Annotated in this window: 167 protein-coding genes and 1 pseudogene (1 of these 168 running past the window's edge); 95 read left to right on the forward strand and 73 right to left on the reverse strand. The window is 70.1% G+C overall.

The genetic code is table 11. The features are described from left to right. Together F9C41_RS18300 and F9C41_RS18305 are read right to left on the reverse strand one after the other, a co-directional pair. A protein-coding gene (locus F9C41_RS18300; RefSeq protein WP_155388043.1) for an ABC transporter ATP-binding protein crosses the window boundary here: on the reverse strand, positions 1–662 show its 5' portion. Its footprint begins 55 nt before the window's first position; 662 of the gene's 717 nt are visible here — the first part of the coding sequence; the start codon lies at positions 660–662; its stop codon lies beyond the left edge, outside the window. Continuing rightward, the gene (locus tag F9C41_RS18305) at positions 659–1,621 is read right to left on the reverse strand and encodes an efflux RND transporter periplasmic adaptor subunit (protein ID WP_155388044.1); all 963 of its coding nucleotides are present in this window, start codon (positions 1,619–1,621) and stop codon (positions 659–661) included. The genes F9C41_RS18300 and F9C41_RS18305 overlap by 4 nt, the downstream gene beginning before the upstream one ends. A 963-nt stretch (positions 1,622–2,584) precedes the next feature. On the opposite strand from F9C41_RS18305, the gene F9C41_RS18310 reads away from it, so the two are divergent. Next, positions 2,585–3,349, forward strand: a complete 765-nt coding sequence (locus tag F9C41_RS18310) for a CHAP domain-containing protein (protein ID WP_155388045.1) — start codon at positions 2,585–2,587, stop codon at positions 3,347–3,349. A 187-nt stretch (positions 3,350–3,536) separates the two neighbouring features. Here F9C41_RS18310 and F9C41_RS18315 read toward each other — a convergent pair whose 3' ends face one another. Next, positions 3,537–4,907 (reverse strand): flavin monoamine oxidase family protein, encoded by a 1,371-nt coding sequence (locus F9C41_RS18315; RefSeq protein WP_155388046.1) that lies wholly within the window; start codon positions 4,905–4,907, stop codon positions 3,537–3,539. Between the two features lie 1,185 nt (positions 4,908–6,092). On the opposite strand from F9C41_RS18315, the gene F9C41_RS18320 reads away from it, so the two are divergent. Together F9C41_RS18320 and F9C41_RS41340 are read left to right on the forward strand one after the other, a co-directional pair. Next, positions 6,093–7,229, forward strand: a complete 1,137-nt coding sequence (locus F9C41_RS18320; protein ID WP_155388277.1) for an NADAR family protein — start codon at positions 6,093–6,095, stop codon at positions 7,227–7,229. Positions 7,230–7,706: 477 nt separating this feature from the next. Then, a complete protein-coding gene (locus F9C41_RS41340) occupies positions 7,707–8,012 on the forward strand; it encodes a hypothetical protein (protein ID WP_230689724.1) in 306 nt (101 codons plus the stop codon). A gap of 253 nt (positions 8,013–8,265) precedes the next feature. Here F9C41_RS41340 and F9C41_RS18330 read toward each other — a convergent pair whose 3' ends face one another. The 4 genes from F9C41_RS18330 to F9C41_RS18345 all read right to left on the reverse strand — a co-directional run bounded on the left by F9C41_RS18330 (position 8,266) and on the right by F9C41_RS18345 (position 13,368). Then, on the reverse strand, positions 8,266–9,045 hold the full coding sequence (locus F9C41_RS18330; protein WP_230689725.1) for a GNAT family N-acetyltransferase: 780 nt from the start codon (positions 9,043–9,045) through the stop codon (positions 8,266–8,268). Positions 9,046–9,093: 48 nt separating this feature from the next. Beyond that, positions 9,094–10,377 (reverse strand): MFS transporter, encoded by a 1,284-nt coding sequence (locus tag F9C41_RS18335; protein WP_155388047.1) that lies wholly within the window; start codon positions 10,375–10,377, stop codon positions 9,094–9,096. After that, positions 10,374–10,913 (reverse strand): ArsR/SmtB family transcription factor, encoded by a 540-nt coding sequence (locus tag F9C41_RS18340; protein WP_155388048.1) that lies wholly within the window; start codon positions 10,911–10,913, stop codon positions 10,374–10,376. Before F9C41_RS18340 ends, F9C41_RS18335 begins: the two co-directional genes overlap by 4 nt. 1,213 nt (positions 10,914–12,126) lie before the next feature. Next, a complete protein-coding gene (locus tag F9C41_RS18345; RefSeq protein WP_230689726.1) occupies positions 12,127–13,368 on the reverse strand; it encodes a serine hydrolase domain-containing protein in 1,242 nt (413 codons plus the stop codon). A 600-nt stretch (positions 13,369–13,968) separates the two neighbouring features. Between F9C41_RS18345 and F9C41_RS18350 the strand changes: the two genes are divergently transcribed. The 9 genes from F9C41_RS18350 to F9C41_RS18385 all read left to right on the forward strand — a co-directional run bounded on the left by F9C41_RS18350 (position 13,969) and on the right by F9C41_RS18385 (position 24,027). After that, complete coding sequence (locus F9C41_RS18350) at positions 13,969–14,955, forward strand: cellulose binding domain-containing protein (RefSeq protein ID WP_155388049.1); 987 nt, start codon at positions 13,969–13,971, stop codon at positions 14,953–14,955. A 330-nt stretch (positions 14,956–15,285) separates the two neighbouring features. Next, positions 15,286–15,879 carry a P-loop nucleotide/nucleoside kinase family protein gene (locus F9C41_RS18355; RefSeq protein ID WP_155388050.1) on the forward strand — a complete coding sequence of 198 codons (594 nt, stop codon included), beginning with the start codon at positions 15,286–15,288 and terminating at the stop codon, positions 15,877–15,879. Positions 15,880–16,372: 493 nt separating this feature from the next. Then, the gene (galE, locus tag F9C41_RS18360; RefSeq protein ID WP_155388051.1) at positions 16,373–17,338 is read left to right on the forward strand and encodes a UDP-glucose 4-epimerase GalE; all 966 of its coding nucleotides are present in this window, start codon (positions 16,373–16,375) and stop codon (positions 17,336–17,338) included. A 128-nt stretch (positions 17,339–17,466) separates the two neighbouring features. After that, positions 17,467–19,422 (forward strand): hypothetical protein, encoded by a 1,956-nt coding sequence (locus F9C41_RS18365; protein ID WP_155388052.1) that lies wholly within the window; start codon positions 17,467–17,469, stop codon positions 19,420–19,422. Between the two features lie 10 nt (positions 19,423–19,432). After that, the gene (gene pelF, locus F9C41_RS18370; RefSeq protein WP_155388053.1) at positions 19,433–20,890 is read left to right on the forward strand and encodes a GT4 family glycosyltransferase PelF; all 1,458 of its coding nucleotides are present in this window, start codon (positions 19,433–19,435) and stop codon (positions 20,888–20,890) included. Beyond that, positions 20,887–22,218 (forward strand): hypothetical protein, encoded by a 1,332-nt coding sequence (locus F9C41_RS40725; RefSeq protein ID WP_196279829.1) that lies wholly within the window; start codon positions 20,887–20,889, stop codon positions 22,216–22,218. The genes pelF and F9C41_RS40725 overlap by 4 nt, the downstream gene beginning before the upstream one ends. Next, positions 22,215–22,844: a spherulation-specific family 4 protein gene (locus F9C41_RS18375; RefSeq protein WP_196279830.1), complete on the forward strand. Its 630-nt coding sequence runs from the start codon at positions 22,215–22,217 to the stop codon at positions 22,842–22,844. The genes F9C41_RS40725 and F9C41_RS18375 overlap by 4 nt, the downstream gene beginning before the upstream one ends. After that, the gene (locus tag F9C41_RS18380) at positions 22,841–23,797 is read left to right on the forward strand and encodes an endo alpha-1,4 polygalactosaminidase (protein ID WP_230689727.1); all 957 of its coding nucleotides are present in this window, start codon (positions 22,841–22,843) and stop codon (positions 23,795–23,797) included. The genes F9C41_RS18375 and F9C41_RS18380 overlap by 4 nt, the downstream gene beginning before the upstream one ends. A gap of 68 nt (positions 23,798–23,865) precedes the next feature. After that, complete coding sequence (locus F9C41_RS18385; RefSeq protein ID WP_155388055.1) at positions 23,866–24,027, forward strand: hypothetical protein; 162 nt, start codon at positions 23,866–23,868, stop codon at positions 24,025–24,027. 152 nt (positions 24,028–24,179) lie between these two features. Here F9C41_RS18385 and F9C41_RS18390 read toward each other — a convergent pair whose 3' ends face one another. Together F9C41_RS18390 and F9C41_RS18395 are read right to left on the reverse strand one after the other, a co-directional pair. After that, entirely contained in the window at positions 24,180–27,092 is a 2,913-nt protein-coding gene (locus F9C41_RS18390) for an RHS repeat domain-containing protein (protein WP_155388056.1), read from the reverse strand. 290 nt (positions 27,093–27,382) lie between these two features. Next, on the reverse strand, positions 27,383–28,297 hold the full coding sequence (locus tag F9C41_RS18395; protein ID WP_155388057.1) for a hypothetical protein: 915 nt from the start codon (positions 28,295–28,297) through the stop codon (positions 27,383–27,385). 315 nt (positions 28,298–28,612) lie between these two features. Here F9C41_RS18395 and F9C41_RS18400 point away from each other — a divergent pair, with 315 nt between their 5' ends. Continuing rightward, positions 28,613–29,203 (forward strand): hypothetical protein, encoded by a 591-nt coding sequence (locus F9C41_RS18400; RefSeq protein ID WP_155388058.1) that lies wholly within the window; start codon positions 28,613–28,615, stop codon positions 29,201–29,203. Positions 29,204–29,358: 155 nt separating this feature from the next. Here the strand turns inward: F9C41_RS18400 and F9C41_RS18405 are convergent, their stop codons facing one another. From F9C41_RS18405 to F9C41_RS18415, 3 genes are read right to left on the reverse strand one after another with little or no spacing between them, the layout of a single operon-like run. After that, complete coding sequence (locus F9C41_RS18405) at positions 29,359–31,443, reverse strand: hypothetical protein (protein ID WP_155388059.1); 2,085 nt, start codon at positions 31,441–31,443, stop codon at positions 29,359–29,361. Continuing rightward, complete coding sequence (locus F9C41_RS18410; protein WP_196279831.1) at positions 31,440–32,297, reverse strand: TIR domain-containing protein; 858 nt, start codon at positions 32,295–32,297, stop codon at positions 31,440–31,442. The genes F9C41_RS18405 and F9C41_RS18410 overlap by 4 nt, the downstream gene beginning before the upstream one ends. Before the next feature lie 2 nt (positions 32,298–32,299). Next, positions 32,300–33,805, reverse strand: coding sequence for a helix-turn-helix transcriptional regulator (locus F9C41_RS18415; RefSeq protein WP_155388061.1), 1,506 nt, complete (start codon positions 33,803–33,805; stop codon positions 32,300–32,302). A 114-nt stretch (positions 33,806–33,919) separates the two neighbouring features. On the opposite strand from F9C41_RS18415, the gene F9C41_RS18420 reads away from it, so the two are divergent. After that, on the forward strand, positions 33,920–34,393 hold the full coding sequence (locus F9C41_RS18420; RefSeq protein ID WP_155388062.1) for a hypothetical protein: 474 nt from the start codon (positions 33,920–33,922) through the stop codon (positions 34,391–34,393). A gap of 220 nt (positions 34,394–34,613) precedes the next feature. Further along, on the forward strand, positions 34,614–37,613 hold the full coding sequence (locus F9C41_RS18425) for an AfsR/SARP family transcriptional regulator (RefSeq protein ID WP_196279832.1): 3,000 nt from the start codon (positions 34,614–34,616) through the stop codon (positions 37,611–37,613). Positions 37,614–37,742: 129 nt separating this feature from the next. Here F9C41_RS18425 and F9C41_RS18430 read toward each other — a convergent pair whose 3' ends face one another. Further along, positions 37,743–37,937, reverse strand: a complete 195-nt coding sequence (locus tag F9C41_RS18430) for a hypothetical protein (protein WP_155388064.1) — start codon at positions 37,935–37,937, stop codon at positions 37,743–37,745. Positions 37,938–38,122: 185 nt separating this feature from the next. Between F9C41_RS18430 and F9C41_RS41345 the strand changes: the two genes are divergently transcribed. The 12 genes from F9C41_RS41345 (at position 38,123) to F9C41_RS18490 (ending at position 50,736) form a co-directional block, all read left to right on the forward strand. Then, positions 38,123–39,325, forward strand: a complete 1,203-nt coding sequence (locus F9C41_RS41345) for a phosphopantetheine-binding protein (RefSeq protein ID WP_230689728.1) — start codon at positions 38,123–38,125, stop codon at positions 39,323–39,325. An 85-nt stretch (positions 39,326–39,410) separates the two neighbouring features. Continuing rightward, positions 39,411–39,782 (forward strand): ectoine synthase, encoded by a 372-nt coding sequence (locus F9C41_RS18440; protein ID WP_155388065.1) that lies wholly within the window; start codon positions 39,411–39,413, stop codon positions 39,780–39,782. Between the two features lie 89 nt (positions 39,783–39,871). Beyond that, the gene (locus F9C41_RS18445; protein ID WP_155388066.1) at positions 39,872–40,786 is read left to right on the forward strand and encodes a pseudouridine-5'-phosphate glycosidase; all 915 of its coding nucleotides are present in this window, start codon (positions 39,872–39,874) and stop codon (positions 40,784–40,786) included. Further along, positions 40,783–41,472, forward strand: a complete 690-nt coding sequence (locus F9C41_RS18450; protein ID WP_155388067.1) for an HAD family hydrolase — start codon at positions 40,783–40,785, stop codon at positions 41,470–41,472. The genes F9C41_RS18445 and F9C41_RS18450 overlap by 4 nt, the downstream gene beginning before the upstream one ends. Before the next feature lie 7 nt (positions 41,473–41,479). Beyond that, positions 41,480–42,979, forward strand: coding sequence for an MFS transporter (locus F9C41_RS18455; RefSeq protein ID WP_155388068.1), 1,500 nt, complete (start codon positions 41,480–41,482; stop codon positions 42,977–42,979). Beyond that, a complete protein-coding gene (locus tag F9C41_RS18460; RefSeq protein ID WP_155388069.1) occupies positions 42,976–43,764 on the forward strand; it encodes a maleate cis-trans isomerase family protein in 789 nt (262 codons plus the stop codon). The genes F9C41_RS18455 and F9C41_RS18460 overlap by 4 nt, the downstream gene beginning before the upstream one ends. Positions 43,765–43,809: 45 nt before the next feature. Continuing rightward, a complete protein-coding gene (locus F9C41_RS18465; RefSeq protein WP_155388070.1) occupies positions 43,810–45,255 on the forward strand; it encodes an AMP-binding protein in 1,446 nt (481 codons plus the stop codon). Between the two features lie 5 nt (positions 45,256–45,260). Continuing rightward, positions 45,261–46,400, forward strand: coding sequence for an acyl-CoA dehydrogenase family protein (locus F9C41_RS18470; protein ID WP_155388071.1), 1,140 nt, complete (start codon positions 45,261–45,263; stop codon positions 46,398–46,400). A gap of 58 nt (positions 46,401–46,458) precedes the next feature. After that, complete coding sequence (locus tag F9C41_RS18475; protein ID WP_155388072.1) at positions 46,459–47,157, forward strand: transglutaminase-like domain-containing protein; 699 nt, start codon at positions 46,459–46,461, stop codon at positions 47,155–47,157. Next, positions 47,154–47,936 (forward strand): glycosyltransferase, encoded by a 783-nt coding sequence (locus tag F9C41_RS18480; RefSeq protein ID WP_230689729.1) that lies wholly within the window; start codon positions 47,154–47,156, stop codon positions 47,934–47,936. The genes F9C41_RS18475 and F9C41_RS18480 overlap by 4 nt, the downstream gene beginning before the upstream one ends. Continuing rightward, positions 47,933–49,438, forward strand: coding sequence for a glycosyltransferase family 4 protein (locus F9C41_RS18485; protein WP_155388073.1), 1,506 nt, complete (start codon positions 47,933–47,935; stop codon positions 49,436–49,438). Before F9C41_RS18480 ends, F9C41_RS18485 begins: the two co-directional genes overlap by 4 nt. A 2-nt stretch (positions 49,439–49,440) precedes the next feature. Next, complete coding sequence (locus F9C41_RS18490) at positions 49,441–50,736, forward strand: glycosyltransferase 87 family protein (RefSeq protein ID WP_155388074.1); 1,296 nt, start codon at positions 49,441–49,443, stop codon at positions 50,734–50,736. 105 nt (positions 50,737–50,841) lie between these two features. Here F9C41_RS18490 and F9C41_RS18495 read toward each other — a convergent pair whose 3' ends face one another. Both F9C41_RS18495 and F9C41_RS18500 read right to left on the reverse strand, forming a co-directional pair. Beyond that, on the reverse strand, positions 50,842–51,891 hold the full coding sequence (locus tag F9C41_RS18495) for a LacI family DNA-binding transcriptional regulator (protein ID WP_230689730.1): 1,050 nt from the start codon (positions 51,889–51,891) through the stop codon (positions 50,842–50,844). A gap of 127 nt (positions 51,892–52,018) precedes the next feature. Then, entirely contained in the window at positions 52,019–52,195 is a 177-nt protein-coding gene (locus F9C41_RS18500; protein WP_155388076.1) for a hypothetical protein, read from the reverse strand. A gap of 204 nt (positions 52,196–52,399) precedes the next feature. On the opposite strand from F9C41_RS18500, the gene F9C41_RS18505 reads away from it, so the two are divergent. Together F9C41_RS18505 and F9C41_RS18510 are read left to right on the forward strand one after the other, a co-directional pair. Then, entirely contained in the window at positions 52,400–53,938 is a 1,539-nt protein-coding gene (locus tag F9C41_RS18505) for a hypothetical protein (protein ID WP_155388077.1), read from the forward strand. A 168-nt stretch (positions 53,939–54,106) separates the two neighbouring features. Continuing rightward, positions 54,107–54,598: a permease-like cell division protein FtsX gene (locus F9C41_RS18510; protein ID WP_155388078.1), complete on the forward strand. Its 492-nt coding sequence runs from the start codon at positions 54,107–54,109 to the stop codon at positions 54,596–54,598. A 59-nt stretch (positions 54,599–54,657) separates the two neighbouring features. On the opposite strand, the gene F9C41_RS18515 is transcribed toward F9C41_RS18510, so the two are convergent. Next, positions 54,658–55,098 carry a permease-like cell division protein FtsX gene (locus F9C41_RS18515; protein WP_230689765.1) on the reverse strand — a complete coding sequence of 147 codons (441 nt, stop codon included), beginning with the start codon at positions 55,096–55,098 and terminating at the stop codon, positions 54,658–54,660. A 267-nt stretch (positions 55,099–55,365) separates the two neighbouring features. Beyond that, positions 55,366–56,283 (reverse strand): helix-turn-helix domain-containing protein, encoded by a 918-nt coding sequence (locus F9C41_RS18520; RefSeq protein WP_230689731.1) that lies wholly within the window; start codon positions 56,281–56,283, stop codon positions 55,366–55,368. Between the two features lie 783 nt (positions 56,284–57,066). On the opposite strand from F9C41_RS18520, the gene F9C41_RS18525 reads away from it, so the two are divergent. Next, the gene (locus F9C41_RS18525; protein ID WP_155388081.1) at positions 57,067–57,312 is read left to right on the forward strand and encodes a hypothetical protein; all 246 of its coding nucleotides are present in this window, start codon (positions 57,067–57,069) and stop codon (positions 57,310–57,312) included. 192 nt (positions 57,313–57,504) lie between these two features. Beyond that, positions 57,505–58,215 carry a response regulator gene (locus F9C41_RS18530; protein WP_230689732.1) on the forward strand — a complete coding sequence of 237 codons (711 nt, stop codon included), beginning with the start codon at positions 57,505–57,507 and terminating at the stop codon, positions 58,213–58,215. Positions 58,216–58,219: 4 nt separating this feature from the next. Here F9C41_RS18530 and F9C41_RS18535 read toward each other — a convergent pair whose 3' ends face one another. From F9C41_RS18535 to F9C41_RS18555, 5 genes are read right to left on the reverse strand one after another with little or no spacing between them, the layout of a single operon-like run. Then, positions 58,220–59,299 (reverse strand): acyl-CoA dehydrogenase family protein, encoded by a 1,080-nt coding sequence (locus F9C41_RS18535; RefSeq protein WP_155388082.1) that lies wholly within the window; start codon positions 59,297–59,299, stop codon positions 58,220–58,222. Between the two features lies 1 nt (position 59,300). After that, on the reverse strand, positions 59,301–60,455 hold the full coding sequence (locus F9C41_RS18540; protein ID WP_155388083.1) for an acyl-CoA dehydrogenase family protein: 1,155 nt from the start codon (positions 60,453–60,455) through the stop codon (positions 59,301–59,303). 10 nt (positions 60,456–60,465) lie between these two features. Next, complete coding sequence (locus F9C41_RS18545; protein WP_230689733.1) at positions 60,466–64,566, reverse strand: non-ribosomal peptide synthetase; 4,101 nt, start codon at positions 64,564–64,566, stop codon at positions 60,466–60,468. Continuing rightward, on the reverse strand, positions 64,563–65,666 hold the full coding sequence (locus F9C41_RS18550) for a M20/M25/M40 family metallo-hydrolase (RefSeq protein ID WP_155388084.1): 1,104 nt from the start codon (positions 65,664–65,666) through the stop codon (positions 64,563–64,565). The genes F9C41_RS18545 and F9C41_RS18550 overlap by 4 nt, the downstream gene beginning before the upstream one ends. Continuing rightward, complete coding sequence (locus tag F9C41_RS18555; RefSeq protein ID WP_155388085.1) at positions 65,663–66,541, reverse strand: RimK family alpha-L-glutamate ligase; 879 nt, start codon at positions 66,539–66,541, stop codon at positions 65,663–65,665. Before F9C41_RS18555 ends, F9C41_RS18550 begins: the two co-directional genes overlap by 4 nt. A 251-nt stretch (positions 66,542–66,792) precedes the next feature. On the opposite strand from F9C41_RS18555, the gene F9C41_RS18560 reads away from it, so the two are divergent. From F9C41_RS18560 to F9C41_RS18595, 8 genes are all read left to right on the forward strand, one after another. Further along, complete coding sequence (locus F9C41_RS18560; protein ID WP_196279833.1) at positions 66,793–67,524, forward strand: sulfotransferase-like domain-containing protein; 732 nt, start codon at positions 66,793–66,795, stop codon at positions 67,522–67,524. Between the two features lie 108 nt (positions 67,525–67,632). Next, positions 67,633–68,235, forward strand: coding sequence for a hypothetical protein (locus F9C41_RS18565; RefSeq protein WP_230689734.1), 603 nt, complete (start codon positions 67,633–67,635; stop codon positions 68,233–68,235). Next, the gene (locus tag F9C41_RS18570) at positions 68,232–69,284 is read left to right on the forward strand and encodes a BtrH N-terminal domain-containing protein (RefSeq protein ID WP_155388086.1); all 1,053 of its coding nucleotides are present in this window, start codon (positions 68,232–68,234) and stop codon (positions 69,282–69,284) included. Before F9C41_RS18565 ends, F9C41_RS18570 begins: the two co-directional genes overlap by 4 nt. Before the next feature lie 42 nt (positions 69,285–69,326). Then, positions 69,327–70,619, forward strand: coding sequence for a DegT/DnrJ/EryC1/StrS family aminotransferase (locus tag F9C41_RS18575; protein ID WP_155388087.1), 1,293 nt, complete (start codon positions 69,327–69,329; stop codon positions 70,617–70,619). Then, positions 70,616–71,458 (forward strand): transketolase, encoded by an 843-nt coding sequence (locus F9C41_RS18580; protein WP_155388088.1) that lies wholly within the window; start codon positions 70,616–70,618, stop codon positions 71,456–71,458. The genes F9C41_RS18575 and F9C41_RS18580 overlap by 4 nt, the downstream gene beginning before the upstream one ends. Continuing rightward, positions 71,455–72,423, forward strand: a complete 969-nt coding sequence (locus F9C41_RS18585) for a transketolase family protein (RefSeq protein ID WP_155388089.1) — start codon at positions 71,455–71,457, stop codon at positions 72,421–72,423. The genes F9C41_RS18580 and F9C41_RS18585 overlap by 4 nt, the downstream gene beginning before the upstream one ends. Next, positions 72,420–72,599: a lysine biosynthesis protein LysW gene (locus F9C41_RS18590; protein WP_120319601.1), complete on the forward strand. Its 180-nt coding sequence runs from the start codon at positions 72,420–72,422 to the stop codon at positions 72,597–72,599. The genes F9C41_RS18585 and F9C41_RS18590 overlap by 4 nt, the downstream gene beginning before the upstream one ends. A gap of 245 nt (positions 72,600–72,844) precedes the next feature. Then, entirely contained in the window at positions 72,845–74,731 is a 1,887-nt protein-coding gene (locus tag F9C41_RS18595) for a hypothetical protein (protein ID WP_230689735.1), read from the forward strand. A 119-nt stretch (positions 74,732–74,850) separates the two neighbouring features. On the opposite strand, the gene F9C41_RS18600 is transcribed toward F9C41_RS18595, so the two are convergent. Further along, positions 74,851–75,600, reverse strand: a complete 750-nt coding sequence (locus tag F9C41_RS18600; protein ID WP_155388091.1) for a GNAT family N-acetyltransferase — start codon at positions 75,598–75,600, stop codon at positions 74,851–74,853. Then, the gene (locus tag F9C41_RS18605) at positions 75,597–76,418 is read right to left on the reverse strand and encodes a phosphotransferase family protein (RefSeq protein WP_155388092.1); all 822 of its coding nucleotides are present in this window, start codon (positions 76,416–76,418) and stop codon (positions 75,597–75,599) included. The genes F9C41_RS18600 and F9C41_RS18605 overlap by 4 nt, the downstream gene beginning before the upstream one ends. A 144-nt stretch (positions 76,419–76,562) precedes the next feature. On the opposite strand from F9C41_RS18605, the gene F9C41_RS18610 reads away from it, so the two are divergent. Then, entirely contained in the window at positions 76,563–77,447 is an 885-nt protein-coding gene (locus tag F9C41_RS18610; protein WP_155388093.1) for an aminoglycoside phosphotransferase family protein, read from the forward strand. Positions 77,448–77,658: 211 nt separating this feature from the next. Here the strand turns inward: F9C41_RS18610 and F9C41_RS18615 are convergent, their stop codons facing one another. The 4 genes from F9C41_RS18615 to F9C41_RS18630 are packed head-to-tail and all read right to left on the reverse strand — an operon-like array spanning position 77,659 to position 80,726. Next, complete coding sequence (locus F9C41_RS18615; RefSeq protein WP_230689736.1) at positions 77,659–78,438, reverse strand: enoyl-CoA hydratase/isomerase family protein; 780 nt, start codon at positions 78,436–78,438, stop codon at positions 77,659–77,661. Further along, a complete protein-coding gene (locus F9C41_RS18620) occupies positions 78,435–79,625 on the reverse strand; it encodes a beta-ketoacyl synthase N-terminal-like domain-containing protein (RefSeq protein WP_155388094.1) in 1,191 nt (396 codons plus the stop codon). The genes F9C41_RS18615 and F9C41_RS18620 overlap by 4 nt, the downstream gene beginning before the upstream one ends. Next, positions 79,618–80,433 (reverse strand): hypothetical protein, encoded by an 816-nt coding sequence (locus tag F9C41_RS18625; RefSeq protein ID WP_155388095.1) that lies wholly within the window; start codon positions 80,431–80,433, stop codon positions 79,618–79,620. Before F9C41_RS18625 ends, F9C41_RS18620 begins: the two co-directional genes overlap by 8 nt. Before the next feature lie 38 nt (positions 80,434–80,471). Then, on the reverse strand, positions 80,472–80,726 hold the full coding sequence (locus F9C41_RS18630; RefSeq protein WP_196279834.1) for an acyl carrier protein: 255 nt from the start codon (positions 80,724–80,726) through the stop codon (positions 80,472–80,474). 357 nt (positions 80,727–81,083) lie between these two features. Between F9C41_RS18630 and F9C41_RS18635 the strand changes: the two genes are divergently transcribed. Next, the gene (locus F9C41_RS18635) at positions 81,084–82,064 is read left to right on the forward strand and encodes an alpha/beta hydrolase (protein WP_155388097.1); all 981 of its coding nucleotides are present in this window, start codon (positions 81,084–81,086) and stop codon (positions 82,062–82,064) included. 206 nt (positions 82,065–82,270) lie between these two features. Then, a complete protein-coding gene (locus F9C41_RS18640; RefSeq protein WP_155388098.1) occupies positions 82,271–83,572 on the forward strand; it encodes an MFS transporter in 1,302 nt (433 codons plus the stop codon). Between the two features lie 73 nt (positions 83,573–83,645). Here the strand turns inward: F9C41_RS18640 and F9C41_RS18645 are convergent, their stop codons facing one another. The 4 genes from F9C41_RS18645 to F9C41_RS18660 form a co-directional block, all read right to left on the reverse strand. Continuing rightward, positions 83,646–84,533: a hypothetical protein gene (locus F9C41_RS18645; RefSeq protein WP_155388099.1), complete on the reverse strand. Its 888-nt coding sequence runs from the start codon at positions 84,531–84,533 to the stop codon at positions 83,646–83,648. A gap of 301 nt (positions 84,534–84,834) precedes the next feature. Next, positions 84,835–85,707, reverse strand: a complete 873-nt coding sequence (locus F9C41_RS18650) for a [LysW]-aminoadipate kinase (RefSeq protein ID WP_155388100.1) — start codon at positions 85,705–85,707, stop codon at positions 84,835–84,837. Between the two features lie 20 nt (positions 85,708–85,727). Further along, entirely contained in the window at positions 85,728–86,759 is a 1,032-nt protein-coding gene (gene argC / locus F9C41_RS18655) for an N-acetyl-gamma-glutamyl-phosphate reductase (RefSeq protein ID WP_155388101.1), read from the reverse strand. Between the two features lie 111 nt (positions 86,760–86,870). Further along, positions 86,871–88,058: an ATP-grasp domain-containing protein gene (locus F9C41_RS18660; protein ID WP_155388102.1), complete on the reverse strand. Its 1,188-nt coding sequence runs from the start codon at positions 88,056–88,058 to the stop codon at positions 86,871–86,873. Positions 88,059–88,574: 516 nt separating this feature from the next. Between F9C41_RS18660 and F9C41_RS18665 the strand changes: the two genes are divergently transcribed. Both F9C41_RS18665 and F9C41_RS18670 read left to right on the forward strand, forming a co-directional pair. Then, positions 88,575–89,552 (forward strand): fatty acid desaturase family protein, encoded by a 978-nt coding sequence (locus F9C41_RS18665; RefSeq protein ID WP_230689737.1) that lies wholly within the window; start codon positions 88,575–88,577, stop codon positions 89,550–89,552. A 175-nt stretch (positions 89,553–89,727) separates the two neighbouring features. Next, complete coding sequence (locus F9C41_RS18670; protein ID WP_155388104.1) at positions 89,728–90,450, forward strand: VOC family protein; 723 nt, start codon at positions 89,728–89,730, stop codon at positions 90,448–90,450. 133 nt (positions 90,451–90,583) lie between these two features. Here the strand turns inward: F9C41_RS18670 and F9C41_RS18675 are convergent, their stop codons facing one another. From F9C41_RS18675 to F9C41_RS42270, 5 genes and pseudogenes are all read right to left on the reverse strand, one after another. After that, positions 90,584–91,342 (reverse strand): SDR family NAD(P)-dependent oxidoreductase, encoded by a 759-nt coding sequence (locus F9C41_RS18675; RefSeq protein ID WP_155388105.1) that lies wholly within the window; start codon positions 91,340–91,342, stop codon positions 90,584–90,586. Between the two features lie 25 nt (positions 91,343–91,367). Further along, positions 91,368–92,570: an ornithine--oxo-acid transaminase gene (gene rocD, locus F9C41_RS18680; RefSeq protein ID WP_155388106.1), complete on the reverse strand. Its 1,203-nt coding sequence runs from the start codon at positions 92,568–92,570 to the stop codon at positions 91,368–91,370. Between the two features lie 305 nt (positions 92,571–92,875). Then, positions 92,876–93,517 carry a DUF1062 domain-containing protein gene (locus F9C41_RS18685; RefSeq protein ID WP_155388107.1) on the reverse strand — a complete coding sequence of 214 codons (642 nt, stop codon included), beginning with the start codon at positions 93,515–93,517 and terminating at the stop codon, positions 92,876–92,878. A gap of 1,508 nt (positions 93,518–95,025) precedes the next feature. Next, a complete protein-coding gene (locus tag F9C41_RS41350) occupies positions 95,026–95,166 on the reverse strand; it encodes a hypothetical protein (protein ID WP_230689738.1) in 141 nt (46 codons plus the stop codon). A 285-nt stretch (positions 95,167–95,451) separates the two neighbouring features. Further along, positions 95,452–96,759, reverse strand: a pseudogene (locus F9C41_RS42270) (ISL3 family transposase). Positions 96,760–96,946: 187 nt separating this feature from the next. Here F9C41_RS42270 and F9C41_RS18700 point away from each other — a divergent pair. Beyond that, entirely contained in the window at positions 96,947–97,306 is a 360-nt protein-coding gene (locus tag F9C41_RS18700) for a hypothetical protein (RefSeq protein WP_155388108.1), read from the forward strand. 768 nt (positions 97,307–98,074) lie between these two features. Here F9C41_RS18700 and F9C41_RS42180 read toward each other — a convergent pair. Continuing rightward, positions 98,075–98,566: a DUF4265 domain-containing protein gene (locus F9C41_RS42180; protein ID WP_196279835.1), complete on the reverse strand. Its 492-nt coding sequence runs from the start codon at positions 98,564–98,566 to the stop codon at positions 98,075–98,077. Positions 98,567–98,888: 322 nt separating this feature from the next. Here F9C41_RS42180 and F9C41_RS41360 point away from each other — a divergent pair, with 322 nt between their 5' ends. The 3 genes from F9C41_RS41360 to F9C41_RS41845 are packed head-to-tail and all read left to right on the forward strand — an operon-like array spanning position 98,889 to position 100,036. Beyond that, complete coding sequence (locus F9C41_RS41360; protein WP_230689739.1) at positions 98,889–99,329, forward strand: transposase family protein; 441 nt, start codon at positions 98,889–98,891, stop codon at positions 99,327–99,329. Positions 99,330–99,353: 24 nt separating this feature from the next. Continuing rightward, a complete protein-coding gene (locus F9C41_RS41840) occupies positions 99,354–99,602 on the forward strand; it encodes a transposase (protein ID WP_269058941.1) in 249 nt (82 codons plus the stop codon). Positions 99,603–99,619: 17 nt separating this feature from the next. Further along, positions 99,620–100,036 (forward strand): transposase, encoded by a 417-nt coding sequence (locus F9C41_RS41845; RefSeq protein WP_269058942.1) that lies wholly within the window; start codon positions 99,620–99,622, stop codon positions 100,034–100,036. A gap of 160 nt (positions 100,037–100,196) precedes the next feature. On the opposite strand, the gene F9C41_RS18715 is transcribed toward F9C41_RS41845, so the two are convergent. Continuing rightward, entirely contained in the window at positions 100,197–102,326 is a 2,130-nt protein-coding gene (locus F9C41_RS18715) for a CHAT domain-containing protein (RefSeq protein WP_155388110.1), read from the reverse strand. A 647-nt stretch (positions 102,327–102,973) separates the two neighbouring features. Between F9C41_RS18715 and fxsT the strand changes: the two genes are divergently transcribed. Next, a complete protein-coding gene (fxsT, locus tag F9C41_RS18720) occupies positions 102,974–106,255 on the forward strand; it encodes an FxSxx-COOH system tetratricopeptide repeat protein (RefSeq protein WP_155388111.1) in 3,282 nt (1,093 codons plus the stop codon). Positions 106,256–106,261: 6 nt separating this feature from the next. Here fxsT and F9C41_RS18725 read toward each other — a convergent pair whose 3' ends face one another. From F9C41_RS18725 to fxsA, 3 genes are read right to left on the reverse strand one after another with little or no spacing between them, the layout of a single operon-like run. Further along, positions 106,262–108,025, reverse strand: coding sequence for an HEXXH motif domain-containing protein (locus F9C41_RS18725; RefSeq protein ID WP_196279837.1), 1,764 nt, complete (start codon positions 108,023–108,025; stop codon positions 106,262–106,264). Beyond that, complete coding sequence (locus F9C41_RS18730; protein ID WP_230689740.1) at positions 108,022–109,230, reverse strand: FxsB family cyclophane-forming radical SAM/SPASM peptide maturase; 1,209 nt, start codon at positions 109,228–109,230, stop codon at positions 108,022–108,024. Before F9C41_RS18730 ends, F9C41_RS18725 begins: the two co-directional genes overlap by 4 nt. Further along, complete coding sequence (gene fxsA, locus F9C41_RS40730; RefSeq protein WP_196279838.1) at positions 109,187–109,357, reverse strand: FxSxx-COOH cyclophane-containing RiPP peptide; 171 nt, start codon at positions 109,355–109,357, stop codon at positions 109,187–109,189. The genes F9C41_RS18730 and fxsA overlap by 44 nt, the downstream gene beginning before the upstream one ends. Positions 109,358–109,602: 245 nt before the next feature. Here fxsA and F9C41_RS18740 point away from each other — a divergent pair, with 245 nt between their 5' ends. The 3 genes from F9C41_RS18740 (at position 109,603) to F9C41_RS18750 (ending at position 112,292) form a co-directional block, all read left to right on the forward strand. Then, on the forward strand, positions 109,603–110,280 hold the full coding sequence (locus F9C41_RS18740; RefSeq protein ID WP_155388114.1) for a hypothetical protein: 678 nt from the start codon (positions 109,603–109,605) through the stop codon (positions 110,278–110,280). Positions 110,281–110,430: 150 nt separating this feature from the next. Next, entirely contained in the window at positions 110,431–110,958 is a 528-nt protein-coding gene (locus tag F9C41_RS18745) for a GNAT family N-acetyltransferase (protein WP_155388115.1), read from the forward strand. 173 nt (positions 110,959–111,131) lie between these two features. Next, positions 111,132–112,292: an RICIN domain-containing protein gene (locus F9C41_RS18750; RefSeq protein ID WP_155388116.1), complete on the forward strand. Its 1,161-nt coding sequence runs from the start codon at positions 111,132–111,134 to the stop codon at positions 112,290–112,292. A gap of 116 nt (positions 112,293–112,408) precedes the next feature. On the opposite strand, the gene F9C41_RS18755 is transcribed toward F9C41_RS18750, so the two are convergent. The 3 genes from F9C41_RS18755 to F9C41_RS18765 all read right to left on the reverse strand — a co-directional run bounded on the left by F9C41_RS18755 (position 112,409) and on the right by F9C41_RS18765 (position 113,961). After that, positions 112,409–112,768, reverse strand: a complete 360-nt coding sequence (locus F9C41_RS18755) for a hypothetical protein (protein ID WP_155388117.1) — start codon at positions 112,766–112,768, stop codon at positions 112,409–112,411. A 115-nt stretch (positions 112,769–112,883) separates the two neighbouring features. Further along, positions 112,884–113,510: a VOC family protein gene (locus F9C41_RS18760; protein WP_155388118.1), complete on the reverse strand. Its 627-nt coding sequence runs from the start codon at positions 113,508–113,510 to the stop codon at positions 112,884–112,886. 145 nt (positions 113,511–113,655) lie between these two features. Then, the gene (locus F9C41_RS18765; RefSeq protein ID WP_155388119.1) at positions 113,656–113,961 is read right to left on the reverse strand and encodes a thiamine-binding protein; all 306 of its coding nucleotides are present in this window, start codon (positions 113,959–113,961) and stop codon (positions 113,656–113,658) included. Positions 113,962–114,193: 232 nt separating this feature from the next. On the opposite strand from F9C41_RS18765, the gene F9C41_RS18770 reads away from it, so the two are divergent. The 14 genes from F9C41_RS18770 to F9C41_RS18835 all read left to right on the forward strand — a co-directional run bounded on the left by F9C41_RS18770 (position 114,194) and on the right by F9C41_RS18835 (position 133,923). Beyond that, the gene (locus tag F9C41_RS18770) at positions 114,194–115,321 is read left to right on the forward strand and encodes a peptidoglycan recognition protein family protein (RefSeq protein WP_155388120.1); all 1,128 of its coding nucleotides are present in this window, start codon (positions 114,194–114,196) and stop codon (positions 115,319–115,321) included. A gap of 207 nt (positions 115,322–115,528) precedes the next feature. Beyond that, positions 115,529–117,118: a 2-trimethylaminoethylphosphonate dioxygenase gene (gene tmpA, locus F9C41_RS18775; protein ID WP_155388121.1), complete on the forward strand. Its 1,590-nt coding sequence runs from the start codon at positions 115,529–115,531 to the stop codon at positions 117,116–117,118. Positions 117,119–117,254: 136 nt separating this feature from the next. Further along, positions 117,255–117,773, forward strand: coding sequence for a SigE family RNA polymerase sigma factor (locus tag F9C41_RS18780; protein ID WP_230689741.1), 519 nt, complete (start codon positions 117,255–117,257; stop codon positions 117,771–117,773). Beyond that, entirely contained in the window at positions 117,770–119,158 is a 1,389-nt protein-coding gene (locus tag F9C41_RS18785; RefSeq protein WP_155388122.1) for a WD40 repeat domain-containing protein, read from the forward strand. The genes F9C41_RS18780 and F9C41_RS18785 overlap by 4 nt, the downstream gene beginning before the upstream one ends. Before the next feature lie 354 nt (positions 119,159–119,512). Next, positions 119,513–119,821, forward strand: coding sequence for a hypothetical protein (locus F9C41_RS18790; protein WP_155388123.1), 309 nt, complete (start codon positions 119,513–119,515; stop codon positions 119,819–119,821). A gap of 333 nt (positions 119,822–120,154) precedes the next feature. Then, entirely contained in the window at positions 120,155–126,763 is a 6,609-nt protein-coding gene (locus F9C41_RS18795) for an RHS repeat domain-containing protein (RefSeq protein WP_155388124.1), read from the forward strand. 8 nt (positions 126,764–126,771) lie between these two features. Further along, on the forward strand, positions 126,772–127,047 hold the full coding sequence (locus F9C41_RS18800; RefSeq protein ID WP_155388125.1) for a hypothetical protein: 276 nt from the start codon (positions 126,772–126,774) through the stop codon (positions 127,045–127,047). A gap of 737 nt (positions 127,048–127,784) precedes the next feature. Next, positions 127,785–128,729: a 3-oxoacyl-[acyl-carrier-protein] synthase III C-terminal domain-containing protein gene (locus F9C41_RS18805; protein WP_196279839.1), complete on the forward strand. Its 945-nt coding sequence runs from the start codon at positions 127,785–127,787 to the stop codon at positions 128,727–128,729. Further along, a complete protein-coding gene (locus F9C41_RS18810) occupies positions 128,726–129,607 on the forward strand; it encodes a diiron oxygenase (protein ID WP_155388127.1) in 882 nt (293 codons plus the stop codon). The genes F9C41_RS18805 and F9C41_RS18810 overlap by 4 nt, the downstream gene beginning before the upstream one ends. Beyond that, the gene (locus F9C41_RS18815; RefSeq protein WP_155388128.1) at positions 129,597–129,842 is read left to right on the forward strand and encodes a hypothetical protein; all 246 of its coding nucleotides are present in this window, start codon (positions 129,597–129,599) and stop codon (positions 129,840–129,842) included. The genes F9C41_RS18810 and F9C41_RS18815 overlap by 11 nt, the downstream gene beginning before the upstream one ends. Next, a complete protein-coding gene (locus tag F9C41_RS18820) occupies positions 129,839–130,720 on the forward strand; it encodes a class-II aminoacyl-tRNA synthetase family protein (protein WP_155388129.1) in 882 nt (293 codons plus the stop codon). The genes F9C41_RS18815 and F9C41_RS18820 overlap by 4 nt, the downstream gene beginning before the upstream one ends. Next, positions 130,717–131,760 carry an SDR family oxidoreductase gene (locus tag F9C41_RS18825; RefSeq protein WP_155388130.1) on the forward strand — a complete coding sequence of 348 codons (1,044 nt, stop codon included), beginning with the start codon at positions 130,717–130,719 and terminating at the stop codon, positions 131,758–131,760. Before F9C41_RS18820 ends, F9C41_RS18825 begins: the two co-directional genes overlap by 4 nt. Then, complete coding sequence (locus tag F9C41_RS18830; protein WP_155388131.1) at positions 131,744–132,886, forward strand: DUF3419 family protein; 1,143 nt, start codon at positions 131,744–131,746, stop codon at positions 132,884–132,886. The genes F9C41_RS18825 and F9C41_RS18830 overlap by 17 nt, the downstream gene beginning before the upstream one ends. Beyond that, positions 132,883–133,923, forward strand: a complete 1,041-nt coding sequence (locus F9C41_RS18835) for a GNAT family N-acetyltransferase (RefSeq protein WP_196279840.1) — start codon at positions 132,883–132,885, stop codon at positions 133,921–133,923. The genes F9C41_RS18830 and F9C41_RS18835 overlap by 4 nt, the downstream gene beginning before the upstream one ends. A 103-nt stretch (positions 133,924–134,026) precedes the next feature. Here F9C41_RS18835 and F9C41_RS18840 read toward each other — a convergent pair whose 3' ends face one another. Further along, positions 134,027–134,803 carry a class I SAM-dependent methyltransferase gene (locus F9C41_RS18840; protein ID WP_155388133.1) on the reverse strand — a complete coding sequence of 259 codons (777 nt, stop codon included), beginning with the start codon at positions 134,801–134,803 and terminating at the stop codon, positions 134,027–134,029. Between the two features lie 74 nt (positions 134,804–134,877). Here F9C41_RS18840 and F9C41_RS18845 point away from each other — a divergent pair, with 74 nt between their 5' ends. Continuing rightward, a complete protein-coding gene (locus tag F9C41_RS18845; RefSeq protein ID WP_155388134.1) occupies positions 134,878–136,242 on the forward strand; it encodes an MBL fold metallo-hydrolase in 1,365 nt (454 codons plus the stop codon). A gap of 272 nt (positions 136,243–136,514) precedes the next feature. Here the strand turns inward: F9C41_RS18845 and F9C41_RS18850 are convergent, their stop codons facing one another. Then, on the reverse strand, positions 136,515–137,216 hold the full coding sequence (locus F9C41_RS18850; protein WP_155388135.1) for a class I SAM-dependent methyltransferase: 702 nt from the start codon (positions 137,214–137,216) through the stop codon (positions 136,515–136,517). A gap of 218 nt (positions 137,217–137,434) precedes the next feature. On the opposite strand from F9C41_RS18850, the gene F9C41_RS18855 reads away from it, so the two are divergent. Then, positions 137,435–140,215 carry an AfsR/SARP family transcriptional regulator gene (locus tag F9C41_RS18855; protein ID WP_155388136.1) on the forward strand — a complete coding sequence of 927 codons (2,781 nt, stop codon included), beginning with the start codon at positions 137,435–137,437 and terminating at the stop codon, positions 140,213–140,215. Here the strand turns inward: F9C41_RS18855 and F9C41_RS18860 are convergent. The 3 genes from F9C41_RS18860 to F9C41_RS18870 all read right to left on the reverse strand — a co-directional run bounded on the left by F9C41_RS18860 (position 140,162) and on the right by F9C41_RS18870 (position 142,029). After that, complete coding sequence (locus F9C41_RS18860) at positions 140,162–140,611, reverse strand: hypothetical protein (RefSeq protein WP_155388137.1); 450 nt, start codon at positions 140,609–140,611, stop codon at positions 140,162–140,164. The two genes, F9C41_RS18855 and F9C41_RS18860, sit on opposite strands and share 54 nt — an antisense overlap. A gap of 112 nt (positions 140,612–140,723) precedes the next feature. Beyond that, positions 140,724–141,161, reverse strand: coding sequence for a hypothetical protein (locus F9C41_RS18865; protein ID WP_155388138.1), 438 nt, complete (start codon positions 141,159–141,161; stop codon positions 140,724–140,726). Positions 141,162–141,396: 235 nt separating this feature from the next. Further along, positions 141,397–142,029 (reverse strand): hypothetical protein, encoded by a 633-nt coding sequence (locus F9C41_RS18870; protein ID WP_155388139.1) that lies wholly within the window; start codon positions 142,027–142,029, stop codon positions 141,397–141,399. Between the two features lie 267 nt (positions 142,030–142,296). Between F9C41_RS18870 and F9C41_RS18875 the strand changes: the two genes are divergently transcribed. From F9C41_RS18875 to F9C41_RS18915, 9 genes are all read left to right on the forward strand, one after another. After that, positions 142,297–145,281 carry a S8 family serine peptidase gene (locus F9C41_RS18875; protein ID WP_230689742.1) on the forward strand — a complete coding sequence of 995 codons (2,985 nt, stop codon included), beginning with the start codon at positions 142,297–142,299 and terminating at the stop codon, positions 145,279–145,281. A 147-nt stretch (positions 145,282–145,428) separates the two neighbouring features. Continuing rightward, the gene (locus F9C41_RS18880) at positions 145,429–146,274 is read left to right on the forward strand and encodes a potassium channel family protein (protein WP_196279841.1); all 846 of its coding nucleotides are present in this window, start codon (positions 145,429–145,431) and stop codon (positions 146,272–146,274) included. Positions 146,275–146,424: 150 nt separating this feature from the next. After that, on the forward strand, positions 146,425–147,018 hold the full coding sequence (locus tag F9C41_RS18885; protein ID WP_155388141.1) for a TetR/AcrR family transcriptional regulator: 594 nt from the start codon (positions 146,425–146,427) through the stop codon (positions 147,016–147,018). A 379-nt stretch (positions 147,019–147,397) separates the two neighbouring features. Continuing rightward, the gene (locus tag F9C41_RS18890) at positions 147,398–148,615 is read left to right on the forward strand and encodes an MFS transporter (RefSeq protein WP_155388142.1); all 1,218 of its coding nucleotides are present in this window, start codon (positions 147,398–147,400) and stop codon (positions 148,613–148,615) included. Between the two features lie 167 nt (positions 148,616–148,782). After that, positions 148,783–150,267, forward strand: coding sequence for a long-chain-fatty-acid--CoA ligase (locus F9C41_RS18895; RefSeq protein ID WP_155388143.1), 1,485 nt, complete (start codon positions 148,783–148,785; stop codon positions 150,265–150,267). A 165-nt stretch (positions 150,268–150,432) separates the two neighbouring features. Then, a complete protein-coding gene (locus F9C41_RS18900; RefSeq protein ID WP_155388144.1) occupies positions 150,433–152,148 on the forward strand; it encodes an aldehyde dehydrogenase family protein in 1,716 nt (571 codons plus the stop codon). Between the two features lie 172 nt (positions 152,149–152,320). Beyond that, on the forward strand, positions 152,321–154,024 hold the full coding sequence (locus F9C41_RS18905) for a GMC family oxidoreductase (RefSeq protein ID WP_155388145.1): 1,704 nt from the start codon (positions 152,321–152,323) through the stop codon (positions 154,022–154,024). Positions 154,025–154,113: 89 nt separating this feature from the next. Continuing rightward, positions 154,114–155,913, forward strand: a complete 1,800-nt coding sequence (locus F9C41_RS18910; protein ID WP_155388146.1) for an alkyl/aryl-sulfatase — start codon at positions 154,114–154,116, stop codon at positions 155,911–155,913. Positions 155,914–156,121: 208 nt separating this feature from the next. After that, a complete protein-coding gene (locus tag F9C41_RS18915) occupies positions 156,122–157,114 on the forward strand; it encodes a helix-turn-helix domain-containing protein (protein WP_155388147.1) in 993 nt (330 codons plus the stop codon). Between the two features lie 88 nt (positions 157,115–157,202). On the opposite strand, the gene F9C41_RS18920 is transcribed toward F9C41_RS18915, so the two are convergent. From F9C41_RS18920 to F9C41_RS18930, 3 genes are all read right to left on the reverse strand, one after another. After that, a complete protein-coding gene (locus F9C41_RS18920) occupies positions 157,203–161,366 on the reverse strand; it encodes a S8 family serine peptidase (RefSeq protein ID WP_230689743.1) in 4,164 nt (1,387 codons plus the stop codon). Between the two features lie 159 nt (positions 161,367–161,525). Next, on the reverse strand, positions 161,526–161,918 hold the full coding sequence (locus tag F9C41_RS18925; RefSeq protein ID WP_155388149.1) for a VOC family protein: 393 nt from the start codon (positions 161,916–161,918) through the stop codon (positions 161,526–161,528). A gap of 135 nt (positions 161,919–162,053) precedes the next feature. Continuing rightward, entirely contained in the window at positions 162,054–164,300 is a 2,247-nt protein-coding gene (locus F9C41_RS18930; protein ID WP_155388150.1) for a tetratricopeptide repeat protein, read from the reverse strand. 514 nt (positions 164,301–164,814) lie between these two features. Between F9C41_RS18930 and F9C41_RS18935 the strand changes: the two genes are divergently transcribed. The 8 genes from F9C41_RS18935 (at position 164,815) to F9C41_RS18970 (ending at position 176,798) form a co-directional block, all read left to right on the forward strand. After that, positions 164,815–165,282 (forward strand): peptidoglycan-binding domain-containing protein, encoded by a 468-nt coding sequence (locus F9C41_RS18935; protein WP_155388151.1) that lies wholly within the window; start codon positions 164,815–164,817, stop codon positions 165,280–165,282. Between the two features lie 282 nt (positions 165,283–165,564). Next, positions 165,565–166,455: a universal stress protein gene (locus tag F9C41_RS18940; RefSeq protein WP_155388152.1), complete on the forward strand. Its 891-nt coding sequence runs from the start codon at positions 165,565–165,567 to the stop codon at positions 166,453–166,455. Between the two features lie 105 nt (positions 166,456–166,560). Continuing rightward, positions 166,561–167,817, forward strand: coding sequence for an FAD-dependent oxidoreductase (locus tag F9C41_RS18945; protein ID WP_155388153.1), 1,257 nt, complete (start codon positions 166,561–166,563; stop codon positions 167,815–167,817). A gap of 266 nt (positions 167,818–168,083) precedes the next feature. Continuing rightward, positions 168,084–169,427, forward strand: coding sequence for a helix-turn-helix domain-containing protein (locus F9C41_RS18950; RefSeq protein ID WP_230689744.1), 1,344 nt, complete (start codon positions 168,084–168,086; stop codon positions 169,425–169,427). 152 nt (positions 169,428–169,579) lie between these two features. After that, on the forward strand, positions 169,580–170,395 hold the full coding sequence (locus F9C41_RS18955) for an alpha/beta hydrolase (protein ID WP_155388154.1): 816 nt from the start codon (positions 169,580–169,582) through the stop codon (positions 170,393–170,395). 163 nt (positions 170,396–170,558) lie between these two features. Next, positions 170,559–171,440 carry an alpha/beta fold hydrolase gene (locus F9C41_RS18960; RefSeq protein WP_155388155.1) on the forward strand — a complete coding sequence of 294 codons (882 nt, stop codon included), beginning with the start codon at positions 170,559–170,561 and terminating at the stop codon, positions 171,438–171,440. Between the two features lie 125 nt (positions 171,441–171,565). Then, on the forward strand, positions 171,566–173,383 hold the full coding sequence (locus tag F9C41_RS18965) for an AfsR/SARP family transcriptional regulator (protein WP_155388156.1): 1,818 nt from the start codon (positions 171,566–171,568) through the stop codon (positions 173,381–173,383). A gap of 79 nt (positions 173,384–173,462) precedes the next feature. Next, entirely contained in the window at positions 173,463–176,798 is a 3,336-nt protein-coding gene (locus tag F9C41_RS18970) for a S8 family peptidase (RefSeq protein ID WP_155388157.1), read from the forward strand. Positions 176,799–176,837: 39 nt separating this feature from the next. Here F9C41_RS18970 and F9C41_RS18975 read toward each other — a convergent pair whose 3' ends face one another. The 4 genes from F9C41_RS18975 to F9C41_RS18990 all read right to left on the reverse strand — a co-directional run bounded on the left by F9C41_RS18975 (position 176,838) and on the right by F9C41_RS18990 (position 182,688). After that, complete coding sequence (locus tag F9C41_RS18975) at positions 176,838–179,591, reverse strand: AfsR/SARP family transcriptional regulator (RefSeq protein WP_155388158.1); 2,754 nt, start codon at positions 179,589–179,591, stop codon at positions 176,838–176,840. 133 nt (positions 179,592–179,724) lie between these two features. After that, positions 179,725–180,249: a sigma-70 family RNA polymerase sigma factor gene (locus F9C41_RS18980; RefSeq protein WP_155388159.1), complete on the reverse strand. Its 525-nt coding sequence runs from the start codon at positions 180,247–180,249 to the stop codon at positions 179,725–179,727. Between the two features lie 183 nt (positions 180,250–180,432). Continuing rightward, a complete protein-coding gene (locus F9C41_RS18985; protein WP_155388160.1) occupies positions 180,433–182,307 on the reverse strand; it encodes an AfsR/SARP family transcriptional regulator in 1,875 nt (624 codons plus the stop codon). A gap of 36 nt (positions 182,308–182,343) precedes the next feature. Continuing rightward, positions 182,344–182,688, reverse strand: a complete 345-nt coding sequence (locus tag F9C41_RS18990; RefSeq protein ID WP_155388161.1) for a DUF1801 domain-containing protein — start codon at positions 182,686–182,688, stop codon at positions 182,344–182,346. 165 nt (positions 182,689–182,853) lie between these two features. Here F9C41_RS18990 and F9C41_RS42025 point away from each other — a divergent pair, with 165 nt between their 5' ends. After that, positions 182,854–184,437, forward strand: a complete 1,584-nt coding sequence (locus tag F9C41_RS42025; protein ID WP_330164774.1) for an acyltransferase — start codon at positions 182,854–182,856, stop codon at positions 184,435–184,437. A gap of 37 nt (positions 184,438–184,474) precedes the next feature. On the opposite strand, the gene F9C41_RS19000 is transcribed toward F9C41_RS42025, so the two are convergent. The 3 genes from F9C41_RS19000 to F9C41_RS19010 all read right to left on the reverse strand — a co-directional run bounded on the left by F9C41_RS19000 (position 184,475) and on the right by F9C41_RS19010 (position 188,171). Beyond that, a complete protein-coding gene (locus tag F9C41_RS19000) occupies positions 184,475–185,143 on the reverse strand; it encodes a TOPRIM nucleotidyl transferase/hydrolase domain-containing protein (protein WP_230689745.1) in 669 nt (222 codons plus the stop codon). A gap of 204 nt (positions 185,144–185,347) precedes the next feature. Then, entirely contained in the window at positions 185,348–186,175 is an 828-nt protein-coding gene (locus F9C41_RS19005) for a DUF1295 domain-containing protein (RefSeq protein WP_155388163.1), read from the reverse strand. Between the two features lie 139 nt (positions 186,176–186,314). Continuing rightward, entirely contained in the window at positions 186,315–188,171 is a 1,857-nt protein-coding gene (locus F9C41_RS19010; protein WP_155388164.1) for a LamG-like jellyroll fold domain-containing protein, read from the reverse strand. A 298-nt stretch (positions 188,172–188,469) separates the two neighbouring features. On the opposite strand from F9C41_RS19010, the gene F9C41_RS19015 reads away from it, so the two are divergent. Together F9C41_RS19015 and F9C41_RS19020 are read left to right on the forward strand one after the other, a co-directional pair. Continuing rightward, positions 188,470–188,751 (forward strand): hypothetical protein, encoded by a 282-nt coding sequence (locus tag F9C41_RS19015; protein ID WP_155388165.1) that lies wholly within the window; start codon positions 188,470–188,472, stop codon positions 188,749–188,751. After that, positions 188,742–189,422 (forward strand): DUF11 domain-containing protein, encoded by a 681-nt coding sequence (locus F9C41_RS19020; protein ID WP_155388166.1) that lies wholly within the window; start codon positions 188,742–188,744, stop codon positions 189,420–189,422. Before F9C41_RS19015 ends, F9C41_RS19020 begins: the two co-directional genes overlap by 10 nt. Before the next feature lie 77 nt (positions 189,423–189,499). Here the strand turns inward: F9C41_RS19020 and F9C41_RS19025 are convergent, their stop codons facing one another. Further along, positions 189,500–189,910 carry a hypothetical protein gene (locus tag F9C41_RS19025; protein ID WP_155388167.1) on the reverse strand — a complete coding sequence of 137 codons (411 nt, stop codon included), beginning with the start codon at positions 189,908–189,910 and terminating at the stop codon, positions 189,500–189,502. 137 nt (positions 189,911–190,047) lie between these two features. Between F9C41_RS19025 and F9C41_RS19030 the strand changes: the two genes are divergently transcribed. Then, positions 190,048–190,857, forward strand: a complete 810-nt coding sequence (locus tag F9C41_RS19030; protein WP_155388168.1) for an alpha/beta hydrolase — start codon at positions 190,048–190,050, stop codon at positions 190,855–190,857. 87 nt (positions 190,858–190,944) lie between these two features. Next, positions 190,945–191,571 (forward strand): hypothetical protein, encoded by a 627-nt coding sequence (locus F9C41_RS19035; RefSeq protein WP_155388169.1) that lies wholly within the window; start codon positions 190,945–190,947, stop codon positions 191,569–191,571. A gap of 16 nt (positions 191,572–191,587) precedes the next feature. Here the strand turns inward: F9C41_RS19035 and F9C41_RS19040 are convergent, their stop codons facing one another. The 3 genes from F9C41_RS19040 to F9C41_RS19050 form a co-directional block, all read right to left on the reverse strand. Next, positions 191,588–192,232 (reverse strand): GNAT family N-acetyltransferase, encoded by a 645-nt coding sequence (locus F9C41_RS19040; RefSeq protein WP_155388170.1) that lies wholly within the window; start codon positions 192,230–192,232, stop codon positions 191,588–191,590. 120 nt (positions 192,233–192,352) lie between these two features. Next, positions 192,353–193,639, reverse strand: a complete 1,287-nt coding sequence (locus tag F9C41_RS19045) for an exo-beta-N-acetylmuramidase NamZ family protein (RefSeq protein ID WP_155388171.1) — start codon at positions 193,637–193,639, stop codon at positions 192,353–192,355. A gap of 9 nt (positions 193,640–193,648) precedes the next feature. After that, on the reverse strand, positions 193,649–195,448 hold the full coding sequence (locus tag F9C41_RS19050; protein ID WP_155388172.1) for a glycoside hydrolase family 3 protein: 1,800 nt from the start codon (positions 195,446–195,448) through the stop codon (positions 193,649–193,651). A 415-nt stretch (positions 195,449–195,863) separates the two neighbouring features. Between F9C41_RS19050 and F9C41_RS19055 the strand changes: the two genes are divergently transcribed. Beyond that, entirely contained in the window at positions 195,864–197,261 is a 1,398-nt protein-coding gene (locus F9C41_RS19055) for an alpha,alpha-trehalose-phosphate synthase (UDP-forming) (RefSeq protein ID WP_155388173.1), read from the forward strand. 49 nt (positions 197,262–197,310) lie between these two features. Here F9C41_RS19055 and F9C41_RS19060 read toward each other — a convergent pair whose 3' ends face one another. From F9C41_RS19060 to F9C41_RS19100, 9 genes are all read right to left on the reverse strand, one after another. Further along, positions 197,311–198,180 (reverse strand): hypothetical protein, encoded by an 870-nt coding sequence (locus F9C41_RS19060; RefSeq protein WP_155388174.1) that lies wholly within the window; start codon positions 198,178–198,180, stop codon positions 197,311–197,313. Continuing rightward, the gene (locus F9C41_RS19065; protein WP_155388175.1) at positions 198,177–198,929 is read right to left on the reverse strand and encodes a MerR family transcriptional regulator; all 753 of its coding nucleotides are present in this window, start codon (positions 198,927–198,929) and stop codon (positions 198,177–198,179) included. Before F9C41_RS19065 ends, F9C41_RS19060 begins: the two co-directional genes overlap by 4 nt. A 168-nt stretch (positions 198,930–199,097) precedes the next feature. Then, positions 199,098–199,991, reverse strand: coding sequence for an SMP-30/gluconolactonase/LRE family protein (locus F9C41_RS19070; RefSeq protein ID WP_155388176.1), 894 nt, complete (start codon positions 199,989–199,991; stop codon positions 199,098–199,100). Then, positions 199,988–200,926, reverse strand: coding sequence for a sugar kinase (locus tag F9C41_RS19075; protein WP_155388177.1), 939 nt, complete (start codon positions 200,924–200,926; stop codon positions 199,988–199,990). Before F9C41_RS19075 ends, F9C41_RS19070 begins: the two co-directional genes overlap by 4 nt. Then, a complete protein-coding gene (locus F9C41_RS19080) occupies positions 200,923–201,543 on the reverse strand; it encodes a bifunctional 4-hydroxy-2-oxoglutarate aldolase/2-dehydro-3-deoxy-phosphogluconate aldolase (protein WP_155388178.1) in 621 nt (206 codons plus the stop codon). The genes F9C41_RS19075 and F9C41_RS19080 overlap by 4 nt, the downstream gene beginning before the upstream one ends. Further along, positions 201,540–202,505, reverse strand: a complete 966-nt coding sequence (locus F9C41_RS19085) for a hypothetical protein (protein WP_155388179.1) — start codon at positions 202,503–202,505, stop codon at positions 201,540–201,542. The genes F9C41_RS19080 and F9C41_RS19085 overlap by 4 nt, the downstream gene beginning before the upstream one ends. Then, complete coding sequence (gene dgoD, locus F9C41_RS19090) at positions 202,499–203,644, reverse strand: galactonate dehydratase (protein ID WP_155388180.1); 1,146 nt, start codon at positions 203,642–203,644, stop codon at positions 202,499–202,501. The genes F9C41_RS19085 and dgoD overlap by 7 nt, the downstream gene beginning before the upstream one ends. Then, entirely contained in the window at positions 203,641–204,351 is a 711-nt protein-coding gene (locus F9C41_RS19095) for a FadR/GntR family transcriptional regulator (RefSeq protein ID WP_155388181.1), read from the reverse strand. The genes dgoD and F9C41_RS19095 overlap by 4 nt, the downstream gene beginning before the upstream one ends. A 36-nt stretch (positions 204,352–204,387) precedes the next feature. After that, complete coding sequence (locus F9C41_RS19100) at positions 204,388–205,134, reverse strand: SDR family NAD(P)-dependent oxidoreductase (RefSeq protein ID WP_155388182.1); 747 nt, start codon at positions 205,132–205,134, stop codon at positions 204,388–204,390. 160 nt (positions 205,135–205,294) lie between these two features. Between F9C41_RS19100 and F9C41_RS19105 the strand changes: the two genes are divergently transcribed. The 4 genes from F9C41_RS19105 to F9C41_RS19120 are packed head-to-tail and all read left to right on the forward strand — an operon-like array spanning position 205,295 to position 210,396. Further along, the gene (locus F9C41_RS19105) at positions 205,295–206,593 is read left to right on the forward strand and encodes an ABC transporter substrate-binding protein (protein ID WP_155388183.1); all 1,299 of its coding nucleotides are present in this window, start codon (positions 205,295–205,297) and stop codon (positions 206,591–206,593) included. Position 206,594: 1 nt separating this feature from the next. Continuing rightward, positions 206,595–207,503, forward strand: coding sequence for a carbohydrate ABC transporter permease (locus tag F9C41_RS19110; RefSeq protein ID WP_155388184.1), 909 nt, complete (start codon positions 206,595–206,597; stop codon positions 207,501–207,503). Further along, positions 207,503–208,324 (forward strand): carbohydrate ABC transporter permease, encoded by an 822-nt coding sequence (locus F9C41_RS19115; RefSeq protein WP_155388185.1) that lies wholly within the window; start codon positions 207,503–207,505, stop codon positions 208,322–208,324. Before F9C41_RS19110 ends, F9C41_RS19115 begins: the two co-directional genes overlap by 1 nt. Then, positions 208,321–210,396 carry an alpha-galactosidase gene (locus tag F9C41_RS19120; RefSeq protein WP_155388186.1) on the forward strand — a complete coding sequence of 692 codons (2,076 nt, stop codon included), beginning with the start codon at positions 208,321–208,323 and terminating at the stop codon, positions 210,394–210,396. Before F9C41_RS19115 ends, F9C41_RS19120 begins: the two co-directional genes overlap by 4 nt. Positions 210,397–210,490 lie beyond the last annotated feature (94 nt).

A 210,490-nucleotide genomic window follows, 5' to 3' on the forward strand; every position in this document is an offset into this window, starting at 1 on the left:
CCGTCTTCCAGCCGCAGGACTCGGCCCATCTTGCGGGCGTGGTCCCAGTCGTGCGTCACCAGGATCAGCGCCCGGCCCTGCCTAGTCGCCTCATGCAGCACATCGATAACCAGGTTGCCGGTCTCGGTGTCCAGTGCTCCGGTGGGCTCGTCGGCGAGCAGGATGCGCGGCTGGCGTACCAGCGCCCGCGCGACCGCGACCCGCTGCTGCTCGCCGCCGGACAGCTTCGCAGGCCGATGTTTGGCCAGATGCGCGATGCCGACCTGCTCCAACGCCGCCATCACCTTGGCGCGCCGCTGCCGCCGCGGCAGCCACCCCTGCCCGTTGACCAGCGCCATCGCCACGTTCTGCGCCGCGCTCAGATGCTTGAGGAGGAAGAACCGCTGAAAGACGAAGCCGAACTCGGCGCTGCGCAGCGCGGCCGCCTTGCGCTCCGGGATCCGCGAGATGTCCTGGCCGTCGATCCGGTACGCGCCGCCGTCAGGCCGGTCGAACAACCCCACGATACTGAGCAGCGTGCTCTTGCCCGACCCCGACCGGCCGAGCACCGCCACGCTCTGCCCGGCCTGCACCGTCAGGTCCACACCAGACAGAATCGTGCGCGGCTCCTGCTGACCCTTCAGCGTCTTCGTCACGCCGTCGAGCTCGATCAGCGGCGTCACTTGCTGATCACGCCCTCCGGACCCTTGTTCTCCGGCTGCGCTTGCGGTAGATCCGGTCCAGGCACCGCGATCTTCTCCTCGCCGGTGAGCCCCGACTTGATCTCGATGACCTTCCCGTCCGTCAGCCCCAGCACCACGTCCCGCGTCTCGCGGGTGCCGTCCGGGCGTACCACGTCAACCAGGCCCTTGCCCTGACCGCCCGCCACGGCCTCCACCGGAAGGACCAGCGCGTTGGCCGCCTTGGCGGTGATGACCTCCAGCGTCGCCGACGCGCCGTTGATCAGCGTGACCCCGGCCGGCGCGAGGCAGACCAGCCGCATGCCGGTCGCCTCCGACGGCTGCACGTTCTGCTGGGGTGCCTTCTGCACCGGAGGCGCCGGCGACGCGCTCGGATCCGGCGCCGGGGGAGCGGGCGGTTCTGGCAACGTCCCTGACGGCAACGCCGCGATCGTGCCCAGCACCTTGCACGCGAACGGCCCAGGGCCATTCGTGATCTGCGCGCGCACCGTCGTCAACGCCGCCGACAGCTTGTATGCCTGCGCACCGTCGATCTCGGCGACGATCGCATAACCCACATGCTTGGCCGACACGACCGGCATCCCCGCCTGCACCGTCGACCGGTCGTCGACCAGCCGCCCGGCGAACGCCGCCCCCGCCGGTACGGTCACGTGGTAGGCCTTGCCGCCCTTCCACACCGACGCGACCCGGGTCGCCTTCTTCGGCGTCGACGTCGGCGGCTGCACGTTCAGATAGCGGATCTGGCCCGACACCGGCGTGACCAGCCCGAACACCGGGTTGATGGCCACCTTGCCGGTCAAGCTCACCCGGTTGGTGAGCTCCTGCCGCGTGGGCTTCACGGTCGTCATCACTGTGCCCCGAGCCGCCAGACCCGGCGTCTCCGCCGGCGTCTGGTTGCCGGAACAGCCTGCGGCCGTTCCCGCCGCCACGACGGCAGCCATCAGGCAGATCAAAAGTCTCTTGCGCACCGGGTCCCCTCACTCGCGCATCCAGCCGGCCACCTAGCAGACGCCGCAACGCACCTCGGCGTTGCCTCAGCGTCCGGCCATGGCGCGCTGACCGTAACCGGGAACCCGTCATTCGCGCTGTCCCTGTCGTCACCCCCCGTCCGCACTAATTGTTGATCATAGGGTTGGTGCGTACCCCAGCGCCGAGCCAAGGGCCAGACCCTGACCGAGTCGACCCGCGAGCGCAGCCGCGCCGTCGCCTGATGTTCCCCGGGTTATCGGGGGGACCTCAGGGTGAGCCCCCTGGGCCTACGCCGCTAACGGTGTAAGCCGGTTGGCGAGATACCTTACGGCCGCGAACAGGCGTCCTTCGACGGCGTTGAGTGCGGGTCCCGTTTCGCGAAAGACCAGCTGGGCGGCGACACGGCAATATCCGCCGCCACCCAGGATGAGGATCATGGATCGGCAGGTCACCAGCCATCGTGATCATCTACTTAGGGTTCATGTAGCCCCGGAGACGCCAGACTTCAGCCCGGAGATGTTCTCCCTGTTCAATGCCGTTGTCGAGGCCGCGCTTCGGGGTGCGTTTGGGGCGGCTCGCCGAAGCGTGAGTGGACCTTGATTGCAGCGCGACCTCGCCAGCCTCGTCAGGGCACTTGCACCCCGGCCGGGATCTGCGCCCTGCAATGGGATCTTGAAAGTGGGGATGAGCTGGTCGCCCATGATGTGGATCTCGAAGACGTGGGTTTCGACTATCGCCTTGCGCTGGCTGGGGGCCAGCCGCATTGAGACGGATCGCTCGCAGGGCACTGAGCAGGTAAAACGAGGATCTTTCGGTGGAAGCACAACGGGCACTTCGCCGTGCCGGACGGGCCTGCGGTTGCGTCCCGGCGGCCGTAGCCAGCGAATACCCAGTGTGTGACGGTACGAAAACCATTCTTTGTGGAGGGAGATCGAGTGAGAGTCACACGCATCCTGGGCACCCTGGCGGCGGCCGTCGCGCTGGTGGCCGGTCCGGGCCTGGCCCAGCCGGCGTACGCGGCGACGGTCACCGTCAGCGGCACGGTCTCCTGCGAGTACGGGCGTGCCGTGGTCGGGGTCTGGGTTCAAGCGAACTCAGGCGGCAGCGGTTTCGCGAGCTGGAGCGCGACCCCGGGGCGGGCCAACGTGGCCAGCTATAGCCGGGCGGTGTCGTCCGGCACGGTGTCGCTGCACGTCGGTTGCGGTGGGACTGGCGGCGGTTGGTGGGGCGACAACTGGACCGGCGGCGTCAACGTCGGCGGCAACGCCACGCTCAACGCCCTGTGCTACGAGGCCGCGGGCACCGGCACGCGCTGCAACTGGCCCGCCCGCGGTGCGACCATCGACCGCAACTGGTTCGCAGCCGGCTACTGCACCTGGGGTGCGGCCGACATCTGGAGGTCGCGGACCGGCAATTACCCGGGCTGGAGCGGTAACGCCTTGGACTGGGACACGAATGCGGCGGCGAAGGGGTGGACCGTCGTGGACACCCCACGGGCCCGGTCCGTCGTGGTCATGGAGCCGGGCGCGACCACCAGCAGCCTGGGCCATGTCGGCTGGGTGAACCACTACTACGTCTCGGGCGGCACCGTGTATCTCAACATCACCGACATGAACTCCAGCGGGTTCGGGGTGTGGAGCACCTACGACCGCGCCTGGAAACCGGGGTATATGCGGTTCGTGTTGGCGCCGACGCCGTAGCGCGAAGGCCGGTGTGCCCCGGATCGCTGGGTCCGGGGCACACCGTTCACTCCCCAACCGACGGCCACCAGCAGCGGGGTTCTGGGCGACGGATTTACAGCCCGAGCGCAAGATGTCCGTTGAGCTGCAGTTGTCCGCGAGAATTTCACCGTTCCCCCGGACAATCCCCGGATCTTGCATGTCGAGGTCAGGCGGTGACCGGCGACTTGAGTCCGGCGGGGGATAGGGTCTGGTGGCCGCTGGCGGTCAGATACTGGTCGGTGTGCTGGGCGGCGTGGTAGCCGCTTTCGATGGCTCCGTCGATGGAGGAGCGCCACGAGACCGCGGAGTCGCCGCTGGCAAAGAAGAGCCGGCCTTCGGCAGTGCGCATCTCTGGCAGCACCTGCGTCAGCTGCCCTGGGCGGTAGATGCACCAGGTGCCGAGCGCGTACGGGTCGTTGCTCCAGTCCCATCCGTGGATGCTTTCCACTTCGACGCCGGGCAGCAGCGGCTGCAGCGCCTCCTGCATGCCGGCAGCGTCGTCGAAGCTGCTCATCGGCAGCCGTTTCGGGGTGGCGGCGAACACGATCAGCCAGGAGCCGTTCGTGTTGTGGTCGTAGGTCACCACCCAGTTGACCGGCTGAGCCTCCGGGGCCATGACGGCGACGTTGCCGATGTCGCCTTTCACGCGTACGTAGCACTTCATGCCAGCGCCTGCGTGCCGTTCGGCGGACGCGGTCCGTTTGATCTGCGACAGGGGCGGGTCGAACTCCACGGTGTTCAGCACGTTCATCGGGAGCGTGATCACGGCGGTCGGGGCGGTGATCGTGTCGCCGTTGGTGAGTTCGACACTGACCTGCTTGCCGTTCTGCGTGATCCGCCGCACGGGCGAGTTGAGGCGGATGTCGGCGAGTCTTGCCTGCGCGGCGATGGAGTCGATCAGCTCGCGTGTGCCCTTCACCAGCTTCGTGGCCGACAACGCGGCCAGCATCTGTTCGGCGCTCCACCCCGACAAGGCATAGAACCGGAAGAGCTCGGTCGCGGCAGCCTGATCGATCGGTCCGAACGCGGTCACGCAGCACATCCCCTCGACCCAGTCACGCAGCTTCGGCGCCACCTTTATGGTCTCCAGGTGCTGGCGCATCGATCGAGCGTCCATGTTCTGCGGGTCCGGACCCCACGTCCCGGTGTACGGCTCGGGGAACAGCGTCGTGCCGGGCGCGCAGTACTGGCCGAGCGCGTCGATTGCCCGGGCGACGTCGTCGTCGGACAGGTCCACCACGCGGCCGCCGGACACGACCGCTTGCCGCAGTCCTTCCAGCACCGGGAAGGTTTCGGTTTCCACCTCGTAGCGGTCGATCTCGGCCCAAACGTGTGGCTGCAGGGGGTGGACCCAGGTGCCGCCGAGTTCCATCGCATGCCCGTCGTGGTCCGACGTGTAGGTCCGGCCGCCCAGCCGGTCGCGCGCTTCGAGCAGCACCGATGTCCGCCCCCGCATCGTCAATTCGCGTGCAGCCGTCACCCCTGCGAATCCGCCGCCGATGATCACGACATCCGGACTCGACTCACTTGTCGCCACCGTCTTCTCCTTCTGAGTCTTCTCCTTCTGCGTTCAGCTGATCGCCACGCGTACGGAACCGGCCTCCTGCGCACACGCAGTAATGGCGGTCTGCCGGCCCAAACCCTCGACGGGGTGAACGCCCACCGCATTCGCGGTGACAAAGGCCCTGAAAGTGAAATCTTATCCAACCGACCGCTTCCTGGCAGGCTGTTGCGACAACACCCCGGCCGATCGGTTTGTACCTGAAGACGCCTACGTGACCAGCACCAAGTCGCCTGAGCAGGGTGGGTCGGAGCTGGTGTCAGTGTGAGGGCTCAGGCCCTGCTTGACCTAAGCGCCTCGGCTGACCGTCAAGCCCGGATTGCCAGCGAAGGGCGCAGGCGACTAGAAGATGTCAGCAGTACAACCGGCGCGAACGACCGCCAAGGGCTCTCCAGAACCGTGGCCCACAGCGGCCCCTACTCGGCTGCCGGCTGGAGGCTGCCGAGCACTAGAGCGCAGTCAGACGTCGAAACATGATTTCCTCCGGCTCCGCACAGCCGTTGAACTGGTGCTCCCGCAGGTGGGTGGATACTGTGCTGGGATCGTCGGGCAGGCCGAGTTGGGCCGCCACCTCCGTGACGGCTTTGCGCTCGTGCACGTAGACATTGCGTGGCAGGCCCGAGTCGGCTGGGCTGCTGCTGCGTCGACCGTGCCGGCACCGGTACGCGGCCCGGTTGTGCACCCAGTGATCGCGTTCCACCGGCGGGCCTCTGACCGGCCGAGTACATCGTCGGCTTCCGACAGCGGCGCGCGGTTGGTGCGCTGCCGGTTCCACGCCTGCCTGCCGGTGAAGCGATGGCCTCCAGCAGCAGCGCAGCTTGCGGCCGCTCGCTCCATTCCAAACGGTGTGAGCAGCCGATATCGAAGAACTCGGCGACAATCGTGCCGCGCCCGTCGATAAGATCCTCGGCGGAGTCACGCTTCCAGCGGGCGGACGACGAGCAAGCCCAGCAGATCTGGCCGCCTGGGATGGATAGAGTCGGCCATTGCGACAACTCCCTTCGGGAGAGCCCCGCTACGTTGAACAAATCATCCGTAATCTCTTCTGATACATGCAATACATCGGGAGGGTGGCAGGCAGAACCGGTAGGGCAGGATCGCCGGGCGAAAGAAACCGAGTTCTGCGCGGGTACTCCACTCGGCTAGTGTTCGCCGGTGGCAATGGGGCGGCGGACATATCGCGACGTGGACGGCGAGCGGGTTGAGGGCACGTGGCGGCACGTCTTCGTCCGCAACATGGACATGTACTTCCTCACCGACATGTTCATTTACGCGGATGGGGCCGTCGACTGCGGCACAGGCGGGCTCACCGACCTGGACGGCCTCCGTGAACAGCTGCGCTGCGGCCGTGTGGCGGTAAGCCTGGCCGAGGGGGGCCAGGTGTCGGCACACCATCTCGCCAGCTGGCGCTTCTCGGAACCGCAGTCGTGGGTTGACGCGGAGATGCTGGTGGGCGAGGTTGCCGACGACATCGACCGGCTCAACGGCCGGCCCGACTCCACCGGACGCTGCCTGCAGGCCGTCGACAGCTACCTCGCGGACATGGCGGAATCGGGCCGCCTGCTGATCCGCGAACACTACCTGGCCATTCCCGAGCATCTGCGCATCTATGCGCTCGGGGACATGGACTACAAGGACGGCCCTCTCCGGGCGTTGATCACCGACGTCGGTGCTCCGCTGTACGACGACCCGACCGGCCGGATCGCGACGGCCCAGACGCACGCCAACGCGATCGAGTACTTCCGGGAACGTGAGGTGGCCGCTGCGCGCTGGGAAGCCCGCGTGCCGGCTGACGGGCCGGAACGCTCACAAGCCGCTACGGTGACCATCCCGCAGACGGTTTACCCCAACGGGTGGCCGGACAAACCCGGGATTGAAGTCCTGCAAAACGACTATCCGACCGCCATCAATGTCCGTGGGCGAACCTATCCCACCGTCACACACGCCTACTGGGCGTTGTCGACCAATGACCCGCACTGGCGCGAGCGAATCGCGGCAGCGACGCGTGGCTTCGACGCGAAGAAGCTCGCCGAGGACGCTCCCCGCCACGACAGGTGGCCGGCTGCCCGGCTCGCCGTCATGGCAGAGCTGCTTCGCGCCAAGTACACCCAGAACGAGCTCGCCGCGGAGACGCTGAGAGCTACTGAAGACGCCAGGCTCATCTATGCCTGGTTCGACTCGGCGTACTGGGCCTCGGGCGGTAAGCACGGGACCAACTGGATCGGGCGATTGCTCGAGGTCGTCCGCGCGGAGCTCGCCGCTGCCGAACTGGGGCTCTCCGCGGCGAGGAGCACATGAGCACGCTCATCGCCAGTGAGCTGATGATGCTCGGGACCACCAACCCGCGGATCGGGATCGACTGGGCAGGCGTCCCAGCCGCCACCTGACCATCGACGGCGTGGCTGCGTACCAGATCGCGTATTCGTGCGGCACCTGCGGACTCGTCCTGCGCCACGAACCAGGCGCTTTGAGCGGACGGCTATCGGCAACCGACGTTCGAGATCGTTTCAACGCTGGGCTCGACCGACTCGACACGGACGTCATCGACGCGTTCGGCGCGCAGCTGCCACGCGGTGACTACCTGGTCATGCTGCTGGACGTGAAGCCGGTGCTCGTCGCACCCGGCTCAGCGGGTGACTACTTCTCCTTCGAGGTCCGGCAGGCTGGCGCAACGAGGAGTTCGAGTACTCCATCGACCCCGCCGACACGAGCTATTACCGGTTCGATCATCGTGGTGCCGACGACCATGACGAACTCTTCGCGTTCGCCGTCCCGATGGGTGACCCGACCGACTTGGACGCCGATGTTGCGGCACGGTATTCCCACGCGTCTGGCCGACCGACAGCCGTTGCCTTCGGGCTGCTCGACATCGAAGGTCCCTGGTTCAGGCGGGAGCGACACTGGGGCCTGTTCCACTTCCTGCTCGATGGACACCAAAAGACAGCAGCTGCAGCGGCTGACAACGCCCCGATCAGGCTGCTCACCTTCGTCTCGGCCGGCGAGTCGCTGGCTTCCGACGACGAACTGCTGCGCCTTCCGGAGACCATCCACGCCGACGGCCTAGGCAAGGCCGTCCGATGACAGCCGTCGACGCTTCAGCTGGAGCCGCTCAGCGCTGATCTCCCGATACGCCTGCTTCGCGCTGAAATCAACAAGCATGGCCGCATCGGAGATCACCGCCCGGTTGGGGATCGGGCCGGACGAAGCCGTTACCCGAAGCAACCGCCGCTCGGGGAACCGGCGATCGCCGCCACGCACTGCTGGCGGGTGGTCTGCCGACCGCCTGGCCCACACCCCCGATGAATCAACGCAATGCTGCACCAGACGTCCTCGTTCAGGCAGTCTCCTGCGAGGGCGGCGTCAGGCGCTTGCCCATACTGATGTCGTCGACATAGGTGCCGTCGATCAGGAACTCGTCGGTGTATCGGCCTTCTACGGTGTAGCCGTGCTGTTCGTAGAGCCGTATGGCGCCGGTGTTGGTCGCCAGGACGCGCAGTCCGACCTTCTTCGCGCCCTGTGCGCAGGCAAGGCGTTCGGCGGCCGAAAGCAGGGCTGAGGCGATACCCATGCGGCGGGCTTGCTCGGCTACCACCAGGTTCCACAGGCCGAAGACGTGAGCCCCTTCCGGGAACGGGGTCGTCTGGTGGGTGCTCACGAAGCCGACGATCTCGCCGCCGAGGGAGGCGACCAGGTGGGATTCGGGTTTCCTCCGGTCGTTGAAGTACGCCGTCCGCTCCTCGGCCCAGGTGGAGGGAAGCCCCGACCCGGCGGTCCACGCCGCGCGGTCGAGGGCGAGCAGCGCGGCGTCGTCGTCGGCCGTGGCGGGTCGCACCAGGGGCAGCCAGTCGACGGTGAGCTCGTCCTTGGTCGCGAATCGCAGCAGGTGGCCGGCGATGGTGTCCTCCACCGCCGCGACGGCGTCTGCCGCGCCGGCTTTGACGATCATGTCGAAGTGGGCGGTCGAGGCGACGAGCAGGCAGCTACCGAGGCTGAACCTGATGGAACCGCGTTCCTCGTGGAGTTCGGTGGGCACTTTGCGCCCCATGTGGGAGACCAGTTGCTTGAGGTAGCGGTGGGGGCGGTCGGTGACGACGCGTGCGGTCGTGTAGAGCATCTGATGCCTTTCCGGCAGTGGTGACTTAGGAGCTGGTGGGTACGCCGATCAGGCAGGGATGAGTGCATCGGCGGGGTGGCTTTCCGTTGCCGGATTCTTGCGGTCGGCAGAACCGCGCAGTGCCGCCTCAACCCGGCGGTTGCTGGTCATGGTCGCCGTGACGGCGGTCATGGCGATGAGGAGGCCGGCGGCGGCGTAGAGCGGGGTGCGTATGTCGTACGTGGTGGCCAGCCAGCCGCCGAGGAAGGCGCCGAACGGGGCGGCGCACATGGCGAGCATGCGTGAGGTGGAGGCGACCCGGCCCATCAGGTGGGCCGGGACGATCGCCTGCCGCAGGGAGGGGCCGAGCACCATCGTGGCGCCCATGCCCGCCCCGCAGACGGCGAGCGCGAGCCCGGCCACGTACGGATTCGGGGCGGCGGCAAGCCCCAGGATGGCAAGCCCCTCGACCATGGCCGTGCAGATCAGCGCGGTGCCGGTGCCGAGTCGCCGGCCGAGGGACGAGGCGATGCCCGCGCCGAGCAGGCCGCCGGTGGCCTCGGCCGTCAGGAGCAGGCCGAAGCCGAAAGTACCGATGCCGAGACGGTCGTGCGCGAACAGGGCGAGCACGGTCTCCACGGCGAGGAAGGCGACGTTGCCGACCGCCGGCCGGAGCGCGAGCCCGAGCAGCAGCCGGTCCCGGAAGACGTACGAGGCCCCGGCCCGCGCCTGCCGAAGCAGCGACTCGCGGGCCGCAGGCGCCGGCCGGGGTACGGCGGGCAGCGACCGTACGAGCACGGCGGACAGCGCGAACGACACCGCGTCGGCGAGCAGCGGAACCGCCCGCCCGAGCACGAGCATCGCACTGCCCGCAGGGGGCCCCGCGAAGCCGGACATGGCGGTCTGGGCACCGCGCAGGCGGGCGTTCGCGCGCTCCAGGAATGCGGGATCTCGGCCGAGCAGGTCTGGCAGATAGGCCGTGGCGGCCGTGTCGAAGAAGAGTCCGCCGAGGCTGAGCACGAAGGCGACGGCCGCGAGCAGCGGAATGCTCAGCACGTCGAGCGCGGCGGCGGCCACCGGTATCGCGAGCAGCACCGCACGCGCGGTGTCCGCGATCCACATCGTGCGCCGGCGGTCCCAGCGGTCCACCAGCGCACCGCCCAGCATCCCGAACAGCAGCCAGGGCAATGTCCCGGCGGCCGTGACGACGGCGAGCGCCATCGGATCTCGGGTCAGCGTCAACGCGAGCAGCGGCAGGGCCGCGTGCATCACCCCGTCACCGAGCGAGGACACCGTCTGTGCGGTCCACAGCCGCCCGAACCCGGTCGGCAGCTTCCTTACATCTGAAGTCACTTGGCGTCGCCTTCCGCCTGCCGGCGCGGGGCCGGGTGGAACAGCGCGAAGACGAGCGACGTGTCTGGCAGCGACGGATCAGACAGCTCCCGGTACTCGTCCGCCAGTGCCTGCAGCCTCGCCCCGAGTTCCGCGAACTGCTCATCGGTGAGCCGCAGATGCGCCATCCGCACGTGTCGCTCGCTGTGCGCCGATGCCGCCTCCAGGTCGGCCACCGCATGCCGCATCAGCACATCCGGCCCTCCCTCGCCCGGATCCGGCAGCACGATCGTCTGTGCGGCCATGGCGTAGTACCGCTCGGTGACCCCCCGCACCTTCCGCGTCCGTACCACCTTCACCAGGCCGGCCCGCTCGAGCAGCCGCACGTGGTAACTGGAACTGCCCTTCGCGAGGCCCACCCGCTCGGCGATCTGGGTAATCGTCGCTGGCTCGAAGCGGAGCATGGCCATGATCCGGTGACGGGTGAGGTTGGAGACGGCACGTAGCTGCTCGTCAGTGGTGACGTGAAGCGTCTCGGGAAGATCGTCGCTAGACATGTGGCCAATGGTCAACGACTCTTGACCATTGCGCAAGGAGGGTTCCGTGCGGTCTTCCGGGTTGAACGACGCGAAAGGCCGATTCCGGACTCGATTCACTCGGTTAAGGGGCACCCAAAACATCAGATACCGCCGGATACTGGCGTGTTCAGTGAACAGAGTCACACCGCGGCCGCCCCACCAAGGTCAGAAGTCGACTCCTCCTCTTGCTCGTTGAAGCGTCCGGGTCACGCAGCGCACGCAGCGGCGCCGTCCGGCTGGGCAGCGGTGACCAGCACCCGGGCCTCGCCAGTTCAACATCCCACCCTCCGGATTTCCCGTCGGTAGCCCGGAAGAAGCCCTCGGCTGGACCGGCGGCCTTTACATCAACGACCCGACCGCCTGGCCCACATCCCCGACGAATCAACTCGGTGCTGCACTGCCGGAGATCGGTTCTTAGCCAAGCCGGCGGACTGGCCGGGCGTACACGTCAGGCATCTGCGTACGCTCGTGAGCCCATCTCCTGGTCGTACATCCTGTGCCCAGCGACCTCGCGGAACGCGAACGCGTCGACGTCATTCCCGCCAGCGGCGACCACACTTCGCCGGGGATGCCGACAGCCGGAGGCCTCTCGACACAGTGAAGCTGCTGGCTGCGGACCGAGGAAAAATGATCTACAGCATCCTGATCGGGCTCATTGTCGCAGTCCGCCTGGACGGTAAGGGCGTGACCAAGTAAGCCTGCGCGGATGGCAGTCCCACCCCTGCGGCGGGTCTGCCTCCACTGCTCCGGCGCTTCGGACAGGCCCAGGGTGATCAGCATAATTGCAGGTCAACGGCCGTCGTCATCATGTGCTTAAGGTTCAACTCGCCCCTCGAACACCAACTAAATCACCACGGTGCGGACCTAGATCAACTAGGGCCCGCACCGTTTGTGGTTTCCGGCTCGTGGATAGCTTTAGGCGCAGTGCGCGGTGGAGTTCGAACTTGCACTCAGGCCTCCTTGAGAGCGGTGACCAAGTCGCCGAGTCCCTCGACTAGGAGAGTGGGCCGGGTGCGCCCCACCGACCGTGCAGGCGGCAGACAGGTGCCGTTGTGCTCGGCTACGACGCCGAGGCCCGCAGCTGGGTTCAGGCCCATGTCCCGCACCGATCGGACCCGGGGTGCGCCGGGGCCGAGGCAGGTGAGCCGGCCCCGAACGCTGCCGCGGAAGCGCCGTCCTCGATGGAGCGGGATCATCGACTGGGCGACGGCGAGGGGATCAGCGCCCGCCCGTAAAGCGCCTGGATGATCGCCGATGCCATTTGGTTGGCTGGCTGCTCGCCGTTTGCACCCGCGAATAGAGAGGTCAGGACGATGACCGTGTCCTTGCGGATGGGGTCGTGGGCCATGAAGGTGTTGTATCCGGGGATCTGGCCGTCGTGGCCGTACAGCGGCCCGAACCGGGCGAGCGCCAGGCCGTAGCCGATGTCGGCCCCGTCCGAGACCTGGATGGGTTGGACACTGGCCATTCTCGTCTGCTGTGTCTTCGCGTCGAGCAGGCCGCCGTCCACGAGCGCTGTGGCGTAGCGGGTCAGGTCGGCGGCGGTGGATATGGCAGCGCCTGCCGCCCAGGCCCATGACGGGTTGTTGAGGGTGACGTCCTTGGGAAGCAGGGCGCCGGTGGCGGCGGCTGCCTGCTCGGCGGCGGGGAGTGCGGGGTCGGCGAGGATGGCCACGTTGGTGCCGAACATGTAGCCCTGAGGGTGCGGAGTGGGGATGTCGGCTTGGGTGGGCGCCGGCAGTAGCGTCTGGCGGAGGCCGAGCGGGCCGAAGATCCGCTGCTGGAACGTGTCCTGCAGCGCGATGCCGGTGAGTTGTTCGACGATGAGGCCCGCCAGGATCAGGTTGGTGTTGGAATAGCGCCAGCTCGCGCCCGGGGCGAAGTTCGGAGGCTTGGCGAAGGCGATCGCGAGTAGTTCGCTGGGTTTCCAGACGTATCCGGGGTCGCTGTCGACCCGGGCGTTGAACTGCTCGTCGGCGGTGTAGTTGTAGAGCCCGCTGCGCATGCTCAGCACCTGCGCGATCGTGATGTTGTCGCCGTTGGGGACCTCCGGCTGGTATTTCGACACGGGATCGTCGAGGCTGATCTTGCCCTCCTGGACCAGTTGCAGCAGCACGGTCCCGGTCATGGTCTTGGTGTTCGAGCCGATCCGGAAGTGGTCGTCGACGGTCACCGGGCTGCGGCTGCCGAGCGCCTGGGTGCCGAAGGTTTTGGTCCAGTTTCCTTTCTCCGGCGATGTGATCATCACGACGGCGCCGGGGACGCCCATGTCCTTGATGATGGTTTGGAGTGCGGTGTCGAGTCCGGCGGCGTAGGCCGGTGCCGCCGGGTCCGCCTGTTTCGGCGTCTCGTGTTGGCTGATCGTCTGGCCGCATGCCCCCGCGACGGTCGCGACCAGTAGTAGAGCCACTCCGCTTGCGCCGAACCGCCGCATGCCGCGACCTCCTGTTTCATGGCAATACTGGAAACTGGGGCTGAATCGCCCAGTTTGCTCCGTATCGAGTACATCAGATGGCGGGTCACCGCCGAGGGGGTTCGCGGTCTGAGCCCGCCAGGGGCGCGAGCGGGCTGCCGAACGGGGTTGGGTCATCGAGGCACGCCCCGACGACTGGCTAAGCGTGGGAAATGGGATCCAAGGCGCAGCCCCCGAGCGTGGCGGTGATCATCCACGTCCTCGCGGCACGGGGCACCGGCAACGAGCTGGGTGGAGGTGAGCTACCCGCCCACTGGACGGCGTCCGCAGACTCACCGGGCGCGGGCGTATTCGCGAGGTTCTCTCGTGACAAGCTCTTACCGTGGCAGCGCTCCGCTATCCCGAGCGGCCGGCTGACCGTTCGGACGGCCGACGCGCGTTCACGTCACTGAGGGTGCAGTCGCCAGCTCGTTGCGCGGGAGGCATCTTGTCGATGGGGCGTCGCATTCATAGTCGTGACGCGCGGGCGTCGCGACCGGCATGGACTGCGCCGATCCCGCGACGATGAACCGGTTCGTGACAGCGCTGACCGCGGCAGTGGCTGTTGCCTGTGATTGATGGATGTCTCTAGTATTCATCGATATGAGACTATCAACCGCTCCTCTTCGTCGGATCGCCCGACTCGCCACGGCAGTCGTCGTGGGCGTGGGAGCGATCACCCTCTTGCCCGCTCCAGCACACGCGGCGACCGTGGCCTTCTTCAAGGAAAGCCAGTGGTCCAGCGGCTACGTCGGCAAGATGACCGTGCACAACCCCAGTGCGGCGACGCTCACCTCGTGGCGGGTCGAGTTCGACCTGCCGGCCGGCACCACGCTCGGCTCGTACTGGAACGCGAGCATGACCCGCGCCGGCAGCCGCTTCGTCTTCACCAACATGTCGTGGAACGGCACGCTGACCGCCGGCGCCTCGACCAGCTTCGGCTGGGTGGCGAGCGGCAGCGGTGAGCCGCGGGGCTGCACGGTCAACGGCGCACCCTGCTCCGGCCCGCCGGCGGTTGACGTGACCCCGCCTTCCACGCCGACGAACGTTCGCTTCGCCACCGGTTCGTTTACCGGCATCGTCTGGAATCCGTCCACCGACGACACCGGCGTCGTCGAGTACCAGATCTTTCACCGATCCACGCAGATCGGGACCTCGACGACGACGAGCTACAGCATGCCGACACCGCCACCGATGGTCACGACCTATGGGGTACGGGCTGTCGACGCGGCCGGCAACATCTCCGCGTTCGCGCCGCTGCACGTCGGGCAGCTGCCGGACGCGATTCCGCCGACTGCACCCGCGAACCTGCGGATCGGTGGCATGTCGCCCGCCCACCTGACGGTGCGCTGGGACGCCGCGACGGACGAGACGTTCCTGGTCGGGTACGAGATCTACCTGAACGGCACGCTGATCAGCAAAGTCGGCGGCACCAGCGGATACGTCCCGTTCACCGGTTTCGGGATTTACACGGTACGGGTGCGGGCCTGGGACGCCTCGGGCAACTTCGGGCCGTACGCCCAGATGAGCATCGCCATCGACCCGCCGCCGCCTCCACCAGCACGGTGACATCGGCCTGCCGGGCGTGGCGTGTGCAGTCATGCCACACCCGGCGTTGCCTGTTCGCACCCACCGTCGCCCATCTCTACGGCGAGTGTGTGGCGCAAGCAGGTAAAGGTGAGCGCGTGTGTCCGGCGGAGATGGCCCCAAACGATGAGCGCCCGGTGGGCCGGCCGAAGCCGCCCCTCCGGCCAAGAAGGCGTTGGTGGCTTGCCCAGGGACGTCCCATGTGAGCTGTAGCGTTCGGCACTGGCGAGGTCGGGGCCCTGATCGGCCGACTGGCCGACTTTGCGGTTGGTCGCGAATGCTTGTCGGCGAGTGCCGGGCACTATGGACCACATGAATGAGACGGTGAGCGATACGCAGGCGGGTGAGGCGCCCACACTATTCCTGATGGTAGGCCTGCCCGGGTCCGGGAAGACCGTGCGAGCGCGGGAGCTGGCGGCCGAGCGCGGAGCCCTGCAGCTCACCGCCGACGACTGGGCGCTGTCCCTGCTCGGCCAAGAAGACCGTCACCAGGCGCGGCCCGACGGCAAGCGGTGGCTGCTGGAGGGCCGGCTCATCGCATTGGCCGTCGACGTCCTGCGCCTGCGGCTCAGCGTCGTTCTCGACTTCGGATTCTGGTCGCGCGATGAGCGCTCCGCCCTCCGTTGGATGGCCGCTTCCGTGGGAGCGTCGTGTGAGATCGTGTACCTGCCGGTGGAACGCGAGGTGCAATGGAGCCGGATTCAGAACCGCTGGAAACATACGCCAGAGCAGACATTCCCCATGGCCGAGGCGGAGCTCGACCCCTGGAGAGAGCAGTTCGAGGTCCCCGACGCAGACGAGCTCTCCGGTTCGTTTCTGCCCTCCCCGCCGCTCGGGGATGAGAGCTGGTTTGACTGGGCTCAGCGATTTTGGCCCTCCCTCGTGACACCGCCCAGCCAACCCTGAACCCAGTCAACGTTGGCGGTCATAGCACTAGGTGAAGGTAGGCCCGTAGGTGTCGGCGATCGTTCTCTGAGCTGGTCGCGCCGGCCCAGGCGCCCGAGCCGTCCGGCCACCACGCACAGGCGACCGTCACGGCGGATACCGTCTTTGGCGTCGGCCCAGCTGTCGGTAGGTCTCTTCGCTGATCGCGTGGTTGCGTGGCTGCAATCTCTGACGCGCAAGTCCTCAACAAGACATCAGGTCTTGACGATGCATCAGTTCTGTTTCTCATGCCGGCGTCGCTGATGAAGCTCTTGCGCTCGTGTCACCTGTCATGCCCGGAAACTGACGCGGTTGCGCGGATCGGCACGTTGAACCGGGCCGGTCAGTTGGTTCCGAAAATCCATATGTACGACTTAAAGCATGCGAAATACCTAGTAGACGAGCCTTTTGTGCTCACTCACTGTCTCCGATACGACTTGCCCGTATCAAAACGACAACACATCGTTGAAAGGGCATGTATTGGATGGTGACCGGCGGCGCCGGGTATATCGGCGCGCATGTTGTACACGCCCTGCTCGCCGCAGGGTCGGAGGTCGTCGTCGTCGACGACCTTTCCACCGGGAAGGCTGAGCGCGTACCGGCCGGGGTTCCACTGGCGCGGGTCGACGTTTGCAACCCGGCCGAATTCGCTGCGGTCGTCGCCCGCTACCGCCCGGTCGGCGTGATCCATCTGGCGGCCCGCAAGGACGTCGCCGAATCGATCCGGCTACCGCTGCGCTACTACCGCGACAACCTCGACGGGCTGCGATCGGTGCTCGAGGCGGTCGTCACCCACGGCGTCGAGCATGTGCTCTTCTCCTCCAGCGCCGCCGTCTACGGCACGCCGCCGCAGGCCGGGCCGATCCCGGAGACCGCGCCGACCCAGCCGGAGAACGCCTACGGCCGGACCAAGCTCGTCGGCGAGTGGCTGCTGCGCGACACGGCCGCCAGCGCGAGTCTGCGGTGGGCCGCGCTGCGCTACTTCAATGTCGCAGGAGCGGCCACGCCCGAGCTACGCGACACCGGTCTGACCAACCTGGTCCCCAGGCTCCTGGACGCAGCCCGCCAGGGCAGCGCGGCGATCCTGCACGGCGGGGACTATCCGACCCGCGACGGCAGCGCCGTCCGCGACTACGTGCACGTACGCGACGTCGCCGATGCCCACGTTCAGGCCGCCTTCGCGCTGGTCGACGGCTGCCTCAAGGCTGATGTGCTGAACGTCGGCCGAGGCGTGGGCGTCTCAGTACTGGAGATGATCACCGCCATCGGCCGCAGGTACGGCACCCTGCCTTACTTCGTCGGCCCGCGCCGTGCCGGTGACCCCGCAGAGGTCGTCGCCCAGGTCGAGGCGATCTCGACGCGGCTGGGCTGGACCGCGCGCTTCGGACTGGACGACATCGTCCGCTCCGCCGCCGGCGACTGCAGCCTGGCTGCCGCCTGACCTCCACCGACCCGTTCACCAACCGGTTCAACCCTGCCATCTGAGGAGTCAAACCCGTGTTCCGCTTGACATCGTCCCTACGCCGGCGTGGGGCCCGCCTAGCCGCGGCCTGCGCCAGCGCGTGCCTCATGGTGACGGCGCTCGCCGCCGCACCAGCACAGGCCTATGCCTCCGGGGTCCGCGTGGACCTGCGGGTCCTCGTGTTCAGTGACGGCTCCGCCGGGGTCGGGGTGATCACCGCGCAGATGGACCGGGAGGGCGTGCCCTACGACACGATCAACCTCAACCAGCCCGGCCGGCCCGCGTTGACCGCCGGTGCCCTGTCCGACACCGTCTCGGGGCGCCCGCGGGCCAAGTACAACGGCGTCGTGCTGCCCAACGAGCACGCCCTGCCGGCCGCGGAACTCGCCGTGCTCGCCACCTTCGAGCAGACCTTCGGCGTACGCCAGATCGACGCCTATACCGCGCCGTCCGCGGCGGTCGGGCTCACCACCACCTGGAGCGGTGTCCTCGACGGAGGTCAGCTCGGGGTCACCCCGGCGGGCCAGGCAGCCGGGTTCGGCTACCTCAACGGCGTCCTGCCGGTCGACGACGTCGACCCGGGTGTCACGGAGAGCTACGGGTACCTCGCCACCCCGGTCGCCGGCGCCACCTACACCGCGCTGGTCAACGGAACCAGCCCGGCGTCGGGCGCGATCATCGGCGTCTACCGCAACGGCAACCGCGAGGAACTGGTCATCACGCTGGCGATGAACGAGTACCAGAACGTCGCCGCGCAGCTCGGGCACGGCCTGCTCACCTGGCTCACCCAGGGCGTGCACCTGGGCCACTGGCGCAACTGGCTCAGTGTGCACGTCGACGACGTGTTCCTGCCTGATGCGCGTTGGGACGCCGAGCGCAACTGCACCACCGGTGACGACTGCCCGGACACGCCCAACCCGCTCGCCGACATCCGGATGACCGCCGCCGACGTCACCGCTCTCGTGGCGTGGCAGAACGCGCAGGCCATGAAGCTGGAGCTGGCCTTCAACGCGGAAGGCAGCGTCGATGCCGGGCCGACCGACCCGCTGACGGCTCGGCTGCTGGCCGACCGTGCCCAGTTCCGCTGGCTCAACCACACCTTCGGGCACCCCTACCTCGGCTGTGTCCAGGACTTCTCCACCGTGCCGTGGCGATGCGCGACGAACCCGACCACCGGGGCGATCGTCTACACCTCGCAGGCCGAGATCAGGGCCCAGTTCACCGACAACGTGACCTGGGCGCAGAGCAAGGGCATCAGCTTCAACAGGGCCGAGGTCGTCACCGGTGAGCACTCGGGCCTGCGGTCGGCGCCGCAGATGGCCGTCGACAACCCGAACCTTGCCCCGGCGCTGGCGCAGGCCGGCATCACGGTGATCGCCTCCGACGCCTCCCGTGAGCCCGCTCCGCGGGCGGTGGGCGCGGCCCGGACGGTGCCGCGGCACCCGATGAACATCTACTACAACGTCGCCACCGAGGCCGACGAGGTCGACGAGTACAACTGGATCTACACCAGCGTCGCCGACGGCGGTTCGGGGATCTGCGAGAGCAACCCGGCGTCGACCTGCATCGCACCGCTCGATCCGGGCACCGGATTCGACAGCTACATCGTCCCGGTGGAGACGCGGATCGCCTACGGCCACGTCGTCACGGCCGACCCGCGGCCGCACTACGTCCACCAGTCCAACCTCACCGCCGACCGCATCGTCTACCCGGTGCTCGACGCGGTGCTGGCCAGGTACCGGGCCGCGTTCACCACCGCGACGCCGATCGTCACGCCGAGGATGAGCGAGGTCGCCACGCTGCAGAGCCAGCAGGCCGCGTGGCGGGCCGCGATCGCCGCCCGCACCGTGGAGGCCTACCTGCTCAACGGTCGGGTCACCGTGATCAACCGGGGCGGCGCGATCGCCGTGCCGATCACCGTCCCGGCGAACACGCAGACCATCATGCTGTCGGTGCTCGGCATCGAGCTCATGGGCGGCCCGTACGGCGCCGTCTACGGGCCGGAGCGCTCGGGCTGGACCAGCCTCGGCGCCAACGGCCAGCAACTTCTCCGCCTGCCGTAGGGGACTGGCGATGCACGTCGCGTTGATCAATGAAGGCACGTACCCGTATGTGCTCGGTGGTGTCAGCACCTGGTGCGACCAGCTCGTCCGCGGGCTGACCGACGTTTCCTGGCACCTGGTCACCGTGGTCGGCACGGCGTCCATGACACCGGCGCTGACCGTGCCCGACAACGTGGCGTCGCTTACCGCCGTACCCATCTGGGACCGGCCCAGGGCATCGCGCCGCCGCTCGATCAGGGCGGCGGCGCGGATGTGCGCGGGGATGCTCGGCGACTCGCCCGAGCACCTGGCCGTGTTCCGGGAGGGCCTGCGCGAACTCGCCCTCCCGAAATTGGCCGACCTGCGCAGTTCATGCGCCAGGTGCCGGACCGGGTTGGCCACATGCCCCAGGCACGGGCTCATCGGCCGGCATCCGCTCTACGGACTACCGCTGGCGGAGCTGCTGCTCGAGGCGTGGCAGGCGGCCGGGAGCACCGGTGCCCGGCCGCTGCCGCCGCTCACCCTGCACGACGCCGATCAGGCCGCGGTCCTGATCGAGCACGCGGTACGCCCACTCGCGGCGGTCCTGCCGCCGGTGGACCTGTGCCACGCCAACGCCAACGGGCTGTCGTCGCTGGTGGCCATGGCAACGAAATGGCGGTTCGGGGTGCCGTTCCTGATGACTGAGCATGGCGTCTACCTGCGTGAACGCTACCTCTCGGTGGGCGATCAGTCGGCTGGGGTGAAGGTGGCGCTGCTGCGGTTCCACCGGGCACTGGCGCGGCTCGCCTACGCCGAAGCCGATCTGATCACCCCGGTCAGCGGGTTCAACCAGCGGTGGGAGGAGCGCCATGGCGCCGACCCGGAAAAGATCACCGTCATACCCAACGGCGTGGACCCGGACCGGTTCCCGCCGCTGACAGCGGAGCCGGCGACGCCGACGATCTCCTGGGTCGGCCGGATCGACCCGCTCAAGGACCTGCCGACGCTGATCCGGGCGCTGACCGTGGTCCGTGGACAGGTCCCCGACGCCCGCCTGCACCTGGCCGGACCCGTACCGCAGGGCAACGCCGACTACGCCCGGATGTGCCACGACCTGGTGGCCGAGCTGGGCCTCACCGACGCCGTGACGTTCGCCGGACCGGTGTCCAGCAGCCGGGAGGCGTTCGAGGCCGGGCACGTGGCTGCTCTGTCCAGCATCTCCGAAGGCATGCCATACACGATTGTGGAGGCGATGATGTGTGAACGCGCGACCGTGAGCACCGACGTCGGCGGAGTCGCCGAAATGGTAGGAGACGCCGGGGTGGTCGTTCCCCCACGCGACCCGGTGGCCTTCGGCAACGCCTGCGCCGAACTACTGAGAGACCGGAAGCTGCGCCACGATCTGGCCCGCCGGGGCAGGCAACGGGCACTGGACCGCTTCACGCTGCAACGCTGTCTGGACGCCTATCAGGAGCGGTACAAACTGCTGATCGGTAGTGCCTCATGAGCACCGAACTGGCACCGGTGCCGCCACCGGCGGCGCTGCTGGCCGCGCAGATGCGCGCCCGGGTCGGCTGGGCCGCCGATACCGATGAGGTCGCCGCCATCCTGGAGTCGACCGGCATCAACGACAGAGTGGCCAGCCGCGACTACGGGCATGCCTCGGTCTTCACCCTGGCCGGGCAGGTCCTGGCGACCGTGGGACGGCCCGACCCGGCACCGGCGCCAGGGCGGCTACGGCTGCCCGTGATCAGCGCGATGGTACGCACCGGCCTCTATCTCACCCCGACGGTCGCGGCCATCGGTGCGGCACCGCTACTCGCAGCGCTGCCCTGGTACGCCACGACCGGGCTCCTCGTCGTCGGTTGGGGCGCCTCGCAGTCGCTGGCCTACCTGGGCTACTGCGCCGCCAACGAAGGCGGCCGGTCCAGCGCCGCCAGGAAACTCGCGCTCGGATTCGGCGCGCTCGCCGCCGCCTGGGCGACGCTGCTCGCGATCTCGGGTGCATCACTGACGTCCTATCTGGTCAGTGCGGCACAGCTGATCCTCTTCGCGACGAGTACCGCCGCGCTGGTCACGGGGACGGAGCGGCGCACCCTCGCGGCCGCGGTGGCCTGCTGGATCGCGGCCGGCGCCATGATCGCCGGCGCGGGCCGGGTCGGCGTCGCCGCCCTGGCCATCTCACTGACCGCACTGCTCGTCGTCGCCTACCTGCCCGCCTGGGGCCGCGGCCGGTCACCCTGGCGACCAGACCTGCGCCGGTACGCCACGGCAGCAGGCCACGGCGTCGTAGGCGCGGGCCAGGCTGTGCTCTTCGTCCTGGTGGTCCTGCAGACGGCGGGCACCGCCGCACCCGCGATGTCGTCGGTACCGCTGCTGGTGGCCATACCGCTGACGGAGCTGATGCTGCTGTGGCACCAGCGGCGGGTGGCCGACGGCCGGGCGCAGCTCGCCGATCGTGCGTCCTTCCGCCGCCACCTGCGCCAAGTCGGCCGCGGCACCGGGCTCGCTCTGGCGCTACCGTTGCTGGCCGGCGCCGCCGGGGCGATCTGGGCGTCGTCGCCGGCCGGATGGGCGCTGACGTCATCCATCCTGCTCGCCGGAATCAACGCGATCTGCCTGGTGCTGGTCGCCCACCGGCAGCCCGTGAGCGCCGCCGTACTGGTGTGGTCCGCCGGTGCGTTGATCGTCCTCACCGCCCTGGTCGTCTCCGCTCTGCTGACGGACACGCCGGTCGCGATCGCGAAAGCCTCGGCACTGATCCTGCTCTGCCTCTATCCACCCGCCCTACTGGAAACCGTCAGCGCCATGAAAGACCCCAGGAGTTATCAATGACAACGCTGGTGCCGCTCTACGTCCACCCCCTCGTCGATCCAGCTGCCTGGCGGGCCGTCGCCGCCGCCGGACCGTCGGTCACGGCCATCGTCAACATCCACAACGGGCCCGGAGAGGCGATCGACGAGGCCTACCTCGACGCCACCGCACTCCTACAGGCCGCCCGTGTCCCGATGATCGGCTACGTCGACCTCGGCTACCTCCGGCGTAGCGAGGATGCGATCACCCGTGACGTGCTGGCGTGGCACTACTATCCGGTCGAGGGCGTCTTCTTCGACCAGGCGCCGGCCGACAAGTCCGGGCTGGCCGCCGTCGCCCGGCACGCCGCGCGGGCCAGAGGAACGGTCGCGCTCAATCCGGGCACCCGTCCGCACCCCGACTACGCCCCGCTCGCCGATCTCATCTGCACGTTCGAAGGACCGTGGTCGACCTACCGCCGACTGCTCGACGAACCCGACTGGCCCAACGCGGCGCACCTGATCTACGGCGTACCGGCCGAGGAGATCGCCGACGCGCACGCCCGCCTGGCCCACCTCGCCGGAGCCGGTCTGGTCTCCGACCTCGACGCGCCGCTGCCCTACTGCGGCGTGCCGTCGTGGCTGCGCGCAGTGGCGGTGAACCGGTGAACGCCCGGCGCGCTCTGCTGCCCGTCGCGATCGGGCTGACCCTGGCGGGTGGGATCTGGCTCGCCGTCACGGCGATCGCGCAGGTCCCGACATCCTCGCCCGACCAGTCCCGGGCCGCGCAGGCGCCCACAGGGCCCGCGACGGACCCGGCGGCCCCCGCCCCGACCCCGCCGTCTTCGGCCCCGACCGGCTCGACGTCAGCGGACCCGGCAGCGCCGGGCCTGCCGCCGGGGGCAGCTCCGGCGGGCGGGCGCTGGCAACCACGGGTCGGGGCGAGCTGGCAGTGGCAGCTCTCCGGAAAGATCGACCTGACCGTCGCCGCCGACGTCTACGACCTGGACGCGTTCACCACCACCGCAGCGCAGGTCGCCGACCTGCACCGGGCCGGGCGCAAGGTGATCTGCTACGTCAACGCCGGTGCCTACGAGGAGTTCCGGCCCGACCGGGGCCGCTACCCGGCCGAGGTGCTCGGGCGTGACCTGAGCGGCTGGCCCGGCGAGCGCTGGGTGGACATCCGCCGCTGGGATCTGCTCGAACCGATCCTCACCGCGCGGTTCACCATGTGCCGGGACAAGGGCTTCGACGGGGTGGAACCAGACAACGTCGACGCGTACGCCAACGACAGCGGCTTCCCGCTGCGCGCCGCAGACCAGCTCGAGTTCAACGGCCGGGTGGCGAAGCTCGCCCGGGGGCTGGGGCTGGCGGTCGGGCTGAAGAACGACGTCGAACAGGCCGCCGACCTGGTCGGGGTGATGGACTTCGCGGTCAACGAGGAGTGCGCCAAGTACCGGGAGTGCTCGGCGCTCGGCGTGTTCATCGCGGCGGGCAAGCCGGTGTTCCACGTCGAGTACGAGCTGCCGCCTGCGGCGTTCTGCCCGGTCACCAAGCCGCTCGGCTTCTCCTCGATCGGCAAACCGCTGGAGTTGGGCGCCCAACGCACCGCCTGCCCCTGAGCCGGCCGCGAGCAGGGAGATCTCCGGCCGCACATCGCTGGTGCGCCGCACCGCCTTATGATCATCGAGTGCTGGACCTCACCCCACCGGCGATCCGTTCCGGTGGCATCGACGACGTCACCGTCGTGCTCGCCCCGATGGACCGCGCGACCGAGTGGCTACGAGGACCAGTTTGGCTGCACGGCATCGGCGACCATCTCGTCGTCACATGGCCGGCAAGGCCACGGTAGACGGCTCGAGCGCTGACCACGACGAACACAGACAGGGGGAGAACACCGCATGACGGTGTTCTCCCCCTGAATCGCTTGTCTGGTACTGCATGTTCGGAGGGGGCCATGCCCGAGCACGGACATGGCCCCCGGTCTCAGCGCGACGCCGAGTGCTACACGTACCGAACGTAGATGTAGTACGTGCTCGGGTCGGTCGTCGTGCCGTCAGCGAGCCTGCCGTGCACCCGCAGCGTGTAGCTGCCCGACTGGGCCGGCGTCCAAGCCACCGAGGCGGCACCGTCAGCGTTCGGCGCGACCTCGCCCGCGGTCTGGCCGTCGATCGTGTACACGAACGACACAATGCCGCCGGTGCCGCCGCTGAACCGGAACTCCCCGGCGACCCCCGGACCACCGGCCCAGCTGCTGTTCGGGTACTGCGCCGAGGTGACATACGGCGCCGTGCCGACGAGGAAGTCGTAGGTCGTCGTAGGAGAGTAGCGGCCGTCGGTCATCAGGCTCTTCACCGTCAGGACGTTGACGCCGTTGCGGTCCGGGGTGATCGTCGTCGACGCGCTTGCGGACTCCGGCGGCATCGGCACGTCCTGCTCCGGACCGCCGTTCACCTGGTAGACGAACTTGACGACCTGGCGGGACATGCCGCTGTGGAACGACATCCAGCCGGGTACGCCGATGCCGCCCATGGTCATGAAGTCCCGGTAGTAGCCGTACACGCCCACGGTCGGGTCGGACACGATGAACCCGTAGATCCGGAAGTCCGACGTCGTGCCGTCAGCCCTCACGCCGGCGATCTCCACCACGTGATAGCCAGGCGAGGCGACGGTGTACGGCACCGCGGCGGTCCCGTCCGGGGCGGCCGGGATCGTCTGCGTCGCATCACCGGGGTAGTAGGAGTCGAACGCGTACCGGTACGAGACCACGCCCTGCTGTGCGGGCCGCACCGTGAAGGTCGCCGTGTCACCGGGCATCATGTTGTCGCCGTTCCACGACACGATCGGCGCGTCGGTGATCTGGAACGTGTACGTCCTGGCCGGTGACCTGGTGCCGTCGGCGTAGATCGCCTGCGCGACGACCGTGTTGGCACCGGGGTGGGTCGGGGTCACGGTGGTGTACGCGTAGGAGCCGCCGGAGATCGTCTGCTCGGGACCGCCGTCGAAGGTGAACGCGTAACCGGTGATGTTCGGCATCCAGCTGTTGAACGTGAGGGAGCTCGGCAGGCCGACGCCGTCCGTACGCGGGTAGCTGGTACCCGCGTCCGACCAGATCACCGGGCGCGGGTCGGCGACCTCGAAGTAGTACTGCATCGGCTCGGAGGTGCTGCCGTCGGCCTGAACGGTCCGCACCAGCATCTCGAGCCAGCCGGCCCGGTCGGCGGTCCAGTCGAGCACCGCGGTGCCGTCGGCCTGGGCGGCGACGCGCTGCCAGCCGTCGTTGCCGCTGAACGAGTACTCGTACGCCGTGACCCCGGTGATGCCGGGCCGGAACGTGAACGTCCCCTGGTCGCCCAGGACGGACTGGTGCTCCCAGTTGAACTTCTCAGAGCTGACCGTGGGGGCGTCGGAGACGAGGACCTCGCGGACGACCTGCCCGGCGACCTTGTTCTTGACGTAGGTGCGGGCCGTCACGTTGGAGAAGCCGGCGTGGGTGAACGTCAACGGCGCGCTGCCGGTGCCGTCGGCCGCGGCCGGGAACCTGACCTCTTGGCCGCCGTCGATCTGGTAGCTGAACCCGGTGAGGCCCGCGAGGCTGGACTGCATGGAGATGGTGCTGGGCAGCCCCACTCCGCCGACCTCGACCTGAACCCCCGGTGCGGTCCAGGGGACCCACATGTTGAACTGCGTCTCCGGGCCGGCGTTGCCCGCCGCGTCCAGGGCGACGACCGTCAGCGTGTGCGATCCGGCCCACTTGGGCGTGAAGCTGATGGCGGCCCGGCCGCCGGGGTGCTTGGCCGCGACGATCTGGGAGTAGCCCAGGCTGCTGACGTAGTAGCGGAAGGCCGTGACATCCCGGTCGCCGCGGGCGTCGAACAGGAACTTGCCCGCCAGCCCTTCGCCCCCGGAGGGGATGGATTCGTCGTCGACGAAGACGGGCGAGGTGACGACCGGTCCCTGGGCCGGTGCCGTCCTGTCGACGACCAGGTAGCACGTCTTGGTCCAAGGCGAGTAGTCCTGCTGGTCGTATGACCGGGCGGACCAGGCGACGAGGGTTTTGTCGCCGTAGTCGAGGTCCACCTCCCGTGAGATCTTGTTGGGGCCGTACGTCCAGGCGTCGACCTCGGTGCGCTGGTCGGGGTGGTCGGCCGGCCAGAGGGCGACCTGGCCGTTGGTGTAGCCGGAGTTGTCGGGGTCGGCGATCGTCGCGCTCAGGTACGCCGTGCGGTTGGCGGCCGTCGGCTTGCGCAGCGTGCCGCAGCTGCCTTCGCCGCCATAGGCCGACGCGCGGGGGTCGCTGACCGTCGGGGGCACGTTGCTGGAGACGGTCATACCCGCGCCGGCGGCGACGGTGCGGGCCAGCGCCGGGTTCTGCTCGTCCGCGGCCGTCAGCCGAATCCCGAAGGTGATCTTAGCGTCGCCTCGGGCGACGGCCGCACTGACGGCGTCGAGGATCTCGGCGCCGATCCAGCCCGGGCACGACCAGGTGGGCGTCACGTGCCTGGTGGCCAGCAGCTCCAGCTCCGCGGGCGGCTTGTTCCACGAGGTGTGCGCGGTGATGGGGCCGGTGCGCCACAGCTCGATGGTGGTTTCGGCCCCGCATTCGGCCACGCTGCGCTCGCGGACGCCGATGTCGGCCGCATGGATGACCTGCTTGCGCAGCGATGTGATGTCGAAGGCGAAGTAGAAGCGCGAGGTGTGCTTCTGCTGGGCGGCGTCGATCCGCGTGCCGACCGGCGCGTCTTCGGCACGCTTGACGAACGACTTGCCAGGATCGTGTGAGTCGGTGTAAGCCCAGGTGACAGCGTCGAAGCCGGCATATCCGGCTGCGGCGGGCTGTGCGGCCACCAGCACGCCGGTGCCGACCAGCGTCACTAGGGCAGCGCAGCGCGCGAGATGCCCGTTGAGGCGGTTCACTGTTCCTCCCGTGTCCCGGTGGCGGGATGCCGCCCGGGAATCGGCACATGGTATGTCAGGCGGGCGACAGCAGAACTCCTCTTTTCGCCGACCTTCTCCACCCCTTCACAAGACAAGCACCGATGTCCTGAAGGGAACACCGTGCCGCGGCTCGTGCCAACTTCTGGGCGCAGATGCCGGGCCGAGGCGAGTCAGCGGCTGGGCGTTGGAAGGAGTGCGGTCAGCGCCGCCGTCCGGCAACAACCCCGCCGACCACGTCGTTGATTACATGGTCGGCGGGGCGGTACGTGTCAGAGCTGGCCGCCGGTGCCCGTTTGCCAGAACACCTGCCAGGTGGACCAGGACCGAAGGACCAGGTTCCCGTCGTTCTGCAGCACCAGCTCCGGGCTGGGGCCCGCCCCGACCGTGTTCGACGCCCACACCGCCGTGGCGCCGGCGGCGGAGCTGTTGTAGACGACCAGGTTGCCGTCCGACTGCATCCGCGTTTCTCGGACACTCATGCCGTAGACGTTGGTGTGGTACGTGCCGGCGGACCACAGCACGCTGTTGGCGGGCCCGTACAGGACCAGGTTGCCGTCCTGCTGCTGCATCAGGTGGAAGACCTGGTTGGGCGAGGACATGTAGCGCAGCGTGGCGAGACGATAGTTGGTCGGCATGCTGCCGGCGTACGTGTAGTAGCTGGGCTGCTCGGACAGGCCCATCAGCATCCGGACTACCGAACCGTCCCAGCGTGCAAGGTAGAAGCGCCCCTCGTCGGTGACCATCAGCTTGGTCGCACCGGAACCGCCGGTGTTCGACGCCCAGGCGACGCTTCCGTTGGGACGGTAGATGACCAGGTTGCCGTCGCTTTGCATGAAGACCGCGTTGCCGGGCTGGCCGCCGGTGTTGCTGGCCCACCAGTCATACGGGCCCCGGCAGATGTTGGGCTGGGACCACCCGCAAGGTGAAGGCCCGTAGGCGACCAGGTTCCCGTCTGTCTGCATCAGCAGGCCGAAGCGGCCGTCGGGTGACAGGATGTACTGACCCGCCGACAGACCCATGTCCACGTTGAGCTGGGTGCCGATTCTGGTCGCGCCGACGAACGCGCCCGTCCGGACGGCACCGGCATGGGCGGCCGGGGCATTGACGACGACTGAGATCCCGGTAGCGGCGACGATTCCGGTGACCATCACGGCCAGTCGGCGTCTCCACCTGAGTCTTTGCATCGTATTCCTCCTCCGTGATAGCGGGTCGGTCGCCACCGGCCGCCGCCGGCGACGAGCGCGAAGCCCGCCAAGGTGCCCGCTGTGCGAGATCACTGCCGCGTGACGCGGTGACGGTTCTGATGGTCGCGGCCCGGCGGCCGCCGCGCGTCGGCCTGACGTGCTACCCGGGCGGTCCACCCCGGATGAGCGGTGGCGACCGCGGATCCACCTGCGGGCGTAGTCGGACGCCGATACCCGCTCGCGGGCGTAGGGGGAACCAGCTCTTGAGATGGCTCGGACCGTCTTAAGCGTCACGGTGGGCTGCTAGGTTGTGGCGTGCTCGTGTTGTGGCCGGACGCAGCAGAGGTCCTGCGGGACATGCTCCGCGATCAGGGTTCGGACCCGCATTGCGTGGAAAGTCCGGAGGCAGCCTGGAGGGTTTTCTGGGCGTTTCTGGCGATCGACATCGACGGACTGGAGCCGAAACAGGCGGGGCTCGAAGACGGGTTCGAGGTGTCGTGGGGCCGCCCGAGTTGGAGTGACGGTCTGCCGAGCCTGTCGTTCTGTAGGCATCTGAGCGTGGACGCTTCAGCTGCCTGGCCCGCGCCGACAGGCTATGCACCTGAGCGTTGGAAGCTCAGCCTTGACATGGTGTTTCGAGATCAAGCCGCTTTCGCCGACGTCGGGGAGTTGAACACCCAGGGCAGCGGCGTCTATCACGGGCGGAGGGGTCCTGCGATGGCCGACGCCCTGCGTGAGGTGTTGTGGGAGGTGGAGCACCTGCCGACGTTGCAGGCTCTGTGGAGGAGCACCCCGCTGTGGAGCACGGTCAGTTTCGGCTTGCGTGGCCTGCGCAGCCGGCCGGTCGAGAACTTCGACGCAAAGCAGATGGCTGCCTATGACGATTGGCGTGCGCGCCATGGTTGATCTACCCGCCGCAGATCTGCGCGGTGCCGCCCTGATGGGAGGCTCGTTGTGGGCGCCCTCGCCTACGGCCGCCGACCGTAGGCGTCAAGCAGAGGACCGGCGGCCTGCCTGAGGTGACTAAAGGTCCGACATGGGCGTCGACCCTCCGGCGAGCGCTAAGCTCCGCCGCCCGGCCTCCCTGTCTCGCCGTCGGCGTACCTGCGAGCGTGCAGGCGGCGGCGCTCACGGTCACGCTGGATCCACTGCCGGCCGTCCGCGGCGACCGCTTCCAGCACCCGCAGCGCGGAGTTGATGCCCGATGAGTCGATCGCGAGCTCGTAGAGCTGCTGCGCGTCCTGCTCCCGGGCATCGGACAGGCCCGCGCCGAAGCCTTCGATCCTGATGTCGATGGCGTCGGCGTTCCCGTCGACGAGCATCACCCGCAGCGCCCGGCTGAGCAGCACCCGGCCGGTCGTCGGATCCGTCGTTCCCCACTGACGCCCCAGCTCGGCCACTCTGGCGATGGCGATGGCGTCGTATCGGAACGACTGTCGCTCCTGCTTGCGCTCCTCGCCGGAGCCGAAGTCGAGAGTGGCACGCCACTGGCGTACGCCGCTTCCGGTCAAGAGGAAGATCGTCACGATGTAGCGGGAGTAGCGCACCGGGCCGAAGACGTACCGGGCCCGCAGGCACCCCTCGTCCGGTTCGGTGAGTACCAGATGGGCGATGACGTCCTGGTGGGAGAGGCCGTACAGCTCCATCGCCGTGGCCTTGAGATGCTGGAGGTCGAACTGCAGCCACTTGCCCATCTCGATGTCGGTGGGACGGGCCTCCAACCGTTTCTGCCACGACTTGTAGGCCGCCTGCTCGATCTCCAGGCGTTGATCAGCACTCGCCTGGCCCGTGCTTCGTTCGTACCTGCGCTGCAGTAGCGCGTCGATCCCGGGCACGCAGCATGCCGCCGCGACGAGTCCGAGCACCTGAAGCAGGATGCCGTAACCGGGCCCGGTCGAGTTCACCACAGAAGCCAGCACGGTGGCGATCGACAGCAGCGCGATGCTTCCGACGCAGCGCAGGGTGAGCGTCGCGCTCGGGCGCTGCGTCGGCGGCGTCAGGATGGCCTCGTGCCGCCAGCGCGCGGCGGCCACCCGTGCGTGGTGCCTGACCAGCCAGTAGATCTCGTTGACCTTGACGTCGGAGTAGAACTCGCTCAGCGCCTGGGCCAGGATCTTCCGCTGTGGCTTGGTCGCTTCGAGCCAGGCGAGGCGCGAAGTCCGGTCTACGGCGTACTCGCCGAAGGCCTTGTGCAGCGCCCTGGAGAGGCTGTGCTGGAATCGCCTCTCCTTGTGGGGAACCTCGGGTTTCCACTTGAGCCCGGCCCGTCTGCCGTCGTCGGCCCGCCGTGGGACGGCAGGGCGGGTGAGGAATCGCCATCTCGGCACGCTGATCAGGTAGAGCGAGCTGCCGGCCACCCATGCCGCCGCAGCGGCGACGGTCAGGATGGCGCCGGACTGCAGCATCAGGGGCAGCAGTGCCCGCACGACGCCGATCCCGAGCAATGAGCCGACCAGCAGCCAGACGATGCGGGCCTTGGCGACCGGCGGGGGTTCGCGGTACATGTGGCGGGGGGCGAAGGGAACAGGTTCGAAGAACAGCGGCACCCGTACCCGCCGCGTACCTCGGAAGCGGTTCGCGCGGGCGTGTTTCACCTCCGTCTTCTCGACGTGACCCTGCAGGGCCCCGCTGAGGAGCATGTCGAGGTTCCCGGTGATCTCCTCCATTCTCGCGGCCGGCAGCTGGTTGAGCGCGCCGACGACCCGGTCGATCTCGGCCGTGTCGTTCTTCCCGATCTCCTGGTTGACCGCGCAGTCGAACAGGCCGGTCACCACGTCGATGGCATCGCTCCACCGGCCACGGGGCGAACTGTCGGCGATCTCGCGGGCCGACCGGAGTTTGTCGAAGTGGGTGACGGTGAGGAACTCCAGTGACTGCCCGCTGAGGATGGCGAGCATCCAGTGGTAGGCGGCCTCGGCGGACTTGTAGCCGTTCATCACCGCCTCGCTGATGAGCTCCTCGGCCTTGCGGGGCACGCCGGCGCGAAGGAAGTTGACGCCCACCCGGAACTGGCGCTGCGGGTTGGGCTGGCTGCCGACGCCGTAGAAGTTGGCGTTGTGCAGCACTCCGATCTGAACGTCGACGTGTGCGTCGTCCTGCGCGATGTTCTGTACGGCCGGACTCGGTGGGTTGGCCAGGGCGGTCATGCCGTGACCTTGGCCAGGATGGTCGCGGCGAGCGAGGCCAGCGGGCCGACATCGCCGACCAGCCGTTCGAGGCGGCGCATCGCGCGGACGAACCGCCCGCGTGCCTCGGGGTCGGCGGCGGAGGCGTCGGATTGGGCGACGTCGAGCTCGGAGGTCGCCTCGCGGTGTGCTTCGCCGTCCAGGCGTCCGCTGCGATACGCCAGTTCCAGGTGGCTGCGCAGCGAGTCGAGCAGCGGACCGAGGTCCGGCGGCGCCGCCGGGGCCGGCCCGAAGTACACGTTGCCGGAGATGCTGGCGATCTGGTTGCCGACGTGCGCGTGATCGCGGGCGATGTTCTCGATGTGGTGGGTCATCTGCGGCTCCTTCCGGTCGGACCGGCTAGTGGAGGTGCGTTCGGTCCCGAGGTCCTGCAGGTCGTCGATGAGCCGCGCGATGTCCCAGGGATAGTTGCGGTGGTCCAGGCGCCGGTACTGGTAGCTCGCCAGGGCCCGGATGTCGTGCGGCAGGTCCTGTGCCGTCGGCATGGCCGCACCGGTGAGCAGCAGCGGGATCACCCGCCGCCCCTTGCCGATGGCCGCGGCGATCTCCTGGAACACCCAGTCGTCGGGTTGGTCGAGCCTGCGTACACCGTCGGCGGCGGCGGCGGTCAGCCAGGCCGGTCCGATGACGGAGAGCATCACGTCACATCCGGCCGCTTGACGCAGCAGCATGGCCGCGTAGTCCTCACCCGGCGGGATGGAGCGGTTCGATTTGAAGACGTGGTCGCGGTCCAGCCGCTGCACGAGCGCGTCGTAGAGCAGCGATGCCGCGTACGCGCCGTCCTCGTTGCGGGAGTTGATGAATACCGTCGGCATGTTCACACCGCTCTCCGGAGGTCGGTGGTGAGGATGTGGTTCATCTCGGTGAGCAGGTGCGACACGGCGGCGTGCCGGCGGTGGCGGTTCAGCACCCGCACGAGCGCGCGCAGGTCGCGCAGCGCGGTCGCCGACGCGGTGTCCGCCATCGTGGGCAGCAGCCGCCATGTCAGCGCGCAAGCCTGGTCGATCTCACCCGCGGCGGCGTGCGCCAGGGCCTGCCTGGCGCCGAAGTACAGGTGAGCGCGGCGGGCTTGTGCGGGCACGGTGGCCAGCTGGATTTCCAGCATCGACGCGGCCCGGCTCGGACGGCCGAGCAGGTAGAGGCAGTAGGCCTTGGTGATGGCGACGTGGTCGGTCACCGTGGACGCCTCCAACCCGGCCAGGTCTTGGGCCGGTTCACCCGCGGCGTCGCGTAGCAGGTCACCGGCGCGCTCCAGGGAGCGCCGGCAGGCCGTCTCGTCGCCCGCTCGGGCGTGCCCCAACGCCTCGCGCAGCGCGGCGAGCCCCAACGTGCGCGAAGAGACACCGGGAAGGCTCTGCGCGGAACGCGCCAATCCGATGATCTCTTCGGCGGCTCCGTCGGCGTAGAAGGTCAGCAGCGCCTGGCGGGCCAGGACGTACGCCAGGAGGCCAGGGCTCTCGGAGCGCAAAGCCCAGTCGCGGGCCTGCGCCGTCCACCGGCTCGCGGCCGTGAAGTCCCCCGCCTCCTGGAACATCTTGCCGGTATAGATCGCGTAGTGCGATGCCACGGTCAGCAGCTCGGACGGCCTCCGCGAGCCCGTGGCCTCGGCCATGCGCCGGATCCCGTTGGTCTTGCTGACCAGCACCGGAAGGGCGAGCTCCGGGCTGACCTGCTGGCACATGGCCCTGATAGTGGAGAACAGGCTCGTCAGCTCGGTCACGTCGGCGTGCGCGGACGTGACCGAGCCGTCGAACCAGCGAGAGACTCCCAGCGCGGCGCTCGTTCGCAGGGCCGTGCGCCGGTCGATCTCGGTGAACCAACCCCGGCCACTCACGTCGACTCCCATCACCCATGCCTGCTCGTCGTCCCGGGCCGCGTCCTGCGGCACGGGGTTCAGCAGAGCTGTCAGCGCTCCGTCCGCCGCGAGCAGGCGATCGCAATGCCGGGCGATGTCCGGCGAGGGAAACCTGCGACCGTGTTCGTAGTTGGACAGCGACGCCGGATCGCAGGGGATCCGGGCCGCGAGTTGCCGGAGCGTCAGACCCGCTGCCTTGCGGCGGCGTTGCAGCTCTGGTCCGAAAGTCTGGTACGGCGACGGCGCGGGCACACGACTGGGCATGTTGTCGTCGGGGGCGACAACAACGGGCTCGGGATGCTGCGACTGGTGCTCGTCGACTGCGGCGAGGCACCTGCGGCGCATCTCGCTCGACCCGGCGGACAGGCCGCGCTCGACCTTACTGATGTAGGTGCGGTCGTACCCGGTGAGCTCTGCCAGTTGGTTGAGGGAGAGCCCTGCCCTGACCCGACGCCGGCGCAAGTCCATAAGCGACAGTAAACCAGCGAACGTCGATGTATAAGGGGCCCGGGAACGGGCCGGTCATGCCGCGTGATGGCACTTGCCACCCACCGGTACGGCAGGGACGCGGGATTGGTGTGCGTGACAGGTGAGATCAACGGCTGGACTGCCGTAGTCGGTCCCTGGTGCAATCCCGCCGACGTCAGCCGCCGGGAAGAAGTGCGGCTACGCGTCGAGGCGCTGAGCGGGACCTACGGCGAGGCTCACGCCTTCTACTGGGGTGCACAGGACGACGGATCTGTCTGGCTCATCGCTCGTGACGGCCACACCGTGCGCCGCTACAACAGCCTTGCTCCCTGGACATCGTCAGGCGACCCGCTCCCGCTCGAGCAGCACTACCTTGACCAGTTCAACATCCCAGGTCGGCCCGAAGACCACGCCGACGACGACGACATGTACGACGGCATCTGGGAATTCGAGTCTGCGTGCTCGGCTCAGAAGGTGGCGGAGACAGTCAGCCTTGATGTGGTTTGGCGTATGCCTGCCAATGCCGTTGTGCGTGGCCGACTCGTCTTGGCGCGAGTGCCAGACCGAACTCCTGGGGACCCCGCGTAGGTGCTGACCCGGGGCGACTGTGTGAATTCTTGCCGCAGGTGGAGGTGTGCCTGTGCGAATGCGATGGTCCAGGGATTGGGATTGGCGTGGAAGGAAGTCCTAAACACATACAATATATCGATTATTGTCGACATGGGAATTGTCGTCAGCTATTGTAAGCCGACCATACAGTCAACGGGGGAGACACTGGATGGGTCTGCGACTACTCGGCCCTGTGGAAATGACGATCGGCGACCGATCGGTCAACCTCGGCGGAGCACGCCAACGCACCGTCCTGGCCGTCCTGGGCCTCAACGCCAACCGCGTCGTGCCGGTGGACCAGCTCATCGACGCCGTCTGGGGCGCGGACCCCCCGACCACCGCACGCAGCCAGATCCAGATCTGCATCTCCGCACTGCGCCGCATCTTCCAGGAGATCGGCCACCCCGAGGCGATCAGCACCCGACCACCCGGCTACCTGCTCCAACTGCCCCCCGAACACGTCGACAGCCTCCAGTTCACCGCCCAGCTGGCCGACGCGCGCCGGCAGGCCGACGCGGGAGCCAAAGCCGAGGCGTCCGCCACCCTCACCGCGGCCCTGGCCCTGTGGCGCGGCGCCGCACTGTCCGGCATCTCCAGCGACCAGGTCCAGCGCGCCGCCACCGTCCTGGAGGACCAGCGCCTCACCGCCGTCGAGGAGCGCATCCAACTCGACCTCGAACTGGGCCGCCACCAGGAAGTGATCCTCGAACTGCGGGCCCTCGTGGTCGAACAACCCATGCGAGAACGGCTGCACGCATACCTGATGCTGGCCCTCTACCGGTGCGGCCGGCAGGCCGACGCGCTCGCCGCGGCCCGCCGGGCCCGGGAGATCCTCGCCGAGGAACTCGGCCTGGACCCAGGCGCGGAGCTGCAGCACCTGGAACGGGCCATCCTGCAGCGCGACCCCTCGCTCGGGCCCACCGACGAGGCGTCACCGGCCGCCCCGCCACCGGCGCCGAGGTGGACACCACCCCAACCCCGCCTGCCGACTCCGGTCCTACCCCGCCAGCTGCCGGCCAGCATCACCGACTTCGTCGGCCGCGACGACCAGCTCGACCAGATCCGGCAGGTCCTCGGCCGCTCCCCGGACGACGACCGCGACCATCGCGGCATGCCCGTGGTGGTCATCTCCGGCATGGACGGGGTCGGCAAGTCCAGCCTCGCCATCCGCGCAGCCCACGAACTCGGCGAGCAGTACCCCGACGGTCAGCTCTACGCCGACATGCACACCTGGGACCGCCAGGACCGCAGCGCGGAACTGCTCGCGCGGTTCCTGCGCGCGCTCGGCGTCACCGGCTCGGCCATCCCCGACGGCGTCGAGGAGCGCGGCGAGCTGTACCGCAGCATGCTGTCGGGCAAGCGGATGCTCGTCGTGCTCGACGACGTCCCACCCGAGCTGCCGGTGCTGCCGCTGCTGCCCGGCAGCTCCTCATGCGGGGTCATCATCGCCAGCCGGCTGCGCCTGACCGGCCTGCCCGGAGTCCGCCAGATCGACCTGGACGTCTTCGACCTGCAGCAGTCCCTGCAGATGCTGACCGGCATGGTCGGCCGGGACCGCATCGTCGCCGACCGCGCCGACGCCGCGGAACTGGCCGACCTGTGCGGCGGGCTCCCGCTGGCCCTGCGGATCACCGGCGCGCGGCTGGCCTCGCGCCCGCACTGGCGGCTCGGCGGGCTGGTGCACCGGCTGCGCGACGAGGCCAAGCGCCTGGACGAGTTCACCCATCACGGCCTGGAGTTGCGGTCCAGCATCCGGCTGGCCTACCGGGCGCTGGACGCCAAGGCACAGCGGCTGTTCCGGCTCTGCTCGCTGCTGCGGGCCCCCGACTTTCCCGGCTGGACCGCCGCGGCCCTGCTGGACTGTTCCACGGGTGAGGCCGAGGACATCCTGGAAAGCCTGGTCGACGCGCGCCTGGTCGACATCGTGCAGTACCCGTACACCTCGGTGCGCTACCGCCTGCACGACCTGATCCGGGTGTACGCGGCGGAGAAACTCGCCGAGGAGGAGACCGATCAGGACAGCGCGGCGGCGCTGGCCCGGGTGCTGGGCGGGTGGCTGGCGCTGGCCGAGGCCGCGCACCAGATCGACTACGGCGGCAACTACACCACCCTGCACGGTGGCGCACAGCGGTGGACCATGCCACCCGAGGAGGCCGCCCGCCAGATCGGCGACCCGGCGGACTGGTGGGAGGCCGAGCGGCGGGCGCTGGCCGTCGCCGTCCGCCAGGCGGCCGAGGCAGGTCTGAGCGAGCTGTGCTGGGACCTCAGTCTGACGATGATCAGCCTGTTCGAGTCCAAGGGCTACTTCGACGACTGGCGCGAGTGCACCAACCTCGCCTACCAGGCCGCCGAACGCGACGGCAACCGGATCGGCATGGCGGCGATGCGCTACTCGCTGGGCACGCTGTACCTGTTCCAGAGCCGGCTCGCCGAAGCCGACGACTGCTTCGCCACCGCGCTGGAGATGTTCCGGGCGGAGGGACTGGAGCACGGCTGCGCCCTGGTGCTGCGCAACGCCGCGCACATCGACGGCCTGCGCGGCGATGTCGAGTCGATGCTCGGCAAGTACGCCGCCTCGCTGGACATCATGCGCCGGGTCGGTGACCGCATCGGTGAGGCCCACATCATGCGCAACCTGGCCAAGTACCGGATGGACGAGGGCGACTACCAGGGGGCGACCGAACTGCTGGATCAGGCGCTGGTCATCTGCGAGCAGACCGGTTGCCTGCGGGTGCAGGCGCAGGTGCTACACCGCTTCGCCGAGGTCCACCTGGCGACGGGCCGGCTCGACCTGGCCAAGCCGTGCCTGCACCAGGTGCTGCGCATCGTCAGGGACACCGGCGACCGGATCGGGGAGACCCACGCCCTGTACAGCCTGGGCCTGCTGCGCCACCGGGAAGGCCGGTCCGACGATGCCGAGGTGATCCTCGGGCACACCCTGGAACGGGCCCGTAGCCTCGGCGAACGCCTGGTCGAGGCGCGCTGCCGGTTCTCGCTCGGCGAAATCGCGCTGGCCACCGGGCGGGCCGAGGCCGGGGCGGCGCATCTGTGGGAGGCCGCGGAACTGTTCGGCCGGCTCGGTTCGACGTTCTGGCAGGAGCGGGCGAACCTGCTGCTGGCGAAGGCGGATCAGCTCGCCCCGCCGGTGGCCGAAGGTGTCGCGGCCTGGGCTGGGCTGGCAGGAAACCGGCCGGTCTAGCAGGTGGGTCGGGCTGCCGGCTGGGTCTTCGTGCTCGGCCCACGGCTGCCGGGCAGCCTGAGGCGGGCGTTGACATAGCACTGGGCCGCCCGCTAAGCGGGCGGCCCAGTGCTATGTCGACAGGGCGGCTCAGAGGGTGTCGTCCCGGACGCAGGTGCCCAGCTGGATGCTCCAGTGCGTGTCCGCCGGGCAGATCACCTCTCCCAGCGCCGAGTTCTGACCGGCGTCGGCGCCGCCGGCCAGGCCGATGGCGAACGCGGCGGTGAGCGCGGCTGCGGCGACGGCGAACTTGACGGTGGCGGCGGCGTTGCGGGTGACGGACATGGTGGCTTTCCTCCAGGTGGTGGCTGTGCCGTGGCTTTGTGTCATCACCAGATCGCGGTCCGCTATCGAATCGGACTTCGAACGCTGTTCCCGACGGCAAGCGCGTCGATAACTTCCTGAAGGCGCGCCGATAGCGCCGGCACCCACCGTGAGAGTCGCAACCACGACCACGGAGGGAGAGCCCGATGGGCACCTTGTTCGCCCGTTCAGGTCCCGGAGAACTCTGGGGCGGCGCGGCCGACCCGGTCGACACGGTGGCCGTGCAGCTGATGATCGGCGCGACGTCCATCCTGTCGGCCGAGATCTGGGACCGGATCGACTGCCCGCCCGGGCTGTCTGCAAAGCGGCCGGCGTACCGCGCCGCGGTGCTGGCCGCGCTGGCGGCACGGCACCTGCTCGGCCGGGGTGTGGTCACCGCGTCGGTGATCGGCTCCCGCGACGCCGCCCAGCTGCACACCACCGTGTTGGCGCGCCACGTGCCCGGCATCAGCCACCTCTCGGTGTACCTCACCGACGCGGCCGCCGGCCCGCAGCGGGCCGCGCAGCACGACACCTCCGACCACGACACCCGGCCCCACCGTGACCTGCTCCACCGGCAGCCATCGGACCGGCCGGTCTTCGACGCGCAGCTGGTCGAGGAACTGGAACTGGCCGGCGTCGTACTGGCCCTGGCGGCCTCGCCCGCGGAGTCGGCGTTCGGCGCGAACCTGATCGTCATCACCGATCCGGCCGGTGACCGGCCCGCGGCCATGCACCTGGCCAAGGGCGCGCTGCTTGTCAACGTGTCCGGTCAGGACCTGCCGCCGGGCGTGCTCGCACAGGTCAACCAGGTGTTCGTCGACGACCTCGCGCTGACCGACACCACAGGTCACGAACTGACCGCCGGCACCGTCCGCCGCGATCACCGAGCCGCGCACCGGATTGCCGGCGATCTGCGCCAGGTCGTGCTCGGCGAAAACGTCGGCCGCGCCGACCCGGACCAGGTGCTGCTGTTCGAGCTGCTCAGCAGCCGTACCGCAGCCGCCGGCCCGGCGCACCCCACCGCCGGCGACCCGCCGGCGCACCCCGGCGGGTCGAACCCGCCCCAGATGCCCGCCCCGGCAACCCCGCCGGTGGCCCCGAGGAAAGGACCCCACATGTCCCACGAGGCCGAGATCCGGCAGTTCATCGTCACCACCTTCGCCCCCGACGTCCCTGCCGAGCAGCTCCCGGCCGACCTGGACCTGCTCGACAACGGGCTGGTCGACAGCCTCGGGCTGCTGCGGCTCATCGCCTGGGTCGCCGACCGCTACCACATCGCCGTGGAGGACCAGAACATCTCGCCCGCCCAGTTCAGCTCGGTGGCCTCGATCGCCGCATTCGTCGAGGACGCCCACAGCCTCGTCTGACCCGCCCCCGCACCGCGAGGTGCACCGCCCACCACCCGACCGCGCCGCCCACCGAACCGGTGCGGAAACAGAAAGGAAAACGAACATGATCGTCAAGGCCAGGACCGAGGTTCCCGCCGTCGACTGGGGCAACGGCACCAGCTTCCGGCTGCTCGTCGCCAAGGACAACATGGGCTTCGCCGTCGCCCACACCGTGGTGCGGGCCGGCTCGAAGTCGCCGCTGCAGTACCGCAACCACCTCGAGGCCTGCTACTGCATCTCCGGCCGCGGACAGGTGATCTCCGACGGCGTCACCCACGAGATCGAGCCCGGCGTCATCTACGCCCTCGACCAGCACGACGAGCACTTCCTGATCGCCGACCCGGACGCCGACATGGAGCTGATCAGCGTGTTCAACCCGCCGCTGCAGGGCCACGAGCGGCACAACCTCGACGCCGACGGCTACTCCGAGTACTGAACCGCCCCCGGCGCGGGCGGGCGGGGCCAGCACGCCCCGCCCGCCGCCCCGGCCCAGCTCATCTGCCACACCGTCGTTTAGGAGCACCCATGAACAGCTATTTCACGATCTCCGAGGAGGTCGCCGACGCGCTGGCCTACGGCCGACCGGTGGTGGCCCTGGAATCGTCCGGCGTCGTGCACGGCCTGAGCTACCCGCTCAACCTGCAGACCGCACTCGACATCGACAAGACGATCCGGGCCGGCGGCGCGACTCCCGCCCGCACCGGCATCGTCGACGGCAAGTTCGTCATCGGCATGTCCGACGAGCAGGTCGAACTGTTCGCGACCACCCCGGACATCCCGAAGGTCAGCACCCGCGACATCGGCTCCGTGCTGGCCGGCCGCGGACACGGTGGCACCACCGTCTCGGCCGCCCTGGTCGCGGCCGGGCAGGTCGGCATCGAGGTGTTCGCGGTGGCCGGCATCGGCGGCGTGCACTTCGGCGCCACCCGCAGCCTCGACATCTCCGCCGACCTGGTCGAGTTCACCCGCCACCGCATCGCCGTGGTCTGCGCCGGCGCCAAATCCCTGCTCGACCCCGCGCTGACCATGGAGTACCTGGAGACCCTCGGGGTGCCCGTGGTCGGCTACCGCTGCGACGACTTCCCCGCCTACTACAGCGTCTCCAGCGGCGTACGCAATCCCCGCCGCGTCGAGGACCTCACCGAACTGGCCGAAGCGATCCGGCTGCACTGGCAGGTCGGCAACCAGGGCGGATTCCTGGTCACCCACCCGATCAGCGAACTGGACGCGCTGCCGTCGGCGGAGGTCTACGCGCTGATCAGCGAAGTCCAGGCCGAGGCCGAAGCCGCCGGCGTGCACGGACCCGCGATGACCCCGTACATCCTCAGCCGGGTCTCCGCGGCCACCCGCGGCCGCACCGCCGCAGCCAACCGGTCAGTGCTGCTGTCCACCAGCGCCCTGGCCGCCGAGGTCGCCTGCGCGCTGCGGGAGCAGCCATGACCACCGCGATCCTCTTCGACGTCGACGGCACCCTGGTCGACACCCCGGCCGCGATGACCAAGGTGCTGCGCACCGTCGTCGCCGAGCACGGCCGCACCGCCGCCGACGACCGGCTGCGTGCCACCGTCGGCCGCCCCCTGGCCGCGTCCCTGGCCGGGCTGCTGGAACTGCCCGCCGACGACCCCGCCGTCGCACAGGCCGCCGACCGGGCCCGGGAACTGTTCACCCGCACCGTCATCCCGTCCGCGTCCCGGCTGGTCTTCCCCGGCGTACCCGAACTGCTCGCCGCGCTGCGCGAGCGTGGCCACCCGCTCGCCGTCGTCACCAGCAAGGTACGGCCCAGCGCCATCGAACTGCTCGACGCCGCCGGGCTGCTCGACGCCTTCGACACCCTGGCCTGCCACGGCATGACCGAGCGCGGCAAGCCGTACCCCGACCTGGCCCTGCTCGCCGCCGCCGCGCTGGACACGCCACCGGCCGACTGCGTCGTCGTCGGCGACGCCGTCGACGACGTGCGCATGGCCAACGCCGCCGGCATGCGCCCGATCGGTGTCAGCACCGGCGTCGCCACCCGCGCCGAGCTGGTCCTGGCCGGCGCCCGCGCGGTCTACGCCGGGCCGGCCGCACTCGGCCCGGCACTGCTCGACGAGCCCACCGCCCGCCCCTTCGACCTCACCCCGAGGTGAACCCATCATGACCTCCGCCCAGCGGACCGGGACCGTCGCCAAGCCGACGTCGCCCGCCGCGACCCTGACCGTCCTGGCGATCGCGCAGTTCCTCATCGCCCTGGACTACTCCATCGTCTACATCGCCCTGCCCAACATCGGCGCCGAGTTCGACCTGTCCGAAAGCTCCATCCAGTGGGTCGTCAGCGGGTACGCGGTCTTCTTCGCCGGATTCCTGGTCGTCGGCGGCCGGGCCTCCGACCGGTTCGGGCCCCGCAACCTGTTCATCGCCGCGATGGCCGTGTTCGGCGTCGCCGCCCTCGCCGGCGGCCTGGCCACCGCCCCCGCACTGCTGCTGGCCGCCCGCGCCGTGCAGGGTGTCGCCGCAGCGGCGCTGCAACCCGCGATCATCGCCCTGATCAACACGTCGTTTTCGGCCGGCGCCGCCCGCAACCGTGCGCTCGGCGTATGGGGCACCGTCGGCGCGTCCGGCCTGGCCACCGGCGTGGTCATCGGCGGCCTGCTCAGCACCGTTTCCTGGCGCTGGGTGTTCCTGATCAACCTGCCGCTCGCCCTCATCTGCGCGATCGGCGCCGTGCGGTGGCTGCCCCGCGGCCGCGGCACCACGGCCACGGCCAGCCAGCTGAACGTGCCCAGCGCGATTCTGTGCACCGGCACCGTGCTGTCCACCGCACTTGCCCTGACCTGGGCCTCCAGCAACGGGTGGAGCTACGGCGGCACGCAGGCCGCATTCGCCGTCGCGGCCGTGCTGCTGGCCGCGTTCGTGCTGCGCGAACGCGCCAGCGCCCACCCGCTGGTCGACCCGCTGCTGCGGCGCACCCGGTCGCTGCTGGTCGGCTGCGGCAGCACCGCGCTGTACATGGCCAGCGTCGGCAACCAGTTCTTCGTCCTGACCATGCTGCTGCAGCAGCTGCGCGGCTACGGCCCGATCGCGGCAGGCATGGCGTTCCTGCCGATGGCCGCAGCGATCACCGTCGCGAACTCGGTCGCCGCCCGGATCGTGGCCGCCATCGGCGTCCGGGCGACCCTGTGCCTGGCCTTCGTCGGCAACGCCGCGGGCCTGGGACTGCTGGCCGCGCAGGTGCACGGCGAAAGCTACCTGCTGCACCTGCTGCCCGGGCTGCTGATCACCGGTTTCGCGCACGGGATCACGTACGTGTCGATGTTCATCGCAGGCACCGCCGACATCGACGACCGCAACCAAGGCGTCGGCAGCGCACTGATGACGACCGCGCAGTACATGAGCGGCGCCCTCGGCGTGGCCGTGCTCGTGCTGGTGCTCGGCGTCGACCCAGGACCCGGCGACTTCGGGGCCGCGTTCGTCACCACCGCCGTGGCCGCCGCCGCGGGCGCGGCCCTGGCCTGGTTCGGCCTGCCCCGCCGCGGACCGGCCAGCCCCGGCGCACCGGTGGGCACCGGCCACGACGCGCCGCTCGCCGACAGCGACCCGACCGCCGGCGACGAGCCGCGGGTCGGCGCCGGCACGGCCGACCGGAGCCGGTCGTGAGGGCCGCGGCCTGGGTCGCGCAGCTCGGCGTGCTGGTCGTGCACAACGACCCCGTCGTGGAGGCGGAGCTGTCGCGCCGGGCACCGGCCGGGGTCAGCGTTCACGCCGCCCGCTTCGAAAGCCCCACCAGCACCGGCGCCGAATACACCCACGAGACCTGGCAGAACCTGATCGCCCACCCGGACATCCGCCGCGGGCTGACCCAGCTCGGCCAGATGGACCTGACCGCGATCTGCCTGTGCTTCGCCTCGGCGAGCTTCTTCGGCGGCCTGGCCTTCGACCGCGGCTTCGCCGCCGCGGCCAGCGAACTCGCCGGCGGCACCCCGGTCTACACCGCCGGGGAGGCGATCCGCGCCGGGCTGAGCGAGCTGGGCGTACGCCGCCCGCTGGTGGTGGCCCCGCCGTGGTTCACCGCGCCGACGTTCGCCGCAGCCGAGCGCTACCTGGCCGCAGCGGGCTACGAGGTGGCCGGCCTGGTCCACTACCAGCTCGGCACCGGCTGGGACACGGTGCAGCGGCACCGGCTGTTCGACCAGGGCGGCCGCTGGGCGGTCGACCCGGACGAGGTCAGCCGGCACGTGGCAGCCGCATTCCCGCCCGACGCCGACGGGGTGCTGATCCCCGGCAGCGGCTTTCGGTCCTGGGACGCGGTGGCCGCACTCGAACGGCAACTGGACGTCCCCGTCGTCACCTCCAACCAGGCCTGCCTGCGCCGGCTGCTCGCCATCGCCGGCCTGCACGACACCGTCCCCGGAGGCGGCCGCCTGGTCGACGCGCACCCCTGACCCGCACCCGCCCACCACCCACCAGCGACCCGAACAGGAGAAACCGTGCCCACGCCAACATTCTGTGCCGCCTTCGCCGACCAGGTCGGCGCCACACCCGACGCCCCGGCCCTGGCCACCGACAGCGACATCGTCACCTACCGGCAACTACAGACCCGGGTCCTGCTCGCACAGCAGGCGCTGACCGCACTGCACATCGACCCGCAGCTGCCGGTCTGCATCCCGGCCGTGAAAACCCCCGACACCGTCGCGCTGCTGATCGCCGCGTTCGCGGCAGGCCGCCGGGTGCTGCTGCCCTCAGCGTCGCTGGGTGCCGAGGCGCTGACCCGGCTGTGCACGCTCGTCGGCTGCGCGGACATCCTCGACAGCACCGACGGCCGCGTGACGGCCCGGCCCAGCGGCGCCCCCGGCCGGCCGCTGCCCGGCACCGGCCTGCTGCTGACCACCTCCGGATCGACGGGCACACCGAAGGTCGTCGAACTGGCCGCCGACGGCGTCGACGCGTTCCTGGACTGGACGGCGATGACCTTCGACATCGCCCCCGGCGCGCGGGTGCTCAACTACGCGCCCCTCAACTTCGACCTGTGCCTGCTCGACGTGTGGGCCGCGCTGGCCGCCGGCGCGTGCGCGCAGCTGGTGGACCCGGAACGAGCCGCCGACCCGGCGTGGCTGGCCGCGTTCTGCCGGGACCGGCAGCCGACCGTGGTGCAGGCGGTCCCGCTGTTCTTCCGGCTGGTGACCGAGGGCGGCGACCGCTTCCCCGGCGTACGCGATGTGCTGCTCACCGGCGACGTCGTGCCACCGGCCCTGCTGGACCGGATCGTCGAGGCGTTCCCCGACGCCCGGCTCTGGAACGTCTACGGCTGCACCGAGACCAACGACAGCTTCCTGTACCGCATCGATCCCGAACAGGTACGCGCCCACGGTGCGATGCCGATCGGGCATCCGATCACCGGCGTCCAGACCTCCGTCGTCGACGCCGACGGCGCCGAGCTCACCGGCGCCGGCACCGGCGAACTGGTCGTACGGACCCCGTTCCGGGCCCGCGGATACCTCGGCACCGACACCGGCCGCTGGCACGACGGCTGGTTCCGCACCGGCGACCTGGTCCGGCGCGACGAGTCCGGGCTGGTCTTCCTCGAAGGCCGCAACGACCACCAGGTGAAGGTCCGCGGCGTGCGGACCAACCTGCAGGAGGTCGAGCAGGTCGTGCTCGCCCACCCGGAGGTCGTCGAAGCCGCCGTGATCGCCGTGCCGGACCAGCACGCCGGCAACGTCCTGCACGCGGTGGTCCGGGCCCGGACCGCGTCGGCGGTCAACGGGCTGCACCTGCGGGTGCACTGCGCCGCCGCCCTGCCCCGCACCGCCATACCCGGCTCGTTCGAACTGGTCGAGGAAGCCCTGCCCCGCACCTCGACCGGCAAGGTCGACCGCAACGTCTTGCGCCAGCGCCGCGGCCGTGCCGCGCACGCGAACGCCGAAGGGAGCTGACCACCATGATCACCTGGAGTGAGGAACAGCGCGACCTGCGCACCCTGGCCGAGGAGCTCGGCGAGGCCGCGGGCAAGGACCACCTCGAACGCGACGCGCACCGAGAGTTCGGCGCCGCGGCGTGGCAGACGGTCCGGGAGACCGGCCTGCTGGGCCTGCCCTTCGACGAGCGCTGGGGCGGCCTCGGCCAGGACCTGCTCACCACGATGTACGTCCTGGAAGGGCTCGGCTACGCCTGCCGCGACGGCGGATTCAGCTTCTCGGTGTCCACCCACCTCGTCAGCACCGGCGTGCCGCTGCAACGCTTCGGCTCCACCGACCTCAAGGACCGCTACCTCACCAGGGTCTGCGACGGATCGATCATCGGCGCGCACGCGATCAGCGAACCGTCCGGCGGCTCCGACGTGATGGCGATGCGCACCACCGCTGTGCGCGACGGTGCCGACTACGTCCTCAACGGCAGCAAAGCGTTCGTCACCAACGGCCCGATCGCCGACGTCATCGTGGTCTACGCGCTGACCGGAAAACGCGGCAGCCCCGCCGCGCTGACCGCGTTCCTCGTCGACCGGAACACGCCCGGCCTGGTCGTCGGACCGCCCGTCACCAAGATGGGCCTGAGCACCTCACCGTTCTGCGAACTGTTCCTCGACGACTGCCGGGTCCCGGCGGCCAACGTCGTCGGCTCGCTCGGCGCCGGCTACCTCGTCATGGACCACGTCATGAAATGGGAGATCCTCTGCTCCTTCATCATCAACGTCGGGGAGATGCAGCACCGGCTGGAACGCTCGATCGACTACGCCCGCACCCGCGAGCAGTTCGGCCAGAAGATCGGCAGCTTCCAGTCGGTGTCCAACCGCATCGCCGACATGCACATCAGCGTCAACAACGCCCGCAAATGGCTCTACGACACCGGCCAGCGGCTCGGCAACGGTGAGAACGTCACCGTCGACATCGCCGCCAGCAAGCTGATCGCCAGCGAAGGCAACCTGGCCTCCGCGCTGTCCGCCGTCCAGATCTTCGGCGGCTACGGCTACACCACCGAGTACGGCCTGGAGAAGGACCTGCGCGACGCCGTCGCCGGGACCATCTACTCCGGCACCTCCGACATCCAGCGCCAGCGCATCGCCAAGATGCTCGGCCTATGAGGCCGTCGCCACGCCGCTCCGCCCTCATCGACCAGCCCTACCTCGGGAGGAAACCACCATGCCGACCCAAGCCATCGACACCGCCCTGCTCCAGACCACCGAGTTCCTCGACCACGACTCCGACGTCGTGCGTGACTTCGTCGCCCGGGCCCTGCCCGGCGGCGGTGAGGACCTGACCCCGACCGAGAAGGCCGTCGCGCTCTACTACGCCGTGCGCGACGGCATCCACTACGAGGTGTACGGCGCAGACCTGTCCCGCCACGGCCTGCAGGCCAGCGCCACGATCACCCGCGGCACCGGCTTCTGCGTGCACAAGTCCATCGTGTACGCCGCCGCGGTGCGCTCGGTCGGCGTGCCCAGCCGCATCTACTACGGCGACGTGCGCAACCACCTCGCCTCGCCCCGCCTGGAGGAGCTGATGGGCGGCAACATCTTCACCTTCCACAGCCTGACCACCGTGCACCTCGACGGGCGCTGGGTGCGCGCCACCCCGGTCTTCAACAAACTGCTCTGCCACCTCTACAAGATCAAGCCGCTGGAGTTCGACGGGCGCACCGACTCGATGTACCACCCGTACGACGAGGACGGCCGCCGGCACATGGAGTTCCTGCACGAGCACGGCGAATTCGACGACGTGCCCTACGACATGGTCGTCGGCGGCATCCGCGCCGCCCACCCCAAGCTGTTCGCCGGCGAGCACACCACCGCCCGCGGCTCCCTGATCGCCGACGCCGCCGCCCCGGGAGGTGGGTGGTGAACCCGCTGAAGAACAGCACGGCGCCGCCGGGGCGCGCACCGAACCGCCGGGAGCACGCCGACCTGGAACTGGTCGTACCCGCGTTCAACGAGGCCGCCCGGCTGCCCGCGACACTCGCCGCGGTGACCGGCTTCCTGTCGGCAAAGCCCTGGCACGCCCGCGTCGTCGTCGTCGACAACGGCAGCACCGACGACACCGCCACCATCGTCGACGCCTGCGGCTGGGACGTGGAGGTCGTCGTCGTCGGCTGCTCCCGGCCCGGCAAGGGCGCGGCAGTGCGCCGCGGCATCGCCGGCAGCACCGCCCGATTCGTCGGCTTCATCGACGCCGACCTGTCCACCCCGGTGCCGACCCTCAACCGGGCCATCGCCGAACTCGAAGCCGGCGCCACCGCCGCGATCGCGTCCCGGCACGCCCCCGGCGCCGAACTGACCCACCCGCAACCACTGCTACGGCGGCTCGGCGGGTCGGTGTTCCGCCACCTGGCCCGCCGCCTCGTGCCCGGCATCCACGACACCCAGTGCGGCTTCAAGATCTTCGACCGGGTAGCGGTCCAGCAGGCGCTGCACCGCTGCCAGGTCAACGGATTCGCCTTCGACGTGGAACTGCTACGCCAGCTGCGCCGCGCCGGCGGCCGCATCGCCGAGATCCCCGTCACCTGGACCGACGACGAGCGCTCGACGTTCCGCCCGCTGCGCGACGGGCGGGCCGCATTCGCCGACCTGCTGCGCCTCTACCGGGCCGACCGGCTCGGCACCAGCCAGGCAGGTGCCCGATGAGCACCCCACGCCCGACCCCGCGAACCCGGCGGGTGCTCGTGCTCAGCCGGTACGACATCGGACACCCGCACGCCGGCGACATCGAGCACTACCTGCACGAGATCACCCGGCGCTGGGCCGCCGACGGCTGCGAGGTGACCTGGTCGACGACACGGTCGCCGGGCATGAGCGCCGAGCAGACCATCGCCGGCGTACGGATCCTGCGCTCGCTCAGCCCGCTGGGCGCCCTCACCCGCCTGGTCGGCGAAGGCGCCCGGTTCGACGCCATCCTCGACGGCGGCGACCACGGCGCAGTGATACCGCTGGTCACCGGCCAATCCGTACCGGTGGTGCCGGTGGTGCACCGGATCCGCCCACGCCCCGCCGGCCGCCTGCGCCGGCTGCTCACCGGCCCCGTGTCCCGCTGGAACCGCCCGGACCAGGCCGTGGTCGTGCTGTCCCCGTCGGCACGGCACGACCTGCGCCACCGGCACCGCTTCGGCGGCCCGATCTTCGTCGTCCCGCCCGGTGCACCGCCACCGCCCGCGAGCTCCGGCGTGGACCCAGGCCGGGCCCCGGCGCCGATGATCGTCGTCGACGTGGACCTGGTCGCCGAGCAGCGCATCGACCTGCTGCTCAAAGCCGTGCCGCAGGTCGCCGCGGCGGTGCCGGGCCTGCGCGTCGAGATACTCGGCGACGGCCCGCAACTCGCCGCGCTGCGCGACCTGGCCGCGACATCACCGACGGCAGCGTCGGTGACCCTGCACGGCCGGGTCACCGACGGCGAAAGGGACGCCTGGCTGCGCCGCGCCTGGCTGACCGTGTCCACCGCCACCGGCGCAGCCTGCGGCTGCCCACTGCTGGCCGCCGCCGCATACGGCGTACCCGGCGTGGCGCTGCAGGCACCCGGCACCCGGGACTTCCTGCGGGCCGGGCGGACCGGACACCTCGTCGACTCCCTGGAGGACCTGCCTGCCGCACTGATCGAACGGCTGACGGCGCTGGCCGACCCCGCAAACGTCCGGCGGGCCGCGCAAGCATGCCGGACCTGGGCCGACTGCTTCACCTGGCAGCGCAGCGCCGCGCTGCTGGCCGGGGTCGTCGAACACCAGATCCGCGCGCACCACTCCGGCGCGGCCCGCCGCCGCTCGGCCCGCTCCGACATCGCCACCCTGGTGCGGCTGCCCGCGGGCGCGCACGTGCCGGCCGGCGCACTGCGCCCGACCGACGAGGTGGCCACCACCGACGGGCAGGTCAACGTGATGCTCAACGGCTGCGACGAGCTCGACGCGCTCGGCGTGCTGGCACGCCTGGGCGTCACCGGCGCCGGGCACCGCCTGGCCGGGCACGACGACCTGCTCATCGGACCGCATCCGCTGCCCCCACTACTGGCCGGGCCACCCGCCCGGCGTACCCGACCCCGACCGCCTAACCGGGAACAGGCGCCGGCCGCACCGTCGCTGCTGCGCGACCCGAGCCCGATCCCCGCCAACCGCCGTCCACTCACCTTCAAGAGAGGCTGACCATGTACACCACAGAAACCCCGTCCACCCGCCCGAGCCGCCGGCTCGTCATCGGCACCGCGATCGCGGTGGTCCTCAGCGCCATCGTGCTGGCGCTGATCGCCGAGGCCGTGTTCACCCACGACGCCTACTGGGTCCAGCGCTGGACCGTCGACCTCAAGGTCTACCTGGCCAGCGGCCTGGCCGTGCGCGACGGCACCTCCCTGTACGACGTCGTGATCCAGTCACCGCTGTACGGCCCGATGCCGTACCTGTACCCGCCGCTGACCGCGATCCTGTTCTTCGTCCCGCTGTCGTTCCTGCCCATCGGCACGGCGAGCTTCGTGTGGAACGCGGTCTCGCTGGTCGCGCTCGGCGCGGTGGCGTGGATGTCGCTGCGCATCGCCGGAGTCCGCGACCCGCGGGTGCACGCCGTGCTGACCGTCGTCGTGCTCGCCCTGGCGACCTGGCTGCTGCCGGTGCGGATCCAGCTGATCGCCGGACAGATCAACATGTTCCTGCTGCTGCTGGTGCTGTTCGACTTCCGCGGCAACACCGGCCGCTGGCGGGGCATCGGCATCGGCATCGCCGCCGGCCTGAAGATCACCCCCCTGATCTTCATCGGATACCTGGTCGTCACCCGCCAGTGGCGGGCCGCCGGCACCGCGCTGGGGGCGTTCCTCGCGACGGTCGCGGCCGGGTTCGTGCTGATGCCGGGCGACTCCGCGACCTACTGGGGCGGCCTGGTCCTGCACTCCTCCCGCGCCGGCGGCGTGTTCGACACCCCGAACCAGTCGCTGTCCGGGGCGATGGCCCGCGCGATGTCGGTCGAGCAGTTCGCGAACTGGTGGCTGGTCGTGCTGGCCCTGGTGGCGGTCGCGGGTCTGGCGGTGGCCCGCTACGTGCACCAGCGGGGCTCGGACTTCCTGGGCTTCTCCGCGGCCGCCATCACCGGCCTGCTGGTCTCGCCGGTGAGCTGGGAGCACCACTGGGTGTACGTGATCCCGCTGCTGATCTGGCTGGCCGTCCGGGCGTACCAGAAGCGTTCGGTGGGCCTGGCGGTGACCACGGCGCTGCTGGTCACGGCGTTCACGGTGCGGATCTTCTCGCTGCTCGGCATCCAGGAGTCGCCGCCCGCACCGATGGCGCTGGCAGCCTGGGAGCAGGTGATCGGCGCGATGTTCCCGCTCACCGGTCTGCTGCTGCTCATCGTCGGCCCGTTCTGGGTTCGCCGTAACCTGCCTGCCCCGGCGGTGACGCCGGCGGCGGTGGCCACGGCCGCCCCGGTCCGCGAACCGGCGCAGGCCCTGGCGGGCTGAGCCGTACCGGTGCCGCGGGGGACGCCGTCCTGGCGTCCCCCGCGGCATCCGTGTGCGTGACGTGCGGTGCCGCGGCACCCGGGGCGGTGCCGCGGATCGGCCTGGTCAGGCCGGTGGGGGAGCGGTGCTGCCCCGCACGACCAGCTCGGTGGGCAGCACGACATGCTCGGCCGTGACGACACGTCCGGCGCGGGTGTCCTCGATCGCGGCGTTCAGCGCCTCGGCGGCGACCCGGCCCTTGGCCACGACATCCTGGCGCACGGTGGTCAACGCCGGCCGGATCTGCGTCGCCAACGGACTGTCGTCGAAGCCGACGATCGAAAGCTGCGCCGGGACGCTGATACCGAGCTCCTCGGCGACCTGCAGCGCGCCGTAGGCGACCGCGTCGGAGAAGCACAGGATGGCGGTGGGCCGGTCGGGACGGTCAAGCAGCAGCCGCGCTCCCGCCTTCGCCAGCTCCAACACGGATCCGTCCTGGCGGGCCATCAGCGGCACGATCCCGGCCGCGTCGAGCGCGTCGCGCCAGCCAAGCCGGCGCTGCGTCGAGGCGTGCCCGTCGACCGTGACGTCCTCCGGCCCGATCAGCCCGTGCCTGCCGTGCGCGCCCGACATCAGCAGGCCGATCCTGCGGTGGCCGAGGTCGATCAGGTGCTGGGCGGCGGCGCGGGCCCCGGCACGGTCGTCCACGTTGACCGCGGCGATGCCGTCGACCGGGGTCTGGTCGATGTAGACCAGCGGCAGGCGGCGGCGCGTGAGGTACTGCACGGCCAGTGACGTCGGATCGCAGGAGTACACCAGCGCGCCGTCGATGGCGACGTCGCGCGCGGGAACGACCTCGCCGTCATCGGACGAGGTCAGCAAGGTGAGCGCCAGACCGGTCGGGCCGAGTTGCTCGGCGATCGCGCCGAGGAAGCTGGTGGCGACCGGGTCGGTGAAGGCGAAGCGAAGCGAAGAGGTCAGCACGATCCCGACCGCGCCCGTGGTGCCCTTGGCCAGGGCACGGGCTGTGGGGTCGGGCCCGACGTAGCCGACCTCCGCAGCGGCGGCGAGGATCCGTTCGCGTAGCGAGGCGGAGAGCTGGTCCGGTTTCGAGAACGCGTTCGACACGGTCATCCGGCTCACGCCGACACGGTCGGCGATCGTCTGCAGGGTCACCCGTGCCGCCACGTCACCGCCACTCGCTGAGCCACGTCCGCCGCCCCGGCCGGTGGCGGCTCGTCCGGTTCGGCCGCGGCGCGCCGCCGCGGTGCCGATCGAGGTTTCAGATTAGCAGTTGGTCGGCTCAGGCCGTCTTGATCAAACGGGCGGCCCGGGTGATGCCGCGGGCGAGCCCGTCGCGGACCGCCCGGATGCGGTGGGGCCGCTCCACGTGCGGGACGACCGGAGCGTTGGGGCGGGCGCTGGCGAACTCATACGTGACGTTGTCGACGGCGCTGACGAAGGCGGCTGGCATTTCCACGACGGTCTCCTGACTTCGGAAAACTTATTCTGTACCGATACAGTAAAGGAGCGCGACTGTACCGGTCAAGAGATTTACTGGACCGGTACAGATAAATTCACCGACATGATCGCGGGTTCCGACGCGAGACCACGATCACCGCGAGCACCGGCAGACTCCCGTCGGCATCAGGCTCCAGCGGTCCGGCGACCATAGGATCGGACCGTGGACGGTCTCCCTGATGCGGATCAGCTGACTGACGTGAGCGGCTGGGTGCGGCTGTTCGTCAGCTACAACCAGTACGAGGTGGGCACGGTGCCGGGCGCGTCCGGGGCCCGGATCTACACCCTCGGCGACGGGCTGCTGCACGTCAGCGGGCCGAACCAGGTCGTCGGCTTCTGCGGCGTGCACACCGGCTGGATCGAGGCGCGGGTGCGTGTCCTGCCCGAGCCCCCGGCGCAGGTCGACGGCGGCTGGGACGCGATCAGTGAGGCGACGCTCTGGAGCCCCAGCGGCCGGTTGTCGGTCATCGGCCTGATGGGCGGCACCGCGCCGGAACTCACCGATGTCGCCGTGCCGCGCGGGCTGATCCGGGTGCGGGTGCACGCACGTGACCGCCTGCACGAGGAGCTGCGCAGCGACGACGACCCGCCCGAGCGGCACGAGCTGCACATCTGGGCGGTGTCCGAGGACGTGCCATGGCGCACCGTGCTGGCCGACCCGCAGCGCCGCGGCTGGGAACAGAAACCGGCGAAGGCCGCCGCATGGGCGATGCTGTCACTGGCGCCGCGCCCGTCGCAGCGTCCGAGCATCCTGCCACCGCTGCCATCCGACCCGTACGAGGACGACACCGGCCTGCCACGGGTCGCGGTGGTCCGCTGCCGGCCCACGCCGGTCGAGGCCCCGGTCGGCGTGCTACCGGTCGGCGACCTGGAGGTCCGGCTGAAGAGGATCGACGACGAGACCTTCGACTGGACGTGGGCCACCGCCGACGAACCGATCTTCCCGCAACCGCTCGTCGCGCTGCCCGACGACGAGCCGAGCACCATACGGCTGACCGGCGGCCCGGACGGCTACACGCTGCGGCACGAGGGAGTCCTCGGCCGGCACGCCTTCGCACTCGGCCTGATCTGGGACCACCTGCTCGACGCCCCTGGGGCGTATCCGTGGATCGACACCCTTCGTGAGCAGGCCACCGAGGCACACGCGCAGGTCGAGAAAGCCCGCCGCCGGCAAGCCGAGCGTGACGCCACGCGATGGGGTGGCACGCCACCGTCGGACCGTGTCCGCGCGCTCTCCGGCCAGGCGCAGTCCCTGGCCCGGATCGACCGACCGCTGCTCGACCGCATCGAGGCGCTGCCGGCCCCGCGCCAGCGCGAAACAGCCTGCTGGGCGGCCCGCCGCGCGATGCGGGTGGCCGGGCTGGAACAGATCGGGTGGATCGCCGAAGCGCTCGCCGCCGCCGAGGCCGCCCGCCCACTGCCCGGATCCTTCATCGAGCAGCACGGTGCCGCCGCGTTCAACCGGCTGCTGTCCGATCCCGAGGTGCCGCGTACCACCGTGCCGCTGCGCCGGGACCCGGCAGTGTTCAGCACGAGGGCCGTCACCGAGATACTCCAGCAGGCCGCCGCGTTCCCCGCCCTGACCGCCTTGGCCGGTGACGATCCGCTGGCCGCCGCGATCGACGCCGTCTACAACGCGGCGGTTGCGCACGGAGACGACCGGGATCGCTTCCTCGCTGACGCCCGCGCCACCGTGGGCTGAGCCCGACGCGACCACGAACATCTGCACGCCTCGGCCGCGTCTACGCAGACGGCTACCGTCGTCGACTTGCCGGCCCCCGGGCGGACGCCCCCCACGAACCCATGCGAGCTGGTAGAACTGGTGGCCGTGTCCCAGACAGATGATCACCTTGTGGATGTAGCACCGCCCGTGGAAGCAAACGCGGACCTCACGCCGCCCGTGGCCCGCCGACGCCTGCCGCGGTGGGTGCCGGCCGCGGCTGGGGTGGCGATCATGCTCGTGGGCGCTGGCGGGGCGGTGATCGCCGCACCCGCACTGTTCGCGCCGCAGCACGAGTACGCGGTCTCGGTCTTTCTGAAACTCGATGCCACCGCGGAGCAGAAGGCCGCCGTGGAAGAAGCGTTGTCCGATGTCGACGATGTGGACACGGTGCGGTTCGAGAGCCGTGAGCAAGCCTGGAAGGAATTCCAGGAGATGGCCAAGGACCGCCAGGACCTGCTGGCCGGTGGCTCGGCTTCGCTGCCCGAATCGTTTCGCCTCGACATCGTCGCCGCCGCCTTCGACTGCGAGAGTCTGGACGTGCTGCTGAGCCTGCCCGTGGTCGAGCGGGTCATCGTCGTCCAGCGCCCCGAGGATGACGAACCCGGGGCGAAGATCAACTGCGGGAATCTGCTGCGTTGACCGACGACAGGCAGCGGCGGGCATGGAGATGACGCCGCTGCCTGTGCCGGTACGCAGACCTATAACAGGTTGCCGCAGGCGATGGTCGCCGTGGGCTGGTTCCTGCCGTTCGACCGCTGGAGCACGACGATCGTGTCGGCTCCCGCCATGCTCGTCAGGGGCGTCAGGCGCTCGCAGTCGAACACCACCTCGGCGAAATCGGCGTTGAAGGAATCGGGCAGGTCGTCGACCTTGATTTTCGCGGCCAGCGCCGGGTCAGCCTTGAGCAGCTGCTGAGAGAGCTGCCAGGCCTCCTCCCGGCTTTCGTACTTGACGCCCTCCACCCCGTCGAGGGCGGCCAGCGCGGACTGCAGGGCGGCCTTCTGCCCCGCGTCGATGTCGCGATCCAGGTAGACGGTGACGGTGAACCGGTTCTCCGGCACCAGCCTGCCCGTCAGCGCCATCACGCCGGTGGCCGTGAGCGCTCCGACAAGCAACAGGCCCACCACCGACAGGGACATGATCACGAGGCGTCGGGTCGTCGGCCGGGCGGCGGGGCTCGGCTCGGTCGCGGGCGAGGACTCCACCGGCAGCTGATCAAGAGGTTCTGGCACGGAGACAATTTCTACCAGCACTCACCGGCTCGTAGGGGGCGCGTCCGACCGGCGACTGTCGTCTCATCACCGGTGTCCTCGTGGTCCGGGTGATCTGCACTGATGCGGTCGTGTCCGGCCGCAACCGCGGATCGGGCGAAGCGCGCCGACACGGCATCGCCGTACGAGCAGCGGTCAGACCCAGCCGCGGCGCCCGGCGGCGAGCCCCGCCTGGAAACGGCTGCGCGCGTCGAGCCGCTCCATCAGGTCGGCGGCCATGCGGCGTACCGTCCGTAGCGAGACGCCCAGCTTGCGGGCGGCCATCTCGTCGGTGTGCCCCTCGGCCAGCATCGACAGCAGCTGCTTGTCCTGCGGGGCCAGGCCGTCGGCGTCGACCGGTGCGGGTTCGCCGAAGGGCACCGCGCCGGCCCAGATCTGCTCGAAGAGGGCGTAGACCGCGGCCACCATCCCAGGGCTGCGCACCTCGACGGCGCCGAGCCGGCTGTTGTGCGGGTCGAGCGGCAGCAGCGCGACCTCGCGGTCGTACACGATGGCCAGCATCGGGATGGTGGAGGCCGTCCGCAACGTGGCACCCAGGCCGGTCAGCCAGCGTGCGTGGGCCACCAGCGCCGGATCGTTGCGGTAGCTCTCCTGATAGATCGCGCGCAGGCCCACGCCGCGCGCCAGCATCGCCTGGTTCAGCGGTGTGCTGGCCGACTTCGCGTCCGGGGTCTGCGTGCTGCGCGGGTTGAGGGACACGCACTCGCGGCGTACGTTGCAGCTGAGCTGCTCGATGCGGGCCCGTACCGCGTCGATGCCCTCCAGGCGCGTGGACAGCTCCCGCTGCGCCTGCCGCTCCTGTTCATGCGCGATCGCGGCGATCGCATCGCGGGTCGCGGAGATCTGCTGCTGGCGTTCCAGCACCTCACGCTCGGCCTCGGCGAGCAGTGCGGTCAGCCCGACCGAGGGACCGACCGCTTTCAGCGAACCGGATTCGTCGTTCGTGAGCAGGGACAGGTCGGCGAGCTGGTCCAGCGCCTGCCGGATCTGTTTCTCGGTGGCGCCGAGCTGCATCGCGAGCTGCTGCACGCTGGCGGTGTGATCGGCCAGCATTGCCCGATACACCGACTCCGTGAGATTGCCTATGCCAAGCCATGCAAGCACCGACTGCCCCCCTCGTGGCATGGACCGAGTATCGACAATGATCACCGATCCGGCAACCCTGCGAGGGGCATGCTGTCCGGTATCCACCAGATCGACAGCGAAGACCGTCCGCCTGTTAAGACAGGCGTTTGAGCGGGGCTCATGCGGGGTAGGCGTTCGCGTTGATCGATGGCTCCTAATAGGTGTGCCGGTGGATAGGGGTCACGGATAGGGCTTCGGCGGCGGTGGCGATCTCGGCCGGGCGGAGCAAGCTGAACACGGTGCAGCGGTTGCTGCTCGTGCGTCAGTGCTGATGAACCCGACGGGCGCGACCCTTCGACACTCCGATTTCGACACTCGGACGATCACCTGGAGGCCGCGCCCGTCTCCATGCCGCCATGATCGCGAGCGGCTGGCCCCAGCCGTCCACGACGGTCGTGTCGACACCCGTGTCCTGGGGCTCGGACGATCAGGTGGTGGCACCAAGGAGCCATGCATTTTGGTGCCAATTGCTTTCTATTCACTTCGCCCGTGCGCCGCTCCACACTTGTTTCAGCGGGGCCGGAGAGGCGCCCCGAAGACCGCGGAAACGGGGAGCAGACATGAAGTGGACAGCTCGGATTCTCATTGTTGCGGCGCTCTTCGCGGTGTTCGGAATGGCTCTCGCACAGCCGGGCGGTGCGGTCACTGCCACTGCCTCCGACACCGTTACACCGGGAGGTAACGAATGGGGGTGACATGCATCTTGTAAGGGTGACGCTGGACAATGCCGGCCCTGCTCGCAAGCAGCTCAGTCAGGCCGTGGCAACGGATCTGATCTGGGCATACGCCGAAGAACGCGATGCCGTCGAACACGTACGGGTGCGGATCGGCACGGGTGAGATGACCGTAGTGCTTTTCATTCGCTCCGCCGACGAGAAGGTCGCCCAAGACCAGGCGGTCGAGATCGTGAATAGAGCGATCAGGGCGCCCGCCCTCGACGGCTGGCGCATCAGGTAATCACGCGACACGAAACGAAGTCGGCGCCTTCCGGGCGTCGTCGCCATGGCTTGCGCCCAATTGTCAATTGCGAAGGAATCGAAGACTCACTACTGGGGACTTGGGCCGCCTCCGGCATGCCGGAGGCGGCCCGCCAGTTAACGCTGCCGTCACTCAATGGACTTCTAGCCAGTTCTTACCGAAGGGAAGACAGTGACCATCCGGGTACTCATATGTGACGAACTGCCAGTTATCGGGGACGGTCTCAGAACTCTGCTCGACGCGGTCCCGGGCATCGACGTGATCGGCACGACCGACAACGGCATGGAGGCCATCGTCCTCGTGCGCACCACACGGCCCGATGTCGTGGTCACCGACCTGAACCTCCGCACGATCTCCGGCCTGGAGATGATCCGCAGACTCGCCAAAGAGGACACACCGCCCAACATCGTGGTGTTCACCGAATCCGACGCCGACAAGACGGTCAGCGATGTACTGCACGCCGGCGTGAGCTGCCTGCTCGGCAAGGACGCCAGACCGCAGGAGCTCATCACCGCGATCCAGGCGGCAGCCGCCGGGCAGACCGTGCTCGCGCCGAGCGTCGCGCAGCGCCTGGTCACGTGGTTCCGTACGCAGCCGCACCGCGAGGAGGCCGTGTACCCGGGAGCCGACGAGCTGACCACGCGGGAACGGGAGGTGGTCCGGATGGTGGCGCGGGGCATGTCCACCGAGGAGGTGGCCCGCGAGCTGTACATCGGCGAGGCCACCGTCCGTACCCACGTCTACCGGGTGCGCACCAAGCTCGGCGTCCGCGACCGCGCCGAGCTGGTGTCTCTGGCCTACCGGGCCGGGCTCATCCAGTCCGACGGTCCGCTTTTCGGCGACGAGCGCATCCTGTCACCGGTGGCAGCGCGTACGAGGTGAGCCGTTACACCCCTGTCGTCGCCGCAGCCGGGAGCTCCATGCCGGCGGCGGCGCGCCGGGCTGTGCGAAGGCAGTCGGCGCCGACGATCCGCCACAGGGCAGCGGGGTCGCCGTATCGCGCGGACTCGGCCGCGGCCAGCCGGAAGTAGCGGTGCAGACCGAGTTCGGCCGTCATGGCACGCACCCCGCAGCTCTGCATGCTCACCCGCACCACGTCGCGCGCCGTTTCCGCGGCCAGCGCCAGCGCCATGATCGGCTCGGTGCCGACCGTGTCCGGCTCGTTGTCGACCATCCAGGCGCCCTGATACACCGCCGCGCTGGTCGCGCGCAACGCCACCATGGCCCGCGCCAGCGGGAACGAGACCGCGGGCAGGTCACGCAGCCTGGCACCAAACTGCCGCCGGAAGCCGGTGTACTCCACCGCGATCCGGTGCGCACCGTCGGCGATGCCGAGCAGGTAGCCGGCCTGCCGCAGCCGGGCCCGGGCCAGCGGACCGGCGAGCGCCTGGTCGAGTTCTCCGACCACGTCTGTCGGCGTGACCGGCGTGGCCTCGAACCGGACGACCGGTGGCCAGCAACCGGCCTGCACACTGACCCCGGCGGCGTCGCGGGGCACCGCGACCAGGACCGGCCCTGCGAAGCCGGTGGTGACCGGCACCAGCAGCAGCGCGGGATCGGGATCGTCGACCGTGACCGTGCCGGTCAGCTCCCAGCCTGTCGCACCCGGTGTCGCGGTGACACCGTGTCCCGCCGGGAGGGCCTCCAGCCCGGCCAGCGCGACCCCGCCTGCCGGACAGCCGACATCGGCCGCCATCGCATCACCGCGGTAGGAGTTGCCGCAGGCCGCGCGGCCGAGCTCCTCACTGACGAGCACGCCCGCCGTCAGGCCGAGCTCGAGTCCGCCGACGAACGCGGGCCGCTCGAAGTCGGCGACGCCCAGTTCGTCGAGCACGGTGCGGGTGGGTCCGCAGCCTCCGTCGGCGACCGGCGCGCCGTGCACGCCCGGCTGTACCGGAACTGCGGCCAGCGCCGTACGCAACGCCTTGCGCACCTGGACGAACAGCGGATCGGGGGTGAGGTCCATGTCAGTGCTCCTGGTGTTCAAGGGAGTCGAACGCGGCGGCCATGATCTGCAGCATCACCTCGGACGTTCCCGCCGACAGGGTCAGCCCGGGCGCCTCCCGGTAGGCGGAGTTCAGGATCCGGGCTGACCTGGTGCGGTCGGCCCGCTGCTCGGGGCTGGGGATGTCGACCGCCCACGCCGCGATGCTCTGGGCGAGTTCGCTGCTGTGGTACTTGGCGACGGCGGCCGCGACCGGGTCGATGCGGTCGGCCTGGATTCCGGTGAGCACTTCCCACGCCAGGGCGTGGTCGGCTGCGAGCGCACCTTTCCAGCGCCCGATCTGTTCGACGTAATCGACGTGCGTGGAGCCGGGCTCCCGGTCGATCAGCGACTCCAGCGCGGCCTGCAGCCAGTGCTCGGCTTTGAGGAAGTAGTCCAGGCCGGTGCGTTCGATGGTCAGCGCCTCGTTGAGCAGCGGCCACCCTTCGTCGCGCGGTCCGAGCAGGTTCTCGCCCGGCACCCGGACCGCGTCGAGCTCGATCTGGTGGAAGTGCTCGTCGCCGATGCCGGGTATCACCGACACGCGCACACCGGGAGCGCGCAGGTCGACCAGGAACAGGCTGATGCCCTGGTACTTGCCGGCATCGGGTGAGGTGCGGGCCGCGCACAGTCCGAGGTCGACGAACCGTGTCTTGAGACTGAACACCTTCGTGCCGCTGATCCGGTAGCCGTCGCCGTCGGGTGCTGCGACGGTCTGCAGCGCGCCGAGGTCCGATCCTGCGTCGGGTTCGGTGTAGAGCACCGAGGCGAAACTCTCGCCGCGTGCCAGCGCGGGCAGGTGCCTGCGTTTCTGCTCCGCGTCGCCGGCCATCAGCAGGAACTGACCGACGATCTGGATGGTGTTGACGTGCAGGGTGTCCGGCACGCCCGCCCGCACCAGTTCCTCGGCGACGATCGCGGCATCGGTGAGAGGGCGTCCCTGCCCGCCGTACTCGACCGGCCAGTGCACGGCGAGCAGTCCCAGCTCGCCGAGCAGGCGGTAGAGCGGGCGGGCGTCCGGCTCGACACCGTCCGCGCCGGTGGCCTGCGCCGCCGCGCTACGCACCGGCTCGGAGCGCAACGTCTTTCGCACGTCCGCCCGGAAACGCTGTTGATCCTCGGTGAATCCGAACCGCATGGAGGTCTCCTCAAGAGGCGAGCGCATCTTCGATCGCCGCGACGACCCGGCTCAGCGCCGGTTCCGTGAACAGGGTGTAGTGGTCGCCGGGCACGTTCTCGGCTCGGAACCGGCCGGTGCAGACGCTGTGCCACGTGTGCTCCAGGGCGGTGGCCGACGAGGCGGCCAGCACCGTGACCGGCCCGCCGTACGGGCCCTGGGGCCGGTAGGCCTGCATCGACAGGGCACAGGCCCGGAAGGTCTCGTAGCGGGAGGTCAGCTCCTGCCCGCTCAACTCCAGTTCGACGCCGAGTCCTTGCAGCGTCTGCCTGACGTCGGCCCGGCCTGCGACCGGGTCGTCGAGCACCGCGCGTGCTGCCGGGCCGTCACGCCCGGCGAGCCTGGCGACGTCGTGCACGAAGCGCTGCCGGGTCGTCGGCTCGTCGAGCGGGCCGGGGTCCTCGTCGTAGTCGGCGTCCAGCAGCACCAGCGGCGGCCGTCGTCCGGTCAGCGCTTCGAGCTGCCTGGCGACCTCGAAGGCGAGCACGCCGCCGTAGGACCATCCGGCCAGGCAGAACGATTCCGGCAGGACGCCGGCGACCAGCGTCGCCACGATCCGGGCGGCGGTGCCCACCATGGCGTCCTGCGGATCGACGACGGTGTCGGCCGGATCGGCGGCGAAACCGACCACGCTGACGTCGTCGCGCAGCGCCCTGATCACCGGCACGTAGCAGAACAGTTCACCGCCCGACGGGTGCAGCAGGATCACCTGCGCCGGGCCTGCCGCGCGCATCACCACCGGCGCCCGGCCGTCGTCCTTCGCGGCCGCCCGGACAAGCGCCTGGCCGGACAAGCTCTGCAGCGCGTCGAACGGATCCTCGTCGGCACGCTGGGTGGCGCGTACGGTGTCGATGGTCGCGGCCAGGTGCGCGACGGTGGGGGAGACGAAGAAGTCGCCGAGGGTGATCTCCACCCGGAATCTGCGGTTGATCGCCGACATCAGCTGAACGGCCTGCAGGCTGTTGCCCCCGGCCAGGAAGAAGTCGTCGTGCACGCCGAGCCGGCTGTTGCGCAGCAGCGGGGTGAGCACGTCGTGCAGGAGCACCTTCTCGGTCGCCGTACGCGCCTCGTCGGCCGGCCCGGCACCGGTGTCGGCCAGGTCGGGGGCGGGCAGCCGGCGCGCGTCGACCTTGCCGCTGCTGTTGAGCGGCAGCTCGTCCAGGACCACGAAATAGGACGGGATCATGTACGAGGGCAGGAGCGTGCGCAGATGCTCACGCACCGCCGACACCTGCTCCTGCGCAACGCCGGTCACATAGCCGACCAGGTGCTTGTCACCGGCGTCGTCGGCCCAGGCCCGGACGCTGACAGGCCCGATGCCGTCGAATCGGGTCAACGCCGATTCCACCTCACCCAGCTCGATCCGCAGGCCGCGGATCTTGACCTGCTGGTCGAGCCGGCCGAGGAAGACCAGCCGCCCGTCCGGCAGCCGCTTCACGAGGTCCCCGGTCCGGTACAGGCGGCCGCCGGCGGCGGTGCCGAACGGGTCGGCGATGAACTTCTCCGCGGTCAGCTCGTCGCGGTTGAAGTAGCCGCGCGCCAGGCCGGCCCCGCCGATCACCAGTTCGCCCGCCACCCCGATCGGCACCTGGCGCAGGTCGCGGTCCAGCACGTGCGCCACATGGTTGACCATGGGCAGGCCGATTGGCGGCGAGGTGTCCCAGGTGCCCGAGCACTCTTCCACGATCATCGTCACCGTGCACTCGGTCGGCCCGTAGCCGTTGAACAGCCGCCGGCCCGGGTTCCACCGGTTGACCAGCTCACCGCTGAACGCCTCACCGCCGACGAACGCGATCCGCAGCTCGGCGAACCTCTCCGGCGCCAGCAGCGGCATCACGGTCGGCGGCAGGTCGATGACCGTGATACCGGCCCGCTCCATCAGCGACTGGAGCCGGTCGATCGACAGGCGCTCGTCCTCGGTCGCCAGGTACAGCCGGGCCCCGGTCAGCAGCGCGGAGAACGTCTCGAACACGGACACGTCGAAGGTCGCCGACGCGAAGCCGAGCACCCGGTCGGCGGGCGTCAGGTCGAACAGTTCCCGCGTGTTGTCGGTGAAGGCGACCACGCCGCGGTGCTCGAGCAGCACCCCCTTCGGCTTGCCGGTGCTGCCGGAGGTGTAGATGACGTAGGCGACGTCACCGGGCTGCGCCGCGAGCGGCGGATTGTGGCCGGGCATGGCGGCCAGTTCCTCGCGGACGTCGTCGAGTGTCACGACGGGCACGGCGACCTCGCTAACGGCGTTGCCGGCCTCGATGTGCGCGATCACCGTGCACAGGCCCGCGTCGGCGGCGATCTCCGCGACCCGGGCCGGCGGACTCGTCGTGTCGAGTGGCACGTAGGCGGCACCGGTCTTGAGGACGGCGAGGATCGCGGTCGTCAGGTCCAGGTTCCTGCGCAGGCACAGCCCGACCCTCGCGCCCGGTGCGACGCCGCGCTCGCGCAGCAGCGCGGCGAGCCGGTTCGCGCGGGCGTTGAGCTCGGCGTAGCTGGTCTCGACGCCGGCGACGACGACCGCCACGCTGTCCGGAGACTCCTGGGCGCGGGCCTCGAACTGTTCCACGATGGTGGTCTCGCGGATCGGGCGCGTCGGCCCCAGGGCGACCTCGGCGAGAAACTGCACGTCCGCGGCGCTCAGCATCGGCGCTGCCGACAGCGCGGCGTCCGGGGCGGCGGTCAGGTTCCGCAGCAGTCCGTCGTAGTGGCGGGCGAACCTGGCGATGCTGTCGACGTCGAACAGGTCGGTGTTGAACGCGATGTCCAGCGGTGCGTCGTCGCCGGGCGCGGCCTGCTCCGTCAGCTGCCAGCTCATGTCGAACCGGCAGGCGCCGGATGCGACCGCTTCTCGGGACGTGACGATGCCGGGCATGCCGGTCGGGGTGCCCGCGTCGTGGACGTCGAACACGATCTGGAAGATCGGCGAGCGGGCCGGATCGTGTGCCGGGTCGACCGCGTCGACCAGCTTGCCGAACGGCAGGCCGCTGTGCGCCGACGCCTCGCCCGACACGCGCGCGACCCGGCGGATCAGCTCACGGAAGGTCGGATCGCGGGAGACGTCGACGCGCAGCGCCCTCATGTCGGTGAACTGCCCGACGACCGCAGACAGCGACTCGTGCCGGCGGCTCGACTCCGGCGAGCCGATGACCAGGTCATCGATCCCGCAGTAGCGGTGCAGCAGGACGAAGAACGCGGCGAGCAGGACGTCGTGCGGGCTCACGCCCTCCTCCCGGGCCAGTTTCCGCGCCTGGTCCAGTCCGTCGTGCGCGAGCGTGAAACCGGCCTGCGCACCAGTGCTGGTCGGGGTGTCACCACGCGGACGGTCGGTCGGGAACTCGAGCACCTCGACGCCCGCCAGGGTGCTGCGCCAGTACGCGGTCTGCTCGTCCAGGTCGCGGCTGTCGAGCCGGTCGCGCTGCCACAGCGTGTAGTCCGGGTACTGCACCACGGGATCGGGCAGCCGCGGGGCGTCGCCGGCGACCGAGGAGCGGTAGAACTCGGCGATGTCGCGGGCCAGTACAAGTTGCGACCGGGTGTCGCACACCAGGCTCGGCACGTTGAGCAGGAACAGGTGGTCGTCCGGCGCCACCTCGATCAGCGCCGCACGCCAGGTCGGTGTCCTGCTCAGGTCGAACGGTGTCCGGGCCAGCTGCTCGGCCAGCGCCCGCGCAGCGGTCAGCCGCCGGTCGCGGTCCTCGCCTTCCACCTCGATCAGCGGCAGCTCGACCGGGACCTCGGCGGCGACCACCTGCATGAGGTCGTCGGCACGCCGCACGATCGCCGTGCGCAGCGCGTCGTGCCTGGCCACGACCGCGGCCAGGGCCGAGCGCAGCGCGTCGACGTCGAGGTCTCCCCGCAGGCGCAGGCACAGCGGCTCGCCGGGAAGGGAGCCGTCCGGGGCCTGGCGGTCGAGGAACCGCAGGGTCTGCTGCTGTTGTGACAGCGGCACCGGGCCGGTGTCCCGGCGCGGTGCCGGACCCCGCCTGGCCGCGGCTTCCGCCTGTTGTCTGAGGCGGGCGAGGAACTGCGTGCGGCGCGGCGCGGGCAGCGCGGCCAGGCGCTGGCTCAGCTCGGTCACCTGCCGACTCCCTTCGGGTGGCCCGAGCGGACGGGCAGGTCCGCCAGCTCTGCGATGGCGATCGTCAGCACGTCTATGCCGCGCTTGTAGTCCGACAGCATGATGTGCTCGTCGTCGGAGTGGTCGAGGGTGCTGTCACCGGGCCCGTAGGTGGCCATCGGGATGTCCCAGACCTCGGCGAGGGTGTTCATGTCGGAGGTGGCCGTCTTCACCACCAGGCGAGGCTGCGCGTGCAGCCGCCGGATGCCGGACGTCACCGCGCGGACCACCGGGTCGGCTCGGCCCACCCGGCAGGCGGCCACCGAGTTCAGCACTTCGAGATGGCCGGACGGCAGCCGGTCGCGCAGCGCACCTACCAGCGCCTCGACGTCGAACCCCGGCGGGATGCGCACGCTCATCTCCACCGTCGCGGTGGTCAGGTCGGCGTTGAGCTGGCTGAGAGTGGCGCCCGGCTGGTCGAACACGCCATGGCCGGCGTCCGGGCCGAGCAGTTCGACCAGCGCGCCCCAGCAGGCGACGGCCAGTTCGGACGCCTTCGGGGTCGGGTTGCTCGGATGCGTGGCCGCACACCTGACGGTGTAGCGCAGGTCGAGCTTGCCCTTGTAGCCGAGCACCACGCTCGACCACCCGCTCGGTTCGCCGATGATCAGCGCATCCGGCCGGTCGTGGGTGGCCCGGATCGCCATCGCGCCGCGCGAGCGCGGGGTCTCCTCCTCGACGACACCGATCACCACGAGCCTGCCGCGGAAGTCCACCGCGCCGGCCGCGGCGCAGATCATCGCCGCGAGCGGTCCCTTCGCATCCACCGCACCGCGGCCGTAGAGCCGGCCGTCCATGGGGCGGACCGGGAGCACGCCCGAGACGGTGTCCATGTGTCCCAGCAGCATCACCGTCGGGCCGTCACCGCGTTCGATGACACCGATGACGTTGCCGACCTCGTCGATGTGCGCCCGGAAACCCAGGTCCGTCATCGCATCGACCAGATAGTCGGCCAGATCGCCTTCGTGATAGGAAGCGGAGGGAATCTCCAGCATGTTGCGCAGAAGCCCGATGGCGTACGTCTCGGTGACGCTGCCGGAGGACGTGAACCGCCAGTTCATCTCCGTGCCCGTTCCATGAGAAAGTCGACGATGTGGTCCGCGACGTCCACTTTCGCGGCGAGCGCGGCTTGGAAACCGGTGAACTCGACCCGGTGGTTGACCTCCAGCACCAGCAGCCGGCCATCGCGGTCCTCGATCAGGTCGACACCTGCGATGTCCGCGCCGACGGCAGCGGCCGCGTCGACCGCATACTTGTTGATCTCCGGGGTCACCTCGCACGGCCGGGTCTGCCCGCCGAGCGCCACATTGGTGCGCACGGCCTCACCGGTCCGGTAGACGGCGCCCAGCACCTGTCCACCGACCACGATGACCCGGATGTCGCGGTCGGGTTTGTCGATCAGCTCCTGCACGTACCCGACGTGCGACTGCGGGCTGGGCAGCGCGGCGACGTACTCCAGCACGCCCTGAGCGGCGGTGCGATCGGGCAGATGCGCCACCAGGCGACCCCAGGAACCGACCAGCGGCTTGATCACCGCCGGGTAGCCGATGGAGTCCAGCGCGTCCAGCGTGGCCTGCGGGGTGAGGCCCAGTGCGGTGCGCGGGGTCGGGATCCCGGCCGCTTCCAGGGCCAGGGTGGTGAGCCATTTGTCGCCGCACACCTCGGTGGCCTCGGCGCTGTTGAGCACCTCTACCTTCGCCGCGGCCAGGCAGCGGGCCGCGTACGCCGCCCGGACCTGGCCGATCTCCCGGTTCAGTGCGAGATCCCAGGGCAGGGCCCGCTGCCCCGCCGGGAACCACTGCCGGCGTGTGTCGACGTGTTCGAAGAGCACACCGCGCCGGTCGAAGGCGTCGAACAGTCGCTTCTCATCTGCGCCGACCCTGCTGGCGAGCACCGCAATCCTGCCCTCGCCTGGCCGCTGTGGTGTCGCTGACACGCGAACTCCGTTCTATAGCCACTGTCTGACCGGCGGCATCACCGCTGTCATGCGTAGGAGGCGAAACTACGACGTCCCGACCGGCCTGTGCGTCCTCGGCAAATTCATTTAGACGGACGCATCGCGCTTACTTCTCGCCGATGCGGTCACCAGTTCTGATTACCCCGAGTCGGCGACCGCCGTGCCACCCTGGACGGGATTCGAATGGCTTCCGCAATGGTTCTCCTCACGCCGAGGAGAAGGAGGAGATCGTGGGAAACTCGCAGGAGCAGATACCGGTGCTCGCGCTATGGAGCGCGCCTCGTTCGCGGTCCACCGCATTCGCGCGGATGATGGCCGAACGAGGCGACCGCACCGTCGTGCACGAGCCGTTCTCCCTGGTCGTCGACTTCGGAGAGGTGAAGGTCGGCGACCGGGTCGCGCACACCGAGCAGGACGTGCTCGCGGCACTGCGCGCCACCGCGGCGGAAAAGCCGGTGTTCTTCAAGGACACCACGGACTTCCACTACCCGGCTCTGCTCGCCGACGAGGGCTTCCTCGCGGCCGCGACACACACGTTCATCATCCGGCACCCGGCCGAGGCCATCGCCTCGCACCACAAGCTCAACCCGAACCTGGGCCGTGACGAGATCGGCTTCGCCTGGCTGTACGAGATATTCGCGGCCGTGCAGGCCGCCACCGGCACCACGCCTGTCGTGGTCGACTCCGACGACCTGCTCGACCGGCCGGCCGAAACCGTGCGCGCGTACTGCTCGGCGGTGGGCATCCCGTTCCTTCCGGATGCGCTGAGCTGGGAGCCGGGCATGCGGCCGGAATGGCAGGGGACCAGCAGATGGCATGCGTCCACCAGCCAGACCGCCGGCTTCAGGCGCAACACCGGTGACGGAGCCGCAGCGGTGGCCGCAGACCCGGTGCTGCGGGCCTATCTCGACTACCACCTGCCCTATTACGAGAAGCTGCGCGCCGCCGCGATCCGGCCGTGAGCCGCCGGACATTCTGTCGGCGATATGGGTGGCCAATTTAAACATGGCGCTGACGAAAAGAAGTTTTCGCCGGGCTAAGTTGAAAATGTAGGACGGATTACAGAAGAGGTGTTTCACGTGACGGGCATTGCGATGTCCTCCGTCAAAGCAGGGCTGTGCGATCCGGTCGACATATCTGGCCATCGCAACAACACGGCCATCTCTGCGGCGACCGAGACCAAAGCAGGGGCGTTCAATGTATGGGGGAACTCGTTCGCGGCTGAATATCTGCCCGCGGGCGGGAGTCTCGTACACGTGGACGGTGTTCCCTTCGAGTTTCCCCCGGTCTGTGACGGGCCGGACAACATTCGCGCGGCCGGACAGTTCATCGGCGTCACGCCGGGCCGCTACGACTGGATCCACGTCCTGGCCGCGTCCGAGCGACGCTGCGAGGACACCATCGAGCTGAGCTTCGCCGACGGTTCGGTCGACGCCGAGCCGCTGCGGATCTCGGACTTCTGGGCGGCGCCGGCGTGGTTCGGCGAGGTCAAGGCGTTCGAGAGCCTGGTCATGCACTACCCGCACCACGTTCAGCGAGGCGTTCCCGCGATGATGTGGGCGCAGCGGGTGCCCGTCACCCGGCGTGCCGAGCTGACCGGCATCCTCATGCCCCGCAACGTCGCGTTGCACGTGTTCGCGGTCACCCTCCAGCGTCACGGACAGCTGGCATGACCGCCGGCGTGACGGCACGGACCTACATGATCGTGGGGGCGGAGCCCGAGTGGTGGTACCGCGACCTCGTCAGCTGCCTGCAGGCCACGTTCGGCACGGTGCTGGCACGGGCGGGCGTCGATCCGCTGTCCGTGCTCGGAGCCGGCTGGCGGTTCCTGCACCTGCCGGGCGATGTCAGGTCCGAAGAGTTCTACTACCCGTGCCCTGCCGACGAGTCCGGACAGATCGACCTCGGCTCCGCCCTGGCGCCGCACCACCAGCTGCACTCGCGCTGGTGGCAGCCCGCCGACGAGAACGACGTCTGGCGCGAGGTCCGCGAGACTCTGGCCGACAACCGGCTGGTCATCGCTGCCGTGGACAACTTCCACCTGCCGTTCCGGCCCGCGTACGGCGATGTGCACGCCGCACATCTCGTCGTGGTCTACGGCCTGGACGAGACCCGCGGGGTGGTGTACGTCTCGGACGCGATGCCGCCCGCGTTCCGCGGAGCCGTCCCGATCGAGGAGTTCCTGCGCAGCTGGGGCTCGGCGAATCCGAGCGACGTCCAGGACGCGTTCTTCAGCGACTCGCAGATCGGCAGGCGCTGCCTCGACGTCCGCCTGGACGCCCCGCCCGCCCCGCTGACCCCCGAACTGCTCGGCAGCTACCTGCGCACCGACGTCGAGGCCTTCACCACGGCGACCTCCACCCGCACCGGACTGGCCGGATTCGACGCGTTCGCCGCGGAGCTCGTGGAGCGCTGCCGGGCCGGCGACGCCGATGCACTACGCGAGCTGTACCCGTTCGGCTGGGGCATGCAGGCGCAGGCCTCACTGCACGGTGAGCTGCTGCGCAGATGCGGCCGGCAGTGGAACGACCCGGCACTGGCCGGAGCCGGGCGGGCGGTGGAGGCCGTCGCGCACGCGTGGACCGGGCTGCGGTTCACCGGTGCCCACGGGCTCGAAGACCCCCGTGCCGCTGCAGCCGACATCGCGCACCACGCCACGGTGCTGCGCGGCAAGTACGCGCGCGCTGTCGACGCCGTCGGCACGACGGCAGCGCGCCTGTGACCCTCGCCGTTCGACCACCGTGATCTTGTGAAAGGGAGACTGATGAGCAAGCTGGCAGCATTCGGCGGTACGGCAGTCGTGCCGAGGGAGATGCGCCGTGTGGAGTGGCCGCGCGTCGAGGACGACGACCGCAAGGCCGTCATGGACGCGCTCGACGGCGCGCTGGTGTCCGACACGGATGGGGTGAACCCCGTCGCCGTGCTGGAGAACAGCTGGGCTGATCATTTCGGCTTCGAACACTGCGTCGCGGTGTCCAACGGCACCGCGGCCCTGTCCCTGGCGCTGGCAGCCCTCGGCATCGGACCGGGCGACGAGGTGATCGTGCCCGCGCTCAGCTTCATCGCCACCGGGCTCGCCCCGGTGCATCAGATGGCCGTACCCGTGTTCGCCGACATCGACCCGGTCACCTTCAACATCGACCCCGACGACATCGAGCGCCGCATCACCGACAAGACCGCGGCGATCATCCCCGTGCACCTGCACGGGGCCCCCGCCGACATGGACCGGATCACCGCGATCGCGGCCCGGCACGGCATCCCGGTCATCGAGGACGCGGCACAGGCCCCCGGGGCGACCCACCGCGGCCGGCCGGTCGGCGGCATCGGCGCCGCGGGCGCGTTCAGCCTGCAGGTCAGCAAGAACATCCCGACCTGTGGCGAAGGCGGCCTGCTGGTGACCGGCGACGCGGAGCTCGCTAAGGCCATGCGCCGCGGCAGGCAGTTCGGCGAGGTCATCGAGAGCGGCCGCGACCGCGACTACATCTCCTACGGCCTGGGCTGGAACCACAAGATGAACGGCCTGCAGGCCGCATTCACCACCACGCAGCTCGCCCGGTTCGACGACTACGAGCGCGCACGCCAACACAACGTCACCACGTTCCTCGCCCGGCTGGCGAAACTGCCCGGCCTGCAGGTGCCTACCGCGCTGCCGGATACCACCCATGTGTGGCACATCCTGCGCTTCCGGTTCGATCCCGCCGCGTTCGGCCTGGACGGGGTGCGCCCCGAAGCCCTGCGCTCGACCCTGCGACGGCTGCTGCGCGCCGAGGGCGTGCCGATGTCGCAGTACCAGCTCATGCCGCTGCCCGACCAGAAGGTGTTCGTCGACCGGCTCGGCTTCGGCTCGGGCTACCCCTGGTCGGTGACCGGTGCGTCCGGAACGGTCGCCGGCGAGGACTATCCGGTGACCCGGGCGGTCATCGCCGACTCCCTGACCATCCAGAAGCGCCACCTGAACCCGGGGGCGGGCGAGCTGCTCAACCTGTACGCCGACGCCTTCGAAAAGGTGTGGGCCAACAGCGACATGGTCGCGACGCTGGCGAAGGCGGCGTCATGACCATCACCCAGCTCCTGGAGCGCGACACGCTCAACGACGTCGCCGCCCGCATCCGCTCACACGTCGTCGACATGTGCGCAGGCCCCGAAGGCGGCCACCTGGGCGGTGCGCTGTCCTGCGTCGACGTGCTCACCGCACTGTACTTCTCGGTGCTCAACGTGGACACGCACTGGCCGGACGACCCGGACCGCGACCGCTTCCTGCTCAGCAAGGGCCATGCCGCAGTCGCCCTCTACGCGACACTGGCCGAGCGGGGCTTCTTCCCGGTCGACGAACTCGCCGGATTCGGGCGGGCCGGTAGCAGGCTGATGGGCCATCCGGTGCGCGCGGTGCCCGGGGTGGAGCTGCCGACCGGGTCGCTCGGCCATGGTCTGGCACTGGGCTGCGGGTTCGCGCTGGCCAACCGTTATGCCGGACGCGCCTCCCGCACTTTCGTGCTGCTGGGCGACGGCGAACTGCAGGAAGGCTCCGTGTGGGAGGCGGCCATCGCGGCCGCGTCGCAGCGCCTGGACCGGCTGGTCGCCGTGGTGGACCGCAACGGACTGCAGCTGACCGGCCCCACCGATGCCATCGCGCCGATGGAACCGCTGGCCGAGCGCTGGCGCAGCTTCGGCTGGGCGGTGCGCGAGGTCGACGGGCACGACCCGGAGCTGCTGGCCGACCTGCTCGACGCCGCTCCGTGGGAGCCGGGCAAGCCCAGCGTGCTGATCGCCCGTACGGTCAAGGGCCAAGGGCTGCCCTTCCTGGCCGGCCGCGCTTCCAGCCACTATGTGACGCTGTCGCCGCGCAACCACGCGCGGGCGATCAGCGCCTTGCGGGACGCGGAGTCCCTCAGATGAGCCGCGCGACCCGGGAGGCGTACCGCGACAGCGTGCTCGTACTGCTGGGACGGCACCCCGAGCTGATGTGCCTGGACTCCGACACCGGCCTGTTCAGCGCCGATCACGCGGCAGCGGCCGGTGACCAGTACCTCAACCTCGGCATCGCCGAGCAGAACCTGATGGGCGTGGCCGCCGGGATGGCGGCGTGCGGGCGGGTCCCGTTCGTCAACACGATGGCCGCGTTCGCCGCGTCCCGGGCACTGGAAGCGATCAAGATCGACATCGCCTACAACCGGCTCCCGGTCCGCATCATGGCCACCCACGGCGGCCTGGCCGCGGGCCACCTCGGTCCGACACACCAGGCACTGGAAGACCTCGCCGTCATGCGGGTACTGCCCGGGATGACCGTCGTGGTGCCCGCCGACGCCGCCGCCACGGAGGCGATCGTCGAGCAGAGCGTGACCCTGCCCGGACCGCTCTACGTCCGGCTCGGCCGCAAACCGACCCCGCCGATTCCCGCGGCCCCGCCACCGGTCATCGGAAAGGCGCAGACGCTGCGAACCGGCGGCGACGTGGTGCTCGTGGGCTGCGGCCCCTACCCGGTGCTCGCCTGCGTCGCCGCGGCGCAAGTCCTCGCCGAACAGGGCATCGAGGCGACCGTGCTGAACATGCACACGCTGCGACCGTTCGACGCCGAGACGCTCATCGCCGCAGCACGCCCGGCCACACTCGTGGTCACCATCGAAGAACACTGGCGCGCCGGCGGCCTCGGCGGCGCGGTCGCCGAAGCACTCGCGGAGGCGGCCCCCACCCGGGTGCTGCGGCTGGGCGTACCCGACAAATTCGTCGACGAGGTGGGCAACCAGGAACACCTCGTCGCGCATTACGACCTCACCGCCGAACGGGTCGTGAGGGCGGTCCGCACCGCCCTCGACACGACGGCCCGATCCGGCAAGACCGATTGGAAGGAACACCACTCATGACAACGATGACCGTGCAGGCCTGCCCCGAGTGCGAGGGGCCGGTGAACGTCGCCGATTCGGTGCGGCTCAGCGAGATTCTGGAATGCGGGGACTGCCGCAGCGAACTGGAGATCGTGGCGCTCAACCCCACGGTCCTCGCCCTCGCACCGGAGATCGAGGAGGACTGGGGCGAGTAACCGCTCGCAGCAGCCACCTGACCTGCCTGCCCTGCGCCTGCTACCGCCGGCCCAGTGGCAGGGCGAGGAGGACGCCCGGTGGGAAACCGTCGACGATCTCGACGGATCCACCGGGCGCCCAACCCGGTACAGGAGGCGACCCACTCGACGTCTAGATCTGCAAAGCCCGGAACCGTACATCCCCTGTGAAGGAGTCGTATCTCATGCAGTCCGAGTTCCATTCTCCCGGCGCTGGGACGGCAACCATGATGCCCTCGCCATTCTCCGTCCTGGACGACGCAGCCTCCTACGCGGCGGCCGTCGACGAGTTCCTCACGGCATCGTCCTCGGCGACCGTGCCGGTGTGGACCGGCGGACGAGCCGACCTCGCGGCCTCCGTCGAACGTGCGGCCTGCCTCTACGGCAACGTCAGCCGACCGGTCGCCCGCACCTACGGCGTGCTGCTCACCCCCGAAGCGCTCCCCGCCGCACTCGGCGCGCTCCTGACGCCGCTGGCGCGCACCTGGCTCGACCAGGCAGAGGTCGGGGCCGCGCTGCTCGACAAACTCGACGCGCAGGCCCACCGCGAGCGCGACGCCGGCCAGGGCGAGGAATACACCCTGCTGATCGCCGGCCTCTACGAGCACTTCACAGCGGATCTGATCTGGCCCCTGGTGCGCGCCACCGCCCACCGGCCGAACGTGCGCCTGACGTTCCTCACCGGCCGCGACGCGGCGTCGCTTGCCTGGTTCACCGCGAAACAGTACGTGCACACGGCCTCGGACGTGCGCGAACTCGGCCTGTACACCGCCGTCGACCGGGGCCTCACCCGCGACGGCGGCATCCAGCTGCGCGACGAGCGCGGAGTCGAGACCGCCGACGTCAAGTCCGAGCTGCTCGGCACCCGCTGGCGGCGGCTGTTCCTGCAGGGGCACGGGCGCGACGACTCGCTCAACCTCGCCGAGTTCACCATCTGCGGCCGCAACGACGCCGTCGAACGCAACGAGGCCCTGGTCGCTCCGCTGTGCGCGTTCACGTCGCACTGCTACAAGCCCGATGACAAGCTGATCCAGCTGCGGGAGATCCGCTCCGCCGAGATCGTGCTGAGTTCGTGCAACAACAGCCCGTTCGCCGACGCGGCCGCCTACGACCCCAAGTACCAGCTGATGCTCAACGCGATCGACGGCACCGCCAAGGACGTCGTGGGCGCGATCACGGTCCACGACTCCGGCCGCGCGGAGAACCTCGCCTGGACCGAGGCCGCCCTGGTGCACGCATCGTCGGTCACCGCCCTCAACTCGAGCATCAGGAGCGCGGAGCCCTTCCCCGCATACGTCCACTTCGGCATCGGCGACGACCCGGGTATCGCGCCCGAGCCGCCGGCTCTCGCGCCGGAGCCGCTGCTGCTCACCACCTCCGCCCGCCTCACCGCCTATCTGGCAGGCGGCCTGCTGTCGGCCAAGAATCCGCTGCGTCCCCGTCTGGACAAGCTCGCCGCCAAGGTCGAGAACCAGGTCTCCAAGCGAGACCTGGCGGTCAACCAGGACCGGGCCAAGACCATGCGCAGCCTCATGGACGACCTGCAGTCGCTTGACATGGCCATCGCCACGCAGTTCGTCAAGGATCCCGACAACGAGCTCAGCAACTGCTACGCCCACTTCGGCGATCGCGGTCGCCTCGACTTCTCCACCATCGCCCACGTGCGCTGCCAGTGCGGGCGACCCGCGGAGCGCTACATTCGACGTGCCCTCGTGCCCACCGCACTCGACACCGAAGGCGTCATCTGCACGCGCTGTGGTGACGTCGCGTTCCGCCTGAACGACTCACCGTCCCTGCTGATCTACACCGAGGAGCAGGGCCCGGCAGGGGGCACGGTCCAGGTGCGCGTGGCGGTGCGCGAAGCACGGCCCGGCATCTTGCGCCTCGGCCTGTTCTTCGCCAGCTACGGGCGTGCCGGGTGCACGATCACGCCGGAGCTGCAGAAGGTCCGGATCGGGTCGGACGGCACGGGTGAGGCCGAGTTCGCGCTGACCGTGGACGCTGAGATCCCGCCGCACAACTACTACATGACCGCCTATGCCGTGCAGGACCTCGCCGTGACGATCGCTCGCCGCAACTTCGGCGTCATGCCCGCCGCTGGTCAGGGCGCCTGAAACACAGCAGGTAGGTGCCGGGTGGAGAGGCGGACCGGACTGCGGCCCGCCTCGCCACCCCGTAGCTGCGCCCCGGCCAGGTCGAGGTCATCGACCTGGCCGGCGGTCGTGTCAGAGCGCTATTCAACAGGGGATCCACGGCCGGGAGCGCTCAGTCCCGTGACCCGGATGCTCAGCTGGGTGCCGAGTTCATGGAATCCGAGCGCTCGTGCCACTCGACGCGACGGTTCGGGACGAGCCCGCCACTGGGGCAAGAAACCGTTGGTCAAGGCGTCAGCCACTGCCGCGCCCCCGACGACGCGGGCAAGTCCACGCCCACGCTGTCGCGGCGCGGTAAGTACGCAGATATGGGCCGCCTGACCCGGCCAGCGCTGGTAGCCGGCCGCCGCCACAATGTGTGTCCCGCTGCGCACCACGAACGCGGGCGAGGTGATTTCGGCGAGCCCGCACTCGTCGGCATCATCCGGCGGAACCGCGGCGAGGAGGGTGGCCAGATCGGCATGACCTGCGGGAATGGCGTCCGTGACGCCGGGATCGGTTGGTGGGAAGTCGCGCTTGTCGCAGTAGGCCAGGGTCGCTGGACCCAACACTTCAGCGACAGGCAGGGCGCGGCACACCCGGTCGGGGTCGGTCAAGGCTGCGACCGGCAGTCCGCCCAGTCGCTCCCGTACGAGCTCGGCGATGCCGTCCGCGGGAACGGTGATGATCGCGGCGTTGCCGAGCGTGACGATCCCGCTCCAACCCGGCGGACACAGCAACGACCTCTCCGAGACGACCACTTGCGTGCCCTCGGCGGGAAAGGTTACGGGGACGCCGGCCAGCTCAAGCCAGACCTGCTGAGCCCGGACGATCAAGAACTGATTCTTCAACGGGCTGTTGCCTTTCTGATCTCGCTCAGCCACTCGATGCCGAGCCGGCGGCCGTCGGGGAACTGGTCGTAGCGATCCCAGCGCCACATCGCGACCATCGACAGCACGAGCGTTCGGCAGTCTTGGAGCAGCTGGTGAGCTATGCCCGGGTAGTGGTCGCCGACCTCGTCGGGCGCATGGGCCAGGTCGAACTCGATCGGTCCCCGGCAGCACGTCTCGAAGTCGACGAAAAGCAGGCCGGCCTGGGTCGAGAGCAGGTTGCCCGGATGCGGTTCGCCGTGCAGAAGCTGTTCGGGCCGGCCGCTGCCGCTGACTGCTCGGCGCAGGCGTTCCAACGTGCCGGCGAGGAAGGCCCGGTCCGCATCGGCCAACTCCGGCGTCCGGTCGCGGTCGGCCGCGAGCAGCTGGGCCGCAGATACCCGGTCCGTGAAGTGCGGGGCTGGCAGGTCGATCTTGCGCAATCCGGCGTGTAGACGTTCGAGCGCGCAAGCGTAGTCCGCGGGTGGGATCGCCTGGGTAGTCACCGGTTCGTAATAGGCCCACAAGGTGACCACGTAGCCGTCCCGGACGAAGACCTCGGGCGCTTCCAGCGCGGCCACCGGGCTCCCGGCCGCGGCCAGCCGCTGAGCGACGTCGACCTCGAACCGGGCGGACTGGTCTGCCACCGGCGCCACCCGGGCCAGCACGTCGCAGGGCTGCAGGCGCAGGGTGAGCTTGTTCGAGTTGTGCAGGACGACGGCGTCGTGGGCGGTCAGGCCGAGCGACGAGGCGATCGACATGGCTGCCTTGGCTGCCCGTTGGGTCTCATGCGCCTGCATCCAGGCACCGTAGCTCAGCGTTCGTGGCCCGGCAGGCACAATTCGGGGCGTCATCGCCCACTTGAACAGCTCTTGATCCGGCGTACGGTGCGGCGTGTGCGAATTCGATTGACGGGATGATCGGGCGGGTTCTACGGTCGCGCGATGCGTCCCGGAGAGATCACCGTCGCTGTCGAGCAGGTACGCGCGCTGATCGACGAGCAGTTCCCCGAGTGGTCGGACCTGCCGATCGTTGCGCAGCCGTTGAACGGCACCGACAACGCGCTGTTCCGGCTGGGTGATTGCCTGACGGCGCGGCTGCCGCGGGCGCAGTGGGCGGTCGACCAGGTGGAGACCGACGCGACCTGGCTGCCGCGACTGGCACCGCATCTTCCGGTGCCGGTGCCGGTGCCGATCGCGGTCGGCCGGCCGGGCGGGGACTATCCATGGCCGTGGACGGTCGTCCCGTGGCTGGACGGGCGCAATCCGCAAGCCGGGCAGGACCTCGTCGACCTCGCCGTCGACCTCGCCGGCTTCGTGCGCGCGATGATCGCGATCGACCCGATGGACGGCCCGATCAAGGAGGGGATCCAGCGCGGCGTACCTCTGGTGCAGCGCGACGAGCTGACCCGCCGGTCGATCGCGGTGCTGGGCGAACGGATCGACGGCCGAGCGGTGACCGCGGCGTGGGACGAGGCGATGACGGCGGACGAGTGGCCTGGACCGCCGGTATGGCTGCACGGTGATCTCCTGGAAGGCAACCTGCTGGTCGATCGAGGCCGGCTCACCGCGGTGATCGACTTCGGTGGTCTCGGCCGCGGCGATCCGGCCGTCGAGGTGCGGCCGGGCTGGAGCCTGTTCGATGCCCGCGCGCGGGCCGCGTACCGGGAGGCGCTCGGGTTCGACGAGGCGACCTGGGTACGCGGGTGGGCCTGGCCGCTGTCGGGCTCGCTCTACTGGCTGGCGGACCTGTGGGACTCGATCAGCGAAGAGGACCGCGAGGACACGATCCGCTACATCGACTACATCGTGCGTCACCGCCACGGCTGACCATGCGGCGCCTGCGCGGTCACCGCCGGCGACGCCCCGGACGGCAGCGCCGACAGTCCGGCCGCGAAACCGAGCCGGCTGACTCTGATTCGACGGTCACGAATCGCGGGCCGAGCAATGCGAAGTCCGACGCCACCCGGCCTCGGGCTGAAATGCCCGAGGCGACCCGGCGAAAGTGCGCAGCTTCCCTTGAACGGCAAGGGAAGCTGCGCTACTTGCCGAGGTAGGTCGTGCGGTGCTCCGGCCCGTCGGAGAGGAACGCCGCGACGGCAGCGCGATGATCCTCGGTGCGCACGAGTTCGGCCGCGGTCTGGGGGAGCACCGCGTCGGCAGCCGAGACCCCACCGTCGAGGTACGCCCGTACGATCCGCTTGGTCGCCGCGTGCGCCACGCTCGGTCCGGTGGCCAGCCGCATCGCATAGGCACACACGGCCTCGTGGAACTCGGCAGGCTCGAACAGCGCGTTGACGACACCCCACTCGGCAAGCGTCGATGCGCGATACTGCGCGCCGGTCATCACCAGCTCGCGTGCGCGCGCCGGCCCGGCACGCTCGGCCAGTCGCTGGGTGCCGCCCATCGACGGGGTGAAGGCGACCTTGCGTTCGACGAGCCCGAACCTGGCCGACGCCGCTGCGACGATCAGGTCACAGGCGAGCGCGAGCTCGAACGCGGCGGTCAGCGTCAGCGAATGCGCGGCGAACACCGTCGGGCACGGCAGCGCTTCCAGCGCCTGGGTGATGCGCAGCTGCCGTGCCCAGAACGCTTCCGCTTGGGCCGGGTCGGTGTCGGCGAACACCTGGACGTCGACACCTGCGCTGACCACGCGGCCTTCGGCTCTGATCAGCAGCGCCCGGGGCGGATCAGCCGACAGCCGCGCGACCTCGGCCTCCCACGCGTCCCACATCGCCAGGTCGAACAGATTCAGCGGTGGGCTGTCCATGGTCAGGATGGCCAGCGGGCCGTCGTGGGTCAGCCGGAGCGGCGCACTCACGCCACGTTCCGGAAGATGCTGATCGCGTTGTTGCCTCCGAAGCCGAACGCGTTGTTCTGCACGTACCGCAGGTGCGGCATTGCCAGCGGAGCACCGGTGACCAGGTTCAGCTCACCGTCGACCTCTTCGGCGTCCACGGCGGTCGGCGGCACCAGCCGATGCTTCAGCGTCAGGCAGGACGCCACCGCGCCGGCTGCGCCGGCCGCGCCCATCAGGTGCCCGACCGTGCCCTTGATCGCCGTCACCGCCGCCCGGGGGTAGATCTCGGTGAAGATGCCGCCCTCGACCGTGTCGTTGGCCCGGCTGCCGGTGCCGTGCGCGAAGATCACGTCGATGTCGGCCGCGGTGATCCCGGCCTCGGCGAGCGCGCGGTGATGGCACGCCTCGACGCCGTCGCGGTCAGGCGCCGTGGGGTGGTTGGCGTCGTTGCTGATCGCCGTCGAGAGGATCTCGGCATACGGCTGCTGCCCGGGACGCAGCGCGTCCTCGGTCTGCAGCACCAGGATGCCGGCGCCCTCGGACGGCGTCACGTAACGCCGGTTGACCGAGAACGGCAGGCAGCGCGTCGCGCCGATCGCCTGCAGCGAACTGAACCCGATGATGTTCTTCTCCGAGTACGGGTCGCAGCCGCCGACCACGGCGGTGTCGGCGATACCGCTGCGCAGCATCTCGATGGCACAGGAGACGGCGACGTTGGCCGAGGCGCAGGTGCTCTGCGTGGTGAATGCCGGCCCGCGGGCGCCGATGGTCGCCGCGACGCCTTCGGTGATCGAGAAGCTGGAGAAGCCGCCCGTCTCGGTGATGTCCCGGCGGCCGCCGACGACGTCTTCGAGCGCATCGGCCTGTCCGTCGCTGCTGCCGATGCACACCATGGCGTTGCGCACCGTTTCGTCGCCGGGTTCCAGGCCCGCGTCGCGCAGTGCTTCCAGAGCCGCGTACTCGGCGAACAACGAGGCGGCCCGCGGCCGCGCGCGCGTCTGCTCGCTCACCTGCGCGAGGGCGATGTCGCGGGCCTCCTGCGGCACCCGGCCGCCGAGCGCGCCCGCCTTCATGCCCGCGTACAGCGGGGTCAGGTCGGTGAACCGGTGTCGTGCCGCGCACAGGTCGTCCCAGAACGGGCCGGTGCCGGCACCGGCCGGGGAGATGATCCCCAGGCCGGTGACGAAGATACGTGTGGACCTACTCACCGAGACCTCCGTGGCCTACCGTGTCGAAGTTCTGCCTGGTGACGGTCAACGCACCGCGGCGTGCGAGCGGGCCGCGGCAGGTGAGCACGACCTGCTCGCCCACGTCCAACTTCTGGATCACGTCGAGGAACTCGGCGGTGACGAAGGCACCGTTGCGGTCGATCGACCGATCCGATCCGATCTGTGCGCCGAGCGCCGCGTCCGCGTCGTGGTCGGGGGTCAAGTCGAAATCCGCGCGGAACTCGCGGCCCTTGACGAATGTCGCGTGCGCCAACCCGGACCGGCACCGCAGATCGTCGGGTTCGCGCTTGGCGTCGAGCAGGGCTTCGGCAGAGTAGACGTCGCCGATGAGCACCTTGCTGGTCGACGAGCGGTCGGTGGCGAGCGCGAACAGCGCCTGCCAGATCGCGATCACCGGGGTGAGCAGACCTGCGTTGAGCGTCAGGTTCCTGCCGGTGGCGCCGATGCCGATGTTCACGAACGCGGAGGCAGAACTCGACGTGGCGTTCGGGAAGTGCTTGGCGGACAGCATCTTGCCTTCGTACTGCGCACCAAGCTGTAGACGGGTCAGTGCTTCGGTGTTGCCGTACTCGGTGCCGATCACCACGGTGTCGTCGGTGCGCGTCTGTGGCGCATCGTCGTGGGTGCGGGCCAGGTACAGGCACAGGCGGGTGAAGGAGTCGCGGAACTGGTCACCGGTGGTGCCGATGACCGCGGCCAGATCCGAGGGAGGTTCGGCCAGTTCTCCTGGCTCTTCCCACGGTTGCTGTCCGCATAGCGCGACCTGGCGGAGACTGAACTCGAACACGCGGCGCTCCGATGCATCAGGGATTCGGGCAGGGAACCTTACGAGACCGGAGTCGCGACCAGATCGCGGACGTGACGCTGCAGGTCGGCGACGGTGGCGAAACTGCCGACGGACTCCTCGTCGATGTTGATGTCGAGCTTGTTCTCCACGTGCATCACCAGATCGATCATCGACAGGGAGTCGATTCCCAGATCGGACCTGAGGTGCTGCTCGCCGGAGATCTGGAAGGACTCCGGCAGCTCGGCGACCTCCTTGAGGATTCCGTCAATCGTCTGGTCGATAACGTCGGACATCGCTTCTCCTTCGGCTGGGAATGTGAGCTGAACTTTCGTCGAGTGTGGCACGGAAGGCTTTGCGGTGCAGTAATCGGAACGCTTACCCATGGCAGGCAATGGTCAGTGCGATGTGTCTTTCCGGGCAATCACAGTGCGGACGTGCATGACGTCGACGCGACCTTATCGTCCTTTTGGGTGCGGCAGATCTGGCTCGTTTCCTCTGGTCACCGGTAGCTGATGTGACCTGGTGCGGAGCTCAGATGCCAGCCGTGCTCGGCGGGGGAGACGGCGGTTTCGAATGCCATGCGAGGTCGCACCATTCCCCATTCCGAACGTGCTCGGTCCCGCTGCCGGCGAATAATGTGAGGAGATCAGATGTCGCTCGATCCGACCTACGTGATGATCAGGAATTACCGCGAGGCGACCGGATTCACGCCGCTCTACACGATGACCGTGGAAGAGGCCCGCCGCGCGGATGCCGAGACCGAGGCAGGGACCTGGAAATGGCATGAGCATCCTGAAGAGGTCTTCGACCTGAACATCACCGGCCCGGCCGGCCAGGTGCCGGTCCGGGTGTACCGCCCGCGGAGCGACCGGCCGCTACCCCTGCTGATGTACTTCAACGGAGGCGGTTTCGTCGTCGGCTCGGTGGCCACGTCGGACTCGATCTGCCGCGCGCTGGCCAGCTTCGCCCAGTGCGTGGTGGTCTCCGTGGGCTACCGGCTCGCGCCCGAGAACCCTTTCCCGGCGGCCATCGACGACTGCTATGCCGCCCTGAAGTGGGCTGCGGAGAACGCGGCCGAACTCGGTGCCGACGGTCGACGCATCGCCGTCGCCGGAGACAGCTCCGGCGGCAACGTGGCCGCGGTCATGGCGCTGATGGCACGAGACAACGACGGGCCGCAGCTGTCCGCCCAGGTGCTCGTCTACCCGCCGCTGCACAACAACCCGGACACGGAGTCCATGCGCGAGCACAAGGACCCGATGTTCTTCAACGCCATCTCGAGCGCGTGGTTCTGGAGTCTCTACCTCGCCGACCCCGCCGACGGAGACTCCCCGTACGCCTCGCCGCTCAAGGCACTCGACCACAGCCGACTTCCCGCAGCACTGATCATGACCGGCGAACTGTGTCCCGTGCGGGACGAGGGCAAGGAGTACGCCGACGCGCTCGCGCGGGCAGGCGTGCCGGTCGAGTACCACCAGTACGCCGGCCTGCCGCACGGGTTCCTGGCCGTATCCGCGAAGCTGCAGACCGGCCGGGACGCGCTCCGGCTGATCGCCGAGTTCCTGCAGCAGCGATTCGACTCGGAAAACGTGCTCGAACCAGCCGCCATGGCTTCGAGCGGGTCCAGGTAGTCGCTGTTCGTCGGGACCGCGCGCACCCCTGCGAACGACCATTCGCAGGGGTGCCGACATCACCACACCGGCGGCCTACGCAGGTCGGATGCGAGGTGATGGCCATGCCCCTGACCTCAGGCAACCGCCGCAACATCCGTAGGTAACCACCATCGTCATGCGGGTCCGCGCCACAGCGACAATGCCCGCAAGAATTGCGAGAAGCGATGTCGCAGTCCACCGCCCTGAAAACGCCTATCACCGATGAAACCGTCGAGCCACTGGAGACCGGACCCGACACCACCCCCAACACCCCGCCTGCCAAGAACGCGCTCGTCGCCGCACTGCAGGACCAGACCATGCGCAGCCCGCTGTTCTGGAGCATCATCGGCCGGTCTCCGATCTACATGGTCGCCATCGCCCTGGTCGTCTCCACCACGTCGCGCGGCTCGACCTACCTCTCGGCCGGCCTGCTGCTGGCCGGCTACACCCTCGGCGTCGCCCTCGTCGCGCCGTTCGTCGCCCGGCGCGTCGACCGGTACGGCCAGTCGTCGGTCCTCCTCATCACCGGCATCGTCTACCCGCTGGCCCTGATCGGCTTCGTCTACACCGACCACGGATCACTGACCACGCAACTGGCGTGCGTGGTCGTCGCAGGCGCCACGAACCCGCCACTCAGCGGCTGCATCCGGTCCCTGTGGAGCACCTCCGGAAGCACCATGGAGCGGGCCGGCCTGTCCATCGAGGCGGTGCTGGGCGAGGTCTTCTCCATCGGCGGACCTCTCCTGCTCAGCGCGGTCCTGTTCTGGGGCAGCGCGGACACCGCACTCATCCTCGGCGGCCTGCTCGCCGGCGTCGGGGCCATCGGCTTCGCGACGACCCGAGCCTCACGAGCGACCCAGGCCACCCCAACCCAGCGCGAGGCCACCGGCGAACGCGACCCGCTCGGCGCACTGCGCTCCGCGGGCCTGGTCCGCCTGCTGTTCGTGCTGGCCACCTGCGGCGTCGCCGCCGGCGTGTACAACGTCGCGGTGCCCGCCTTCGTCACCGCTCACGGCTCCGCCCAGGACATCGGCCTCATCTTCGGGGTGTGGGGGATCGGCGGCATCATCGGCGGAGTCTGGTACGGCAACCACACCCTGCGCCAGCCGGCGGAGCGAGCCTTCGTCATCGGCCTGCTCGCCATGGGCGCCTGCGCCACACTGGTCCTGCTCGCCTGGGACAACTGGTCCCTCGGGGCGGCCCTCTTCCTGCTCGGCGCGACAGGGGCACCCGCGACCGCGATCTCCTACCAGCTCGTCGCCCGCACCGCCCGCGCGGACTACGTCACCGAGGCCTTCACCTGGGCCATCACGGTGAGCCTCGCCGGCTCGGCGCTCGGCGCCCAACTCGGCGGCCTCGTCATCAACGCCTCCGACACCTGGGCGGCCCTGCTGGCCGTGGTCGTCATCATGGTCGCGGGCGCGGCAGGCGCATACGTCATGCAGCACCGGTTCGCCGACACCACCGAAGCCGCACCGATTTCATAGCCGGCGTCAACGCAGCGACCGTACCCATCATCACTACGGGTACGGCCGCTGCGTTGACGCTGAAAATGCTGCCTCAACTCAACGGCCGTAGTTCGCTGATTTCGCAGAACAGGTCGCAGTCCCAGGCGTGGCCGGAGTCGATGTCGCAATGGGTGTTGACGTACGCAGCCCAGAGGCTGTCGAGGTTGACACCATGCGTCGGTACGTCGCCAAGGAGATGGGTGATCGCGACCACGACGCGTTCGAGGAATTCAATGGTGTCGTGCACCTCGGACGCGCTCAGCGGTTCCTTCTGAAAGTGGTGTCCGAGGTCGCTGCGATGCACGATCCGGTTGCGCCGTGCGGTTATCTCAGCGAGCCGGTGCTTGAGTGAGTCACCGGACACTGCGGTGTTCGGTGACTCCCGATTGACCCGGTTGGCGGTATCGCGCCACAGGTCCCCGTCGTACACCCAGCCGAATCCGGCGGCGATCTTGTCGGGATGCTGAAAGGTCTTACGGTGCAGCGACCGTATGACGGCGTCGTATGCGCGCTCGAAGGGATAGGTGTAGGACGACCGGCCGACCAGTAGGCCGCCCTCGTCGGGTCCATAGCGGCCGAACAGCGCCTCCGTGCCCTGGCCAAGCGGGAAGTTCGCGATGGCGCCGGTGACCGTGACCTTGTTGAGCTTCTTGGGTCGACTGTCGGGCGGCATCAGCACGAGGATCCGTACGCGGCGCAGGATCTCGTCGCTTACCCACCGATCCAGCGCGCTGACGGCGAGACCCCACGCTCCGCGGTACATGTCTGTCGCGTCGAGCCGGCTCAGGTCCAGTTCGGCGACCCCGAGGCGGGCCAGATCGGCTGCTGTGGCGCGCTGCATCAACGCGTCCATGACCTGGCCGGCGTCGACCATGGCACGCACCGCGTCGATGTTGTGCTTGAACACGGTGTAAGCGTGATTGCGATCGAGGACGCCCACGTGTGCAAGGCTAACCACGGCCGTCGGTATTGGGCGCGTCAATTTTCGGCGCACGGCGAACCAATCGGGTTGGACGGCTGTTGTCGGCCGCGGCCAGTCGTTCGAGGAACAGGCCACCTACCCGGCGACGATCAGCATGTGGCACGAGGCCTGGAAGTGGTTCTTAGGTGCGCTACCTCGTGGTGAGGATAAGCGCCGAGCCGGGCAGCACCTTCTTTGTTCTGCCCGGCCCGCCTGCGCTTCGCAGCCGGTCAGCCTGACCGTGCCGCCTGCCACCGGCCTGGTGCGCCGTGCGGTTCGCTCACACGCGGATCTCTTCTCGGCGTGTGCTGTGGTGCGGCGACTCTGCGCCGCAGATGTGAACCGTGGTGCCGGCCCCCGCGAGGGCACGCCTGACGGGTTCGGAGGTGCGCCCGTCCGCGATGCGCACGGTGGCGACTCCGCCGTCGAGCGCTTCGCGTGCGGCGATGAGTTTGAGCGCCATGCCGCCGGTGGCGGACGGGTCAGGTGCGCCGGTGGGGGCGATCTGCACGGCGGCCTGCACGCTGGTGGGGTCGTCGGGATCGGCGAGCACGCCCGGTGCGCCGGTGAGCAGGAGCAGCTGGTCGGCACCGAGTGCCGCGGCCAGCGCCGCCGCGGCCCGGTCGGCGTCGACGTTCACGGGCTGGCCGTGCTCGTCGACGGCCGGCGGCGAGATCACCGGCACGTAGCCGGCGCGCAGCAGCGTCGCGGGCAGTTCGGTGTCGACCTGGGCGATCCGGCCGCTGTGGTTGTCGCGGATCAATACGGTGCGACCGTCGACGACGGCGCGGACGGCGGACTTGCGACGGGCGCGGAGCATGCCGCCGTCCATGCCGGTCAGGCCGACCGCGCGCACCTGATGGCGGGACAGCTCCGCCACCAGCTTCGGCTTGACCGCGCCCGCCAAGGCGAGCACGACCACTTCGAGGGTTTCCGGGTCGGTGTGACGTGTGGAGACGCTGTCCGGCGCGACGAGAGTGCGCTGCGGGACGCCGAGCCTGCCGGCGAGGCGGGCGATCTCGCCGGACCCGCCATGGACGAGAAGGATCGAATGACCTTCGTGGACGAGGCGGGCGATGTCGGCGCAGATGTCGGCGGCGTTCACGGCGGGATTGCCGCCGCACTTGACGACGATGAGCGGTTTGGTGGTCACGGTCTCTCCGGTCGGCGGGGTCATAGGGGGTGCAGGCCGGGGAACGTCAGGCCCAGGGTCTCCGGCAGGCCCATGCGGATGTTGAAGCACTGCAGGGCGTTGCCGGCACCACCTTTGACGAGGTTGTCCAGGGCTCCGATGACGGTCAGGCGACCGGTGTCCTCGTCGAGGGCGTAGCCGACGTCGCAGAAGTTCGACCCCAGCAGGATCTTCGGCTCGGGGTAGCGGAAGATGCCGCGCTGGTGCGCGACGACGCGCACGAACGGCTCCTGGGCGTACTGCTCACGGAAGGCCCGGCGCACAGTCCGTTCGTCCACCCCGGGACGCAGGGTCGCATGGCCGATGGTCTGGACTCCGCGGACCGCCTCGACCCCCGTGGCGGTCATCGCGGCCGCCAGGCCCAGGTGCCGGGAGATCTCCGCCTCGTGCCGGTGACGGGTCGGCGCGAACACGCGCATGGCGCCACTGCGTTCGGCGTGCAGGTTGGCCGGGCCGGCGGTGGCACCCGAGCCGCTGGAACCGGTCCGGGCGTCGAACTGGGCCCCCTGCTCCAGATCGATCAGATCGTGCGCCACCAGAGGGTAAAGGGCGAGCACGCCGGCCGTGGCCATGCACCCGGGAACGCTGATCAGGTCCGCGGCACGCAGGCGCTCGCGGTACAGCTCGGGAAGGCCCGGCACGAAGTCGTCCAGCAGATGCGGGGCCAGATGCTCCTCGCCGTAGTAGCGCTGGAAGACCTCGGTGTCATCGAGCCGGAAGTCCCCGGTCATGTCGATGACGAGCTTGGACCGCTGGATCCAGTGGTCGATCTGGGTCATCGCCACCCGGTGCGGCAGCGACAGGAACACCGCGTCGCACTCCGGAACCGCTTCGGCCGCACAGAACGCCAGATCGGTGACGGACCGCAGATTCGGATGCACACCGTCGATCCGCTTGCCCGCGAAACGGGACGAGACCGCGCCTGCCACCTCGATCTCGGGATGTCCCAGCAGCAACCGCAGCAGCTCGCCGCCGATGTAACCGCCTGCGCCGACAACCGTCACCCGCAGCATGAGCACATCCTTCCCACAGACACACTGCGACACGTCATGTGATGCCCTCCAGTCCGAACCGATTGCCACACGAAAGAAGCTCATAACCTTCAGAAAGTCCCGGTAGACCCATTACGGGGTGACGCGGTAGTCCAATGTCTGCAGGACGTTCGCCGCGTGGGCGCGCAGTTCGGACACCGAATCGGCGGTGACCGAGAAGGAGAGGAAGAAGTTCTCCTTGTCGCTGGTCGCCTGCAAGCCGTTGAGCAGCTTTATGCCGATCACACCCGGCAGGGCGAGCAGTTCGTCTTCGGTGGTCCTGACCTCGACGGTGCCGTACTCGTCGGCTTCCACGTCCATCCAGCCGATCATCGGCTCCAGGCGCAGCGGCTCCGGTCGCTCCACGGTGAATTCGCCCAGTGCCATCGAGATGACGGCTGCGAACGGGTCCATCCCGGTGATCACCTGGACCGCCTTGGGTATCTGGCCGCCGCCGGGCCGCGGATTGATCTCGATGAGCTCCGTCCGGCCGTCCTCGGTGCTCCGGCCCTCGAAGTGCAGCCAGAGCTGGTCGAGGCGAAGGTCGGTGCACAGCGTGCTGATCGTCTCGCACAGTTCGCGCACCCCTTCCCGCACATGGTCCTGCTGGGGCGGATGGAACTCCAGGCCCGCATCGTGGTGCTTGACGTCGTCGTGGTCGGGCTTCTCGACCGCGAGGACCGGGTGGAAACGGCCGTTGACCACCGGGCCGTCCACGGAGAACTCGGTGCCCGGCAGGTACTCCTCGATGACCATCTCGATGTCAGCGGACCCACGATCGATCAGGTACTGCTGGTAGGCGAACAGCTCTGCCGGGTTGTCCGCGCGGCTGACCAGGTGCGAAGCCCCGGACACCCGTGCCGGCTTGACGATGACGGGGAAGAAGTCCACCGCCGCCGGGTCGCTGCAGTACTTGATGCCGGACAGACCCAGGCTGCGCATGTGGTCCCGGACCGACGTCTTGCTCGCCAGCACGGTGCGGCCGGCGTCGCCGCCCGGTAGGCCGTAATGCGCGGCTATCGCGATGTTCCAGGAAATCAACTTCTCGACCATGTTCACGACGGCGATGGGCACGATGCCACGCTCGTCGAGCCGGCCGGCGAGGGTGGACAGCTCGTCGCTGTCCCAGTCGAAAAGGACATGGTCGTCGCATAGCGCGGCGTTGGGATCATCCGGCGATTCGGAGACCAGCACCGGCCGCAGATTGCGGGCCCGAACCTCTTTGACGGCAGGGGCCACGTTGCCGATGGATATCCAGGAGAGGATGAGCACGGATTTCATATCGTGACCTCCGGGGACGGCTGCGGGTGGGAATTAATGACTGCCGCACCGGCAGCGCTCGGCACGTTTATCTCGTCCGGCGATACGCCGGTTCCGACATTGAGAATCGCACGGGACAAGCCGCAGTCAAATAAGCGAGATGATGAGCCGCCGCGGTCCCCCTAAACGTGATGCGTGCCCGAGGTTGAACGTATTGCGGACGTCAGTGCGCCGGCGCGAACGTAGCGTCCTTCGACGACAACGTCCACGCCGAACCGGGTTTCCACGGGCCGGCGTCGGGCTTCGACCGGCTGCCTGAGAGCCACATTCGGCGTCTCCGTCCTCCATCGAAACGCAGCCGATGGTGCGAACCAACCGAAGGGTGGGTATGTGTCCGCAATCGAGCAACTGACCTTCGACCGACTGGCACCCGGGGTCGGAAGACAACTCCGGGAGCTCTGTCGTCTCGACAATTACCACGGCCCAAGGGCAGTGCTCTTCGAGTACGCACTCGTCTGCGCCTCAGTAGCGCTGTGTGTGGGAATCTCGTACTGGTTCTATCCAGTGGCCCTGATCGTCATCGGCTCCGTACAACGCTTCCTCGCCCACTTCCTGCACGAGTCGTCGCACAAGGTGCTCGCCCGGAACAAGGCGCTGAACCTGCTCGCCGGGTCGGTGTTCTCGGGATACCTCATCTGGCACCTGCACGGCCCCTACCGCAGCTCGCACGTCGGCAACCACCATCGCAACCTGGGCGATGTCGAAGCCGATCCCGACTACAGATTCCACATCGAGTGCGGCCTCTACGACACCGAGCGCTCCGACCGCCATTTCTTCTACAAGGAGCTGGTGCTGTCCGCGCTCGGGTTGCGCACCCTCGACTACATCCGCTACGTGATCAATGAGCGGGTCTTCACCGACAGCTCCAAGATCACCGTGTCGGTGCCGGTGCCGCTGCGGGTCGAGCGGGCGGTCCTACTCACCCAGTGGGCGGCCATCATCGCAGTGTGCGCCTGGTTCGGCTGGCTGCCACAGCTGCTGCTGTTCTGGTTCGTCCCGCTGTTCACCACGAACGTGGCCATCGGCTGGCTCGCCGAACTGTCCGAGCACTACCCGATGCCCGAAAGCGAGCACCGGCCGCTGCTGCTCACCCGCAACCGCCACGGCCGGTTCCTGGAGCAGTTCCTGATCAGCCGGCACAACGACCGGTACCACCTCGTCCACCACCTGAACACCGGCATCCCACACTGGAACCTGGGCCGAGCCCACCGCGTCCTGCTGCAGGACCCGCAGTACGCCGCCTGGGACGGCCTGTGGGCCGGCGCGTTCACCCGCCCCCGCTCCCGCAAGAACAAGGAAACCGTCATCAGCTACGCCGCCAAGTACCGCCAGTGGCGCAAGGCCGGCGGGGACCCGGCCGTATCAAGCCCGACTTTCGCCCAGCTCATGATGCTCGCAGCCGATACCTCGTCCCTGTCTCCGGCGGAGGTCCGTGAACCTGCGCATTCAGTGTGACGCTCGATCGCAGCCGGTCCCCCTGGGCGTATGAGTCCCGAACCTCGCAGGAGGTCGGGACTCATACGCCCAGAGGACCATTCCATGCATATGGTGCGCACCAGCTTGGTCGCATCCCGCCGCGGCGCACCCGCCATCGGACGCCCCACCTGCGGCAGGACCTAAGATCGTCGGTATGGCAACGCGGCTTGTTCAGATCAACATGAAGGCAAGGGACGACTCCGCGCTCGGCGGTTTCTGGGCGCAGGCGCTCGGCTGGGCGGTCTCCAGCGAGGCACCCGGCGTGACCAACCTCGAACCCGAGGGCTTCGTCTACCCCGACCCCGTTGCCGTCTGTCTCGACCTCGTCACCTCCCCGGAACCCAAGACGGTGAAGAACCGGGTCCACCTCGACCTGGCCGCCACCTCCGCGGCCCACCAGGCGGAACTCGTCGCACGCCTGACGGAACTCGGCGCGACACCCGCCGACGTGGGCCAGGGCGACGTCCCGTGGACGGTCATGGCCGACCCGGAAGGCAACGAGTTCTGCGTGCTGGACTCCCTCTACCATGACACCGGACCGATCGCATCGGTCGTGGTCGACTGCGCGGATCCGCGCGCCATGGCCCGCTTCTGGAGCGAGGCCACGGACTGGACCCTGCACAAGGTGACCGACCACAACGCGGTCCTGCGCTCCGCCGCGGGCGTCGGTCCATATCTGCAGTTCCTGCGCGTACCCGACGTGAAAACCGGGTGGAACCGCGCCCACCTCGACATCCGCCCATACCCGGGTGACGACCCAGAGGCCGAGGCGGCCAGACTTCAGGCTCTCGGTGCCACCGCCATCGACGTCGGCGTCCCGTGGACGGTCCTCGCCGACCCGGAAGGCAACGAGTTCTGCCTGCTCGCCCCAGCCTGACCCAGTCCGATCAAGGCGAACCATCTCGGTCCGTCCCGAGCGACGCGGAACCGATCAGCGGCGCTGCGCAGGAGTAACGACGAGGGCCGCAGGGGAGAATCCCCGCGGCCCTTCTCGGCGTATGCCCGCCGGCCTACGTCTGGACCGGAGGCCGCAGCCGCAGACCGTGCATGCCGTTGTCGACGGCGAGCACCGTGCCCACCGAAGCGCTCGACAAAGGGCTGGCCAGGTAGGCAATGGCACCAGCCACCTCGTCGGCGGTCACCAGCCGGCCGGTCGGCTGGAACGCGTCGAGCGCGGCCCGGGCGGCCACCGGATCTGCCGCCTGCGCGAGCGACCGGCCGATCCACGGGGTGTCCGCGGAACCCGGTGCTACGCAGTTGACCCGAATGCCCTCCCGGACGTGATCGGCGGCCATGGCCAGCGTCAGCGCGTACACCGCGCCCTTGCTGGCCGAGTACAGCGCCCGCTGCTGCACCCCGGCCCACGCCACGATCGAACAGGTGTTGACGATCGACGCGGCGGGGGAGCGCCGCAGGTGCGGTATCGCGTGCCGGGCGACCCGGACCATGCCGATCACGTTGACGTCCAGCACGCGCAGCCACTCGTCGTCACCGTTGGCGGTGACGTCTCCGACGGCGCCGATCCCGGCGTTGTTCACCACGACGTCCAGCCTGCCGAAACGTTCGGCCACGGCGTCGACGGCGGCCTTGACCTGTACGTCGTCGGTGATGTCGGCCTGCACGCCGAAGATGCCGTCCGGCAGCCCCTCCGGTTTCAGATCGAGCGCGGCGACCTGGGCTCCCCTGCTGTGCAGCAGGTTCGCCGTGGCCAGGCCGATTCCCGACGCGCCGCCGGTGACGATGGCGGCCAATCCTGTGAAGTCACTCAAGAGATCTATCCCGTCCGCTCGATGGTCAAGACAGCACGTCGGCGATGATGCTGACGCCCAGGTCGATCTCCGCACGGGTGACGACCAGCGGCGGCGCCACCCGCAGATGCCCCCTGGCCTCCTTGCAGAGCAGGCCACGCTCGGCCAGCGCCTCAGTCACCCGGCGCCCGGCCACCCGCTCCTCGTCGAGCTGCACCCCGGCCCACAGGCCACGTCCCCGGACCTCGGTCACGCCGTCCAGCTCGTTGAGCCGGGAGTGCAGGTACGCCCCCAGCTCGCGGGAGCGCTCCTGGAACTCCCCGGTGGCCAGCAGCCGCACCGCCTCCCGGCCGACCGCACACGCCAGCGGGTTCCCGCCGAACGTCGAGCCGTGGTCGCCGGGCGTGATCACGCCGAGGACGTCGGCACGGCCGACGACCGCGGACACCGGAACGAGCCCGCCACCCAGGCTCTTGCCCAGGGTGTACAGGTCTGCCTTGATGCCCTCGTGGTCCATCGCCAGGGTCGTGCCGGCGCGGGCCAGCCCGCATTGGACCTCGTCGGCGACGAGCAACGTGTTGGTGTCGTCGCACAGGTCACGGACCTCGGCCAGGTAGCCCTTCGGCGGAACGATGATGCCGGCCTCGCCCTGGATCGACTCCAGCAGGATCGCCGCGGTGTTGTCGGTGATCGCCGCGCGCAGCGCGTCGATGTCGCCGTACGGCACCACCTTGAAACCGGGCGTGAACGGACCGAAGCCGGCCCGGTGGCTGGCGTTCGTGGAGAACGAGACGATCGTCGTCGTACGCCCGTGGAAGTTCGCCCCGGCGACGATGACCTCGGCGGCGCCGTCCGGCACGCCCTTGACCCGGTAGGCCCACTTCCTGGCGATCTTCACGGCGGTGTCGACGGCCTCGCCGCCGGAGTTGGACAGCAGCACCTTCTCGGTGCCCGTCAACTCGGCCAGCTCCTGGCAGAACGGCCCGAAGTGATCGTGGTGGAATGCCCGGGTGCTCAGCGTCAGCCGGTCGAGCTGTGCCTTCGCTGCGGCGACGAGGGCGGGGTGCCGGTGGCCGAAGTTGGTCGCGGAGTACCCGCCGTGGAAATCGAGATAACGTCGGCCCTCCGTGTCGTGTATCCAGGCGCCCTCACCGTGGCTGAGCACCACGGGGAACGGTACTGAGTCGTGCGCGGCCCAGCGCTCCGCGAGGGCCATGTGGTCCCGAGCGGACATGGTGTCCACGGTCATGGGGATACTCCTTTTGCAGGTCCCGCTCGAACTGCCGCGGTGGGTGACCCATCGCGGCATCAAAGGGAAACTACGAACTCGCCCCCGCTTCACGCGTCCGCGGAAGACGAATTCCGGAGTAGGCGGAGCGCTGACGTTCCGGCCGGCGCGGTAAGCGGGATGCCGTTGTCCGCGCGAGCATCACGTCTGCCGCATGCACTCATTGCGGTAGTTGCGGATGCCCGCGCGGACGGCGCCTGCCGGTCGGTCTCAACGCCCGGTCCGTGGCCCGACCAAGTCGGGGCCGACGATGGGAGTCGGGGCGTTCAGCCTCGTCGCCAGTAGCGGGCCGGCCCCGACCTCAGTTCGCGCCCGGTCATGAACGACCGCGCGCGGACGGCAGCGGGATGCGGTATGGGGCACGGCCACCTTGCCTCTCGCCCCGGCTCAGGCCCACGGCGGCGCCACACGGCAGGGCGAACGAGAAGCCCCGATGAGTTCTGCGCTTCAGCGAAACGCCAATCCTGACGCGCCGAGCGATCTCCCCGCAGCTGATGCCAGGCCCGCGGGGTGATGAGCCGTGCGCGGCGGACGCGCACGGGGCCGCCGAGGATGACCGAAACCGGGTTGGGCCAGCGGCTTTCAGGAGCAGACGGGGCGAGCAGTTGCCGGCACGAGTCGCACTCCAGGGCGAACGGCTTGCGGTGTGCGATCCGCTGGTCGACGAGGACGCGGGCGACCAGGGACGAGCAGCCGGCGGAGTACGCCTTCAGAAGGCTCGGATCCAGGTGCCGGACCGCGACGCGATCGTGAGCGGTGATTGCGCTGGTCCGGCCGTGGGACAGGGCGGCGGGGAGCCAGATGCCGGGGAGTTTGCCGCCGGCATTGACGCCGAACTTCCCGTCGCCGGTGCCGGCGAGGCTGGAATGGCAGTGGACGCAGCGGAGCGCGAGCAGGGGAAGGCGCATGCGCCGAAGGGTCCAGGACAGCACGTTATGAGGACGCGTAGACATGATCTCTCCGAAGACTGACGAAAGGCATGGGAAATGAGCCGACGGCGACGTCGGCGACCGATGCACGGAAATGTCAGGTCTAAAGAGCAGGCGGCGTCACGTTGGGTGAAGTCCTCTGGTGAGTGGGTCGGAGAAGAAGATCCATTTACGTGGTAGGGCGGGATCTGTTACATCGTAGGGCGGGACGGGCCGGCGAGGCCACACCCATTTTCGCCTCAGGACCTGCGCCTCGGCATGCGCGCCCGGCCTGTAGCGCCGCGGTGGCCGGCATCCGGACGCCGCCTGGCGGCATCACCTCTACTCAGTTCTTCCTGACGGCCACGGCCTATGTTCAGCTCCCGATCCCGAACGGCAACGCAGGACGCCGTCGGCCACATGAGAGGCGAACTGCCATGTCCACCTACGACTACGCCATGCTTCCCCGGGGCAAACCGACCGCCTCTGATCGGTTTCATCGTCGTGCCGGCGTCGCTGCTCACCACAGTCTGGCTGGCGGTGTCCCCGCCGACAGCCACCGATGCCAACGTTGACAACGCTCCGAAACCGATCGTCGGGTCTTGGTCATCATCGATGAACGTCCGGCCCAGCCACGCCACCAACCCGCCCAGCTGATCCCCAGCTCGCCGGCCACACCCAGCAGTCCCCGCCCACTCGCCACCAACGTCGGCGCAGCACCACACAAAAGCTCGCCCTCGACCTCCGGCGCCCCTACACCGCACAGAAGCGTCCGGCGGCGTCCGGTTTCCGGTCCACCCCACAAGGCCGCCACCAGGACATCCCCTGACATCAATCCGGAATCCGTCGGCATCCGCCCCCGACGACGCCCAGCCCAGTTGACTCAACGCATGAACAGGCCCGAAAAGGAATCCCGAAACGTCCACCGACGGATTTAATCCCCCTCGTCGTGCTCGCCAACGTCGGCGCAGCCATCTCATCCCTAACAGCGATATCCATCGATATTTTGGGAGGTCTCATGCGTAAAGTCCTGCACAGGATCGGAGTCGGATCTGCGGCTGTCCTGCTAGCTATCGCCGGCGCTTTAGTCGCAACCGCCTCACCTGCGTCTGCGTCAGTGACGTGCGGACCGCCTGCGCCAGACTGGGACCCCAGTTGGACACAGGCGATCAATCCGGTCAGCGGCTATTCTGGGCCTGCGATGCGGACAGGACCAGGTCACAATTGCCCTATCCTTGTCCGACCGCCTTGGGGTACCTGGATGCCCCAGAACTGCTACCGGTTCGGTGACACGGTTAACGGCAACAGCATGTGGACGGCTGTCCATTACAACGGATACTTTGGCTGGGTCGCCGGCTATCACCTCACTGGGGCTGGATCCACTCACCTCTGCTGACCGTCTCTGCGTCGAAGCGGTCTCCTGGCATCTGCAGCAGGCCGAGTGACATCCCATGGGACCCCACCGGATCCGTGAGCGGCAGCTAAAGACCTTTCGGGGGTGGGTCTGGTCATGGTGGGGACAGACCGGTAGAGGCGAAGTAGCCGTCAATAAGTCCGTCGCGGTATTGGATGCGTTCGAGCCGGCTTTTGACCATGGCGGTCAGGGTGGCGGCGGTGCGGACGGATAGGTTGGCCAGGCTGCGTTTCATCGTTGACCAGACCTTCTTTACCGGGGTTGAGTTCGGGTGCGTAGGCCGGTAGCTGGTAGATGCGCAGCCATGGCCGGCCAGCCATGGCTGCGCATTGCGGCTGACTTTTGCATGGTGCGGTATATGAGCCGGCTGCGATATCCGGGCCGGTAACACAGCAGGCCGGCCACTGACACGCGGGCGATGCCGGCGGCGGTGACATTGACGATCGGGGTTTGGTTGCCTGGCACCCAGGTGCTGGCCTTGGTGGCCCGTAGGGTTTTGCCGCATTCGGGCTCAACGAAGTTAGCGGGGGTCGAGGTGGCCTCGGAACCGACGTGTTGTGGCGGAGCGGGTGCGTAGCCGTTGGTCGACAGCGTTGCGGAAGCCGTACGCGTCGCGGGCGAGGGTCTTCGTCACGCGGTTGGTGGCCTCGGAGCCGGCGTTGGTGATCCCGGTGCGGATGAACGCCAGGATCTGTGGCCACCAGGTCTGCACCGTGGTGGCCAGGCGCTCCAGCTCGGGCAGGCCCGCGTCGGTGCAGCGGCGGTAGAAGCGGTAGAGCAGGTCCGCCACGTCTTCCCGATCGGGGTGAGTGCGGGCCGTGGCCAGCAGGTCGAGGAGGTCTTCCTTGGCGTTCCACGCGGCCAGGATCGGCAGCCCGATCCGTGGCGGCAGGCCCTTGAGCTCACCTTCGAGCTCGGCGACCAGGTCACCGTCCATCCGGGCCGCGGATCGGGTCAGCCGGTTGCGCGGCTCCCACTCGCGATCGCGCTTGCGGCCGCGGCGGCCACGCACCTGCATCGTGACCGGCGGCGTACGTCGGTCACCGTGGCGTTGGCGAGCTGAACGAGGTGGAAGTGATCGACGAGGGTGGCGTGGGGTAGTGCCTGCCTGACCGCTGCTTTGAAAATCGTGCACATGTCGATCGCGACATGGCGCACCTGCTCACGCCACGACTTCGGCTGGCCGAGCAGCCATTCGGCGACGACCTGGGCGGTGCGGCCCTCGACCTGCCCGAGCTGGCCCTGCCCGTCGGACAGGTCGCAGAAGCCGACGTGCCATTGGTCGACCACGGTCTGCCACGACTGTGCCACCTTCGAACTGCCATTTCGGCCTGCCCCGCCTGACCTCGTCGATGCCCAGAACCTCTACCGGCTGCGGGTGGGCGGGAAGCGCGGCCGCGGCGTATGCGGTGAACGCCGCGGCCGCTACCGGCCAAGAGACGTCGTGGTCGCGTGCGGCCTGCACGATCGTGCGCCCGCCGTCGGCGACCGCGGCACCGGCCGCCGCCCGCAACCGGCAAGTCAACCGCTCACGAGCTGGCACGACAGCTACCGCCTCGGTGAACGAGGCACGGGCGCAGCCGGGCTCGGCGCAATGCCATCGCCGTTTGTACCAGCGCAACCGGGTAGGACGCCCACACAGGGGCAGGTCAGGCGGCCGGGTCACCCGCCTTCCCTTCGACCGCCGCGCCGACGTCCCGCACTCAGGACCGCGTAGTGCCCGCTCATCAGCGGTGACCAGGTCCACGACGGGCCCTCCGCCCCGTCAGCGACCGCGGTGACAACCCAGCCCGTCAAGTCCGAGCAGCCGAGTCGTATTGTTACCCATGCTCGTGGCTCTTCTGTTGTGATCAACTTTGTCTCGACAGCAGGATGATCGCTGATGGCCGAAGGGCACCTACGCATCAGGGCTCCACGTGGGACGCGAGGTTGCCGACAGCCTCGTCAACCTCGCCGTGCCGTCATATAGAGATGCGCTCGCATGATCAGCATTGCAAGCGGGGGACAAACGGACCATGAGCAACAGTGGCGAGCTCGCCCAAAAGGTAGTAGCGGAACTGCGCCTTGCCGGGCTTCCGGCCTGGGGTCCCGAACAGCCCGGCGGGCGGAGCGGCTTCGGCGTTGAGGAGCGAAGTGAGCCGGCTCCCACGGTCATGGTGACTGTAGTTTGGCTCGCGTCCGAAGAGCTCAAAAACAAAGCCTTCGAGGTGATGGCCGCCGATCCCCGGCATCCCCTACTGCGTCATCTGGGATTCGTAGGGATCACGATGGCTGAGGCCATCATGGAGATACTTCGCTCTGCGGGACTAGACGCACACATGAGTACCGACGATTTGAGTCCCGGTGTGGTCGAGGTATTCGCGTCAGTGGACTGATGAAGCATCCTGCCCCCTGCTCTTCACGGGTGATCGACTTGCCCCAATAACAAGATGATCACTGTGGGGCCACAGGGTGACTAACCGTCAGCGGTCCTGGACTACCCACCGCTGCGTTACCCCCCGCTAAGTTCGTTGAGCCCGCATTCGTCGGCGAAGCAGATCCAGGCGTTCAGGCGCGGGCGACTCTTTAGCCCGACCGCCGGTAGTGGCGCCAGTGGGTGATGGCCTGCTCGTCACGTTCGGCAGCGATCTGCCGGTAGCTGGGCGGTGTGGCCCACACGGCGCATCGCCTGCCACACCATGGTGACGCCTACCCGAACGTGGGAACATGGTGGCGATCAGCGTCTGGACCCGGCCCAGGGTCCACCGCTGATCCTGCTCACAGCCGGCAGCGGCGGGCCAATGCGGGACTCTTCTGTTCCGCGGAGTCGCTACCAGGTATGGGACGAGCCTAGAAATCGGAACCAGGCGATGGCACCCGCCTATGGGCCCGCCTCGGGCAATAATCGGCGATAGAGGACATCGATGTGTTCTCCGCTCTATGCCGGATCAACGAACTTGATGGGGGTCGGAGCACTCCGGTGGCCTGTCCTGAGTGGACCCTGAGGGAAGGTGTCTATGGCCATCGGGGATCATCTTGTTGTCGAGGCAATCACAAATGAAGAGCCACGGGCATGGAGATGCAAAGCCAGGCGGCCAAGGGCCTTTCACCAGGGCGAAACAGTTAGCTAGCCGATTAGGCTCGGAGCAATTCCTGACAGCCCGTCAGGCAGACCTGAAGACCCTGGAGTCGCTCCACTCCCAAAAGGCCGTTCTGCTCCCGATTTCCCCCTGGACAGAGTCGAAAATTGGCTGCATCACAGAGATGTCTGGGACATCAATAGCGACATGTCGATCGCCGTTCCATTCACTTAAGAGACCCGCGGACCCCACAGCCCTACGTAGCGCAGATCGACCGTCTGCCACGGGGCGGGGCTCGGCGAAGAGTACCCGAAGGACACGACGGCCCGACTTCCTGATCAATTGCTTAACGGTTTCTGACTCATCCTTCCCCACTATGTCGCCCAGAGACAGACCATACACATAGAAGGGGATGCAACGAATTTCATATCCGTTCCCTTCATCGACCTCCCGAAGCCAAAGTTGCTCGACCATCCCCCGAAGATCGAACGGAACCAGATCTACCATGGCCAGGTAGTTATTTTCGCCCCTCCATGCAGGGTCCTCGTGGCTAACGTAAGAAACTCCGTCAATCATGACCTGCAAGGCATCCTCCACGATTATGGTCTCAACGAAGTTGGCGGGGTCGGCTGACGCGACCGGGTGTCCAGAGTGGACCCCCGAGGTGAAGGTGCCCGCGACTCTCGGTGATCATCTTGTTGTCTACGCAAGTCGATCACAAGTGAAGAGCCCCGGGAATGGAAGATGCTACGACCCGGCTGCTGGGCCTCGACGGCCTGGCTGTCACCGGGGTCGCCGACGGCCGCTCGGCCCGGTCGTTGATCTGATCACCGCTGATGAGCAGGCACGCCGGTGTCCGGAGTGCGGCACGCCGGCACGCCGGCCGAAGGGCCGGCGGGTGACCCGGCCGCGCGACCTGCCGGTCGGCGGGCGTCCCACCAGGTTGCGTTGGTACAAGCGCCGCTGGCGCTGTGACGAGCCCGGCTGCCGGCGTGCGTCGTTCACCGAGGCCGTGGCCGCCGTCCCGGCCCGCAAACGGCTGACCACCCGGCTGCGGTCGGCCGCCGGCGCGGCGGTCGGCGACGGTGGGCGCACGATCGTGCAGTCCGCACGAGATCACGACGTGTCCTGGCCGGTGGTGGCCGCGGCGTTCACCACGCACGCCGCCGCGGTGCTGCCAGACCAGCCGCAACCGGTGCAGGTGCTGGGCATCGACGAGGTCCGCCGGGGTCGGGCGAAGTGGGAGTTCGACGAGGCCACACAGTCATGGCAGACCGTCGTCGACCGCCGGCACGTGGGCTTCGTGGACCTGTCCGCCGGGCAGGGCCTGCTCAGGTAGGTCGAGGGCCGCACCGCCCAGGTCGTGGCCGACTGGCTTCTCGCTAGGCCGAAGGCGGGGCGCAAGCAGGTGCGGTTCATGGCCATCGACATGTGCACGGTGTTCAAGTCCGCGATCGTGCAGGCACTGCCGCATGTCCAACTCGTCGTCGATCACTTTCATGTGGTGCAGCTGGCCAACGCCACGGTGACCGAGGTCCGCCGCCGGGTCACCGTGCAGGTCCGCGGCCGGCGCGCAAAGGCAATCGCGAGTGGGAGCTGCGCAACCGGCTGACTCGCTCAGCGGCCCGGATGGCCGGTGACCAGGTCGCCGGACTCGAAGGCGAGCTCAAGGGCCTACCGTCGCGGATCGGCGTGCCGATCCTGACGGCGTGGAACGCCAAGGAGGACCTGCTCGACCTCCTCGCGCTGGCCCGCACCGACCCGAACTGTGAGGACGTCGCCGACCTGCTCTACCGGTTCTACCGCCGGTGCGCCGAGTCCGGCCCGCCCGAGCTGGAGCGTCTGGCCACCACGGTGCAGACCTGGTGGCCGGAGATCCTGGCGTTCATCCGCACCGGGATCACCAACGCAGGCTCTGAGGGCACCAACCGGGTGATCAAGACCGTAGGCAGGGACGCATACGGCTTCCGCAACCCCGTCAACCAGCGGCTACGCACCCGCTGCGTCACTACTCGGCGAGCCCGCGGCCACCTCGACCCCCGCTAACTTCGCTGAGCCTCTATGCCGTTCACGCCACAAACCATTCACCGACAGTGCAGGCCACGTAGGAACACGTCTGACCGAGCCCATAAACAGTCCGAACGACCGGACGACACAGTGCGCTACTCGGGTTGAATAGCTGCTGCGTCGCCGAGCTCGTCGAGTGCTATATCGTTGTCGCCGATGCGACAGTCACTACGCTGTGCGCGGTCCCTGCCGCTATGGCGAGCGCAGGCGTGTCCATCGCAGGAATGTCGCATTGGCCGTTGCCGTTTGAGCCGTATGCCTTGACTCGCCCGTCCACGGTGAGGATGAGGGCGTGCGCGTCACCCGCGGCGACGGCTTTGACGTCCGTGAGCAGATGGAGCGGACCGAATTGGCCTTGATCGTTGCGACCCCAGCCGTGGAGACGGCCGTCGCTGTCGACAGCCAGGGAATGCGCGCCCCCGGCACTGATGCCCACGATCTGCTGGGCGAACCGAGGCACGTGAACCTGCCCGTGGCGGTTGTCGCCCCAGCCGAGGACCGTCCCGTCCTGCCGGAGCGCGAGCATGTGCCTGGTGCCCGCGGCGATGGCCACGACGTCCTGGCAGTCGTCGGGGGGGGTCGCGCTGTTGCCTGCCGCGGCAGGCCAGCACAGCACGGTTCCATCCGCGCGTAGGGCCATGTTGTGCGCCCGCCCGGCTGCTACGGCGACGATGTCGTAGGCGTCTTTCGGGAGCCTGGCGAGCAGGGTTCCGGTGCGGTCCCAGCCGGTCAGGGTCCGGTCCCTGCGGATCGCCAGAGTGCGGTCGCCGCCGGCGGCGATGTAGGCCATGTCGAATCCGACGCGTCGGATGTCGGAGCTGCCGCGAGTGCCGCCCCAGATCGTCACGGTGCCGTCGGTGTGCAGCGCAGCGGTGTGCACGGTGCCGGCTGCGACCTGGGTGACGTCGGCGACGTCGGTCGGCGTGTGCGCCTGTCCGTAGGTGGTGTCACCCCAGCTGCGTACGCGGCCGGGCGGAGCCGTGTGTCGCGGAGCTTTGCGGGGCAGGTCGCTGCCGTCCACCGCGGCCGGTGGACGTGGGCCGGGAATCAGGCGCTGCTCGACCAGCACCGTGCCGCGGGGGGTGTCCTGCCTGCCGGCGCCGGTCGTCGACCCGGCCTGCGGTCGTTGACTGACGATCGTGGCGCCGCGTGCTGTCTGTGTCGTCGGATCGGCCGATGTCAGCAGGTGGCTTTCGGCGCTGTGCCGGGAGTACAGCACCGGAGTCAGCCACTCGATCGGGTTGGCGCCGGCGAATATGCGTATCCGTGCGGTAGTGATCGCCTCCTCGATGGAGTCGCCCTCGGCGAGGCTTTCATACAGGCCCTGGGTGAACGCGCGGCAGGCGTCGTCGCTGATGCCGAACTGCATGGAAATCGCGGTCGGGACCTGTTGTAGGAGCAGCGTTTGGGCGACGCCGGCGAACGGGTCGCGGATGTCGGCCCGGCCGGCCTCGCAGGAATTGAGCACGACGAGGCCGAGCTCGCGGAAGTTCAGCAGCACCGCGGCGAAGTCGTCTGCCCGGTGCCACACCCCCCGGTCCTCGCCCGGGTGGAACAGCAGCAGCTCGCCGGTGACCTCCTTGCGGTTGTAGCGGCCGTGGCCGATGAAGTGCAGGACGTGCGGCCGGAAACGCATCATCTTGTCGTGAAGATCCGGCAGGGCGGCGCGCTGCAGTATCTCGAGGCGGATGTCACCGGTTTCCACTCTGGCCGCGACCGCACGCTGCAGCAGGGCGGTCTCGGCTGCGACGTCGATGACGTCTTCGTCACCTTCGGGATTGGAGATCACCGCGAGGATGCGTACCGGCTGGTCGATCGCGATGCGTCGCTCGGATTCGGCGGCGGGCAGGAACCGGATGACGGGCGTGGCCGTGTTGTGGTTGAGGTAGCGCCGCCGGTCGGGGTCGTAGAGCAGTTCCCATGGCAGAGGTGCCAGCGCCGGTGCTGCTGACAGGTCCAGGCGGATGCGCATACCGTGCTCGTCGCGGATGGCGCCGAGGCTGCGCTCGTAGCAGCCGTAGACGGTCTGCTGGAAGATCCGCGTGAACAGGGCAGCGCCGAGGTCGCGCACCGAGGTGTGCAGCGACGGCAGGCCCGCACGGTTGGCGCCGGGCCGCAAGGCGATCCGGTCGACCTGGCTGCTGAATTCGTCGAACGACAGTTCGAACCGGGTGATGCCGGCTGACTGTCCGGCGGGCGATGCCGTGACTCGGGCGGTGTACGCGGACCGGTCCGCCTGAATTTCAAGATCGAAGTTCTGGTACTTCAATCTCGCCACGGTCGCCCCTACGTCGCGAAGTCAACTGGTGTTCAGATTAGTGGGTGGGGATCGGATCCGCCGTCACGCGGGCCCTGCCCGAGAGAAATTCGGGACTGTCGGCCGTGCGTCCTCTCCGTGCACCGCCCCGGCGAGGGACATACGGTCCAACGTGTGGTGTCGAACGACCGTCACCTTGGCCGATGGGCACGCCAGGACTCGACCCCCTGGCAGCGTCGCAGGAGTGTGATTCGTGCCTATGATGTGACACGCCGGTTGGTGCATTGGCGCCGACCGGCTATGAAGCGTTCCGAGACTTTTTCGCGATCATGGCTTGACGCGTGTATCTGGAGGCGGTCGTGCCCGGCTGGCAGGTGGTGAACACACCTGACGGTCTGCGGCACCCTCACGTCGCCGTCCGCTTACAGGGCACATCGCGTACGGAATCTTCCGGACCCGGGCGCCGTCCACGGTCGTCGGCATTCACCGCCTGGACACCCGATCGTGGCCACATCGGTCTCGTCAGCGCCATGGGGCGTTCGATATGCTTGGATGCTCCAGATGGTTGCGTACAGTGCTCGCCCGATGCTGACGTGACCACGCGAGCAGGGGAGCGTCTCGGGCCGCATCGTCGCTTCATCTTGTTCGGGCGGTGATCGATGGCGGAAAACGCTAGGCCGACCCACCTTGGGGTCGTCGCCAGACCGAGCGTGGCCGACAAGGAAAGACTTGTCCGTGCGATCAGAGCCGTATCGGCCATGACCGACTCGGCGCAGCGTCCCGCATTGCTGCTGGAATTGCGAGAGGCGTTCGGTGACGACTTCGTCGCCAACGACCAGAATACGCGGGTCGAGATCTTGACCCTCGTCAACCACTGCATAGGCAATGGGCGAGTGCGTGACCTCGTCAGCATCCTGCGTATGGTGGGTGGCCCGACGCCCGAATGGCGCCGCCTGGTAGTCGTCGTGGATCAACTCTTCCCGGTCGAGATAGCCGACGGCGCGCCACCGGACCTGCTGGACCTGCTGCGCGGAACGGCGACATCGAGCCTCGACGAGGCGCTGCGCGATCCGGTGATCATGAGCTATCTGTCCACCGGTGAACCTCCGCTGTATGCCGACGACGCGTTCGTCGCGCTACAGGCATTCGACGGCATGGAGGGCGGACGAGCGCAGGCGCACTTCCTGGAGCTGCTCGCGCACGCCGAGAACGCCCACGAACTGCATCGTTTCGCCCGGCTCATAGCTCAGCACCACGGCAGCAGCGACGAGATCCACAACCTGTGCCTGTCTCTGGGCGGGGAGCTGTCGGAGGCAACGGCTGCCCAGGAGAACACCGCAGTCGACACCGGCCCCGGCGCCGCCTCGACCGCCCCGTCCGACACGAACCCGCACACTGGAGACGACGACGTGACCATCGATACGACCGGTACAGCACACAGCGGCGTCGTGCCTGCCTCTCTTCCAGTGATCTGGGGTGGCGTGCCGCCACGCAACCGGAACTTCGTTGGACGCGAAACCCTGCTCGACCAGATCCAGCGCACCCTCGGTCGATACGTGCGCGCCACACTCATGCCGCAGGCACAGCCGTTGCACGGCTTCGGCGGCGTCGGCAAGAGCCAGATCGCCACCGAGTTCGCGTACAAGTACCAACGCGACTACGACCTCATCTGGTGGGTTCAGGCCGACGACGACCGCGCCATCCGCCGCTCGCTCAACTCACTGGCCCGCAGACTCGGGATCCGGGAGAGCGCGGACGTCGACTCCACCATCGCCAGCGTGCTCGACCTGCTGAGGCTGGGCCGGCCCTATTCGCGTTGGCTGCTCATCTTCGACAACGCCGGCGACCCGGACCAGGTGCTGCCATACCTGCCCTCCGAAGGCCCGGGCGACGTGCTGATCACCTCCCGCAGCCGCGACTGGTCGGCCCGGCCCAACGCCATCGAAGTGCCGGTGTTCACCACCGAAGAAAGCGTCCAACTGCTCACCGCCCAATGGCGCGGGCTCACCGACGCGCAGGCCGAGCGACTGGCCGACACACTCGATCACCTGCCACTGGCGCTGGAGCAGGCTGCCGCCACCCACGAACAGACCGGTATCCCCTTCGACGAATACCTCAACACCCTGGCGGCAGAACCGACGGACGTGCTGGAGGAAGGCCGGCCCGTCGGATATCCGTACCCGCTGGCCAGTGCGGTACGTCTGTCGCTCGAACGGCTCGGCGCCAGTTCCCCGGCGGCGGTCGAACTCATCCAGGTCTGCTCGTTCCTGAGCGCCCAGCCGATCAGCATCCAGATGCTGACCCGAGGCCGCGGCGCCGCCCTGCCGACGAAGCTGCAGAACGTCCTACGCGGGGACGCGATCGGCCTGCGGAAGATCGTCCGCGAGATCGGCCGCTACGCGCTGGCCCAGATCGACTCCGGCCGCGACCTCATTCGCATCCACGCCCTGGTGGGCCTGCTCGTGCGCGACGCCATGACCGAAGAACAGCGCGCCGCCGCCCGCGCCAGCGCACACGAACTGCTGGCCTTCGCCAATCCCGGCTCACCCGACAACCCCGGCAACTGGCAGCAGTACGCGCAGATCTCCCCGCACGTCATTCCCAGTGACATCGTGACGTCCACCGAACCCGGTGCCCGCCGCGTCGTACTCGACCAGGTCCGCTACCTTTACACCATCGGCGACTACGGAGCCAGCCTGAGCCTGTGCGAGCTGGCCCTCGACAAGTGGGAGCAGCTCGACGAGATCACGCTCGTCGCCAAACGCCACCGCGGCAACGCCCTGCGCACGCTGGGCCGCTATGCCGAAGCCAAGGAACTCAACCAGCAGACCTACGCGCTCATGCAGCAACAGCTCGGTGTGGACCACGAGCACACCCTGTTCACCGCCGGCCTGGTCGCCGCCGACCTGCGCCTTGCCGGCAAGTTCCACGAAGCCCGTCAGGTTGACGAGGACACGCTGCGGCGATACAACGACGTCTTGGGCGAGGACGACCCCGAGACCCTGCGCGCAGCCCACAACCTCGCCGTCGACCTGCGCATCCTCGGCGACTTCGCAGGCGCCTACGACCTGGACACCCGCACCCTGAGCCGCCTGGTCGACGAGCTGGGCGAGGACCACCCCCGCACCCTGCACACACACAGCAGCCGAGTGCGAGACATGCTTGGACTGGGCGAGTACGGCCCGGCGCTCGCCGCCCAACTCGAAAAGTTCCCCGTACAGGTGACACTGCTCGGTCCCCGGCACGGCGACGTGATCCTCGCCCGCCGCAACCTGGCCATCCTGCACCGCAAGGCCGGTGACTACCCTGCCGCGGTCGAGCAGGCACGCAGCAACCTCGACATCAGCCGAGACCGGTTCGGCGACTCCAACGCCCTGACCCTCGCCGCGATGGCGACGCTGGTCAACGTCCTGCGCGTCAGCGGTGAGATCGACCAGGCAGCCCGGCTCGGCGACGAAACGCTATGCGGCTACCGCCAAGCGCTGGGCGTCGACCACCCCTTCACCCACGCGGCCGCGGTGAACTACGCCATCGTGCTGCGCCGCACCAGGGAAGCCGAGCGGGCCCGGGAATTGACCGCATCAGCGCTGGAAAGACTCGAGCAGCTGCTGGGAGCCGACCACCCGTACTCGCTGATCACGGCCGCCAACCACTCCAACGACCTCGCGATCGCCGAGGAGACCGCACAGGCTCTGGCCTTGTCGCAGGTCACCTACGACCGCTCGCTGCAGGTGAGGGCGCTGGACCACCCCGCGACCCTGGCTTGCGCCGCGAACCTCGCACTTGATCTGGACGCCAACGGCCGCGCGACCGAAGCCAACCAGCTGCGCAAGTCGACCCTCGTCAAGATGACGGCACGACTGGGCCGTGGCCACCCCGACACGCTGTCGATGGCGTTGGACCAGCGGATGGAGACCGACATCGAGGTCCCGACGATGTAGGCGGTTTCAGCGGGCCTCCGCGGCGTTCGCCGGCGCGAGCCAGGCGGCCAGCGCAGCGACGTCGACGGGTGCGCGGTCATCGACCTGCGCCAGCGTGAACGCGAGCGTCGGGTGGCGTGCCAGCGCGGGCAACCCCACGTGCGGGGCGCAGGCCACCAGGCCGCTCCACGCGGCGACGTCGGCCCGGTCTCGGGAGATCGCCCGCTGATAGTCCTCCGCAGCCGCCCGATGGTCGCCTTCCAGCAGTAGCCGGTCACCGCGCGACAACAGCGGCGACGCCGAGCCGACACCTGACGCGAGCAGGTTCCGCGCGGCATCGCACAGTGCGGCGCTGCGACCGGACGTACGCGGCTGGACAGGCCGGAACCTAGCCGGACCGAGGCTTGGCAGGCGATGCCCGGCCAGGTCCGGGGCTGCTGCCCGGCGCTGCCAGGCGTCGGTCCAGCCGGCCGCGTGAGAAGGATCAGCCACGGCCTGTCCCAGCCACCACCGGGCTCGTTGCTCGACGACCAGGTCGGTGGCGGCCCGGGCCACGACGTCAGAGATCTGGCCGGTAGGCCAGCCGGCGGCGACGCCCTGCATCAGTTCGCACAGCATGAGGCCGTCGGTCGTGAGCTCGCGGCAGGTGCGGAGCGTGTCCAGAGCTTGGAGGACCTGGCTGCGAGTCAAGGCGAACTCGAACGTGGCGAACGGGGACGCCGACCGGGGCTCGTTCAGCCAGAACCCGGCGACTGCGGTGAACGCGAACGCGCCGTGCAGCAGGCCCGCGGCAGGCCGAGGGTCGTCGCGCCACGGGGAATGGTAGAGCTGGCGACGAGGTAGCAGGTAGAGCGGTCGCAGATCGTTGATGCCGTTCAGCACGGTGTGGCGCAGCTCGTGGATCAACGTGGCGGCCAGTGAGTGGTCAGTCGTCGGCGAGTTCAGCGCGACGGCGCCGAAAGCTCCCCGTGCCGTGGCGCTGACGTTGCCGCCGCCGGGGGGCGCGGCCAACGGGACGATGGCATCCACGACGTCCGCGACCGAACGTGCCCAGTGAGGGTGCCTGGCGGCGATGAGCCGCCAGGCCGCGTTCAACCTGTCCGACCACCAGCGCACGCTGCTATCGGACAGCCGTGGCGAGGCGACGCCGCCGTAGACCGCGCGGTAGGGGTCGATGTCATCGAGCTCCGGCGTCCAGGCCGCGGCCGCCGCCCCGATGCGCAGACTCCGCACCGGCCGCCACATCGATGATCGCAGCGTCGCAGGTCGGCAGACGAGCCGCCCGACGGCGGCCGGATGACGGGCGCCGCCGGTGCGGAACTGGAGGTGGAGCAGGCGGTTGACCGGCCGGCGCAGTTCGAGTTCACCGAGGCTGGGTACGAGGATCCGCCCCCGGCGGGCCAGGACCCGCACGGTGGTGGGGCGGTTGGCCCGAATGGCGCACGCCAGTGCGACCGCCCCTATGCCGGCCACATGATCGAACGAGGTGACTCGTTTGTCGCCGTTGCTCACCTGCTGAAGTGCGGCCGTGAGCCAGCGCCCGACCTGGTGGTGCGTCATCACCGCACGGAACTGCTCAGGGGAGGCCTGCTGCGCCCGTGACAGTGCGGCGAGGTTGACGGCCAGGTGATCCTTGTGGGCGGCGTGCCTACGGATACCGTCGACCACGGCCCGCAGGGTCAGCAGGTTCTTGCTGAACTGGCCGTCACGCAGTCTTCGAAGGTCCTGGTGACGCCAGGGCCCGGTGGTGAGCCCGACGAACGCGTCCTGCGGGAGCCGGTGTGTGATCAAACCGCTGCTCCGCTGACGTCGGCTGCGAGCCGCCGGTTGATGTGCCTGATGAGCAGGGCCAGAGCCGTGCAGTACACCGAGGGGTTCGCGAAGCCGCTGTCCGGTGCGTAGCGGTGGGCGACGTGGCCGCCGCCGCATACTGCCACCAGCGTGCAGGACCGGCAGTCGGCCGCGAGGGCTTCCAGACCCGACTGCTGAGCGATGACGGAAGGGTGTTTCAAGGCGTCGTCGAAGTCGTGGTCGGTGACGTTCAATCCGGTCAGCGCCGCACCGTCGTAGGCCGACCTGAACGAGTCGACCAGCTGGATCGAACCGTCGACGTCGACGACGACGTGACCCAGCGGGCTCAGACCGATGTGCGAGGATCGGGTCTGCCTGCCCAGCTGAACGGCCATGATGTCGTGGAACAGCCGGACGACCGGGCCGTCGACCGCCCCGTACCAGTGATCGAACGCGCGCGTGAGCCACTGCCCGTAGGCGCCGGCCACGGTGGTGTCCTCAGGTAGCGGGGGTGGCCGGTGGTGGTTGGCATGGGGCAGCAGGAAGTCGATTACAGGGGGCCGGTGGGCAGCCAACGCCGTGTAGGTCTCCACCGGGTCGGCCTGAGGGTCGATGACGCACAACAGGCCGGCGAACATCGGGCGGTGCTCGGGGCTCGACAGCCGGCGTAGGCCGTCGGCGACGAGCCGGTAGGTGCCGCGGCGATCGTGGGTCAGCCGGTGCGTGTCGTGCGTCGATGCGCTGCCGTCCAGGCTCACTCCGACTCGGATGCCCAGACCGCGCAGCTCAGTGAGCATGTCTTCGGTGAGCAACGTGCCGTTGGTCTGCACCTGGACGTTGACACGGACATCTGGTGCTGAGCGGCCCCGCAGGCAGGCGACGATCTGGTGCAGGCGCTCGCGGCCGATCAGCAGCGGTTCGCCGCCGTGCAGGACCACGGTGACCTCGGCCAGCTGATGGCGGGCGGCGTGTTCTGCGATGCGGGAGGCCGTCTGGCCGATCACCGATGGCGACATGAATCGGGGCTGGTTCCGCCACGTCATGTCACCCATTTGATAGATGTAGCAGTAGTCGCAGGACAGATTGCAGCGGCTGGCGACTTTCACGACGAATTCATGGAACGGTCTCACGCGGCGTGCAAATGGATGTAGCGCCGGCGCCTCAGATCGTCGAGGCATATCCGCTGGTGATCGTGTCGCCGCCATGGCGGCTCTCCTCCAGAACCCTGCGTAGTGCCGCAGCCAGACGCTTTTCACGGGAGTTCAGCAGATCCTCGAGCGGCAGGTCGGTGAGATCGACCAGTTCGTCTGGCCCGGGCTCCGATTTGTGCACGGTAACCTCACTTCTCCCAGACGACGCGCCAGCCTTAATGAAAACGATACTTTGATATTCGCCGTTTCCCAAGGGTTGCCTGGGTGCGTGGGACAGTGCAGGAAACCCACGTCGACACGACATCTTTGGACGGGTGGTCGATCGGCTCTTCGATCTCAGCCCGAACGGGTGGAGCCGTGGCGACGGGACAATGCACGAGCGTGCAGGCCGTACGATATGGACCGACGGTGACCGGGGAGGCGCGCATGGCGGACTGGGAGATCTCCGACGAGGCTGATTTCGCCTACACGGCGGATCTGCTGGAGGAGGAGTGCCGGGCGTCGGCGCCACGCCGCGGTGCCAGCCCCCACCTGGCGATCACCTTGACCGAACTCCTGGTCGTGCAAACGCACAAATGGTTCGGAGCAGCCGACGTCAAACTCGACGCTCTGGTGGCCCACGGCGCGAAGGACGCGGGCAGCGTCGCGTACAGCGTGCGCACCTTGCCCTTCGCGGGTGTGCGCAAAGGTGAATTCCTCCCGATCGGTGCCCCCGGGCTGCTGCTCTACGAGGGCCGGCCCCGTCGGTTCATAGACCTCTTCCTCATCCTGTCGCGCGACGACGCAGCGAGTCCCACGGCACAGGCCGTGCTCGAGGAGGTCGTCGCCACGGGCGAGACTCTGCAACTGCCGCTGGAGCTGGCGACGGCCACCGGGTTCATACCGGAATCCGAGCTGCTGGCTGCCGGCCTGAAGACCGCGGTGGCGGTCGGTGATCTCGTCCTGGCACGGATGCGTCAGCATCGTCCGGCGATCATCGGAATGTTTCGTGCCTCCTGGCTGCGCGGGCGGGACAACTGGGGCATCGGCCAGCACCCGCCCCAGGGGCGATTCGACGTCTCGGGGATGTCGTTCAGTTTCAGCGTGGTGGACGAGTCCGAGTGACGGCGATCGGTGCGCAGGCGCCGACGCTGTGGTCATGACCGTCGACGCGCGAAGACTTCCTCGGCGTACGCCTGCAGTCTGCGCGGCGGTTCACCGGTGAGCCACCGGGCGTCGCGTCGTCGGTACGCCGCGCCGCCCTATGATCATCGAATGCTGGACCTCACCCCACCGGCGATCCGCCCCGGCGGCATCGACGACGTCGCCATCGTGCTCACCTTGATGGACCGCGCGACCGAGTGGCTCGTGTCGATCGGCCGCGCCGATCAGTGGGGCACCGAGCCGCACTCGACGAACCCCAAGCGCATCGCACAGATCGAGGGGTTCGCCCGCAGCGGTGGGCTGTGGATCGCCGAGGTGGGCGGCACCCCTGTGGGTGCCCTCTCGGTCGGCGACGCCCTGCCGTACGTGGCCCCCGCCGACGAACCGGAGCTGTACGTACAGCTGCTGATATCCGACCGGTCGTCGCCGGTCCGCGGCGTCGGCGCCGCGCTGCTGGCCCACGCACGCGGGCTGGCGGTGCAGCAGGGCGTCGCGCTCCTACGGCTGGACTGCTTTGCCGGAGGCGAGGGCGCTCTGGTGCGCTACTACGAGCGTCAGGGGTTCACCCGGGGGCAGGCCTTCTCCGTGGCACAGCCCGACCGGGACTGGCCGGGCCGGATACTCACCTTCCGTTTGTAATCCGGCGGAGTTCACTTCAGGCGTCCGCCGGCACGGGCAGGAATCGACGCAACACTCTGCGTGCGAACCTCGTCGAGCGGGAAGTTATCGATGCTGATGAATTGCATTTCGGCTTTTCGGTGGGTTTAATCACGGGCGGGTAGGCGATCGTTCACACCTCGAAGGATGTGACCATGCAAAAGCCCGGACGTGTCCGCGCTCTCGCCTGCACCCTCGCCACGGCAGCCGCCTCGTTCGCCGTCGTCGTGCTTGTCGGAGCCCAACCCGCTCATGCCGCCACGACCTTCACCTCGACCGCGGTGAACCAGAACGGCGGCAACTGCGCGAACCTGCCCAACAACAGCACCGCCAACGGCACCCAGCTCACCCAGTCGGCCTGCAACGGCGCGGGCAGCCAGAACTTCACCTTCACCCCGGTGAGCGGGACCACCGACCAGTTCACGATCGCGACCCCGGCCGCGGGTAGATGCGTGGACGTCAACGGGGCATCCACCGCCGACAACGCCACGATCATCCAGTGGACGTGCCACAGCGGCACCAACCAGCGGGTCCGCCTGGTGCCCGTCGCCATCGGCGGCACCGACAAGACGTTCCACCTGCAACCCGTGCACTCGGGCAAGTGCGTCGTGCCCTCGGCGGGATCGGCCACCGCCGGTGTCGGGCTCGTCCAGCTGCCATGCAGCTCCGCGACCTCGCGCGTATGGCGGCTGCCCAACTACACCTCCGGCGGCGGCAACCCGACCACGCCACCGGAGAAGACCGTCCGCGTGTACTGGCTCAAGCCCTCGGATGTGGCCTACGACCAGCGCTGGCCCGACGGCATCGCCAACGTGATGCGCGAGGCCCAGCGCTACTACCGGCAGGAGCTGGGCAAGACGTTCACGCTGAACACCACGGTGGTCGAGGTCGTCAACGGCGATCACGTGAAGTCGTGGTACGAGAACACGCCCAACGGCAGCGACCGCTACTGGTGGTCGGTGTTCAACATGCAAGAAGAGCTGCGGCGCAAGCTGTCCCTGCGCGCGCCCGACACCCGCTGGATCAACGTCGGTCTCATCAGCGCGGAAGGTCCGGGCGCGGGCGGCGGTGGTGGCGGCGGCTGGGTGATCCTGTGCCAGCACGACGCGGACGGCGCGGCGGGCGTGAACGGTCCCATGAACCGCTGGTACGGCGGGATGGTGCACGAACTGGGTCACGCCTTCGGCCTGCCCGACTCGGCGTCGACCGATGGCACACCCATGTCGGCGTCGTTCTACAGCTACCCGAACACGCATTTCAGCCAGGCGCAGAAGACGCAGATCCTCAACGGCCCGTACGGCACATTCCTGTCATGAGCGCTCAATTCCTGCAGTGACCGCCAAGGTGGCCGTGCGGAAGCCGGCGAACGACTGGCTTCTGCACGGCCCCACAAACCCGGTGACCGGCCAGTCTGGGCCGTGACGCATCCGGCTCACGTGTCGAGAAACCCGTGTCGGGGATCAGCCGGCACGATCTGCACCGACCCGTCTCGGACCAGCCACTGGACCGGCGCCTGGTCCTCGACACTCACTACGAAGACGCCCGAGACACGATCGCCGTCGTCGGTGGCGGGCAGCGCCGCCATGGCGCGCAGTTGGTGATCGAACCACTCGAGCCCGCCGGTGCGAATGTCACCGCCGTAGAAGGCGAAGCACGTCCAGTTGAACTCCCTCGACGCGAACGCCCAGCCTGCCTCGTATCCAGCCGGGTGCGCGGTGATCAACCGCCGAATCCCCGCAAGCTGCTGTGCATCGCACTCCAGCCAACCTCGCACCTTCGCATACGTCCCCACCGCGCCATCGTGTCAGATCAGGTCCGTACTCGATCACCAACTTTTTGCCTGCGGCGGTCCTGTGAACAGGCGTGGCAGGGGCGCAGCGGCCGTCGCTCGCCGGGGACGCGACGGTCTATTCCCGGCCCATCCAGGTGGCGACGCAGGCCTCGTTGCCCTCGGCGTCGGCAAGGACCCACCACTTCGGCGCGTACGCGTCGGAGACAAGGCGACCCCCCGCTGCCAGGGCGGCGGCGATGCGGGCCTCAGCCTGCTCGTGCGGGACAGCCACGTCGAGGTGGATACGGTTGCGCTGCGGACGTGGGGCGTCCATGTCCTGGAACCCGAACCCTGGACCGCGGCCCAAAGGGTCGCTCAGGTAGTCGTCGCCGATCGGGGAGTAGCCCAGCAGTGCGCGCCAGAACGGCAGCACGTCCGCGGTGACGAGTGCGTCGATCGTGATGTTGACGAGCTGGACGGCGGTCGGGTCGGCCGGGATGCCCAACTCTGCGGCGGCGGCCGAGATCTGCCGGGCCAGGGCGACGTCGCGGTGCGTCAGGGTCACGGTGACACCGGCGTCCCGCAAGTCGACACGGGGACGGCGGTCGGCGGTGGCGACGAGCCCGCCGATCTCACCGATGAACGCGACGCCCTCCGCGAACGAACCCGTCCGGAAGTGGGCCGAGACCACGTGGTAGAGCACGCGCCAGTCGTCGACCCCGTCGGCCGCGTGAAACTGTCCCGCCGTGATCCGCTCGGTCATGGCGCCCAAGCTAACACCGGGACCAGCCAGGCGCGGACGCCGACCGGGAACGGTCGATGATCAGAGCAGTCATCGCTGCGGATGATCCCGTGTTGGGTGCCGGGTCGTGGGCGCAGCTGCCGAACCGTGCCCGCCGACGGGCGGGTCAGCCCGTGGCGAGGTGGCCTTCGATGCTGGCCACCTTCGCGTCGAGCGCCCCGCTGACGCCGTCGCGCCAGTCCAGCTTCAGGACCACGCCCACGCGAGGCGACTTCGCCTTGACGGCCTCGGTCGCGGCTTTGACGACGGTCATGACCTCGTCCCAGGTCTCGCCCTCGACGGTGGTGAACATCGCGTCGGTGCGGTTGGGCAGGCCGGATGCGCGGACCACGCGGACCGCTTCGGCGACGAGTGCGCCGACGTCCTCCCCGGCGCCGACCGGTGAGACGGAGAACGCGACCAGGACCGACATGATCACGACGCTACCATCCCATCCGCCAGCCTGCCGTCCGCGCTGGCAGGGGCGCTGTGCCTGCGCGATCCCTTGTCGGCCGCACCGGCCGGGCTTCTCGTGCGGTCCCCCGGCGCTTGCGGGGCAAGGCTCGCGGGGGCTGACAAGATCCGGGATCGGAAATATTCTCCGTAGATCACTCTCACGTCGGAGATTTTTGCCACATCTTCGGCAGCCTCGTGAAAGGACCGCCATGTCCCCCGACGCACATGAGCTCGACCGTCGCACCCTCCTCAAGGCCTCACTCGGCGCCGCGACCGTGGCGGTCGTCGGCAGCGAGTTGCTGCTGCCCGGCACCGCGCAGGCGGCGCCCGGCGGCCAGTTCCCATGGATCATCGACTGCGAGTCGTGGGGCGCCCTGCCGCCGCTGCCGCTGTCGGTGAGCGGCACCGCCACCAACAAGATCATCGTGCATCACACCGCGTACCCGAACAGCACCGACTACTCGCAGGACCAGGCGATCTGGCTGGCCCGCGACATCCAGCGGCTGCACATGGACGGCAACGGCTGGTCCGACACCGGCCAGCACTTCACCGTCAGCCGCGGCGGCTACGTCCTCGAGGGCAGGCGCGGCAGCCTGGAGCGCCTCGAGGCCGGCGACCGGCAGATGATCTCCGCGCACTGTCCCGGTGAGAACGGCCGTGCCATCGGCATCGAGAACGAGGGCACCTATGTGACCGAGACGCCGCCGGAGGTGCTGCTGGAGTCCCTGACCAAGCTGTGCGTCGCGATCTGCCGGCAGTACGGGCTGCAGGCGCACGACATCTTCGGCCACTGGGACTTCCGCTTCACCGACTGCCCCGGCGCGGCCTTCTACCGCCAGTTCCCGATGCTGCGCCGCCGCGTCGCCGACGCCCTGGGCACGTCGCCCGACCAGGCGCCGGAGCGCCGCTGGCCCGACATCTGGCGCTTCGTCGGCGGCCCGGTGGTCCGCGTGGCGCAGTACCTGCTCGGCGCGCAGGGATACCCGGTGGCCGCCAGCGGAGTGTTCGACGCGGCCACCGTCGCCGCCGTGCAGGACTGGCAGGCACGCAACGGCATCGCGGTCGACATCGACGCCACCGTGACCGCCCCCACCTGGGAGACGCTCGCACCCGAGCTGGACAAGCACGCCACCGGCGTGCCGGTCAGCGCCCTGCAGTACATCCTGCACAACAAGGGATGGGCCGACGTCGCCATCACGGGACAGTTCGACCACCCGACTATGAAGGCCGTGCAGGACCTGCAGCGGCTGCACGGTCTGACCCCCAATGGCAAGGTCACGACCAGCACCTGGTGCGCGGCCGTCGGCGGCATCACCCGCGAGTCGCTGAGCGCCTAGCAGCGCCCGGGTCGGGGCAGTCCCAGCGGCGGCCCCGACCCAGCACACGCCCCGGCCATGCGCCAAGCGGCATCGGTCTGCTCACGTATAGCCGGCGACGCGCCCAGCTGTCCGACACGGGTGGCAACAGGCATACGCGGGAACTGTGGGTGAACAACGTTTCGGTCGTCTTGTGGCTGGTCACGGCACGTTGACACGATGGCTGCCATGCTCACAGGTTCGACAACGCTACGCCTGGAGGATCGTGAACTGCCCGCCGTGTGGCTGCGCGACAACTGCCGCTGCGCCCAGTGCGCCGACCCGGTGAGCGGGCAGAAGCTGTTCGGCATCCTGGACCTGCCCGCCGACCTGAGCGTCGACGAGGCGACCGACGACGGCACCGACGTGACCGTCAGGTTCGCCCCGGACGGCCACGTGTCCCGGTTCCCTCGCAACTGGCTGCTCGCACCGGCGACGCCCGACGAGCGCACCGAGGATGGCAAGCAGTTCGGCGCCGGTGCGACCGAGGTCGCGTGGGCGGACTTCCGCGAGAACCGCACCGAGGCGCTGGAAGCCCTGCTGGTGCGGGGCTTCGTCCTGCTGCGGGGAGTTCCGGTCGCCGAAGGCGCGGTCCTGGACGTCGCCGCAGAGTTCGGCTACGTCCGCGAGACGAACTACGGACGGATCTTCGACGTGCGCGTCGAGGACAACGCGACCAACCTGGCGTTCACCGGCCGGGAGATCACCCCGCACACCGACAACCCGTACCGGGACCCGGTGCCCACGGTGCAGCTCCTGCACTGCCTGGTCAACGCCGCGACCGGCGGCGATTCGGGCCTGATCGACGGGTTCGCCGCCGCGGCCGTCCTACGGGCCGAAGATCCTGAGGCGTTCGCCGTACTCACCCGGACCCCCGTCACCTTCCGCTACGCCGACGCCGACACCGACCTCTCGGCCAGCCGGCCACTGATCGGCCTCGACCCGGCCGGGCGGATCCGCGAAATCCGGTTCAACAACCGGTCGACCCAGCCGCTGCGCGCCCCACATGCCGACGTGATCGGCTTCTACGCCGCATACCGCATGTTCGCCGAGATCATCGCCCGGCCGGCCGGGCGGCTCGACTTGCGCCTCGGACCCGGTGACTGCCTCGTGTTCGACAACACCCGGATGCTGCACGCGCGCACGGCGTTCGCCGAGGGCGGCGCCCGGCACCTGCAAGGGTGCTACGCCGACCTGGACGCGGTCGCCAGCCGCCGCGCCGTCCTGGCCCGCCGGGCGCCCCTCGACCTGCTCGCCGACCTGTTCGCGGGACCGGGCGCTGCGGACTACCTGGGCGAGTCGGTGTCGCAGGCCGCGCACATGCTGCAGGCGGCGTCGCTAGCCGAGGCCGCACGCTCGCCCGACGCCCTGGTCGCGGCTGCGCTGCTGCACGACGTCGGTCACTTCACCGGCGAGATCAGCGGCGACGAGCTGATGGCCGGTGTCGACAACCGGCACAGCCACGCAGGTGCGGACTGGCTGGCCGCCTGGTTCCCGCCGGCGGTCACCGAACCGGTCCGGCTGCACGTGGCGGCCAAGCGATACCTGTGCGCGGTGGAGCCGAGCTACCGCGAGCAGTTGTCGCCGGCTTCGGAGTACACCCTGACCGTGCAGGGCGGGCCGATGACCGCGGCGGAGGCCGCCGCGTTCGAAGCGCAGCCGGGCGCGGCCGACGCCGTCGCGGTACGCCGCTGGGACGACGCCGCCAAGGACACCGCCGCGCAAGCGCCCGATTTCGCGCACTTCCGGCCGCTGCTGGAACGTGTCCTGCGCAGGTAGCCGGTACGCACCGCCGGTGCCGCAGCAAGCGGTTCATCGGGCGTTCGGACCACGTCGCCCTCAGCGCTGAACGTCCCAGCGTGAAACTCGTCGAACAGGCGGCACAACCGTCTGGCGGGATGCTCCGGTCAGGGGTATGGACGAGAGGGGTCGCATGCGGGCCGACGAGGAACGCGCGTTCACCGAGTACGCGCAGGGGCGAGTGCTGGAACTGCGCCGCACCGCATACCGGCTCTGCGGCGACTGGGACCAGGCACACGACCTGACCCAGACCGCGCTGATCCGGCTCTACCGGCACTGGACGCGGGTCGCGCAGACGGACTCGCCGGACGCGTACGTGCGCCGCATGCTGGTCAACGTCTTCCTCGACCACCGGCAGTCCTGGTGGTCACGGCGGGTCAGGCCGTTTCCCGAACCACCGGACACACCCGCCCCCTCCGAGGACGTCGCCGACCGCCTCGACCTGATGGCCGCGCTGGCCAGGCTCGCCCCCGGGCAGCGCGCCGTGATCGTGCTGCGCTTCTGGGAAGGCATGGACGTCGCCGAGACCGCCCGGACCCTGGGCTGCTCGCCGGGCACCGTCAAGAGCCAGACGTCGTACGCCATCGCCGCGCTGCGGCGCCTGCTGCCCAACTACGTAGGAGAAGCGGCATGAACGACCAGCAGATCGCGGCCCTGCTGGCCGCGGCACCGCAACAGCCCGAACCGCCGCTGCCGCCCGGCCTGCTGGAGGACCTGGTGCCCGCGGCCCGGCGCGACATCCGCCGCCGCCGCACCACCGCCGCGCTGTGCACCGTCGCCGCCCTGCTGCTCGGCGCCGGCGTGCTGCTCACCCCCGCCGGCGGCACGGACCCGGGCCCCGCCCAACGGCCGCCGGGCAGGGCCGGCCTGCCCGACCGGGTCGCCGGATACTCACCGCTGACCGGCTCGGTCAGCGACGCCCCGCCGGGACGCGCGATCATGGTGTACGGGTACGGCAACAGCGAAATGCTGCGTACCTACCAGTCGCTCGTCCTGTCCGCCGACACCGATGCCTACCGGCAGCTCGACGCCATGCCCGACCGCTCCGGGCCGTGGCTGCTCGCCCCGGACGGGCGCACGATCGTGCTCTCGGCCGCCGACCGCGCGATGGCCGAGGTGCAGGTCGTGGACCTGCAGTCCGGGCAGACCCGGCAGGTGCCGCTGCCGCGCGCGGGCGGGGTCACCCCGCTGGCACTGTCCCCGGACGGGAACACCCTGGCGTACTCGATCGTCGACACGACGCCTATCGCCGAGGACATGGCGCGTGACGTGGGCAATCTAATCCAGCGTCACGCCACCGAGCACAGCGAGCTGGTGCTGCTGGATCTGCGCACCGGGCAGGCGACCGCGACCGATGCCGGGCCGGTGTCGGCGGCGGCGTTCGCCCCCGACGGGCAGCGTCTGGTCGTGCAGTCGCGGCTGCGGACCTGGCTGGTCGGGCTGGACGGGCGCAGGCAGCAGGAGGTGATGGTGCCGCAGGGCTACGGCATCACCGTGCACAACGCCTGGTCGCCGTCGGGGCTGCTGCTGGCGGTGGTGCCGTGGGCGGTCGAGGACTGGGGGACCGACCGCGCCTACGTCCTGGACTACCGGACGCCGGGCGCGGTGCGCACGGTCAGCCTCGCCGAGCCGTCGGTGCTGCGCGGCACCGCCGACACCGAGACGTTCCTGGGCTGGCTGTCCGACACCGAGGTGCTGGGCCAGTCCTGGGACTACGGCTCCGACACCGGCGCGCTGTGGGCCGTGCCCGTCGACGGGCGGTCGCCGCGGGTGCTCAGCCGGTTCGACGACGCCTACCGGTGCGAGTTCGGCTTGCAGCGCTGCGTGCCGTACGAGGTCTCGGTCGCCGCTGGGCTGCTGCCCGAGCTGACCGTCCGGCCTGCCGGACCGCTGGACCGTGGCCCGTGGCCTGCCGGCATCCGCCTTGCGGCGCTCGTGGTGTTCGTCGTCGGCGCCGCAGGGGGCTGGTTGCTGCGGGCCATCCTGCGGCGTCGACGTGGTCGAAGGTTCGCTCCCTAACCGTGACCTCCGAACTCTGAGTTGAGGGAGTCCGATACGTAGTGGCCGGGCGCGGCTGGCTCGCCGGCCACACGGCCGCCGACTGTGGTGCGCAGATGTGCCGTAGATCACATGCCGAGCCGGTCTCTGTCAACGCGGAGTGATCAATGCAGCTCCGGTGATGCCGACTTCCGAATGGGCGCGCCGTTAGGGGCGTGTCGACTGTGGAGAGTGATTGCGATCCGGTGTTCCGGGTCTTGTGATCTTCTGCGGGCGTCACTAGGTTGCGTTGGCTGTCTTCTCATCTACGGGGGTGTGGGACATGGGCCGTTCGCGTGCTCGTTTGCTTGTCACGATGGTCTGGATGCGTGTCCGATGAGGTTCCTCACGTCGGACGCGCCGGTGCTGGGCACCGACCAGTTCTTCACGCTATCGCCGTGGGCGCTCGTGGATAACGAGACCAACAACTATGCATTGATCTCGGCCGACGGTAGGCCGGAGAGCGCGATGCGCGCACTCAACTTCACGCCGTTCACCGCGACCAACCCTCCCGCCGTCGGCTCGACGCTGCGGCACGGCAACCACATCAACGCCTTCTGCGGCGGTGTCGACGACATCCAGGTGTGGCAGGCCCCCATGACCGACGCCCAGGTCCTTGAGCGCCGCCGGGGGCAGGCGCCGTAACACCAGCCGGTGATGCCGGACCCATGACGGGCCGCCATCACCGGCATTCGTGTTCGTCCACCGGCGAGACCAACCGGAACGGCCGCATCAACTGCGTGCGGCGTTCAGGCATGACCGGTGGGTGGCGCCGAGCGCTCCTTTCCGCGGGCGCCTGGCGCAACTGCGGGCTTGGTGGTTGTGGCTCAGCACGCTTCGGCTACCACCTGCGGTGATCACAGCAAGCCTCGCGGTCGACCGCGACGCCTTGCGCATCTCTCACACGGGGAAGGAAAGTCCATGTTGTCTGCACGGTCGGTGATCGACCTGCGACGCCCACGGCCCAGATGGGGCCGTATGTCGCTGGTCGTATCCCTCACCGCGGCCCTGGCAGGTTCACTCCTGTCCGCCGCACCCGCCTACGCGGAACCATCTCTGCCACCGCTGAAGCCTCAACTGGAGAAGCTCGACAACGTCGGCGGCCCGGTCGCCGGGCGTGGCTGGTCGCAGAATCGCGTCAAATACGAGCCGGCGCCCACCCCGGTATGGCCCAAGGCCGGCACGGAACACGTCGTCCTCGACGCCGCCGCTGCCGCCAGGTCCGCCGACAGCCGCGGCACGCGAGCCGGAGCACTGCCGGTGTGGGCACAGCGCGGCACCGGCGCCGCGGGCTCCCGTCTGAGCGGGCTCGACGTGACGGTCGTCGACCGTGCGAAGCTGCCCGCCCAATGGCGTGACGGCTTGGCCATGCGGGTGTCCGCGCCCAAGGACACGTCGACCGGCACCGCGAAGATCGCGGTGGACTACTCCGGGTTCCGCTACGCCGTCGGCGGCAACTGGGCTTCACGGCTTCGGCTGTGGCAGGTGCCCGACTGTGCGCTGACCACCCCGGACATGCCCTCCTGCCGGTCGGTGCCGCTGCGGACCAGCAACGACCTGACCGCCGGTGTGGCATCGGCAGAGGTCGCGGTCGAGCACATCAAGGCGCCTACGACGCCGCAGACCAAGGCGCAGCTGGCCGGTGACGCCTCCGTGCCTACCGCACAGGGGTCGATGATCATGCTGGCGGCGGCGGCCTCAGGTAGCGACGGCGACTTCGGCGCGACCAGCATGGCCGCGTCGTCGACATGGTCGGCCGGGGGCAGTTCCGGCGACTTCTCCTGGAGCTACCCGCTGCGCATGCCGCCCGCGACCGGACCTGCGCCGAGCATCGGCCTGGTCTACTCGTCCTCGGCGGTGGACGGCCGCTCCGAGGTCAGCAACAACCAGCCGTCCTGGATCGGTGAAGGTTTCGAGTACTCGGCCGGTTACATCGAGCGCCGGTACGTGCCGTGCTCGGAGGACATGAAGAAGAGCCCGAACAACACGCTCAAGACCGCCGACCAGTGCTGGCGGTCGGACAACGCCACCATGTCGCTCAACGGCCGCGGTGGAGAGCTGATCTACGACTCGGTCAAGGGCTGGCATTCGCGGTCCGAGGACGGATCGGTGATCGAGAAGATCGCCGGTGGCGCCGGGACCAACGGCGACGACAACGGCGAGTACTGGAAGGTCACCACGACCGACGGCACGCAGTACTTCTTCGGCCGGCACAACCTGCCCGGCGAGACGGAGAAGACGTACTCGACACTGACGGTGCCGGTGTTCGGCAACCACACGGGCGAGCCCTGCCACCAGAGCACCTACGCTGCGTCGGACTGTGTGCAGGCGTGGCGGTGGAACCTCGACTACGTCGTGGACGTGCGTGGCAACACGATGTCGTACTGGTACGGCAAGGAGACCAACAAATACGCGCGCAACATGACGGACTCCGACGATGTCACCTACGACCGGGCGAGTTACCTCAAGCGCATCGATTACGGCACCTACGACCGCACCGTCGCCGAGCACGGCGTTCTCGAGCGGTCGGTGACCCCGTACGCGCAGGTGCTGTTCGAAACCGACATGCGGTGCTTCTCCAGTTGCGGCACCGAGACGGCCCCGACCACGGCGAACTGGAAGGACACCCCTTGGGACCAGGAGTGCAAGGCCTCGGCCACCTCCTGCCCGCAGCAGTACTCGCCGACGTTCTGGACGACCAAGCGCCTGAAGACGGTCACCACTCAGGTGTGGGACACGACTAAGGCGACACCGGCCTGGCAGCCGGTGGAGTCCTGGACCCTGTCGCACACGTTCGCGGCGACCGCTGACAGCACCCACACCGGTCTGTGGCTGGACAAGATCGACCACTCGGGTCTGGTGGGCACGCCGGTGGCGATGCCACCGGTGACGTTCGAGGCCGTCTCCCTGCCCAACCGGGTGCTGACCGAGCACGGCACGACCGACAACTGGCTGCGCATCGCCAACATCATCACCGAGACCGGATCGAAGATCCACGTCGACTACAGCGCGACCGAGTGCACATCGTCGAACCTGCCCGCCTCGGCGCACACCAATACCAAGCGCTGTTACCCGGTGCTGGTTCCCGACCGGAACGACCCGAGCGGTGACACCCTCGTCGAGGAGTGGTGGCACAAGCACCGGGTCGAGCACGTCACCGAGAACGACGTGCAGCTGGCCGACGGCCACCAGGCCGAGGCCAAGCATACCTACTACACCTACGTCGGCGCCCCGGCATGGCACTACGCCGACGACGACGGCCTTTCCAAGCCCGAGCGCAAGACTTGGGCGCAGTGGCGCGGCTACGCCAAGGTCGAGACCCGCGTCGGTAACGATCCGGCCACGCAGTCGCTGGCCGTGACGACGTTCATGCGCGGTATGCACGGCGACAAGGCCAGCCCATCCGGTGGCACCCGCACCGTCACCGTGGCGGCGTCGTTGGGCTCCGAGACCGTGTACGACGAGGACCAGTTCGCCGGTCAGGTCCGCGAGCAGATCGTATATAACGGCGTGAACACCAAGCCGGTTTCGAAGACCGTGAACGTGCCGTGGCGGTCCAACCCGATCGTGTCGCGCACCATCAACGGCGACACCGTCGAGGCGCGGTTCACCCGGACGATGACGACCTACAGCGCCACCGCGCTGGGTGTCGACGGCGCCCGCGGCTGGCGGACCACGCGCGGGCAGCGCGACTACGACCACACCTATGGGACCCTCAACTGGTCGCAGGACGACGGCGACATCACCGTCACCGGTGACGAGAACTGCACCACCTACAGCTACAACCGCAACACCGCGCCGACCGGGTCCAAGAACCTGACCCAGACCATCAAGCAGACCACGACCACGGCGCTGACCTGCGGCACGCTGCCTTCCAGCGTGGATGAGGTGATCTCCGAGTCGCGGCTGTACTACGACGGTGCGAGCAGCATCTCGACCATGCCGGTGTTCGGGTCGGTGACCAAGACCGAGACGCTCAAGGACTGGACGTCGGGCACCGGAACGGTGTGGCAGGCAGTGTCCCAGGCTACGTTCGATGCCGCCGGTCGTCCGCTGACCTCGACCGACATCAAGGGCAACGTCGCCACCACGACCTACACCCCGAGCGTTGGCGGCCCCGTCACCGCGGTCAGCAGCAAGACCACGGCGGCCGGGACGACGCCCTACAACTGGGTGTCGACGACCAACGTGAACCCGTACTGGGGCTCGACGGTTTCGGCAACCGACCCCAACAGCAAGGTCACCACTGAAGTCGAGTACGACGCGCTCGGCCGCACCGCCAAGGTGTGGACTCTGGGCTGGGACAAGGCCGGCCACCCGAGCACGCCCTCGGCGAAATACACCTACATCCTGGCCCCCAACCGCGACAACTACCCGTACGTCACGTCGCAGATGCTCAACCCTGACGGCAACTACGTCACGTCGTACCAGATCCTCGACGGGCAGCTGCGCTCGCGGCAGACCCAGGCACCGGCTCTGGACGGCAGCGGCGCGCGCGTGGTGACCGATACGATCTACGACGAGTTCGGGCGGGGCGCGACCGGCTACGGCGCGCATGCGGAGCCGGGTGCTGCGGCGGGCACGCTGTGGTGGGAGCCGGAGTGGTCCGTGCCCGCCGTGTCCAAGACCGAGTTCGACCGGGCATCCCGGCCGACAGCCGGTGTGTTCCTCGCCGGCGACGACGTGCAGAACCTGGTCGAGAAGTGGCGTACGGTCACGTCCTTCGAAGGCGACCAGACTTCGGTCACCCCACCGGCTGGTGGCACTCCCACCACGACCGTGACCGATATCCAGGGCCGCACGGTCAAGCTGCGCCAGCACAACACTCCTGCTGGTGTCGGTGGTGGCTATCTGGAGACCCGCTTCGAGTTCAACCGCAAGGGCCAGCAGTATTTGACTGTCGACCCGGCCGGTAACGAGTGGCGCAACGTCTTTGACGTCCAGGGCCGTGTCACCCAGACGGTCGATCCGGACAAGGGCACCGCGAGCACGGAGTACAACAACTACAGCCAGGTTGTCAAGACCACCGACGCCCGCGGCGAGGTGTTGTGGTACGTCTACGACGGCCTCGGCCGTAAGAAGCAGGTCCGTGACGACTCCTCGACGGGTCCGCTGCGCACGGAGTTCAAGTACGACACGCTCTACAGCGGCCAGTCCGGGTTCCGCGGACAGCTGACCGAGTCCATCCGCTACGAACCGGCCGGATCGGCCAACGCCTACAAGTGGCAGGTGCGCCAGTTCGACACCCGCTACCATCCGACCGGCGTCAACTACGTCATCCCCGCGGCGGAGGCCGGCCTCGACACCACCTACGTCTACAGCTACGACTACGCCGCCGCGACCGGCTCACCCACGTCGATCAGCTACCCGGCCGGCGGGTCGCTGGTGACCGAGCAGCTCACCACCGACTACCACAGCGCCACCGGCCTGCCGATCGCATTGGACACCAGCCTGACCGGCTCCGCCGGCACCATGGCCACCACCAGCTACAACGCCTACGGCGAGCGCACCGGATCCATCTACAAGATGCCCGGCGGTGTCTACGCTCAGGATGTCGCCTACCGTGACGAGGCAACCCGTCGGCTCACCCGCACCACCGTGCAGACCGAGACCGGCGCCGGCACCGTCTCCGACCGGGGCTACCTCTACGACAACGCCGGCAACATCACCTCCATCACCGAGACACCCCAGGTCGGCACAGCAGAGACCCAGTGCTTCCGCTACGACGCACTTGTCAGGCTCACCACCGCATGGACCCCCAAGTCCGGCGTAGCCTGTGCCACCGATCCGACCGTGGCCAACCTCGGCGGCCCAGCCCGGTACTGGCAGGACTGGACCTTCAATACGAGCGGATCCCGGCTGACCGAAACCAGCCACGCCGCCGCCGGCGACACCACCCGTAACTACACGATGCCCGTGGGCGGCAAGGACGTGGTGCGCCCGCACGCGGTCACGCAGATGGACACGACCATCGGCTCGACCACGGTGGCCAGCAAGTACGGCTTCGACGCCACCGGCAACACCATCTGCCGCCCGTCCGGGACCACCGCCAACGACTGCGGCACCAAGGCCGGCAGCCAGGAACTCGGCTGGGACGCCGAAGGCAAACTCGCCACCGTCAAGGTCGGCACCCAGACCGTCGAAACCAACATCTACGACGCCAACGGCGTCCGGCTCATCCGCCGCGACACCGCAGGTACCACCCTCTACCTCCCGGGCCAGGAGATCCGCCGGGAAGGAACCGTCAACACCGGCACCCGCTACTACAGCCTCGCCGGACAGATCTGCGCCAGCCGCAAGAACAGCTCAGCCATCGCCAACCTGACCTGGCTGTTCAACGACCACCAGGGGACGCAGCAGCTCAGCGTCAACGCCGCGACCCAGGCCGTCACCACCCGCTACCAGAATCCGTACGGTGGAAACAGGCCCGGGACCAGCAACCCCACCTGGGTCAACCAGAAGGGTTTCGTCGGCGGCGACAACGACCCCACCGGCCTGACGAACGTGGGGGCACGCCAATACGACAGTGTTCTCGGCAGGTTCATCAGCGTCGACCCCATGCTGGTGGCCAGCGACCCGGCTCAATACGACGCCTACCAGTACGCCGGAAACAACCCCATCGTCTACAGCGACCCCACCGGGCTCTGCCGTGACGATCCAGGCACGCCTTGCGGCGACGGGCACCTGCACGACGGCAACGGACTCGACGGGAAAGCCAAGGACAACTCCCGCTGCAGCAACGCCGTCTGCGGACCAGCCGGAGACCCGTGTGACGCGCAGTGTCACGCAAAGATCAGGCAGCAGGAGGAAGCTGACCGGAAGAGGCGCGAATGCCAAGCGGACTACTGGTGCCGGAATGCTGGGGTATGGGGCACAGTTGCTGGTATCGCCGCAGGTGCCCTGGTCGGCGGGGCCTGCCTGTTGGCAACAGGGGGTGCCGGGTCAATCGGCTGTGCCGCTCTGGGGGGTGCTGTCGGTGGAGCCGTCGACTCGCTTACCACTGACCTGCTAGATGCCGAGGACGACTCCGTTGGTGATGTCCTACTCGGTATGCTCGGCGGCGCGGCCGCGGGTGCTGCGGCTGGCGCCTTCTTGGCAGTGGCGCTGCCGGCTGCCGGAGCGGGCGCATTCGCACTCGCAGGCGGAGCGGGACTCAAAACGTCGATGGGAGTCGCTGGTGCGTCCCTCCGCGCATCGGCAGGGGAGCTGGCAACGCCGCTGAAGGGCCTAGCCAGCGCCTTCACCAAACCGGCTGGAGGCTACACGAGCATTCTGTCGCCCGCGAACCTTAAACACATCCTTACTGGGGACTCAGTTTCCTCGGGTGGGCACGCTTGGCCTGGTAATCCCGGTAAGACCACATTCCCGTGGCACTGGTCAAATAAGAAGATTGCACACGCAGTATCCGATATCATTACAGATCCGGCCACTGCATGGGCAAATCAAACGGGTCGGCAGGGTGCCAGGCTTACCAATGCGGGTGATCCCGCGAAGTGGATAACGGAAACCGCACGATGGGGAGTCAATATCAAGGTCATTTGGCAGCCGGCGATAGGCAACGCGCCTTCGGCCTTCCCGCCGAGATGAGGTCTCACGTGAGCTATGTGGAGTTGCGTCGGGAGGCTGATGGCATTGCGCTTGCCCTCAACGAACTGCTTGCGGCGCCTCCATCTGGAGACGTGGCTCCGGTCGATCCGGAAGACTTTCGCCAGATGGTTTGGGTCGGTGAGGCAAAACTCGGCACCGAAACGCTCTGTGAGCAGTTGGAGGAAAACGACGTCCACTTGCCGCCAGACATAGCTGCTCGAATTAAGCAGTTCGGTCTACGGGTAGGGGCAGATCCGCAGTACCTCGAGCGGATCCGTTCCTAATTCTGCAGAATCTAGGTTTAGCAACGAACGCGTGGGCTGGGCGGTCGTCAACCACCGACCGCCCAGCCCACGTATTGGGAAGGCAAAGTAATGGGGCTTTCGTGACTAACGATCTTGCGCGCAATAGCTGAGGATAGTGCCTTGCGCCCAGATCGCACCTCCTCTTTGGATTTCGCGTCGCTGGGCTTGCGGTGCTTTCAGGAGATCGCCGGGCATGGGTGCTGTCCGCCCACGTAGGATCAACGAGTCATCGGCGCGACATTGGCTGCCGCCCGGCATGGTGATCATGGAAGTGGCAGGTCACCAGACATCGTGATCATGTACTTAGGGTTCATGTAGCCCCGATCAAACACCAACGGTGCGTGCCAAGATCGACTATGGCACGCACCGTTGGTGTTCGATCGTCATAGATCAGCCTGGGCCGTAGGCGTCGGTACAGGTCGAGCTTCTGCTTAGGCTCGACGTCAGCCAGGTCTCGGGCGATGTCGCCCACTCGGCGGCCAACGAGCGGTCCGGGCGCCGTGGCGACCTTGTTGGTACGAGCCGTCCTGCGGCGTCGACCTGGTCGAACATGACGCAGTGACGATGATCTGCGAGGGTGCGCCTGACCTCGGTCATTCGTGACAGGACCGCGGTGACCGACGATCAACGGCTCATCTGGTCGGGGCAATTCACCTAGCGACATCTGAGTACGGATGCTCATGCCTGGTCGGCCCGCGGGGACGAGCATGAGACCCATGAACGGGTTCTACATCGGATCGTTTGCCCATGCTCTGGGCGCGCAGAAGCGGCACCTACGGGAGTCGGCCGAGGCGGGACTGCTCCGGTCGGCTCCACAGGACCTGGAGGCGGCCGGTTTTCGCTGGCACCACGTCTGCGAACCGGAAGACACGGCGTATGACCTGGCACGTGCGGCGGTCGCGCAGATCGCGGCCCGCGGCGACCTCGCCGACGTCGACGCGATCGTCTACGCCACGTGCCTGCCCGACGGGCAGACCGGGTCCGGTCCGGTCCGCGACGTGAAGGACCTGATGGACTTCCCGGCCGGCCGGCTGCAGGCCGAGTTCGGCATGTCCCGGGCGATCGTGGTCGGGCTGCATCAGCAGGCCTGCACCGGCGTGCTCGGGGCGCTGCGGGTGGCGGGCGCGCTACTGGCGACCGAGCCGGGCTGGCGCCGGGTGTTGTGCGTGACCGCCGACCGGTTTCCCGCCGGCGCCTGGTACGAGCAGGCGTACAACCTGATCTCGGACGGGGCCGCGGCCTGCGTGGTCGGCCGGGACCCGGACGTGTGCCGCCTGCTGACCGTGCACCAGATCACCAACGGCGGCCTCGGCCGGGCCGACGACGACGAGACCGTCGGCACCTACTTCGCCTACACCCACCGGCTGGTCCGGGAGGCCGCGGCCCGCGCCGGGCTGGCCCCCGCCGAGCTGGACTGGGTCGTCACCCAGAACATGCACGACAAGGCGTGGCAGATCCTCGCCCGGCTGCTGGAGCTCGACCACGCCCGGGTCTGGGCCCCGACCCTGGCCGACGTCGGGCACGTCATCTCGGCCGACGCCGTGGTCAACCTGTCGGCGCTGCTCGACTCGGGGCAGGTACGGCCAGGGCAGCGGATCGCGGTGCCGGTGGCCGGTTTCGGGCTCAACTGGCAGTGCGCGGTGCTGGAGGTTGCCCGATGAGCGCCCTGGCGACCGCCCTGGCGCAGGTGTCGCAGACCACGGACCGGCTCAGCCGGCTGTCGGTGCGGGCGCACCAGAACCCGTACACCCTGGTCGACTGGCCATCCGCGGTGGACCCGGAGCGGGACTGGTTCAGCACCCCGGAGTACGTGAGCCTGCACGGCACGGCCGTGTGGGCGGGCCTGGACGACAGCGCCCGCCGCCGGGTCGCCTTCCACGAGGCCGCAGGCTTCTACAGCCTCAACATCCACGGGGAGAAGACGCTGATCCAGGGCCTGGCGGCACGGCTCTACCGCAGCGACCTGGCCGGTTCGGCGGGCTACCTGCACCATTTCCTGGACGAGGAGAACAAGCACAGCGTCTACTTCGGCGGCTTCTGCACCCGGTACGCGCGGGTCCACCGCAGCCGTCAGGCGCCGTGGCGCACCGACCGGCCGCGTGACGTCGACGACTTCCTGTTCTTCGCCAAGACGCTGATATTCGAGGAGATCGTGGACCACTACAACCGGGTCCAGGCCCGCGACGCGCGGCTGCACCCGCTGGCCCGTTTCATCAACGACAACCACCACCGCGAGGAGGCCCGGCACCTGGTGTTCGGCCGCCGCCTCGTGACGGAGCTGTGGCAGGCGGCGGACTGGGATCAGCCGACCGCCGCCGAGATCCGCGACGACCTCGCCCGGTTCGTGACCGCCACCTGGCGCGAGTACTACCACCCTGACGTGTACGCCGACGCCGGGCTCGGCGACCCGTGGGAGCTGGCAGAGGCGGCCTGGTCCGCGCCCGACCAGCGCACCCACCGGCGCCAGGTGTCGGCCGACTGCCTGCGGTTCCTGGCGGTGGCGGGCATCCTGACCGAGGAGCCGGCCGATGCGTTCTGAGGCCGAGATCCGCGAACAGCTGCGAACGTTCGTACGGCACCACGCCGGGGGAGTCGACATCACCGACGACACGGAGCTGTTCACGCTGCGGGTGCTGCGTTCGGTACACCTGCCCGAGCTGATCATCCTGCTCGAACGGCTGCGCGGCGCACCCATCGACGTGGAGCAGCTGCGCATCGGCGACTTCGACGGCATCGACGCCATGATGGCCCGCTTCGGGGCGGTGCAGCCGTGACCGGGCCGGCCGACCTGGCCCGGATCGGGCTGCGCTGGGACCCCAGCGGCCAGGCCGGGCTGACCGGGCCGCTGCTGGCGCTCGCCAACGACTGCGACCGCGCCTTCCAGACCATCGCGAGCCGGTGGCGTTCACGCGAGGAGGCGTACCCGGCGACGCTGCCCGCCTCGTCCCTGCACGGGCACCTGCGGTCGTTCCCGCACCAGGTCACGTTCGCGACGACACTCGACCCCGCCGACGCCAACCTGGGCGAGTTCACCGACGGGCCGGTCGTGGACAGGACCGGGGCGGTCGCGTTGACCCGCACGGCACCGGTCACCGCAGTGCTCACCCCAGCGGCCTGCCACCACGTCTACCACGCCCACCAAGGGGAGCAATTGCCGACAGCCGTCCACGTGACCACCCGCAACACCTGCTTCCGGCGGGAGTCGAGCTACGAGCCGCTGCGCCGCCAGTGGACCTTCGCCATGAGGGAGATCGTGTGCCTGGGCACGGCTGAGGAGACCACATCGTTCCTGGCGCAGGCCCGCGCCGCGATCGACTACTTCACCCTGCTGATCGACCTGCCGACGGACTGGACACCGGCGACCGACCCGTTCTTCCGCCCCGAACGCCACCCCGGCCACCTCCTGCAGCGCATCCAGCCGGTCAAGCACGAGGCGATCTACGGCGGCTCACTCGCCCTCGGCTCGGCCAACCTCCACCACGACCACTTCGGGTCCGCGTACTCCATCACCCGCGCCGGCACCCCCGCCACCACCGCCTGCATCGCGTTCGGCCTCGAACGCTGGCTGTACGCGCTCGTCGACCGCCACGGCCCGGACCCCGACAGCTGGCCGGACCTGCTCGCCGCGGCCCGACAGGTGGCAACCCGATGACCACATTGATCACCGGAGCGGACGGCTACCTCGGCCGGCGGATCACCGCCGCGCTGCGCGGCCAGGACCTGATCCTGGCAGTGCGCTGCGCCGACCAGACCGAACTCGACCGCAAACGGGCCCGGCTCGCCCGCGTCGCAGACGTCCCCGTCGTGCCGGTCGACCTGCGCGACGCCGACCCGTTCGCCCACGTGGACCCCCGGCCCATCACACGGATCATCCACGCCGCCGCGCTCATCCGCTTCGACGTCAGCCGCGACACCGCCGAGCAGGTCAACGTCGCCGGCACGGCACGCGTACGCGACTTCGCGCAACGCTGCGACCGGCTCGAACAGCTGATGCTGCTGTCCACGCTCTACAGCGCCGGCCGGCGTCGCGGCGAGGTCCACGAGACCCGCCACGACGACACCGGCTTCGTCAACCACTACGAATGGTCGAAATGGGCCGCCGAGGAGTGCCTACTCGACCCGCCGGGACTGCCGGTGACGGTGGCACGGCTGCCGACGCTGATCGCCGACGACGCTGGCGGCGCCGTCGCCCAGTACAACGCGTTCCACCACACGATGCGGCTCTACCACGCCGGGCTGCTGACCCTGCTGCCCGGCGACCCGGCGACACCACTGAGCCTGGCCACCGCCGAATTCACCGTCGATGCCGTGACGGCACTGCTCGCCGCACCGCCGGGCATCTACCAGATCTGCTCCGGCCCGGTGACCCTCGGCACCGCGATCGACACCGCCTTCACCGTCTTCGATCAGGATCCGAGCTTCCGACGGCGGATGCTGCCCCGCCCGATCCCCTGCGACCGGGCCGGCTTCCGCGACCTGGCACACGCCGCCCGGGCGCTGCGCGGCGGCCCGCTACAGCCCGCGCTCGCTTCCGTCGCGCCCTTCGCCGAGCAGCTCTACCTGCCCAAACACTTCCGCACCGACCGCCTGCGCGCGGCGTGGCCCGGATATCGGACGCACGACGCCACGGCGCTGATCGAGGCGGCGTGCACCGACCTGATCAAGAGGAGTTTCCATGTCACCGCGCATTGAGACACCACAGCACCCGCAGGCGGCACAGCAGCCGGCCCTGGTGCGGCGGACCGAACTGCCCGGCGCCGTCGACGACCGGCTGTACTTCGCCCAGGTCCGCGAGGACCCGGAGCTGGAGATCGCCGCGTTCGCCGCACGGTGGGACGGCCCCATCGCCGTGGTCAGCTCCGCCGGCTGTACCGCGCTGTCACTGCTCGCCGCCGGTGCGACCGAGGTCGTCGGCATCGACGTCAACCGCACCCAGAACCACCTCGTCGAACTGAAAGCGGCCGCGGTCGCGCAACTGGCACCCGGCTCGGCCCTCGGACTGCTCGGCGGCGTCGCCATGGCACCGGCCGCACGGCGGCACGCCTACGACCAGATCCGGGGCCGACTCACCACCGGGGCACGTCACTACTGGGACGCCCACCTACAAGCGATCGATGCTGGAGTCTTGCAGGCGGGGGTCACCGAGCGACTGATGCGCCTCATCGCCCGCTCCCTGCGCGTGGTCCACCCCCGCCGCATCGAGACGCTGCTCGCCCCGCGGACACTCGACCAGCAACGGGAGTTCTACCACCGGGACTGGGACACCTTCGGCTGGCGGCTGCTGTTCGCCGTGCTGTGCAACCGGCTGGTGCTGCGGCGCACCTACGACGAACGGTTCTTCGCCCACGTCGAGAACCCCAGCTACGCCCGCCACTTCCGCCAGGTCGCCGAGCACACACTCACCGACCTGGAGATCGGCGGCAACTACTTCCTGCACCACCTGCTGACCGGTGCCTACCCCGCAGCAAGCCGCCCGCCCTACCTGGACGCGCAGGTGCCCGTCGACCGCCTGCACCTGGTCGACGGTGCCTTCACCGACTACCTGCGTACGCTGCCCGACCGCAGCATGGCCGGGTTCGCCCTGTCCAACATCTGCGAATGGCTGACCGCCGACCAGATCGACGAGCTGTTCGCCGAGATCGTCCGCACGGCCCGGCCGGGCGCCCGGCTGGTCTTCCGCAACTTCGTCGGCTGGACCGAGGTGCCGCCACGCTGGCGCGACGCCGTCCGCGAGGACCGGGCGCGCGGCGAGGAGCTGATGCGCACCGACCGCAGCCTGTGCCAGCGGCGTTTCGCGCTCTGCGAGGTGACGCCGTGAGAGTCCGCGACGCCCGCCCCGAGGACAACGCGGCCCTGGTCGACCTGGCGGCCCGCTGCGCGATGGAAGGCGACCTGGCGCTGTGCATCGACCGGCGGCCCGACTTCTTCGCCCTCAACCGGATCGGCGGCGAGGCCTGGCGGGTCGGGGTCGTCGACGGCGACGACGGCCCGATCGCCTGCGTCGCGGTCGCCCGCCGGCCCTCCTACATCGACGGCCGCCCGGCCCAGCTCGGCTATGTCGGCGACCTCAAGGTGCACCCGGCGCACCGGCGACGCGGCGCCGCCCGCGTCCTGGCGCAATGGGCGCACGACGCCGCCCGCGAGCTGGCCGGCCCGAACGCACCGCTGATCGGCACCGTCCTGGCCGGCAACGACGCCGTCGACATGCTGCGCCGGCAGGTCGAACCCGGCGTACGCCGACAGGCCACCATCAGATCGCACAGCATCGACCTGCTGACACGCCGCCGCATCCCGCCCGGCGACCTCACCGTGACTGTGGCCACCTCCGCAGACGAGCCCGAGATGGTCGAACTGTGGCACCGCGTGGCCGCGTCCCGCCAGTACGCCCCGGTCTGCGAGTCGTTCCCGCTCGACCGACCGGACCTGGACTACCTGGTGGCCCGGCGGCCTGGCGGCGAGCTCGCGGGGTTCGTCGGCCTGTGGAACCAGCACGACATCAAGCAGATGCGCGTCACCGGCTACTCGACCCGGCTGGCGGCCGCCCGGCTCGCCTTCAACGTCGCGGCCCCGCTGCTGCGGGTGCCACGCCTACCGCGCGCGGGCGAGGAACTGAGCTACCGCACGGTGGTCAACCCGTGCGTGCCCGACCCGCAGACGCTGCGCACCCTGATCCGGCACGCCTGCAACCGGCTGCACGGGCAGCACTCGTTCCTCACCATCGGTCTGGACGTCCGCGACCCGCTGGCTGCCGCGCTGACCGGGCTACGGGCGCAGCCCACCGACGTCGACCTGCTCGTACTGGGCGGACCGGACGGCCAGGCCACGCCGGTGCATTTCGAGATCGCCACGGTGTAGACCCGAGTGTCCAGCTGGTGCCTGGTGCCGGCGAGTATCGCGCTATCGACGCCGCCACCAACGCCGACATCGCTGCAGGGTCACGCTGCGCGTCGCGGTGGCATCACTGCGGGCTCGGGCGCAGCTCGGCCCGCAACTGCAGGAACCGGAACACTCCCGGCCGACCGACGACCGTCTGATATCTGTCGACAACCGCATCCACGAACGCGGGAACGTCCGCGGCGGGCAGGCGCGACGCCCAGTCGGAGAATCCGACCGTGCACCACTGCGCGAACTGCTCGCGCGAGCCGAAGTCCCATTCGCGGTCGACGACCGACTGCTGGGTGACTTTCAGGCCCGCGCTGCCCGCGATCGCAGGCAGGTCGTCGGGCTCGATGTGCACGTACGGTGGCGCGAAGCCGGCGAACGCGGACGCCCAGCGCGAATCGTGGGCCACCTCCATCGCGACGCGTTCGACGCTCGGGCGGGAACCGCGGCAGACGAACTGCACGAGCGCTCGGCCGTCGGTTTTGAGCGCCGCAGCGATGTTCCGGTACGCGGTCTGCTGGTCGGCCACCCAGTGCAGCGCGTTGAACGAGACCACGAGGTCGAACTCCGGCCCGAACGTCATGGTGGTGACGTCGCCGACCTGGAACGACACGTTCGCCTGCTGGTCATCGGCAGCGCGAGCCGTCTCGATCATCCGTGGCGACGGATCGACGCCGAGGACGGATCCATCCGGCACCCGCGACGCGATCAGCCGGGTCACGTACCCGTCGCCGCAGCCCACGTCGAGCACGTGTTCGGTGCCCGCGACCTCGACGGATTCGAGGCACGTCGTCGCCATCGCACGCTGCAGTCCGCTGATGTGGGCGTAACCGGCGCCGTCCCAGTCGGCCATCTACGCTCCCGGCCGCGTCGGTGGCGCGTTGCTCGCCGACCGCGGGTAGGCGTTCAACGCTGCGCAGGTGGTCGGTGAATCCGGTCGACAGAAAACACCCGAAGGCTCCACGTAATGAACATAATGGAGTATCTCGTCTGAGCGGGAGGAACACCGACCGACGCCGTTTTCTGGATCTGCTCAAAAATGGCTGGTGCGCGGCTTCGCAGCACGACACGCAGTCAGCGTTCCGCATCAGGTCTCCCGGAGGAGCGATGGCTGATGCCGACATTCACGAGATAGCGCCGAACCTCTGCGTCATCGAGGGCCACCACCCGCACCGTATGTGGGAGGACCCGGATATCCCGACCATCGCGGTCTACCGCGGCGTGTCGACTCTCTACCTGCTCGACACCGGCGTCGGCCCGCAGCAGCGAAGCGCGATCCTCGCCGTCGCGCAGAAGTACGGGCCGGCCGACGAAGTGCTCATCCTCTCCAGCCACGGGCACATCGACCACCTCGGCAACAACGACGTCGTCGACGACATCCCCGCGACCACCAAGCGCAACTACTTCCCGCGGGCCGGACGACCCGGACTCGACGCCAAGACGTTCTTTCGAGTGATGTACGAGCGCGGCGCACCGTACTTCGACTACGTCGACGGCCTGGACCTCGACGCGGACACCGTCAGCTCACTGCTGCGCGGCGTCGGCGCCGACCGGCGATCGACGCCTGACAACGTCGCCAGCCTGGGCGCCGCCGTCGAGGCCGCCGGTGTCGTCCCGGCGATCTCGAAGCTGCTGCCGGGGCTCGTCGTCGACATTCTGATGAGCACCTACCCGCCCGTGCACATCCGTGCCGAATCGATCCACGACTACGAGGAACTCGGACCCGCACGCGACATCACGATCGGCCAGACGACGTGGAGCGGATGGGGCTTCGGCGGCGGCGAGGTCCACGTCTTCCAGACCGCGGGCCATTCGGCGGGAGGCTGCGTCTTCTACGTCCCGGAGCATCGTTTCCTGATGTTCGCCGACGAGACGACGGGCATCCCCATCTGGGCGGACACCGACCCGGCCAACACGATCCGCACGATGCGCCGCGCACTGCAGATGATGGACTCCGGCCACGTCAGCACCGTGTGCGCGGGCCATCGCCCCATGCTGCCCCTGTCGAACGACGAAGCACGCGCCACGCTCACCGGGATCATCGCCGGGGCAGAGGAGTTCACGGCGACGGTGAACGACGGCATCGCGAAACACCCCGATGGCGTATGCATCGACGAGCTCTACGCCGAACTGGTCTCGGCTGCCGCACCGCAGTCGATGATCGCGCTGGTGAAGCAACTCCAGTTCCCGGTGTTCGCGACCTTCCTCAAGCTGACGCTGGCCAACGAGTGCCTCCTGCAGGGCTACCAGCAGGGCCGCGACGACAAAGGCCGCATCACGTTCCGCGCCTGATCCGGCACCGGCGCGTAGCCGATGCGGCCTGACCCACCCAGACGCGGATCGCGAACGGCATTCGTGCGAGCGAGAACTGGTCCCATCGAGGCAGCAGGCATCGCCAACATCTCGACGCTGCGCATGGTCACGGCCGAGGTTGCTGGTCGGCGCTCAGTCGTGCCGGACTGCCGATCGGATCGCGGCAAATCCGGACGTCGTCGTGGACGCTGCCGGCGTGAATGTATGGCAGACGGGCGACTGTCGGTTCGAGGTCGGGAGCGCCTGCGACGTCAGTGTGCGTCCAGGACGAAGAAGAGGAAGCAGATGAAGGCCGTTCTGTCGCCGAGGTCGGGTGGGAGGAGTTCTCGGGGGGTGTCGGGCGAGAAGGGAGGCTCGCTGATGACCGCGATGCGGAAGCCTGCCTCGGTGAACGCGTCGGTCATGGCGTGCAAGGGCCGGTGCCAGAAGGTCAGCACCGCGCGCTGACCGTCGGCGAAGGTGTACTCGTCCGAGTACTGCGTGACGGAGAAGTAATCGGCACTGGGGTCGCTCGACTCGAGGATGCGGGGGTGGTTGACCGACAGAAGCAGACGGCCACCGGGCTTCAGCACGCGCCGCAGCTCGGCCAGCGGTGCCTTCCAGTCCTGCAGGTAGTGCAGTACAAGCGAGACAACGACATCATCGAACGCGCCGTCGGCAAACGGCAGTGGCAGGCTGAGGTCGGCAACCTGCAGGTCGGCGTCCTCACCCAGCCTCTTCCGTGCCAGCTCGACCATGACCGGGCTGGAGTCGAAACCGGCCACGACGGCACCCCTCGCGCGGAGGGCTTCGGACAGAGGGCCGGAGCCACACCCGGCATCGAGCACCCGACGACCGCGGACATCGCCGGCGAGCGCGAGCATCGCCGGTCGCTCGTAGTGAGCGGTGAACAGGCCTGACTCGTTTGCCCTCGAGTAGCTCTCGGCGAAGCCGTCGTAGTGGTCGGCTCTCATCAAGTCCTCGCTTCTTTCGCGCTCCCGGGCGATCTGATCAAGGGTGGCACAGCTCCCGGGCCCGTGGTGACCCCTGACGGGCGCGCGGCCACTCGCAACAACATTCATGCCGCTTGGGACGGATCGCTGTCACTATGGTCGCTGATCGCAGCCTCGAGGCATAACGTCCGTAGCTGTCCCGAAGCGACACGGCCGAGCAGGACGCTGGAGGTGCTCACATGCAGGTGAGGCTTCTCGGGCCCGTGGACGTCGCGGCAGCGGGCGTGGCCACGGAGGTGCCGGGCCTGCGCCGCAAGGCCGTGCTCGCGGTCCTCGGCCTGCACCCTGGACAGATCGTGAGCAGCGACCGCCTCATCGACGTGGTCTGGGGTGGCAACGCTCCGGTGACCGCGCTCAACACCCTGCAGCGCCACATCTCCTACCTGCGTGACGTGCTCGGCAGCAAGACCTCGATCGTGGCCAGGCCACCGGGCTACCTACTGAACCTGCCAGGTGAATCCACCGATGCCGAAGCCGCGCAGCGGCTCATCCGGCTGGGGACGCAGTCATCGGATCCGGCCCAGGCGCTCGACCATCTCCGTGGCGCTCTCGCCCTGTGGCGCGGCCGGCCGCTGGCCGATGTCGCCGAGCTTCGCTGGCTGGGGGAGCAGGCTGAACGCCTCGATCACCTGGAGTACGAGGCAACCCGGGCGCTCGTCGACGTCCGCCTCACCCTGGGCGAACACGCCCAGCTGATACCCGAGCTCGAGCAGCTGATCTCGGCCCGGCCCTTTGACGAGGATCTCCAGCGGCAGCTGATGCTCGCGCTGTACCGCTGCGGCCGGCAGGCCGAGTCGCTGGCGTGTTATCAGCGACTCAAACGGGCGCTGGCCGACGAGCTGGGCATCGACCCGGGGCTTGCGCTGCGGGAACTGGAAGCCGCGATCCTGCGCCAGGACGCCTCGCTGCAGGCGCTGGCGCCCGCCGTCACCGTGGCGGCTGTCCCGGCTGCCGCGTCGGCTCCCGCGCAGTTGCCACTGGCGATCCCGGCGTTCGCCGCACGCCAGCGGGAGGTGGCCCGCCTGGACGCGATGCTCGCCGGTCGGGGCTCGGCGTCGGTGCTCATCGCCACCGTGTCCGGCACCGCGGGCGTGGGCAAGACGACCCTGGCCGTGCACTGGGCGCACCAGGTGCGGCAAGCCTTCCCCGACGGACAGCTCTACGTCGACCTGCGGGGCTTCGACCGTGACGGCGCGCTCGTGGACCCCGCCGTGGCCTTGCGCGGATTCCTCGACGCCTTCGGTGTCGCTGTGCAGCGGATCCCCGCGGGCCTCGACGCCCAGGCGGCCCTCTACCGCAGCGTCCTCAGCGGGAAGCGGGTGCTGGTCGTGCTGGACAACGCCCGCGACGTGGCGCAGGTCCGGCCCCTGCTGCCCGGCTCGCCCGGTTGCGCGGTGCTCGTCACGAGCCGAAATCAGCTGACCGCACTCGTGACGGTCGAAGGCGCCGTGCCGATGACACTGGGCCTGCTGACCGATGACGAAGCACGCGATCTGCTCACCCGGCGGTTGGGCGAAGACCGGGTCGCCGCCGAGGCCGGTGCTGTCCAGGAGGTGATAACGCAGTGCGCCCGGCTGCCGCTGGCACTGGCGATCGCCGCGGCGAGCTGTGTCACCCGCCCGGACGTGCCGGTCGCGGGAGTGGCAGCGCAGCTCCGCGACTCGGCGGGGACGCTGGACGCCCTCAACAGCGCTGATGCGGATACCGATATCAGGTCGGTGTTCTCCTGGTCTTATCTTGCTCTCAGCCCGGACGCAGCCCGGCTGTTCAGGTTGCTGGGCCTGCATCCAGGACCGGATGTGGACGAGTCGGCGGCTGCCTGCCTGGCCGGCCTTTCCGTCGCCGGGGTCCGGCCGCTGCTCGCCGAGCTGATCCAGGCGAATCTCCTGCTGCAGCCCAATCCGCGGCGCTACGGCTTCCATGACCTTCTCTGGACCTACGCCGCCGGTTGTGCGCAGGAAGACGAGCCGGAGCAGCGGGCCCAAGCGATGTGCCGGCTGCTTGACCACTACCTGCATACCGCCTTGTCGGCCGCCATGCTCATCCATCCGCACCGGGATCCGATCGCCGTTGCTGAGCTCAGCCCCGGCACGATGGTGCGGCAACTCGCCGACAAGGACGACGCGACGGCCTGGTTCACCGCTGAGCGAGCGGTGCTGGGTGCCATGATCAGGCGGGCGACCGCCGGCGGCTTCGATCGTCATGTCTGGCAACTGGCCTGGGCACTGCAGGATCACCTGGATCGCGGCGGTCATTGGGAGGAGCATGCGGCCAACCTCGAGGCCGCCATCGAGGCCGCCGGACGCCAAGGCGACCAGGCCGCGCAGGCACATGCGCACCAGAGCCGTTCGACTGCCTGCGCCCGCATGGGCCGTTACGACGAGGCGCACACCCACCTCAGCGATGCCCTCAAGCTCTACGAGGCCCTCGACGATCGCGGTGGCCAGGCCACCGTGCAGTACCAGCTCGGCTGGGTGGCCAACCGCCAGCGCCGTCACGAACAGGCGAGTCATCATGCGCGCCAGGCGTTGCGGCTCTACCGGGCCACGGGAAAGCCGATGATGGCCGCACGCGCGCTGAATTCGCTGGGCTGGACATACGCGTTGCGCGGCGACTACCGCCGGGCCCGGCCGCTGTGTGAGCGTGCGCTGGCGCAGATGCGCGAGCTGGGCGATCTGACGTTCCAGGCAGGGACCTCGGACAGCCTCGGCTACATCTACCACCATCTGGGCGATTACCAGTTGGCCGCAGGTCACTACCGGCGGGCGCTCGACCTCTTCCGCGACCTCAACGACCGCTATTACGAAGCCGACACGCTCAGCCATCTTGGTGACACCCACCGGGCGGCCGGCGACCTTCGGGCCGCCCGGATCGCGTGGCAGCAGGCGTACGAGATCTTCAGCCGGCTAGCGCACGCGGACGCGGTCGGTGTGCGGGCGAAACTCGACGGCGCACACTGACATCGGTTGTTCCGACCACCAGTCCAAAGGGTTGGTGCAGTCGGCGGTGAGCTCGCCCGCGAGCAGCTCGCACACATAGATCCCGGAGGCGAGCTCGCCGAAGAGGCCGCCCGCGTATTCGCACTCGTCCCGTAGCGGCGGGTTCTCCAGTCGGCTGGCGTAGCCGCATCTGTCGTTTTGGCAGAGGATCACGGTGTCGGTGAAGTCGCATGAGTACGAGGTTCGCTGTTCGGAGTAGGCGCCGCCGAGGGTCTTGCAGAGGACCTGCAACGTCTCGGGGCTGACGGTCGGCGGGGGATCGCCTGCGGTGGCTGGGCCCGCCAGGCCGGCCACGAAGCCGGCGATCGTCAGCGCCGAGACGGTGAGAAGCCGGAGCAACTTGCTGACACGGTGCACGGTGAGGTTCTCCTTCGGTGAAATCCAGAGCGTGCGTACACCATGGCGGCCCGGTCTGAAACGGTGCTGAAACGGGGCTCCGCGTCGAGCGCGGAGCCCCGGTGGGGGGTGGTCAGGCCCGCAGGATGAGCGGCCGGCAGATGTAGATGACGTACGGCGGCCAGTAGACGACGATGCATTCCCACACGACGACGTCGCCGACCCCGATCTGGCGGGCGACCTGGTCGACAGTTGTGGCGGGCTCCGGGTGGTCGTAGTCACCCAGCCGCTTGACTCCGTCGGCGCCCTTGCCGGCCGCCACCGCCGCGATCTGCTCGGTGGTGAGCTCCCGCTCCGAGTTCACCAGCGTCACCTGCGACGGCGCGGGCAGCCGGCCGCCGAGCGTCTTCTCCGCCTCGGCCTGGATCTGCGCCAGCGCGGTTTCCGGCTTGAGATCGCGAACGGTCACGGTCTGCATTCCGCGGTCACCGGCTGTGGCCGGGCCGGCCACCACTGCGACCGCACTGACCACGGCCATGGTCAGCAGCGTCAGCCTTCTGCTCAGTTTCATCGCATTGCCTTTCCTCGAACCGGTAGGTGGGTGCTGGAGCACCCGTGGCCACACCGTGACATCGAGGCCTGACGTGGGTCTGAAGCGCGGCTGAAAGGCCAAACTGCCCGCTTGGTACTTCCTCTCGCCGAGCACGAAGCGGGTGCCCAGGCGTACGCGCCGTTGCAGGACGGGTAGGTGTCCAGGCGTGGCGCAGGCCCGACCGGCGGGTGTGTTCCATGAGTGCCGAAAACAGCTAAGCCAGCTCGGCGAGCCCCGCCTGATCGGTCACCTGCTGGGCGAACTGCGGCGCGGGGCGGCGCAACTCCACCGTGGTCCCGTTCCGGCCGGCCACGCCGCCGGCCACGACCGCCCAGCGGGCGTACGCAGACAGCACCACGGCGGCGATCGCGAAGACCGCCGGTGCGACCAGGACCGTCCAACGCACGATCTCGGCCAATGTGGATGGCTCGTCGTCGCCGAGCTGCTCGGGCAGCACGACCGGCACGTACAGGGCGCAGGAGACCGGCACAAGCACGAAGCAGACCGTCGCCGCCGTGACGAGGTTGGCCCGCCGCGCTCGGCAGGCCGGGCAGAAGCCCCACGCGGGCACGTCGACGATCTTGACCATGATGTTGTGGGTCAGCCAGGCGGCGAACAGTCCGGCGCCCAGTATGAGCAGGTACAGCTCGGGGTCGGGGTCGTCGAGGTAACGCGCCGCAGGATACGCAACGGGCAGCCCGGCCGCCACGACGAGCACCGCCACCGCGGCCTGCAGCCAGACCGGCGGTCGGGACCGGAACCGGGCGCTCGCGGTGTAGGTCACCGGATTGCCGTGGCGAGAGCAGACGGTGGGTGGGTTACTCGGCTGCGCGGGCACGAGGACCATGGCCGAATGCTACGGGTCGCGGGCTCCGCCATGGGGACGCCGGATCACGGCTGTGGGCAGTACTCTGCCGAGCTGAGCCCGACGTCGCGCAAACCGGTATCGCTGCGCTGATTCCTGAATGTCATGTGCCGAAGCGGCATTTGCCTCTGGTGCGCTCGAACCGCAATGTGCAACGATCCCTTCGCATCGCGGTAGGGCGTTTCAACGTCACCGGACCCACACCCCGTGGTCCCACGCTGCTATCGCCTCATTCAGGAGGACACCCCCGTGAGACTCGACCGACTGGCCGGCAAACGCCCGGCCTCGATGGCGCTCGCCGTCGTCACGACAGCCGCGCTCGCGGCTTCGGCGGCCGGCGGCGCCCAGGCCGCCCCGCCGACCTCGACGTCGACCGCGCTGTACCTGATCCAGACCGTGAGCGAGCCGGTCGCCAACTACGCGGGCGGGGTCAGCGGCTACGCCGCGACCCGGCCGGTCGCCGGTGAGCGCGTGGACGCGCACTCGACCGCGGCGACCAGGTGGCGTGACCGGCTGCGCGGCGAGCACGACGCCGCCCTGCGCGGCGCCCGGGTCGACGCGACCAAGAAGTCCTACGACTACGGCATCACGTTCAACGGTTTCAGTGCTCGGCTGACCTCGGCCGAGGTCGCGCGCCTGCGGGCCGACCAGGGTGTGCTGCGGGTCTGGAAGAGCGAGCAGCTGCAGGCCGACACGATCACCACCCGCGACTTCCTGGGCCTGACCGGCCCCGGCGGGGTGTGGAACAAGCAGTTCCAGGGTGACTCGCACGCCGGTGAGGGCGTCATCGTCGGCATCATCGACTCCGGCATCTGGGCCGAGAACCCGTCGTTCGCCCCGCTGTCCACGCCGCGCCCGGACCAGCGTGACATCAACAAGAAGTGGAAGGGCACCTGCGACGCCGGTGTCGAGCAGCCGGTGGCCTGCAACAACAAGCTGATCGGCGCGCGCTACTTCCACGCCGACGCCAACGTCAACGACGTCGAGTTCCTGTCGCCGCGTGACTACAACGGCCACGGCTCCCACACCGCCTCGACGACCGCCGGCAACTTCGGCGTGACCGCTTCCATCAACGGCGGCGTCGTCGGCACCGTCTCCGGTGTGGCGCCGGCGGCCCGCATCGCGGCGTACAAGGTGCTGTGGCACAACCCGGTCGCGGGCAACTCCTCCGGCGGCACCGCCGACATCGTCGCGGCGATCGACGCGGCCGTCGCCGACGGCGTCGACGTCATCAACTACTCGATCTCCGGCTCGAGCCAGTACGTCGTCGACCCGGCCGAGATCGCGTTCCTCAACGCCGCCGCGGCCGGTGTGTTCGTCTCCGCCTCGGCGGGCAACTCCGGTGACACCATCGGCGTGAGCAGCGTGGCCCACAACTCGCCGTGGCTGACCACGGTGGCGGCCAGCACCCACGACCGCGGCAACACCAAGACCGTGACCCTGGGCAACGGCGCCACCTACACCGGCGTCGGTGTCGGCGTCGCCGCCGGCCCGGCCACGCTGATCGACTCCAGCAGCGCCGGCCTGGCCGGTGCGGACCAGGCCCTGGTGGACCTGTGCTACCTCGGCACCCTCGACCCGGCGAAGGTGACCGGCAAGATCGTGCTGTGTGACCGGGGCGGCAACGCCCGCGTGGACAAGAGCGCCGCGGTCGCCCAGGCCGGCGGCATCGGCATGGTCCAGGCCAACACCAGTGCCGCGCAGTCGCTGAACGCCGACTTCCACTCGGTGCCCAGCATCCACCTCGACGCCACCGCAGGTGCCGCGGTCACCGCGTACGTCGCCTCGGCGGCGAACCCGACCGCCAGCATCTCCGCGGTCAGCACCACCCCCGTGCGGGCCCCGGCCATGGCCGGCTTCTCGTCCTACGGCCCGGCCCTGGCCGGCAACGGTGACCTGCTCAAGCCGGACATCACCGCGCCCGGCGCCGACATCATCGCGGCGGTGTCGCCGGCCGGCAGCGGCGGCAACAACTTCAACTCCCTCTCGGGCACCTCGATGTCGGCTCCGCACATCGCCGGTGTCGCCGCCCTGATCAAGAGCAAGAACCCGAAGTGGTCCCCGATGTGGATCAAGTCGGCGATGATGACGACGGCCAGCACCAAGGACAACACCGGCGCCCCGATCCAGTGGTCGCAGGGCGACGCGACGCCGCTCAACTACGGTGCGGGTCACGTCGTGCCCGGCAGCGCCTTCGACCCGGGTCTGGTCTACGACTCGACGCCGGAGCAGTGGCTGCAGTACGCGTGCGGCATCGGCCAGCTGCAGCTGATCACCGAGGAGGAGTTCTGCCAGTCGGTCGGCTCGATCGACCCGAGCGACCTGAACTACCCGTCGATCGCCGTCGGTGACGTGCCCGGTGCGCAGACCGTCACCCGCCGGGTGACCAACGTCAGCAAGAACTCCTCGGTGTACACCGCGCAGGTCAAGGCCCCGGCCGGGTTCACGGTCAAGGTCGAGCCCAAGACGATGACGGTCCCGCCGGGCAAGTCGAAGTCCTTCAAGGTCACCGTCACCCGCACCACCGCGGCCGCCGGCGCCTGGTCCTTCGGCTCGCTGACCTGGTCGGACCTGCGTAACCACAAGGTCACCAGCCCGATCGCGGTGCGCTACTCGGCACTGGCCGCGCCGGTCGAAGCCAACGGTTCGGGCACCAGCGGCAGCACCGCGCTGGCGCTGCGTACCGGCTTCGCCGGCACCCTGACCACCACCGTCGGCGGCCTGGTCGCCGCCAACGTCAGCAACCTGGCCTTCGCCGGGCCGAACCCGACCTTCGCCCCGGTGGAGTCGGACTCGGTCAAGAAGGTCACCGTGACGGTTCCGGCCGGCACGGCGGTGGCGCGGTTCTCGACCTTCGACGCCGACGTGCCCATGGGCACCGACGTGGACGTGTTCGTGTACCCGGCCGGTAACACCACCAGCCAGGTCGCCAGCAGCACCGGCGGCACGGCACAGGAGTCGGTGACCCTGCCGGCGGGCGCCTACGACGTGTACGTGCACCTGTTCGCCGCGGGCGGTGCGGTGACCATGCCGGGCAACGCCTGGGTCGTGCCCAGCACGGCGGCGGGCAACCTGACCGCGACGCCGGCCAGCCAGCCCGCGGCCGTCAACGGCCCCGCGACGGTCACCGCGACCTGGACCGGGCTCACCGCGGGCGTCCGCTACCTGGGCGTGCTCGCCTACGGCAACGGCAGCTCGCCCGTCGGCCAGACGGTGCTCTCCGTCAACGGCTGACCAGCAACGAGGTAACCAGGGGCGTCTTCCCGACACGGCCACGGCCGCGTCACCGGGAAGGCGCCCCTTGCGCGCTCCGACAACACGCTGCGGCGCGAGCCGCCCGGATCCCGAGCGCAGCGGCCCGGCACGGGCAGGATCTGTGATGTGAACGCGACGCAAGGCGCAAGCACCGAAGCGGTCCCGCGACGCGGACAGCCGCGAGATGCGGCGGCCGCGGCGGCGCTGGCGAAGTACGACCGCCTGGCCCGGCTTCCGATCATCCTGTCCGCGGTACTGCCGCTGATCATCGTCCCCGAGCAGGGCAACTGGGTCGCGGTCCTGATCGGCGTCGTCTCCTGGCTCGTGTTCGTCGTCGACTTCTTCACCCACCAGCGACTGCTCGTGAACTACGTCGGCACCCGCCTGGGCAAGTTCGACCTCGCCATCGTGATCCTCACCGCGCCGTGGTTCCTGCTCGCCGGCGCACACGGCGGCAGCATCGTGGTGGTCCTCCGCCTGGCCAGGCTCAGCCGGCTGCTGCTCGCCACCAAAGGCGTCCGGCGGCTGTTCGCCCGGTTGGGACGGGTCGCGATCATCGCCGCGGCGGTCCTGTTCGTCGGCGCCGCCATGGCCTACTTCGCCGAGCACCCCGTGAACCAGGAGTTCGCCACCTTCGGCGACGCTATCTGGTGGGCGACGGTCACCCTGACCACCGTGGGATACGGCGACATCGTGCCCATCACGACCGCCGGCCGCATCGACGGGGCGGCCATCATGTTCATGGGCGTCGCCCTGCTCGGCCTGCTCGCCGGTTCTCTCGCCAGCTTCTTCGGCCTGCAGCCCGAGGAGGCCGGAAACGGGCAGGAGGCGCCCAACGAGCCGGTGCTCGCCGAACTCGCCCTCCTGCGGGCAGAGGTCAAGGAGCTCGCCGGCCTGCGCGAGCAGCTGGCAGTGCTCACCCGTCACCTCGCTGCAGGAGACAAGTCCGCTCCGGACACCGGCGCCGAATGATCCACCGGCATCCGCCGGCCTGCCGTCCCTGCACCGGTGTGCGGCCCAGCCGCACGCAGTCCCTGGCGCAGCGCTGAACACCCTTACTGGGCGGGCTTCGCGGAACCAGGCCGGGCTTGGCGCGCGTCGCGCCGCCCGTAGGCTGCTGGCATGGCGGGTGCACGGGTGGAGCGGGGGCCGGGGCGGCCGCGACAGGAGCACGTCACGGGCGCGGTGCTGTCGGCGGTCCTGGAGTTGGTGACCGAGCAGGGGCTGCCCGCGGTCACGATGGATGCCGTGGCCGCTCGCGCCGGGGTGAGCAAGCCCGCCATCTACCGGCGCTGGCCGGGTAAGCACGATCTGTTCCTCGCGGCGGCGGAGGCCCGGATCGGGGAGCTCACCGTGCCTGATCTGGGCGATTTCCGCGCTGAGCTGCGGGCGGTGCTGGACGCGCGGCTGGATGTCTACCGGACTCCGGGCACGTCCAGGCTGCTGGCGGGGCTGATCGCGGCGGTGGAGGAGGACGGCGAGGTGCGCGGCGCCTATCAGCGGTACGTCTCCCGGATCATGGGGGAGACGAGAAAGATCCTCGAGCGGGGAATCGCGCGCGGTGACGTGCGTGCCGACGTCGATGTGCAGGCGGCGGCCACGCTGGTGGCGGCGCCGTTGATCTTTCGCCTGGTGATCGAGCAGGAGCTGCCCGACGGGCGGTTCGCCGCGGAGCTGGCCGACATGATCGCTCGCGCGGTGGGCTCGTCCGCCTGATCCGGTAGCGCCGCAAGACCTCCCACATCCGCTGCCGCGGCCTGCTCGACACCCTTGAGCTGGCGTCTTTGGCCCGTGGTGGCGGCAGATTTTCTACTGAGGGCTCTTGCGCCGCCGTATGCCTATAACGATACTACCGGTTACGAATCTAGCGTGTCGGAGGTCACGTGGATGGCGCGCCGGACGGCGCAGCGCCTCGTGATCGCCGGCGTCCCGCCCTGCTGCACCACCCGCACGCCGTCCCCCAGTCCATCGCAGCCACCGCGGAGCAATCGTGACCGACACCGAAGTCGCACCCGCAACGCCCGTAAGACCCTCCGGGAGGACCCCGGACAACCGCTGCCGCGCGTGGATAGTCACCGCCCTGCTGGTCACCTTCATGATGATCAACTTTGCGGACAAGTCGATCCTGGGCCTGGCCGCCGACCCGATCCGGGCAGACCTGGGCCTGTCCGCGACCCAGTTCGGCACGGCCAACAGCGCCTTCTTCCTGCTGTTCTCCATCTTCGGCGCGGTGGGCGGGCTGCTGGCCGACCGGGTGCGCCCGCGGTGGCTGCTGCTGGGCATGGTGCTGCTCTGGTCGGTGTCCCAGACCCCGTTGGCGCTGGGCGCGGGCGTGGCCATGCTGTTCACCTCCCGGATCGTGCTGGGCGCGGCGGAGGGCCCCGCCTTCCCGATCGCCCAGCAGACCGCCCTGTCCTGGTTCCCCAACAGCAGGCGCAACCTGCCCAGTGCGCTGGTCACCGCCGGCACCACGTTCGGCGTCGTGCTCGCCGCACCCGGCCTGACCTGGGTGATCACGGAGCACGGCTGGCGGTCCGCGTTCGGCGTGGTCGCCGTCGCCGGCGTCGTGTGGGCGCTGGTGTGGGCGTTCGCCGGCAAGGAAGGCCCCTACGCCGTCGCGACCGGCCCGGACGCCGACGTCGATGCGGCGGCCGCAGCCGCGTACGAGCCGACCCCGAGCAACGTCGGCTACCGGCGCATCCTGGGCACCCGCTCCTGGATCGGCGTCACCGCCGCCTACTTCGCCACCTACTGGATGGTCGCGCTGACCGTCGCCTGGCTGCCCTCGTACCTGCACGACGGGCTCGGCTACTCCAAGACCGCCTCGGCCAACCTGGTCGCGATGCTGTGGGCCGTCAACGCCGTGGCGCTGCTCGGCCAGGCCGGGCTGACCGGCTGGCTGCTGCGCCGCGGCGTCAGCAGCCGCTGGGCCCGCGCCCGGGTCGGCGGCATCACCCTGCTCCTCAGCGCCGCCGGCTGCCTGGCCCTGGCATTGGGCTCGGGCGGCCCGCTCACCGTGCTGCTGCTGGTCGCCGGGTTCGGGATCTGCGGCGTGATGGCGACCATCGCCGTCACCACCGTCGCCGAGATCGCGCCGGCCGCCCGCCGCGGCGGGGCCCTGGGCATCATGAACGGCGTCGTGACCACCGCGGGCCTGATCGCCCCCATCCTGGTCGGCCGCCTGGTCGACACCCAGGGCGCAGCCGGATACGGCAACGCGGTCCTGATCTCGGCAGCCGTGCTGCTGCTGGGCGGGATCGCCGCGGTCACGCTCGTCGACCCGGCCCGCGACAGGCAGCGCCTGGCGCAGTGACCCGCCACGCCACCCGGCCGCACGCCTCTGCCAAGCAAGCGGCGGCCGGGTCCGCGCCGCGCACGACCGCCCGCCGCGCCGACGTCCCCCGAGACCGCCGCGGCAGGCCGGCGCCGACAGCCGAAGAACCGATCCCCTTTGAACCGCATCCGATGGAGAACCCGATCATGACCAACCTCGCCCAGAACCTGGCCGACTCGGCCGCCCGCGACGGTGCCGCCCCGGCCATCCGGCTCGGTGACATCGTGCTGTCGTTCGAACAGCTCGACGCGGCCAGCGCCCGGGTGGCCGGGCTGCTGCGCAACCGTGGCGTGCGACCTGGAGACCGGGTCGGCGTCATGCTGCCCAACGTGCCGCAGTTCGCCGCGGCCTACTACGGCATCCTGCGTGCCGGCGCCGTCGTGGTCCCGATGAACGTGCTGCTCAAGTCCCGCGAGGTGGCGTACTACCTGAGCGACTCGCAGGCCAAGCTGGTGCTGGCCTGGCACGGGTTCGCCCAGGACGCCGTAGCCGGCGCGGCCGCCGCCGGCACCGACTGCGTGCTGGTGACGCCGGGAGAGTTCGAGGCGCTGCTCGGCGCGACCACGCCGCAGGAGGGGATCGTCGAGCGCGAGGCGAGCGACACCGCCGTCATCCTGTACACCTCCGGCACCACCGGCACGCCCAAGGGCGCCGAGCTGACCCACGCCAACCTGACCCGCAACGCGCAGGTCGCGATCGACCTGATCTCCATGACGCCGGGTGACGTCGTGCTGGGGGCGCTGCCGCTGTTCCACTCGTTCGGGCAGACGTGCGGGCTCAACGCCGCTGTCGCCGCCGGGGCGTGCCTGGCGCTCGTGCCGCGCTTCGACCCGCAGGCGGTGCTCGCCACGATCCACCAGCACCGCGTCACGGTCTTCGAGGGGGTGCCGACGATGTACGTCGCGCTGCTGGCCCACCCGCAGCGGTCCGAATTCGACGCGGACAGCCTGCGGCTGTGCGTATCCGGCGGCGCGGCGCTGCCGGTCGAGGTCATGCGCTCCTTCGAGGCCGCGTTCGGCTGCATCATCCTCGAGGGCTACGGGCTGTCGGAGACCTCGCCGATCGCGTCGTTCAACCACGCCGACCGTGCGCGCAAGGCCGGTTCGATCGGCACGCCGGTCGCCGGCGTGCAGATGGCGCTGCGCGACGTCGACAACGGCGTCGGCGAGATCGTCATCAGAGGCCACAACATCATGAAGGGGTACTGGGGCCGGCCGGACGCGACCACGGAGGCGATCGACGCCGACGGCTGGTTCCGCTCTGGCGACCTGGGCCGAGTCGACGACGACGGCTACTTCTTCATCGTCGACCGCAAGAAGGACATGATCATCCGTGGTGGGTACAACGTCTACCCGCGCGAGGTCGAGGAGCTGCTGTACGAGCACCCGGCGGTGCGTGAGGCCGCCGTCATCGGCGTCCCGCACGCCGAGCTCGGCGAGGAGATCTGCGCCGTGGTCGCGTTGAAGGCCGGCGCCGAGGTCACCGCGGACGAGCTGCGCGAGCACGTCAAGGCGCAGGCAGCCGCGTACAAGTACCCGCGTCACGTGTGGATCGTCGCCGAGCTGCCGAAGTCCCCGACCGGCAAGATCCTCAAGCGGGAGATCCAGGCCCCGGCCGACCTGGTCGCCTGACACCGCGCCGGCTTCACCCGGCACCCGGACACCGCCGCCTGCCGTGGGGAGGAGCGGCAGGCGGCGGCCTGCACCCGAACCCGCCGGGGCGCGTGCGCGGCCGCCTTCGCGTTCACGATCCTCGGCGACCTCCCGCCGAACCCAGCGCCGACAAGGACGACACCGATGACCGACAGCACCGCCACGACCGCGCAGCTGGACCAGATGATCGCCGAACTTCGCGACGGTGAACGAGCATGGGCCCGCGAGTCCCTCAGCTCCCGTCGCGCCCTGCTGCGCCAGCTGCAGGCGGCCGTCGCCGCCCACGCCGAACAATGGGTGCGTGTCGCCGGGGGCATCAAGCAGCTGGCCCCCGACTCGCCGCTGCTCGGAGAGGAGTGGACCAGCGGCCCCTGGGCCGTGCTCGGCTACGTCGACGCCCTGGCCGGCACCCTGGCCCGGCTGGAGCAGGGACGTGACCTGCTGGCGGGCTGCAAGGTCGGGGCCGCGCCGGGCGGCCGGGTGAGCATCGGCGTGCTGCCGCACAACACCTTCGACCGGCTGCTGCTCAGCGGTTTCCGGGCCGAGGTGTGGATGGAGCCCGGCGTCACCGAGCAGCAGACCCGCGAACGCGCCGGGCTGGGCCTGCGCGCGCCGGAGATGACGGCCGGCGTCGCCGTGGTGATGGGCGCGGGCAACATCTTCTCGATCGCACCGCTGGACGTGCTGTACCAGCTGTACGCGTACAACCGGGTGGTCATGCTCAAACTCAACCCGGTCGCCGACGCGCTGCTGCCGGTGCTGGCCGCGGTGTTCGCGCCGTTCATCAAGCGGGGCTACCTGCGCATCGTCAGCGGGGACGCCTCCGTCGGCGACCACCTGGTGACCCACCCGGGTGTCGACGCCGTACACCTCACCGGCAGCGAGGCCACCCACGACGCGATCGTGTGGGGCAGCGGCGAGGCTGGCCGGGCGTCGAAGGCCGCCGGCACACCGCGGCTGGACAAGCCCGTCACCAGCGAACTCGGCGGGGTGTCCCCGACGATCGTGATGCCCGGCCGCTGGTCGAAGGCCGACCTGCGGTTCCAGGCCGAGCACGTCGCCACCCAGCGCCTGCACAACAGCGGCTTCAACTGCGTTGCCGCGCAGATCGTCATCGTCAGCCGTGACTGGCCGCAGAAGCGGGAGTTCCTCGCCGCGCTGCGCGACGCGTTCGCGAACGCACCCGTCCGCCCGGCCTGGTATCCGGGCTGCGACGTGCGGGTGTCCGGTGCCCGGCGGGCGCATCCGCGCTTCGAGGCCGTCGGCGGCACCGCCGAACGCACCCTGCTGTGGGGCCTCGACCTGGGCGACGACGCCGAGCCGGCGTTCGGCACCGAGTATTTCGGCCCGGTCCTCGGCGTCGCCGAACTGCCCGGCACGGGCGCGGAGTTCCTGGACGCCGCGGTCGACGCCGCCAACGAGCGGCTGCACGGCACGCTCGGCGCCAACCTGGTGATCGATCCCCGTACGCGCCGGCAGCTCGGTCCGCGCCTGCGGGCCGCCATCGCCCGCCTGCGCTACGGGACCATCGGCGTCAACGCCTGGACGGGCGTGGGATACCTGACCGCCCGTGCCACCTGGGGCGCATTCCCCGGGCATCCGCTCGACGACATCGCCAGCGGCCGCGGCGTGGTGCACAACGCGCTGCTGCTGCACCGCCCGGAACGGACCGTGGTGTACGGGCCGTTCCGGCCGCTGCCGCGCTCGGTGATGACCGGCGAGTTCAGCCTCACCCCGAAACCGCCGTGGTTCCTGACCAACCGCACGGCCGCGACGACCGGCCGCCGGCTCACCGCGTTCGCCGCTCGCCCCCGCTGGTCGGCGCTGCCCGCCATCTTCGCCTCCGCGCTGCGGGGGTGAACTTTCCGGTCGGCGGCCCTTGCCTCGCCCATCGCTAATAACGATACTGGCGTTAACGGATTTGATGGCTCGGCACCCACGAGCCGCCGATGCGAGAACGCCGAAGGTGCACGCCACCTGGAACGAAGCGCTGCCCACGGTTTCTGACGCTGCTGCGGAAGGTATGCATGTCATGAGTACCCACGACTACGACGTCCTCGTCATCGGCTCCGGCTTCGGCGGATCCGTCTCTGCCCTGCGTCTGACCGAGAAGGGCTACCGCGTCGGGGTGATCGAGGCAGGCCGGCGCTACACCAGCGAAGAACTGCCCAAGACGTCCTGGGACGCGCGCAAGTTCGTCTGGGCCCCGGCCCTGGGGCTCTACGGCATCCAGCGCATCCACCTGCTGCGCGACGTCGTGATCCTCGGCGGCGCGGGCGTCGGCGGCGGATCGCTGAACTACGCCAACACGCTCTACAAGCCGCTCGCGCCGTTCTTCGACGACCCGCAGTGGGCCCACATCACCGACTGGCGCGACGAACTCGAGGCGCACTACGAGCAGGCCCGGCGCATGCTCGGGGTCACCATGAACCGCACCGTCACCGAGGCCGACAAGGTCCTCAAGTCGGTGGCCGACGACATGGGAGTCGGCGCCACGTTCACCCTGACGCCCGTGGGCGTGCTCTTCGGCGAGGACGGCCAGAAGCGCGGCACCGAGGTCGACGACCCGTTCTTCGGCGGCGCCGGACCCAGGCGCAACACCTGCATCGAGTGCGGCTCGTGCATGACGGGCTGCCGTTACAACGCCAAGAACACCCTGGACAAGAACTACCTGTACCTGGCCGAGCGCAACGGCTGCGAGATCCACCCGATGACCACGGTCGTCGACGTCAAACCGCTGCCGGCAGGCGGGTACGCCGTGCACACGGTGAGCACCGACAAGTCGGCGCGCCGCAGGCGCAACCGGCGCACCTTCACCGCCGAGCAGGTGGTGTTCTCGGCCGGCACGTACAACACCCAGAAGCTGCTGCACCGCCTGCGCGACACCGGGTCGCTGCCGCGCATCTCCGCCAAGCTCGGTCAGCTGTCCCGGACCAACTCCGAGTCCATCCTCGGGGTCAAGGCACGGGCCAAGAACATCGCCTACACCCAGGGCGTCGCGATCACCTCGTCGATCCACGTCGACGAGAACACCCACATCGAGCCCGTGCGCTACGGCAAGGGCAGCAACCTGATGGCGCTGCTGCAGACCGCGCTCACCGACGGCGACCAGCGCCACCCACGCTGGGTCACCTGGCTCAAGACGCTGGCCACCCAGCCGCGGCAGTGGACCTGGTTCTCGCCGAAGAACTGGTCCGAGCGCACGATCATCCTGCTGGTGATGCAGGCGCTGGACAACTCCATCACCGTCCGCGGACGCAAGAGTCTGCTCGGCGGCTACAAGCTCACCTCCGGCCCCGGCCACGGCCAGCCGAACCCGTCCTGGATCCCCGCCGCCAACGACGCCGCCCGCCGGGTCGCCGACAAGATCGACGGCATCGCCGGCGGCACCATCGGCGAGATCGCCAACATCCCCCTGACCGCCCACTTCATCGGCGGCTGCCCGATCGGCGACACGCCCGAGACCGGCGTCGTCGACCCGTACCACCGGCTCTACGGCCACCCGGGCGTCCACGTCGCCGACGGCTCGACCGTGTCGGCCAACCTCGGCGTCAACCCGTCGCTGACCATCACCGCCCAGGCCGAGCGCGCCATGTCGTTCTGGCCCAACCGCGGCGAGCCCGACCCCAGGCCCGCGCTGGGCACCGCATACGAGCGCCTGGCCCCGATCGCGCCACACCGGCCCGCCGTGCCCGCAGGCGCGCCGGCCGCCCTCGGCACGGCCGCCGCGCCGTAGTCGCCCGACGCTCGGCCCCATGACCGGCCAACGGCCGACAGCCCAAGATCTCAAGCACTTCCCAGGTGTACACGCACGGAGGTTCCGCAATGGACAGCGCCCCCGACTTCGACGACCGGACCGACATCGACAACGCCGACCGGGGCTTCGTCGCCGCCCTGACCCCAGGTGTCGTCACCGCTGCCGACGGACGGGTCGTGTGGGACGCCGACGCGTGGTCCTTCCTCGACGACGAGTGCCCGGACACGGCGAACCCGAGCCTGTGGCGGCAGAGCCGGCTGTGCGCCCGCCAGGGCCTGTACGAGGTCACCGAGGGCATCTACCAGGTACGCGGCCTCGACATCTCGAACATGACCATCGTCGAGGGCGACACCGGAATCATCGTCATCGACCCGCTGCTCAGCGTAGAGACCGCCGCGGCGGCGCTCGGCCTGTACCGTGCCCACCGCGGCGACCGCCCCGTCACCGCACTGGTCTACTCGCACTCCCACGCCGATCACTTCGGCGGCGCCGCCGGCGTCACCGACGGCAACGTCCCGATCCTCGCGCCGGTCGGCTTCATGGAGCACGCCGTCGCGGAGAACGTGTACGCCGGCACGGCGATGACCCGCCGGGCCGGGTTCATGTACGGCGCGACGCTGCCGGTCGGCCCGACCGGGCAGATCGGCTTCGGGCTGGGCAATGCCACCTCGTCCGGGACCGTGTCGCTGTTCCCGCCCACGATCGACGTCACGCACACCGGGCAGCAGGAGACCCTCGACGGCGTGCGGATCGTGTTCCAGCTGACGCCGGGCACCGAGGCGCCGTCGGAGATGAACTTCCTGTTCCCCGACCACCGCGCCCTGTGCCTGGCCGAGAACGCCACACACACCATGCACAACGTGCTGACCCTGCGCGGTGCGCTGGTCCGCGACGCCCGGATCTGGTCGCGTTACCTGACCGAGGCGATCACCATGTTCGACGGCGCGGCCGACGTCGTGTTCGCCTCGCACCACTGGCCCACCTGGGGCCAGGACAACATGGCCCGATACCTGACCGAGCAGCGTGACCTGTACGCCTACCTGCACGACCAGACGCTGCGGCTGGCCAACCAGGGCCACACCGGCGCCGAGATCGCCGAGATGATCCAGCTGCCGCCGGCACTGGACGCGGCGTGGCACGGACGCGGCTACTACGGGTCGGTGTCGCACAACGTCAAGGCCGTCTACCAGCGCTACCTCGGCTGGTTCGACGGCAACCCGGCCAATCTGTGGCAGCACCCGCCGGTCGAGACCGCCAAACGCTACGTCGACTGCTTCGGCGGCCTCGACGCCGTCCTGGCCAAGGCACGCGACTACGTCGACGCCGGGGACCTGCGATTCGCCGCGCAGCTGCTGCAGCACGCCGTGTTCGCCGACCCCGACCACGGCGGTGCGAAGGAACTGCTCGCGCAGGCGTACGAGAAGCTCGGCCACGGCGCGGAGAACGGCATCTGGCGCAACTTCTACCTCACCGGCGCGCAGGAGCTGCGCCACGGACCCGACGTCACCCCGGTGGACCTCGGCGGCGGCATGGCCGCGGTGCTGTCCATCGAGCAGATCTTCGACACCCTGGCGATCCGGGTCGACGCGCCGAAGGCCTGGCACGACACCATCACCGTCGACTGGGCGTTCACCGACCTGGGCCAGTCGTACCGCACCACGCTGCGCAACGGGGTGCTCGTCCAGCAGCAGAACCCGCCCGCCGGGCAGCCCGACCTCAGCCTCACCCTGACCAAGCCGCAACTGCTGGGCATGCTGGCCGGCAAGGGCCTCGGCGGCATCGCACACGACGGCGATCTCAGCGCTCTGCAGCGAATGCAGGGCTACCTCGACGCGCCCGACCCGCGGTTCGCGATCGTGACGCCCTGACCGAGCCGCACCGAGGGACGCGGCAATGACCGCCCGCTGAGCGGGACAAGCGGCAGTGGGACCGAGCATCGGCACGGGGGCAGGTGTCTCGGGCAGGCGACTGCCCGGGCCCGGCCTGTCACCGGCGTTCCCACTGGAGGCCTGCGGAGGCCTCACGTGATGGCGCATACTCTCCCCGCTGCACCAAGCGGAAGGGACCAGGTCACCGATGCTGGACGTGCTGGGGCTCGACCCCACCGACGAGAGCGTCTACCGGGCACTGCTCGGACGGCCCAACTCCACCACGACGCTGCTGTCGGACCTGCTCGCCGCACCCCAGGCCGACGTCGACAAGGCCCTGTCCCGCCTGGTCGAGTGGGGCCTGGCGATCAGGTCGCCCGGAGAGCAGTTCACCGCCACGCCGCCGGCCATGGCCCTCGGCGCACTCATCAGCCGGCACCGAGACCGGCTGCGCACGGCCGAACAGGCACTGGTGAGTTTCGCCGAGCAACACCGCGCGGCCGTGACCGGACGCGACATCAACGACCTGATCGAAGTCGTCACCGGCGTCGACGCCATCCGCCACCGCTTCCTGCAGGTGCAGCAGGCAGCCCGTACGCAGGTCCGCAGTTTCATCACCGCGCCGTTCGTCGCCGTGCCGCCCGAGCAGAACTCGGCCGAACCCGCGGCCATCGGCCGCGGCGTGCAATTCCGGGCGGTGCTCGACCGGGCCGTGCTCGCCGAGCCGGGCATCGTCGCCGACGCCATCGCATCGCTGCGCAACGGCGTGCAACTGCGGGTCGCCGATCAGCTGCCGATGAAGCTGGTGCTGGCCGACGCCGACCTCGGCCTCGTCCCGCTCGCTCTCACCCCGGCAGGCGAGCCCGGGGCGGTGCTGCTGCACCGCAGCGGACTGCTGGACGCGCTGGACGCGCTGTTCGAGACGGTGTGGCATGCCGCTCACCCGCTCAAGCTGACGAGCAACGACGGCGAACCCGAGACCGTCGCCGAGTCCGGCCCGCAGGGCCCGACCGATCTCGACCGCAGAATCCTCACCCTGCTGCTTGCCGGGCTGACCGATCAGACGGCTGCGGCACAGCTGGGTCTGTCACCACGCACGCTGCACCGGCGCCTGCGCAATCTCATGGACATCGCCGGCGTCCAGACCCGGATGCAGCTCGGTGGTTACGCCACCCGACGAGGCTGGGTCGACGCGCACTGACCGTGGTGCCTTCCAAGTTGGATCAAGAAAGGACACCCTTGAGGGAGGGGGAGCTCCGTCAAGAGTGTCCTTTCGCTTCTCGGCTACGTCAGAAACGCAGAATGGCGTGCGTCTTGCCGGAGCCGTCCATGGCGATGCCGTAGACGACGAACCCGCCGTCGTCGGTCACGTCCGCCGCCTCGGACAGCCACCACTGATCGGTGCCGAGCATGGCCGACAGGTCCCAGATCCGGCCCTGCGGGTCCCACGCGACGACGTGCGGCTCGTATGGCTCGACGTCGGCCTCGCCGATGATCCAGCCGGAGGCGTTGATGCCGACCGCCTTCGAGTGCAGCCCGAAGTCGGGCAGGCGGCGCATACCTGCTTCAACGGTCCAGATCGCGGCCCGGTTGCCGCTCTCGCCGACCGCCGTGCCCGCGTCGTTGATCTCGACGAGGAAGCTGTGCTCGCCCGCGGCCGCCGGCCCGATCCGGTGCACGTTGCCGGCAGCGTCCCAGCGGACCGCGGTCTGCCAGCCGCCGGCGTCCATCGACACACCGACGGCCGTGCCGCTGTTGTTGATCGCGTACGGCTCGGTCAGCTCCGGGTTCGCGGACAGGTGCGGCAGCTTCACCATGCCGCCCTGCTCGGTCCACCGGAACCCTTCGTAGTGCCAGTACCAGTCGGCGTTTTCGGTCACCGCCGTCACGGACCCGACCACGGCGCCCGCGTCGTTGACGCCATAGCCGATGCCGTAGAGGGCGTCCGGCCGCCACGACGGCAGCTGCAGCTCGGTCACCGTGCCGTCGGCGTGGAAGACGGCCGGCAGCGTCGGCGTGTGGATGTACTCGGAGAACCCGGCGCCGTCACCGTGGTTGTTGAGCCCGAAGATATGGCCGCTCTGGTCGGGGTACGCCTTGACACCGCCCGCCTTCGTCCAGCGGGAGGGCCTGGAGACCGAGTCGACCTGCGTGGATCCCGCCACGACGCCGTCGATCGCGGTGAACGCGGCGAACGGGCCGAACTCCTCGGCCACCCGCACCGTCGGGCCGTGCACCGCCTCGATGGTGACGCCGGCCATGCCGACCACGGCTCCGTCGGTGTTCACCAGATCCAGATCGCCGTGGAGCCGCCGGCCGGCCGGAGCCGTGCCGGTCGCGGTGACCTCCGCGGTGACGGTCTTCGTCTCGCCGCGCGCCAGTGCCAGCGGAGCGGCGAACGTGGTGGTCACGGTGCCCATCGACGGGGTGCTCATCTCGTCGGTGTAGTCGAACTCGGTGGAGCCGGCGGGAACGGAGTACCCGTCGATCCAGACCGCGTAGTAGCCGGCCGGCGGGTTGTCGATGACGACCTCCTCCTCGGAGTCGCCGTCGGCGCTCTGCCCGAGCACGACGCCGTTGGCCATGACGATCAGGTCGAGGTCGGCTGCCTTGTCCGACGGATTGCCGATCCGTGCCCTGAAACGGCCCGTGCCGAACGGCACGATCACCTGGTACAGGTGCTGCTGCTGGTCGGCGACGGACGGCCGCTCGGTGCGGCGGCTGCTCAGCGGCGAGGTCGACGCGGCGAGCTGCAGCGCGCCCAGATTGTTGATGACCTGCCAGCTGACCGGGCTGGGCGAGTGCATCTCCAGGGTGCCCAGTGCCGCTTCGGCCTTGGCATCGGCGCCGAAGACGTTCACGGCGAGCCGGTAGCCGCTGCTGGCGGTCGGCGAGGTGCGGGAGGATTCGACCGTGATCTCCCAGACGCCGGGCAGCGGGTCCTTGAAGTTGCGGACGTTGGGGTTGCAGCCCTGCGCGTCCATGTTCGTGTAGCAGCCGTCCTCCACCGCGACGCCGTACGGGTGCTGCGCGACGAACCGGACCCGGTCGCCGGCGTCCACGCCGTCGAGCTTGACCTGCAGGCTACGGGTCTTCTCGGGCACCGTCACCAGGTAGGACTCGGACTGGGCCTTGTCGATCCGGCCGCTGTGCGTGCGGGTGTACGACGGCGCGGCGAGCTCGTCGGCGACCGCGACGGTAGCCATCATCCGGGCGTCGACGCCCTTGGTCGCCGGGTCGTCGAGCAGCATGATGGCGCTGTGCACGCCGTTGCCCTTCGGGCGCACCCAGACCAGCACCGGCATGGGCTTGTTCAGCGGCAGCAACACGATGTCGCTGAACGCCTTGAACGTGCCGTCGTCGCCGGTCCAGCTGATCCGGTGCAGGGCGGCCCGGTCCGGGCCGGTGGTACGGGTGACCATGACCTTCTGCAGCAAGGGGATCGCGCCACCGCAGCGGTGGTAGAGCCCCGCGCCCCGGTCGGGCGTGGTCAGGTACGGCGAGATCGCGGTGCAGACCGGCGCGTCGATGGTGTACGTGCTGGTGGCCAGGCCGCCTTCGGCCAGTGCCCGCCAGGCGCGTGCGACGTCGAGCAGGCCGTTGCCCTGCTCGTGGGCGGCCACGCCGGGCAGGAACCGGGCGCTGTCGTAGACGGCGGCGCGCAGTTTGGCGGGCTTGGCGTCGACGTTGGTCGCCTTGGCGGCCGACAGCAGCAGCGCCGCCGCGCCGGCGGCCTGCGGGGAGGCCATCGAGGTGCCGTTGAACATGCTGTAGCCCGGCGGCAGTTCGTAGCCGACCCCGGTGACCGGCGCGCCGGGCAGCCAGGTCGGGGTGGTGCTGACCGCTGCGCCCGGGGCGACGATGTCGGGTTTGAAGCCGCCGTCTTCGCGGGGGCCGCGGGAGGAGAAGCCGAAGATGCCCATCTTGGTCTTGACGTCGCTCCCGTAGTCGGCGGCCCAGGTGTCGCTGGACACCGAGGCGCCGACCGCGACCGCGTCGGTCGCCACGGCCGGGTCGCCGATGGTGTTCAGGCCTGGTCCGGAGTTGCCCGCGGACAGGAACAGCTGCACGCCGAAGTCGTTGATGAGCGTGTTGTACAGGTAGGCGCGGGCGTTGGCCCCGTCGTTGAGCGCGGGCAGGCCGCCGATGGACATGTTGACGACGTCGACGCCGCGGTTGACGACGAGGTCGATCATGCCTTCGGTGAGGGCGACGGCCGTGCAGCCCCCGCTCCAGGTGCAGGCCCGCGACGAGACGATCTTCGCGCCGGGGGCGGCGCCGTTCATCTTCCCGCCGAACAGGCTGCGGCCGGCGGCGATGCCGGCGACGTGGGTGCCGTGTGCACTTTCGGGCAGGCCGATGCTGACGAAGTCGGCGGTGCCCTCCCGCCCGGCTGGGGCCAGGTCGACGCCGAGCCGGTACTCGACCGTGAACGGCATCGACTCGTTGATCGCCGTGGCCGGGTCGTCGGTGCCGAACCGGCCCGCCTTGTGCTCCTCACGGAACGGCCGCAGCAACGGCTCGTCGGTGAAGTCGCGGTCGTTGTCGACGTCGACCCAGATCGCCTTGTCACTGGGACGGAACAGCACCGTGAACGAGTCCCAGTCGTCGCCGTCACGGTTCACATCACCGTTGACGTCGTTCGGGCCCGCAGTGGCGTACTCGTAGAACGTGGCGACGCGGTACTCGCCGGCGGCCGGCGCTACGTAGGTGCGCCACTCGAACTCGAACTCCGTCGTGGCGGTGACCGTGGCGGACATCTCCAGCCAGGTGTTGTCACCCTCGGTGAGGGGGTCGGTGGCGGTCACCCAGTCGACGATCTTGCGCTCGCCCGTGGTGGTGGTGGCCAGTGCCGGGTGGTCGAGGTCCACTCCGGAGTCCAGGATGCCGATGGTGACGCCGCGGCCGTCCCACGTGCGGTGGTCGGCGACGAAGTCCACGGCACCGGTCTCGTGCGTGGGCAGGTACGGGTTGGCCGCCGGGGTCTTCGCGCCGGGCGCCTTGGCGGTGCCGCCGTTGTGCCGCCCCTCCGTGGCCGGAACCGGGTCGGCGAGCTTGATCTCCTCGTCGAGGTCGACGGCGAGCACCGAGCCCTTCTGGGCCACGGTGTCGACGGCGCCGACGGGCAGGCTCGCCCGCAGGTAGCCGACCTTCGGCTGGGCCGAGGCGACGACGCCGCCGGACGCCTCGACGGCCTTGCGAGCGGCGTCGAACTGGCCGGGGGCGACGGCCACCATGGTGGTGACCTTCTTCTTGCCGTCCCGTACGGCCTTGACCAGCAGATCCCGGTCGTGTGAGCCGAGTTTGTCCTTCTTGGAGAAGCCCGGGCCTTTGAGCGCGCCGGGCGGAGCAGGTGAGGGTTTCGGCGCGGCGCTCGCCGCCGGCGCGATGGCCAGCAATGCCATCGTCGTGAGCAGAGCCGTGCTCAGTCGGCCGAGTTTGTGTGGGGACATGCTTCGGCAGCCTCATCGTGCCGCCTGGCCTTGGCAAGATCTTCTCGTGGCGAGGTTCTGCCGTGGCAACGGTTCGCCAACTTGCCGCGCCCGCTGTTGCCCGGCTCGGTCACCTCGACTCGTCGCCGCCCACGACGAAAGGCCCGGACCGACCTGCGCTCACGGCAGATTGAGCTGCCAGGACACGCCGAAGCGGTCGTTGACCCAGCCGAAGCGGGTGCTGAAGCCGTAGTGGGACAGCGGCATGAGCACCCCGCCGCCGTCGGAGAGTGCCGCGTACAGGCGGGTGATTTCGGCGTCGTCTTTGCACTGCACGAACAGCGACAGCGACGGGGTGAAGGTGAAGCCGTGTTTCACGGAGCTGTCACTGCACAGCACCCGCTGCCCGGCCACCCTGAACTCGGCCAGCTGTATGCCGGCGTTCTCCCCTTGGTGCGGCGTCACGGTGAGGATCTCGCCGTCGTCGAACCGGGAGACGTAGAAGTTCATGGCCTCGGCGGCGGAGCCTTCGAACATCAGGAACGGGGTGAGCGTGGTGCCGGCAGCGGTCATGACCTGACGTTAGGCAAGCAATCACTTGCCTGTCAACGTGGCACATCGGCTCACCTCCCGTCGGCCCATGCGTCAGCTGTCAGTCTGGCAGCCCGCCGTCAGGTCGCGGTGGCATACGGGGCCAGCCGCCACCGGTCAGCGGCGATCCTGCGGGTCCGGATGCGGTACGGCGAGCTTGTGGGCGACGTCGTTGGCCACCGGATGGCCGGCGTTGGCCAGCAGCTTGTAGGCGTGCTCCCAGTGCTCGCGGGCGGTGGCGGGATCGCCGAGCGCCTGGAACGCGTCGCCCGCGTGGTTGGCCACCTGCGCGTCGAGGATCGGGTCGCCGAGCTGTCGGGCCAGGTCGCGGGCGGCGTCGTACTGTTCGACCGCGGCCGCGTACGCGCCGAGGGCGTGGTGGGCCATGCCGAGGTTGTCCAGGCTGACGGCCTCGTTGGCGAAATCATCGGCCTGATGCTGCTCGGCGGCGGCACGGCGGTAGAAGACGATCGCGGTCGACGCGTCGCCGCGGTAGGAGTGGTACAGGCCGACGGCGTTGGCGGCCCGGCCGGTCCAGGCGGGGTCGGCCAGGCCGCTACAGAGCTCCAGCGAACGTTCGGCGTGCGCCAACGCGGTGACGACGTCGCCTTGCAGGAAGCACACATACGACAGGACGAACTCGGTCTCGGCTTCGCCGGGGCGGTCACCGGCGGCCCGGCACAGCTGCATGGCCTCGTGCATGTGGGCGTACGCGTCGGCGAAGCGGCTCAGCCGTCCGGCGACGGCGCCGAGGAACCTGTGCGCGTGGGCGGCCGCGGCGTCGTCCATCGAGGCGGTCGCGGCCCGCAGCGCCACCGCCCACGCCGCGCCCTCGTCATGCCAGCGGTGCTGCTCGTAGAGGAACGTGTCCAGCGCCCAGCCGAGCTGCCACGCGTGCCGGTCGGCCCCGTCGTCGCGGGCCTGGCGCAGCGTCGCCATCAGCACCGCGCGTTCGGCCTCCAGCCAGGCCAGCGCGGCCTTGTAGTCCGGCCGGCTGCCCGCGGCCGGCGGCACGGGCAGCGGGATCGGCGCGCGGATGGGGTTCAGGACGCGGTCGGCCTCGTGCGCCGTACGCGTGTAGTAGTCGAGCAGCCGGGTCAGCGCGTCACGGCGCTCGGTGTCGGTGTCGACGGCGCGGGCCTGCTCGCCGGCGTAGTCGCGCAGCAGGTCGTGCAGGAGGTAGCGGTGGGGCCGGTGCTCGATGATCAGGCCGGCCTCGACCAGCTCGTCGAGCTCGGCTCGGGCGTCGTGCACACCGGCGAGGGCGGCGACCGCGTCGGCGGCGACGTCGGGCCCGACGGTGAGTCCGAGCAGGCGGAACAGTCGCGCGGCGGGCGGGCTGACCGCCGCGTACGACCAGGAGAAGACGGCGCGCAGGTCGTCATGGGTTCGCGAGCCGGCCCGGTGCAGCTCCGCGGCGGCTGCTGCCAGCGGGAACCCGGTCTGGCGCACCCGCGCGGCGGTCAACGCGAGCGCCAGCGGCAACCGCCCGCAGGCGGCCGCGGCGCCCGCGGCCGTGTCGTCGTCGACCGGGCCGGCGATGCGGGACCGGAGCAGTGCGACCGCTTCGGCCTCGCCGGGCAGGTCCACGGCCAGAGGCGCGGCGGCGAACTCGGCGACCAGCGCGGTCAGCGGACTGCGGCCGGTCACCACGATGCGCACGCCAGGCCCGCCGGCCAGCAGCGGGCGGACCTGGTCGGCGTCGCGGGCGTTGTCGACGACGATGAGCAGGCGACGGTCGGCGACCAGGCTGCGGAACCGGGCCGCCTGCGCGGCCCGGTCCGGCGGGACGTCCCGGGCCGGCACACCCAGCGCGTCGAGGAAGCCGCGGATCGCGTCGGCCGGGTCGAGGGCGCCGCCGTCACGGGCATAACCCCGCAGGTCGGCATACAGGCGGCCGTCGGGAAACGATGCGGCCTGGCCGTGCGCCCAGTGCACGACCAGCGCGGTCTTGCCCACCCCGGGCGGCCCGGTCACGACGACGACGGACCCGGTCGCGGTGTCCAGCGCGGTCAACAGCGCGGCACGGCCGACGAAACTGCCGCTCATCGCCGGCAGCAGGTTCGGCGGGGCCGGTCGGAGGCCGCCCCGCTGCTTCAACCCCTCGTGCACGCCGACCAGCACTTCGTGGCGGCGTCGCCAGTCGGCGAGCTCGGCGTCGGTCGCCCCGCAGGCGAGCACGAACGGGCGCACGAGCGCCTCGAAGTCCGGCGGCCGTTTGATCTCCCCGTTGAGGATCGCGTAGAGCTGGGTGCGGCTGATGCGCACCTGCCGGGCGATGCTCGGCAGGTCCCGGCCCGAGGCCTGCCAGCGGACCCGCAGGTCCGTGCAGAACTGCGCGACCGGGCTCGTACGTTCGTCCACATAGGTCACCCTATCCGGTGCGTCCGACGATCCGCCTTCGTCCGCCGGGAACTACGACGGCGGCCGGCTCCCGTGCCGCTTCCATTCGCTGCCCGTCGTGTGCCTCTCAGCAAACTCGGATGTCGGATGTGGATCGCCGGAATCCGACGAACTCCGGAAGCTGAAGTCATCGCCGCTGGCACGGTGGGAATCCGCAACTCCGCGTGCCGGACGACACCGGACACGTGGTCGGGCAGCCTGCAGTCGCGATCATGCTGGGCCACCCGGCTGACTCCTGCCCACAGGCGCTCCGTGTCGGAGACGTACTCGGCGACCAGCGCGGCCGGCGGGCTGAGACCGGTCACCACTATCCGGTCCCGTCCGGTGGCCGGACTCCGTCCAGCGGCCACGATCAGGGTGAACGGCCGTGGCCGTCCGGAGTCGGTCGGCATCGACCCGAACTCCGGCCGGCAATGGCGACGCTGTCCGTGAGCGATTCCACGCCACGAGGAATCGAGTGAGGAGCAACGTCGACATGTTCAAGTCAGGCGCTCGGCGCGGGATGGCCGCTGCCGTGATCGTTCTCGCCGCCGCGGTGGTGCAGCTGGTCGGGCCGTCGGCGGCGCACGCGGCCAATCCTCAGTGCGACGGTGCCGGCGTGATCATCAGGAACCAGAGCGGCGACCCGTATTCGGCGTGGATTCCCGCGTACCGGTCGAGCAACTTCAACTGCTGGCTGCTGCGCGGCTCGAACAACTCCGGGGTCGGCCACCTGCAGCGGGCCCTGAACTACGACTTCCGCGGCCGGAAGGGATACACGCTGCTCGACGTGGACAACGACTTCGGGTCGAAGACCGAGGCCGCGCTGCGATTCGCGCAGACATACTGGCACGACAACTTCGACTCGACCATCAAGATCGACGGCGGCTACGGTTCACAGACCCGCAACATGCTCTGCTGGCCGGACATGAACGGCAGCGGCTGCGTCCATTACCTCGGCTGACATCGCACCGACACGACAGTTCACCGCAGGGCCGGCCGTTCACGGGCCGGCCCTTCCCGCGTTGCCGGCGGGCCGATCCGGTCATCGGGCGCGGGTACTCCGGTGGGGCCGATCACCGCCGTGCGGTGAACAGTGACCGTGCGCACTCACTCGTTTGCCACTGCTTGTGCACTCGGCCTGCCTAGTTTCAGCCACGGATCGTGCGACCGCCCTGCGCGGATCCGCGTCGGGCGGCACCGCACCATCCCCTTTTCCCGCCGACGCTGAACGAAGGACGATGCCATGACGATCAGACCCGGTGCCCCTGTCGTGGTGGGCGTCGACGGTTCCGCCGCCGGGCTGGACGCGGTACGGGTCGCGGTTCAGGAAGCAGCGCACCGGCGTCGTGCGCTGCGCGTCGTGCACGCCTTCATCTGGCCGCTGATGGGCGTCCCGGTCGGCCCGGCCCCGGGCGCCCCGGCCGGCGGCGGCCTGCGCCACGAGGCGGAGCGCCACGTCGCGGAGGCGGTCGCCGAGGCCGGCAGACTCGCCCCGCAGGTGCCGGTCACCGGCGTCGTCGTCGACGGCGCGGCGACTCCGGTGATGCTGGCCGAGTCGCGGGACGCGGCGCTGGTCGTGCTCGGGCACCGGGGACTGGGCGGCTTCACCGGGCTGCTGGTCGGCTCGGTCAGCGTGCAGGTCTCGGCGCGGGCGCACTGCCCGGTGCTGGTGGTGCGGGGCGAGCCGCACGCCGGCGGCCCGGTGCTGGTGGGCGTGGACGGCTCAGAGCTGTCCACGGTGGCGATCGAGTTCGCGTTCGCCGAGGCCGCCTACCGCGACGTGCCGCTGGTCGCGGTGCACGCGTGGCTGTTCCCGTCGCCGGCCGGCCCGGGCGAGGCCCTGCCCGTGGCCTACGACGGGGACTACCAGGGCGACGATGTGAACCGGATCCTCTCGGAGTCGGTCGCCGGCCACCTCGAGCGCTACCCGCAGGTGGTCGTGCAGCACCGGCTGGTCCGGGGCACCGCGGCGCACGTGCTTGTGGAGGAGTCGAAGAGCGCCGGGCTGGTGGTCGTCGGCGCACACGGCCGCGGCGTGCTCAGCGGGCTGCTGCTCGGCTCGGTCAGCCACGCGGTGCTGCACCACGCGCACGCCCCGCTGGCCATCGTCCGGCACCAGCCTGAACGGGGCTGACGTCGATCGCGATCCGCGGCCCGCGGGCCCGGGGCGAACAGCGGCTGCGGCCGGGCGACGGCGCGGGGACGGACCCGTGGTCGCGGGACGAGCAGAGGAGTCGGGATGGACGAGCGGGCGGACGTGATCGTCGTCGGCTTGGGACCCGGCGGCCGGCGCGTCGCGGGCGCGCTGGCACGAGCCGGGCTCGACGTGGTGGGCGTCGAGGCCGAACCCGTCGGCGACTGGTCCCGGGCCGCCCGCCGCGTACGCCGGCAGGCCGCCCACGACGGCGAAGACTGGCCCACGACCGATGACCTGGCCGCCCAGGGGATGCGGCTGGTCCGGGGGACCGGCCGGCTCGCAGGCCCGCACCGGGTCGCGGTCGGCGGGTCGACGTTCGAGGCCCGGCGCGGTGTCGTGCTCGCCACGGGCGCCCGGCCGCGCACCGCCGAGGTCGCCGGACTCGCGGCGACGCCCTACTGGACCCCGCGCGACGTCACGGCGGGCCGGGACCTGCCGGCGTCACTGCTCGTGGTGGGCGGGGGCGGCAACGGGGTGGAGATCGCGCAGAGGTTCGCCTGTGCCGGCAGCGCGGTGACCTTGATCGAGGCGGGGGAGCGGCTGCTGCCGCGAGAGGAGCCCGAAGCCGGGGAGCTGGCCGCGGCGGCATTGCAGGCCGACGGCGTGAACGTGCTCACCGGAGCCAGGGTGCGGCAGGTCGAGCACGACGGCGTCGGGTTCCTGGCGCACGTGGCGGGGGAGCCGGCGGTCCTGGACGGCGAGCGGCTGCTCGTGGCCACCGGGCGGGTCGTGGACCTGGCCGGGTTGGGCGTCGACACGGTGGGCCTGGACCCGTCGGAGCTGGCCGTGCCGACCGACGGCCGGATGCGGGCCGGTGCGGGGCTGTGGGCGGTCGGTGACATCACCGGGCGGGGCGGCAGCGCCCGCATGTCGGCGTACCAGGCCGAGATCGCGGTCCGGGACGTCCTCGGCCGGCCTGGGCCCGACGCGGGCCACTGGGCGCTGCCGCGGGTCACCCGCACCGACCCCGAGATCGCGGCGGTGGGTTTCACCGAGCACCAGGCCCGTGGGCTCGGCTTGAAGGTGCGCGCCGGCCTGGCGCCGATCGCCTCGCCGGCCTGCGGAGGAGGGTCGGGCGGCGAGGGGTTCGTCAAGCTGGTCGAGGACACCGATCGGGGCGTTCTGGTCGGGGCGACCGCGGCGGGACCGGCGGGCGGCGAGGTGCTGTACGGGCTGCAGGTGGCGGTCCACGCCGAGGTGCCCGTCGCCCGCCTTCGGCAGATGATCCACGGCGACGCCGCCGTTCAGCGCGCCGTGGAGGCGGCGTTGCAGGCCCTTCGCCGGCCCGGTCACGACTGACGGCGAGCTGCCTGGGCCGGTGGCCGCCCCTGGCGTCCTCGACCAGGTCAACCCACCACGTGCACCGATGGACACCACCGGGCCGGGCGAGGGCCGCGCGAGCTCACCGCGCTGCCGGAAATTAGCCGAGACAGCGCAGAGGCCACATTCGTGACATGTCGTGGGCATGATCACCGCCGCGACCCCCGCCGCCAGGACCCGCCCCCCGCCCCGCCCACCATGGAGCGGACGGCAGCCGCGACGAGCTCAAAGGGGGCGAAGCGACGGTGGGTGGGCGTGAACGGATCGACGGACCCGAGGGCGAGCCGGTGCCGGCCGTGGTGCCCGGCTCGACGTTCGGGCGGCGGCTGCGCGAGTTCCGGCAGTCGGCAGGGCTGACCATCGAGGGTTTGTGCCGGGCGTCAGGTGTCAGCGCCCGGGCGATCAGCGACATGGAGCGGGGGCACAGCCGGGTGCCCCAGGGCCGGACGCTGGCGCTGCTGGCCGATGCGTTGAAGCTCGACGACTTCGACCGGGCCCGCCTGGTCGAGCCGGTGCGGGCGCAGCGGCCGAACAGGCGGGTCGGCCGCCCCCGGGTCGGTGAGCTGCCGTGGGGGATCGGTGACTTCGTGGGCCGGGTGCCGGAGCTGGCACTGCTCCGCCGCCACGCGCTGGCCGCCCCGGACCGCGGCCGGACGCTGCTGGCCGTGGTGCACGGCCAGCCGGGGCTGGGCAAGACGGCGTTCGCGGTCCGGGCGGCCGAGCAACTGCGGCAGGTGTTCCCCGACGGGCAGCTCTACCTGGATCTTCGTGGCACGGATCCGGTGCCGATGCCGGCCGGTGAGGCGGCCACGCGGCTGCTGCGGGCGCTGGAGGTGAGCCCGCGCAGCATCGCCGACGACGAGCAGGAACGGGCCGGGCAGGTGCGGGCCGTGCTGCGGGAGCGGCGCTGCCTGCTGGTGCTCGACGACGCGGCCGACGAGGCTCAGGTGCGGCCGCTGCTGCCCGGCGTGGGGACCGGCACGGTCGTGGTGACCAGCCGCCGCCTGCTCGGCGGCCTGGAGGGGGCGCTGCGGATCGGGCTGGCGCCGCTGACGCCCCGCGAATCGGCGGCCCTGTTGCAGGCGATCGCGGGACAGGCGGCGGGACCGGAGGCCGGCGCGGTGGCGAGGCTGTGCGGCCACCTGCCGCTGGCATTGCGGATCGCGGGCACGCGGCTGGCGAGCAGGCCGGGGTGGACGATGGGGCACCTCGCACGGGTGCTGTCCGATGAGGACCGTCGGCTGGCGAACCTGTCGACGGGCGACCTGGGCGTGGCGGCGGCGTTCGCTCGGTCGTACGCCCAGCTGTCCGAACCGGCCAAGGCGATGTTCCGGGGGCTCGCACACGTGCCGGGACCCGTTTTCGCCGTGCCGGACGCCGCGGCGCTCGCCCAGGTCGATCTCCTCGATGCCGAGGACCTGCTGGAGGAGCTGGTCGATCTGGGCCTGCTGCAGCCCGAAGGCGACCGGTACCGGTTGCACGACCTGGTCCGGATCTTCGCGGCCGACCGGCTCCGCGGCCATGCGCCGGCGGCGATGCGGGCGCACCGGCTCGCCGGTGCGATCCGGGTGCCGGTCCTGCTCAGGTAACGCTGCGACCGGGCGCACTCACTCAAACGCCACTGCTTGCGCACTCAGAGTGTTTAGCGTTCCTCCTCGCGAGCAAGAACCGGCCACCACCTGGGCCGGCTCGAGCCCCCCGCACCGCGACCGCGGTGCGGACACCACAGGAGGAAACGCAGATGTCACTGAGCAAGAGATTGCGGGCGTTCGGCGTCGCCGCGGCCGCACTGCTCACCGCGGGCGCCGTCATGGCGGTCGCGCCCACCGGCGCGCAGGCCACCGGCGACCACGGCAAGAAGCCGACGGTCGTGCTGGTCCACGGCGCGTTCGCCGACAGCGGCGGCTGGAATGACGTGACCCGCAAGCTGCAGCGCGACGGCTACCCGGTCGTCGCGGCCGCCAACCCGCTGCGCGGCGTCGCACACGACGCAGCCCAGCTCAAGGCCAAACTGCAGCAGATCGACGGCCCGATCATCCTGGTCGGGCACTCCTACGGCGGCATGGTCATCTCGTCGGCGGCCACCGGCAACCCCAACATCAAGGCACTGGTCTACATCGCCGCGTTCACCCCCGACAAGGGTGAGAGTGCGTTCCAGCTGGCGTCCAAGTACGAAGGCAGCACCCTGCCGGAGACGCTGCGCCCGGTGCCGCTGCCCGACGGCGACGCGGACCTGTACGTGGACCAGAAGCTGTTCCGCCGGCAGTTCGCCGCCGACGTCGCGTCCCACGAGGCGGCCCTGATGGCCTCCTCGCAGCGGCCGGTCACGGCGTCGGCGCTGAACGAGGGCGGGGGCGAGCCGGCCTGGCGGACCATCCGCAGCTACCACCTGATCGCCGAGGCCGACAAGACGATCCCGGCGAAGCTGCAGCACTTCGGCGCCGACCGCGCGCACGGCGTCAAGCAGCGCGAAAACGGCGCCTCGCACGCGGTGTTCGTGTCGCGGGCGAAGACCACGGCCGAGTTCATCGAGCGGGCAGCCCGCGAGACGGACTGACGGACACCTGCCACCCCGATCACGCGGGCGACGGCAGGCAGCGGGTGGCGGAGGTCGACCGCCACCCGCGTCGTCGGCTCCGGACGCGTGGTCGACGCACTCGAATGTCACTGGACCCGCACCACGGCCTCCTAACGTGACGCCGCGAGGAAACGAGGAGCACGTGGGCGACGCACTGGCGCAGGGCACACACACCACGACGGTGTACGGGATCCATCAGCGCTTCCACGTCGCCGGCCGCGGCCCGGTCTGCGTCGTGCATCCGGGTGGCCCCGGCGTGCACTGGGACTATCTGCGGATGCCGGAGCTCGAGCAGCATCTGCGACTGGTCTATATCGAGCCGATCGGCACCGGTCGCTCCGGCCGGCTCGCCGATCCGCGCGACTACCGCTTCAGCACGTATGTGAGCGTCCTCGACGCAGTCGTGTCCACGCTCGGCCGCGATCAGGTCTTCCTGCTCGGCCACGGCCACGGCGGCCTGATCGCGCAACGCTACGGGCTCGATCACCCCGACCGTGTAGCCGGGCTGGTCCTGTACGCGACGTCCCCGGTGACCGACGAGCAGTTCCAGCAGTCGCTCCTGGCCGGGCTGGCCGCCTTCCCGACCCGCCACCCACGCCGCCGCGAGCAGGCCGCCGCGGCCGTACGGGCGTTCGAACAGGCGCTGACCGCCACCGACGACCAGAGCTTCACCCGCGGCGTCCGGGGCGCGTGGCCCGCCGCCGTCGCCGACTACTGGGCACACGAGCAGCGGTTCGCCCGGGTCCGGACCCGCACCCGGGGCTGGGTCGCGCCATGGCGGGCCCGGCGGTCCGCACGGTTCGACGTTCGCAGCGAGCTGGGCCGCATCCAAGCGCCGACGCTGGTGCTGGCCGGCGCGCACGACCCGTTCTTCGGCCCGCGCTGGGCGACGATGCTGCACGAGGGAGTGCGCGACTCTGGCCTGCTCGTCTTCACCGACAGCGGCAACCTGCCCCACCTCGAGCAGCCGGCGGCGTTCACGGGCGCCGTGGCCGACTTCGTCCACCTGGTCGGCGCGCAATGACCGCGGCGGGGCGCCGCGGCACTTCTTTCTGCGTTAGTTCTGCCTGGCAGCGGCCTGTTCTCGCTGGTTGCATGGATGCCTGAGCTGGTCCGTCCCGGGGCCGGGGCGAGCAGCGAGGGCAGGTCATGGGCGAGTCGAGCGCGGCAGTGAGGTTCGCCATCCTGGGCCCGGTCGCGGCCCGGCGCGGTGGCGTCGAGCTGGAACTCGGCGGCCGCCAGCAGCGGCTGGTGCTCGCTCTGCTGCTGGCCAACGCGGGCTCGGTGGTCGGCCTGACCGATCTGGTCGACACCATCTGGAACCAGGACCCGCCCGCCAGCGCGGTCAACGTCGTGCACCGCTACATCGGCACCCTGCGCCGGCTCATCGAACCGGACCTGCCGGTGCGCGCCGTCGGCGGCTACCTCATCCGGCACGCGGCCGGATACCGGCTGCGCGTCGACGAGGACTCCCTCGACCTGCTGAGCTTCCGCCGGCTGGTCGCCCAGGCCCGTGCGGCGGACGAACCGGGCCCGGCGGTGCAGCTGTACGCCCAGGCGCTGGCTTTGTGGCGTGGCGTCTGCGGGTCGGGGCTGGACCCGGAGTCGCGCGCGCATCCGGCCTTCGCCTCGATCGAGTCCGAGTGCTCCCAGGCCGTCCGGGACGCCGCGGACACGGCGCTGCGCGGCGGCCGGCTGCGCCTGGTGATCCCGGCACTGCGCCGGGCGGCCGGGCAGAACCCGTTCGACGAGGCGCTGCAGGCCCGTCTCGTGCTCGCGCTGGCCGCCGACGGCAGGCAGGCCGAGGCCCTGGACACGTTCCAGCAGGTCCGCCGGCGGCTCGCCGACGAGCTCGGCATCGACCCCAGCCCGGAACTGCTCGACGCCTACGACCGCCTGCTGCACCAGCGCACGGCCGGCCGCGACGCGCCACCACCGCCCGATCCGCTCGCCGGGCCCCGCGTCCCGTCGCCCATCGGCGGCGAGGAGGCGGCAGGTCAGACGATTCCGCGCCCGGTTCCGGCTCAGCTGCCGCCCGACCACCCCTTCTTCGGCGGTCGGGTGGACCTGCTGGCCCGTGCACGCGTGCTGCTCGACGAGGACCGGCGGCAGGGCAGGGCGACGGTGGCGCTGGCCCTGTACGGCGTGGCGGGCATCGGCAAGAGCACCCTGGCGATCCATCTGGGACACCGCCTGGCCGCCGCGTACCCGGACGGGCAGCTCTACGCCGACCTGCGTGGCTTCGCCGCCCACGAACGCGCGATGAGCCCGGCCGAGGCACTGCGCGGATTCCTGGACTCGCTCGGCGTGCCGCAGCAGAGCAGGCCGGGCGAACTGCACGCGCTGGCCGGGCTCTACCGCAGCATCCTCGCCGGACGGCGGGTGCTGCTCGTCATCGACAACTGCCGGGACTTCGAGCACGTCCGGCATCTGCTACCCGCCGCCCCCGGCTGTCTGGCCATCGTGACCAGCCGTAACCAGCTCACCGGCCTGGTCTCCACCGGACGCGCCCACCCCCTGCCCATGGGCCCGCCGCCACCCGACGAGGCGCGGGAGTACCTGCTCCGGCGGCTGGGCGCCGCACGGCTCGCCGCCGAACCGGGCGCGGTCGAACAGATCATCGCCGGTAGCGGGCGGCTGCCGCGGGCGCTGGCCGTGGTGGCCGCCCATGCCGCGGCACTGCCCGAGGCGCCGCTGGCGGAATTCGCCGCGCAACTGCAGGCATCGCCGTCCGGGGCCGCGGCCGTGCGGCGGTGGCCGTGCGCGGCCGCGGCCCCGGGCCGTGCGACCGCAACATGCCATCGGTCCGCTGGAACCGGCCGGGCCGGGCGGCGTCTGCACCGCGTGGCGGGCTGCCCGGAGCGGTGGGCGGCGACGAAGCGAGCCGAGCCGCCACGCCGGCGGGGACGAACTCCTGATCGTCCGGTGTGGTCGACGGGCGTCCGACCCACCCGCCGGCGACTGTGATCCAGGTCACGTTCGTGAACTTTCGCCCACCGTTCACGTCTAGATCACCCGACCCCCCTCGCGTTGATCTAGGAGAATGATGCGGTCAGCTCGCAAGATATCGGCGCTGGCACTGCTGGTGCTGGGCGTCTCGGCGGTGGCCCCGGGCGGCACGCCGGCCGCGGCGCAGCCCCAGGCGCCGAAACCCGCGACCACACCCCCGGTCGCCGCCAAAGCACGGACGGTCACTCTGCTCACCGGCGACACCGTCCACATCAGCACCATCGACGGCCAGACGGCCGTCAACGTCGTGCCGGGCAAGGGACGCGAACGGATCCCGTTCCTCACCCACAGCGCCGGCGAGCAGGTGCGGGTCATCCCCGCCGACGCCGTCGCCCTGCTCAACCGGGGCAAGCTCGACGAGCGGCTGTTCGACGTCTCGACGCTGATCGGCTTCGGCTACGACGACACCCGACCGACCCTGCCGCTCATCGTCCAGCACACCGACACCACCCCCGCCGGCCTCGCCGGCGCCCGGACCACCCGGGAACTGACCGGAGCGAGCGCCGTCGCGCAGAACCGCGCGGACGCGGTGTCCTTCTGGAACAGCATCACCTCCACCGCCGGCGGCAGCGAGCGGCGGCTGCGCGCCGGGTTCGACAAGATCTGGCTCGACGGGCTGCGCCGCCCGACCCTCGACGTCAGCGTCCCGCTGACCGGCGCGCCGCAGGCGTGGCAGGCCGGCTGGACCGGTGCCGGCGTGAAGATCGGCGTGATCGACACCGGCGTCGACCAGACCCACCCCGACCTGGCCGGTCACGTCGCCGCCGCGGAGAACTTCACCGCCGAGCCCGACAACCTCGACCGGGTCGGCCACGGCACCCACGTCGCCTCCACCATCGCCGGCAGCGGGGCCGCGTCGCAGGGCCGCTTCCAGGGCATGGCGCCCGGCGCGAGCCTGTACAGCGCCAAGGTCTGCACCGTGGACGGCTGCCCGGAGTCGGCGATCCTGGCCGGCATGAACTGGGCGGCCCAGCAGGGCGTCAAGGTCGCCAACATGAGCCTCGGCGGCCCGGACAGCCCGGCCACCGACCCGATCGAGGCGGCCGTGGCCGACCTCACCCACCGCTACGGCATGCTGTTCGTCGTCGCCGCGGGCAACTCCGGCCTGGGCGGCGAGTCCACCGTGAACTCGCCCGGCAGCGTCACCGAGGCGCTGACCGTCGGCGCCGTCACCAAGACCGGTGAGCTGGCCGAGTTCTCCAGCCGCGGCCCGCGCGCGGGCGACGCCGGCATCAAGCCGGACCTCACCGCGCCCGGCGTCGGTATCCTCGCCGCGCTCAGCAGCGTCTCCGACATGTGGCCCGACGCCGACAACCCGCAGTACACCAGCCTCAACGGCACCTCGATGGCGACCCCGCACGTGGCCGGCGCGGCTGCGATGCTGTTCCAGCAGCACCCCGACTGGTCCCCTGAGCGGATCAAGTCCACGCTGATGGCCGCCGCGCAGCCCAACGCCGCCATCGGCGTCTACGAGCAGGGCGCGGGCTTCCTCGACGTCGCCCGGGCGATCCGGCAGACCGTCACCGCGAGCCCGGTCAGTGTCGCCTTCGAGCGGAGCACCGCAGCGCAGACGCGCACCATCACATACGCCAACAGCGGCCCTGCCGCGCTCACCCTGGCCGTGTCCCTCGCCGCGAAGGATGCCGAAGGCAACCCCGCACCGGCGGGCCTGTTCGGCCTCAGCGCCTCCTCGGTGACCGTCCCGGCCGGCGGCACCGCCACCGTGACCGTCACCGTGCAGGCCGGCGCGGACCTGCCCGACCGCTACGTCGGCGGTGAGGTCACCGCCACCGGCGGCGGCGCGCAGGTGCAGACCCCGGTCGCGCTCGATGTCGTCCGCCGTACGCTGGCCCTCAAGCTCGTCGGCCCCGACGGCGGCAAGCCGACGGCCGAGCAGGGCTGGGTGACCGTCCTGATGGACCTGGACCGGCAGACCCTGCTGGTGCTCGACGACCCGACGGCCACCAGCCACCGGGTCCGCGCGGGCCGCTACCTGGTCCAGACGTACATGCTCAGCGGCGACCCGTTCATGCCGGACGTCACCTCGCTGGTGCGCCCGACCCTCGACCTGACCAAGGATCAGGCGCTCACCATGGACACCCGCACGGCGAAGCCGATCGTGGTGTCGGTGCCGAACCCGAACGCGACCCTGGTCTTCCCGGACTCCGGCTGGACGATCCGGACCGAGCAGCCGCAGATCTGGGGCAGCAACGACCCGTTCGGCACGCTGATGAACGTGCCTTTCGAACACGTGCGGACCGCGCAGGCCGGGGCCGGCAAGACGCCGGGCTTCGTCTCCTACGTCCACGGCATCTGGGGCCAGGTCGACGCCGACGGCAGCCTGCACAACAGCCCCTACGTCTACCGGGCCTACTTCTACGAGCCGCAGCAGATGATGACGGGGCTGACCCGCAAGCTGCGCGCGGGCGACTTCGCCACGGTCCGTTCCCAGATCGGCGCGGACGTCGCCGGCGTGCCGGTGGCCCGGACCGCGGTCGCGCACGCGCCCGGCAACTCGCCGGTCTACCGCGACGAGCGCAACATCCAGCCGAGCTTCACCTACGACGTGCCGCGCACCATCACCGAGTACTACAACCAGGACAAGCAGACGGTCTGGCAGTCGGTCTCGGCGCAGACGCGGTACACCTACTACCAGTCGGACTGGACCAGCTTCAAGCCCGGTCGCACCTACGACGTGAAGTGGGCCAACGCGGTCGCCGGGCCGGTGTTCCCGCAGCCGAACTTCGGCCAGCAGTACGCCACCCGCTACTGGGGCGACCAGATCGGCGGGCCGGGGCCGCTGCACGGCGACGGCACCGGGCACATGGGCTTCCGGCACGTCCGCGGCGGCAGCGCGCAGGTGACCCTCTACCGCAACGGCGTCGAGATCGGCGCCGCCACCGAGGTGCCCTACGCGTGGCAGGTGCCCGCCGCGACCGGTGACTACCGGCTCGCCGCGACGTTCCGCAGCGACCCGGAGTTCACCCTGTCGACCGTGGTCGAGGCGGAGTGGACCTTCAAGTCCGGGCACGTGGCCGACGGCGACCTGGTGAAACTGCCGCTGACGGCGATCCGGTACACCCCGGCCCTCGACATCGACAACCGGGCGCCGGCCGGGCGACTGTTCACGATCCCGGTCTCCCTCGACCGCCAGGTCGGGGCGGCACCGGGCCGGACCAGGTCGCTGACCGTCGAGGCTTCCTACGACGACGGCAAGACCTGGCACAAGCTGCCCGTGCTGCGGTTCGGCGAGCAGGCGACCGCCCTGGTGTACCACCCGGCCGGGGCCGGCTTCGTCTCGCTGCGCGCCGCCGCGACCGACACCGCCGGAAACACGGTCAAGCAGACCGTCCTCCGCGCCTACCGGTACTGAGCACCTGACCCGGACGCGGCGCTTGTCGCCGCGTCCGGGTCACCGCAGCCGCGCCAGCCGATCGCGGATCTGCCGCGCCATCGGCGAGTCCGTCCCGTGCAGCTCGGCCAGCGCCTCCCGCCACGCCTGCCCGGCCAGCGCCGCGTCACCGCCGTCGGCATGGCAGTCGCCGACGGCGACCAGCACCTGCGCGGTGTGGTGGGCCGCCCCCGCGCCGCGGAACGTGTCGATCGCCTGCTGCCAGACCGCCAGCGCACGCGGCAGGTCGCCGATCATCGAGTACGTGTGCGCCAGCCAGGCCTGGGTCGTGCCCACCCCGTGCAGGTCACCGATGGCCTCGAACTGCCGCCGCGCCTGCACGAACATGCCCAGCGCCTCGGCCTGCCCACCGAGCCTGCCCTGCGCCCGCGCGATCGCCAGCAGCGCCGTCGTCGCACCCCGCACATTGCCCTCGGCGTGAAACAGCGCCCGCGCGGCCTCGGCATGGCGCAATGCCTCGCCGTAGCACCGCTGGTCCAGCCGGATCTCGGCGATGTTGTTCTCCACATGGCCCTGCTCGCTGCGCAGGCCGAGCCGCTCGAAGATCGCCCCCGCCTGCTGCAGGTGCGACAACCCACCGTCGAGATCGGCCAGGAAGTAGCAGGCACCGGCGAGGCTGCGGTGCAGCAGCGCCCGGGCCGCCGGATCGTCCCCGGCCGCGGCCAGGCCCGTGCCCACCACAGCCGCCCACTGCCGGAACTGCGCCGTGTCCTGGAAGAAGTTCTGCATGGCCAGCGCGATCCGCCACGCCGCACGAGGCCGCCCGCGTTCCTGCGCCCGCGCGACGATGTCGATCAGCACCCGCTGCTCGGCCGCGAACCACGCCATCGCGTCGTCCCGGCCGGAAAAACGCCGCCCGGTCACCCCCTGCCCGGACGGCTCCGGCTCCGGCAGGGGCACCTGCGGCTGCAACAGCAGATGCGCCGCGTACGCACTCAGCTCGTAATAGTCGTAGACCCGCGCGACGGCGGCGTCCCGCTCGGCCGCATCGTCGTGCTCCTCCCCGAGCTCCACCGCATAAGCCCGCAGCAGGTCATGCATCCGCCACCGGCCGCCGCCCGGCCGCACCAGCATCTGCGCGGCGAGCTCGCCGAGCAGGCCACGGGCGAAGCGCGCAGGCAGGCCGCCCAGCGCGGCCGCCGCCTGCGTGCTCAACTCCCCGGCAGGGTGCAGGGGCAGCAGCCGGAACAGCCGAGCCGCCTCAGGCGTCAGCGCCCGGTACGACCAGGAGAAGATCGACTCCAGATCGGCGTGCGCGTCCCCGAACCCGGCCAGCCGGCCGTCGGCCCCGGCCAGCTCACCCACGACCGCCGGCAGGCTCAACCCGGGCCGACCCACGCTACGGGTCGCGACCAGCGCCAGCGCCAGCGGCAGCCGGCCGCACCGCGCGATGATCTCACCGACGGCCGCCGGGTCGGCGGCCACCGCGTCACCGAGCCGACGGGCGAGCAGCTCGCGGGCCTCGGCATCGGTCAGCAGATCCAGATGCAACGCGTGCGCACCCGCCGAACCCGCCACACCGGTGATCCGGCGGCGGCTGGTGGCGATGACGAGGCTGCCGCCCGTGCCCGGCAGCAGGTGCCGGATCTGGTCCCAGTCACGGCAGTTGTCGAGCAGGATCAGCATCCGCCGCTCGGCCAGGATGCTGCGGTACAGCCCGGCCTGGGCGTGCAGCTCGGCCGGGATGGAGCCCGGGGCGACCCCGAGCGACCACAGGAAACCGCGCAACGCCTCCGCCGGGGTCATCACCGAGTCGCCGGAGTCGAACCCGCGCAGGTCGGCGTGCAGCTGCCCGTCGGGGTAGCGGGCGGCCAGCCGGTGCGACAGGTGCACCGCGAACGTGGTCTTGCCGACGCCCGGCATCCCGTCGATGACCAGCGCGGTCGTCCGCTGGTCGTCGGCCAGCAGCGCCTGGGCGGCGGCCATGACCTCCCGGCGGCCGGCGAAATACGGATGGTCGGCCGGCAGCTGCGCCGGCGGCTCGACCCCGGTCGGCACCGAGGCGTCCTGGTCGAGCACGCTGTCGCGCGCCGCGCGCAACACCCCGCCCGGCGCGATGCCGAGCTCCTCGGTGAGCCGGTGCTCGACGTCGGCATAAGCCGCCAGGGCCTCGGCCCGCCGGCCGTCCGCGGCCAGCGCCAGCAGCAGCCTCGCCTGCAATTCCTCGTCCAGCGGCTCGTACTCGGCGGCCAACCTGATCGCGGGCAGCACCACGTGGGCGCACCCGGCCCGCAGCGCAGCGTCGGCCGCCGCCCGCACGGCCGCGAACCGCTCCCCGTCGACGGCGACGAACTCCGGATGGGTACGGCCTTCGGCGTGCAGGCCCGCAGCGCACCGGTCGCGCCACAACGCCAGCGCCTGCCGGTACATCTGCACGGCCGGCTCGCCCGTGGCGGCAGCGGCCTGGGCGACCAGGCGCCGGAAGTGCAGCAGGTCGAGCGACTCCTCATCGATCAGCAGCCGATATTCGGCGCCGTCACGGACCAGCACCGAGCCCGCCGCGCGCGTCGGCAGGCCCGGTTCGAAGCGCCGCCGCAGCGTGCCGATGTGCCGGTGCACCACGTTGACCGCACTCGGCGGAGGATCGGACTCCCAGAGCAGGTCGACGAACTCGGCGACGCTGACCGCGCCACCGGCCCGGGCCAGCAGCAATGCGAGGATCAGCCGCTGCTGGCGGGTGCCGAGGTCCAGTTCGGACCGGCCGCGCCAGGCCCGCACCGGGCCGAGGACGGCGAACGAAAGCGGGCTGGTCATCCTGGCGCGGTCCACGGGTGGCTGTTGGTCACGATCGCCGTAGCGTGGCAGGACTCATATCCTGCCAGAAGCGGGCCCAACGGCGCTGTGAACTTGGCCGCAACGTCGGAACCGCAGCCCGGCGCGGTGCGTCTCAGGCGGCCTTGAGGTTGCTTCGCAAGGCGCACAGCGCATAGTGGGTCCGCGACTTCACCGTGCCGACCGGCATGCCCAGTCGACCCGCGACCTCCTTCGGGGACCGCCCGACCAGGTACACCTCGCACAGCAGGCTGCGCTGCGCCGGGCTCAGCCGGCCGAGCGCCTGCCGGACGGCGTACGACGCCAGCGCGGTGCCGGTGGTGTCGTCCCGGCCGGGGATCCAGGTCATGTCGACGAGATGGACTTCAGCCGGGCGGCTGAGCCGCAGCCGCACGCCGTCGATGACGAGCCGCCGCGCGACGGTCAGCAGCCACCGGCGGGCGGCACCGGCCTCACCCGGCACCGCGTCGAGGTGCCGCCACGCCCGCAGCATCGTCTCCTGCAGCAGGTCCTCGGCGGTCTGCCGCTGGCCGTGGGTCAGCACGAGCAGCAGGCCCAGCACGGCACGGGCGTGGTCCGTATGCAGCGCGGTCATCCGCTCGGCCGCGGTGGCCGTCGTCTCGTCGGGTGCCAGCAGCACGGTATTCCTCCCACAGGCAGGAACAACGGGTGATCGAGGCACGAGCCTAGGGATGATCGATGCGATTGGACTGACGCACGAGTGCCGATTCAGTGCCGTCACCCAGCGCCGTCGCCAACGGACGCGACGTGACCGGCCGCCAGGTGCGCGGGTGCGGCCGAAGCATCGGTCGGCGCGGTACGGCTACCTGACGGCCCCGTGGAACTGCAGGCAGCGCAGCTGCGCGGCGGCGCGTTCGGCCGGGCTGTCGGTCTCCTCGCCAAGCTGGTCGGCATAGGCCGCCAGCAGCTCGTGGGTGCGGTAGCGGCCAGGCAGGTCCTCGCTGATCAGATGCGCGCGGCTCAGCTCGCCGATCAGCGCCTGCCCGCTGCGTGGTGCGACGCCGGCCAGCGCCGCCGCGGCGGCGATCGAGAAGTCGGGACCGGGATGGATCGGCAGCAGCCGGAACAGCCGGGCGGCCGGGGCGGACAGCGCCTGATAGGACCAGGAGAAGACGGCGCGCAGCCCGGTCTGCGGGTCGTCACCGTCGAACCCGTCCAGGCCTTCAGGTGTGCCTGCCAGCTCCGCGGCGACCTGCGCGAGCGGCGTGGGTGGCAGGCTCGCCGTACGGGCGGCGACCACGGCCAGCGCCAGCGGCAGCCGCCCGCAGCCCGCGACGGCGGCGTCGACCGCGGCCGGGTCCACTGCGCCGCGGCCCGCGCCGAGCATCCCCAGCAGCATCGACCGGGCCTCGCCGACGCTGGGCAGGCCGACCGGCAACGGGTGCGCGCCGGCCGCGGTCAGCAGGGTGCTCAACCTGCTGCGGCTGGTGACGATCACCAGGCAGTCCGGGGTGCCCGGCAGCAGATGCCGGACCTGCTCGGCGTCGCGGCAGTTGTCGAGCACGACCAGCACCCGCCGGCCCGCGAGCCTGCTGCGATACAGGCCCGCCTGGGCGTGCAGCTCGGCGGGAATGCCCTCCCGGGGCACCCCGAGCGAGCCGAGGAAGCCGCGTAGCGCCTCGGCCGGGCTCATCACCGGCTCCCGCCCGTATCCGCGCAGGTCGACGTACAACTGCCCGTCGGGGTAGCCGGCGGCGAACCCGTGGGCGAGGTGGACGGCGAGGGCGGACTTGCCGATCCCGGGCATGCCGTCGACCGCGAGCACCGTCGGCCCGCCCGGGCGCGCGACCGCCGCGCGGGCGTCGGCGAGCAGCTCGTCCCGGCCGCTGAAGGCGGGCAGGTCCGGCGGCAACTGTGCGGGCCGGGGGAGTGCAGCCGGCGCCTCGGCACGCGCCGGCTGGGTGCGCTGGTGCAGCAGCCGGTCGTACGCCTCCCGCAGCTCCTCGCCCGGTTCGACGCCCAGCTCGTCGGACAGCCGCCGCCGCACCAGCCGGTACATCTCGACGGCTTCGGCCTGGCGGCCGTCGGCGGCCAGCGCCAACAGCAGCCGGCTCTGCAGCGACTCGTCGAGCGGGTGCTGCTCGGCGGCCTGCCGCAGCGGCGACAGCACCGCGCTCAGCCGGCCGCAGCGCTCGGCGGCGTCGGCAGCCTCGCGCACGGCGTGGGCGCGTTCAGCCTCCACGGCGAGGAAAGCCGGATGCCGGCGGGACGCCGGTTCCAGGCCCGCGGCGCAGCGGCCGCGCCACAGCCGCAGCCCGGCCAGCGAATGCCGCAGCGCCGACACCGGGTCTGCGTCGTGCATGGCCCGGCTCGCCAGCCGGCTCAACGACCGGAACTTCAGCAGGTCCAAGGATTGCTCGTCGGCGCGCAGCCGGTAGCTCGTGAGCTCCCGGACGATGTGCCGGCCCGTGGCACGCGTGGGCAGGCCGGGTTCGAGCAGCCGCCGCAGTTCCCCGATGTGCCGGTGCACGACGTTCACGGAGCTGGCCGGGGCCTGCTCGTCCCAGAGCAGGTCGACCAGCTCGGCCACCGACACCGGTGCACCGGCCCGGGCCAGCAACAACGCCAGCACCAGCCGCTGCTGGCGGGTGCCCAGAGGCAGCTCGGCGCCGGCGCGGACGATCATGATCGAGCCGAGCACCGAAAAGCCGACCGCCTCACCCGCTTCCGCCTGCACAGCGGCAACGGTAACCGGCCGGGCACATCCTGGCAGCTACAGGGCAGTTACGGTCTCCGCCAGGACGCGGGAAAGTGCGCCGTAGTCGACGGTCTGCCCATCCTTGATATCGACGGCTTTGCGTTCGCCGTTGCCCAAAGACCGAAGGAAGCCCTTGATCTCCGCAACGTTCGTCGCGTTGAACACCATGAACGAGACCTTGTCCTTGGCCACCGCGATGACGGCCGCGTAGTGCCCGTTCTTGAGGTAGTGCGGCTTGCCGTACTGGAGCCGCTCCTCGACACCGGGAACGGTCTGACCGACCATCGCACGTAGTTTCTCGCACACGTCGATCTGCCACGGCTGTTGCTTGTTGATGTACTGGGTGACCTCGTCGCTCACGGTCTTCTCCTTCATCGTCCTCGCCGGAAACGAAGATCGGTGTCCAGACCGACGCGCATCGCCGGGCTGATCTCGTCGTAGATCCGGACCGTACCGGTCGTCACCGACAAGAGTCCCGGCTACAACGCCTGGAACTACCCGCGCAGATGCGAAATGATCTCCGCTATGAGTGAGTTCGACTTCTGCCCGTGGATGTTCGCCGACGACGCCACACCGGACGAACGCGACGCGCAGCTCGCCTACCAGCGCGGGCTGCCCGGCCTGCGGTCCGCGGGCGAGCGGACGTACGTCTCCCCGCTCGCCGCGATCCACCAGGCCGACCTCGCGCTCGGCGCGGACTCCTACATCGCCGCGCACGTCTACCTCACCGGCGAGGTCCAGCTCGGCGACCACACGAGCCTCAATCCCTACGCCGTCGTACGCGGCCCGGTGTGCCTCGGCTCCGGAGTGCGCATCGGCGCGCACGCCTCCCTCGTGGGCTTCAACCACTCCACCGACGCCGACGCGCCGATACACTCCCAGCCCATCGTGGCCAAGGGCATAGTCGTCGGCGACGACGTGTGGATCGGGTCGAACGCCATCATCCTCGACGGCGTCACCGTCGGCGAGCACAGCATCATCGGCGCGGGTGCGGTCGTCACCAAGGACGTCCCCGCCTGGTCGGTGATGGTCGGCAACCCCGCCCGCCGCGTACGCGACCGCCGCGACCAGACCCGCACCGGCGGCCTGACCCCGCAACTCGCCGACTTCGCCGCACAAGCCCGTGACCAGGCCCCACAGGTGCTGGACCGGTACCGGACCGGTGACACGTTCACCGACCAGCCCGCGGCCGCGCCCACCGTGCGAGCCGTCTGCGACGCGATCGAGATCGCAGACCTGCTGCTGAACGCCCCTCCGCCCCAGACCGACCGGGACGAACTCGTCCACCGGCTCGCCGCCCTGCAGGATCCGGCCACCGGACTCATCCCCGAACTCGGCGAGACCGGCCGGCCGAGCCTCGACAGCGGCTCGGCGTACCACGTCCTGTCCGTGGGATATGCCCTGGACCTGCTCGGCGCCCAGCTACCGCATCCGATCGAAGCCGTGCGCATGGACCCGTCCCGGCTGGTGGCGGAGCTGGACGGACTGCCGTGGGCGCAGCGGGCCTGGAGCGCGGGCGACTGGGTCGACATCCTCGCCACCGGACTGCATTGGAACCGCAGGCTGTTCGACCAGCACGAGCCGACCGAGACGCTGTTCGGCTGGCTGCTCACCAGGCAGGACGCCTTCACCGGGCTGTGGGGCAGCCCGAGCGCGGAGGAGGGTTGGCGGCAGCCGGTCAACGGCTACTACCGGCTCACCCGCGGCACGTTCGCCCAGTTCGGCCTGCCCGTGCCGCGCCCCGAGCAGACGATCGACACCGTGCTGGCCCACGCCCGCGACGGCCGGTTCTTCGCCGACGGGCGCGGCACCGCCTGCGACGTGCTCGACGTGATCCACCCGCTGTGGCTCTGCGGCCGGCAGACCGGCCACCGGCGTGCCGAGGTGCAGGCGTGGGCACGTGACCGGCTCGCCGCGACCCTGCCGCGCTGGCAAACCGGAGCCGGCTTCGCCTTCAGCCCCGCGCCCACCACCGGGGCCGAACACCTGCCCAGCCTCCAGGGGACGGAGATGTGGCTGGCGATCATCTGGCTGCTCGCGGACGTGCTGGGCGAAAGCGGAGCACTGGGCTACCGCCCCCGGGGCGTCCACCGACCCGAACCCGCGTGATCCGACAGTCAGGCCCGCCAAACGCGGTGGGCGCGGCTCAGTCGATCCCGTCGAGCACCGCGGCCAACGGCCCGGGCAGGGCATCGCGGCTCAACGCCGCCTCGGTGAGCAGCCGCGCGTAGCGCAGATTGCGGCGCGACCCCGCGCGCAGGAACCGCCACATCTGCCGCTCGGGCTCCTGACCGCGCCACGCGGGCTGGCCCTGCAAGGTCTGAAAAGACCCCAGGTCGCCTTGCGAGTCGAACAGGGCCTCGACCCCTGCCGTGCCCACCGCGCGGATCAGCTCCCCTTCGAGGTCGTCGACGCAGACATGAAACCCGAGGACGGCCATGTCGGCGCGGGTGCGGGGCGCGCCGACCCCGGCGGCGACCAGCGCACGCCGGAAGATCTCCTCCTCGCGCACGTCGCACAGGCCGGCCAGGCGCACCCGGGCCGTCCGCGGGCCGAGCTCGGTCAGGTAGCGGCCGATGGCGTGCGCCCCACCGATCGGCACGACCACGACACGTTCGGCTTCGAGATCACGGCCGCGACCCGCCGCGGCCGTCTCCAGCGCGATCTGGTCGCTGAGACCCTCGACCAGGACCAGGGCCACGGCATCGCCGATCCTCGCCTGAGCATCGGCAAGCGCCCGAGTCGTGGCGTCCGGGCCGCTGTCGTAGCCGTCGAGCGCCTTACGGGCCAGCTCACGGCGTTGCGCGAGATCCATGATGGGTTCCGTCGGTCGGCGATGTCGGGCGGGTCGGCGGCCCACCACGCGTCTGCCGTCGCCACACCGATCGGTCCGAGCCCGGCGAACACGACAGCGCGCAGGTGGCGGCCACCGTGGCCATACTCGCCGAGGCGCACCGCGGCGACAACCGAATAAGGTGCGCAATCCTCGCGGACGACCGCCGACGGCGACGACGGGCGGTCAGGCCACGTCGGCCGGGCGGGCGGCGGCGCGCCGCGGCGGCCACGGGACGATCGGCGAGGTGACCGCCCGGTAGTCGGCGTACTCCGGGTAGCGGGACAGGGTGATGCTCTCGGTGAAGATCGTCGAGCCGACGAACAGCGCGGTGAGCAGCGCCGGGCCGACGGCCGTCCACTGCAGCACCGAACCGGCCGCGGCGGCGCCGAAGCCGAACACCACCCACCACTGGGCCTGTTCGAAGAAGTAGTTGGGGTGGCGCGAGTAGCGGAACAGCCCGGTGCGCATGAACCGCGACTGCGGCGCCCGGCCCTCGGCGAGCGCGGCGTGCTTGCGCCGGTGGAAGTCCCACTGCTGCTGGTCGGCGACCGTCTCCCCGACGAGCAACCCCAGGAACAGCACTGTCAGCGCCGCGTCGACCGCGCCGAACGAGCCCGGGTGGATCAGCGCCGTGTACGCCGGCAGGCTGATCAGCAGCAGGATGATGTTCTGATACACGGTGATGAACAGCAGGTTGAACAGCTGGAACTGCCACCGCGACAGCCGAGCGCGCAGGATCGGCCAGCGGTAGTCCTCGCCGCCGGGGGCGTAGCCGCCGCGCCGCGCGAAGTTGAACGTCAGCCGGGCGCCCCACAGCAGCACCAGCACCGCGAGCACGTTCAGCCGGGCGTCGGCGAAGCCGGCCGAGGCCGCGAAGACGCCGACGTACACCACCGGGACGATCGACCAGATCCGGTCCACCCACGAATGCTCGCCGCTGACCAGGGAGGCGAGCCAGGTCGCGGCACACGTGGCCACGCAGATCCACGCGCAGACGATGAGGGCGTCCATGATCGGGGACTGTAGCGGGCCACGTTCCGCCTGGATACCAGCCGTGAAGCCAGTAGCTGTCGACCGAGAAGAGGCAGGGCCCCCGGTCACGCGTGCGGCGACCGCCGCACCGTGATCGAAGGCCCTGCCCCAGCGGACGCTACGGCGTGACCACCGCGCCGCCGAGCGTCACCACCAGCCGGCCGTCGGAAGCGAACGACCAGCCCAGGGAGCCGCTGAGACCGGAGCACCGGGATCCGTTCGTGCCGGACCAGAACTGGTTCGAGCTGTCGGAGTTGCCGATGATCCGGTCGTTCGTGCCACTGCTGGAACGGCACGAGGTGTTGTTGCGGAACACCGACGTGCCGGCGTCGAAGGAGAAGTTGCGCTCGTCGTTGTCGATGCTGATGTTGTTCGACACCGTCATCGAGCCCGGGTTGCTGTTGTAGGTGAACCCGTGCTTGCCGTTGTTGAAGGCGATGTTGCGCCGCACGATGTGGTTCACGCCGATGTCCTCGCCGCCCAGCTTGTAGCCGTTGCGGTCGCCCGCGCCGGCCTGGCCGCCGTTGCTGAGCGTGCCGTTGTTGAAGGCGATCGAGTCCTCGATCGTCACCACACCGATCGGCCCGGTGTCGGTCTTGGTGTACAGGTCCCAGCCGTCGTCGATGTTGTTGTGCGATACGGCGTACCGGAACACGTTGCCCGAACCGACGGTCAGCTTCGCGGCGAAGCCGTCGGCGTCCTCACCGTCGGAGTCGGCGTTGTCGTGCGACTCCGCGCTCAGGATGAGGTTGTTGGCCGGCCACTGGCTCTGCGGCGTGCTGGACAGGGTCCGCGACAACTGCAGGCCGGTGTCGCGGTTGAAGCGCGTGATCGTGCGCTCGAAGACGTTGTTGCTGCCTCCGACGAAGATCCCGTTGTCGCCGGCCCGCTCGACGACGACGCCGTACACATGCCAGTAGTTGCCGTTCACGGCCAGGCCGCGGTTGGCGGGGTCCTCGGCCTGGGCGGAGAAGTTCAACACCGGAGTCTCGCCCTGGTACGCCGAGATCTTCTTCAGCGCGCCCGAGGCACCGTTGTTACCGGTCTCGACGGTCACCGTGGAGGAGAAGTTGTACGTCCCACCGCGCATGAAGATCGTTCCGCCGGCGGTCACCCGGGTGATCGCCGAAGCGAGCGTCGTCGGGCTCGCCAGGGTGCCGGCCGCGCTCGCGCTGCCGTTGGGCGCCACGTAAAGCGTGCCGGCCGGTGGCTGGCTGACGCTGGGGGAGGGCGACGCGCTCGACGGCGACGGGGACGCGCTCGACGGTGACGGCGAAGCGCTGCTCGGCGACGGCGACGCGGTGCTGGCCGAGGGCGCCGGGGTGCTGGGCGGGGTGGTGACGGTGTCGGTCACGCTGACGTCGTCGAAGCGGGCGCTGGCGTAGCCGGTGAACAGTCCGATCCGGCCGGCGGCGATCGCGGTGCTGGTGGCCGTGCCGACGAGCGTGCCGTCGACGTAGCCGCTGATCGTCGAGCCGCTGGTGGTGATCCGCAGGGTGTACCAGGTGCCGGTCGACACGGTCCGGGATAGACCTGCCAGGACCGTGATCGCGCTGCCGTTCATGTACTGCAGCTCGACCCGGTTGCCGCCGGTCAGCGCGAGCCGGTACATGGCGGTGGCGCCGCTGGACCGCGCCGCCAGCGCCGCGACACCGCCGGAGCCGAACGCCAGCGGCTTCACCCGGGCCTGGACGGTGTAGTTCGTCCAGCTGCTGGAACCGGCGAACTGGCGGGCCCGGTCGGTGGTCGTGCTGGCCTGCTGGAAGACCTGGGATCCGTCGGCGACGACGGTCCAGTCGCCGCCGGACTTCGACCAGCCGCTGGCGCCGGCTTCGAAGTCCGCGCTGAACAGCGTCGCGGCGCTGGCGGGAGTCGTCAGCACGGTGCCTGCGATGACGGTCAGTGCGGCCGCGGCCGCCGCGGTGACCAGTGCGGCGAGGCGGCCGCGCCGGCGGGGGAGTGGGTGCAGTTTCATCGGGGTGGGTCCTTCGGGCTGGGAGCGGACCATGCCGTTGGGCGACGGCGTGGGACGTGCCTGGCACCGGGTGGCGTGTGCTGCGGTCACCCGGCTGGGCCACGCTGGAAAGCGCATTCCGAGGCGACGGTAGACGAGCTCGCGGAACCCAGTCAACCGGTGAAGTTCGATGTCGCGGCCGTTCGTGCCCGCATTTGCAGAGACTGTCGTCGATATGTGGTGGGTGCGGCGTTGGTGTGTTCTCCATGACGGCCCCCGGTGTTGCAGGATTGCTCCGGGCGCTGGGAAACGTCTCATCATGATCGGCGACAAGGGGAATCGTGGATTGACTGACATCGACATCACCGGGGTCAGCTCACCCTGCGGCCGATCCGGTTCGATCGTCACCTGCAACTTCGGCACGCTGACCATCGACGGCGAGCGCAGGGTAGGGGCCACCCTGTCGCTGCGGGCGAAGCCCACCGCCACCATCGGCACGGCCGGCACCGTCCACCTGCGCCTTGCCAGCGACCCGCACCGGGCGACGCCACCGCCAGTGGCACGGTCGACATCCGCCCGAATGTGGCCGACATGGTCATGACCTCGACCGTGCCGACGGCCCAGATCGGCCAGACCGTCACCGTCTCCCACACGGTCAAGAACCTGGGACCCGCCGCACAGCCGCAGGTGACGCTGGGCGCCAGGGCCGCGCAACCGGGCATCCGGTACGTCGGCGGCAACGGCTGCACCACCACCGCCACCACGTTCGTGTGCCGGATCGAGGATCTCGCCGTCGGCCAGACGCGGGTGGTCACGGTGCAGGCGAAAGTCAACGGCTGCGATCCCACCAAGGGCGCCAACCAGCCGGGCGTGGACTGGACCGCCGACTACGGCGATCCCCACACCACCAACAACGACGCCACGATCATCGTCAAGGTCAGCGGCTGCTCCGGCTCCACGGGCACCTCATCCGGTGGCAGCGGCACGCAAAGCGCCCCCAAACCCACCAGCGGCAAGACGGCCACACCGCGACCGACATCCTCGCCCACGGGATCGCCCGCCGGATCGCCCGGCGAAACGCCCGCCGCCTCGGCTGCGCCCACGGCGACAGACATCGTGAGCCAGGGCCCGGCCGCCGCCGCGGCCTCCATCGCGCCCGCTGCCGCGACCGCATCGACCGGAGCCTGGACCGCGATCACCGTCCTGGCAGGGCTCGCGACGCTGGCGGGGTTCGTCGTGTTCCGCCGCCGTCGAAACGGCCCGCAAGTTTGATGCACCGGCCCTGTCGGGCTGCGGCAACCCGCAGCCCGACAGGGCCGGGTGTCGCCTCACCGACGTCGGTGCGCCTTCTACTTCTGCTGCCGCTGTACGCGCAACGCGAGCAGGGTGGCGAGCGCCCCCGCCCCTTCCCAGGCCGCCACCGCGAAGAAGCCGGCGGGGGCGGTGTCGGTCAGCACGAGCGCGGTGAACACGCAGAACGTCACCAGCCGGAAGACGACGGTGAAGGCGAAGAAGGCGGTCCAGTCCTTGGCCGCGGCGAGCAGGTAGTACACGCCCATGTTGAAGGACGCCATCGCGGAGGTCCGGACGAACACGAGCGTGTAGTCGTCGGCGGCGCGCACGGCGGTGCCGTCCGGCGCGAATCCCATCGAGGCCAGCAGCGCGTCGGGGCTGATCAGGCCAACGGCGCCGAGCACCAGTGCCGCGAGTCCGAAGACGGCGATCGTCCATCCGGCTGGTGACAGGCGGGGCATGGTCATGGTGCTTTCCTCCGGGGGCTTGGGCGTCGGCGCACAGTCTGGCGATCGTCGGATGCCCGGTCAATGCCTTCACCGCAGGCGTCCGCCTGCAGCGGTATGCTCGGACCGACCATCGTGATCATGAATGGAGGCGGCCGGTGACCGGATACCCGCCACCCGAGCCGCGGCCCACCGTCACCTACGCCGACTGCACCGTCGCCGTGGTGCCGGGCTTCCGGCCGCTGCACCTCGACCTGCACCTGCCCGCCGGCGACGGGCCGTTCCCGGTGCTGCTGTGGGTGCACGGCGGCGGCTGGATGGAGGGCAGCCGGGTAGGCCTGCCGCCGCCGGTCGCGCCGCACCGGTTCCACCAGCGTTTCCTCGATCGTGGCTGGGCGGTCGCCGACGTCGACTACCGGCTGGCGCTGGAAGCGCCGTACCCGGCCCAGCTGGTCGACGTCCAGTCGGCCGTGCGCTGGTTGCGGCTCCACGCCGACCAGCTGAAGCTCGACCCGGCCCGGTTCGCCGCGCTGGGCGAGTCGGCGGGCGGCCACCTGGCCGCGATGGCCGGGCTGACCGGCACCGGCGAGACCGCGATCCAGGCCGTCGTCAACTGGTACGGCGCGGTCGACTTCTTCGCGTTCGACGACCTGGACGACCCGTCCAATTCCCGGGCGCTGCTGTTCGGGGGCGCGGTCAACGGTCGGCGTGAGTTCGTCGCCTTCGGTAACGCACTCAGCCGGGTGCATGCCGGGGCGCCGCCGTTCTTCACGGTGCACGGCGCTGACGACCAGGTCGTCTCGCCAGACCAGGGACAGGCCCTCACCGAGGCGCTGCGCGCGGTCGGCGTGCGGGCAGACCTGCTGCTCGTGCCCGGAGCCGATCACTGCTTCGAGGGCTACGACGACATCGGCGGGCTGATCGAGCGGGGCATCGACTTCCTGGACGAGGTGCTGCCGGGCAAGTGACGCCGAGCGCTCCGCCCGGGTCTCGGCGTCCGGCCGTGTGATCGATTCGGACTTGCCGCGGTGAAGCTCGTTGCCGATGCTGGTCTGGTGCAGCCGATTCCTGAGCGTCGTGATTGGACCACGCCTGTCGTGGTGAGCGTGGTGGTGCTCGGGATGGTCCTGGTGCTCTGCCTGGCCGGCGGCGTTGCCGCGTACTTCGCCCTGCGCGGCGAGCCGGCCTCGACGCCGAGCCCGTCGCCGGTAGCCGCCGCGTCTCCGTCGCCGTCTCCGCTGCCGCGGCCCAGCCTGGCTCCGGCCGCCTGCCTGATCGGCAGCTGGCGCGAGACCTCGTACACGGCCAACTGGGAGATGTACGGCAACAAGATCCAGTTCACGGGCGCGGGCACGCTGATGCAGATCAACGCCGACGGCACGATGGCCACCGTCGACAAGGTGACCCGGCGCGGCGCGGGCTACGGCGACCGGTACGAGATGATTCACAACGGCACGACCAAGCTCAACTACGTGGCCGACGACAAGACGATCAACTACAGCAGCCCGCGTTCGACCGGCACGACCACGTTGAAGGTGAACGGGCGCCAGCGCGCGTCCGAGCCGCTCAAGGCCACGATCACCCCCGAGACGTACAGCTGCAAGGGCGACCAGCTGCGGCTGTTCGGCGAGGTCTACTCCAGTGAATGGGAGCGCATCCTGCCGCCGGGTCGGCCCGTGTAGGGCGTGGGCAGACCAGTCAGCCGATGCCCAGGACGGGCAGGCACTGCTCGACGCCGGTCAGCTCGATGTCGTCTCGGCGGACCCGTTCCCACGCGTCGCGGGTGAGCCGCCACTGCTGGATCCGCGCGGGCTCGCCCCGGCGGGTGTCCCAGTCCGTGCCGTTCGGTTCGTAGCCCAGGCCACGGGAGATACGGTTGGAGGCTTCGTTGTCGACGAAGGCGTCGCTGCCGGCTTCGCGTGCGCCCAGCCCGGCGAAGGCCAGCTGCAGGATCGCCGCCCGCATCTCCTTGCCGAGGCCCTGCCCGCGGCTGCCGGGGGCCAGCCACGAGAAGCTGGACACCGTGCCGAACCGCGTGAAGTTCTTGCCGATGAGGTCCTGCATACCGACCGGTTCGCCGTCGACGAGAACGACGAAGTACAGCCGCCACGCATCCGGGCTCACCCGGGCGCGGCCGGCCCAGATGCCGCGCAGCCAGCGCCATTCGCGTTCGGGGTTGTCGGCGTAGAACGAGATCGGGTCGTCGAACGGCCACGGCTCGGCGTCGGCGACTCCGGCCCGCACGATCGGCACGAGACGTTCCAGCAGTTCGTCGGAGGCACCGGCCAGCGTCAGGCGCGGCGTGCGGACTTCGACGTTCAGCGGGGGATAGGTGTGGGCCACGCCCGGACCGTAGCCAGCCCGGGCGGTTGCCGCACCCGTTTTCCCGGTGGCGGCCGGTAAGTCATCGGAGCCGGAGCCGTGGGGGCGGGCCGGTGTCGGACCGTCCCCACGGCCGTCGGCTCAGTAGAGAAGGTATGGACGCCGCCGCCGTTCGAAGTCCGCCAGCTCCTGCGACCAGGCGCCCACCACGTCGTCCACGTCGGCGCCGGCGTCGATCATCGTGCGCAGCCGCGACGAGCCGGTGAGCTTGTCGACCCAGTAGGGCCGGACCGGGTCGTAGGAGTCGGCCCGCCACGCGAACGCCGGATACTTGCGTGCCTCGACCAGCATCGCGACCGCGGTGCGGATCGGGTCGTACGCCGCCCGGTCGGTCACCTTGACCTCGACTCCCGCGCACAGCTTGTTGAGCAGCGGCGGGTGGTGCCCGGCGATGGTCGGCACGAAGTACGCCTCCCGGAACCGCACGCCGGGCAGGTCGCGGGCGTTGAGCCGGTCGGACCAGTGGTAGTCGAAGTCGGTGGCCAGGCCGCCGACCAGCTCGAACGGCCGGGTGGTGCCCCGGCCTTCGCTGATCGAGGCGACGCCCTCGAACAGGCCGGTGCCCGGGTAGGTCAGCGCGGTGTCCGGGGTGGGCATGTTGGGGCTGGGCATGACCCACGGCACGTCGGTGTCGGCGGCGAACATGTCGCGCTTCCAGTGCTTGCAGGCCACCACCTCCAGCTCGACCTGGCGTCCGGCCTCGGCGGGCAGGAACTCGGCGTTGAAGAAGCGGGCGAGCTCACCGACCGTCATGCCGTGCTGCTGGATGATCTCCTTCAGGCCCACGCCCGAGGTGAACTCCGGGGTCATCATCGGTCCGTAGGCGCGCCCGCCGATCGGGTTGGGCCGGTCGAGCACCACGTAGCGCAGGCCCAGCCGGGCCGCGGCGACCATCGAGGTGTACATGGTCCAGATGTAGGTGTAGAAGCGGACGCCGACGTCCTGGATGTCGAACACGACGGTCTCGACGCCGGCCCGGGTCATCAGCTCCTCCCACTTGGCCTGCGAGGCGCCGTACGCGTCGTAGACGGTGATGCCGGTGCGGGCGTCGATGCCGGTTCCTTCGCTGCCGCCGGCCTGCGCGGAGCCGCGGAAGCCGTGCTCGGGTCCGAACGCCGCGACCAGGTTCACCCGCCCGGACTCGTGGATGAGGTCGACCAGGTGGCGGTAGTCGGCGTCGACGCCGGTCGGGTTCGACACGACGCCGACCTTCTGTCCGGTCAGGGTCGCGAACCGGTCGGCGACGAGCCGGTCCAGTCCGGTCTGGACCCGGCGCGGCTTGGGCGCGGCCTGTGCGGGCAGCGCGAGCGCGGTCGCGCCCAGTGCGCCGGCCGCGGCGGTGCCGGTGATGAGGTTTCTGCGTAACAAGGGTTTCTCCTACCAGGTGAGGCCGTGGCCGATGGGGTAGAGGGTGGTGGCGGGGTCGGTGGCGGCGACGATCGTGACCGGCAGGTGTCCGTGCGGGGCGAGGTCGCCGTGCAGCGCGCGGACCAGGGTGTCCATCGCCGCCGGGGTGTAGGTGTAGGTCGCCAGGTAGGTGGTCGCGCCGGGCAGATAGGCGATGTCGTACGGGTCGCGGACCGCGACGACGATCACGGGTCTGCCCGTGGCGACCAGCGCCGCGACGAGTTGCTGCTGGCTGGCGCGCGGATCGCCGACGGCGGTGTCCCAGGCCTTGTTGACCAGTACGACGGTGAGGTCGTGCTGGGCGGCCTGGGCCGCGGCCGCTGTGATCGCCTGGGCCGAGGGCAGCGTCGCGGGCAGCGAGGTGGTGCGCGAGCCCCGGGCGGTGAAGCCGCCGGCGAGCCTGCCGATCGGGTTGAACGCCGCGTTGTTCCAGCCGGTGACGAGCACGGACCGGTCGGCGCCGGACAGCGGCAGCAGCCCGGCGTCGTTGCGCACGGCGGTGAGCGTCTGGTCGGTGACCTGCCCGACTGCGGCCAGGTGGTCGGCGGAGCCGACCGAGGCCACGGCCGCGTCGACGTCGACGTACGGCGAGCGGGACAGCCCTTGGCGGTACTTGACCGACAGGATCCGGCGCACCGACTCGTCGATGCGCCGCTCGGTCAGCTCGCCGTCGCGGACGGCCTGGAGCACGGCGTCGTAGGCCAGGGCGAGGTCCGGCGGCATCAGGAGCTGGTCCGCGCCGGCTTTCAGGGCGAGGACGGGCACCCGGGCGTCGCCGTACTTGGCCCGTACGCCGGCCATGTTGAGCGCGTCGGTGACGATCACGCCCTGGAAGCCGAACTGCCGGCGCAGCACCCCGGTGAGGATCGTCGGCGACAGGGTCGCGGGATCACCGGAGGGGTCGAGCGCGGGCACGACGATGTGCGCGGTCATGATCGAGTCGATGCCGGCGGCGATCGCCGCCCGGAACGCGGGTGCGTCGATGCGCTCCCACTGCTCCCGGGTGTGGCTGATGACCGGCAGTCCGGTGTGGCTGTCGGTGGCAGTGTCGCCGTGGCCGGGAAAGTGCTTGGCGACGGCGGTCACGCCCGCGCCCTGTTCGAAGCCGGCCACCTGCGCCGCGGTCAGGTCGGCGACCAGGCCGCTGTCGGCACCGAAGGACCGGACCCCGATGACCGGGTTGGCCGGGTTGACGTTGACGTCGGCGACCGGCGCGTACGGCTGGCGGATGCCCACCGCGCTCAGTTCGCGTCCGGTGACCTGGGCGGCGAGGTGGGCGGCGGCCGCCGAGCGGGCCGCGCCCAGTGCCATGGAGCCCGGGAACTGCGCCGACGGCGCGGGCATACGCTGCACCACGCCCTGCTCCTGGTCGGTGGAGATGAGCAGCGGCACCTGGCCCTTGCGGCCGGTGTCGAGTGCGGCGGCCTGCAGCCCGTTGGACAGGGTCGCGATCTGCCGGACATTGTCGAGGTTGTGCGACCAGGCGAAGTAGACCACGCCGCCGAGGTGGAAGCGGTCCACGACCTGCGCCGGGGTCTCGACGCCGAAGGCGGCCAGGTTGGCGGTGCGGTCGGCGGGGGAGGGGTTGGCGGCGTCGGAGCCGTAGACGTAGGTGGCGAAGAGCTGGCCGACCTTCTGCTCGAGGCTCATGTGCCGCAGTGTCGAGGTCACCCAGCCGTGTTCGGCGGCGGGCGGGTGCGCGGGCTGAGCTGCGGCGGGGGCCGGAAGGGTGACCGTGAGGGCCGCGACGGCGGCGACGAGGGTTCTCAAAGACGACCTCCTTGCGAGAGTTGTCCGATTACCTGAAAGTTAGCTACAACACACCACAAGGTCAAGAAGCTAATCTTCAAAGCCGGACGGGTGCCGGCCGGTCGGTGTGTGCGGACAGTGAGCGGCCCGTCCGGTCGCCGCCGGGCCCGGCAGGATGGGGCCTCGCGTTGCCGTGGCCCGCTCGTGCGCATCGGAGCTGCGCGTTTGGTCTGTCCACTATGTACGACGATCCGGTGACCCGTATGGATCGATCCGGGCACTGCGGTTACTGTGTGGAGACTGGCACGAATGAAGGACGTGCGTTCCGTAATCGCGGCGTAACTTTGGGTTGATACAAGTTCGCTTGGCCCGATCAATGCCGCACCATCGCACGAACCGTCGTCATGTCCGCGAAAGCCCGGAAAGGGGGCACCCGATGCGGGACGCCTCGCTAGTCGTGGTCGCCAGCCGCCTGCCCATCAACGACGCCGCCGCCTCCGAAGGGGTCTTCGAATGGCGCCGCACTCCCGGCGGCCTCGGCGAAGCCCTACACCCCGTGCTGATCAACAAGCCCGCCACCTGGATCGGCTGGGCGGGCAAACCCGGCCCCACCCCGCCGCTGCCCGACGTCGACGGCGTGCACCTGATCCCGGTGGAACTGACCGATGAGGACGTCCACGACCACTACGAAGGCTTCGCCAACTCGACCCTGTGGCCGCTCTACCACGACGCCGTCGAGCCCGCCGTGCACCACCGCCGCTGGTGGGAGGCCTACCAGCGGGTCAACCAGCGCTACGCCGACCACACCGCCCGGGTGGCCGCGCACGGCGCCGTCGTCTGGGTCCAGGACTACCACCTGCAACTGGTGCCCGCGATGCTGCGCGCGCAGCGACCCGACCTGCGCATCGGCTTCTTCCTGCACGTGCCCTTCCCGCCCCCGGAACTGTTCATGCAACTGCCGCGCCGCACCGAACTGCTACGCGGCATGCTCGGCGCCGACCTGATCGGATTCCAGCGCACCCAGGCCGTGCACAACTTCCACCAGCTCGCCGCGAAGGTCCTCGACATCACCGTCGACGAACGCGGCGTGCAGGTCGACGGCCGCATCGCCTACACCGGCGCGTTCCCGGTGTCGATAGACACCGCGGAGATGGAGGCGCTGGCCAGCCAGGACGAGGTCGTGGAGAAGGCCGCCAAGCTGCGCGCCGACCTCGGCAGCCCGCAGCGGGTGATCCTCAGCGTCGACCGGCTCGACTACACCAAGGGCATCGAGCACCGGCTCAAGGCCTACCGCGAGCTGCTGGCCGACGGCCGGCTCAAGGCTCCCGAGACGGTGCTGGTGCAGGTCGCGATCCCGAGCCGGGAACGGGTCGAGCAGTACCGGCTGCTGCGCGACCGGGTCGAGCGCGAGGTCGGCCGGATCAACGGCGACTTCGGCCGGCTCGGCGTCGCCGCGGTGCACTACCTGAGCCAGGTGTTCGACCGCACCGAACTGGCCGCGCTCTACCGCGCCGCCGACGTCATGGCGGTCACCCCGCTGCGCGACGGCATGAACCTGGTCGCCAAGGAGTACGTCGCGGCCCGGGTCGACGGCTGCGGCGCGCTGCTGCTCAGCGAGTTCGCCGGGGCCGCCGCGGAGCTGACGCAGGCGTACCTGGTCAACCCGCACGACGTGGAGGGGCTCAAGGACACCCTCGTCGAGGCGCTCGCCGCCGACCCGAGCGAGCCGAGTCCGCAGATGGCGGCCATGCGGGCACACGTACGCGACCACGACATCCAGACCTGGGCCCGGTCGTACCTGACCGCGCTGGAGGCCGCCTGCGCCGGACGGTGACGCAGGCGGCCGCGCCGACCGGTGTGCACGGCGACCGCAGACCCGGCCCTCAGGCAGATGCCCGAGCGGCCGGGCCTGCGGCCGCCGCCGGGCGCACCGGCCGCAGCGCGTCGAGGGCGGCCGACGGGTCGTCGGCGAAGAACCGCAGTACGCGGACCTGCTCGCGCCGTCCCAGCGGGCGTACCGCGACGACGGGCTCGGCGAGTTCGACGATCAGGTTGGTCTGGCTGTTCGCGGACAGGGCCATGGTCTCGCCATCCATCTTGATCATGCCGGTCTCGTTGTAGTTGCGCTTGTGCTGCACCCCGGTGACCAGGCGGCGCGGGATCCGCAGGTCGAAGAACGCGCCGTAGCGCACGCGCAGCTCGTCAGCGGTCACGACGTGCGGGCGGGTGACGTAGCTGGCGATGACGGCCAGCGCGATCAGGATGCCGTACGCGTCCAATGCCAGCACCACCGCGCGCAGCCCGACCGGGGCGTCCAGCGACCGCAGCAGGATCTCCACGGCGACCAGCTCGATCACGCAGGCGAACAGGAACCCGAACATGAGCACCGTCTGCTCGCGGTGGTACGACAGGGCCACCGCGCCGGGCGGCACCCCGTGCCGGCGACGGCCGACCCACAGCACCATGCTGACCATGCCCTTGGCGTCGAAGCCCATGATCCGGCGCACCTTCTCCGGCACGATCTGCTCGTACGCGCCCCGCAGCGCCGCCCGTCGACCGGTGCCGTCGGAGCGCAGGGCGCGGTAGCGCTGCCCGAACACCAGCGCCTGCAGCAACAGCACCGCCAGCACGACCAGCTCGGCGCCGGCGAGGACCGGGCGCGGCACCGCGACGCCGGACACCAGCAGGACGGCGAGCACCACCTCCGCCGGCACCATCGCGAACAGGGTGGCCCGGGCGATCTTCAGCATCATGTGCGTTCCTTCAAGGTCGTCACCATCAGGCGCAGCACCTCGGCCTGGGCGGGGGTAAGTTCAGAGGTCATCAGGTCCAGCCAGCGACCGGTCTCCGCCTCGTCGAGGCTGGCCACCATCGCCGCGGCCATCTCGGCGGGCAGGTGGGCCGCGAGGTCGGCGGCGAGCACCGCGACCCGCGGATCGGCCGGGTCCGCGCCGGCGATCGCGTCCATGCGTGCGGTGAGGGCGTGGCCCCGGGCCCGCGCATCCGGCCCGGCCAGCGGCGCGAACATCGCCATGATCTGTTCGCGGGCGGCCGGGTCGGCACCGGTGTCGATCAGCGAGATCAGGTCGCGGTCGAGCGCGGCGAACGCCGAGCCTGCCGGATGGAGGTCGTGCAGCAGGTCCCCCAGGTCGGGGGCGACCGTGGTGTCGGGGTTGAGGTCGGCGTCGGCCAGCAGCGCCGCCAGCCGGGCCCGGCGGGCGGCGATGGCGTCCTGCTGGCGGGCCAGGTCGGCGTCCAGCTCGGTGAGCACCTCGCGCAGCTCGCGGCCCTGGTCGTCGGCGAGCACGTCGCGGATCTCGTCGAGGGACAGGCCGAGTTCGGCGAGCCGGCGGACCCGGGCGAGCAGGACCGCGTCGCGCACCCGGTACTCGCGGTAGCCGCCGGGGGTCCGCTCGGGCTCGGGCAGCAGCCCGAGGTGGTGGTAGTGCCGCACGGTCCGGGTGGTCACCCCGACCAGCGCGGCCAGCTCGCCGATTCGCATGCCCCTATTAGAGACGTTGACGCTACGTCAAGGTCAAGTCGCCCGGCCCTGGTCCGGGCATGATCCGCCCTCCGCTCACTTGACGAAGCGGGGGGCGTCGGACCGGCGGAGGCGGGCGCAGGCCGGCCAGGTCTCGCCGGTGCGGATCGCTGCGGGGCCGCCGACTGTTCAGCCTAGGCCCGTCCACGACGCGGCGGCCGCGGGCAGGCCGGCGATGTCGACGTCGACCGCCAGCAGCGCGCCGTCGACAGGCCCCGGCTCGGTGAGCCCGTAGTTGGCCGTCGTGATGAACAGCCGCCGCATGTCCGGGCCGCCCAGGCACACGCTGGTCGGCTGGGCCGCACCCAGCCGGATCTGGCGGTCGAGCGATCCGTCGGGCCGGTAGCGGCGTACGGCGTGGCCGCCCCACAGCGCCACCCACAGGTTGCCCGCCGCGTCGACGGTCATGCCGTCGGGGAAGCCGTCCGCGGCGGGCAACCGCAGGAACGGTGTCTGCTCCGACAGCTCGCCGGTGGCCGGGTCGACGGTGAACCGGTCGACGTGGCCCAGCGGCGTGTCCGCGAGGTACATCACCGTGCCGGTCGCGTCGAAGGCCGGGCCGTTGGTGATGGTCAGGCCGGTGACCGCCGGTTGCGTCGTGTGGTCGTGGCGGAACAGTGTGCCTGCGCCCGGTGTGGCGTCATAGGTCATGCTCCCGGCCCAGAACCGCCCGTGCGGGTCGGCGACCGCGTCGTTCATCCGCGCCGGGACGGGATTGCCGGACTCCAGGTCGAGCAGCGGGCGGACCTGACCGTCGTCGAGCAGGGCCAGGCCGGTCCCGGCGGCGGCCAGCCACCGGCCCGGCCGCCCGGCCACCGGTGCCACCGCGCCCAGCGGCCGGTCCAGCCGGTACAGCTCGCGCAGCGGGCCGGGCGCGTCGCCGCCGGTCTCCAGCAGCCGCCCGGCGAGCAGGTCGACGAGCACGAGACGGCCGTCGACCCAGCGGGCGCCCTCACCCAGTTCGAGGCGGTCCTCGCTCCACGTGATCGGTTCACCCAGCACGGTCTGCTCCTGTGTCGTCATCGGATCGCGCTGCCGGGTTCGCGGTCGAGCATGGCCAGGTCGTCGCGGAACGGCAGCCCTTCCCAGTCGCCGCGGGTGGCGACCGCGAATGCGCCGACGGTGACGGCGCGGTCGAGCCGGGCCGCGGTGTCGACGCCGTCGAGCACGCCGGACAGCAGCCCCGCGACGAACGCGTCGCCCGCGCCGACGGTGTCGACCACCGGCACGGACCTGGCGGGCCGGTGCAGCGTGCCGTGCTCGCCGTGGCTGGTGGCACCGCCCGCGCCGTGTTTGACGACCACTTCGCGTACGCCCGCTGCCAGCAGCGCGGCGACCGGGTCGGTGTCGTCGGTGAGCACCGCCAGCTCATCGTCGGATGCGACGACCAGGTCGAGGGAGCCCAGCAGCGGTCGCAGCGCGGCGGCGGCCCGCTGCGCCGACCACAGCCGGGTGCGGTGGTTGACGTCGAGGCAGACCAGGCTGCCCGCGGCCCGGGCGTGCCCGACCGCGTAACGCACCGCCGCGTAGGGGTCGTCGCCCAGTGCGCAGGTGATGCCGGTGACGTGCAGGATCCGCGGTGTGCGGTCGGCGGCGAAGGCGGGGTGCACATCGTCGGCGTTCAGCCGGGAGCCCGCCGAGCCGGTGCGGTGGTAGGTGACCCGGGTCAGGTCGCCGACCCGGGGCTCGAACAGGATCAGGCCGGTGGGCGCGTGCGGGTCGACGCGCGCGAGGCCGATGTCGACGCCTTCGGCGCGCAGGCTGCGCCGGACGAGTTCGCCGGGCTCGTCGGCCCCGGTGACACCCAGCCAGCTCGCGCGGTGGCCGAGCCGGGCCAGCCCGATCGCGACGGTGGACTCGGATCCGGCGACCGACAGGTGCGCGGGGCCGCCCAGGCGCAGCGGCCCGGCCATCCGGAACGCGGCCATGGTCTCGCCGAGGGTGAGCACGTCGGTCATGCGGCCGCTCCGGCCAGGAACGCCGCGGCGCGCTCGCGCAGCGCGGCCAGGTCGCCGCCGCGCACCGCGTCACCGAGCAGCGGCGAGCCGACCCCGACCGCGACGGCACCGGCCTGCAGGTACTGCGGGGCGAGGGCCGCGTCGACGCCGCCGACGGGCACGAACGCGGTCTGCGGGAACGGGTCGCGCAGCGCCCGCAGGTAGCCGGGGCCGCCGATGGAGGCGGGGAACAGCTTGACCGCGGCCGCACCGGCGAGGGTGGCCTGCACGACTTCGCTGGGGGTCAGCGCCCCGGCGAGCACGGGCAGGCCGAGGCGGGCGGCTTCGGCCAGGCTCGGCGCGATGGCGGGGGTGACCAGGAACGTCGCGCCGGCGTCGGCGGCCTGGCGGGCGTCGTTCTCGGTGAGCACCGTGCCTGCGCCGAGCGCGAACGCGGGGCCGAGTGCGGCGCGGGCGCGGGCGATGGTGTCCAGCGCCCCGGCCGCGGTGAGCGACACCTCGATCAGGTTGACGCCGCTGTCGGCGAGGGTGAGCACGCTATCGACGGCGGCCTGCGGGTCGGGGCCGCGCACGATCGCCAGCAGCCGGTGGGTGCGCAGGGTGTCGAGCAGGTTCATGGGGTGGTGCCTCCGCGGCGGTGAGCGGTGATGGTGAGCCGCCAGCTGACCTGCCCGGATGCGGGCACGGTAGCGGCGTCGCCGGGGCGGGCCTCGGCCAGGTCGAAGACGGAGCCGAGCATCGGTTCGACGCCGATGCTGCGGTAGGGGCCGGGCTGCGGCCAGCCGCGCAGGTTGCGCCACAGGGCGGTGGAGCGGGGCTGGTCGTCGCAGTCCAGGTGCAGCGTGAGCCGGTCGGGTCCGTCGGTGACGTGCACGGTCGGGCAGTCGGTGAGGATCGCGCCGAGCGCGGTGCCGTCGTCGGGGCCGAGCTGGTCCAGGGCCAGCCCGGCCGGTGCGGGCCAGGAGCCTTCGCGCCAGGGAAGATCGTCGGGCCACGGCTCGGCCAGCAGCGCCGCGGCTTCCGGGTACAGCCTGGTGGTGGTGCGGTCAGGGGCGTCGAGGCGCGCGGCGGGGCTCAGGTCGAGCAGCGCGTGCGCGGCCCACAGGAAGCGGTAGCCGGGGTCGGCGGCCAGCGTGTAGTCCGCGATGATCGCGCCGGAGCGTTCGTGTACGCGCCGGGTCAGGGTAAAGGCGGGCCGGACGATCGTCATGGTGCCGTAGGGGTCGGTCGGCTCGCGCAGGTCTGCGGGAGCGCCGCTGCCTTCGTCGCCGTCCACGAGGCCACCGGGTCCGCCGCCGGCCACGAGACGGCCGGGTCCGTCGCCGAGGCTGACGTCGACCGGGTGTCGCTGCCAGGGGCGGGACCAGAGGTCGCCGTGGTCGGGCAGGCCGCGGACCGTCGGCAGGCATTCCTCCAGGCCGCCCGCGTCGACGAAGTCGTCACCGGGGGCGACGGTGTCGCGGCTGGTGCCGGGCCGGTGCCACAGCCATTCGCGGCCGCCGCCGGACAGGCTGGTCCAGCGTCCGCCGTGGGCCGGGTCGAGCACGGCGCGCAGTGCGACGGGTGCGTCGGTCACCATTCGGCGAAGGACCCGTCGTCGTGCCGCCAGACCGGGTTGCGCCAGGCGTGGCCGGTCGCGTCGGCCTTGCGCACGGCGGCCTCGTCGACGGTGATGCCCAGGCCAGGGGCGTCCAGGCGGTTGATGTGCCCGTCGACGAACGCGAACGGGGCCGGGTCCACCAGATAGTCGAGCAGTTCGCTGCCCTGGTTGTAGTGGATGCCGATGCTCTGTTCCTGGATCAGGAAGTTCGGGGTGGCCAGCGCGACCTGCAGGCTCGCGGCCAGCGAGATCGGGCCCAGCGGGCAGTGCGGGGCCAGCACCGCGCCGTACGTCTCGGCCAGCGAGGCGATGCGGCGCACCTCGGAGATGCCGCCCGCGTGGGACAGGTCGGGCTGCACGACCGCGACGCCCGCCTGCAGCGGGGCGAGGAACTCGGCCCGGCCGTAGAGCCGCTCGCCGGTGGCGATCGGCACGGGGGAGCAGGTCACGATGTCCTGCAGGCGGTGGGCCAGGTCGGGCAGCACGGGCTCCTCGGCGAAGAACGGCCGCAGGGGCGCGATCTCGGGCAGGATGCGGCGTACGGCGGCGGCACCGGCCCGGCCGTGGAAGTCGACGGCGATGTCGCGGTGCTCGCCGAGGGCCTCGCGGGCGGCGGCGACCCGGCTGACGACGGCGTCGACCTCGGCGGAGGTCGGGATGGGCGACAGCCGCCCGGAGGCGTTCATCTTGACCGCGGTCATTCCGGCGGCGGCCTGCGCGGCCGCCTGCTCGCCGATCTCGGACGGGTCGTCGCCGCCGATCCAGGCGTAGATGCGCACGCGGTCGCGGACGGGTCCGCCGAGCAGGGCGTGCACGGGTGCGCCGTACGCCTGTCCGGCGATGTCCCACAGGGCCTGGTCGAGCCCGGCCACGGCGCTGGACAGCACGGGGCCGCCGCGGTAAAAGCCGCCCTTGGTCATGATCTGCCAGTGGTGTTCGATACGCAGCGGGTCCTCGCCGATGAGGAGTTCGGCCAGCGTGTCGACGGCGGCGCGGACGACTTCGGCCCGTCCTTCGACGACGGGTTCGCCCCAGCCGACCAGCCCGTCGTCGGTCTGCACGCGGCAGAACAGCCACCGCGGCGCGACGAGGAAGGTCTCGATACGGTCGATCTTCACCGGTTGTCCTTCTTCTTGCGGACGTGGTCCACGTCCTGTGCTGCCTTGTCGAGCAGGTCGCCCATGGCACGTTCGGCGGCCGCGGCGTCGCGGGCGCGGATGGCGGCCACCACCGCCTGGTGGCTGGGGACCGGGTCGTCGTGGTGCTGCGCGCCGTGCACGAGCTTGTCGCGTTCGGCCAGGCCGGTCTCCATGACGACCTTCATCCGTTCGAGCCACTCGTTGTGGGCGGCGTGCAGCAGCGCGCGGTGGAAGTTCAGGTCGGCGGCGACGGCGGCGGCCGGGTCGTCGTGGGCGGCGGCCATCTGGGCGAGCGCGTCGTCGAGCGCGGCCAGGTCGGTGTCGGTGGCGCGGGCGGCGGCGAGTTTCGCGGCGGCGGGCTCCATGATGGCGCGCACCTCGTGGAGCTGGTCGAGCAGTGAGGCGTCGGCGCCGCCGGCGAACTGCCAGCGGATGACGTCGGCGTCGAGCAGGTTCCAGGCGGCACGGGGGCGCACGAACGTGCCGCGTTTCGGGCGGGCGTCGACCAGGCCCTTGGCGGTGAGCACCTTCAGCGCCTCACGCATCACGGTGAGGCTGATGTCGAGTTCGGCCTGCAACGCGGCGAGGTTGATCGTCGCGCCTTCGGCGATCTCGCCGGCGAGGATCCGCCCGGCGATGATCTCGACGGTCTGCCCGTGGACGCCGCGTCCTGTGTACTGTCCCAATGCTTCGCGCCTTCTCGCTCGTCGGTGCCGGTCAGGTCAGGCCGAGGCCTTGGTCGCGGTCCAGCCGCCGTCGACCACCAGGCTGGTGCCGGTGACGAAGGCGGCGTCGGCGGAGGCGAGGAACGCTATCGTGGCGGCCACCTCGTCGGGGGTGCCGAACCGCTTGGCGACAGTCTCGGCCACGCTGGCCCGCCTGTCCGCTTCGGACACGTCGTCCCACGCGGCAGTGAGGATCGGGCCGGGCAGCACGGTGTTGACGCGGATCTCGGGACCGTACTCGACGGCGAGCTGGCGGGCCAGGGCCACCAGGCCGCCCTTGGCGGCGGCGTAGGCGGGCCGTCCGGGCAGGCCGACCAGGGCGTGCACGGAGGAGACGACGACGACCGCGCCGCGCTCGGCGCGCAGGTCGGGAAGGCAGGCGCGCACGCCGAGGAAGGTGCCGGTGAGGCTGACGGCGAGCTGGTGGTCCCAGGACTGCCGGCTGGTCAGGTGGGCCGGGGTGACCTCGACGGCGTAGGCGTTGCTGACCAGGATGCCGATCGGCCCGAACGCTGCGCGGACCGTGGCGGCCGCGGCGGTCCAGGCGGCCTCGTCGGAGACATCGACGGTCACGGACAGTGCGCGCCCCCCGGAGCGGTTGATCTCGTCGGCGAGCGTGCCCGTTTCGGCGATGTCGAGCAGGCCCATGGCGACGCCCTCGGCGGCGAGCCGGCGGGCGGTGGCCGCGCCGATGCCGCCGGCTGCCCCTGTGATCAGGGCACTCTTGCCGTTCAGGCCGCGCATAGACTGGCTCCCCATCTGCCGGAGTAGTGATCCCCACCAGAGATCTAATCATTAATTACGAAGATATCTTGACAGCCGCCGGGCCGCGATGCAACCTGTTCGTCATACGGATTTACGTGATCGACATACGCACAGTCACCCCCCGCATCCCTCAGGAAGGATGTCCTCAGTGAGCGACTTCGATCCCAGTCGTCGTCGGCTGCTCGGCCTCGGCCTCGCCGGCGTCGGTGCCCTCAGCGCAGGCCCCCTACTCAGCGCCTGCGCCAGCTCCGCCGGTACGGGCGGCACCCCCACCACCGGTGGCGCCATCACCCTTCAGTCGAACCTCACCGGCGCGGCCAAGTCCGGCGTCGAGAAGCTCATCGCCGACTTCAACAAGCTCGGCAAGGGCACCGCGTCGCTGAACACCGTCGCAACGGAGATCTTCCGCACCCAGCTGCCGACCTACCTCAGCTCGGCCAACCCGCCGGACCTCTACACCTGGTACGCAGGATCCGTCGCCAACGCGTACTCGGAGAAGAACCTGCTGCTCGACGTGTCCGAGGTGTGGCAGGGGATGGGCGACTACCCCCAGTCGCTGCGCACCCTGGCCACCGACGCCACCGGCAAGCAGGTCTTCGTGCCGATGAACAACTACTGGTGGGGCTTCTTCTACCGCAAGTCCAACTTCGCCAAGTGGGGCGTGCAGCCGCCGACGAACTGGGCCGAGTTCATGACCCTGTGCCAGACCCTGAAGGCCAAGGGCATCCCGCCGATCGGCATCGGCCTGGGCGACACCCCGTGGGTCGCCTCAGCCTGGTTCGACTACCTCAACATCCGCATCAACGGCGCGCCGTTCCACCGCGAACTGCTCGCCGGCAAGCAGCGCTTCGACGACCCCAAGGTCAAGGCCGTCTTCACCAAGTGGCGCGAGGCCCTGCCCTACTTCGACCCCAAGGGCAAGGCGTACCCGTTCCAGGAGGCGACCACCGCCCTGCTCGCGGGCAAGACCGGCATGTTCCTCATCGGCACCTTCCTCGCCGACGCGACAGCCAAGGACGTGGTGGAAGACCTCGACTTCTTCCAGTTCCCGATCATCGACCCGGCGGTGCCCGTCGCGGAGGAGGCGCCCACCGACGGCTTCTTCGCCAGTGCCAAGTCGGCCAACCCGGCCGCCACCAAGGCGCTGCTCGCCTACGCGGCCTCCGTGGAGGCGCAGGAGACCTACGTCGCCAACAGCTCCGGCATCATCCTGCCCGCCCACCCCAAGGCCAAGGCGGCCGACATGCCGCTGGTCGCCAAGGGCAAGGCCATGCTGGCCGGCGCCGCCGAACTCACCCAGTTCTTCAACCGCGACTCCAGCGACGCGCTGCAACCCACCGCGGACACGGCGCTGACCCGGTTCATCGACAAGCCCGACCAGATCGACGCGATCCTCGCCGAGTGGCAGAAGAACGCCGAGAAGGTCTTCAAGGGTTGATGTGACCACGGTCATCTCCACCAACAGCACTGCACGGCGGCGGCGGTCGTTCCGACCGTCGCCGCTCCTGCTGACCTTCGTCCTGGTGCCGTTCGCGATCGAGAGCATCTGGGTGTTCTGGCCCGCGATCCAAGGGGTCTTCTTCTCGTTCACGCGGTGGGACGGATTGTCCGCCCCGGTACCCGTCGGCTTCGACAACTACGTCGAGCTGGCCGGCGACCCGGTATTCCGGGGCGCCCTCGGCAACAGCGTTCTGTGGCTGGTGCTCTTCGGCGGCCTGTCCATCCTCGGTGGCTTCGGCATGGCGCTGGCACTGCAGCGCGAGCGCCGCGGCGTCGGCATCTACCGCGCCGCGCTGTTCCTGCCGGTCGTGTTCTCGATGGTGGTCACGGCACTCGTCTGGCGGGTCTTCTACCAGCCCGACGGGCTCGTCGACCAGGTGCTGACCGCGGTCGGGCTCGAACACCTCATCCGGCCGTGGCTGGCCGACCCCGAGACCGCGCTCTACGCCGTCATCATTCCGGCGCTGTGGCGGCAGATCGGCTACATCATGGTGCTCTACCTGGCCGGCCTCAAGGCCGTCGACCCGGCCGTGCACGAAGCGGCCAAGGTCGACGGCGCCAACAACTGGCAGCGGCTCTGGCACGTCACCATCCCCCAGCTCAAGGGCGTCAACGCGGTCATCCTGTCGGTCATCGTCATCGACTCGCTGCGCTCCTTCGACATCGTCTGGGCGCTGACCCGCGGCGGCCCGTACCACTCCTCGGAACTGCTGAGCACCTACATGTACTCGGCCGCGTTCCAGAGCCTGCGCCTGGGCTACGGCTCGGCGATCGCCGTGGTGATCTTCCTGCTCGCGCTCGCGGTCATCATCGGCTACCTGGTTCGCGCCTTCCGGGAGGAGTCATGATGGGCAGACTGCGCACCGGCGGCTACCACACCGCCATGATCCTGGTGTCGCTGCTGTGGCTCGGCCCGATCATCTGGGTCGTCGTCCTGTCCACCCGCACCTTCGACGACATCGCCACCAACGGGGTCGGCAGCCTGCCGCACTCCTTCACCCTGGACACCTATGTCCAGGCGTGGACCGACGGCGGCCAGCTGCAGGCCCTGATCAACAGCCTGCTGGTCACCGTGCCCGCGGTCCTGCTCAGCCTGGGCCTGGCCGCGATGACGGCCTTCGCCCTGAGCCGGTTCCGCATCCCCGGCCGGCGCACCATCCTGCTGCTGATGCTCGCCGGCAACCTGCTCCCACCGCAGATCGTGCTCATCCCGGTCAGCAAGTTCAGCGAGCTCACCGGCCTGTACGACACCCTGTGGGCGCTCATCGCCGTACAGGTCGGCTTCGGCCTCGGCTTCTACACCTTCGTATTGCACGGCTTCATGCGCGACCTACCCAACGAGATCCAGGAGGCCGCCACCATCGACGGGGCAGGCGTCGGGCAGATCTTCACCCGGGTGATCCTGCCGCTGACCAGACCGGCTCTGGCCGCACTCGGCGCGCTGTCGTTCACCTGGATCTTCAACGACCTGCTGTGGGCGATCACCGTCATCCGCACCGAAGGCAACATGCCCGTCACCCCGGCGCTGCTCGGCCTGCAAGGGCAGTTCGTGTCGTCGTGGAGCGTCATCGCCGCCGGGACGGTCATCGCCGCCGTGCCGACGGTCGCGGTATTCCTCGGCTTCCAGCGCCACTTCATCTCGGGCCTGGCGATCGGAGCAGTCAAATGAGCAACCGACAGTGGACGCTGCGCGGCGAGCACACCGAGTACACCGTTGCCGTGCCCGACCACGGCCGCTGGCTCGAACTCGTCAGCTGGGGTCCGCACGGCGTGGCGCAGGGACCTTCACCGGTCGCCTACACCGGGCCGACACCCTTCCTCACGGCAGGCGACTACGCCCCGGTCGAATACGCCACCGACGCGGTACGCCCGTTCGCAGGTGCGGAACTGGTCGTCGAGCTGCCCAACGGCGACCGGCGCGTGTCCTGGGCCTTCCAGGAGGCGACCGGCGACGACCGGCAGCTGCGGGTCACCTTCGCCGACCGGGTCACCGGCCTGCACGCCGAGCACCGCTACCGCTTCGCCGCTGGCACCGACGTCGTCGAACGGTGGGTGGAACTGCACAACACCGGCGACACCGCGCTGCGGCTGGTCCACGCCGCGTCCGCGGGCTTCAACGTGCCCACCCCGCACGGCGGCCGGGTCAGCTACCAGTGGGGCCAGTGGGCGCAGGAGTTCCAGCTCGACCACGTCGACCTCGGCCAGGGCCGGTTCACCGTAGGCAGCGCGCAGGGCGTGCCGGGACACCTGTTCGTGCCCTGGCTCGCCGTACGCGACAGCGCCGACGAGACCGGCCCGGCCTGGGCCGTGGCACTGGCCTGGACCGGCTCGTGGGAGATCAGCGCCCAGCGCGACACCGGCGGCCTGACCCGCGTCACCGCGGGCCGCCACCTCACCGACGGCCCGCTCACGCTGGCCCCCGGCGAGAAGCTGGCCCTGCCGGTGGTCGCGGGCGCCTACAGCGACGAAGGCCTCGACGGCCTCGCCCGGGTCTGGCACACCTACCAGCGTGGACTCGCCGGCGACCGGCTCGACCGGGTCCGTCCCGTGCTCTACAACTCGTGGGAGGCCACCGGTTTCGCCGTCGACGCGGGCAACCAGCTCGCGCTGGCCCGCACCGCCGCCGAGATCGGTGCGGAGGCGTTCGTCGTCGACGACGGCTGGTTCATCGGCCGCCACGACGACCGCGGCGGGCTCGGCGACTGGAGTGTCGACGACGCCAAGTTCCCCGACGGGTTCGACGCGTTCATCGCCGAGATCCGCGCTATGGGACTCACCTTCGGGCTCTGGGTCGAACCCGAGTGCATCAGCCCGGCGTCGCAGCTCTACGCCGAACACCCCGACTGGGTGTACGCCGTCGACGGCCGACCGCAGACCCTGGTCCGCAACCAGCTGCTGCTCGACCTCGGCCGGCTCGAGGTCGCCGAGTTCGTCCACAGCACCGTCGACGGCCTGCTGCGCCGCCACGACATCGGCTACCTGAAATGGGACTTCAACCGCCCCCGCACCGAACCCGGGCGGCCCGGTGCGGTCGCTCGGGTCGACCTCGACGGCGCGCACGTGGCCAACCTGCACCGCATCTACGAGCAGCTGCGCCGCGACCACCCCGACGTGATCATCGAGGCGTGCGCGGGCGGCGGTGGCCGCACCGACCTGGCCATGGCCGCCCGCGCCGACGTGTTCTGGCCCAGTGACAACACCGGGCCGCTGGACCGCCTCGCCATCCAGCACGGGTTCCTGCACGCCAACGCGCCGCACCTGCTCAGCTCCTGGGTCACCGACGCGCCCGGCCTGTTCGACCCGCGGCCGCGCTCGCTGGCGTTCCGGTTCGTGCTGGCGATGGCGGGCGTGCTCGGCATCGGCGCGGACATCCGGCACTGGAGCACCGAGCAGCGCGCCGAGGCGAACGCGTGGATCGCGCGGTACAAGCAGATCCGCGACGTGATCATGCGCGGGGAGGTGCACCTCATCGGTGGCCCGGACCAGGCCCGCTGCGCGGTGCAGTACACCTCGCCCGACGGCGCGACCGTGGTCGTGCTCGCCTGGCACACCGGGCGCCTCGACGGCCCCGGACTGCTGCCGTCGCGGCCGGTGCGGCTGCCCCTGCGCGGCCTCGGCCACCGGGACGTCTACCGCCACGGTGAGCAGCAGTACTCAGGCAGCCACCTGAGCGCCGTCGGCCTGCCGGTGCAGTGGACCGCCGAGCACGACGCCGAACTGATCGTGCTGCACCGGGCCTGACCCGATCTACGGTGGCGGGGGGGGGGGGGGGGGCCCGCCCCCCCCCCCCCCCCCCGCAGGAGGGGGGGGGGGGGGGGGCGCGGGCGGGGCGGGG

Source organism: Catellatospora paridis (assembly GCF_009720365.1).
Classification (GTDB): domain Bacteria; phylum Actinomycetota; class Actinomycetes; order Mycobacteriales; family Micromonosporaceae; genus Catellatospora; species Catellatospora paridis.

Bases quoted from the DNA above. Each gene is read 5' to 3' on its own strand.
- F9C41_RS18305 (WP_155388044.1), bottom strand. From the start codon at position 1,621: ATGGCTGCCGTCGTGGCGGCGGGAACGGCCGCAGGCTGTTCCGGCAAC.
- F9C41_RS18320 (WP_155388277.1), top strand. From the start codon at position 6,093: ATGGGGCGGCGGACATATCGCGACGTGGACGGCGAGCGGGTTGAGGGC.
- F9C41_RS41340 (WP_230689724.1), top strand. From the start codon at position 7,707: ATGGGTGACCCGACCGACTTGGACGCCGATGTTGCGGCACGGTATTCC.
- F9C41_RS18330 (WP_230689725.1), bottom strand. From the start codon at position 9,045: ATGCTCTACACGACCGCACGCGTCGTCACCGACCGCCCCCACCGCTAC.
- F9C41_RS18340 (WP_155388048.1), bottom strand. From the start codon at position 10,913: ATGTCTAGCGACGATCTTCCCGAGACGCTTCACGTCACCACTGACGAG.
- F9C41_RS18345 (WP_230689726.1), bottom strand. From the start codon at position 13,368: ATGCGGCGGTTCGGCGCAAGCGGAGTGGCTCTACTACTGGTCGCGACC.
- F9C41_RS18350 (WP_155388049.1), top strand. From the start codon at position 13,969: ATGTCTCTAGTATTCATCGATATGAGACTATCAACCGCTCCTCTTCGT.
- F9C41_RS18355 (WP_155388050.1), top strand. From the start codon at position 15,286: ATGAATGAGACGGTGAGCGATACGCAGGCGGGTGAGGCGCCCACACTA.
- galE (WP_155388051.1), top strand. From the start codon at position 16,373: ATGTATTGGATGGTGACCGGCGGCGCCGGGTATATCGGCGCGCATGTT.
- F9C41_RS18365 (WP_155388052.1), top strand. From the start codon at position 17,467: ATGGTGACGGCGCTCGCCGCCGCACCAGCACAGGCCTATGCCTCCGGG.
- pelF (WP_155388053.1), top strand. From the start codon at position 19,433: ATGCACGTCGCGTTGATCAATGAAGGCACGTACCCGTATGTGCTCGGT.
- F9C41_RS40725 (WP_196279829.1), top strand. From the start codon at position 20,887: ATGAGCACCGAACTGGCACCGGTGCCGCCACCGGCGGCGCTGCTGGCC.
- F9C41_RS18375 (WP_196279830.1), top strand. From the start codon at position 22,215: ATGACAACGCTGGTGCCGCTCTACGTCCACCCCCTCGTCGATCCAGCT.
- F9C41_RS18395 (WP_155388057.1), bottom strand. From the start codon at position 28,297: ATGCAAAGACTCAGGTGGAGACGCCGACTGGCCGTGATGGTCACCGGA.
- F9C41_RS18405 (WP_155388059.1), bottom strand. From the start codon at position 31,443: ATGACCGCCCTGGCCAACCCACCGAGTCCGGCCGTACAGAACATCGCG.
- F9C41_RS18410 (WP_196279831.1), bottom strand. From the start codon at position 32,297: ATGCCGACGGTATTCATCAACTCCCGCAACGAGGACGGCGCGTACGCG.
- F9C41_RS18415 (WP_155388061.1), bottom strand. From the start codon at position 33,805: ATGGACTTGCGCCGGCGTCGGGTCAGGGCAGGGCTCTCCCTCAACCAA.
- F9C41_RS18425 (WP_196279832.1), top strand. From the start codon at position 34,614: ATGACGATCGGCGACCGATCGGTCAACCTCGGCGGAGCACGCCAACGC.
- F9C41_RS18430 (WP_155388064.1), bottom strand. From the start codon at position 37,937: ATGTCCGTCACCCGCAACGCCGCCGCCACCGTCAAGTTCGCCGTCGCC.
- F9C41_RS41345 (WP_230689728.1), top strand. From the start codon at position 38,123: ATGGGCACCTTGTTCGCCCGTTCAGGTCCCGGAGAACTCTGGGGCGGC.
- F9C41_RS18440 (WP_155388065.1), top strand. From the start codon at position 39,411: ATGATCGTCAAGGCCAGGACCGAGGTTCCCGCCGTCGACTGGGGCAAC.
- F9C41_RS18445 (WP_155388066.1), top strand. From the start codon at position 39,872: ATGAACAGCTATTTCACGATCTCCGAGGAGGTCGCCGACGCGCTGGCC.
- F9C41_RS18450 (WP_155388067.1), top strand. From the start codon at position 40,783: ATGACCACCGCGATCCTCTTCGACGTCGACGGCACCCTGGTCGACACC.
- F9C41_RS18455 (WP_155388068.1), top strand. From the start codon at position 41,480: ATGACCTCCGCCCAGCGGACCGGGACCGTCGCCAAGCCGACGTCGCCC.
- F9C41_RS18470 (WP_155388071.1), top strand. From the start codon at position 45,261: ATGATCACCTGGAGTGAGGAACAGCGCGACCTGCGCACCCTGGCCGAG.
- F9C41_RS18475 (WP_155388072.1), top strand. From the start codon at position 46,459: ATGCCGACCCAAGCCATCGACACCGCCCTGCTCCAGACCACCGAGTTC.
- F9C41_RS18485 (WP_155388073.1), top strand. From the start codon at position 47,933: ATGAGCACCCCACGCCCGACCCCGCGAACCCGGCGGGTGCTCGTGCTC.
- F9C41_RS18490 (WP_155388074.1), top strand. From the start codon at position 49,441: ATGTACACCACAGAAACCCCGTCCACCCGCCCGAGCCGCCGGCTCGTC.
- F9C41_RS18515 (WP_230689765.1), bottom strand. From the start codon at position 55,098: ATGTCCCTGTCGGTGGTGGGCCTGTTGCTTGTCGGAGCGCTCACGGCC.
- F9C41_RS18520 (WP_230689731.1), bottom strand. From the start codon at position 56,283: ATGCTGGCCGATCACACCGCCAGCGTGCAGCAGCTCGCGATGCAGCTC.
- F9C41_RS18535 (WP_155388082.1), bottom strand. From the start codon at position 59,299: ATGGACCTCACCCCCGATCCGCTGTTCGTCCAGGTGCGCAAGGCGTTG.
- F9C41_RS18540 (WP_155388083.1), bottom strand. From the start codon at position 60,455: ATGCGGTTCGGATTCACCGAGGATCAACAGCGTTTCCGGGCGGACGTG.
- F9C41_RS18550 (WP_155388084.1), bottom strand. From the start codon at position 65,666: ATGAACTGGCGGTTCACGTCCTCCGGCAGCGTCACCGAGACGTACGCC.
- F9C41_RS18570 (WP_155388086.1), top strand. From the start codon at position 68,232: ATGACCGCCGGCGTGACGGCACGGACCTACATGATCGTGGGGGCGGAG.
- F9C41_RS18575 (WP_155388087.1), top strand. From the start codon at position 69,327: ATGAGCAAGCTGGCAGCATTCGGCGGTACGGCAGTCGTGCCGAGGGAG.
- F9C41_RS18580 (WP_155388088.1), top strand. From the start codon at position 70,616: ATGACCATCACCCAGCTCCTGGAGCGCGACACGCTCAACGACGTCGCC.
- F9C41_RS18585 (WP_155388089.1), top strand. From the start codon at position 71,455: ATGAGCCGCGCGACCCGGGAGGCGTACCGCGACAGCGTGCTCGTACTG.
- F9C41_RS18590 (WP_120319601.1), top strand. From the start codon at position 72,420: ATGACAACGATGACCGTGCAGGCCTGCCCCGAGTGCGAGGGGCCGGTG.
- F9C41_RS18595 (WP_230689735.1), top strand. From the start codon at position 72,845: ATGATGCCCTCGCCATTCTCCGTCCTGGACGACGCAGCCTCCTACGCG.
- F9C41_RS18605 (WP_155388092.1), bottom strand. From the start codon at position 76,418: ATGCAGGCGCATGAGACCCAACGGGCAGCCAAGGCAGCCATGTCGATC.
- F9C41_RS18610 (WP_155388093.1), top strand. From the start codon at position 76,563: ATGCGTCCCGGAGAGATCACCGTCGCTGTCGAGCAGGTACGCGCGCTG.
- F9C41_RS18630 (WP_196279834.1), bottom strand. From the start codon at position 80,726: ATGTCCGACGTTATCGACCAGACGATTGACGGAATCCTCAAGGAGGTC.
- F9C41_RS18635 (WP_155388097.1), top strand. From the start codon at position 81,084: ATGTCGCTCGATCCGACCTACGTGATGATCAGGAATTACCGCGAGGCG.
- F9C41_RS18640 (WP_155388098.1), top strand. From the start codon at position 82,271: ATGTCGCAGTCCACCGCCCTGAAAACGCCTATCACCGATGAAACCGTC.
- argC (WP_155388101.1), bottom strand. From the start codon at position 86,759: ATGCTGCGGGTGACGGTTGTCGGCGCAGGCGGTTACATCGGCGGCGAG.
- F9C41_RS18660 (WP_155388102.1), bottom strand. From the start codon at position 88,058: ATGAAATCCGTGCTCATCCTCTCCTGGATATCCATCGGCAACGTGGCC.
- F9C41_RS18670 (WP_155388104.1), top strand. From the start codon at position 89,728: ATGGCAACGCGGCTTGTTCAGATCAACATGAAGGCAAGGGACGACTCC.
- rocD (WP_155388106.1), bottom strand. From the start codon at position 92,570: ATGACCGTGGACACCATGTCCGCTCGGGACCACATGGCCCTCGCGGAG.
- F9C41_RS18685 (WP_155388107.1), bottom strand. From the start codon at position 93,517: ATGCGCCTTCCCCTGCTCGCGCTCCGCTGCGTCCACTGCCATTCCAGC.
- F9C41_RS41350 (WP_230689738.1), bottom strand. From the start codon at position 95,166: ATGAAACGCAGCCTGGCCAACCTATCCGTCCGCACCGCCGCCACCCTG.
- F9C41_RS18700 (WP_155388108.1), top strand. From the start codon at position 96,947: ATGAGCAACAGTGGCGAGCTCGCCCAAAAGGTAGTAGCGGAACTGCGC.
- F9C41_RS42180 (WP_196279835.1), bottom strand. From the start codon at position 98,566: ATGATTGACGGAGTTTCTTACGTTAGCCACGAGGACCCTGCATGGAGG.
- F9C41_RS41845 (WP_269058942.1), top strand. From the start codon at position 99,620: ATGGCCGGTGACCAGGTCGCCGGACTCGAAGGCGAGCTCAAGGGCCTA.
- fxsT (WP_155388111.1), top strand. From the start codon at position 102,974: ATGGCGGAAAACGCTAGGCCGACCCACCTTGGGGTCGTCGCCAGACCG.
- F9C41_RS18730 (WP_230689740.1), bottom strand. From the start codon at position 109,230: ATGGCGGCGACACGATCACCAGCGGATATGCCTCGACGATCTGAGGCG.
- F9C41_RS18740 (WP_155388114.1), top strand. From the start codon at position 109,603: ATGGCGGACTGGGAGATCTCCGACGAGGCTGATTTCGCCTACACGGCG.
- F9C41_RS18745 (WP_155388115.1), top strand. From the start codon at position 110,431: ATGCTGGACCTCACCCCACCGGCGATCCGCCCCGGCGGCATCGACGAC.
- F9C41_RS18750 (WP_155388116.1), top strand. From the start codon at position 111,132: ATGCAAAAGCCCGGACGTGTCCGCGCTCTCGCCTGCACCCTCGCCACG.
- F9C41_RS18760 (WP_155388118.1), bottom strand. From the start codon at position 113,510: ATGACCGAGCGGATCACGGCGGGACAGTTTCACGCGGCCGACGGGGTC.
- F9C41_RS18765 (WP_155388119.1), bottom strand. From the start codon at position 113,961: ATGTCGGTCCTGGTCGCGTTCTCCGTCTCACCGGTCGGCGCCGGGGAG.
- F9C41_RS18770 (WP_155388120.1), top strand. From the start codon at position 114,194: ATGTCCCCCGACGCACATGAGCTCGACCGTCGCACCCTCCTCAAGGCC.
- tmpA (WP_155388121.1), top strand. From the start codon at position 115,529: ATGCTCACAGGTTCGACAACGCTACGCCTGGAGGATCGTGAACTGCCC.
- F9C41_RS18780 (WP_230689741.1), top strand. From the start codon at position 117,255: ATGGACGAGAGGGGTCGCATGCGGGCCGACGAGGAACGCGCGTTCACC.
- F9C41_RS18785 (WP_155388122.1), top strand. From the start codon at position 117,770: ATGAACGACCAGCAGATCGCGGCCCTGCTGGCCGCGGCACCGCAACAG.
- F9C41_RS18790 (WP_155388123.1), top strand. From the start codon at position 119,513: ATGAGGTTCCTCACGTCGGACGCGCCGGTGCTGGGCACCGACCAGTTC.
- F9C41_RS18795 (WP_155388124.1), top strand. From the start codon at position 120,155: ATGTCGCTGGTCGTATCCCTCACCGCGGCCCTGGCAGGTTCACTCCTG.
- F9C41_RS18805 (WP_196279839.1), top strand. From the start codon at position 127,785: ATGAACGGGTTCTACATCGGATCGTTTGCCCATGCTCTGGGCGCGCAG.
- F9C41_RS18810 (WP_155388127.1), top strand. From the start codon at position 128,726: ATGAGCGCCCTGGCGACCGCCCTGGCGCAGGTGTCGCAGACCACGGAC.
- F9C41_RS18815 (WP_155388128.1), top strand. From the start codon at position 129,597: ATGCGTTCTGAGGCCGAGATCCGCGAACAGCTGCGAACGTTCGTACGG.
- F9C41_RS18825 (WP_155388130.1), top strand. From the start codon at position 130,717: ATGACCACATTGATCACCGGAGCGGACGGCTACCTCGGCCGGCGGATC.
- F9C41_RS18830 (WP_155388131.1), top strand. From the start codon at position 131,744: ATGTCACCGCGCATTGAGACACCACAGCACCCGCAGGCGGCACAGCAG.
- F9C41_RS18840 (WP_155388133.1), bottom strand. From the start codon at position 134,803: ATGGCCGACTGGGACGGCGCCGGTTACGCCCACATCAGCGGACTGCAG.
- F9C41_RS18850 (WP_155388135.1), bottom strand. From the start codon at position 137,216: ATGAGAGCCGACCACTACGACGGCTTCGCCGAGAGCTACTCGAGGGCA.
- F9C41_RS18855 (WP_155388136.1), top strand. From the start codon at position 137,435: ATGCAGGTGAGGCTTCTCGGGCCCGTGGACGTCGCGGCAGCGGGCGTG.
- F9C41_RS18865 (WP_155388138.1), bottom strand. From the start codon at position 141,161: ATGAAACTGAGCAGAAGGCTGACGCTGCTGACCATGGCCGTGGTCAGT.
- F9C41_RS18870 (WP_155388139.1), bottom strand. From the start codon at position 142,029: ATGGTCCTCGTGCCCGCGCAGCCGAGTAACCCACCCACCGTCTGCTCT.
- F9C41_RS18885 (WP_155388141.1), top strand. From the start codon at position 146,425: ATGGCGGGTGCACGGGTGGAGCGGGGGCCGGGGCGGCCGCGACAGGAG.
- F9C41_RS18890 (WP_155388142.1), top strand. From the start codon at position 147,398: ATGATGATCAACTTTGCGGACAAGTCGATCCTGGGCCTGGCCGCCGAC.
- F9C41_RS18895 (WP_155388143.1), top strand. From the start codon at position 148,783: ATGACCAACCTCGCCCAGAACCTGGCCGACTCGGCCGCCCGCGACGGT.
- F9C41_RS18900 (WP_155388144.1), top strand. From the start codon at position 150,433: ATGACCGACAGCACCGCCACGACCGCGCAGCTGGACCAGATGATCGCC.
- F9C41_RS18905 (WP_155388145.1), top strand. From the start codon at position 152,321: ATGAGTACCCACGACTACGACGTCCTCGTCATCGGCTCCGGCTTCGGC.
- F9C41_RS18910 (WP_155388146.1), top strand. From the start codon at position 154,114: ATGGACAGCGCCCCCGACTTCGACGACCGGACCGACATCGACAACGCC.
- F9C41_RS18915 (WP_155388147.1), top strand. From the start codon at position 156,122: ATGCTGGACGTGCTGGGGCTCGACCCCACCGACGAGAGCGTCTACCGG.
- F9C41_RS18920 (WP_230689743.1), bottom strand. From the start codon at position 161,366: ATGTCCCCACACAAACTCGGCCGACTGAGCACGGCTCTGCTCACGACG.
- F9C41_RS18925 (WP_155388149.1), bottom strand. From the start codon at position 161,918: ATGACCGCTGCCGGCACCACGCTCACCCCGTTCCTGATGTTCGAAGGC.
- F9C41_RS18935 (WP_155388151.1), top strand. From the start codon at position 164,815: ATGTTCAAGTCAGGCGCTCGGCGCGGGATGGCCGCTGCCGTGATCGTT.
- F9C41_RS18940 (WP_155388152.1), top strand. From the start codon at position 165,565: ATGACGATCAGACCCGGTGCCCCTGTCGTGGTGGGCGTCGACGGTTCC.
- F9C41_RS18945 (WP_155388153.1), top strand. From the start codon at position 166,561: ATGGACGAGCGGGCGGACGTGATCGTCGTCGGCTTGGGACCCGGCGGC.
- F9C41_RS18955 (WP_155388154.1), top strand. From the start codon at position 169,580: ATGTCACTGAGCAAGAGATTGCGGGCGTTCGGCGTCGCCGCGGCCGCA.
- F9C41_RS18965 (WP_155388156.1), top strand. From the start codon at position 171,566: ATGGGCGAGTCGAGCGCGGCAGTGAGGTTCGCCATCCTGGGCCCGGTC.
- F9C41_RS18970 (WP_155388157.1), top strand. From the start codon at position 173,463: ATGCGGTCAGCTCGCAAGATATCGGCGCTGGCACTGCTGGTGCTGGGC.
- F9C41_RS18975 (WP_155388158.1), bottom strand. From the start codon at position 179,591: ATGACCAGCCCGCTTTCGTTCGCCGTCCTCGGCCCGGTGCGGGCCTGG.
- F9C41_RS42025 (WP_330164774.1), top strand. From the start codon at position 182,854: ATGAGTGAGTTCGACTTCTGCCCGTGGATGTTCGCCGACGACGCCACA.
- F9C41_RS19000 (WP_230689745.1), bottom strand. From the start codon at position 185,143: ATGGATCTCGCGCAACGCCGTGAGCTGGCCCGTAAGGCGCTCGACGGC.
- F9C41_RS19005 (WP_155388163.1), bottom strand. From the start codon at position 186,175: ATGGACGCCCTCATCGTCTGCGCGTGGATCTGCGTGGCCACGTGTGCC.
- F9C41_RS19010 (WP_155388164.1), bottom strand. From the start codon at position 188,171: ATGAAACTGCACCCACTCCCCCGCCGGCGCGGCCGCCTCGCCGCACTG.
- F9C41_RS19015 (WP_155388165.1), top strand. From the start codon at position 188,470: ATGATCGGCGACAAGGGGAATCGTGGATTGACTGACATCGACATCACC.
- F9C41_RS19020 (WP_155388166.1), top strand. From the start codon at position 188,742: ATGGTCATGACCTCGACCGTGCCGACGGCCCAGATCGGCCAGACCGTC.
- F9C41_RS19025 (WP_155388167.1), bottom strand. From the start codon at position 189,910: ATGACCATGCCCCGCCTGTCACCAGCCGGATGGACGATCGCCGTCTTC.
- F9C41_RS19055 (WP_155388173.1), top strand. From the start codon at position 195,864: ATGCGGGACGCCTCGCTAGTCGTGGTCGCCAGCCGCCTGCCCATCAAC.
- F9C41_RS19060 (WP_155388174.1), bottom strand. From the start codon at position 198,180: ATGATGCTGAAGATCGCCCGGGCCACCCTGTTCGCGATGGTGCCGGCG.
- F9C41_RS19065 (WP_155388175.1), bottom strand. From the start codon at position 198,929: ATGCGAATCGGCGAGCTGGCCGCGCTGGTCGGGGTGACCACCCGGACC.
- F9C41_RS19070 (WP_155388176.1), bottom strand. From the start codon at position 199,991: ATGACGACACAGGAGCAGACCGTGCTGGGTGAACCGATCACGTGGAGC.
- F9C41_RS19075 (WP_155388177.1), bottom strand. From the start codon at position 200,926: ATGACCGACGTGCTCACCCTCGGCGAGACCATGGCCGCGTTCCGGATG.
- F9C41_RS19080 (WP_155388178.1), bottom strand. From the start codon at position 201,543: ATGAACCTGCTCGACACCCTGCGCACCCACCGGCTGCTGGCGATCGTG.
- F9C41_RS19085 (WP_155388179.1), bottom strand. From the start codon at position 202,505: ATGGTGACCGACGCACCCGTCGCACTGCGCGCCGTGCTCGACCCGGCC.
- F9C41_RS19100 (WP_155388182.1), bottom strand. From the start codon at position 205,134: ATGCGCGGCCTGAACGGCAAGAGTGCCCTGATCACAGGGGCAGCCGGC.
- F9C41_RS19105 (WP_155388183.1), top strand. From the start codon at position 205,295: ATGTCCTCAGTGAGCGACTTCGATCCCAGTCGTCGTCGGCTGCTCGGC.
- F9C41_RS19115 (WP_155388185.1), top strand. From the start codon at position 207,503: ATGGGCAGACTGCGCACCGGCGGCTACCACACCGCCATGATCCTGGTG.
- F9C41_RS19120 (WP_155388186.1), top strand. From the start codon at position 208,321: ATGAGCAACCGACAGTGGACGCTGCGCGGCGAGCACACCGAGTACACC.